Annotated in this window: 222 protein-coding genes, 6 tRNA genes, 3 pseudogenes and 1 riboswitch (2 of these 232 cut by a window edge); of the genes and pseudogenes, 79 read left to right on the top strand and 152 right to left on the bottom strand. The window is 62.2% G+C overall.

The window, feature by feature from the left end:
- From fusA to AS9A_RS02145, 13 genes are all read right to left on the bottom strand, one after another.
- Positions 1–683, bottom strand: partial view of an elongation factor G gene (gene fusA / locus AS9A_RS02205; RefSeq protein ID WP_013805259.1) — the 5' portion only. It extends 1,435 nt beyond the left edge of the window; 683 of the gene's 2,118 nt are visible here — the first part of the coding sequence; it begins with the start codon at positions 681–683; its stop codon lies beyond the left edge, outside the window.
- Positions 684–871: 188 nt separating this feature from the next.
- Positions 872–1,342 (bottom strand): 30S ribosomal protein S7, encoded by a 471-nt coding sequence (gene rpsG / locus AS9A_RS02200; protein ID WP_013805257.1) that lies wholly within the window; start codon positions 1,340–1,342, stop codon positions 872–874.
- Positions 1,342–1,716, bottom strand: a complete 375-nt coding sequence (rpsL, locus tag AS9A_RS02195; RefSeq protein WP_013805256.1) for a 30S ribosomal protein S12 — start codon at positions 1,714–1,716, stop codon at positions 1,342–1,344. Before rpsL ends, rpsG begins: the two co-directional genes overlap by 1 nt.
- Positions 1,717–2,068: 352 nt before the next feature.
- On the bottom strand, positions 2,069–2,629 hold the full coding sequence (locus AS9A_RS02190; RefSeq protein WP_013805254.1) for a DUF3558 domain-containing protein: 561 nt from the start codon (positions 2,627–2,629) through the stop codon (positions 2,069–2,071).
- Positions 2,619–3,170, bottom strand: coding sequence for a DUF3558 domain-containing protein (locus tag AS9A_RS02185; protein ID WP_013805253.1), 552 nt, complete (start codon positions 3,168–3,170; stop codon positions 2,619–2,621). The genes AS9A_RS02190 and AS9A_RS02185 overlap by 11 nt, the downstream gene beginning before the upstream one ends.
- Positions 3,171–3,295: 125 nt before the next feature.
- Positions 3,296–3,925, bottom strand: a complete 630-nt coding sequence (locus tag AS9A_RS02180) for a TetR/AcrR family transcriptional regulator (RefSeq protein ID WP_013805252.1) — start codon at positions 3,923–3,925, stop codon at positions 3,296–3,298.
- A 2-nt stretch (positions 3,926–3,927) separates the two neighbouring features.
- Positions 3,928–4,734: an enoyl-CoA hydratase family protein gene (locus AS9A_RS02175; protein ID WP_013805251.1), complete on the bottom strand. Its 807-nt coding sequence runs from the start codon at positions 4,732–4,734 to the stop codon at positions 3,928–3,930.
- Between the two features lie 12 nt (positions 4,735–4,746).
- A complete protein-coding gene (locus tag AS9A_RS02170) occupies positions 4,747–5,904 on the bottom strand; it encodes an acyl-CoA dehydrogenase family protein (protein WP_013805250.1) in 1,158 nt (385 codons plus the stop codon).
- The gene (locus AS9A_RS02165) at positions 5,901–7,949 is read right to left on the bottom strand and encodes an acetyl/propionyl/methylcrotonyl-CoA carboxylase subunit alpha (RefSeq protein WP_013805249.1); all 2,049 of its coding nucleotides are present in this window, start codon (positions 7,947–7,949) and stop codon (positions 5,901–5,903) included. The genes AS9A_RS02170 and AS9A_RS02165 overlap by 4 nt, the downstream gene beginning before the upstream one ends.
- A 5-nt stretch (positions 7,950–7,954) precedes the next feature.
- Entirely contained in the window at positions 7,955–9,553 is a 1,599-nt protein-coding gene (locus tag AS9A_RS02160; protein WP_013805248.1) for an acyl-CoA carboxylase subunit beta, read from the bottom strand.
- Positions 9,550–10,728, bottom strand: a complete 1,179-nt coding sequence (locus tag AS9A_RS02155) for an acyl-CoA dehydrogenase family protein (RefSeq protein ID WP_013805247.1) — start codon at positions 10,726–10,728, stop codon at positions 9,550–9,552. The genes AS9A_RS02160 and AS9A_RS02155 overlap by 4 nt, the downstream gene beginning before the upstream one ends.
- The gene (locus AS9A_RS02150) at positions 10,725–12,455 is read right to left on the bottom strand and encodes an acyclic terpene utilization AtuA family protein (protein WP_041450797.1); all 1,731 of its coding nucleotides are present in this window, start codon (positions 12,453–12,455) and stop codon (positions 10,725–10,727) included. Before AS9A_RS02150 ends, AS9A_RS02155 begins: the two co-directional genes overlap by 4 nt.
- Before the next feature lie 16 nt (positions 12,456–12,471).
- Positions 12,472–13,281, bottom strand: coding sequence for a TIGR03084 family metal-binding protein (locus AS9A_RS02145; protein ID WP_013805245.1), 810 nt, complete (start codon positions 13,279–13,281; stop codon positions 12,472–12,474).
- Between the two features lie 169 nt (positions 13,282–13,450).
- On the opposite strand from AS9A_RS02145, the gene AS9A_RS02140 reads away from it, so the two are divergent.
- The 5 genes from AS9A_RS02140 to AS9A_RS02120 all read left to right on the top strand — a co-directional run bounded on the left by AS9A_RS02140 (position 13,451) and on the right by AS9A_RS02120 (position 19,770).
- Positions 13,451–16,444: a type II toxin-antitoxin system Rv0910 family toxin gene (locus AS9A_RS02140; protein WP_049793633.1), complete on the top strand. Its 2,994-nt coding sequence runs from the start codon at positions 13,451–13,453 to the stop codon at positions 16,442–16,444.
- A 142-nt stretch (positions 16,445–16,586) separates the two neighbouring features.
- Positions 16,587–17,537, top strand: a complete 951-nt coding sequence (locus AS9A_RS02135; protein ID WP_013805243.1) for an alpha/beta fold hydrolase — start codon at positions 16,587–16,589, stop codon at positions 17,535–17,537.
- A gap of 62 nt (positions 17,538–17,599) precedes the next feature.
- Positions 17,600–18,097, top strand: coding sequence for a SixA phosphatase family protein (locus AS9A_RS02130; protein WP_013805242.1), 498 nt, complete (start codon positions 17,600–17,602; stop codon positions 18,095–18,097).
- A 16-nt stretch (positions 18,098–18,113) separates the two neighbouring features.
- Positions 18,114–18,860, top strand: coding sequence for an acyl-[acyl-carrier-protein] thioesterase (locus tag AS9A_RS02125; protein ID WP_013805241.1), 747 nt, complete (start codon positions 18,114–18,116; stop codon positions 18,858–18,860).
- A gap of 70 nt (positions 18,861–18,930) precedes the next feature.
- Complete coding sequence (locus AS9A_RS02120) at positions 18,931–19,770, top strand: dioxygenase family protein (protein ID WP_049793826.1); 840 nt, start codon at positions 18,931–18,933, stop codon at positions 19,768–19,770.
- Positions 19,771–19,903: 133 nt separating this feature from the next.
- On the opposite strand, the gene AS9A_RS02115 is transcribed toward AS9A_RS02120, so the two are convergent.
- From AS9A_RS02115 to rplJ, 26 genes are all read right to left on the bottom strand, one after another.
- Positions 19,904–23,857 carry a DNA-directed RNA polymerase subunit beta' gene (locus AS9A_RS02115; protein WP_013805239.1) on the bottom strand — a complete coding sequence of 1,318 codons (3,954 nt, stop codon included), beginning with the start codon at positions 23,855–23,857 and terminating at the stop codon, positions 19,904–19,906.
- A gap of 144 nt (positions 23,858–24,001) precedes the next feature.
- Positions 24,002–27,475 (bottom strand): DNA-directed RNA polymerase subunit beta, encoded by a 3,474-nt coding sequence (gene rpoB / locus AS9A_RS02110; RefSeq protein ID WP_041451404.1) that lies wholly within the window; start codon positions 27,473–27,475, stop codon positions 24,002–24,004.
- Between the two features lie 394 nt (positions 27,476–27,869).
- Positions 27,870–28,574: a hypothetical protein gene (locus AS9A_RS02105; RefSeq protein WP_013805237.1), complete on the bottom strand. Its 705-nt coding sequence runs from the start codon at positions 28,572–28,574 to the stop codon at positions 27,870–27,872.
- A gap of 40 nt (positions 28,575–28,614) precedes the next feature.
- Positions 28,615–29,313, bottom strand: a complete 699-nt coding sequence (locus tag AS9A_RS02100; RefSeq protein ID WP_013805236.1) for a hypothetical protein — start codon at positions 29,311–29,313, stop codon at positions 28,615–28,617.
- Between the two features lie 196 nt (positions 29,314–29,509).
- The gene (locus AS9A_RS02095) at positions 29,510–30,760 is read right to left on the bottom strand and encodes an MCE family protein (protein ID WP_013805235.1); all 1,251 of its coding nucleotides are present in this window, start codon (positions 30,758–30,760) and stop codon (positions 29,510–29,512) included.
- Positions 30,757–32,016, bottom strand: coding sequence for an MCE family protein (locus AS9A_RS02090; RefSeq protein WP_041450793.1), 1,260 nt, complete (start codon positions 32,014–32,016; stop codon positions 30,757–30,759). The genes AS9A_RS02095 and AS9A_RS02090 overlap by 4 nt, the downstream gene beginning before the upstream one ends.
- The gene (locus AS9A_RS02085; RefSeq protein WP_013805233.1) at positions 32,013–33,269 is read right to left on the bottom strand and encodes an MCE family protein; all 1,257 of its coding nucleotides are present in this window, start codon (positions 33,267–33,269) and stop codon (positions 32,013–32,015) included. Before AS9A_RS02085 ends, AS9A_RS02090 begins: the two co-directional genes overlap by 4 nt.
- Positions 33,269–34,264: an MCE family protein gene (locus AS9A_RS02080; protein ID WP_013805232.1), complete on the bottom strand. Its 996-nt coding sequence runs from the start codon at positions 34,262–34,264 to the stop codon at positions 33,269–33,271. The genes AS9A_RS02085 and AS9A_RS02080 overlap by 1 nt, the downstream gene beginning before the upstream one ends.
- Complete coding sequence (locus tag AS9A_RS02075) at positions 34,261–35,328, bottom strand: MCE family protein (protein WP_013805231.1); 1,068 nt, start codon at positions 35,326–35,328, stop codon at positions 34,261–34,263. The genes AS9A_RS02080 and AS9A_RS02075 overlap by 4 nt, the downstream gene beginning before the upstream one ends.
- Positions 35,325–36,674 carry an MCE family protein gene (locus AS9A_RS02070; RefSeq protein WP_013805230.1) on the bottom strand — a complete coding sequence of 450 codons (1,350 nt, stop codon included), beginning with the start codon at positions 36,672–36,674 and terminating at the stop codon, positions 35,325–35,327. Before AS9A_RS02070 ends, AS9A_RS02075 begins: the two co-directional genes overlap by 4 nt.
- Positions 36,671–37,531, bottom strand: coding sequence for an MlaE family ABC transporter permease (locus tag AS9A_RS02065; RefSeq protein ID WP_013805229.1), 861 nt, complete (start codon positions 37,529–37,531; stop codon positions 36,671–36,673). The genes AS9A_RS02070 and AS9A_RS02065 overlap by 4 nt, the downstream gene beginning before the upstream one ends.
- Positions 37,532–37,535: 4 nt before the next feature.
- Positions 37,536–38,345 carry an MlaE family ABC transporter permease gene (locus AS9A_RS02060; RefSeq protein WP_013805228.1) on the bottom strand — a complete coding sequence of 270 codons (810 nt, stop codon included), beginning with the start codon at positions 38,343–38,345 and terminating at the stop codon, positions 37,536–37,538.
- Positions 38,345–39,352, bottom strand: a complete 1,008-nt coding sequence (locus tag AS9A_RS02055; RefSeq protein ID WP_013805227.1) for an ABC transporter ATP-binding protein — start codon at positions 39,350–39,352, stop codon at positions 38,345–38,347. Before AS9A_RS02055 ends, AS9A_RS02060 begins: the two co-directional genes overlap by 1 nt.
- A 270-nt stretch (positions 39,353–39,622) precedes the next feature.
- Positions 39,623–40,249, bottom strand: coding sequence for a hypothetical protein (locus tag AS9A_RS22545; RefSeq protein ID WP_013805226.1), 627 nt, complete (start codon positions 40,247–40,249; stop codon positions 39,623–39,625).
- Positions 40,246–41,550 carry an MlaD family protein gene (locus AS9A_RS02045; RefSeq protein ID WP_013805225.1) on the bottom strand — a complete coding sequence of 435 codons (1,305 nt, stop codon included), beginning with the start codon at positions 41,548–41,550 and terminating at the stop codon, positions 40,246–40,248. Before AS9A_RS02045 ends, AS9A_RS22545 begins: the two co-directional genes overlap by 4 nt.
- A complete protein-coding gene (locus AS9A_RS02040; RefSeq protein ID WP_013805224.1) occupies positions 41,547–42,572 on the bottom strand; it encodes an MlaD family protein in 1,026 nt (341 codons plus the stop codon). Before AS9A_RS02040 ends, AS9A_RS02045 begins: the two co-directional genes overlap by 4 nt.
- On the bottom strand, positions 42,572–43,690 hold the full coding sequence (locus tag AS9A_RS22540) for an MCE family protein (protein ID WP_013805223.1): 1,119 nt from the start codon (positions 43,688–43,690) through the stop codon (positions 42,572–42,574). The genes AS9A_RS02040 and AS9A_RS22540 overlap by 1 nt, the downstream gene beginning before the upstream one ends.
- Positions 43,691–44,323: an Mce/MlaD family protein gene (locus AS9A_RS02030; protein WP_148262384.1), complete on the bottom strand. Its 633-nt coding sequence runs from the start codon at positions 44,321–44,323 to the stop codon at positions 43,691–43,693.
- On the bottom strand, positions 44,263–44,745 hold the full coding sequence (locus AS9A_RS02025) for an MlaD family protein (protein WP_041450791.1): 483 nt from the start codon (positions 44,743–44,745) through the stop codon (positions 44,263–44,265). Before AS9A_RS02025 ends, AS9A_RS02030 begins: the two co-directional genes overlap by 61 nt.
- Positions 44,742–45,764 (bottom strand): MlaD family protein, encoded by a 1,023-nt coding sequence (locus AS9A_RS02020; protein ID WP_013805222.1) that lies wholly within the window; start codon positions 45,762–45,764, stop codon positions 44,742–44,744. The genes AS9A_RS02025 and AS9A_RS02020 overlap by 4 nt, the downstream gene beginning before the upstream one ends.
- A complete protein-coding gene (locus AS9A_RS02015) occupies positions 45,761–47,110 on the bottom strand; it encodes an MlaD family protein (protein WP_013805221.1) in 1,350 nt (449 codons plus the stop codon). Before AS9A_RS02015 ends, AS9A_RS02020 begins: the two co-directional genes overlap by 4 nt.
- Positions 47,107–47,910, bottom strand: a complete 804-nt coding sequence (locus tag AS9A_RS02010; RefSeq protein ID WP_237707863.1) for an ABC transporter permease — start codon at positions 47,908–47,910, stop codon at positions 47,107–47,109. The genes AS9A_RS02015 and AS9A_RS02010 overlap by 4 nt, the downstream gene beginning before the upstream one ends.
- A gap of 59 nt (positions 47,911–47,969) precedes the next feature.
- Positions 47,970–48,785: an MlaE family ABC transporter permease gene (locus AS9A_RS02005; RefSeq protein WP_013805219.1), complete on the bottom strand. Its 816-nt coding sequence runs from the start codon at positions 48,783–48,785 to the stop codon at positions 47,970–47,972.
- A 67-nt stretch (positions 48,786–48,852) separates the two neighbouring features.
- Positions 48,853–49,854 carry an ABC transporter ATP-binding protein gene (locus tag AS9A_RS02000; protein ID WP_013805218.1) on the bottom strand — a complete coding sequence of 334 codons (1,002 nt, stop codon included), beginning with the start codon at positions 49,852–49,854 and terminating at the stop codon, positions 48,853–48,855.
- Positions 49,855–50,329: 475 nt separating this feature from the next.
- Positions 50,330–50,719 (bottom strand): 50S ribosomal protein L7/L12, encoded by a 390-nt coding sequence (gene rplL, locus AS9A_RS01995; protein ID WP_013805216.1) that lies wholly within the window; start codon positions 50,717–50,719, stop codon positions 50,330–50,332.
- Between the two features lie 93 nt (positions 50,720–50,812).
- The gene (gene rplJ, locus AS9A_RS01990) at positions 50,813–51,358 is read right to left on the bottom strand and encodes a 50S ribosomal protein L10 (RefSeq protein WP_013805215.1); all 546 of its coding nucleotides are present in this window, start codon (positions 51,356–51,358) and stop codon (positions 50,813–50,815) included.
- A 411-nt stretch (positions 51,359–51,769) separates the two neighbouring features.
- Here rplJ and AS9A_RS01985 point away from each other — a divergent pair, with 411 nt between their 5' ends.
- The gene (locus AS9A_RS01985; RefSeq protein ID WP_013805214.1) at positions 51,770–52,714 is read left to right on the top strand and encodes an alpha/beta fold hydrolase; all 945 of its coding nucleotides are present in this window, start codon (positions 51,770–51,772) and stop codon (positions 52,712–52,714) included.
- A 45-nt stretch (positions 52,715–52,759) separates the two neighbouring features.
- Here AS9A_RS01985 and AS9A_RS01980 read toward each other — a convergent pair.
- The 14 genes and pseudogenes from AS9A_RS01980 to AS9A_RS01915 all read right to left on the bottom strand — a co-directional run.
- Positions 52,760–53,842 (bottom strand): annotated as a pseudogene (locus AS9A_RS01980) (IS3 family transposase); the annotation flags it as partial.
- Positions 53,782–54,240 carry a hypothetical protein gene (locus AS9A_RS01975; RefSeq protein WP_013805212.1) on the bottom strand — a complete coding sequence of 153 codons (459 nt, stop codon included), beginning with the start codon at positions 54,238–54,240 and terminating at the stop codon, positions 53,782–53,784. The pseudogene AS9A_RS01980 and the gene AS9A_RS01975, both read right to left, overlap by 61 nt.
- 119 nt (positions 54,241–54,359) lie before the next feature.
- Positions 54,360–55,073 carry a 50S ribosomal protein L1 gene (gene rplA / locus AS9A_RS01970; RefSeq protein ID WP_013805211.1) on the bottom strand — a complete coding sequence of 238 codons (714 nt, stop codon included), beginning with the start codon at positions 55,071–55,073 and terminating at the stop codon, positions 54,360–54,362.
- A 119-nt stretch (positions 55,074–55,192) separates the two neighbouring features.
- Positions 55,193–55,627, bottom strand: a complete 435-nt coding sequence (rplK, locus tag AS9A_RS01965; protein WP_013805210.1) for a 50S ribosomal protein L11 — start codon at positions 55,625–55,627, stop codon at positions 55,193–55,195.
- 121 nt (positions 55,628–55,748) lie between these two features.
- A complete protein-coding gene (gene nusG, locus AS9A_RS01960; RefSeq protein ID WP_013805209.1) occupies positions 55,749–56,486 on the bottom strand; it encodes a transcription termination/antitermination protein NusG in 738 nt (245 codons plus the stop codon).
- A gap of 121 nt (positions 56,487–56,607) precedes the next feature.
- Positions 56,608–56,985: a preprotein translocase subunit SecE gene (gene secE, locus AS9A_RS01955; protein ID WP_013805208.1), complete on the bottom strand. Its 378-nt coding sequence runs from the start codon at positions 56,983–56,985 to the stop codon at positions 56,608–56,610.
- Between the two features lie 32 nt (positions 56,986–57,017).
- Positions 57,018–57,090: transfer RNA gene (locus tag AS9A_RS01950), tRNA-Trp, on the bottom strand.
- 192 nt (positions 57,091–57,282) lie between these two features.
- The gene (locus AS9A_RS01945) at positions 57,283–58,410 is read right to left on the bottom strand and encodes a calcium/sodium antiporter (protein WP_013805207.1); all 1,128 of its coding nucleotides are present in this window, start codon (positions 58,408–58,410) and stop codon (positions 57,283–57,285) included.
- Positions 58,411–58,470: 60 nt separating this feature from the next.
- Positions 58,471–58,899, bottom strand: a complete 429-nt coding sequence (hadB, locus tag AS9A_RS01940; RefSeq protein WP_013805206.1) for a (3R)-hydroxyacyl-ACP dehydratase subunit HadB — start codon at positions 58,897–58,899, stop codon at positions 58,471–58,473.
- On the bottom strand, positions 58,899–59,324 hold the full coding sequence (gene hadA / locus AS9A_RS01935; RefSeq protein ID WP_013805205.1) for a (3R)-hydroxyacyl-ACP dehydratase subunit HadA: 426 nt from the start codon (positions 59,322–59,324) through the stop codon (positions 58,899–58,901). The genes hadB and hadA overlap by 1 nt, the downstream gene beginning before the upstream one ends.
- Positions 59,325–59,425: 101 nt before the next feature.
- Complete coding sequence (rpmG, locus tag AS9A_RS23080) at positions 59,426–59,590, bottom strand: 50S ribosomal protein L33 (RefSeq protein WP_074390933.1); 165 nt, start codon at positions 59,588–59,590, stop codon at positions 59,426–59,428.
- A gap of 70 nt (positions 59,591–59,660) precedes the next feature.
- Positions 59,661–59,733, bottom strand: a tRNA-Met gene (locus AS9A_RS01925).
- 52 nt (positions 59,734–59,785) lie between these two features.
- Positions 59,786–59,858 (bottom strand) — tRNA-Thr (locus tag AS9A_RS01920).
- A 185-nt stretch (positions 59,859–60,043) separates the two neighbouring features.
- Positions 60,044–60,125 (bottom strand) — tRNA-Tyr (locus AS9A_RS01915).
- A 188-nt stretch (positions 60,126–60,313) separates the two neighbouring features.
- Between AS9A_RS01915 and AS9A_RS01910 the strand changes: the two genes are divergently transcribed.
- A complete protein-coding gene (locus AS9A_RS01910; RefSeq protein WP_041451400.1) occupies positions 60,314–60,805 on the top strand; it encodes a YajQ family cyclic di-GMP-binding protein in 492 nt (163 codons plus the stop codon).
- On the opposite strand, the gene htpX is transcribed toward AS9A_RS01910, so the two are convergent.
- Positions 60,796–61,659 carry a zinc metalloprotease HtpX gene (gene htpX / locus AS9A_RS01905; protein WP_013805202.1) on the bottom strand — a complete coding sequence of 288 codons (864 nt, stop codon included), beginning with the start codon at positions 61,657–61,659 and terminating at the stop codon, positions 60,796–60,798. The genes AS9A_RS01910 and htpX overlap by 10 nt on opposite strands.
- Before the next feature lie 137 nt (positions 61,660–61,796).
- The gene (locus AS9A_RS01900) at positions 61,797–62,837 is read right to left on the bottom strand and encodes a polyprenyl synthetase family protein (protein WP_013805201.1); all 1,041 of its coding nucleotides are present in this window, start codon (positions 62,835–62,837) and stop codon (positions 61,797–61,799) included.
- A gap of 247 nt (positions 62,838–63,084) precedes the next feature.
- Here AS9A_RS01900 and AS9A_RS01895 point away from each other — a divergent pair, with 247 nt between their 5' ends.
- Positions 63,085–63,819: a TetR/AcrR family transcriptional regulator gene (locus AS9A_RS01895; protein ID WP_232323077.1), complete on the top strand. Its 735-nt coding sequence runs from the start codon at positions 63,085–63,087 to the stop codon at positions 63,817–63,819.
- A gap of 29 nt (positions 63,820–63,848) precedes the next feature.
- On the opposite strand, the gene AS9A_RS01890 is transcribed toward AS9A_RS01895, so the two are convergent.
- The 3 genes from AS9A_RS01890 to AS9A_RS01880 form a co-directional block, all read right to left on the bottom strand.
- A complete protein-coding gene (locus AS9A_RS01890; RefSeq protein ID WP_013805199.1) occupies positions 63,849–64,994 on the bottom strand; it encodes a CaiB/BaiF CoA transferase family protein in 1,146 nt (381 codons plus the stop codon).
- Between the two features lie 85 nt (positions 64,995–65,079).
- Positions 65,080–65,790, bottom strand: a complete 711-nt coding sequence (locus tag AS9A_RS01885; RefSeq protein WP_013805198.1) for a demethylmenaquinone methyltransferase — start codon at positions 65,788–65,790, stop codon at positions 65,080–65,082.
- 45 nt (positions 65,791–65,835) lie between these two features.
- Positions 65,836–66,927 carry a glycosyltransferase family 4 protein gene (locus AS9A_RS01880; RefSeq protein ID WP_237707919.1) on the bottom strand — a complete coding sequence of 364 codons (1,092 nt, stop codon included), beginning with the start codon at positions 66,925–66,927 and terminating at the stop codon, positions 65,836–65,838.
- Between AS9A_RS01880 and AS9A_RS24505 the strand changes: the two genes are divergently transcribed.
- On the top strand, positions 66,877–67,023 hold the full coding sequence (locus AS9A_RS24505; protein WP_237707990.1) for a hypothetical protein: 147 nt from the start codon (positions 66,877–66,879) through the stop codon (positions 67,021–67,023). The genes AS9A_RS01880 and AS9A_RS24505 overlap by 51 nt on opposite strands.
- A gap of 50 nt (positions 67,024–67,073) precedes the next feature.
- Here AS9A_RS24505 and AS9A_RS01875 read toward each other — a convergent pair whose 3' ends face one another.
- Together AS9A_RS01875 and menD are read right to left on the bottom strand one after the other, a co-directional pair.
- Complete coding sequence (locus AS9A_RS01875) at positions 67,074–67,487, bottom strand: hypothetical protein (RefSeq protein ID WP_041450789.1); 414 nt, start codon at positions 67,485–67,487, stop codon at positions 67,074–67,076.
- 35 nt (positions 67,488–67,522) lie between these two features.
- Entirely contained in the window at positions 67,523–69,163 is a 1,641-nt protein-coding gene (gene menD, locus AS9A_RS01870) for a 2-succinyl-5-enolpyruvyl-6-hydroxy-3-cyclohexene-1-carboxylic-acid synthase (RefSeq protein ID WP_041450788.1), read from the bottom strand.
- Positions 69,164–69,243: 80 nt separating this feature from the next.
- Here menD and AS9A_RS01865 point away from each other — a divergent pair, with 80 nt between their 5' ends.
- Positions 69,244–69,849, top strand: coding sequence for a flavin reductase family protein (locus AS9A_RS01865; protein ID WP_013805194.1), 606 nt, complete (start codon positions 69,244–69,246; stop codon positions 69,847–69,849).
- Here AS9A_RS01865 and AS9A_RS01860 read toward each other — a convergent pair.
- Both AS9A_RS01860 and AS9A_RS01855 read right to left on the bottom strand, forming a co-directional pair.
- A complete protein-coding gene (locus AS9A_RS01860; RefSeq protein WP_013805193.1) occupies positions 69,836–70,822 on the bottom strand; it encodes an o-succinylbenzoate synthase in 987 nt (328 codons plus the stop codon). The genes AS9A_RS01865 and AS9A_RS01860 overlap by 14 nt on opposite strands.
- Positions 70,819–72,522 carry an FAD-dependent oxidoreductase gene (locus tag AS9A_RS01855; protein WP_013805192.1) on the bottom strand — a complete coding sequence of 568 codons (1,704 nt, stop codon included), beginning with the start codon at positions 72,520–72,522 and terminating at the stop codon, positions 70,819–70,821. The genes AS9A_RS01860 and AS9A_RS01855 overlap by 4 nt, the downstream gene beginning before the upstream one ends.
- Positions 72,523–72,725: 203 nt before the next feature.
- Between AS9A_RS01855 and AS9A_RS01850 the strand changes: the two genes are divergently transcribed.
- The 3 genes from AS9A_RS01850 to AS9A_RS01840 are packed head-to-tail and all read left to right on the top strand — an operon-like array spanning position 72,726 to position 74,889.
- Positions 72,726–73,646 (top strand): 1,4-dihydroxy-2-naphthoyl-CoA synthase, encoded by a 921-nt coding sequence (locus tag AS9A_RS01850; protein WP_013805190.1) that lies wholly within the window; start codon positions 72,726–72,728, stop codon positions 73,644–73,646.
- Positions 73,647–73,704: 58 nt separating this feature from the next.
- Positions 73,705–74,100, top strand: coding sequence for a VOC family protein (locus AS9A_RS01845; protein ID WP_013805189.1), 396 nt, complete (start codon positions 73,705–73,707; stop codon positions 74,098–74,100).
- Between the two features lie 3 nt (positions 74,101–74,103).
- A complete protein-coding gene (locus AS9A_RS01840; protein WP_013805188.1) occupies positions 74,104–74,889 on the top strand; it encodes an LmeA family phospholipid-binding protein in 786 nt (261 codons plus the stop codon).
- Here AS9A_RS01840 and AS9A_RS01835 read toward each other — a convergent pair whose 3' ends face one another.
- Positions 74,890–76,218: a hypothetical protein gene (locus tag AS9A_RS01835; protein WP_041450787.1), complete on the bottom strand. Its 1,329-nt coding sequence runs from the start codon at positions 76,216–76,218 to the stop codon at positions 74,890–74,892.
- Between AS9A_RS01835 and menE the strand changes: the two genes are divergently transcribed.
- The 4 genes from menE to AS9A_RS01815 all read left to right on the top strand — a co-directional run bounded on the left by menE (position 76,194) and on the right by AS9A_RS01815 (position 79,968).
- Positions 76,194–77,411: an o-succinylbenzoate--CoA ligase gene (menE, locus tag AS9A_RS01830; RefSeq protein WP_407636559.1), complete on the top strand. Its 1,218-nt coding sequence runs from the start codon at positions 76,194–76,196 to the stop codon at positions 77,409–77,411. The two genes, AS9A_RS01835 and menE, sit on opposite strands and share 25 nt — an antisense overlap.
- Positions 77,412–77,423: 12 nt before the next feature.
- Positions 77,424–78,293, top strand: a complete 870-nt coding sequence (locus AS9A_RS01825) for a 1,4-dihydroxy-2-naphthoate polyprenyltransferase (protein WP_013805185.1) — start codon at positions 77,424–77,426, stop codon at positions 78,291–78,293.
- A gap of 9 nt (positions 78,294–78,302) precedes the next feature.
- Positions 78,303–78,662, top strand: coding sequence for a DUF2568 domain-containing protein (locus tag AS9A_RS01820; protein ID WP_013805184.1), 360 nt, complete (start codon positions 78,303–78,305; stop codon positions 78,660–78,662).
- A 100-nt stretch (positions 78,663–78,762) separates the two neighbouring features.
- Positions 78,763–79,968 carry an IS30 family transposase gene (locus AS9A_RS01815; RefSeq protein ID WP_013798052.1) on the top strand — a complete coding sequence of 402 codons (1,206 nt, stop codon included), beginning with the start codon at positions 78,763–78,765 and terminating at the stop codon, positions 79,966–79,968.
- Between the two features lie 61 nt (positions 79,969–80,029).
- Here AS9A_RS01815 and AS9A_RS01810 read toward each other — a convergent pair whose 3' ends face one another.
- The 5 genes from AS9A_RS01810 to AS9A_RS01790 are packed head-to-tail and all read right to left on the bottom strand — an operon-like array spanning position 80,030 to position 85,147.
- Positions 80,030–80,410, bottom strand: a complete 381-nt coding sequence (locus tag AS9A_RS01810) for a phage holin family protein (protein WP_013805183.1) — start codon at positions 80,408–80,410, stop codon at positions 80,030–80,032.
- Positions 80,411–80,434: 24 nt separating this feature from the next.
- Complete coding sequence (locus AS9A_RS01805) at positions 80,435–82,948, bottom strand: FtsX-like permease family protein (protein ID WP_013805182.1); 2,514 nt, start codon at positions 82,946–82,948, stop codon at positions 80,435–80,437.
- Positions 82,949–82,970: 22 nt separating this feature from the next.
- A complete protein-coding gene (locus AS9A_RS01800; protein WP_013805181.1) occupies positions 82,971–83,666 on the bottom strand; it encodes an ABC transporter ATP-binding protein in 696 nt (231 codons plus the stop codon).
- Positions 83,659–84,798, bottom strand: a complete 1,140-nt coding sequence (gene cds1 / locus AS9A_RS01795; protein WP_013805180.1) for an L-cysteine desulfhydrase Cds1 — start codon at positions 84,796–84,798, stop codon at positions 83,659–83,661. The genes AS9A_RS01800 and cds1 overlap by 8 nt, the downstream gene beginning before the upstream one ends.
- Positions 84,785–85,147: a DUF4229 domain-containing protein gene (locus tag AS9A_RS01790; protein WP_013805179.1), complete on the bottom strand. Its 363-nt coding sequence runs from the start codon at positions 85,145–85,147 to the stop codon at positions 84,785–84,787. The genes cds1 and AS9A_RS01790 overlap by 14 nt, the downstream gene beginning before the upstream one ends.
- A gap of 147 nt (positions 85,148–85,294) precedes the next feature.
- Between AS9A_RS01790 and AS9A_RS01785 the strand changes: the two genes are divergently transcribed.
- Together AS9A_RS01785 and AS9A_RS01780 are read left to right on the top strand one after the other, a co-directional pair.
- Positions 85,295–85,501, top strand: a complete 207-nt coding sequence (locus tag AS9A_RS01785; protein ID WP_013805178.1) for a BldC family transcriptional regulator — start codon at positions 85,295–85,297, stop codon at positions 85,499–85,501.
- Between the two features lie 99 nt (positions 85,502–85,600).
- Positions 85,601–85,816 (top strand): hypothetical protein, encoded by a 216-nt coding sequence (locus AS9A_RS01780; protein WP_013805177.1) that lies wholly within the window; start codon positions 85,601–85,603, stop codon positions 85,814–85,816.
- Between the two features lie 105 nt (positions 85,817–85,921).
- Here the strand turns inward: AS9A_RS01780 and AS9A_RS01775 are convergent, their stop codons facing one another.
- From AS9A_RS01775 to AS9A_RS01740, 8 genes are all read right to left on the bottom strand, one after another.
- On the bottom strand, positions 85,922–87,025 hold the full coding sequence (locus AS9A_RS01775) for a MinD/ParA family ATP-binding protein (RefSeq protein ID WP_013805176.1): 1,104 nt from the start codon (positions 87,023–87,025) through the stop codon (positions 85,922–85,924).
- A gap of 224 nt (positions 87,026–87,249) precedes the next feature.
- Complete coding sequence (gene ccsB / locus AS9A_RS01770) at positions 87,250–88,215, bottom strand: c-type cytochrome biogenesis protein CcsB (RefSeq protein ID WP_013805175.1); 966 nt, start codon at positions 88,213–88,215, stop codon at positions 87,250–87,252.
- Positions 88,216–88,232: 17 nt separating this feature from the next.
- Positions 88,233–89,837 (bottom strand): cytochrome c biogenesis protein ResB, encoded by a 1,605-nt coding sequence (gene resB / locus AS9A_RS01765; protein ID WP_013805174.1) that lies wholly within the window; start codon positions 89,835–89,837, stop codon positions 88,233–88,235.
- Complete coding sequence (locus AS9A_RS01760; protein WP_013805173.1) at positions 89,834–90,667, bottom strand: cytochrome c biogenesis CcdA family protein; 834 nt, start codon at positions 90,665–90,667, stop codon at positions 89,834–89,836. The genes resB and AS9A_RS01760 overlap by 4 nt, the downstream gene beginning before the upstream one ends.
- Positions 90,664–91,269, bottom strand: coding sequence for a TlpA disulfide reductase family protein (locus AS9A_RS01755; RefSeq protein WP_013805172.1), 606 nt, complete (start codon positions 91,267–91,269; stop codon positions 90,664–90,666). Before AS9A_RS01755 ends, AS9A_RS01760 begins: the two co-directional genes overlap by 4 nt.
- The gene (locus AS9A_RS01750; RefSeq protein ID WP_013805171.1) at positions 91,266–91,937 is read right to left on the bottom strand and encodes a histidine phosphatase family protein; all 672 of its coding nucleotides are present in this window, start codon (positions 91,935–91,937) and stop codon (positions 91,266–91,268) included. The genes AS9A_RS01755 and AS9A_RS01750 overlap by 4 nt, the downstream gene beginning before the upstream one ends.
- 43 nt (positions 91,938–91,980) lie before the next feature.
- Positions 91,981–93,288 carry a glutamate-1-semialdehyde 2,1-aminomutase gene (gene hemL / locus AS9A_RS01745; RefSeq protein ID WP_041450783.1) on the bottom strand — a complete coding sequence of 436 codons (1,308 nt, stop codon included), beginning with the start codon at positions 93,286–93,288 and terminating at the stop codon, positions 91,981–91,983.
- 84 nt (positions 93,289–93,372) lie between these two features.
- Positions 93,373–93,681, bottom strand: coding sequence for an SHOCT domain-containing protein (locus AS9A_RS01740; RefSeq protein ID WP_202798183.1), 309 nt, complete (start codon positions 93,679–93,681; stop codon positions 93,373–93,375).
- On the opposite strand from AS9A_RS01740, the gene AS9A_RS01735 reads away from it, so the two are divergent.
- Positions 93,680–95,608 (top strand): acyl-CoA dehydrogenase family protein, encoded by a 1,929-nt coding sequence (locus tag AS9A_RS01735; RefSeq protein WP_041451393.1) that lies wholly within the window; start codon positions 93,680–93,682, stop codon positions 95,606–95,608. The two genes, AS9A_RS01740 and AS9A_RS01735, sit on opposite strands and share 2 nt — an antisense overlap.
- Before the next feature lie 40 nt (positions 95,609–95,648).
- Here the strand turns inward: AS9A_RS01735 and rlmB are convergent, their stop codons facing one another.
- The 4 genes from rlmB to AS9A_RS01715 form a co-directional block, all read right to left on the bottom strand.
- Positions 95,649–96,620 carry a 23S rRNA (guanosine(2251)-2'-O)-methyltransferase RlmB gene (rlmB, locus tag AS9A_RS01730; protein ID WP_013805167.1) on the bottom strand — a complete coding sequence of 324 codons (972 nt, stop codon included), beginning with the start codon at positions 96,618–96,620 and terminating at the stop codon, positions 95,649–95,651.
- A gap of 24 nt (positions 96,621–96,644) precedes the next feature.
- On the bottom strand, positions 96,645–98,051 hold the full coding sequence (gene cysS / locus AS9A_RS01725) for a cysteine--tRNA ligase (protein WP_013805166.1): 1,407 nt from the start codon (positions 98,049–98,051) through the stop codon (positions 96,645–96,647).
- Between the two features lie 55 nt (positions 98,052–98,106).
- On the bottom strand, positions 98,107–98,574 hold the full coding sequence (ispF, locus tag AS9A_RS01720) for a 2-C-methyl-D-erythritol 2,4-cyclodiphosphate synthase (RefSeq protein ID WP_041451392.1): 468 nt from the start codon (positions 98,572–98,574) through the stop codon (positions 98,107–98,109).
- Between the two features lie 154 nt (positions 98,575–98,728).
- Positions 98,729–99,214: a CarD family transcriptional regulator gene (locus tag AS9A_RS01715; protein WP_013805164.1), complete on the bottom strand. Its 486-nt coding sequence runs from the start codon at positions 99,212–99,214 to the stop codon at positions 98,729–98,731.
- A gap of 419 nt (positions 99,215–99,633) precedes the next feature.
- Between AS9A_RS01715 and AS9A_RS01710 the strand changes: the two genes are divergently transcribed.
- The 3 genes from AS9A_RS01710 (at position 99,634) to disA (ending at position 103,024) form a co-directional block, all read left to right on the top strand.
- Positions 99,634–100,269 carry a hypothetical protein gene (locus AS9A_RS01710; RefSeq protein WP_013805162.1) on the top strand — a complete coding sequence of 212 codons (636 nt, stop codon included), beginning with the start codon at positions 99,634–99,636 and terminating at the stop codon, positions 100,267–100,269.
- Between the two features lie 98 nt (positions 100,270–100,367).
- Positions 100,368–101,822, top strand: coding sequence for a DNA repair protein RadA (gene radA / locus AS9A_RS01705; protein WP_013805161.1), 1,455 nt, complete (start codon positions 100,368–100,370; stop codon positions 101,820–101,822).
- 122 nt (positions 101,823–101,944) lie between these two features.
- Positions 101,945–103,024 (top strand): DNA integrity scanning diadenylate cyclase DisA, encoded by a 1,080-nt coding sequence (gene disA / locus AS9A_RS01700; protein ID WP_013805160.1) that lies wholly within the window; start codon positions 101,945–101,947, stop codon positions 103,022–103,024.
- A 4-nt stretch (positions 103,025–103,028) separates the two neighbouring features.
- Here the strand turns inward: disA and AS9A_RS22535 are convergent, their stop codons facing one another.
- A complete protein-coding gene (locus AS9A_RS22535; RefSeq protein ID WP_083826420.1) occupies positions 103,029–103,820 on the bottom strand; it encodes a DUF4232 domain-containing protein in 792 nt (263 codons plus the stop codon).
- Between the two features lie 115 nt (positions 103,821–103,935).
- Positions 103,936–104,568 (bottom strand): carbonic anhydrase, encoded by a 633-nt coding sequence (locus AS9A_RS01690; protein ID WP_013805158.1) that lies wholly within the window; start codon positions 104,566–104,568, stop codon positions 103,936–103,938.
- A 149-nt stretch (positions 104,569–104,717) separates the two neighbouring features.
- On the opposite strand from AS9A_RS01690, the gene AS9A_RS01685 reads away from it, so the two are divergent.
- Complete coding sequence (locus tag AS9A_RS01685) at positions 104,718–105,590, top strand: HhH-GPD family protein (RefSeq protein ID WP_041450781.1); 873 nt, start codon at positions 104,718–104,720, stop codon at positions 105,588–105,590.
- Here AS9A_RS01685 and AS9A_RS01680 read toward each other — a convergent pair.
- On the bottom strand, positions 105,587–106,321 hold the full coding sequence (locus tag AS9A_RS01680; protein ID WP_049793825.1) for an alpha/beta fold hydrolase: 735 nt from the start codon (positions 106,319–106,321) through the stop codon (positions 105,587–105,589). The genes AS9A_RS01685 and AS9A_RS01680 overlap by 4 nt on opposite strands.
- A gap of 90 nt (positions 106,322–106,411) precedes the next feature.
- Between AS9A_RS01680 and AS9A_RS01675 the strand changes: the two genes are divergently transcribed.
- The 4 genes from AS9A_RS01675 to AS9A_RS01660 all read left to right on the top strand — a co-directional run bounded on the left by AS9A_RS01675 (position 106,412) and on the right by AS9A_RS01660 (position 109,498).
- Positions 106,412–106,732, top strand: coding sequence for an antibiotic biosynthesis monooxygenase family protein (locus AS9A_RS01675; protein ID WP_013805155.1), 321 nt, complete (start codon positions 106,412–106,414; stop codon positions 106,730–106,732).
- Positions 106,733–106,896: 164 nt separating this feature from the next.
- Entirely contained in the window at positions 106,897–108,330 is a 1,434-nt protein-coding gene (locus AS9A_RS01670; RefSeq protein WP_013805154.1) for a serine hydrolase, read from the top strand.
- Between the two features lie 68 nt (positions 108,331–108,398).
- Positions 108,399–108,463: riboswitch (cobalamin riboswitch) on the top strand.
- A 52-nt stretch (positions 108,464–108,515) separates the two neighbouring features.
- On the top strand, positions 108,516–108,710 hold the full coding sequence (locus AS9A_RS01665) for a CbtB domain-containing protein (RefSeq protein ID WP_013805153.1): 195 nt from the start codon (positions 108,516–108,518) through the stop codon (positions 108,708–108,710).
- 23 nt (positions 108,711–108,733) lie between these two features.
- Positions 108,734–109,498 (top strand): CbtA family protein, encoded by a 765-nt coding sequence (locus AS9A_RS01660; RefSeq protein WP_013805152.1) that lies wholly within the window; start codon positions 108,734–108,736, stop codon positions 109,496–109,498.
- 69 nt (positions 109,499–109,567) lie between these two features.
- Here AS9A_RS01660 and AS9A_RS01655 read toward each other — a convergent pair whose 3' ends face one another.
- Complete coding sequence (locus AS9A_RS01655; protein ID WP_013805151.1) at positions 109,568–110,005, bottom strand: OsmC family peroxiredoxin; 438 nt, start codon at positions 110,003–110,005, stop codon at positions 109,568–109,570.
- Between the two features lie 152 nt (positions 110,006–110,157).
- Between AS9A_RS01655 and AS9A_RS01650 the strand changes: the two genes are divergently transcribed.
- The gene (locus AS9A_RS01650; RefSeq protein WP_085930603.1) at positions 110,158–111,069 is read left to right on the top strand and encodes a DUF5995 family protein; all 912 of its coding nucleotides are present in this window, start codon (positions 110,158–110,160) and stop codon (positions 111,067–111,069) included.
- Positions 111,070–111,180: 111 nt separating this feature from the next.
- Here the strand turns inward: AS9A_RS01650 and AS9A_RS01645 are convergent, their stop codons facing one another.
- The 9 genes from AS9A_RS01645 to AS9A_RS01605 all read right to left on the bottom strand — a co-directional run bounded on the left by AS9A_RS01645 (position 111,181) and on the right by AS9A_RS01605 (position 118,702).
- Entirely contained in the window at positions 111,181–113,736 is a 2,556-nt protein-coding gene (locus tag AS9A_RS01645) for an ATP-dependent Clp protease ATP-binding subunit (protein ID WP_013805148.1), read from the bottom strand.
- 335 nt (positions 113,737–114,071) lie between these two features.
- Positions 114,072–114,416, bottom strand: coding sequence for a histone-like nucleoid-structuring protein Lsr2 (locus AS9A_RS01640; RefSeq protein ID WP_013805146.1), 345 nt, complete (start codon positions 114,414–114,416; stop codon positions 114,072–114,074).
- Positions 114,417–114,531: 115 nt separating this feature from the next.
- The gene (lysS, locus tag AS9A_RS01635; RefSeq protein WP_049793824.1) at positions 114,532–116,067 is read right to left on the bottom strand and encodes a lysine--tRNA ligase; all 1,536 of its coding nucleotides are present in this window, start codon (positions 116,065–116,067) and stop codon (positions 114,532–114,534) included.
- Between the two features lie 88 nt (positions 116,068–116,155).
- Positions 116,156–116,728 (bottom strand): Asp23/Gls24 family envelope stress response protein, encoded by a 573-nt coding sequence (locus tag AS9A_RS01630; protein ID WP_013805144.1) that lies wholly within the window; start codon positions 116,726–116,728, stop codon positions 116,156–116,158.
- Complete coding sequence (locus AS9A_RS22530) at positions 116,725–117,270, bottom strand: DUF6286 domain-containing protein (protein WP_013805143.1); 546 nt, start codon at positions 117,268–117,270, stop codon at positions 116,725–116,727. The genes AS9A_RS01630 and AS9A_RS22530 overlap by 4 nt, the downstream gene beginning before the upstream one ends.
- Positions 117,251–117,694 (bottom strand): Asp23/Gls24 family envelope stress response protein, encoded by a 444-nt coding sequence (locus tag AS9A_RS22525; protein WP_013805142.1) that lies wholly within the window; start codon positions 117,692–117,694, stop codon positions 117,251–117,253. The genes AS9A_RS22530 and AS9A_RS22525 overlap by 20 nt, the downstream gene beginning before the upstream one ends.
- A complete protein-coding gene (locus AS9A_RS01615; protein WP_013805141.1) occupies positions 117,687–117,866 on the bottom strand; it encodes a hypothetical protein in 180 nt (59 codons plus the stop codon). Before AS9A_RS01615 ends, AS9A_RS22525 begins: the two co-directional genes overlap by 8 nt.
- Before the next feature lie 78 nt (positions 117,867–117,944).
- A complete protein-coding gene (locus AS9A_RS01610) occupies positions 117,945–118,220 on the bottom strand; it encodes an Asp23/Gls24 family envelope stress response protein (protein ID WP_013805140.1) in 276 nt (91 codons plus the stop codon).
- Positions 118,217–118,702 carry an Asp23/Gls24 family envelope stress response protein gene (locus tag AS9A_RS01605; protein ID WP_083826419.1) on the bottom strand — a complete coding sequence of 162 codons (486 nt, stop codon included), beginning with the start codon at positions 118,700–118,702 and terminating at the stop codon, positions 118,217–118,219. The genes AS9A_RS01610 and AS9A_RS01605 overlap by 4 nt, the downstream gene beginning before the upstream one ends.
- Positions 118,703–118,922: 220 nt before the next feature.
- Between AS9A_RS01605 and AS9A_RS01600 the strand changes: the two genes are divergently transcribed.
- Together AS9A_RS01600 and AS9A_RS01595 are read left to right on the top strand one after the other, a co-directional pair.
- Positions 118,923–119,528, top strand: coding sequence for an RNA polymerase sigma factor (locus AS9A_RS01600; protein ID WP_041450778.1), 606 nt, complete (start codon positions 118,923–118,925; stop codon positions 119,526–119,528).
- Positions 119,519–119,998 (top strand): hypothetical protein, encoded by a 480-nt coding sequence (locus tag AS9A_RS01595; protein ID WP_013805137.1) that lies wholly within the window; start codon positions 119,519–119,521, stop codon positions 119,996–119,998. Before AS9A_RS01600 ends, AS9A_RS01595 begins: the two co-directional genes overlap by 10 nt.
- Here AS9A_RS01595 and AS9A_RS22520 read toward each other — a convergent pair.
- The 5 genes from AS9A_RS22520 to AS9A_RS01570 form a co-directional block, all read right to left on the bottom strand.
- Positions 119,995–120,693, bottom strand: coding sequence for a rhodanese-like domain-containing protein (locus AS9A_RS22520; RefSeq protein ID WP_013805136.1), 699 nt, complete (start codon positions 120,691–120,693; stop codon positions 119,995–119,997). The genes AS9A_RS01595 and AS9A_RS22520 overlap by 4 nt on opposite strands.
- A 369-nt stretch (positions 120,694–121,062) precedes the next feature.
- Complete coding sequence (locus AS9A_RS01585) at positions 121,063–121,926, bottom strand: type III pantothenate kinase (protein WP_013805134.1); 864 nt, start codon at positions 121,924–121,926, stop codon at positions 121,063–121,065.
- 4 nt (positions 121,927–121,930) lie between these two features.
- Positions 121,931–122,368: an aspartate 1-decarboxylase gene (gene panD, locus AS9A_RS01580; RefSeq protein WP_013805133.1), complete on the bottom strand. Its 438-nt coding sequence runs from the start codon at positions 122,366–122,368 to the stop codon at positions 121,931–121,933.
- Positions 122,369–122,406: 38 nt separating this feature from the next.
- Complete coding sequence (gene panC / locus AS9A_RS01575) at positions 122,407–123,351, bottom strand: pantoate--beta-alanine ligase (RefSeq protein ID WP_013805132.1); 945 nt, start codon at positions 123,349–123,351, stop codon at positions 122,407–122,409.
- Positions 123,348–124,250, bottom strand: coding sequence for a Rossmann-like and DUF2520 domain-containing protein (locus tag AS9A_RS01570; protein ID WP_041451383.1), 903 nt, complete (start codon positions 124,248–124,250; stop codon positions 123,348–123,350). The genes panC and AS9A_RS01570 overlap by 4 nt, the downstream gene beginning before the upstream one ends.
- A gap of 351 nt (positions 124,251–124,601) precedes the next feature.
- On the opposite strand from AS9A_RS01570, the gene AS9A_RS01565 reads away from it, so the two are divergent.
- Together AS9A_RS01565 and AS9A_RS01560 are read left to right on the top strand one after the other, a co-directional pair.
- Complete coding sequence (locus AS9A_RS01565) at positions 124,602–125,825, top strand: ATP-grasp domain-containing protein (protein ID WP_013805130.1); 1,224 nt, start codon at positions 124,602–124,604, stop codon at positions 125,823–125,825.
- A 24-nt stretch (positions 125,826–125,849) separates the two neighbouring features.
- A complete protein-coding gene (locus tag AS9A_RS01560; RefSeq protein WP_013805129.1) occupies positions 125,850–127,844 on the top strand; it encodes a hypothetical protein in 1,995 nt (664 codons plus the stop codon).
- 38 nt (positions 127,845–127,882) lie between these two features.
- On the opposite strand, the gene AS9A_RS22515 is transcribed toward AS9A_RS01560, so the two are convergent.
- The 11 genes from AS9A_RS22515 to dacB all read right to left on the bottom strand — a co-directional run bounded on the left by AS9A_RS22515 (position 127,883) and on the right by dacB (position 138,192).
- Positions 127,883–128,569, bottom strand: a complete 687-nt coding sequence (locus AS9A_RS22515; protein ID WP_013805128.1) for a DUF6779 domain-containing protein — start codon at positions 128,567–128,569, stop codon at positions 127,883–127,885.
- Between the two features lie 60 nt (positions 128,570–128,629).
- A complete protein-coding gene (locus AS9A_RS01550; RefSeq protein ID WP_013805127.1) occupies positions 128,630–129,130 on the bottom strand; it encodes a DUF3180 domain-containing protein in 501 nt (166 codons plus the stop codon).
- Entirely contained in the window at positions 129,127–129,636 is a 510-nt protein-coding gene (folK, locus tag AS9A_RS01545) for a 2-amino-4-hydroxy-6-hydroxymethyldihydropteridine diphosphokinase (protein WP_041450777.1), read from the bottom strand. Before folK ends, AS9A_RS01550 begins: the two co-directional genes overlap by 4 nt.
- Entirely contained in the window at positions 129,633–130,019 is a 387-nt protein-coding gene (folB, locus tag AS9A_RS01540) for a dihydroneopterin aldolase (RefSeq protein WP_041451381.1), read from the bottom strand. The genes folK and folB overlap by 4 nt, the downstream gene beginning before the upstream one ends.
- Positions 130,019–130,897 (bottom strand): dihydropteroate synthase, encoded by an 879-nt coding sequence (gene folP / locus AS9A_RS01535; protein ID WP_013805124.1) that lies wholly within the window; start codon positions 130,895–130,897, stop codon positions 130,019–130,021. Before folP ends, folB begins: the two co-directional genes overlap by 1 nt.
- A gap of 8 nt (positions 130,898–130,905) precedes the next feature.
- On the bottom strand, positions 130,906–131,535 hold the full coding sequence (gene folE / locus AS9A_RS01530; protein ID WP_013805123.1) for a GTP cyclohydrolase I FolE: 630 nt from the start codon (positions 131,533–131,535) through the stop codon (positions 130,906–130,908).
- On the bottom strand, positions 131,532–133,949 hold the full coding sequence (ftsH, locus tag AS9A_RS01525) for an ATP-dependent zinc metalloprotease FtsH (protein WP_013805122.1): 2,418 nt from the start codon (positions 133,947–133,949) through the stop codon (positions 131,532–131,534). Before ftsH ends, folE begins: the two co-directional genes overlap by 4 nt.
- 135 nt (positions 133,950–134,084) lie before the next feature.
- Positions 134,085–134,645, bottom strand: coding sequence for a hypoxanthine phosphoribosyltransferase (gene hpt / locus AS9A_RS01520; protein ID WP_013805121.1), 561 nt, complete (start codon positions 134,643–134,645; stop codon positions 134,085–134,087).
- Between the two features lie 3 nt (positions 134,646–134,648).
- Complete coding sequence (tilS, locus tag AS9A_RS01515; protein ID WP_049793630.1) at positions 134,649–135,695, bottom strand: tRNA lysidine(34) synthetase TilS; 1,047 nt, start codon at positions 135,693–135,695, stop codon at positions 134,649–134,651.
- On the bottom strand, positions 135,671–136,732 hold the full coding sequence (locus AS9A_RS01510; RefSeq protein ID WP_013805119.1) for a zinc-dependent metalloprotease: 1,062 nt from the start codon (positions 136,730–136,732) through the stop codon (positions 135,671–135,673). Before AS9A_RS01510 ends, tilS begins: the two co-directional genes overlap by 25 nt.
- A complete protein-coding gene (dacB, locus tag AS9A_RS01505) occupies positions 136,729–138,192 on the bottom strand; it encodes a D-alanyl-D-alanine carboxypeptidase/D-alanyl-D-alanine endopeptidase (RefSeq protein WP_049793629.1) in 1,464 nt (487 codons plus the stop codon). Before dacB ends, AS9A_RS01510 begins: the two co-directional genes overlap by 4 nt.
- A 110-nt stretch (positions 138,193–138,302) precedes the next feature.
- Between dacB and AS9A_RS01500 the strand changes: the two genes are divergently transcribed.
- Positions 138,303–138,788: an inorganic diphosphatase gene (locus tag AS9A_RS01500; protein ID WP_013805117.1), complete on the top strand. Its 486-nt coding sequence runs from the start codon at positions 138,303–138,305 to the stop codon at positions 138,786–138,788.
- 133 nt (positions 138,789–138,921) lie between these two features.
- Here AS9A_RS01500 and AS9A_RS01495 read toward each other — a convergent pair whose 3' ends face one another.
- Positions 138,922–139,893: a transporter substrate-binding domain-containing protein gene (locus AS9A_RS01495; protein WP_158307337.1), complete on the bottom strand. Its 972-nt coding sequence runs from the start codon at positions 139,891–139,893 to the stop codon at positions 138,922–138,924.
- Between the two features lie 194 nt (positions 139,894–140,087).
- Between AS9A_RS01495 and AS9A_RS01490 the strand changes: the two genes are divergently transcribed.
- From AS9A_RS01490 to AS9A_RS01480, 3 genes are all read left to right on the top strand, one after another.
- Positions 140,088–140,567 carry a MarR family winged helix-turn-helix transcriptional regulator gene (locus AS9A_RS01490; RefSeq protein ID WP_013805115.1) on the top strand — a complete coding sequence of 160 codons (480 nt, stop codon included), beginning with the start codon at positions 140,088–140,090 and terminating at the stop codon, positions 140,565–140,567.
- Positions 140,568–140,674: 107 nt separating this feature from the next.
- Positions 140,675–144,526: a Pls/PosA family non-ribosomal peptide synthetase gene (locus AS9A_RS01485; RefSeq protein WP_148262540.1), complete on the top strand. Its 3,852-nt coding sequence runs from the start codon at positions 140,675–140,677 to the stop codon at positions 144,524–144,526.
- Positions 144,527–144,564: 38 nt separating this feature from the next.
- Positions 144,565–145,908, top strand: a complete 1,344-nt coding sequence (locus AS9A_RS01480; protein WP_013805113.1) for a M1 family metallopeptidase — start codon at positions 144,565–144,567, stop codon at positions 145,906–145,908.
- On the opposite strand, the gene AS9A_RS01475 is transcribed toward AS9A_RS01480, so the two are convergent.
- Positions 145,877–147,112 carry an MFS transporter gene (locus AS9A_RS01475; protein ID WP_013805112.1) on the bottom strand — a complete coding sequence of 412 codons (1,236 nt, stop codon included), beginning with the start codon at positions 147,110–147,112 and terminating at the stop codon, positions 145,877–145,879. The two genes, AS9A_RS01480 and AS9A_RS01475, sit on opposite strands and share 32 nt — an antisense overlap.
- Positions 147,105–147,779 carry a GntR family transcriptional regulator gene (locus tag AS9A_RS01470; protein ID WP_041450776.1) on the bottom strand — a complete coding sequence of 225 codons (675 nt, stop codon included), beginning with the start codon at positions 147,777–147,779 and terminating at the stop codon, positions 147,105–147,107. Before AS9A_RS01470 ends, AS9A_RS01475 begins: the two co-directional genes overlap by 8 nt.
- Before the next feature lie 110 nt (positions 147,780–147,889).
- On the opposite strand from AS9A_RS01470, the gene AS9A_RS01465 reads away from it, so the two are divergent.
- A complete protein-coding gene (locus AS9A_RS01465) occupies positions 147,890–148,147 on the top strand; it encodes a GlsB/YeaQ/YmgE family stress response membrane protein (RefSeq protein WP_013805110.1) in 258 nt (85 codons plus the stop codon).
- 91 nt (positions 148,148–148,238) lie between these two features.
- On the opposite strand, the gene bfr is transcribed toward AS9A_RS01465, so the two are convergent.
- The 4 genes from bfr to AS9A_RS01450 form a co-directional block, all read right to left on the bottom strand.
- Positions 148,239–148,724, bottom strand: a complete 486-nt coding sequence (gene bfr / locus AS9A_RS01460) for a bacterioferritin (protein ID WP_013805109.1) — start codon at positions 148,722–148,724, stop codon at positions 148,239–148,241.
- Between the two features lie 65 nt (positions 148,725–148,789).
- Positions 148,790–148,996 carry a (2Fe-2S)-binding protein gene (locus AS9A_RS23075; RefSeq protein WP_083826418.1) on the bottom strand — a complete coding sequence of 69 codons (207 nt, stop codon included), beginning with the start codon at positions 148,994–148,996 and terminating at the stop codon, positions 148,790–148,792.
- 154 nt (positions 148,997–149,150) lie between these two features.
- Positions 149,151–149,223: transfer RNA gene (locus AS9A_RS01455), tRNA-Thr, on the bottom strand.
- A gap of 80 nt (positions 149,224–149,303) precedes the next feature.
- Positions 149,304–150,497 (bottom strand): DNA polymerase III subunit delta', encoded by a 1,194-nt coding sequence (locus tag AS9A_RS01450; RefSeq protein ID WP_041451373.1) that lies wholly within the window; start codon positions 150,495–150,497, stop codon positions 149,304–149,306.
- A 69-nt stretch (positions 150,498–150,566) separates the two neighbouring features.
- Between AS9A_RS01450 and AS9A_RS01445 the strand changes: the two genes are divergently transcribed.
- The 6 genes and pseudogenes from AS9A_RS01445 to ptsP all read left to right on the top strand — a co-directional run bounded on the left by AS9A_RS01445 (position 150,567) and on the right by ptsP (position 157,985).
- Positions 150,567–152,144 carry an adenylate/guanylate cyclase domain-containing protein gene (locus AS9A_RS01445; protein ID WP_013805106.1) on the top strand — a complete coding sequence of 526 codons (1,578 nt, stop codon included), beginning with the start codon at positions 150,567–150,569 and terminating at the stop codon, positions 152,142–152,144.
- Between the two features lie 177 nt (positions 152,145–152,321).
- Complete coding sequence (locus AS9A_RS01440; protein ID WP_013805105.1) at positions 152,322–153,083, top strand: DeoR/GlpR family DNA-binding transcription regulator; 762 nt, start codon at positions 152,322–152,324, stop codon at positions 153,081–153,083.
- Positions 153,080–154,027, top strand: a complete 948-nt coding sequence (gene pfkB, locus AS9A_RS01435; RefSeq protein ID WP_013805104.1) for a 1-phosphofructokinase — start codon at positions 153,080–153,082, stop codon at positions 154,025–154,027. Before AS9A_RS01440 ends, pfkB begins: the two co-directional genes overlap by 4 nt.
- Before the next feature lie 2 nt (positions 154,028–154,029).
- Positions 154,030–155,957, top strand: a pseudogene (locus AS9A_RS01425) (PTS fructose transporter subunit IIABC).
- Between the two features lie 50 nt (positions 155,958–156,007).
- On the top strand, positions 156,008–156,280 hold the full coding sequence (locus AS9A_RS01420) for an HPr family phosphocarrier protein (RefSeq protein WP_013805101.1): 273 nt from the start codon (positions 156,008–156,010) through the stop codon (positions 156,278–156,280).
- 40 nt (positions 156,281–156,320) lie between these two features.
- On the top strand, positions 156,321–157,985 hold the full coding sequence (gene ptsP, locus AS9A_RS01415) for a phosphoenolpyruvate--protein phosphotransferase (protein WP_013805100.1): 1,665 nt from the start codon (positions 156,321–156,323) through the stop codon (positions 157,983–157,985).
- 86 nt (positions 157,986–158,071) lie between these two features.
- On the opposite strand, the gene topA is transcribed toward ptsP, so the two are convergent.
- The 3 genes from topA to AS9A_RS01400 form a co-directional block, all read right to left on the bottom strand.
- Complete coding sequence (gene topA / locus AS9A_RS01410) at positions 158,072–160,876, bottom strand: type I DNA topoisomerase (protein ID WP_013805099.1); 2,805 nt, start codon at positions 160,874–160,876, stop codon at positions 158,072–158,074.
- Positions 160,877–161,053: 177 nt separating this feature from the next.
- Positions 161,054–161,662: a hypothetical protein gene (locus AS9A_RS01405; RefSeq protein WP_013805098.1), complete on the bottom strand. Its 609-nt coding sequence runs from the start codon at positions 161,660–161,662 to the stop codon at positions 161,054–161,056.
- A 181-nt stretch (positions 161,663–161,843) separates the two neighbouring features.
- The gene (locus AS9A_RS01400) at positions 161,844–162,773 is read right to left on the bottom strand and encodes an SGNH/GDSL hydrolase family protein (protein ID WP_013805097.1); all 930 of its coding nucleotides are present in this window, start codon (positions 162,771–162,773) and stop codon (positions 161,844–161,846) included.
- Positions 162,774–162,897: 124 nt separating this feature from the next.
- On the opposite strand from AS9A_RS01400, the gene AS9A_RS01395 reads away from it, so the two are divergent.
- The gene (locus AS9A_RS01395) at positions 162,898–165,294 is read left to right on the top strand and encodes a DEAD/DEAH box helicase (RefSeq protein WP_407636558.1); all 2,397 of its coding nucleotides are present in this window, start codon (positions 162,898–162,900) and stop codon (positions 165,292–165,294) included.
- Here the strand turns inward: AS9A_RS01395 and AS9A_RS01390 are convergent.
- The 7 genes from AS9A_RS01390 to ssd form a co-directional block, all read right to left on the bottom strand.
- Complete coding sequence (locus AS9A_RS01390) at positions 165,248–165,604, bottom strand: Rv3654c family TadE-like protein (RefSeq protein ID WP_041450774.1); 357 nt, start codon at positions 165,602–165,604, stop codon at positions 165,248–165,250. The two genes, AS9A_RS01395 and AS9A_RS01390, sit on opposite strands and share 47 nt — an antisense overlap.
- Entirely contained in the window at positions 165,594–165,911 is a 318-nt protein-coding gene (locus tag AS9A_RS01385) for a TadE family type IV pilus minor pilin (RefSeq protein WP_013805094.1), read from the bottom strand. Before AS9A_RS01385 ends, AS9A_RS01390 begins: the two co-directional genes overlap by 11 nt.
- A gap of 20 nt (positions 165,912–165,931) precedes the next feature.
- Positions 165,932–166,171, bottom strand: a complete 240-nt coding sequence (locus tag AS9A_RS01380) for a DUF4244 domain-containing protein (RefSeq protein WP_013805093.1) — start codon at positions 166,169–166,171, stop codon at positions 165,932–165,934.
- Between the two features lie 63 nt (positions 166,172–166,234).
- Entirely contained in the window at positions 166,235–166,822 is a 588-nt protein-coding gene (locus tag AS9A_RS01375) for a type II secretion system F family protein (RefSeq protein ID WP_041450773.1), read from the bottom strand.
- Positions 166,816–167,622: a type II secretion system F family protein gene (locus tag AS9A_RS01370; RefSeq protein ID WP_013805091.1), complete on the bottom strand. Its 807-nt coding sequence runs from the start codon at positions 167,620–167,622 to the stop codon at positions 166,816–166,818. The genes AS9A_RS01375 and AS9A_RS01370 overlap by 7 nt, the downstream gene beginning before the upstream one ends.
- Complete coding sequence (locus AS9A_RS01365; protein ID WP_049793819.1) at positions 167,619–168,788, bottom strand: TadA family conjugal transfer-associated ATPase; 1,170 nt, start codon at positions 168,786–168,788, stop codon at positions 167,619–167,621. Before AS9A_RS01365 ends, AS9A_RS01370 begins: the two co-directional genes overlap by 4 nt.
- 5 nt (positions 168,789–168,793) lie before the next feature.
- Positions 168,794–169,909: a septum site-determining protein Ssd gene (gene ssd, locus AS9A_RS01360; protein ID WP_041451370.1), complete on the bottom strand. Its 1,116-nt coding sequence runs from the start codon at positions 169,907–169,909 to the stop codon at positions 168,794–168,796.
- Positions 169,910–170,193: 284 nt separating this feature from the next.
- Here ssd and AS9A_RS01355 point away from each other — a divergent pair, with 284 nt between their 5' ends.
- Positions 170,194–171,126, top strand: coding sequence for an HAD-IB family hydrolase (locus AS9A_RS01355; RefSeq protein ID WP_013805088.1), 933 nt, complete (start codon positions 170,194–170,196; stop codon positions 171,124–171,126).
- Between the two features lie 372 nt (positions 171,127–171,498).
- Here AS9A_RS01355 and AS9A_RS01350 read toward each other — a convergent pair whose 3' ends face one another.
- Complete coding sequence (locus AS9A_RS01350; RefSeq protein WP_013805087.1) at positions 171,499–172,257, bottom strand: Fic family protein; 759 nt, start codon at positions 172,255–172,257, stop codon at positions 171,499–171,501.
- A 215-nt stretch (positions 172,258–172,472) separates the two neighbouring features.
- On the opposite strand from AS9A_RS01350, the gene acs reads away from it, so the two are divergent.
- Positions 172,473–174,443 (top strand): acetate--CoA ligase, encoded by a 1,971-nt coding sequence (gene acs / locus AS9A_RS01345; protein WP_013805086.1) that lies wholly within the window; start codon positions 172,473–172,475, stop codon positions 174,441–174,443.
- A gap of 9 nt (positions 174,444–174,452) precedes the next feature.
- Here the strand turns inward: acs and AS9A_RS01340 are convergent, their stop codons facing one another.
- The gene (locus AS9A_RS01340) at positions 174,453–175,763 is read right to left on the bottom strand and encodes a hypothetical protein (protein WP_013805085.1); all 1,311 of its coding nucleotides are present in this window, start codon (positions 175,761–175,763) and stop codon (positions 174,453–174,455) included.
- Between the two features lie 143 nt (positions 175,764–175,906).
- Between AS9A_RS01340 and AS9A_RS01335 the strand changes: the two genes are divergently transcribed.
- The 3 genes from AS9A_RS01335 (at position 175,907) to AS9A_RS01325 (ending at position 178,217) form a co-directional block, all read left to right on the top strand.
- The gene (locus tag AS9A_RS01335) at positions 175,907–176,590 is read left to right on the top strand and encodes a winged helix-turn-helix transcriptional regulator (protein ID WP_013805084.1); all 684 of its coding nucleotides are present in this window, start codon (positions 175,907–175,909) and stop codon (positions 176,588–176,590) included.
- 98 nt (positions 176,591–176,688) lie between these two features.
- Positions 176,689–177,213, top strand: a complete 525-nt coding sequence (locus AS9A_RS01330; RefSeq protein ID WP_041450772.1) for a phage holin family protein — start codon at positions 176,689–176,691, stop codon at positions 177,211–177,213.
- Positions 177,214–177,254: 41 nt separating this feature from the next.
- Complete coding sequence (locus AS9A_RS01325; protein ID WP_013805082.1) at positions 177,255–178,217, top strand: alpha/beta fold hydrolase; 963 nt, start codon at positions 177,255–177,257, stop codon at positions 178,215–178,217.
- Here the strand turns inward: AS9A_RS01325 and AS9A_RS01320 are convergent.
- From AS9A_RS01320 to nth, 4 genes are all read right to left on the bottom strand, one after another.
- Complete coding sequence (locus AS9A_RS01320; protein ID WP_013805081.1) at positions 178,179–179,366, bottom strand: MarP family serine protease; 1,188 nt, start codon at positions 179,364–179,366, stop codon at positions 178,179–178,181. The genes AS9A_RS01325 and AS9A_RS01320 overlap by 39 nt on opposite strands.
- Complete coding sequence (locus tag AS9A_RS01315) at positions 179,363–179,992, bottom strand: NUDIX hydrolase (protein ID WP_322786514.1); 630 nt, start codon at positions 179,990–179,992, stop codon at positions 179,363–179,365. The genes AS9A_RS01320 and AS9A_RS01315 overlap by 4 nt, the downstream gene beginning before the upstream one ends.
- 113 nt (positions 179,993–180,105) lie before the next feature.
- The gene (locus AS9A_RS01310) at positions 180,106–180,783 is read right to left on the bottom strand and encodes a TlpA family protein disulfide reductase (RefSeq protein WP_013805079.1); all 678 of its coding nucleotides are present in this window, start codon (positions 180,781–180,783) and stop codon (positions 180,106–180,108) included.
- The gene (gene nth / locus AS9A_RS01305) at positions 180,780–181,469 is read right to left on the bottom strand and encodes an endonuclease III (RefSeq protein WP_083826639.1); all 690 of its coding nucleotides are present in this window, start codon (positions 181,467–181,469) and stop codon (positions 180,780–180,782) included. Before nth ends, AS9A_RS01310 begins: the two co-directional genes overlap by 4 nt.
- Before the next feature lie 259 nt (positions 181,470–181,728).
- On the opposite strand from nth, the gene AS9A_RS01300 reads away from it, so the two are divergent.
- Positions 181,729–181,944: a hypothetical protein gene (locus AS9A_RS01300; protein ID WP_041450771.1), complete on the top strand. Its 216-nt coding sequence runs from the start codon at positions 181,729–181,731 to the stop codon at positions 181,942–181,944.
- 254 nt (positions 181,945–182,198) lie between these two features.
- A complete protein-coding gene (locus AS9A_RS01295) occupies positions 182,199–182,873 on the top strand; it encodes a Crp/Fnr family transcriptional regulator (RefSeq protein ID WP_013805077.1) in 675 nt (224 codons plus the stop codon).
- Positions 182,874–182,960: 87 nt separating this feature from the next.
- Here AS9A_RS01295 and AS9A_RS01290 read toward each other — a convergent pair whose 3' ends face one another.
- On the bottom strand, positions 182,961–183,431 hold the full coding sequence (locus tag AS9A_RS01290; RefSeq protein ID WP_041451366.1) for a helix-turn-helix domain-containing protein: 471 nt from the start codon (positions 183,429–183,431) through the stop codon (positions 182,961–182,963).
- Between the two features lie 253 nt (positions 183,432–183,684).
- On the bottom strand, positions 183,685–184,479 hold the full coding sequence (locus AS9A_RS01285; RefSeq protein WP_013805075.1) for an MBL fold metallo-hydrolase: 795 nt from the start codon (positions 184,477–184,479) through the stop codon (positions 183,685–183,687).
- Between the two features lie 47 nt (positions 184,480–184,526).
- Here AS9A_RS01285 and AS9A_RS01280 point away from each other — a divergent pair, with 47 nt between their 5' ends.
- The 5 genes from AS9A_RS01280 to AS9A_RS01260 are packed head-to-tail and all read left to right on the top strand — an operon-like array spanning position 184,527 to position 189,198.
- Positions 184,527–185,414 (top strand): Gfo/Idh/MocA family protein, encoded by an 888-nt coding sequence (locus AS9A_RS01280; protein WP_013805074.1) that lies wholly within the window; start codon positions 184,527–184,529, stop codon positions 185,412–185,414.
- 43 nt (positions 185,415–185,457) lie between these two features.
- Entirely contained in the window at positions 185,458–186,708 is a 1,251-nt protein-coding gene (locus tag AS9A_RS01275; protein ID WP_013805073.1) for an acyl-CoA dehydrogenase family protein, read from the top strand.
- Positions 186,705–187,475, top strand: coding sequence for an SDR family oxidoreductase (locus tag AS9A_RS01270; protein ID WP_013805072.1), 771 nt, complete (start codon positions 186,705–186,707; stop codon positions 187,473–187,475). The genes AS9A_RS01275 and AS9A_RS01270 overlap by 4 nt, the downstream gene beginning before the upstream one ends.
- A complete protein-coding gene (locus AS9A_RS01265; protein WP_013805071.1) occupies positions 187,472–188,551 on the top strand; it encodes a phosphotransferase family protein in 1,080 nt (359 codons plus the stop codon). Before AS9A_RS01270 ends, AS9A_RS01265 begins: the two co-directional genes overlap by 4 nt.
- On the top strand, positions 188,551–189,198 hold the full coding sequence (locus AS9A_RS01260) for a histidine phosphatase family protein (RefSeq protein WP_013805070.1): 648 nt from the start codon (positions 188,551–188,553) through the stop codon (positions 189,196–189,198). The genes AS9A_RS01265 and AS9A_RS01260 overlap by 1 nt, the downstream gene beginning before the upstream one ends.
- A 2-nt stretch (positions 189,199–189,200) precedes the next feature.
- Here the strand turns inward: AS9A_RS01260 and AS9A_RS01255 are convergent, their stop codons facing one another.
- Together AS9A_RS01255 and AS9A_RS01250 are read right to left on the bottom strand one after the other, a co-directional pair.
- Positions 189,201–189,662, bottom strand: coding sequence for a RidA family protein (locus tag AS9A_RS01255; RefSeq protein WP_013805069.1), 462 nt, complete (start codon positions 189,660–189,662; stop codon positions 189,201–189,203).
- Positions 189,659–189,820 (bottom strand): DUF4177 domain-containing protein, encoded by a 162-nt coding sequence (locus AS9A_RS01250; RefSeq protein WP_013805068.1) that lies wholly within the window; start codon positions 189,818–189,820, stop codon positions 189,659–189,661. Before AS9A_RS01250 ends, AS9A_RS01255 begins: the two co-directional genes overlap by 4 nt.
- 55 nt (positions 189,821–189,875) lie before the next feature.
- Here AS9A_RS01250 and AS9A_RS01245 point away from each other — a divergent pair, with 55 nt between their 5' ends.
- Both AS9A_RS01245 and AS9A_RS01240 read left to right on the top strand, forming a co-directional pair.
- The gene (locus AS9A_RS01245; RefSeq protein ID WP_013805067.1) at positions 189,876–190,877 is read left to right on the top strand and encodes an ArsA-related P-loop ATPase; all 1,002 of its coding nucleotides are present in this window, start codon (positions 189,876–189,878) and stop codon (positions 190,875–190,877) included.
- Complete coding sequence (locus tag AS9A_RS01240) at positions 190,874–192,025, top strand: ArsA family ATPase (protein ID WP_013805066.1); 1,152 nt, start codon at positions 190,874–190,876, stop codon at positions 192,023–192,025. Before AS9A_RS01245 ends, AS9A_RS01240 begins: the two co-directional genes overlap by 4 nt.
- 79 nt (positions 192,026–192,104) lie before the next feature.
- On the opposite strand, the gene AS9A_RS01235 is transcribed toward AS9A_RS01240, so the two are convergent.
- Entirely contained in the window at positions 192,105–192,404 is a 300-nt protein-coding gene (locus AS9A_RS01235; RefSeq protein WP_041451364.1) for a WhiB family transcriptional regulator, read from the bottom strand.
- 688 nt (positions 192,405–193,092) lie between these two features.
- On the opposite strand from AS9A_RS01235, the gene AS9A_RS01230 reads away from it, so the two are divergent.
- From AS9A_RS01230 to AS9A_RS01210, 5 genes are all read left to right on the top strand, one after another.
- Positions 193,093–195,486, top strand: coding sequence for a transglycosylase domain-containing protein (locus AS9A_RS01230; protein WP_041451363.1), 2,394 nt, complete (start codon positions 193,093–193,095; stop codon positions 195,484–195,486).
- Positions 195,487–195,546: 60 nt separating this feature from the next.
- Complete coding sequence (locus AS9A_RS01225) at positions 195,547–196,521, top strand: metallophosphoesterase (RefSeq protein ID WP_013805063.1); 975 nt, start codon at positions 195,547–195,549, stop codon at positions 196,519–196,521.
- Positions 196,522–196,564: 43 nt separating this feature from the next.
- Positions 196,565–196,638 (top strand) — tRNA-Pro (locus AS9A_RS01220).
- A 377-nt stretch (positions 196,639–197,015) separates the two neighbouring features.
- Positions 197,016–198,392, top strand: a complete 1,377-nt coding sequence (locus tag AS9A_RS01215; RefSeq protein ID WP_013805061.1) for a TrkH family potassium uptake protein — start codon at positions 197,016–197,018, stop codon at positions 198,390–198,392.
- The gene (locus AS9A_RS01210; RefSeq protein ID WP_013805060.1) at positions 198,382–199,056 is read left to right on the top strand and encodes a potassium channel family protein; all 675 of its coding nucleotides are present in this window, start codon (positions 198,382–198,384) and stop codon (positions 199,054–199,056) included. Before AS9A_RS01215 ends, AS9A_RS01210 begins: the two co-directional genes overlap by 11 nt.
- A 58-nt stretch (positions 199,057–199,114) precedes the next feature.
- On the opposite strand, the gene AS9A_RS01205 is transcribed toward AS9A_RS01210, so the two are convergent.
- From AS9A_RS01205 to AS9A_RS01185, 5 genes are all read right to left on the bottom strand, one after another.
- Positions 199,115–199,588, bottom strand: coding sequence for a Dps family protein (locus tag AS9A_RS01205; RefSeq protein ID WP_013805059.1), 474 nt, complete (start codon positions 199,586–199,588; stop codon positions 199,115–199,117).
- Between the two features lie 115 nt (positions 199,589–199,703).
- Positions 199,704–201,185, bottom strand: a complete 1,482-nt coding sequence (locus tag AS9A_RS01200) for a catalase (protein WP_013805058.1) — start codon at positions 201,183–201,185, stop codon at positions 199,704–199,706.
- A gap of 11 nt (positions 201,186–201,196) precedes the next feature.
- On the bottom strand, positions 201,197–201,691 hold the full coding sequence (locus AS9A_RS01195; RefSeq protein WP_041450769.1) for a Fur family transcriptional regulator: 495 nt from the start codon (positions 201,689–201,691) through the stop codon (positions 201,197–201,199).
- 78 nt (positions 201,692–201,769) lie between these two features.
- Positions 201,770–202,303 carry a hypothetical protein gene (locus tag AS9A_RS01190; protein ID WP_148262380.1) on the bottom strand — a complete coding sequence of 178 codons (534 nt, stop codon included), beginning with the start codon at positions 202,301–202,303 and terminating at the stop codon, positions 201,770–201,772.
- 397 nt (positions 202,304–202,700) lie between these two features.
- Positions 202,701–203,261, bottom strand: coding sequence for a TetR/AcrR family transcriptional regulator (locus AS9A_RS01185; RefSeq protein WP_013805055.1), 561 nt, complete (start codon positions 203,259–203,261; stop codon positions 202,701–202,703).
- A gap of 420 nt (positions 203,262–203,681) precedes the next feature.
- On the opposite strand from AS9A_RS01185, the gene AS9A_RS24760 reads away from it, so the two are divergent.
- From AS9A_RS24760 to AS9A_RS01175, 3 genes are read left to right on the top strand one after another with little or no spacing between them, the layout of a single operon-like run.
- Positions 203,682–203,804 carry a hypothetical protein gene (locus AS9A_RS24760; RefSeq protein ID WP_013805054.1) on the top strand — a complete coding sequence of 41 codons (123 nt, stop codon included), beginning with the start codon at positions 203,682–203,684 and terminating at the stop codon, positions 203,802–203,804.
- Between the two features lie 9 nt (positions 203,805–203,813).
- Positions 203,814–205,118 carry a wax ester/triacylglycerol synthase family O-acyltransferase gene (locus tag AS9A_RS01180; protein WP_013805053.1) on the top strand — a complete coding sequence of 435 codons (1,305 nt, stop codon included), beginning with the start codon at positions 203,814–203,816 and terminating at the stop codon, positions 205,116–205,118.
- Entirely contained in the window at positions 205,115–205,855 is a 741-nt protein-coding gene (locus tag AS9A_RS01175) for an SDR family NAD(P)-dependent oxidoreductase (protein WP_013805052.1), read from the top strand. Before AS9A_RS01180 ends, AS9A_RS01175 begins: the two co-directional genes overlap by 4 nt.
- Positions 205,856–205,902: 47 nt before the next feature.
- Here AS9A_RS01175 and AS9A_RS01170 read toward each other — a convergent pair.
- Positions 205,903–207,079: pseudogene (locus AS9A_RS01170) on the bottom strand (acetyl-CoA C-acetyltransferase).
- Between the two features lie 340 nt (positions 207,080–207,419).
- Positions 207,420–208,040, bottom strand: a complete 621-nt coding sequence (locus AS9A_RS01165) for a TetR/AcrR family transcriptional regulator (RefSeq protein WP_013805049.1) — start codon at positions 208,038–208,040, stop codon at positions 207,420–207,422.
- 150 nt (positions 208,041–208,190) lie between these two features.
- On the opposite strand from AS9A_RS01165, the gene AS9A_RS01160 reads away from it, so the two are divergent.
- The gene (locus AS9A_RS01160) at positions 208,191–209,432 is read left to right on the top strand and encodes a serine hydrolase domain-containing protein (RefSeq protein ID WP_013805048.1); all 1,242 of its coding nucleotides are present in this window, start codon (positions 208,191–208,193) and stop codon (positions 209,430–209,432) included.
- 68 nt (positions 209,433–209,500) lie between these two features.
- On the opposite strand, the gene AS9A_RS01155 is transcribed toward AS9A_RS01160, so the two are convergent.
- The 3 genes from AS9A_RS01155 to AS9A_RS01145 form a co-directional block, all read right to left on the bottom strand.
- On the bottom strand, positions 209,501–210,544 hold the full coding sequence (locus AS9A_RS01155; protein ID WP_013805047.1) for an aspartate-semialdehyde dehydrogenase: 1,044 nt from the start codon (positions 210,542–210,544) through the stop codon (positions 209,501–209,503).
- A 2-nt stretch (positions 210,545–210,546) separates the two neighbouring features.
- Positions 210,547–211,812, bottom strand: coding sequence for an aspartate kinase (locus AS9A_RS01150; RefSeq protein WP_013805046.1), 1,266 nt, complete (start codon positions 211,810–211,812; stop codon positions 210,547–210,549).
- A 214-nt stretch (positions 211,813–212,026) separates the two neighbouring features.
- Positions 212,027–213,295, bottom strand: coding sequence for a saccharopine dehydrogenase family protein (locus AS9A_RS01145; RefSeq protein ID WP_041450768.1), 1,269 nt, complete (start codon positions 213,293–213,295; stop codon positions 212,027–212,029).
- A 290-nt stretch (positions 213,296–213,585) separates the two neighbouring features.
- On the opposite strand from AS9A_RS01145, the gene leuA reads away from it, so the two are divergent.
- The 9 genes from leuA (at position 213,586) to AS9A_RS01100 (ending at position 223,716) form a co-directional block, all read left to right on the top strand.
- Positions 213,586–215,391, top strand: coding sequence for a 2-isopropylmalate synthase (gene leuA, locus AS9A_RS01140; RefSeq protein ID WP_041451359.1), 1,806 nt, complete (start codon positions 213,586–213,588; stop codon positions 215,389–215,391).
- Between the two features lie 425 nt (positions 215,392–215,816).
- On the top strand, positions 215,817–218,672 hold the full coding sequence (locus tag AS9A_RS01135; RefSeq protein WP_013805043.1) for a DUF4040 family protein: 2,856 nt from the start codon (positions 215,817–215,819) through the stop codon (positions 218,670–218,672).
- Positions 218,669–219,136, top strand: coding sequence for a sodium:proton antiporter (locus tag AS9A_RS23070; RefSeq protein ID WP_013805042.1), 468 nt, complete (start codon positions 218,669–218,671; stop codon positions 219,134–219,136). Before AS9A_RS01135 ends, AS9A_RS23070 begins: the two co-directional genes overlap by 4 nt.
- Complete coding sequence (locus AS9A_RS01125) at positions 219,133–220,629, top strand: monovalent cation/H+ antiporter subunit D family protein (protein WP_013805041.1); 1,497 nt, start codon at positions 219,133–219,135, stop codon at positions 220,627–220,629. The genes AS9A_RS23070 and AS9A_RS01125 overlap by 4 nt, the downstream gene beginning before the upstream one ends.
- Positions 220,626–221,033 (top strand): Na+/H+ antiporter subunit E, encoded by a 408-nt coding sequence (locus tag AS9A_RS01120; protein WP_013805040.1) that lies wholly within the window; start codon positions 220,626–220,628, stop codon positions 221,031–221,033. The genes AS9A_RS01125 and AS9A_RS01120 overlap by 4 nt, the downstream gene beginning before the upstream one ends.
- Positions 221,030–221,290 carry a monovalent cation/H+ antiporter complex subunit F gene (locus AS9A_RS01115; RefSeq protein WP_013805039.1) on the top strand — a complete coding sequence of 87 codons (261 nt, stop codon included), beginning with the start codon at positions 221,030–221,032 and terminating at the stop codon, positions 221,288–221,290. The genes AS9A_RS01120 and AS9A_RS01115 overlap by 4 nt, the downstream gene beginning before the upstream one ends.
- Positions 221,287–221,643: a cation:proton antiporter gene (locus AS9A_RS01110; protein WP_013805038.1), complete on the top strand. Its 357-nt coding sequence runs from the start codon at positions 221,287–221,289 to the stop codon at positions 221,641–221,643. The genes AS9A_RS01115 and AS9A_RS01110 overlap by 4 nt, the downstream gene beginning before the upstream one ends.
- Positions 221,644–221,720: 77 nt before the next feature.
- The gene (locus tag AS9A_RS01105; RefSeq protein ID WP_013805037.1) at positions 221,721–223,007 is read left to right on the top strand and encodes a Mur ligase family protein; all 1,287 of its coding nucleotides are present in this window, start codon (positions 221,721–221,723) and stop codon (positions 223,005–223,007) included.
- On the top strand, positions 223,000–223,716 hold the full coding sequence (locus AS9A_RS01100) for a type 1 glutamine amidotransferase (protein WP_013805036.1): 717 nt from the start codon (positions 223,000–223,002) through the stop codon (positions 223,714–223,716). The genes AS9A_RS01105 and AS9A_RS01100 overlap by 8 nt, the downstream gene beginning before the upstream one ends.
- Before the next feature lie 65 nt (positions 223,717–223,781).
- Here AS9A_RS01100 and AS9A_RS01095 read toward each other — a convergent pair whose 3' ends face one another.
- The 4 genes from AS9A_RS01095 to AS9A_RS01080 form a co-directional block, all read right to left on the bottom strand.
- On the bottom strand, positions 223,782–224,381 hold the full coding sequence (locus AS9A_RS01095; protein ID WP_237707860.1) for a uridine kinase family protein: 600 nt from the start codon (positions 224,379–224,381) through the stop codon (positions 223,782–223,784).
- 2 nt (positions 224,382–224,383) lie between these two features.
- Positions 224,384–225,004, bottom strand: coding sequence for a recombination mediator RecR (recR, locus tag AS9A_RS01090; protein WP_013805034.1), 621 nt, complete (start codon positions 225,002–225,004; stop codon positions 224,384–224,386).
- Between the two features lie 12 nt (positions 225,005–225,016).
- Entirely contained in the window at positions 225,017–225,358 is a 342-nt protein-coding gene (locus tag AS9A_RS01085; RefSeq protein ID WP_013805033.1) for a YbaB/EbfC family nucleoid-associated protein, read from the bottom strand.
- Positions 225,359–225,444: 86 nt separating this feature from the next.
- Positions 225,445–225,885 (bottom strand): SRPBCC family protein, encoded by a 441-nt coding sequence (locus AS9A_RS01080; protein WP_013805032.1) that lies wholly within the window; start codon positions 225,883–225,885, stop codon positions 225,445–225,447.
- A gap of 175 nt (positions 225,886–226,060) precedes the next feature.
- Between AS9A_RS01080 and AS9A_RS01075 the strand changes: the two genes are divergently transcribed.
- Positions 226,061–227,488 (top strand): FAD-binding oxidoreductase, encoded by a 1,428-nt coding sequence (locus AS9A_RS01075; protein ID WP_013805031.1) that lies wholly within the window; start codon positions 226,061–226,063, stop codon positions 227,486–227,488.
- Positions 227,485–228,795, top strand: coding sequence for a class I SAM-dependent methyltransferase (locus AS9A_RS01070; RefSeq protein WP_049793627.1), 1,311 nt, complete (start codon positions 227,485–227,487; stop codon positions 228,793–228,795). Before AS9A_RS01075 ends, AS9A_RS01070 begins: the two co-directional genes overlap by 4 nt.
- A gap of 1 nt (position 228,796) precedes the next feature.
- On the opposite strand, the gene AS9A_RS01065 is transcribed toward AS9A_RS01070, so the two are convergent.
- Positions 228,797–230,686: the 3' portion of a DNA polymerase III subunit gamma and tau gene (locus AS9A_RS01065; RefSeq protein WP_013805029.1), read on the bottom strand. It continues 291 nt past the right edge of the window; 1,890 of the gene's 2,181 nt are visible here — the last part of the coding sequence; its start codon lies beyond the right edge, outside the window; the stop codon is at positions 228,797–228,799.

Here is a 230,686-nt window from a genome sequence, read left to right as displayed (position 1 = left end):
GCGACAGTCTCGATCAGTTCCTGGCGGTACTGCTCCGCCCGCTCAGCAAGATCCTCCGGGATGTCGATGACCTCGAAAACCTGCCCGCGGCCAGGGTTGCCCTGCTCATCTTTCTCGTGCCAGATGATCGCATTGTTCTCAATCAGGTCCACAACGCCGATGAAATCGTTCTCGGAACCGATGGGGAGCTGGAGAACCAGCGGCTTCGCGCCAAGACGGTCCTTGATCGTCTGCACGGTGAAGTAGAAGTCGGCCCCGAGCTTGTCCATCTTGTTGACGAAGCAGATACGGGGGACGTTGTACTTATCCGCCTGCCGCCAGACCTGCTCGGACTGCGGCTCAACGCCTTCCTTGCCGTCGAAGACAGCAACCGCACCATCGAGGACACGGAGCGAACGCTCCACCTCGACCGTGAAGTCGACGTGACCAGGGGTGTCGATGATGTTGATCTGGTTGTCTTTCCAGAAGCACGTAGTGGCTGCGGAGGTAATGGTGATACCCCGCTCCTGCTCCTGCTCCATCCAGTCCATGGTGGCCGCGCCATCGTGAACTTCACCGATCTTGTAGTTGATCCCGGTGTAGAACAGGATCCGCTCGGTGGTTGTTGTCTTGCCGGCGTCGATGTGCGCCATGATGCCGATGTTGCGGACCCGGTTCAGGTCGGTCAGCACGTCAAGTGCCACTGGAATCTTCCCCGCTCGTTCTTGTCGTTGTGTGCGGTTGCCTTGTTATCGCTGTTATCGCTGTCATCACGATCTTCTCGCCAGGCTCAGTCGGGTGACAGGCGTTGCACGGTATTCACCGTAACTGTATCGAGCCGGGCACTTCCCGATGCAGCTGGCCGGCAGAAACGGACAGCTGCGAAGGGTCGTCACCAGCGGTAGTGCGCGAACGCCCGGTTAGCCTCAGCCATCTTGTGCGTGTCTTCACGCCGCTTCACCGATGCACCAAGACCGTTGCTCGCATCGAGCAGCTCATTGGCGAGCCGCTCGACCATTGTCTTCTCACGTCGTGCACGTGAGAATGTCACGAGCCAGCGCATGGCCAGGGTGGTAGCCCGGGCGGGACGAACGTCAACCGGCACCTGGTAGGTCGCGCCACCAACGCGGCGGCTGCGGACCTCAAGGGCGGGACGCACATTGTCGAGAGCGCGCTTCAGAGTGACAACCGGGTCGGTACCGGTTTTTTCGCGAGCCTGCTCGAGAGCGCTGTAAACGATGCGCTCCGCAGTCGACTTCTTACCATCGAGCAGAACCTTGTTCACCAACTGCGTAACGAGCGGCGACCCGTACACAGGATCAGCGATGAGCGGACGCTTGGGTGCTGGGCCCTTGCGAGGCATTAGCTCTTCTCCTTCTTCGCGCCATAACGGCTGCGTGCCTGCTTGCGGTTCTTGACACCCTGCGTGTCAAGCGAACCGCGGATGATCTTGTAGCGAACACCCGGAAGGTCCTTCACACGACCGCCACGCACGAGCACCATGGAGTGCTCCTGAAGGTTGTGCCCCTCGCCGGGGATGTATGCCGTAACTTCAATCTGGCTGGTCAGGCGTACACGGGCCACCTTCCGCAGCGCAGAGTTCGGCTTCTTGGGGGTGGTGGTGTACACGCGTGTGCACACACCGCGACGCTGGGGGCTCCCCTTCAGGGCCGCGGTCTTGGTCTTGGCGACCTTGTCCTGGCGCCCTTTACGGACCAGCTGCTGAATGGTGGGCATAGACCGGCTTTCCTCTGGTGCTTCTTCACTCTCTTGTTCAAGAGCGGAACGTATTCAAAGTTTTCTGGGTTAACCGGGCTCAACAGTACAAGCCCAGGCCCGTCATCCCGAGGTCGGGAGTGTCGCACCCCTGACCAGCGAAAATACTTGCGAAGCGCTCGCTACAGCACCCGCACCAACACCGGCGGACAGTTCTCTGCCGCCGGAGTCACTGAATTCAGGCTTGCGATTCGACCCGAATGCATCGGGCACGACCGGCAACAATACCTCTATATCACCGTCCAGGTCAAAGTCAGTGCATCCCCACCCATCGGTGGGCTCTGCCTGAAGCCTGCAGCCGTACTCCGTCGCGTCAGAAGTTCATCCTGACACTCATCTCCGCCAGTTCCAAAGCGGCGTCACAGCTGTTCACTCCCGCACGCGATCCTTGCGGATGCACCCACCAAGTCAGGGACCCGCCGTCGCCAGATCGTGTCGCGACCCCGCACGCCATCGGATCGTCGGGAATGCGGACCTCAAACCCGCCCTGCCCCGCAACCGAGACGTTATTTACCTCGTAACCGAGCTGCTCAGTGGCCCTGCGCTCGCGCCACAAGGATCCGTCTTCGAACCACGCCAGCGTCACCCCCACCGTGCCTAGGGGCCCATAGACGTCGTACCGGCAGATGGCTCCGAAGAACGTATTACTCACCCCATCGGCATCGAACACCTCTGCAATGTCTTCAGCCGGCAGGAACTCGCACTCATCGAGCAGGTTCAGGAACTCTTGACTGTCCACCTGGCCCACGGAGCCGTCAGCGCGCGCGGTGCCCTCGATTTCCCTGGTGCAGCCGACGAGGCCGGCTCCGAGGAGGGCGGCGGCCGCGCCGCACGCCAGGGCACGCCGCCATTTGAAACCGCATCTATTCGGCACGTGTCACCGTCATTTCTGCCAGCGCCTCAACCCGCTCACACATATCGCGCGGCGGCGAAAGCTGATCGAACACGACGGACCAGACAAAGAAATCCGATTCCGACTCGATCGATACCTCACAGATGCCCACACCGCGCCCTGCGAAACCATGCAGTTCGCCATTGGGGCCTTGCATAGATACGTCAAATACGTCCCGGCCCGAGAGCTCCACCAGCGCCCGTTCTCGCCCGATCGGACTACCCCGGTACCAGGAGAATGAGGCGCGCGCGCCGAAAAAGTTCGGGTCCTCCCAGCGACAGCCGACTGAGTTTCGCTCAATGAGCCGAACGTTACTGATTCCTGTGGTTTGCATCAGTTCATCAGCTGACACCCCGCCGCATTCCCCGAAGAACAATCCCGCAGCATCCACCTGGCCAGGCTCGTTCTGCTCGTTCTGATGCGGCTCGGACTCAGTTTCTGGGCCATCTGAGCAGGCTGTTAACAGCACGCACAGCGCAGCCGCGAGTCCGGCGCCAACGCGTCTCAGCCCACGAGTCTCCACGTACCGGATGCTACCTGGAGTGCCCTCGCCCCGCGGCGCGCTAATTCTCACAACCAGGCGTACACCCTCAAAGGAAGTTTCTTTTGAGGATGTACGCCTTCCTTTGAGAACTGTCATTTCGTGAGTTACTGCGGCGCCCCCGCGGCCGAGGGTGCCCGTACCCGCGTGAGCGCAGTACTGAGGTGCTGCGCCCACGTGGCAACGATTTGCGATCGCCGACGGGAGTCGTCTGTCAGCACATCCGCGAGGCCCAAGCCACGCGCCATGTCGAGAGTGGCCTGCACCAGACGGTGCGTATCAGGATCCGAGTCGTCGGCGCCGAGCAGTTCGATCGCGATCGTGTGAACGGTCCGTCCAAAGCGCAGTTCCAGCGGAACCACCCGTTCCTTCAGTGCAGGGTCTGCCGCGGCCGCCGTCCACACTTGCAGAGCAGCCTTGAAGAGAACACCCGTGAAGTAGTCGACCAACCGGATGACCACTGCTTCAACTCTCTCGGCGCCCTCCGGCAGATCTGCGGCGGCGGCCCGGACTTCCGCCATTCGCTGGTCGAAAATGAACTCGAGCGCGGAGGTGATCAGATCTTCCCTGGTCGGGAAATGGTGCTGAATGGCACCGCGCGATACGCCAGCCCGCTGCGCCACTACCCCCACTGTCGTACCCGCCCAGCCGTGCTGGGCGAGGCACTCAATGGTGGTTTCGAGCAGGCGCTGATGAGTCGCGCGACTGCGCTCCTGCTGGGGTTCGCGGATGGTCACCGTTAGCGGCCCACCGTCTCGTACTTCTCAGCCCACCGGGGCGGACGGCGCTGCAGGAATGCGATCATCCCTTCGCGTGCCTCCTCGGAGGCGAATAGCCGTGCCGAAAGGGCCGCAAGTTCGTCACCTCGCTGGTCAATCCCAGCAAGAACCTCCGCCGTCGTGAGACCTTTCGACTCTCGCAAACCCTGCGGTGACGCTTTGACCAGCTCCGCCGACCAATGGGTTGCCGTCGCAGCTGGATCCGCACTGGCCTGCGTGACCAGGCCGATCTGCTGAGCGGTCTCCGAATCGAATTTCTCCCCGGTCAGGAAGTACCGAGAAGCGGCGCGGGAATCGATTTTGGGGAGCAGCGTCAGTGAGATGATCGACGCCGCCAGTCCGAGGCGCGCCTCCGTCAGCGCGAACGTACTGTCGGGGCCTGCCGCGACAAGGTCGCAGGCGCCGACGAGACCCATACCGCCTGCCCGCACATGACCGTTGATCTGACCGATCACGGGTTTCGGGTGCGCCACGATCGCACGCAGCAGATCACGCATCTGGCTGGTCCTGAGCTTGGCGACCTCGAGCGGATCCAACTGCTCGCCGCCGGACTCTGCAGCTTCCTGCAAATCAGCACCCGCGCAGAACGTGCCACCCGTGTGGGTGAGGACGACCGCGCGCACGTCATCGTCCTGCGCGGCCGACTGCAAGCTTTCCGACACACCCTGAACCAGTCGCGTTGAGAGCGCGTTGCGGTTTTTCGGCGAGTCGAGTGTGATCGTCGCGATCCCGCCGTCAACGGCATATTGCACGAGTTGTTCGCTCATACCCTCTCCCGATCAGTACGACTTCGGCAGACCGAGGTTGGCCTGCGCGATGAAGTTCAGGATCATTTCGCGGCTGACTGGCGCGATCTTCGTCAGGCGAGACGCCGCGATCAGGGGCACAAGGCCGTATTCCATCGCGAGACCGTTTCCACCGTGAGTCTGTACCGCCTGGTCGACCGTCTTGGTTCCCACTTCACCGGCGGCGTATTTTGCCATGTTCGCCGCCGACGCCGCACCCCAGTCGTCACCTGAGTCGTACAGCACCGCTGCTTTCTGCATCATCAGTTTCGCGAGTTCGATCTCGATGTGGCATTGCGCGAGCGGATGGGCGATCGCCTGGTGCGCACCAATTGGGGTCTTGAAAACCTGACGTTCCTTCGCATAGTTCGTCGCCTTGTTCAGCGCATACCGGGCCATCCCGATCGCCATAGCCGACGCCATGATGCGCTCTGGATTGAGCCCAGCGAACAGCTGCATCAGACCTGCGTCCTCGGAACCCACCAGCGCGTCGGCCGGAAGGCGGACGTCATCGAAAAACAGGGTGAACTGCTTCTCGGGACTCATGATGCCCATCTCGATGGGTTGGTACTCAAAGTTCTCGGCATCAGTCGGCACGATGAAGAGCGCGGGCTTCAGTTTGCCGGTCTTGGCATCCTCGGTGCGGGAAACCACAAGCACAGCCTGCGACTGGTCGATCCCTGAAATGTAGGTTTTCCGGCCCGTCAGCAGCCACTCATCACCATCCGGCCGAGCGGTAGTGATGATCTTGTGCGAGTTCGAGCCAGCATCGGGTTCGGTGATCCCGAATGCCATCGTGATCGAGCCATCCGCAATTCCAGGAAGCCACTTCTGCTTTTGCTCTTCAGTGCCATACCGAGCAATGATCGTGCCGCAGATCGCGGGTGACACAACCATCATCAACAGGCCCGTTCCCGCTGCGGCAAGCTCCTCGAGCACGAGTGACAGCTCGTACATTCCTGCACCGCCGCCGCCGTACTCTTCAGGAAGGTTGACCCCGAGGAAGCCGAGCTTTCCTGCTTCGTCCCACAGTTCGGTAGTCTTCTCACCCTTCTGCGACTTTTCGAGCATGTATTGCCAGCCGTACTTCTCGCCGAGGTCCGCTACCGCCTTGCGGAGTTCGCGCTGCTCTTCGGTTTCTACGAAGCTCATTTCTGTCCCTCTTCTCCGGAGGTTTCCTGGATAGATTCCGCGTTGTCTTCGTCGCCGACAACGGCAAGCACCGTGCCAACATCAACCTGCTGGCCTGCTTGAACAGGCAGTTCAGTCAAAATCCCGTCGGTCGGGGCGGAGATTGTGTGTTCCATTTTCATCGCCTCGAGCCACAGGATGGGCTGTCCCGCGGTCAGACGGTCCCCTACAGCGGCAGCGAGACGAATGACTGAGCCCGGCATTGGCGCGAGCAGCGAGCCCGCCGCGACCTCGGCGGAGGGGTCGACGAAACGCGGGGCGGCGGTGAACGTCGCGTGGCCGAGCGGCGAATCGATGCAGCGCATTGCGCCGTACCGGGCAACACTGAAACGCCTGCGAACACCGTTGATCTCGAAGATGACCTCGTGGGGCGCGGCGGCCACAAGCGTCAGTTCGTCGTGTCCTTCTACGGAGAGGCCGTTCCTGGTGAAGCGGTACTTCACCTCGTGGTCCCCCTGAGGTGTCGTGTAGACGCGCCGCTGGTGCTGCGCGGGCAGGTTGCGCCAGCCACTGGGAATCCGGCGCTGCACTGTCGCGTCCGCCCGGGTGTTTTCCGAGTCGGCGAGCGCTGCCGCCGCGGCTGCCCACCCCACAGCGTCTTCAGAGGTGATCGGCGCGGACAGAACGTCAAGACCATGGGTCGTGAAGAACGCAGTGTCGGTGTCACCCGCGAGGAAAGCCGGATGGCGGAGAATGTTCACGAGTAGGTCCCGGTTAGTGACCAGACCATGCAGCTGCATTCCGGCGAGCGCCGAGGCAAGGACTTGCGCGGCCTGCCTGCGGGTGGGCGCGAAGGAGATCACTTTCGCGAGCATCGGGTCATAGAAAACGCTCACAACTGACCCGTCGACGACGCCGGAATCGAGCCGTACGCCCAGTTCCGTGAGAACCTCGAACTCCCTGCGCAGGCCCGGCACGTCAAGGTGGTGCACCGTGCCGCTCTGTGGCTGCCAGTCCTGTGCCGGATCTTCCGCGTAGAGGCGGACCTCGATCGAGTGCCCGCGCATAGCGGGAGGTTCGGCGTCGAGAACCGCCCCGGCTGCGACGTCAAGTTGCAGCTGAACGAGATCCAGTCCAGTGGTGCACTCCGTGACAGGATGCTCGACCTGGAGCCTGGTGTTCATTTCGAGGAAGTAGAAATGGCCGGTCTCATCAGCCAGGAACTCGATAGTGCCAGCCCCGACGTAGTCGATGGCTTTCGCCGCGAGCTGTGCAGCCTCGAACAGGCGATCACGCATGCCTTCGCTCTTGAGCCGTTCCACCAGCGGCGAAGGAGCTTCTTCCACGACCTTCTGGTGCCGGCGCTGGATGGAGCATTCACGCTCACCGACGGCCCAGACAGTTCCGTGCTGGTCAGCCATGACCTGGACTTCGATGTGCCGTCCTGTTTCTAGGTAACGCTCACAGAACACAGTCGGGTCACCGAACGCGGAACCCGCCTCAGAGCGCGCCGCTTCGATTGCACCAGGAAGTTCGGGGAGTGACCGCACAACCCGCATACCGCGGCCGCCGCCACCGGCGGATGCCTTGATGAGGACAGGCAGTTCCCCTTCCGTGACGGTGTCCGGGTCAAGTTTGTTGAGGACGGGCACCCCTGCGGCGTCCATCATCTTCTTGGACTCGACCTTCGACCCCATCAGCTCTATGGCTTTCACCGGAGGACCGATCCAGGTCAGGCCGGCGTCGATGACGGCCCGGGCGAATTCGGCGTTCTCAGAAAGGAAGCCATACCCGGGGTGAATCGCATCCGCGCCGGATGCTTTCGCCGCCGCGATGAGCTTGTCCGACTGAAGGTATGTTTCGCCGGGAGTGTTTCCCGGCAGCCGCACGGCCGAGTCTGCTTCCTTCACGTGCGGCGCATCCGCGTCTGCGTCTGAGAACACGGCGACAGTGCCGATACCTGCACGACGGCACGTCGCGAAAACCCGGCGAGCGATCTCACCACGGTTCGCGACGAGCACGCGACTGATGTCTTTTACGTCGATCATTTCGTCAGTTCCATTCATCGCGCTCACATCCGGAATACGCCGAAGTTGGCTGTGCCTTCAACTTCGTTCGTGTGGATAGCAGACAGGCATAAACCAAGGATGGTGCGTGTATCGCGCGGGTCGATGACACCATCGTCGAAGAGACGTCCCGACAGGAACATCGGCAGCGACTCCGCTTCGATCTGCGCCTCTACCATGGCGCGCATCCCTTTGTCGGCTTCCTCGTCGAACGGGCGGCCTTTGGCTTCAGCAGCGGCGCGCATGACCAGCGAAATGACTCCAGCAAGCTGCTGTGGCCCCATAACGGCGGACTTCGCACTGGGCCAGGCGAATAGGAATCGCGGCTCGTAGGCCCGCCCGCACATGCCGTAGTGACCAGCACCGTATGAGGCACCCATCAGCAGCGAGATGTGGGGGACCTTCGAATTGGAGACCGCGTTGATCATCATCGAACCGTGCTTGATGATGCCGTTCTGTTCGTACTCTCGGCCGACCATGTATCCGGTGGTGTTGTGCAGGAACAGGAGCGGTGTATTCGAACGGTTAGCGAGCTGGATGAACTGCGTAGCCTTCTGTGATTCCTCACTGAACAGGATTCCGCGCGCGTTCGCGAGAATCCCCACCGGGTAGCCATGCAACTGCGCCCATCCCGTTACCAGCGATGAGCCGTAGAGTGGCTTGAATTCGTCGAATTCAGAGCCATCGACAAGCCGTGCAATGACCTCACGGGGGTCGAATGGAATTTTCAGATCACTGGGAACGACGCCGAGCAGATCCTCCGTCTCGTAGAGCGGCTCCGCGTATTCCGTTTTCGGTTCCGGGCCCTTCTTCTTCCAGTTGAGGCGCGACACAATGTCACGTCCGATCCGGATGGCGTCCTGCTCGTCGAGCGCGTAGTAGTCCGCGAGTCCTGATGTACGCGCATGCATATCCGCGCCACCCAGCGACTCATCATCGGATTCCTCACCAGTCGCCATTTTGACCAGCGGCGGGCCGCCGAGGAACACCTTGGACTGTTCCTTGATCATCACGACGTGGTCGGACATGCCCGGGATGTATGCACCGCCGGCGGTGGAGTTGCCGAATACCAGCGAGATGGTGGGGATGCCGAGCGCGGAAGCACGAGTGAGGTCCCGGAACATCTGGCCGCCGGGAATGAACACTTCTTTCTGGGTGGGAAGATCCGCGCCCCCGGACTCGACGAGTGAGATCACGGGAAGCCGGTTCTGGAAGGCGACTTCGTTCGCGCGGAAGGACTTCTTCAGCGTCCACGGGTTGCTGGTGCCGCCCTTGACTGTGGGGTCGTTGGCAACGATCAAGCATTCCACGCCGCTGACGACGCCTATGCCAATCACGAGGCTGGCACCGACCTGAAAGTCACTGCCCCATGCGGCGAGTGGACACAACTCGAGGAAGGCGGAATCCTCGTCGATGAGCAGTTCGATGCGTTCCCGGGCGGTCATCTTCCCCCGCTTGCGGTGCCGTTCCACCTTGTCGGGCCCGCCGCCTCCGATGGCTTTGTCGTACTCTGCCTCGACCTCACCGAGCTTCGTGATCATCGCCTCTTTCGCGACGGCGAACTCCTCTGAAGCGGTGTCGAGGGCTGATTGCAGAGCTGTCATGCTTTAAACCCCAATCGCTTAGCTGCAAGTCCTGTGAGAATCTCGTTCGTGCCGCCGCCGATCCCGAGGAGGCGCATGTCGCGGTACTGCCGCTCGACTTCGCTTTCACGCATGTATCCCATGCCGCCGAAAAGCTGCACAGCCTGGTGAGCGACCCACTCCCCTGATTCCACGGCGGTGTTCTTCGCAAAGCACATTTCCGCGATGAGGTCACCGTCACCGAACGTGAAACGCTCGATCAGCTGATGGGTGTACACCCGTGCGATGTCGATCTTGCGGGCCATCTCCGATAGCGTCGCCTGCACAGCCTGCCGGCTGATGAGGGGCCGCCCGAAAGTCTCGCGGTCGCGGCACCACTGCAGTGTCAGATCCAGGCAGCGCTGGGCGCTCGCGTAAGCCTGCACGGCAAGTGCCGCGCGTTCAGTGACGAACCCCTGAGCAAGCTGGGTGAATCCACTGTGTTCTTCACCGATCAGGTTCGCTGCCGGCACACGAACATCGTCATAATGCAGTTCCGCGGTGTCCGAACACAGCCAGCCCATTTTCTCGAGCTTGCGGGCGACGGTGAAGCCGGGAGTGCCTTTTTCCACGACGATCAGCGACAGCTGTCCCTTGTCCCCGGTGCGGCACACGGTGACCACGAAATCGGCGCGTACCGCGGAGGTGATGAAGGTTTTCGAGCCGTTGATGACGAACTCATCGCCGTCGCGCCGCGCCGTCGTGCGCATGTTCGCGACGTCCGAACCACCGCCTGGTTCGGTGATTGCGAGTGAACCGATCAGCTCACCGTCCAGGGTCGGCCTGGCCCATTTCTCGATGTGGTCCGGGTTTCCTGCAGTGATCATGTGCGGCAATGCGATCCCGTGGGTGAAGAGCGACGCGAGAAGGCCCCCCGCAGCTCCGGAATAGCAAAGTTCCTCCGCGACGATCATGGCGTCGATCAGATTGCCGTCACCGCCACCGGCGAATTCGGGGAACCCAGCACCGAGGAGCCCGAGGTCACCGGCCTTCTTGTGCAGCGACCGTGGCAGTTCGCCAGCGCGTTCCCATTCATCCTGGTGGGGAAGGATGTGCTGTTCGGTGAAGCGGCGCACGGTCTTGCGGAGTTCCTGGCGTTCGGGGCTGTCCCACAACGCTCGCGAGGGCCAGGCTGCCGTACTTGCGGTGGATGTCATTCGTTTCCTTCGGCGTCGAGGAGGGCAACGGGGATATCGAGATGACGGGACCGCAGCCACTCACCGAGTCCCTTGGCTTGTGGATCAAAACGCGCCTGCGAGGCCACGCCCTGGCCGAGAATGCCTTCGATGACGAAGTTGATGGCTTTCAGGTGCGGAAGGGGGTAGCGGCGGACGGTCATCCCATCAGCTTCTGGAAGAAGCTTTTTGAGGGCGTCGACGGTGAGGGTGTGGGCGAGCCACTCGAACTCCTCGTCGGTGCGCACCCATACTCCAACGTTGGCGTCACCGCCCTTGTCACCGCTGCGTGCCCCAGCGATGGCACCGAGCGGCGCCTGGCGCGTTTCAGTCACTGCTGGTTTGGCGGGCAAGCTGGATTCGGGGGCGTCCTCGAGTGGACGTGTTTCCGGCGCAGGTGCGATATCGACTCGCTGTCCGTCCGCGAGAACAGCCACGTGCGGGACGCTCTCCTGGGGCACGTAGCCCGGCGTGAACAGCCCGTAGGGCTGCGCATCAGCCGGAGGAGCGGTCAGCGCGAAGCCCGGGTAGCTCGCGAGCGCAAGTTCGACAGCGACGCTGGTGAAGGAGCGCCCGACAATCTTCGGGTCCATATCCTTCACGATGCAGCGGAGGATCGAACTCGCTTGCTCTTCGGTGGGCGCGTTCTCGCGCGCCGTGCCTGACACCTCCCACCGCAGTTCAGCGGGAGGCTTGGTCAGCCACGCCTCGAGCTGCTGCTTCGCGAGTTTGATCTTGGCGTCGATGTCGAGGCCAGTGACAATGAAGTCGGCCTGGTTGCGGAATCCACCGAGCGTGTTCAGGGAGACCTTCAAGTCTGGTGGCGGAGCTTCACCCTTCACGCCGGAAAGGCGGACGCGATGAGGACCGTCATCGCTTAATTTGATGGTGTCCATTCGCGTGGTGACGTCGGGTCCGGCGTATCGCCCGCCGCTGATCTCGTAGAGGAGCTGAGCGGTGACGGTGCCAATGCTGACTTCGCCGCCGGTGTGATCATGCTTGGTGATCACGCTGGAACCGTCCGGGAAGATTTCCGCGATAGGGAAGCCGGGGCGGCTCATGTCGGAAATTTCCCTGAAGAAGGAGTAGTTGCCACCGGTCGCCTGGGTGCCGCATTCGATGACGTGGCCAGCTGCGACGGCACCTGCGAGCTGATCGAAGTCGGTGCGCGACCAGCCAAACTCTGCGATCGCAGGCGCGACGATCACTGAGGCGTCAGTTACCCGGCCCGTAACCACAATGTCGGCGCCGTTTCTGAGGCACTCCGCAATTCCGAAGGCACCAAGATAGGCGTTCGCGGTCAAGGGGCTGCCGAGGCCGAGTTCTTGCGCACGTTCCCGGAGGTCGTCTCCCTCGACGTACGCGATTTTTGCTTTCAGGCCCTGGTTCTCCGCGATGCCGGAGAGCTTCGCGGCCAGACCTGCAGGGTTCAGCCCACCGGCGTTAGCAACTATCTTCACGCCTTGTTCGAGGGCGAGCGACATGCACTCTTCCATTTGCCGCACGAACGTTTTCGCGTACCCGAGGCTGGCGTCTTTCATGCGGTCGCGGCCAAGGATGAGCATCGTGAGCTCGGCCAGGTAGTCGCCGGTCAAGTAGTCGAGGTCTCCGCCGTCGAGCATTTCGCGCATAGCGGAGATGCGGTCACCGTAAAAGCCGGAACAGTTGCCGACCCGGATCATGGGAGGTGGTAAGGGAGATGCAGCCATGTGTTCCTTCGCTCCGTTACGAGTTCGTTGTCGCTTGCGGTTCGCGACCTTTTCCGGGCGGGCCTGCGAAGGCCTGCGCGATGGTGAGCCACTTCTCGGCATCTGGACCAGTGGCGCCGACGTCGAGTTCGGTGATATTGCGACGCTGCGTGACGAGGCAGCAGAAGTCGAGTGCGGTGCCTGTGACGCGCTGGCTGGCGTCCTCTGGGCCCCAGCTCCAGATGGTGCCGTCCGGGGCTGTCAGCTCTACCCGGAACGGCTCTTTGGGCGCCTCTAGCTGGTTGAGCGCAAACGCGAAGTCCCGTGCACGCACACCGATATGTGCGACATGCTTGAGACGGCTGGTCGGCTGCACATCCACGTCCAGCGAGTCCGCGACGTCGAGGCCGTGGGCCCAGGTTTCCATCATCCGGGCGCTTGCCATGGACACCGGACTCATTGGCGGCCCGAACCACGGAAGCTTCGTGCCTGGCTCAGTGTTGCGCAGCGCTTTGGACAGCTGCGCTCGACCGCTGCGCCACCTCGCGAGCAGCTCGCCGGGTGGAGCAGCTGCCCATTCCGCTGCCGCTTCGTCCACGAAACCCGCTGGATTCGACCATGCGAGTGTGACTATCTCCTGAAAGCGCTCCGGGTCGGTAGCGGCGGCGATCGACGCATCATCGGTCCACGCAAGGTGGCCGATCTGGTGCGCGATAGTCCATCCTTCCGCTGGTGTCGGTGTGCTCCAGGCGCTTTCCGGGAGGTCAGCGACCAATGCGTCAAGCGCATCACTTTCGGCGTCAAGATCATCGACAACTTCGGCCACTAGCCGGCCAGGATCAGACATCCAATCCACCTTCGGTTTGCCATAGGTATATGAGACAAGAGTGACACCGAATCGCAAAAGAATCAAGCATGCTTGCTTCTTTTTGGATTAGGCTGGTTCTGACTACCGCTGGAAGGAACGCACCTTGGTTACTCAACGCGTCCGCAGGAATGTCGCGCACGCTCTGCGCATGGTCAGGCAGGACCCACTGATGCCGATGCGCACTGCACGAATCATCGGGGAGGCGTCAGTTCGGTCCCTGCTGCAGCGCGAAGCTGCACCCCACAGCGCTGCACCCACCGAGGCTCATTTCTCCCGCGACTTCGCACACACCTTTGGCGAAACCGCGCTGGTCACGGCACAGCCCGACGAGATCATGGAGCGCGTGCTCGACTTCAAGAGCTTCGGGAAGTGGTTCACGCTCCATGCTGACTGGCCCAACGGAGCGCCCGCGCAGGTCACGAGTGGCTCGCAATACACTGAAGACGTTCGAGTCCTTGGAACCCCCGCTCGCGTGCAGTGGACAGTGACCCATTACGCGCCGCCCGCCGCTTTCGCGATCGAAGGTACCGGGCCGATGGGCACCTCCGTCGGCATCTGGTTCGGTGCAAAAGAAACCCCAGCAGGGACAGAACTCTCAGTGACCGGCGGGTTTCACAGCGATGCGCTCAAAGGACCTATGGGTTCATTGGTTGCCAGCACACTCCAGTCAGCTACCAAGGAAGCGCTGGGAAACCTCACTAGCCTCGTTACCGGCGCGCCACCTGAACCCTCCAGCACCGGACAATCCCGGGCTGTCACCCGTCAGATTCCTCCGCCCTCCGGCCCCCGCCCCAAGCCTGTACTCCACGCGCCCTCCGGAAAACTGGTCGACCCGTGGGCGCCAGTCCTCGTCGGAATCGGTCAGACGGTCCACCGTCCGGATAGCGCCGACACAATTCAGTCGCCGCTCGAACTGGCAGCGCATGCAGCCAGAATCGCAATCAAAGATGCCGGTAATGCTCGCTTACTCGATAGCAGGGTGCGCGTCAGTGCCGTCTCGACAGTGTCGTGGGCATACGGTGACGATCAGGCGGCCCTTCTTGCCCGGCAGCTTGGAATCGATGACGCTGAGCTGGTCCAGTCCGCACCGCTTGGCGGTGACGCACCCCAACGGCTGGTCAGCGATGCGGCCCAGTCGATCAGCGAGGGACAACTCGACGTCGCCATCATCGCAGGTGCCGAAGCTTTCGCCTCACTCGCGATCGCGCAGAAGTCCGGGGCCGCGCCCAAATGGGATCGCCCGCACAGCGGGGCGGGAGCGCCCCGGCGGGTGGGATCCGACCGGCCCGGGAACAACGAGGCGGAGAACGCGGCCGGACTACTCACGCCCGCACCCATGTACGCACTCATGGAATCCGCGCTTCGAGGTGCCCTCAAACGGGACATCCGAGAACATGTCACCGCCATAAGTTCGTTGTGGTCGCGTTTCTCGGCCGCTGCCACCAAGAACCGGTTCGCCTGGCTGCCCGAATACCATTCGCCCGAACGGATCGCTGACCACGCTGCAGACAACCGTCCCATTGCGAGTCCCTACACCAAACTGATGACGGCGAACCTCACCGTCGACCAGGGGGCCGCGCTCGTACTGTGCAGCGCTGACTCCGCCGCGGCGGCGGGAATACCGCCACAGCACTGGGTTTTCATTCACGCAGCCGCGCATGCGGAAGAAGAATGGTACGTATCCGAGCGCCACAGCATCGCCGAGGTTCCCGCGATCGGAGCGGCGGCCCGCGCTGCACTCGCCCACGCGGGGCTGACAATCGATGACGTCACGCACCTCGATCTCTACTCGTGCTTCCCGTTCGCGGTCGAAGCTGCCGCGCAGCAGCTTTCCCTGCCTCTCGACGATCCTGCGCGGCCGCTCACCCAGACAGGTGGGCTGACCTTCGCGGGCGGGCCGCTCAACAACTACAGCACCCACGGGATCGCTGCGCTCGCCACACAGCTGCGCAACGAACCCGCCGCCTACGGCCTCGCAACCGCGCTCGGCTGGTACGCCACCAAACATGCGATTGGAATCTACTCGGCCCAGCCGCCGCGAGAACCGTTCCGGCAGATCGACGCGGGGCTGCGTATGCGCCGCCCACCGAAACGCCGAGTCTGCACGAGCTACAGCGGCGAAGCGCTAGTCGAGGGCTACACGGTCACGTATCAGAGCAACGGCAGTCCAGAGGCACTGATCGTCAGCGGTATCGCCGTGGACGGCGACCGAGTACTCGCGCGCACAACCGAAGCTGAATACGTCGCGCTCGGTGAAGCGACAGACCTTCTTGACACCACATTCACGTTGACCGATGGTGCAGTCTCCAGCCTGGGCGCACACCGCAACACCAGCACCGGGACGGCACGGGACCGCCTTCTCTCCACGGCAGCGGCGCACGTTCCCTCCCTGACGGTCGAGTGGGACGGCCCACTATGCGTGATCACCCTCAACCGTCCCCAGGTGCGCAACGCCATCGATCTGGCCCTCGCTCTAGAAATCGAGCGGGCGATCGATACGTTTGAGGCCGACCCCGATGCGCGCGTTGCCATCCTGCGCGGCGCCGGCACTGATTTCTGCACCGGCATGGATCTGAAAGCTGCGGCAAAAGGACAGTTCCCAGTGACACCACGGCGAGGACTGCTCGGCCTCACCGGCACACCACCGGTCAAACCAGTGATCGCCGCCGTGGAGGGAAACGCATTGGCCGGCGGTTTCGAGCTCGCCCTGGCCTGTGACCTTGTCGTCGCAGCTGAGGACGCCTTGTTTGGGCTGCCCGAAGCTCGCCGCGGCCTCGTCGCGGCTGCGGGCGGAGTACTGCGACTGGCGCAACGTCTGCCCCGCGCGATCGCGCTGGAACTCGCGTACACCGGCGCCCCTATCTCCGCACAGCGTGCGTACGAACTCGGGCTGATCAATCGGCTGTGCGCGCCCGGTGATGCGGCGCAAGTGGCCAGGAACCTGGCTAACGTCATCGCCGAGAGCGCACCCCTCTCCGTAGAGCTCAGCAAGCGAATCGTCGACGAGTCGCCTGGGTGGCCAGTGCCGGAGGCATTCGGCAGGCAAAGTGAGATCGCCTCTGCCGCTTCGTTCTCCGATGACGCTGCTGAGGGTATCTGCGCCTTCGACGAGAAACGCGCCCCTCGATGGTCTGGCCGGTGAGTCGGCCGAACTTCTGAGATCTACCCGAAGGGTGCGTTGACTCCACCCCCAGGGATGGTGCCGTGAACCCTCCGCAACACCGATAGTTGAAAGGTGCCTGAAGACGGCACACGCATTATCAGCGGCGCGGACGGAGGGGACCATGAGCACGTCAACGGCGATGTTTCGGGCCGATCCCCGCATTGAGCGCAGTATGGTTCTGAGCGACGACGGCGTGCCGCTCGCTGTCACCGAATGTGGTGACCGCTCCGCGCACCTCACCCTCGTTTTCATTCACGGTCACTGCTTGCGGGCAGACTCATGGTCCGCGCTCCGCGAACACCTCTCCGGGACGCTCGGGTACGGCATCCGGATGGTGTCGTACGACCACCGTGGCCACGGTGAGTCGGGCTCCGCGCCGGCCGGGACGTACACCATCGACCAACTCGGCCGCGACCTCGATGCTGTACTCCGCGCGGTGGCGCCGCATGGCCCCGTAGTTCTCGTCGGGCACTCGATGGGCGGGATGACGGCGATGTCCTATGCGCGCCAGTTCCCCCATACGATCGGGAAACGCATTATCGGCGTTGGCCTGATCGCCACAGCATCCCATGGCCTCACCGACGCGGGTGTCGGCCAGTTGCTCCGCCATCCGCTGGCGCACCTCCTGCACCGTGCAGTCGACCGCGCGCCCGCTCTCATGGAGATTCCGCACCGGCTCAGCCGTCGCATCGCCAGGCACATCATCCGCGCCACTGCGTTCGGAGAGGGGCGCGTCAGCCCGCACGTGACCTCGCTGGTCACGGCCATGGTGAACGAGACCACGCTCGCCACCAAGATCGGTTTTCTGCGGTCTTTGCTCCATCTCAACGAATCGTTGGCCCTCCCCGCATTACGGGAGATCCCAGCGTTGGTGCTGTGCGGCACTGCTGACCATATGACGCCCTTCCATCACTCAGCAGCCCTAGCCTCCGCGCTTCCCGCCGCGGACCTGGTACGTGTTGAGGGTGCGGGCCATTCGGTCATCCTTGAACGAGCTGAGGTCGTGGCGCACGCGCTCGCTCATCTTTTGCGCCGGGCGCTCCATGCCCCGGCCTTCGCCCTCGCCTCGTAAGTCCCGACACACGGAGGCTTCGCGTGACCTCTGCCACCCCGCTGCCGCTACGCTGGAAAGTCATGGAATCTCGCCGCACCCTCATCCTCATGCGTCACGGCAAGTCGGCCTATCCGGATGGTGTTCCAGACCACGACCGGCCCCTCGCGCCGCGCGGTCAACGGGAAGCCGCATTGGGGGGCTCGTGGCTCCAGCAAGCAACCGCTCCAGTCGACCATGTGCTGTGCTCGTCGGCGGTACGCACCCGGGAGACGTTCGCGGCATCGGGGATCGACGCGCCCGTGGAGTACCTTGAGAGTCTCTATGGCGCAGATCCTGAGATAATCGCTGAAGAGGTTGGACTCATCGGCGAGGACAGCCAGACGCTCCTCGTCATTGCCCACTGGCCCGGCATCCCGGAGACCGCTCTGTGGCTGGCCGATAACGATGACAGTGACGAGGCCGACCAGATGCGCAGCAAGTTCCACACCTCGGCGATCGCTGTGCTGACAACCACCCGGCGCTGGGATCAACTCGATCGCGGCGCCGCCCGGCTCGACAAGTTCCATGTTCCGCGCTAGTCACCCAGGAGCCACCATGCTCGACACTCCTTTGATGCCGCTCCCCCACGACGGCCATGTCTTCATGACCAACTGGCCTATGCGGGCCGGTGACGTTGACAGGAATCGGCGTCTTCGGCTCGACGGGATCGCACGGTACCTTCAGGACGCCGGGTTCGACCACCTCGATGCCGTCGACGCGCGCGCAGAGCACCCCGCCTGGGTCGTGCGGAGATCTGTCATCGATGTCATCCAGCCGCCTGAGTTCCCCAGCCTTGTCCACATCAACCGGTGGTGCTCCGGACTTTCCAGCCGCTGGTGCTCCATGCGAGTGCGGATGACCACTGACGATGGCGGACTCGTCGAGACCGAGGGGTTCTGGATCAACTTCAACGCAGAAACCCTCAGGCCCGCCCGCATCACGGACCGGTTCGAGAAGTTCCTCAGCGATACGGCGCTGACCTCACGCCTCAGGTGGCAACAGTGGATTAGCGACTCCCCCGACCCTGACGACGCTGTCACACCCTTCCCCTTGCGGAGTACCGACATCGACGTGATGGCGCACGTCAACAATGCCATGTACCTGCAGGCTGTCGATGCGGCGCTTCGCACGCGACCCGAACTGCACGAGGTGCCCACCCGCACCGTCATTGAGTATCTCGTTCCCATAGCCCCCGACGACGAGGTTCTGCTCCGCACACGCCACGGCGAGAAGGACCTCACAATATGGTTCACCGTGGGCGGAAAAGTTCATGCACAGGCAATGGTTCTGCCGCTGCACTAGAGCGCGATTGCCAGCTTCTTCCTAGGCTTATGACAGCGTGCTGACATAATCAAAGGTAAAGATCGTGAACATGCCCGATAATCACGCTGACGACCTTGATCGTGGCCTGGCATACGACATGCCCCGCCTGCTCAGCCGCCGGAGTCTGCTCGCAATCCTAGGGATAACCAGCGCCGGGGCTTTCGCCGCGGCGTGCGGCGGCACAGCGCCCCGCGCGGGATCTGGCGAGGCTAGCCGCACTTCTCCAGCGTCGGAGGCAGGGCTCGGCGATCCTGAGAGTTGTGTCGCCGTTCCTGAGGAGACCGCTGGGCCGTTTCCCGGCGACGGATCGAACGGTCCGAACGTGCTGGTGCGCGACGGGGTGGTTCGCACGGATATCCGTCGCAGCTTCGGGGACTCGTCCGCGGTGGCTGATGGTGTGGACCTGTCCTTGAACCTCACTCTGCAGGACTGGACAGCCGGGTGCGCACCGCTCGCTGGTGCTGCGATTTACGTGTGGCAATGTGACCGGAACGGCGACTACTCCCTCTACTCACCAGGCGCCGCAACGGAGAACTACCTGCGCGGCGTAGGTGTCTCCGACTCATCGGGCAGAGTGACGTTCACCAGCATCTTCCCGGGCTGCTACCCCGGCAGGTGGCCACATATTCATTTCGAGGTGTTCTCCAGCCTGGACAGTGCGAGCAGCGCGGGCACTCCGCTTCTGACCTCACAGATCGCTTTGCCAGAAGACGTGTCCGCGTCGGTGTACTCGGCGGCGGACTATCCCGGCAGTGACCGCAATTTCGCGCAGCTAAGTCTCTCCGGCGACATGGTCTTCCGTGACGGGTGGGGGACTCAGATGGCCGAACTGAGCGGGGCCGCCGACACCGGGCTTACCGCCCGGCTGGCCATACCGGTTCGCACCTAGGCCCCCTCGCAAGTGGGCGGTTATGTATAGAAATCTGCGCTGTATCTCGCGCATAACTGACCACTCATGACCAGAAATCACAAAAGCCCGCCCTGGAATTCCAGGGCGGGCTTTGTTGTGGATCTGCTACTGACTACCGGTAGTCGGTGTACCCACCGAAGTCGTCGAGCGGAACTGCGGCACCGGTGCTCATGCCGAACGTGTCGGGACCGTAGTACTGGTCCTCGTACGAAGCGACAGAGTATGCGGCCTCGCGGGCCTCTTCGGTCGGCTGAACCTGGATGTTCCGGTACTGGTTGATGCCGGTACCGGCCGGGATCAGCTTACCGATGATCACGTTCTCCTTGAGACCGATGAGTCGGTCGCTGCGGCGGTTGATGGCCGCATCGGTGAGCACTCGAGTGGTCTCCTGGAAGGAGGCCGCGGACAGCCACGAATCGGTCGCGAGCGATGCCTTGGTGATACCCATGAGCACTGCACGACCTGCTGCGGGCTCGCCACCCTCCGCGACGACGCGACGGTTTTCCGCCTCGAAGTCGGCGCGCTCAACGAGCGAGCCGGGCAGGAACTCGGTGGAGCCCGAATCGATGATCGTCACGCGACGCAGCATCTGGCGAATGATCACTTCGATGTGCTTGTCGTGGATCGACACACCCTGTGAACGGTAGACCTTCTGGACCTCGTTTACGAGGTGGATCTGAACCTCACGCGGGCCGCGAACACGCAGCACTTCGTGCGGATCCGCGGAGCCTTCGAGAAGCTCCTGTCCCACCTCGACGTGGTCGTTCTCGGCCAGGATTCGCTCAACGCCATCGTCATGCTTGAAGCGGGCAAGGCCCTGACGCTTCGGCAGCTTGTCGATGGTGACTTCGTCACTGCCGTCATCCGGAACGATGATGACCTTGTAGAAGCGGTCATCGTCGTCGATACGGACACGACCCGAAACCTCAGCGATGGGCGCCTTGTTCTTCGGCACACGCGCTTCGAACAGTTCCTGGACACGTGGGAGACCGCCGGTGATGTCTTCACCGACACCGCCCTGGTGGAACGTACGCATTGTCAGCTGCGTACCAGGCTCACCGATCGACTGGGCGGCGACGATACCGACAGCTTCACCGATATCGACGAGCTGACCGGTCGCCATCGAGCGACCGTAGCAAGTCGCACACACGCCCGTCGCGGTGGTGCAGGTCAGCACCGAGCGGACCTTCACACCCGTGATTCCTGCGTCGATCAGCTTCTCGATCGCAGGGTCACCGAGGTCGTGGCCACGCTCGACAACGACGTTGCCGTCCTTATCGATCGCATCCGACGCCAGGGTCCGGGCGTAAACACTCGTCTCGACGTGCTCAACAGGGTGCAGTTGCCCATCGAAGCCAATCTCGGCGATCGGCATCTCGAGACCGCGAGAAGTTCCACAGTCCGTTTCGCGGACGATGACGTCCTGCGAAACATCGACGAGACGACGGGTGAGGTAACCCGAGTCGGCGGTACGAAGGGCGGTGTCAGCCAGACCTTTACGCGCGCCGTGCGTGTTGATGAAGTACTCGAGCACGGTCAGGCCCTCACGGAAGGAGGACTTGATCGGACGCGGGATGAACTCACCCTTCGGGTTGGTCACCAGACCCTTCATGCCCGCGAGCGAGCGAATCTGGGTCATGTTGCCCGCAGCACCCGACTTCACGATCATCGGGATCGGGTTGTCATCTGGATAGTGATCTTCGAGGGCCTTACCGACCTTCTCTGTCGCTTCCTTCCAGATTTCCACCAGACCGTCACGACGCTCGTCAGTCGAGACCTGGCCACGCTGGTACTTCTTCTCCAGCTTTTCGGCCTTGTCTTCGTATTCCGCGAGAATCTGCTGCTTCTCCGGCGGAACCAGCACGTCGGACATGGCGACTGTCACACCGGACCGGGTGGCCCAGTAGAAGCCTGAATCCTTGAGCTTGTCCACTGTCTGCGCGACGACGATCATCGGGTATCGCTCGGCGAGATCGTTGATGATGACCGACTGGCGCTTCTTCGGCATCACGTCGTTGACGAATGCATAGTCCGCGGGCAGCAGGTCGTTGAAATGCACGCGACCCAGGGTCGAATCAGCAAGCCATGCGTCGCCGGGCTTCCAGCCCTCCGGGAACAATTCGTTCTCTTGTTCGCGAGTAGGGCGACGGTTCGTGATACGCACCTTGATCCGCGCCTGCAGTGCCAGCTCGCCACGATCGAACGCCATGATGGCTTCTGCCGGTGTCGCATACACACCACGCTCAGGGCTGTCACCGTTGGCCGGCTGGTATTCACCCTTGGCACCGTCGACCTTGCGGGTCAGGTGGTAGAGGCCGGTCACCATGTCTAGACGCGGCATCGCGAGCGGACGCCCCGATGCCGGCGACAGGATGTTGTTCGACGACAGCATCAGCACACGTGCCTCTGCCTGAGCCTCGGCCGACAGCGGCAAGTGCACAGCCATCTGGTCACCGTCGAAGTCAGCGTTGAACGCCTCACAGACGAGCGGGTGCAGCTGGATCGCCTTACCCTCGACGAGGATCGGCTCGAAGGCCTGGATTCCCAGGCGGTGCAGCGTGGGTGCGCGGTTGAGCATCACTGGGTGCTCGGTGATGACCTCTTCGAGGACCTCCCACACCTGTGTGCGCTGACGTTCCACCATGCGCTTCGCAGACTTGATGTTCTGCGCGTGGTTGAGGTCGACGAGACGCTTCATGACGAACGGCTTGAACAGTTCGAGCGCCATCAGCTTCGGCAGACCGCACTGGTGCAGCTTGAGCTGCGGACCAACAACGATGACCGAACGGCCTGAGTAGTCGACACGCTTACCGAGAAGGTTCTGACGGAAGCGGCCCTGCTTGCCCTTGAGCAGATCAGACAGCGACTTCAGCGGACGGTTGCCCGGGCCGGTCACAGGGCGGCCACGACGGCCGTTGTCGAACAGCGCGTCAACAGACTCCTGCAGCATGCGCTTCTCGTTGTTCACGATGATCTCGGGAGCTCCGAGATCGATGAGGCGCTTCAGGCGGTTGTTGCGGTTGATGACGCGGCGGTACAGGTCGTTCAGGTCGGACGTCGCGAAGCGGCCACCATCGAGCTGCACCATCGGGCGCAGTTCCGGCGGAATCACTGGCACAGCATCAAGCACCATGCCCAGCGGCGAGTTCCCGGTGTGCTGGAACGCTGCAACGACCTTGAGACGCTTCAGTGCGCGAAGCTTCTTCTGGCCTTTGCCACTGCGGATGGTTTCGCGGAGGATTTCCGCTTCGGCGTGCACGTCGAAGATCTCGAGGAGCTTCTGGATCGCCTCAGCACCCATGCCGCCTTCGAAGTATTCGCCGTAGCGGTCGACGAGCTCACGGTAGATCAGTTCATCAAGCACAAGCTGCTTGGGGGCGAGCTTGGTGAAGACGTTCCAGATCTCTTCGAGACGATCGATCTCCCGCTGCGCGCGATCGCGAATCTGACGCATCTCGCGCTCGGCGCCCTTCTTGACCTTGTCAAGCGCATCCGCCTTCGCGCCCTCGGTCTCGAGGAGTGCGAGGTCGGTTTCGAGCTTCTGGGCACGCGCCTCGAGGTCAGCATCGCGCTGATCGGCGACACCCTTTTTCTCGACGTTCATTTGCGCTTCGAGAGTCGACAGCTCGTTGTGACGCAGTTCGTTATCGACATGCGTGATCACGTAAGCGGCGAAGTAGATGATCTTTTCCAGATCCTTCGGCGCGAGGTCAAGCAGGTAGCCGAGTCGACTCGGCACGCCCTTGAAGTACCAGATATGGGTTACTGGCGCGGCGAGAGCGATGTGCCCCATGCGTTCACGACGAACCTTGGCGCGAGTGACCTCGACACCGCATCGCTCGCAGATGATGCCTTTGAAGCGGACACGCTTGTACTTACCGCAGTAGCATTCCCAGTCACGAGTTGGGCCGAAGATCTTCTCGCAGAAAAGACCGTCTTTCTCGGGCTTGAGGGTGCGGTAGTTGATCGTCTCCGGCTTCTTGACCTCGCCGTGCGACCAGGCCCGGATGTCCTCCGCAGTGGCGAGACTGATGCGGAGTTCATCGAAGAAGTTGACGTCTAGCACGTAACTTCCTTTCCCCGTAAGGGTTATGGCGCCACAGATCGGGTGTGGGTTGCCGATCTGTGGTACCGGACTGCAATTCCTTCTTCACCTAATAAGCCCCGGCGCGGAAACCAGCGTGGCGGCCGCGCCGTACCAGAACCTGTGTCAGATCGCCCGGCTGTTCATCCCAAGACTTGCAGCGGCACGTTCCACATCGTCGTCATCGGTGTCACGCATCTCAATTGCGGCGCCGTCCGAAGAAAGGACTTCGACGTTGAGGCACAGCGACTGCAGTTCCTTGAGCAGAACCTTGAACGACTCAGGGATACCGGGCTCAGGGATGTTCTCCCCCTTGACGATCGCTTCATACACCTTGACGCGACCAACGACGTCGTCCGACTTGATCGTCAGAAGTTCCTGCAGGGTGTACGCGGCGCCATAGGCCTGCATGGCCCAGCACTCCATTTCACCGAACCGCTGACCACCGAACTGGGCCTTACCACCTAGCGGCTGCTGGGTGATCATCGAGTAAGGACCGGTCGAACGGGCGTGGATCTTGTCGTCGACCATGTGGTGCAGCTTCAAGATGTACATGTAACCGACCGCGACCGGGTACGGGAAGGGCTCGCCGGAACGGCCGTCGAACAACTGTGCCTTACCATTTGCGCCGACCATCTGGTCGCCGTCACGGTTCGGCAGAGTCGAACCGAGCAGACCCGCGAGTTCGTCTTCCTTGGCACCGTCGAAGACGGGTGTCGCGGTCCGCGTGTTCTCTGGCGCTTCGAGGACATCCTCAGGGAGGTTTGCCGCCCAGTCAGGAGTCCCGTTGACCGTGTCGATCTTCCAGCCCGATTTTGCGATCCAGCCAAGATGCGACTCGAGAATCTGGCCGATGTTCATACGACGCGGAACACCGTGGGTGTTCAGGATGATGTCGACCGGCGTGCCGTCCGGGAGGAACGGCATGTCCTCGTGCGGGAGGATCTTGCCGATAACGCCCTTGTTGCCGTGGCGGCCAGCAAGCTTGTCACCGTCCTGGATCTTCCGCTTCTGCGCCACGTACACGCGCACAAGTTCGTTGACACCTGGAGGAAGGTCGTCATTATCCTCACGTGAGAACACGCGAACACCGATGACCTTGCCGGTTTCACCGTGGGGAACACGCAGCGAGGTGTCGCGCACCTCACGTGCCTTCTCACCGAAGATCGCGCGGAGCAAGCGCTCCTCCGGCGTCAGTTCGGTTTCACCCTTCGGCGTGACCTTGCCAACGAGGATGTCGCCGTCCCGCACTTCCGCACCGATGCGGACGATCCCCCGCTCATCGAGGTCAGCGAGCACCTCGTCAGCAACGTTCGGGATGTCGCGGGTGATTTCCTCGGCACCGAGCTTGGTGTCGCGGGCATCGAGCTCATGCTCCTCGATCTGGATCGAGGTGAAGACGTCCTCTTCTACGAGACGCTGCGAAATGATGATCGCGTCCTCGTAGTTGTGGCCTTCCCACGGCATGATCGCCACGAGCAGGTTCTTACCGAGGGCCATCTCGCCTTCGTCGGTGCAAGGACCGTCGGCGATAACCTGTCCGACCTCAACGCGCTGGCTTTCGTCGACGATCGGGCGCTGGTTGATGCATGTGCCCTGGTTCGAGCGGCTGAACTTGCGCAACTGGTAGGTACGGCGGGTGCCGTCATCAGCCATGATCGTGATGTAGTCGGCGGAAACTTCCTCGACGACGCCAGCTTTTTCGCTGACGATGACATCACCCGAGTCATATGCGGCGCGCAGTTCCATGCCAGTACCAACGAGTGGTGCCTCGCTGCGGAGCAGCGGCACAGCCTGACGCTGCATGTTCGCGCCCATGAGGGCACGGTTAGCGTCGTCATGCTCGAGGAATGGGATCATCGCGGTCGCAGCCGAAACCATCTGACGTGGTGAGACGTCCATGAAGTCGATCTGGCTCGGTGATACGAACTCCACCTCGGACTCGGCTTCACGCCGGACCCGGACGAGGATGTGATCCTCAACGAAGCGGCCTTCGGCATCGAGCGGCGAGTTCGCCTGCGCGATGACATACCGGTCTTCCTCGTCAGCTGTCAGGTAGAAGATGTCATCCGTCACCTGACCATCGATGACCTTGCGGTATGGAGTTTCGATGAAGCCGAAGGGGTTGACCCGCGCATACACCGAAAGTGAACCGATCAAACCAATGTTCGGGCCTTCCGGCGTCTCAATCGGGCACATGCGGCCATAGTGCGACTGGTGTACGTCGCGCACTTCGAGACCTGCACGTTCGCGGGACAGACCACCTGGTCCCAGCGCTGATAGGCGCCGCTTGTGGGTAAGCCCCGAAAGCGGGTTGTTCTGATCCATGAACTGGCTGAGCTGCGAAGTTCCGAAGAACTCCTTAATCGCAGCGACAACTGGCCGGATGTTGATCAGTGTCTGCGGCGTAATCGCCTCGACATCCTGGGTCGTCATCCGCTCACGAACAACACGCTCCATGCGGGACAGGCCCACGCGGATCTGATTCTGAATCAGCTCACCAACGGTGCGCAGTCGGCGGTTTCCGAAGTGGTCAATGTCATCGACATTGACGCGAATCTCGTCGCCGTTGGCAGCAGCCATCCTCCGTTCGCCAGCTTGCAGGCGAACGAGGTACTCAATCGTGGTGACAATGTCCTCGTCGGTGAGCACCGTGGAGGTGGGATCGACCGTCAGGCCGAGCTTCTTGTTCACCTTGTAGCGGCCGACACGCGCCAGGTCGTAGCGCTTCTCCTTGAAGAACAGCCCTTCGAGGAGGTTTTCCGCACCTTCCTTCGTCGGCGGCTCGCCCGGACGAAGCTTGCGGTAGATGTCGAGCAGTGCGTCGTCGGTGCCAGCGGTGTTGTCCTTCTCCAGCGTCGACATCATGATCTCGGAGAAGCCGAAGCGCTCCGCGATCTGCTCATTGGTCCAGCCACGCGCCTTGAGTAGCACAGTGACGGGCTGACGCCGCTTCCGGTCAATACGCACGCCAACCGTGTCGCGCTTGTCGATGTCGAACTCAAGCCAGGCTCCCCGGCTCGGGATGACCTTGACGCTGTACAGGTCCTTTTCCGTGGACTTGTCGCGTGTCTTATCGAAATAAACGCCAGGCGACCGGACGAGCTGCGAAACCACAACCCGCTCCGTGCCATTGATGACGAAAGTGCCCTTGTCGGTCATCATCGGGAAATCACCCATGAAGACCGTCTGGCTCTTAATTTCGCCGGTTTCGTTGTTGATGAACTCCGCCGTCACGAAGAGCGGAGCGGCGTACGTCATGTCTTTCTCTTTGCACTCGTCGACGGAGGCCTTAACCTCTTCGAACCGAGGGTCGGAGAACGAAAGTGACATTGAGGAGGCGAAATCCTCGATCGGTGAGATCTCTTCGAGAACGTCTTCAAGACCGCTCGTCAGGATCTCCTGCCCGCGGGCTGCGGCACGCTTGCGCCACCTCTCAGCACCGATCAACCATTCGAACGAATCCAACTGAAGGTCTAGCAACCCGGGTACTTCAAGGGGTTCGCGAATCTTCGCAAAAGATACCCTGTTAGGAGCCCCGGGGATACCGGCCACTGAACTGGTCTGGCGGGAGACTGCCAAGATGCGTCCTTCCAGCACCTCACGCGCGCCGCTCTGAACTACGAACGGCAATCGCTGTCGTCTGCTTTGCTGAGTGTTTGAGTCCGCTGGTGGCACCCCGAACGAACCCTCCCCACTCGACTGGGCACGAATAGCGCCAAGACGAACAACGAGGTATGGACAGGAGGCAGCCAGCGCAACGTCCAACAATAGACGAACATTAGTCAGATGTCGAATAGAGCATCTGGCGTGGCAGCAGAATCGTACCGCTCGCCCGCCTGCGCGCATGACTATAGAACGCTTCCGGTGGGACGAAACGACCGCAGCTGCCTCCTAGCAACCATGCGCGGTTACTGTCATCCCATCGGAAGCATAATCCTACTTGCTCCTCGTGTCACCGGGGCCGCGACGCTGAAACACCAAGATGTGTCGTTTATCGCTCGTCGATCGAGTCGATAAGCCAGTCGCCATCCACCTTCTTGAGGACCACACGCAGCGGGCCGGAGTACATCTCCCCCGGCACGTCGTCGTATTCGGTGCTCACAAGTGACAGCGCGAGCAGTTCAGCTTCATCGTTTGACAACGCGTGCACACCGGCATGCCGGATCGCCATCTCGACTGTGGCCTGGCGCTGTTCGGCTGCCTGGCGCGTTGCGTCAATGGTCTGCCGGTATTCATCCTGCATATCCTCGGTGAGGAACGACAGCGCACGGTCAAAGTCGTCGTCGAGGGTTCTGTAGTCGTAGCTGAAGACCGCTGCGAGAGCTTCCTTCGTGCGGTTCTCCACTTCCGTGGTCGCCGCTTGATCGACGAACGCGATACCGTCGCTCTCCGGCTGTCCACGCAACGCCGAAGGGCCATGCACCACCGCAAGAACGATCGCGCTAGCGATGGCGATTGCGCCCACGATGATCGTTGCGGACAGCAATCGAGTATTGACGCCAGCTAGGGCGCCGCGCCCAGCGGCATGGCGGCCAGAACCGCCCCCGGCCCGCTTGTCTGAGCGGCGCTTCGGGCCGGTTGAAGCATCACTTGCCGTGCCCTGTACTTGTGGGTCACGGCTGCTCCCGTGGCCAGCCAGCTTGGGCCGGCGGTTCTTCCCTCCGGGGCCAGGTGTAGTGCGACGAGGACGAGACATAGATAGGGACTCCTAATACTTCTAGATCCGCGAAACCGGCCTATTCACCAGGTTGCCCAGGCTGAGGTTCATCTTCTGGGGCACCTTCACCGGGAGTTTCGTCGGTGGGCAGCTCTTCGAGGGGAAGCTCCGCACCCTCAGGCATCAGTTCTGGCGGCAACTCGCCGTCCGCACCCGGCGATTCAGCGACCAATGCCGGCGTCCCAACCTGAGTTGACGCCGAGACCTTCCACGAACCATCGACGCGCGCCAGCTGCATTTCCATCATGACCCGCTGCGTCACGGATTGCCCTGTGGGCCCGGCCGTCGTCCTCAGAACGACAGCGATAGCCAGCGCCTCATCGGAGTCGGGATCGAAGTTCACTATGGCGATATCGGTCACGTCAGCATTGATACGGCCCCCGGACGGGGCATCGGACTCGAGCTGATTGCGCGCTTCTTCCATCTCCGCGCGCAACTGCTCACCGGTGATCACCGACTCAATATTTCCGAAAGTCGCATCAAGATCATTGGTATCGAATGAGTTGAGGTACACGGCAGCTTGCCTGGCCTCACCGAGCAGCCTGTCCCGCTCGCTTGAGGTGCCTGCCTGATCGAGAGCCTTCCACCACGCGAAGCCGACCCACCCGAGGGCAACGACTGCCAGTACGAAAAGCGCAATCACTACCGCACCCAGCTTCCCCCCTGACTTTTGAGTTTTGGCCGGAGCTGGATCAGTTTCGACAGTCTTGTCACTCACGCGTACACCGTACCTTTGCGAAGTAATCACATTGCCTTCCCGCGATTTTCCAAGAAGATTTCTCAGCCAACAGACAGATCTGTGCGCATGCGAATTGGGGCCCAGCAGCCCACAATCGTGAAGGATTCACCCTTACACAGAGGGTGAATCCTTCACGATCGCGTCGCGCGAGACCCCAATTCGGTTACCTGAGCTGTCAGTTCCAGCCGACAAGCTCAAGTAGTTCAAATGCCTGCCGACCGAAGGGTGCGAGGTCTGTGTGGTCACCGGCACGCTTCGGGTTGTTGTCCCAAGGCTGAGGAACGCTGGGATCAGCGAAGATCGCCTTGTTCGAGCTTCGGACGCCGACGGGACTGCCCTGCGGCGTCCGGCAGCCAACCGACGTATCCCACTCCCAGTCGCTCATCGCACCGTTGATCATGGGATTTCCGGTGGGGCCTCCGGGGAGCCGCTGATAGGTACCTTCGTAGCCGACAGTACAAGCCGGCGGGTTGTTCAACTCGAAAATGAGACCAAAGCGGGCCGTGCCGTCACCAGGCGCAGCAGTGTACGCCGCCGCGCCAAGCGCTGGCAGTGCCTGCAGGACAGGACGGAGGAACTGACCACGCTCACCGAGAACCTCGGCTATAGGCTCCGTGGTCCGTAGGAACTCAGTAAGACCTGGCCCCCCTCGTTCGAGCAGAGCGGACACGGCCGCACCCGCATCTGTCGACGTGTTGATTATGCGTCGAATATCTTGATCGCTCTGCTGCAACTGGTCCGTGATCAGGGTCAGATCGCGAGAAAACGACCGAATCTCGTTTGCCTGCTCAGCTTGAGTGCGTAGCACCACGCTGCCGTCACGGAGGAATTGTAAGGTCTGATCCATCGATTCATTGGCTTCCTCGGAGAAGGCATCGAATGAGTCGATGATCGTGCCCAGATCCTCGCCGCGGCCGTGGAAAATCTCCGCCGTCTCGGCCACAACTTCCCTGAACTTATCTAGCGGGATCGACTGCGACAGGTCATACAGGCCGTTGAGCAAAGACTCCACACGTACCGGCGCGGAACTGTTCTCGAATTCGATCACGGAGCCTGATTCGAGGTACGGCCCTTCGTCGGTGTCAGCCTGGAGGTCGACGAACTGCTCGCCCGCAGCCGAGCGGTTGTTGACTTTCGCTCGTGAGTCAGCTGGGATGTCCGGCGCATCGTTGCGAATGAGGAGTTCCACCCGAGTACCACCTGGTATCGGCACTACCTCGCCAACTAGTCCCGCTGGAATACCCCGGTATGTGACTTCGGCGTACGGGAAGATTCCTCCGTTGTCTTCCATCTCGACATATACCGGGAACTCACCGAAGCCGAGCAGCGTATGGAGACGCGCGTACTTGGCGCTCACGAAAATCACGCCCACCACAGCCACGATCACGAAGAGGATGAGCTGGATCTTTACGAATCGTGAAATCATGGCTGCCGATCTCCCAACATATTCAGGAGGTCCTGGATCGGACCTGGCATCTCGTCACCATTCGGGAGTCCGACTTGGACGAGATTTCCTAGTGGCAGTAGAGGCTGTGTCCCCGGGCCCGGCCGCGGGCCGTTGCCCCCGATGTACGGGTTCGACGGGTCAACTGCCGGTTGTGGCGAACCGTACGGAGCCACATACTGCGGTGTGCCCTGGCCCACGCCGAGGTTCTCCAAAGTGTCGGCAATCGACAGATCGACCGCCAGCCAGAGGTTAATCGCTCCACCGAAGGTTGAATCGATGGCAGCGTCCGGGAACGGATAGGTCGGGAGCAGCTGAATCGAGTTCGGGAGATCCGGCCCGGTGTTCGCCAGCGCCTGGAGCGTCGGGCGAAGCGCGCGCAAGTCTTGAACGAGATCGTCGCGGGCCTGCCCGATCACCTGGGTTCCCACCTGGCTCATCCCGTCGAGCTGCCGGAGCATCTCGATGATTTGGGGCGTTTGTTCGCTGAGGATCTGGGTTCCGCGGGGAATTTCCTCCACAACCCGGCTGATCTGCTCGCGCTGGTTGTCCAGGCGTCCAGACATAACCTCGACGTTGTCAAACGCGCGCTGAATCTCCGCGCGCTGGTTGTTCAGGCTCGCCACTAGCTGGTTCGTATCATTTAGCAGAGCCTTCACCTGTGGTTCACGACCGCCGAAAGCCCGGTCGAGTTCCTCGATAATCGGCTGGATTTGGGCCACGCCGCCGCCGTTCAGCAGTAGCGAGAGCGCACCGAAGATGTCCTCGATCTCGATCTGGACCCGACTGTTGTCGATTGGGATGACATCGCCCTCCTCGATCACCTCCGGCACACGGTCTGCTTGGGGTGGCGGCTCGATGGCGAGGAACTTCTCACCCAGCAGTGCGGTCTGCTGAATCGAGATCCGTGAGTTCGCGGGAAGCTGAAGATCGTTTTGAAGCGTCATGGAGACGACGGCGTTCCATCCATCATCACTCAGGTCCACCCTGTCGATCTTGCCCACATTGACGCCATTGACCTTGACCATGGTTTCCGGAAAGACCTCAGGCACCTGGTCGAATTCGGCGGTCACGGAGATGGGATCGGGGCCCAGGCTCGGGCCGCCTGGAAGGGGAAACGTGTAGATGCCGTCGCTCATCACGAAGCAGCCAGAGGCGGTCATTGCCAGCGCTCCCAGCCCCGTCGTGGCGACAGCCCCTCTAAGTAGCCTTTTACGAACAGCGGATGTCTTGCTCACTGTCCACCTCCCCCGTGCGGCGCAGTAAATGATTGCTCGTTTTGCGTCTGCGGAATCGGCGAGAACTGGCCCGGTACCGTGCCTGGTACCGGCCCGGAACGCTGGACTAGATCGTTGCTCATGATCCCCAGTGGCAAGACCACTCCGGGGCTCTGAACTCCGGCGTTGACCTGCTCTGCCAAACCTTCGCACTGTCTGATGATCGGCGCCATCTGTCGCCCGAGTTCGGCGAAACGCGAGTCACCGGGGTAGAGACGTTGCAGATCGACAAGACCACAGATTGTGCCACCGAGATCCTGCAACTCAAGCAGGTTCACGCGTGCCGATAGCGCCCCAGCCTCTGCGTTGTACGCGTTGGCAAGGTTGCTGATCGCGATGGGGATGGCCACGATGATCTCTCGCATCGCGTCGGTCTCCTGCGATACACGGCCCGTCACCTGTGCGAGACCATCGATGTTGCTCGACAGTGCTTCTCGGTTGTCATTGACGAAACGTGCAACGTCGTCGAGCGCAAACGAAAGCTGATTGATTGCCGCACCAAGATTGTCCCGCTCTCCCGCGAGGAAGTCTGAGAACGTTGCCATCTGGGTGTTGAAGTTGCGCACCTGCGCGTCGTTCTCAGCTAGTGCTGTCGATAGTTCCTGCAGGTTGCGGACCGTACCAAAGAAGTCTTCACGGCCGTCGGCAAACACGCGTGAGGCCTCAGCTAGTTCGGTGATGGAGCGGCCTAGAGCCTCCCCGTTTCCGACGAGATTCTCGTGGGTGACGTCGATGAACTCACTTAGGGCACCGTCGGCATTCGCTCCGTCGGCACCCATTGCTTCTGTGAAGTCAGCGAGTGCCTGATAGATCTCATCCACCTCCACGGGAGTCGCTGTGCGCTCACGGGGGATCTCTGCGTCTGGCCCTTCGAGTTTCGGACCTTCTGAGTACGCCGGGGCGAGCTGGATGAAACGGTCTGAAACAAGTGACGGAGTCATCTGCATCGCGTGGACTTCAGCAGGAAGGTCCACGCCGCGATTGATGTTCATCTCGACGCGAACCTCGTCACCGACGGGGGTCACGCTCGATACCTTGCCGACATCGATTCCGAGCACGCGAATGTTTGTGCCGCTGTAGATGCCTACCGTCGTCGGGAAGTAGGTCGTGATCTTCATGCCCGGCCGGAAGAAGAAGTACCAGACAACTATTCCGGCCAACAGGACGAGCACCAGGCCGGCGGCAATCACCCCGAACGTCTTTTGCCGCGTCATCAGTTGCCTCCCACAGTGCGGATCGGTTCACGGATTCCAGGCACATCCGGGAGCCCTGGCGGAGTGATGTTGAGGATCGCAATGTCGAACCAGCGGCCATTACCCAGCGTGTCGGCGAAGACGCGGTAGAACGGGGCCATCAGATTCACTGCTCGGCCAAGACTTTCCTGGTTCGCGACAAGCATGTCGGTGACGCCCTGCAGTTGCGCGAGCGCGGGGCCGATCTGCTGCTCGTTATCCGCGACCAGGCCGGTGAGCTCGTTCGACAAGTCCTGAGTTGATGTCAGTAGGAGCGAAATCGCTTCACGCCGGATGTTCAGCTCTTGAAGCAGCAGCCCGGCGTTGGAGATCAGCCGCTGGAACTCCTGGTTGCGGTCCGCGAAAATCTGCGTTGTATCGCGTGTCCTGTCGAGAAGCTCGATCAGTTCCTGATCGCGGCTAGAGATCGTCTCCGACAGTCTGGTGACTCCGTCGATGGCGTTCTGCATATGCTCAGGTGTGTCGCGGAATGCATCAGACAGCGTTTCGAAGGCCTCAGCTGCCTGCGGCATATCCACCTCGCCGAGTGTGCGTCCAGCTTCCTGGAACGCAGGCACGACGTCGTATGGAGCGACGGTGCGGTCCAATGGAATTCGCACCGAAGGATCCAGCCCCTCAGTACCGCGTGGTTCGAGTTCGACGTACTTCTGCCCGAGCAGAGTCTTGATCTGAATCGAGGCACTCGTTCGGTCACCTATCCAGGTGTCCTGGACGAGCATGTCCACGACGACCCTGTCACCTTCGAGCTTGACGTCGGTGACGTCACCAACTTTGACACCCGCTACTCGGACCTCGTCGCCGCTTTCCAGGCCGCTCGACTCGCTGAATTCAGCCGAATAGCGGTTAGACGCACCGTAAATAGGGACGTCGGAAAGGTAGAAGGCGGACAGTGTGGCGAAGAGAAGGACCAATAAACCGATGAAGCCGGTAATGACCGGGCTGCGGTGGGTCGTCACTGGATACCCCCTGGCTGGCAGCGCGTTGCCGCATTGGTGTAGATCGGCTGGTTAATCTGCGGCAGGCCTGTCGGCAGGTTAAGCCGGGTTGGAGGGGATCCCGGCCCGAGCGTGAGATCGATTCCACACAGATACATCGAGAACCACGAGCCGTAGGACGCAGTCTTGCCAAAACGTTCGAGCTTGACCGGCAGGTTCTGAATCGCTGATTCGACCGCGGGCCGTCCCGTATTGAGGTTGCCCGCGAGCTGATCAATTGCCGAAATGTTCCCTTGAATCGACGGGCGGGACGGCTCGAGCAACGCGTTCAGTTCCTCAGACATCGACGCGAGCGAAGCGAATGCGCTGCCCACCGTTTCACGGTCATCGGAGAGCCCCGAGACCAAGACGTCCAATGAGGACACCATGTCCCGAATGTCGTCGTCGTGTTCGTTCACCCGCTCGAGTACCGAGTTCAGGTTGTTAACCACAGCACCGATCACGGCGTCCCGGTCAGCAATCGCGTTCGTAAGCGTGCCGACGTTCGCGACCAACTGGGTGATCGTCGCCGCTTCACCCTGGAAGATCTGGATGATCTGGTCCGCAAGCCTGTTCACATCTTCCGGTTGCAAGGTTTCGAACAGCGGCCGGAAGCCGTTAAACAGAACCGTGAGGTTTACTGCATCTTTCGTACTCGTGTTCGGGATCGTGGCGTCCGGCTCAAGTAGCTGACCATTTTGTTCATCGCCTTGGTTGAGCAGGAGGTAACGCTGGCCTGCCAGGTGGCGGTAGCGGATCGCTGCTTGTACGTCGGCCGGCAGTTCAATTCCCGGTCGCAACCGGAACTCGACTTCGGCCTCGCTTCGGTCAACAACCTTGAGACCGGTGACACTTCCAACGCGCACGCCCGCGATTCGAACCTCGTCTCCCACATTCATGGAGGTGACATCTGTGAATCGCGCCTTGTAGGTATTGCCGCCGGTGGGAAGGTAGTTGGCGATCGCAACGGCGAGCACGCTGACGGCGAGCACGGTGGTAACGATGAAAATGCCGAGCTTGATCAGTGGTGCTGCTAGGCCTCTCATTCGAAGCTCACCTCTGCTCCCCGGAGTACTGGTGCACCAATCAGCGTCGTCCAGCCGGGTACATCCTCTGGCTCGAGGCCTGTCGCCTGGCCGTAGACCACGGACAGTGCGTCGCGTTCCGCCGGGCTTCCCGCGATGTCGGACGCGTTTCCGCTACCGCCCAACGGCGCTACGGATGCCAACGGGTCCGGCAATTGCTGGAGATTCTGCGGGCCTGGGTTGCGTGATGGCGGTGCGTAGGCGCCGTCGTTGATGGCGCCGCCCGGATATTGGCCGAACTTGCCTTCAGTCGGTGGCACCGGCTGGTAGCAGATCGGTCCGCGCGTATCGAACATGCGTGGCTCATCCTGATTTGGTAGGTACTTTCCTCGCGGATTCGCAAGCTGCACTGTGACGTTCAGGCCCCGTCCGCGTTCCTCGACACCCACTCCGAAGAGCCGCTCGAACCGTGGCACCAGGTCAGCAAAGTAGCCGATCGCGCAGCCATACGATGGCGAGTATCGCGCGAGCAGTTCCAGCGCCTCGCGTGAGTCCGCTGCGATGTTGATGATCCGGTCCCCGTTGACGTCAAGGAATCCACGGAGGTCTCCGGCAGCCAGGGTGAGCGTCTCGAGCATCAGATCTACTGACGACCGTTGCTCCACGATTGTGGTGTTGGTCGTCCGGAATGTGTCGAGTGCGTCGACTATGTCGGGTAGCGCGTCACTATATGTATCCGCGAAGGTCGCGAAATCCTGGATTGTGGCCTCGAGGTTCGGGAGTTCCCTGTTGATGCCCTCGGCCATTTCCTGGAAGCGCTCGACCATCACGCCGAGGCGTTCGCCGCGTCCGCTGAATGCCTGGTTGAGCGATCCGAGGGTTACCGCGAGATCTTGTGGCGGCACTGCGGTAAGGAGGTCATAGAAGACGTCATACATGCGGGAGGCGTCGATCGCGCTTCCCGCATCATCCTCGGGGATGATCGCTCCGGCGGCGATGGGAGGTCCCGGGTCGTCTGGCATGACGAGTTCGACATACCGCTCACCGAAGAGTGTCTTCGGCAAGATCTGCGCAGTGACATTGGCGGGCACGAAGTCGGCTTGGTCTCGGTCGATCGCGATGTCGATCTCAGCACGTCCGTCCGGTGTCGATCGGGTGCCTCGGACCTCGCCAATGATGACGCCGGAGATCTTGACGTCGGCTTCTCTCTGCAGTGAGTTTCCAAGCGTCTCTACATTCACCACAGCCTTGGTTACGGGCTTGAACACCTTCGCGAATGTCATGGTCGTGAACAGGACGAACGCGATGATGAGCACGATGAAGGTCAGCCCATAGATGCGAACTCTCGCTTTACCCGGCGCACTCATCCCGCAACCCTCACCGTCGTCGATGTACCCCAGATCGCGAGACTGAGGAAGAAGTCTAGAATCGCGATCGTCACAATTACTGTCCGCACTGACGAGCCCACCGCGACTCCCACGCCTGCGGGACCGCCGCTCGCGGTATAGCCGTAGAAGCAATGCACCATGATCAGCACGAAGGCAAACACCAGCACCTTGCCGAACGACCATAAGACGTCTTCAGGCGGCAAGAACAGGTTGAAATAATGGTCGTACGCGCCTGTCGATTGCCCATTGAGGTAGATGTTGATCGCTCTGGAGGCAAAGTAAGCAGACAACAATCCGACGACGTAGAGCGGGATAACGGCGATGAAGCCGGCCACGATGCGTGTAGTGACGAGGAACGGAAGACTTGGAACGGCCATAACCTCGACCGCGTCGATCTCCTCTGAGATGCGCATAGCACCGAGCTGCGCGGTGAAGCCGCAACCGACCGTCGACGACAGGGCAAGCGCGGCAATCACAGGCGCAATTTCGCGGGTGTTGATGTACGCGGACAGCATGCCCGTGAGCACCGAAGCGCCGATCTGATCCAGTGACGCGAAGCCCTGCATACCGACGACGACGCCGGTGAACATCGACATCGCGATGATGACACCAAAGGTGCCCGCGATCACTGCCAGACCACCGGTTCCGAAGGTGACCTCTGCAAGCAGACGACTTACTTCTTTCGGGTACTTCTTGATCGTCGCCGGAATCCAGCCGATGGCCCGGGCATAGAAGGCCATCTGCTCGCCCAGCGAGTCCAGCGCGCCGACGGGTTTCCGGACGACTGTTTTCGCCCGGCGACTCATCACGTCGAGTCGGCCTCTCGTAGCAGTCATAACCTCATGCCCCCCTTGGAGGAACGATCTGGATGTACACCGCGGTGAGGATGAAGTTTGCGAAGAACAGGAGGAGGAATGTGATGACCACACCCTCGTTCACCGCATCGCCCACACCCTTCGGACCGCCCTTCGGATGGAGACCCTTATAGGCCGCGACCACACCCGCGATGACACCGAAGATCATGCCTTTGATCTCACCGATCCACAGGTCGGGAAGTTGCGCCAGCGCCGAGAAGGCCGCCACGTACGTACCTGGCGTGCCGTCTTGGAGCATGACGTTGAAGACGTAACCACCGGCCACACCGATAACCGCGACCAGGCCGTTGAGCAGGGCTGCGATGAGAATCATCGCGAGCACGCGAGGAACGACGAGGCGCTGGACCGGGTTGATCCCGAGGACCTCCATCGCATCGATTTCCTCGCGGATAGTGCGCGAACCGAGGTCCGCTGTCACTGCGGAACCGGCAGCCCCAGCGACAAGTAGCGCGGTAACCATGGGGCTGATCTGCTGCACCACGGCGAGCGAGCTGGCAGAACCGGTGAAGCCCTCGGCACCTAGCTGCCGGATAATCGCGCCCGTCATCATGGACACAACTGCGCCGAACGGGATCGCGACGAGTGCCGTGGGCAGGATCGTCACGCTGGCGATAAACCAAGCCTGCTGGATGAACTCTCGCGTCTGGAACGGCTTCCTGAAAGTGTTCCGGACGACGTCTACTAGCAGCTGAAGGATGAGACCCGCCTGGGTCAGCATCCCTTCAGCTGCTTGGCCAACCTTGTTGTTTCGCAGCGCACCAGCCGAGATAGCCATCAGTTGCTTCCTGCCTGCGATGCTTCGTATTCGCGGAGTTCTTCAAGGATCGCGCGGCGGGCAGGCTCGGGCAGATCATCCATCAGATGCCGGACCCGCTCCCGGCGGCGCAACTCACCCTGACGCTGCGGCATCCCCGGCGTCGGACGGATCTGCGGAATCACACCACGCACATCCTCATCTGGGGACCCATCACTATGACCCGCCTCCGCCATCGCCGCCTCAGCCGCCATCGTCGCCTCGTCCTTCTCCTCCGACATCCCGATCGGACCCAGACGACGACCATTGAGGAACTGCCCCACCACCGGCTCATCACTGGTCAGCAGCACCTCACGCGGACCAAACATCACCAGATGCTTCCTAAACAGCATCCCCAAGTTATCCGGCACCGTCCGCGCCATATTGATGTTGTGCGTCACGATCAGCACCGTGCAGTCAATCTGCGAATTGATATCCAGAATCAGCTGCGACAAATACGCCGTACGCACCGGATCCAGACCCGAATCCGGCTCATCACACAACAAAATCTCCGGATTCAGCACCAGCGACCGCGCCAGACCCGCACGCTTACGCATCCCGCCCGAAATCTCACCCGGAAGCTTGTTCTCCGCACCCAGCAGACCCACAAGCTCCATCTTCTCCATCACGATCTGACGGACCTCAGACTCCGACTTGCGCGTATGCTCCCGCAACGGAAACGCCACATTGTCATACAAATCCATCGACCCGAACAGCGCACCATCCTGAAACAGCACACCGAACATCTTCCGCACCTCATACAGCTCCCGCTGCGTGCACTGCAAAATATCGGTCCCATCAATCACGATCGAACCCCGCTCCGGGCGGATCAAACCAATCAGCGACTTCAAAAACACCGACTTACCCGTACCCGACGGGCCCAGCAGCGCACTCACCTCCCCAACAGGAAGCGTGAACGTGACATCAGACCAGATGTTCTGCGAACCAAAGGTCTTCGTCAGACCCTCGACAGCGACCTCGACTCCCACTGAACCTCCCAGCTAGGCCCACATCCCTGCACAGTGTGGGTTGCGTCACTTTAACCCACCAATGGGACGCGTATGACCCCGAACGTTACTTCAGGTTCGAATTCCGCTTTACACCGCCCCTCCCCCTGTGGGCTGCGGATTCGATGGATGGCGAGTCACCTCTGGGGTCGTGTCAGGTAACTCGTTGGTGCACAATAACTTTCACTCTTGACGAACACGTACCTTCGGGACAAATCAAGCAAATCTCAGCGATAACTCAGGTTCTGTTCGCTACATCGGCTGCACGTCGGATAGCAGCCAGCGATCTCCATCTCGCTCCAGCGAGACCACGAGGCGGCTGGCTTCGATCCCGCCTTCTGGCCTCAGGACGTTGGTCACTTCCTGGTTAAGGAAAACCAGAACCGTCGCCTGGTTTTCATCGACCGACTGCACGGCAGCATGGATCGCGCTGCCCTGCGAAACGCCGCGGCTTTCCGTAACAGCGTCTCGCAACTCATTTGCGACGGTCTCATATTCTTCAGCGAATTCGGGGGTAGATACCGCAATTACGTCCGAAAAACTCTGCTCAAGATCCGTGTAGGTGTAGCTGCCCATGAGTTCGGCATAGGTTGAAGCGTCGCTGACAGCTTGAATCCGCAGGGTCTCTGCCTGTGCAAGTGCCCGCTCGCCACGCGAAGTGTCCCAATATAAGTAGCCCAGAACGCCGGAGAGTGCAATCAGGCCCGTGAAGGCGAGCGCCAGGAGGGGTTTTGCCCTGCTCCGCTCTTCCGCCTTCTCCTCGTGAGCCTGGGCGGCTGGCGGGGACTCCGCTGGCCCCGTTCCCGGCTCGTCGACCGATGACACCTTGGCTGTCTCCTGTTCGTCGTGCAACTCGAATGTTCGCGCGTCTGGCGTCACCGGTCGCCACCCGCACCCGGCAGTCCTGCATCACGAGCGGCCGCGTCTGCCGCGCGGAGAGCGGCGCGGGTCGCGGGAGCCAGGATCAGCGGATCGCTGACAATGGGTGGACCGGTCTGAATTCCTGGTGACGTGTACTTCACCAGACCGAGCCCATCTGGCCGAGGGGCCGTCACCGCACCGCGTTGCGCGAGACCGTCTCCGGGCGGACAGAATACGCCCCGGTTTGGTTCGCGCGGACTCTGATCGCCGACAACGCGCCTCGGTGTGTCGTAAAAGCACACCGGCCCTTGCGTCACGACAAGGTGGAAGTCAGCGATGCTCCCCCGGCTGATACCCGCCGCTGCGTCAAGACCTCGGGGGAAATCGTCTACGAGCGCCCGAATCGCAGCGTCACGGTTACCGAGAATTGGCGCGATATCGGCGAGGCCAGCCATCATGCTTTCCGCGTTGTTTTGATTGCTGACGAGAATGTCGGAAATCCGCCTCATCCCTCCCGGACCGGTATCGATCAGGCTCTCTAAATCGGGCGTGCTCTCGACTAACTGGCGCGTCCACGTGCGAAACGTGGTGAATGACGACGGTAGCGCGTCAGACGCGTCCGCTATCAGCGCCATCGTTGCGGGCCCTTCGAGCCCGAGCCATTCGACCGTCTCTGCGTGCTTGTCGAATACGTCCGCCAGAATGCCTACGTTGTCGATAATGTCGCCAATATCCTCGCCGCGGCCCTGAAAAGTATCCCCCAGTGTCGTGAGAAGTGCACTGACAGAATCCACGTCCACGGTCTCAATCACATCGTTGAGCGCCACCAGTACTTCTCGGAAGTCCGCGCGCTGCAGAGCTGGATCAGCAACGAGCACGGCCCCGTCCTCCAAGTAGACGCCCGGCTGCGCATCCGGCTCGGGACGCAACTCGAGGTTGACGAGACCTGCCACATTCAACGTGGTGGACACAGGTGTTACGGCGTTGGAGACCTGTACGCCGGGGTCCAGCTGGAAGTCGACTTGAATCGGCAACTCGACAGGCCCTTGATCGGTGTCGACTGAACGTGTTTCCGACGGTGGCACCGGCCTAATTTCCCGGATCTCGCCGACGACGACGCCCTGATACGTCACCACAGTTCCAGGCCCCAGACCGCGCCCATTATCGAAGTACGCCGTCCCAGAAACCGGCCGTTCCCCAAGGCCAATCGTGGAAAGACTCAGAAACTGAGCTCCCAGCGCGTACCGGGTACCGGCAGGAATGATGAATAGGGCCAGAGCGATAAAGAGGGCCAACTGAACCTTCGTGCTGCGCCTCATCGGATGCCCCCAGTTTGTGCGACGCGCTCACCGATCAGCAAATATGAAAGCGCATCTGGAATGTTCAGAGTCCCGTCGAAGGCCAGATAATCACCACGCTGGGCATTCGCAACCCCGGTCAGGAAGTCCGTCATGGGAAGCAGTACGCTGCGAATCTCGACACTCCGCAGGGCCTCGAGCAAATCAGCAAGTTCCGCTGGAAGTGCAAGTAAGTCGTCCTCGGCCGCCGTCATTATCACGTCGAGCTCACCGGACAGCCCACCCACACTTGCCATGAGGTCTGCTATTTCCGGCCATTGATCGTTCAGCTGATCAAACACAGGAATCGCGGCGTCGAGCCCACGCTCGAACGCATCTCGCTGCGCCGCCAACTGTTCAGACGCTCCCGCTGCCGCGGTGAGGGCGCGATCGATATTGCCAGACTGTGCGCTCAGCAACTGTGCGGTACTACGCAGCGAAGTAACAAGCCGGTTTATTTCCTCGCCGCGATCTCCCACTGCGAGTTCCATTTCATTGGCGATGACTTCGAGACTGCCCACTCCGCCTTCGCTGAGTACCAGAGAAAGGCTTGCGAGAGCATTTTCGAGGTCGGGACCTCTGAACGTCTGTTCCTCAGTCATGCGGTCGCCCGGCTGAAACATCTCAGACGAAGGCTCATCAGGCAGCCGCACACGCAAATACGGGTTGCCGAGCGTGTTTGGCAATTCAACGGTGATTGTCGCGTCCCGCGGAAGTTCAGCGTCGCTGTCCAGGCTTACGGTCGCTACCGCGATTCGACGACCATCTGGAGCCACATCGGTCCGCAGGTCTGCGACCCGGCCAAGTAGCCGCTGACCTAGGCGCACCTCACTACCGACCATGACCAGGTCTGCAGTTTCCAACTCGACCTCAATCGGGTAGGTAGCTCTGCCTTCCACCAGATCGAAGGAAATGTTCTGCATTCCCATAGAGCATCCCGTCCCGGCAATCGCGATCGGAATGGCGATGAGCGCGGAGAGGACCCCGCTCTTTATGAGCCTCATCAGCGTCCTCCCCTCACTGAGTTCTGCAGGATCGCACCGAGACCAAACGGATCAGACGCGCTCGGCGGGATGGATATCGGATTCGTCAGCCCTGCTCCTGTGCAGAGTGCCGCGCCAAGGTCTCCACACAGCGGTGCGAGACCCGGGAGTTGCTGGAGATCTGTGGAAATGTTGAGGCGGATTCGCATGTGGTTATCGACGATTGCGCGATCGACGTTCTGCCCGATCAGTGGCAACACGTCGAGGATTTCCGCGAGGTCAGACGGACTGTTAGCGAGCGTATTGGCGAGCACGTCAGTCGAGGCGATGATGTCGCTCAACTCACCTCCACGTTCGGTCACCACTCTGTCCGCCTCGTCGAACATCACCCGGATCCGGCTGATCATCGACCCAAGATCGATGTCTTGACGGCCCGCCTCTGCCGCTAGCGCGGTGAGCGATGTCGTGAACTCGCGGATCTCAGCATCACGCGATGAGATCATCCTCGCGATGTTGCCGAAGACTTCGAGGAGCTCGTCGATCTCGTCCGCGTTGTCTCCGAGCACTCTCGTCGCTCCCGCGAATTGCTCGATGGCGCGGTTCGCCTCCGGTCCAATCCCCTCGAAAGCCTGCCCCATCCTTTCGACCGTTTCCCGGACGCCACCTAGTTCCTCTTGGTCGCTGAGGCGTTCCGCAAGATCCTTGGCAGAGGTCAGAAGCATGTCGTAGTCGATGGGCACGTCAGTTCGCTCGAGCGGGATGACACCCCCGTCTGGGAATTCACCAACCCTTTCACCCCTCGGTGGCAGCACGATCTCGACGTATCGGTCCGCCACCAAGGTTCGGTTCGTGATGAATGCACCGATGTTTTCCGGGAGGTCCACGTCCGGATGGACCTTCATCGTGACTAGCACACCACGCTCGGTGGGTTCGAGCTCAGCGATGTTACCCACATCGACACCGAGTAGCCGCACTTCGTTGTCGACATAAAGACCCGTCGCGACCTGGAACTCGGCCACAATTGTCTTGCTCGTCTCCCTGAGGAACACCACCCAGACTGTCAACGCAACCAGCACGACTATCAGCACAATCGCGATGATCCGGCCGACTTTCCCACTAACGCTCGCTGTATCGGTCATTTACCGGCACCCCTCCATCACGCCAAGCAAGCAGAGCATGTTGTCCGGTAAGACGGCAGCTGGAGCGTTGACGTCGAGCCAGGGTCCGTTACCGCTGGCATCAGCAACATGGCGGAACGCGGGGGCAACCTCGGCGAGATTTCGCTCGATCAGATCTGATTCAGCCGAGAGCATCGCGGTAACGTCCTGCAGACCCACCATCAGGCGGTCCCATTCACCGGATTCTGAATCAAGCAGCTCAGTCATCCGTACGGAAACTGTTTCGAGGTCCCGTATGAGCCCGCTGATCAACTGCGCCCGCACACCGAGCGTGCCGAAGACGATGGCACCCTGGTCGAAGAGTCGCTCCAGTGTGTCTTGCTGAGCATCGACAATCTCGGCGAGCTCTCGCCCAGTCTCGAGCAGTCGCTGGATCTGGTCACCGTTGTCATTGATGATCGCGGCGGCGTCCGCGAGAGCGGTCACCGCTTCGTCAGCGAGCGCCCGGCTGGGAATTGATTCGTATGCGAGGTCGGTGAGGTACGCAATCTGCTCGTAGTCAATGGCCTCCCGGTCCGGCTCGTCGGTTCGCGTCACGTCGTATGCGGCGCGGGCGATCTCGTCGAAGTGGAAGGGGACCGCAGCGCGCTCCAATGGAATGACACCCCCTCGAGGGACCCCACACCCTGCGGACGTATGTCCAAGTAGTAGGCGCCAAGGATGGTCCGTAGCTTGACTTCCGCCTCGGTCTGGTCGCCGAGTTCTTGTGATCGGTCTACGCGGAAGCCCGCGACAACCTCATCCCCCTCAATCTGGACACTCTCGACTCGACCAGCGGGGAGACCCGCCACATAGACGGGGTCACCGGCTGACAGCCCTCCCGCAGAGGGCAAAACAACGCTGTATCCCGCAGTCCGCAAGTGGTAGACAGCCGTGGGAAACACGGCGGCAAATGCGAGCACCGCAACGACGATGACCGTGGCAACTGCGCCGATTAGCCCAGGTCGAGTGACATATACCTTGGAGATGCCTGAACCAACGAGTTGCTGGTTGAGATCTCTAATCCAGCGGATCATCGGCACACCTCCGAATGTGTTCCCCCGATGAGGTTGAACAGGTCTGCCTCGAAGTCATCGACCTGGACGCTCAGGGTGCAGATATAAAGCGTGAGCCAGGACCCGTAGTCCCCGTAGTGGTTGACTGCTTCGCCAGTCCGCAGCAGCGATTCCAGCAGTCCTCTGTACTCTTCAGTGTTTTGGCTCCACTCCTCACTCACATCGATTCCCGCAGCGACTGAGCGGCGCAGGTCAGGCATCGTGGTGTCGAGCAGGGTGGCGAACTTATCCATTGTTGATCCGCCCTGGTCGAGGAGCGCAATGATGTCGTCGTTGCGCGACGCCAGGTTTTCCGTGAGGGCAGTGAGTCCTTCGATTGCGGCTTCGACATCGTCCCGCCGCTCAATTACGACGTCGAAAGCGTCGGGGAGAGTATTGGCTATCCGTTCGATCTCGGCTTGACGGGCGAGCATCACATTCGCCACGTCGAGCATCCCGATCAGCATGGCTTCGAACACATCCGTATTGCCTTCAAGCGCTCCGATCAGCGATGCCGACATCTGGTTGAGTCTCGGGGGATCCAGCAACCGGAAGACGGGGCGGAAGCCGTTAAACAGCTCCGTTACGTCCGTCGGTGGTTTACCTAGAGTCGGGAGTCTGTCTCCCCGTTGAAGGGCTGCCGCCCCGCCTGGGTCGATCAGCCCCAGGTAGCGAACGCCGAGCATGTCAGCGAACTTGACTTCGGCCCGGGCGTTCTCGGTCAGCTCGACGTCGCGTTCGATCGCGAAACTCACCACCGCACGAACTGAGCCGTCGGACTGGCGTTCCCAGGCAGTACCGCCGACCTTACCCACGCGCACACCCGCCAAAGTGACGTCGTCTCCACGCTTGAGGCTCGTCGCGTCGTCGAACTCCGCCGTATAGGTGGCCGAGCGTCCATCGACCGGAGGACTCAGTGTCTGCCACACGCTCACCGAGGTGAACAACACCAGCACAAGAAAGACAACGAGGCCCGCCAGTGCACCCTTACTCAGCTTCATGAAACTTCCACCGCCGTCCCGCGGACGATCGGCCCGAGCAGCATCGCTGTGGCTGCGCTGGGCCGGTCAGAAACACTCGGCCGGTCAGATGCGGGCTGCCCGGCGGCAGGCGCCGCCGCACCGCGGAGGCCACGCATAAGTTCCCTCTCGAGGACAGCAAGCGGATCCGCCCGCATTTCCGTCATTTCTCCTTCAGCGGGAGCCCCCGCAGGAAACAGGCCCCGTAGGCCAGGGACCAGGTCTTCCGGTGAAAGCTCAGTCACCGTGCGCGCGTCAGCGGGACCGCATGTCGGCGACGAAAGACCGGGGTACTGCGGACAGTCAGCGGCAGAATACGGAAGCGGATCCTCGAACGTCGCGAGAGCCTGAATGTTGAGTCTGCCCGTTCGAAATACGGGTCCCAGTGACGCCCCGGCGTTGCGCAAGCTTCTCAGCGTGCCGTCAGCTCCCTGGCCTGTGTTGATCGCGGTAACTGCGACCGTTCCCCCGTCCAAGAAGACGACGGTGTCGTTGGCAATCGCTCCGAAGAAATTCTCTGCATCACGGCCGAAGGCTGCGCCTGCAATGAGTACCTCGCGGATCCCCTCACTACGGCGAGTCAAGAGATCTGCGAGATCCGTTGAGTTTTCCATCGTCGCCACAATGTCGGGCAGCGAGACGTCGATATTTTCGAGCGTTCTTCGCAGATCTGGAATGACCTCGCCCTCGATGAGCGGCGAGAGGGACTCGAGCAGATCTGCGCCCTGACCGATGAGAAGTCCCAGATCCTCGCCGCGCCCTTCCACACCGATCCGCAGTTCCCGCAGACCTTCAAGCGACCCCTCGATATTCAGGTCATACACCGCACGCATGACTTTCTCGTATACGTCGTAAAGTTCGCGCGCCTCGGGCCCGGTGTCCAGGATCAGCGTGTCCCCCGCAGTAAGATTCACTGTCGACCGATCGGTGAGCTCCACTCCGTACGGCGCGACAAGGTGAACCTCGTTGTCGCCGAATACTGTCCTCGGAACGATCCTGGCTAGCGCGTCATTCGGGATCTCTTCGAGCACTCCCGGCGCGACCTGCATCTCCAGCCGAGAAATCTCGCGGCCAGCCTCATCGACCACCCCGACCTCAATGTTGCTGACCCGCCCCACGATGACACCCTCGTAGCGCACTGCATTGTCAGAACCCAAGAGCAAGCCCGATTCGCGTGGCCTTTCCTCGCCTGCCACCTCAATTGCGGCTGGCACATCGACGTAAACCTTAGGGGACCGGTCCAGCGCACCCGCGCCGCGTGCTATCAACAGTGCGGAGATCACGAAGAGCAAGACAGCGATGATGACACCGCGAATTGATTTGATCATTCGAGTCCCATCCCTGGAATCGTCGGTGTCAGACCGTAGAGACCAAAGATCAGAACCATGGCCGCAATGGCCACCGTGAGGATCGTTGTCCGGACGGCCGTGCCTGCTGCACGACCGACGCCTTCCGGTCCGCCCGACGCGTTATATCCATATGAGCAAGCGATGACAGCGATGATGACGGAGAAGATCACTGTCATGAGGATCGAATAGCCGAAGGCCTGCGGCGTTATCGATTGTCGGAAGTAATAGTCATAGGTGCCGGAGGATTCTCCGAGCATGCCAACCACGACAAATCGAGAAGCGAGATACGCACCGAGCAGTCCCACCATGTACACAGGGGTGATCACGATGAGCATCGCGATCAGCCGAACCGTCGCAAGGAAGGTCACCGACGGGACGCCGAGAGTGTCGAGCGCGTCGATCTCTTCCGAGATTCGCATAGAACCAAGCTGAGCCGTGAAACCCGTCCCCACTTTTGCCGCGATCGCCAAGGCAGCGATCAACGGTGCAAGGGCCTGGGTGTTCGCAATCGAGGCTGCGAGACCCGAAAGTGCCGTGAATCCGAGAAGTCCCAGCGCACGGTGGATCTCAATCGACACCATGACGGCGGCGACGATCGCCATCCCCGCGACGACGCCGATCGTGCCCCCGCCGGAGAGCAGCGACGCTTTTCCGAAGCTGATGTTCCCAACCTCGCGAAGCACGTGGGTTCGGTATCGCGTGATCGCCATGGGAATGCCCGCAAACATTTTCACACCGAACATGACATGACCATCAAGCGCCGCAAAGCTGCTCTTCACCCTCCCAGCAGTCCCCGAGGTGGCGTTCTTCAGCCTCTGCGTGGCTGTCTGCGACAAGATCATATGTAATCTCCGACTGCTGGCACGACCACGATGTACATCTGGGTCAGAACGACGTTGATCACGAAGACAGCAATGAACATCATGACCACGGCGTCGTTCACCGAGTTCGCCACCCCGGCTGATCCGCCACGAGTTTGTGTTCCCTTATAGGCAGCGACGATTGAGCACGCGACACCGAAACAGAACGACTTGAACAGCGCCATCACAAAGTCGGATGTTCGACCGTACGCCTGCAGTGTCAGCAAGAACCCGCCTTGCGACTCACCAACTCCCACGACTTGGTAGGTGTACGTGAAGAAGATTCCGGCGAACGACACGATCGTGCACATCGATAAGGCCACGAAGACCAGGGCGAAGACTCGCGGTACGACGACGCGCTCCACCACGTCCACGCTCATGACCTGCAACGCGTCGATTTCCTCGCGGATGGTGCGAGCGCCGAGGTCAGAGCAGATAGCGGCGCCACCCACACCCGCGGCGATCAGCGCCGTTACGAGTGCGGCCGCCTGCCCGATAATCACAAACGAGACGACCGCGCCCGAATACTGCGCGGCGCCTACCCGGCCAGCCAGTCCGCCCATCATGACGGCAATAACCACGCCGATGGGAAGCATGAGCAGTAATGAAGGCCAGAAGCAGACTTTCACGAGAAACGTTGTCTGGCTTACGAATTCGGCTAGCGGAAAACGCCGCTTGAGAATAGCCGCGAGGCCAGTCAGGAATGTCTGGGCCGCGAAAGTGACGAGCCCCCCGATTTCATTAATTGCATCGGGGATGAGCCCCTTTTTGTTCGATTCGACTTGAACAGTCAACGCCTTGCCTCATCTTAAAGTGTCTGGAGACGTCAGTGAATTACGGGCCAGTGAATTACGGGCGCGACTACCCTGCCTGCGATGCTTCGTATTCGCGGAGTTCTTCAAGGATCGCGCGGCGGGCAGGCTCGGGCAGATCATCCATCAGATGCCGGACCCGCTCCCGGCGGCGCAACTCACCCTGACGCTGCGGCATCCCCGGCGTCGGACGGATCTGCGGAATCACACCACGCACATCCTCATCCGGCGACCCATCACTATGACCCGCCTCCGCCATCGCCGCCTCAGCCGCCATCGTCGCCTCGTCCTTCTCCTCCGACATCCCGATCGGACCCAGACGACGACCATTCAGGAACTGCCCCACCACCGGCTCATCACTGGTCAGCAGCACCTCACGCGGACCAAACATCACCAGATGCTTCCTAAACAGCATCCCCAAGTTATCCGGCACCGTCCGCGCCATATTGATGTTGTGCGTCACGATCAGCACCGTGCAGTCAATCTGCGAATTGATATCCAGAATCAGCTGCGACAAATACGCCGTACGCACCGGATCCAGACCCGAATCCGGCTCATCACACAACAAAATCTCCGGATTCAGCACCAGCGACCGCGCCAGACCCGCACGCTTACGCATCCCGCCCGAAATCTCACCCGGAAGCTTGTTCTCCGCACCCAGCAGACCCACAAGCTCCATCTTCTCCATCACGATCTGACGGACCTCAGACTCCGACTTCTTCGTATGCTCCCGCAACGGAAACGCCACATTGTCATACAAATCCATCGACCCGAACAGCGCACCATCCTGAAACAGCACACCGAACATCTTCCGCACCTCATACAGCTCCCGCTGCGTGCACTGCAAAATATCGGTCCCATCAATCACGATCGAACCCCGCTCCGGGCGGATCAAACCAATCAGCGACTTCAAAAACACCGACTTACCCGTACCCGACGGGCCCAGCAGCGCACTCACCTCCCCAACAGGAAGCGTAAACGTGACATCAGACCAGATGTTCTGCGAACCAAAGGTCTTCGTCAGACCCTCGACAGCGACCTCGACACCCACTGAACCTCCCAGCTAGGCCCACACCGCTTCTTGATGTGGTCCGCGTCACTGTAACGTAACGGTGATGGTGTTGTTGCCAGGAATGCTACGAATGCGAGGAATTCCACAACGGAGAAAACGGCAACAGAATGTGACTTAAAACGGCCCGTGTTGGTGTCGTTTTGCACCTGCGACAGAAACCGATCTGAAAGTCCGGCGGTGTACCACGGACGCATACAGGATTGTGTCGCACAAATTCACACTGTTGGCATGAACTGCGCGCCCTGCTTATAAAAGACAACACGGACATCTTTGTCAACCCTGGACGTCCGCAGCTCTTAGTCACGTGACGTTCCCGAAGAGTGCGTGCACAACGCATTGTGGGGCCACCCAGCACAAGAAATGCGCTGGATGACCCCACGATGAGCAGTGCACTCGCTGATCATTGGACCTTCCGGCCCATGATCAGCGACAGCACGACTAAGCGATAGTCAGCTTACTTGACGGAAACCTTCGCGCCAGCAGCCTCGAGCTTGTCCTTGGCAGCGTCAGCCTGGTCCTTGGCGACGTGCTCGAGGATGGCCTTCGGAGCACTCTCGACGAGTTCCTTGGCTTCCTTCAGTCCGAGGCTCGGGATGATCTCACGGACAACCTTGATGACGCCGATCTTCTTTTCACCAGCAGCCTCGAGAACGACGTCGAACTCGTCCTTCTCTTCGACAGCCTCGGCTGCACCAGCGGCCGGTGCACCAGCAGCCGCAACAGCGACGGGAGCGGCAGCGGTAACCTCGAAGGTGTCTTCGAAGACCTTGACGAACTCCGAGAGCTCGAGAAGGGTCATTTCCTTGAAAGCGTCGATCAGCTCGTCGGTGGTGAGCTTCGCCATGGTGGCGGTCCTTCCTTACGTTGTTCCCAGCCACATCCCATGACATGACCGAGTGTGGGTAATCGTGTGCGCGGTGAAGAACGCAGGGTGCGTTCAGCTTTCCGCTGGGGCGCTCTCTGAGCCTTCGGCACCCTTCTTTTCCTGCAATGCAGCAGCCAGACGCGCGACCTGCGAAGCAGGTGCGTTGAACAGGCCCGCAGCCTTCGCCAAGTTGCCCTTCATCGCGCCAGCGAGCTTGGCCAACAAGACCTCACGAGACTCAAGGTCCGCGATCTTGTCAACTTCGTCCACCGACAGGGGGCGGCCATCCATGTAGCCGCCCTTAATGACGAGGGCTTTGTTGTCCTTCGAGAACTTCTTGAGAGCCTTCGCGGCGTCAACGGGCTCACCCGTAATGAACGCGATCGCGGTCGGTCCCGAGAAAAGCTCGTCGAGTCCCTCAACTCCGGCATCGCGTGCCGCAATCTTCACGAGGGTGTTCTTGGCGACGGAGTACGAGGACCCCGCGCCGAGTGCCCGGCGCAGTTCGGTCAGGCCGGCAACACTGAGGCCACGGTATTCAGTAACGACGGTTGCGGTCGAGTTCTTAAACCGCTCGCTGATCTCCGCTACCGCGGCGACCTTTTCAGCCTTTGCCATGCTTCGCCTCCTCTCCTCACTCAGCCGAATTCGCTGACCAGTCAGAGGGCTCACATGCATACAAGGCCTGCGCACAAGCCCCAGATACAGCAAAACCCCGGCGCAGAAAGCCGGGGCAGGTTGATGTACGTGTGTGGCGCATAGATGCGGCACACACCCTAGCCTCGTCCTCCTGCGTGGGCCGCCGGATTGCTCCGGTCCTTCGCTTGCATACACAGAAGCGCATGCAATGACCAACGGTCTTCGGTGAACTTTACATTTGGGTAGATCAGCCCACGCGAGCGTGAGCAGACCAGACATAAGTCCGAGAGAAGGATAGCGCGCAGGCGGCCGGATCCCAAATCGGGTAAGTCTGAAAGATCAGGCAGACTAGGGAGTATCCCGTGTCCGCGTAGACCTTGAGGAGGCGCGGTGTCGAACCGCTCTACAGAGACCGACAATGTTCCGCACAAGGCTGGCACCGCGACAACGCGATCCATTCGCATCGCGTACGAGGAGTTCGGGGCAGCCGATGCACCTCCGATCGTGCTGATTATGGGGTTCGGTGCACAGTTGACCCTTTGGCCGACTGAACTTTGCGAGAGCCTTGCCCGCGAGGGATTCCGTGTCATCCGCTTCGACAACCGCGACATCGGTCTCTCGACGAAGTTCGATGGCATGCGGGTCGATGGCTCATTTCTTGCGCGGATGGTGCGTAGTCAACTGGGCATACCCAGCTCCGTGCCATACACGCTGCACGACATGGCGGCTGACACGCGCAACTTCCTCGATGCACTCGGAATCGAACAAGCGCACCTAGTGGGCGCCTCCATGGGCGGAATGATCACTCAACTCGTCGCTGCCACTTACCCTGCGCGTGTTGCTTCCGCATCCATTGTTTTCTCGAGCACAAATGAACGCTTCCTGCCGCCACCTGCACCTACGGCACTCAAGGCGCTCCTGACGGCGCCGCCAAAGAACGCGACCGTAGACGAGATGGTCGAGCATTCCGCACGGAATTTCCAGGTTCTTGGCGGCCCCGCTTTTCCGCGTGACCGCGACGAATTACGCGAACTCTCCCGCACGCAGATTGAACGGAGCTACTACCCCCAAGGCATGGTGCGGCAGCTAGCTGCAGTGCTCGGCACTGGCAGTCTCCGGCCGTACGCACAACGCATCAAGGCGCCGACCACCGTCATCCATGGCACAGCAGATCCGCTGCTGCGACCAGCGTGCGGACGTGCCGTCGCTCGCGCGATACCCGGCGCCCAGCTACGCATGATCGAGGGCATGGGACACGACCTGCCCGCTGCTGTGACACCGCGACTGGCATCCGAGATTCTTCAAAACACCGCCAGGTCGGCTGAAAACGCGTAAATCCGCACCCCTTCCGGCACATCCGCACCGGAAATACGGTAGTTGTCAACCTGTCTGAGACAGGTGGGGTGGTTTGGTGTTGATTCCGGTGGCTTCGGGGAGCTTGGGTGCTTGTGGGGGTTGCCGGAATCGTTTGGGGTGGGCGGCGTAGTACTGGTTGAGGTGCTGTTGCCGCTTTTGCTGCACGTGGTGGGCGGTGCTGTGGTAGACGCTGGCGGGGGTGTGCCAGTTCAGGCCGCTGTGACGGTGCTGGTGGGCGTAGGCGTGCAGGTACTGCTCAGTCCATTCGCGGGCGTGTTCGATGCTGTCGAAATGGTCCGGGCAGTTCAGGTCGTATTTGAAGGTTTTGAACATCGATTCGGAGAACGGGTTATCGTCGCTGACCCGGGGCCGTGAGTACGACATGGTGGCGTGGTGGGTGTTTTCGAGCAGGCTGGTCAGCTCGCTGGCGCGCATGGCGGAGCCGTTATCGGAGTGCACGACTGCGGGCGCGCCGTGCGCGGTGAGCGCGGCGGTGAACATGGTTTTCGCGTCTGCAGCGTTTTCGCTGTAGCCGATGTGCCAGCCCACGGGGTAGCGCGAGTACACGTCGAGGATCAGCGCGAGCCGGTAGCGGTCCTGGTTACGCGGCCCGCGCAGTTCGGTGGTGTCCCAGGTCCATAGCTGGTTGGGTTTTGACGCTGGCACGATAGGTTTCACGCGGGCACTGCTGCTCGCGCCGCGGCGGGTCCGGCGCCGGTCCCCGGTCAGCTGCGCTTTGCGTGCCACTCGGTAGAACGTGCTCGATGAGCAGGCGATTGCCCCGCGATCGAATGCCTGCCAATAGGTCTGGATGACCGACAGATCCGCGTATTCCGCACGGCCGAGCAGTTCAATGATTGAGTCTTGCTCAGCCTGGGTCAGGGCGGCTGGCTGGCTGCGCTGCGAGTGCGGGACCGGGTCGGTGACCGGATGATAATGGCGGTACCCACGAGTGACGCGGTAGAACGTCGCGCGAGCTACTCCGGCTAGCGTACAGGCGCTGATCGCTGTCATCCCGGCCGCGGTCAGCGCGAGGACCACACCGATCAGGACAGGTTCTTGCGCTGCAGCCACTGCGCGTACTCGTCCGCGCTCATCAGGGCAGGCGGGATCTGTTCGTCGGGGTCGCTGGAGCTCTCGTTGATCCCGTGCAAGAGCTCGTAGGCTTTTCCCAGGATCTCCTGAACGGCCTCGGCCTGGGCGACCTTCTTCTTCAGGGCGTCGTTCTCGCTGCGCAACCGCGCTAGCTCAGCCCGTTCACGGTTACTCACACGATTCCTTGACTTCTCCGACGCGGCCACCATCTGACTGGTGTATTCCCCCTGATCATATGCCTTAAGCCAGCGGTTGATCGTCCCGTAATCCAGGTTGAGTTCGCGCAGCAGCCGCGCCTTTGCGCCCCGCTCAGTACAGGTGTGCCAGCGGCGGACAAACTCGATCCGGAACGCGAGCGGGAACATCCGCACTCCACCAGGTGAACGGCCAACCTCAAGATCAACAGGCATAACGGGAAATCCAATCCCCGCCCAGTTAGTCAGGACGGTGTCTCACCACCATCCTGACTAACTGGGAATAACCGGTGCGGATTGCACGTTAAGGGCGCGGATTTGCGCGTGGCTCGAACTTACTCGCCGTCTTCGAGAAGGTTCCGGGTACGGTTCGGGTCCACCGGGATGCCCGGTCCGGTGGTCGTCGTCATCGTCACCTTCTTGACGTAGCGACCTTTCGCTGCGGAAGGCTTGGCACGCAGGATCTCATCAAGTGCAGCGGTGTAGTTTTCGACCAGCTTGCGCTCATCGAATGACGCCTTGCCAATGATCAGATGCAGGTTGGCCTGCTTGTCAACACGGAAGTTGATCTTGCCGCCCTTGATGTCGCTGACGGCCTTCGCGACATCCATCGTGACTGTGCCCGTCTTGGGGTTCGGCATCAAGCCACGAGGACCGAGGATACGAGCAATACGACCGACCTTCGCCATCTGGTCCGGGGTAGCGATCGCGGCATCGAAGTCGAGCCATCCACCCTGGATACGCTCGATGAGATCCTCAGCACCGACAGCGTCGGCGCCCGCAGCCTCGGCTTCATTCGCCTTCTCGCCAGCGGCGAATACGATAACGCGGACCGTCTTACCGGTTCCGTGCGGCAGGCTGACAGTGCCGCGCACCATCTGGTCTGCCTTGCGAGGGTCGACGCCAAGCCGGAGTGCTACCTCGACTGTCGCATCGAAGTTCTTCGACGACGTTTCACGCGCCAGGCGGATCGCGTCGAGGGGTCCGTAAAGCTTCGAATGATCAATGAGCTCGGAAGCCGAGCGGTAATACTTGCTGCGCTTTGGCATTTCTGTCCAATCTTTCGCCACGAGTGGCACGGTCAGTTGTGGTGCGGACCAGCGCTAGGCCCTTCCACGAGTACGTTCAGACCCCGGGTTCAACTCCGGGATGACGCTTGCGCGCCATGTCACTCGACAACGATTCCCATCGAACGAGCGGTACCAGCAATGATCTTCGCAGCCTGATCGACGTCGTTAGCGTTGAGATCTTCTTGCTTGGTCTTGGCGATTTCGCGAACCTGATCCCACGAGATCTTCGCGACCTTGTCCTTGTGTGGAGTCGGCGAACCCTTCTGCACACCTGCAGCCTTGAGCAGGAGCTTCGCAGCTGGAGGCGTCTTCAGCTTGAAGTCGAAAGACCGATCTTCGTAGACGAAGATCTCAACGGGGATGACGTTTCCGCGCTGGGCTTCCGTCGCCGCATTGTAGGCCTTGCAGAACTCCATGATGTTGACGCCGTGCTGACCGAGCGCGGGGCCGATTGGCGGGGCAGGATTCGCCTGGCCTGCCTGGATCTGGAGTTTGATAACTCCAGAGAGCTTTTTCTTCTTCTTGGGGGGCATCTCAACTTCCCTGAACTGTTCAGTGTTTCCTGTTTTTCACACCTTGGGCGGCACCGGCCCTGTGAGGTCCTGTGCCGCCCAATCCTGCCCACAATTATGCAGGCCAGATGTGGATGTGAAGCTATAGCTTCGAGACCTGGTTGAAACCGAGTTCCACCGGGGTCTCCCGACCAAAGATCGAGACCAGTACCTTCAGCTTCTGCTGTTCGGCATTGACCTCCGAAATGCTGGCCGGCAGGGTAGCGAACGGGCCGTCCATGACGGTCACCGATTCGCCAACCTCGAAGTCTACTTCGATCGCGGGCTTGGCCGCGACTCCGCTTTCCTGCGGGGCGCCGCCGGCAGCGGTACCTGCCGGGGCCTTCTTACGTGCCTGCGGCGGCAGCAAGAACTTCACGACCTCGTTAATCGTGATCGGAGAGGGCCGTGACGTTGCGCCAACGAAGCCGGTAACGCCCGGTGTGTTCCGGACGACACCCCATGATTCGTCATTCAGGATCATGCGAACGAGGATGTAACCAGGAAGGACTTTCCGGTTAACCAGCTTTCGCTGCCCGTTCTTGATTTCCGTGACCTCTTCGGTCGGTACTTCGATCTGGAAGATGTAGTCCCCCGCGTCGAGGTTCTGAATACGCGTCTCAAGGTTCGTCTTGACCTTGTTCTCGTACCCCGCGTACGAGTGAACGACGTACCAGTCGCCCTCAGCACGGCGAAGCTTCGCTTTCAGCTCCTCCACGGGGTCAACCTCGATGTCGTCGGCTGCTGCAGCCTCGACATCCGCCTCGACCACGGCGGCCCCTTCGGCGTTCACCGCGTCCTCCTCGGTGAGGTCCACTGCATCGTTCTCCGGGGCGCTCACTGGACTACTCGCTTCCTCTCTGTCATGCATCTCGGATCCCCTGAATCATGTGGGGCTCGTTCAAGCGTTCTCTTTCACCACTACCGAGTATCGACGCATAGCGTCCCGGTTTCGGTGAAGATCACCCATAAAGCCAAAGTACGCCGCGGGCGAAGACTTGATCCAGCCCGAAGATCAGCGAAACCATGAAGATGAGGAAAACAAACACCACGATCGTGTAGGTGACCATCTGCTTCCGGTTCGGCCAGATGACCTTGCGAAGCTCCGAAATCACCTCGCGAAGGAATCGCACCATAGCCTGAATCGGATTCTCGCGTCTGCCCAGGGTGGCGACGTCTCTCCCCGCATGCGCTGCCGCGGCTGGTGAGCCTGCGGGCACTGGGCTCGGACGGCTGGCGCGCTTGCCCGACGGCCGAGGCGTCGCGCCACCGGCAGCCGAATCACCGGAGTCGGGGGGATCCCCGCCCTCGCCGGCGCTGCGGCCTCGCTGCTCACTCACCCAAAGGATCCTTCCGTCGCTGACTTTCGCAGCAGGGGCGACAGGACTTGAACCTGCAACCTGCGGTTTTGGAGACCGCTGCTCTGCCAGTTGAGCTACGCCCCTTCGCTAGCGGCACTACCAGACCACTCTAGTAGCGGCGCTGCCAAGTGTGACCATAAATCACGCGCCACCCTACGGGCGGCGCGCAGACTCTAGTCACAGGTCCCTCAGTGTACTTCACGATCGCCGCGCAGTCACAATCCCCCGGCCCACCGCTGGCCTTCGATCGACGTAGCTGTCCAATCCGCTGCCGACTTACCTACTCAGCCGACGCGCCTCACGGCGCCCTCGCAACACGCCCAACTCATATGTGGCCAGCAGAATGAGCGACAGAGCAGTGATCGGGATGACGAACCAGAGCATCGCAGCACTATACGGTTCAAGCGCTTCGTGGCCGGACGCCTGGAGAACTAGGTAGCCGATGTAGGCACCATAGAACCCGGCAAAGAGGGTGCCTTCCCAACGTTTGACGACCATGCCTGTGAAGGCGACGGGGAGCAGCACCAATGCAACCGCCAGCATAATTGGCAGGTCGAAACGGATAGCTGACGGGGCGACCTCAATAGGGGTGATGAGGGCTGTGCTCCCGAGAACGGCGCCAATGTTGAACACGTTGCTGCCCACAATGTTCCCTACAGCAAGGTCGCGCTCACCCCTGAATGCCGCGATCAGGCTCGTGGCGAGTTCTGGGAGGGACGTTCCGATTGCCACAACGGTCAGCCCGACAATCAGGTCGCTTACGCCGAGTACCGCGGCGACGTCACTCGCAGCGCTGACGAGCAAGCGTGCCCCGACTACCAGCAGAAGTACACCGAGTGCCACCAGTCCGACACTGATGAGAACCGATTGCTTCCGCGAGCCGCCCCCCGCCGCGCCCGTACCACTCCCCTCCCGGCTTGCAGAGGTCGGTGCAACCGCAGACTCCGGAGCGCGTCTTCTCGATGTCACTACCGTCACGACCACATAGATCAGCAGTCCTCCGACCAGCAGCACACCATTGAGTCGGCTGATCGTCCCGTCGATGGCGACAACCAGCAAAACCACCGAAAACCCCACCATGACCGGGATATCAGTGCGGACAATCCGGGACTTCACGAGCAGCGGGGCAAACAGCGCTGTGAGCCCGATGATGAGCAGGATATTCGCGATGTTGCTACCCACCACGTTGCCGACCGCCAGTCCGGGGTGGCCACTGAGCGCGGCCCCAGCACTAACGGCGAGTTCCGGCGTCGAAGTGGCGAAAGCCACCACGGTGAGTCCAACGACGATTGGCGACATTCCAAGGATTCGCGCCAACTGGCTCGCGCCACGCACCAGCGCCTCACCACCCGCGATGAGCAATACGAAACCCGCAGCTAGAGCGACAATTGTCAGAGCGCCCACGTTGGAACCTTCTGGCGCGAGGCGCGTATTTTCTCCGCGATAGTCATCACGGGAGCAAATCTACGTGAGCTGAACGATCGCGACTGCGCGACCAAAGATCCTTTTGCCCTCAGATTTGGCGACAAGCGCGATAACCGCAGTCTTGTCCTCGGGGTTCACCGACTTGATCTTTCCAGAGAACTCGACACGACCGCCGACTCCGTCATCGGGGACATACACCGGGCTGGTGAATCTGACGCTGTACTCGAGAACTGAGCTGGGATCACCCAGCCAGGACGTCACATAGGTCGCTCCGAGCCCCATCGAGAGCATTCCATGAGCGACTACATCTTTGAGCCCGACGGCCCGCACTACTGCGTCACTCCAGTGAATTGGATTCAGGTCACCGGAGACACCGGCGTAGTGAACGAGATCCGATCGGGTCAGAGTGTACTCAGCAGTAGGGATCTCAAGACCTTCATGCACTCCCGCGAAGGCGCGTGCGGTCATCAGCCGATCCCCTCGATCTCGATGTCATCGCGGCGGATGAGAGTGGTGTACGCGGTGAGCACCACCTCGCCCTTATCGTCCAGCACCGAATTGCGAGTCACGATGATGTCGGTCCCAGCGCTATGCCTGAACGACTCGACGCACAGCTCGCCAGTCAAACGGTCGCCCGCGACGATCGGGCGGTGGAAGATGAATCGCTGATCAGTCTGCATGATGTTGCGCAGATCAGACGCCCAGCCATTCGCCTCGAACATCTGCTTCGTGGTGAGAATCCCGATGATCGAGACAAAGGTAAGCGGGGCAAGAAGCGTCTTATGGCCCAGCCTCAGCGCAGCTTCCTCAGAGTAATGAGCCGGGTGGGAATCCTTGACCGCCGTCGCGAACTCACGAACCTTCTCGCGACCGACTTCATAGAAGTCGGCCATCCGGAAGCGCACTCCTACGCTGTCAGCGGTAAACCCCACCGGCTCTCACCACCTCACTGTCGCCGAGCCGTCACACTCGCGGTGACTTAATGAACTTTAAGTCAGCGGGTTTCGCGATGCGCACGGTGGGTGCCACAGTTGGGGCAGAACTTCTTAATCTCAAGCCGATCTGGATCGTTGCGCCGGTTCTTGCGAGTGATGTAGTTCCGGTGCTTGCACTCCTCGCAGGCCAGCGTGATCTTCGGGCGAACGTCAGTGGCGGCCACGGGTTGCCTTCCTTCGATATCTGCTGAGGGGTCCGTCGGACCCTTCAGATGTCTTTCTTGACAAAATAAGTAGCGGTGGCCGGACTTGAACCGGCGACACAGCGATTATGAGCCGCTTGCTCTACCGACTGAGCTACACCGCCTCGACCGGACCCCCGCAACCGAGTTTCCAGTTGTGCTCGCTACTTTGAAGCGAGCCCCCTAACGGAATCGAACCGTTGACCTTTTCCTTACCATGGAAACGCTCTACCGACTGAGCTAAGGGGGCACAGCCTTCACACACGCCGCTGACAGACTCCGGGGAGTCGGACAGCAGAATGTGCGCTCAAGCCTTCAAGAGGTTACACAGGAACAACACCGGCTGACAAACCGCCAGGTCAGCGCACCGCTCGCGGATAAGCCTCATTCAAACAAGAACCCCCGGGAGCTTCGTCAGCTACCGGGGGTTCGTTGTGGCAGGTGTAGGATTCGAACCTACGTAGGCGATGCCGACGGATTTACAGTCCGCTCCCTTTGGCCGCTCGGGCAACCTGCCGTTACGCCTGTCTTGACCAACCGTGTCCCGCGTTGGCTGAACAAGGGCGTGAAGGCACAATACAACGTTAGGTGCCCCCAGATGCAAATCGCCTGCCCAAAGCCGCACCGGAGCGGAGGTGCAGTGATCTGCAACCACGGCGCTACATGGTCAAGTTCGGAAAAGCCGACATTGGGAACGAGGAGACAGTGGCAGATTCATCCTTCGACATCGTCAGCAAAGTCGATCGGCAGGAGGTCGACAATGCTCTGAACCAAGCCGCGAAGGAGATCTCAACCAGGTACGACTTCCGCGGCACGAACGCGCATATCGAGTGGTCTGGTACCGAGAACATCGTGCTCAGCGCCGAAAGTGAGGACCGGGTGAAGGCAGCGCTCGACGTCTTCCGCGAGAAGTTGGTACGGCGTGACATTTCAATGAAGGCCTTCAAGCCGGGCGACCCCGTCCCGTCCGGAAAGTCCTACAAGATCACCGGTTCAATCGTCCAGGGCATTGGGCAAGATGAAGCCAAGAAGATCTCGAAGAAAGTCCGCGACGACGGGCCGAAGGGCGTGAAGGTACAGATTCAGGGCGATGAACTGCGCGTTTCGAGTAAGAAGCGAGACGATCTGCAGACCGTAATCCAGCTGCTGAAGTCATCGGACTTCGACGTCGCGCTGCAGTTCGTGAACTACCGGTAATCCCTGGCCATACGTTCGAGGCGAGCGATTCGCTCGTGCATCGGCGGATGAGACGCGAACATTCCCGCGAACCGCTCCCCCGGCCGGAACGGGTTCGCGATCATCAAGTGGGACTCAGCGGCAAGGCGCGGCTCTGGGGGCAGCGGAGCCTGCGCTACGCCGCGTTCAATCTTTCTCAGCGCTGCAGCGAGAGCGAGTGGGTCGCCAGTGAGGCGAGCGCCTGACTCGTCGGCCTGGAATTCACGTGATCTCGACACCGCCATCTGCACGAGCGCAGCGGCGATCGGCCCGAGCATTGCAACCATCAGCATCACCAGGGGGTTTCGGTCGTCGTCCCGGCCACTGAAGATCGACGTGAAAAGTGCGATATTTGCGAGCCCTGCCACCGCTGAGGCCATGGCGCCAGCTACGGAAGAAATCAGTATGTCCCGGTTGTATACATGCGCCAGTTCGTGGCCCAGGACGGCTCTGAGTTCACGTTCGGAGAGGAGTTGCAGAATCCCCGCCGTGCAGCACACCGCAGCGTTGCGTGGATTCCGGCCAGTCGCGAACGCGTTCGGGGCATTTGTGGGACTGATGTACAGCCGGGGCATCGGCTTATGGGAGGTTGTCGCAAGCTCCCGGACGATCCGATACATCACGGGCGCCTCTAACTCGGAGACTGGCCGTGCACGCATCGCGCGCAACGCAAGTTTGTCGCTGAAAAAGTACGCGTATCCGTTCATTCCCAGCGCGAAAAAGATGGCTAGCCACAGCATCGTGGGGCTGCCGAAAAGCGAACCGGCAAATACGATCAGCGCCGACATCACACCGAGAAGTAACGCAGTCTTCAGACCATTCGCATGACCGGCCATCGCCGTTCTCCGATCTCTGCCTGCCCTTGAGTAACTGCCAATACCGCTGCTCACCAGCGCCAAGCTGAACCACCGCTTTGTAAACGAGCAGGGTGGTACAAGAGGTTCCAGCGGTTGCAGGGATCACGCAGTAAGGCTCACCCGACCCGCGCGATCGTGTACTCGATCAGCCTGTTCAGCGCCTCGTTGGCAGGTCCTTGTGGCAGGACACGGAGTTCCGCGCGCGCACGCTCTGCATAGCCGTGGAGGGTGGCGCGGGCACGCCGCAAGCCTTCTGACTGCCTCAGTAGGCCGAGCGCTTCATCGACCTCCGGATCACTGGTGATAGGTCCGCTCAACAGTTCGTGCAAGCGCTCAGCGGCTGGCCCTGTGTCTTGAAGGGCATAAAGCATCGGCAGCGTGCGCACGCCTTCGCGGAGGTCGGTGCCTGGTGTCTTGCCTGATTTCTCCGAGACCGACGAAATGTCGATGATGTCGTCGCAAATCTGGAAGGCCATCCCGACCGCGTCTCCGAGACGGTCTAGACGATCGACTTGCGCGGCGTCCGCCCCGGAGAAAGTGCCGCCGAACTTCCCGCAAGCGGCAATCAGTGAAGCGGTCTTCTCCCGGATGACGGTCAGATAATGCGCGACAGGATCTTCCGATGACTTTGCACCGATAGTTTCCCGCATCTGTCCGGTGACCAGCTCAGCGAATGTCTCAGCAATGACGCGGACCGCTTCTGGCCCAAGCGTCGACAGAAGTCGCGATGCGTGTGCGAAGAGATAGTCACCAGCGAGGATCGCGACGCTATTGCTCCACCGTTCGTTCGCGCTCACCGCGCCCCGGCGCATTGTCGCTTCATCCATGACGTCGTCGTGGTACAGCGTCGCGAGGTGCACCATCTCAACGACCGCTGCCGCTGTCACGATTGATGAACTCTCAGGTTCCGGACCGAGTTTGCCGCAGAGCACAGTGAACAGCGGCCGGAACCGCTTACCGCCGGCTTTCGCGAGGTAGAGCGCTGTCTCGGTCAGAAACTCTTCTCCCGCCGAAAGCTCTTCGATGAGGAGCGCCTCGACTTCGCTCAGCGACGCCTGGACGCGCGAAGCCATTTCCGGATCTCCGATATCGATACCGGCAACCGTGCTGCCCGACAAACTGCCCCCCGCCTCGTGCACTGAGTCGTCGCGATTCACGATGTGCGCACCCGTCCTGTCAGAGCGCCGGAACTTATCCGCGGCTCGGTTGTCTCTAGACCCTCTCACAGTGGCATCCCGCGGAAGACTTCGAATACTTGTTGTCTCCCCGCCACGGAAACACCGTAGCGAATGCCGGGCTTGCGCACCTCGCTGACTGCGCGGATTGGGCCCAACACCACTCTTTCACTGAGTGCCCGGCATCGCCGTAACTCGAATGTCTCAGACACTAAGTAAGCTTCAGGATGTGTCGGGAGATGAGAGCGATCGCAGTTCAGGGCCGGAAGCGCCGGTGGACGGCCGCAGTCTGCGCTGGGAAGACCACAAAGCCGCGCGGCGGAACCAGGTACTCGACGCGGCGATGAGCGCGATCGACGCGGAAGGCGCCGGGGTGGGCGTTCAGCAGATCGCCGCGCGCGCGGGACTCCCCCGGTCAGTTGTCTATCGCCTCTTCCGTGAACGAGGTGACCTCGACGAGCAGGTGCGCGGCCACATCGTGTCGACGCTGATGGTGTCGCTCGCGCCCGCACTTGCCCCCGAAGGCAAAGCTGAAACTGCGATCGTTCGCGCGATCAACACCTACGTGTCGTGGATTGCGGAACACCCTAATCTGCACCATTTCCTCGGCAGCGGTTCGAAGCGCAGACCAGCAACCGTTTCCAAAGTCGTCTCCGGGACGAAGACCGCGATCGGGCTATACGTCACGGACGTGTTCGCCACGGCGCTGCGCCGGGCCGGCGCTGACGAGTCTGGTGCTGAGACGATCGCGTTCGGCGTGATCGGCCTTGTCGACGCAGCGGTCAACCGCTGGCTAAGCAGCCGAACGCGATCGATCTCGAAGGACAAACTGGCTGAGCTAGTGAGCCGTAGTGCGTGGCATGTGATTCACGGCAGCCTGAGCGATCTCGGGATAGAGATCGACCCGGACACTCCTCTGTCAGAACTTACGGGCGATATCAGACCCTTGCTTATCGCCCAGTAAGTTCCTCGCGCGGTCAGGTACGCCAATCGCTAGCCGAGGCCCCCACCCTCGCGGGCGGCGGCGACGGCGCTGTCACTAAGACCCCAGTTCTTCAGGATCTCGCCGGACGCCTCTGCGCCGCCATTGTCGCCAGCTGGCGACGGCACGGCTGCAGGCGTGCGGCTGAAACGGGGGGCGGGAGCGGGCTGGACGAGACCTCCGACCTCGATGTATGCCTGACGCGCCTGATTGTGCGGGTGCTTATGCGCTTCCCATGCTGAGACGACAGGGGTCGCGCACGCATCAGAGTCCGCGAACACTTCGGCCCACTCAGCGAGTGTCCGCTTCCGGAACGTTTCGGCGAGGACCTCGCGCAGGCGCTCAGCTTGACTCAGGTCCAAGTGGAAGGGCAGTTCATCGGTATTCTCCAGTTCGAGCTTCGCGACAAGCTCCGCGTAAAACTGGGGCTCCAGAGCGCCTACTGCCATGTAGCCGCCGTCCGATGTTTCGTAGGTGCCGTAGCACGCTGCACCACCGTCGAGGAGGTTTGTGCCGCGCGGCCCATTCCACAGTCCGTTCGCGTGCATGCCGTGCATGAACGTGGTCAGCAGCGCCGCGCCGTCGACCATCGCTGCATCCACTACCTGGCCCTTGCCCGAGTTCTGCCGCTCATGCAGTGCAGCGAGCACGCCCAGCGCGAGAAGCATGCCACCGCCCGCGAAATCGGCCAGAATGTTGGCTGGCGGCGTGGGGGGATCACCCGCCCTGCCAAGCAGGTCGAGCCCTCCAGAGATCGCTGCGTAGTTGATGTCGTGCCCAGCGCGGGGCGCGAGCGGCCCGTCTTGTCCCCATCCGGTGATTCGGCCGTAGATGAGGCGCGGGTTGATTCCCAGTAAGTCATCGGGTCCGATGCCCAAGCGCTCCGCTACGCCTGGACGGTAGCCCTCCACGAAGACATCCGCATTCCCGGCCAGTTCGCGTACGACCGCACGTCCGGAGTCGGATTTGAGGTCCACTGCGATCGTGTTCTTGCCACGGTCCATCGGGCCTTGTGGTGGCACGAGGCCCCCGCCCCCACCGGCACGTTCCACGCGGAGGACTTCAGCGCCGAGATCGGCGAGCAACATGCAGCCAAATGGCCCCGGTGCCAGTCCTGCCATTTCAACCACGCGCACACCATGAAGCGGTCCAGGCATAGGGCTGTCTCCTTTTCGATCAACGCGAGCTAGTACGTGTGACAGTTTGTCACATCTACTGCCTGCCGGGTATCCGCGGCCAGCCTCACCGCCGCACGGCGCGATGCAATGCGACAACGCCACCGGTGAGGTTCCGCCACTGCACGTCCGACCAGCCGCTCGCCACGATTCGGCGCGCGAGACCCGCCTGATCCGGCCACGCCCTGATCGACTCGGCGAGGTAAACGTACGCATCCGGATTCGAACTCACAGCTCGCGCAACCGCAGGCAGAGCTCGCATCAGGTACTCCATGTAGGCAGTGCTGAAAACTGGAACAACCGGCGTCGAGAACTCACACACGACCAAACGGCCGCCACGCTTCGTCACCCGGCGCAACTCGGCAAGCGCGGCATCGATATCAATGACATTGCGCAAACCGAACGAGATCGTTGCGGCATCGAACGACTCGTCCGCAAACGGCAGGTGCAGCGCATCGCCCGCGACCATTGGAACTCGCCGGAACCGGCCCGCCTGCAACATTCCTTTAGAGAAATCCGCAGCCACCACCCAGGCACCGGACCGCGTGAGCTCAACGGTGGACACTCCGGTCCCCGCCGCAAGATCGAGAACCGACTCACCCGGCTGCAGCCTGAGCGCGCGGCGCGTCGCCTTACGCCACACTCGATCACGACCGAACGAGAGGACCGTGTTGGTTACGTCGTACCGCCGCGCCACTCCATCGAACATCGACGCGACGTCATGGGGGTTCTTATCCAGAGTTGCACGCAAAAGCTCCGGGGGCTCAACACTCGTCACGAGATCGAAACTACCCGGTGCATCTTTCCCTGGCAGTAACCGGACTCAGGCGGATACGGCAAGCGGAGCACGGTCATGACCCGTCACCTCGGAATAGTGGCCCAAAAGCTCGTCACAGATCGCCGGCCAGGTCCGCCGCATCACTGACCGGCGCGCCGCGCGCCCAAACTGCGACCGTGCGACCGGATGCGCAAAAGCGCCGACCGCGTCGGGGAGCAACTCCTCGAAGTGCGGAACTGGAAGCAAAAACCCCGTCCGCGCGTGCGCGATCAGATCTTTCGGGCCGCCAGCATCGGGCCCGATGACTGGGATGCCGCTCGCGAGAGCCTCCTGCACCGCCTGACAAAACGTTTCATACTCCCCCGGGTGGACGAAGACATCGAAGCTGGCGTATGCCTGCGCAAGCTCGATTCCACCAAGGTGGCCCGTAAAAATTGCCTTCGGCATGCGCGCCTGCAGCTTCAGGCGATCGGGGCCGTCACCGACGGCAACGACCTGGACATCCTCACAGTGGTTGAGCGCAGCGAGGCGCTCCACGTGCTTTTCAGGAGCAAGCCGACCGACGAATCCGACGATCAGTTTTCCTTCAGGACTCCACCGTTCGCGCAACTCGGCGCTGCGACGAGTCGGAGTGAACCGATCAATATCGACGCCACGGCCCCAGCGATGAACGCGCGGAACGCCGTGGCGCTCAAGATCGGCAACGGATGCTGTGGACGGAGCGAGGGTGCGCGTTGCGCCGCGGTGCAGCTTGCGAGTCCACCGCCACGCGGCCCGCGCCGTCAGGCCTAGCCCGTAGCTGCACGCGAAACCCGCGACGTCCGTCTGAAAAACCGCGACAGTCGGCACATCGAGACGACGCGCGGCACCCAATCCACCCGCCCCCAGCAAGAATGGCGAGGCCAGGTGCACAACGTCGGGATCAAACGTGCGCATCACATCGGTCATCCACGGCTGCGGCAGCCCGACTGGCAGCGATGTCACCATCGGCACCATGACCGCAGGAACCCGATAGACAGGGAAGCCTTCATACTCCGGTACCGCAATCTCGCCGCCCACCGCATCCGGTGCGATCACGATCGCTTCATGACCGCCACGCTTGAGATGCTCGAGTACTCGGAGAACGGAATTAGTCACACCGTTGACATTCGGCAGGAAGGATTCGGTCACGACCGCTACTCGCATGCTCTCAGCGTCGCGCATTTCAGGGAAATCGGAGAAATCGGCACGTGACGGTCAGGCGAACCGCAGCTGAATCTCTTGTTTACACCCGGACCGCCCGCTCAGCTGGGTTGTGCATGCCGCAACTCCCGGCGGACATATACCAGGAACGGCGCGGCGGCCGCCCACGTCACCACAATGACGGAGAGGGCGGGCACGACCGCGACTTTGGCGTCACGTCCCGCGACACGAACCAGATCGGGATCGCGGTTCGCGTATTCGACCTCGATTCGCTGCCCCGCAGTCAGGTCGGTCGGGTAGAGCACACCCAGCCGCGGGTTGTGCAGAATTCCGTCTGGAGTACTGAACAGAATCGCTGACCTGCGTACTCCAGCAGCCAGCACCTCCGCGGTAGCCGTACCCATGTCGGCTTCGATGATCATGTCGTTGCGCCAGCAGCCGATCACGAGAATCACCGCCAGCATGGAGATCCCGCCCGCGACAAGGTACACCGCTACCTTCGCGCGCCTCAGCATCCGGAACCTCACGACTCAGAGCGTATCTGAGGGGTTCAGTGCATCCGCTGAGCACGCTCCGATATGCCATTGCGCACTGCAGCGTGCAGCTCACGCAAGCCCGAGCGGTCGGTACGCACTTCCACGACGCGTAATCCACCGGTGTCAGCCGCACCACGATCAAGGACGGCACCGAGTCCGTCGGCATCTGTCTGAATGTAGGGGACTCCGTACGCCTGACATACCGCAGATACATTCACACCATGCGGCGTCCCGAAGATCCGCTCGAACGCACCCGCATACACAGGGTCACCCTGTTCTAACAGTTCGAAGATCCCGCCGCCGTCGTCGTTAGCCACGACGACCGTAAGGTCCTGAGGTCTCGGCTCCTGCGGACCCAGTAGCAATCCTGAACTGTCATGAAGGAACGTCAGGTCACCTATCAAAGCAATTGCGCGTCCCCCATGCGCCGAGGCCGCTCCGATCGCTGTCGACACCGTTCCGTCGATGCCCGCAACACCGCGATTCGAGACAACGGAGGCGCCCGGCGGGACTGTCCCAGCCAGCGCAGCATCACGCACTGGGTTTGATGCTCCGAGAATGAGCAGATCCCCCGGATGAACTCGCCGGACCACCTCGCTCGCCACATGCAGACCAGTGCTCTTCGGGTGATGCGCAAGCTCGTCATCCATTACTTCGAACGCGGCAGCCGAGAGCACCCTGGCCTGCTCAAGCCACTCGTCACGCGGTGTACCCGAGATGACCGCACGCGTTCCCGCCGCGGTGAGGTTGCCCGAAACATCGGGCCACCGCGGACCCGTTGTGAGTGCATAGACCGCGACTTTAGGGTCAGCGAGGACTGACGAAACGGCGCGATGCAGGGTGGGACGGCCGGTGATAATCGCCTGCTGCGGTCTAAGTTCGGCCAGCGCGTACGGATGCACCGGAAAACCATGGACTGGGGCCGTGGGCTCGGCGACCGTCGGCATGCCGTCAAGTTCAGGGTGGGCACCCGAACCGTGCCCTGAGATAACGATCGTGTCGCGCGATAGGTCAATCGGCAGCGGAATGTCGAACAGGGTGTGCGGGGTCTCCGTCCAGGGCTGGCCGCCCTCCCGGCCCGGAGGTTCGTCTCCCTCACCAGGGCTGGGGACGAGCGGTTCACGCAGAGGTAAGTCAAACTGCACGGGGCCTGCATTGCCCGTCCGGTCACCGCGCGCAGCAGCGAGCACCCGGCACACGGCCGAACGCCACTGACTGTTCTGATCGCGATCAGCTTCCGCGATCCCCAGGCTGATGCACGCGCGGACCTGGTTCCCAAACATTCCCAACTGCTCGACCGTCTGGTTGGCACCAGTGCCGAGCAACTCGTACGGCCTGTTTGCGCTCAGCACGATCATGGGAACGCGCGCATAGTTCGCCTCGAAGACGGCCGGAGTGAGGTTCGCCACAGCGGTGCCGGAAGTCATGACGACAGGTACCGGCTGCTTCGAGCCGAGCGCCAGCCCAATGGCCAGGAAGCCCGCGGTGCGCTCATCAATCCGGACGTGAAGCCGGATACGGCCCGCCGTTTCGGCCGTATGCAGGGCAAAAGCCAGTGGGGCGTTACGCGAACCGGGGCAGAGCACGACGTCACGAACGCCACCGCGAATCAGTTCATCAACGACTGCGCGGGCCTGAGCTGTGGACGGGTTCACCTCACCAGAGTGGCAGATTCCGCGCACCCGCGTGCAGCGAGCCCTGTCCGACTAGGAAAAGTCAACGCGAGGGTGAAACGATGTCCTCCGTGCGAACCCATTTCGACCCCACGCTCATGGACCCTGATCGCGTCTATCAGCTGCTCACGTCGAGTGTGATTCCGAGGCCGATTGCCTGGGTTTCCACCCAGTCCGCCGAGGGTGTGGACAACCTCGCACCGTACAGCTTTTTCACCATCGCGAGCGTGCACCCGCCAATCGTCCAGTTCACCTCGGTTGGCCGGAAGGACAGTCTCGCGAACATCGAGGCGACCGGCGAGTTCGTCGTCAATCTCACATCTGAGCTGCTCATTGACCAGGTCAACGGAAGTTCAGCTGCGTATGACGCCGGAGTGAGCGAATTCGAGGCCCTCAAGGTCGTCTCAGCTCCGAGCGTCAAGGTTCGGCCGCTCCGAGTCAAAGCGGCACCTGTCAGTTTCGAATGTGTCCGCGAACAAGTCATCAGCATCGGTAACTCACATCTGATTCTCGGCCGCGTCGTCTTCGTCACCGCCAACAGCAGCACCCTCGACGACGACGGGCTCCCTGCGACGCAAGCGATCGCACCGCTCAGCCGGTTCGGCCGCACCGAATGGGGTCTCACACCGGAAACCCGTCAGGTCGCACGGCCAATCACGCCTGAGTAGCCAGCACCGTGTAACACCGCGTCAGCCGCTCCCGCCACCATTTCGTGCACTCCTCTGACGCCGCGAGCCGTCTCAAAGCCAGTTCGTCTACCGTCGCCGACCCTATCCGGAGGCCGCCTTCCGCCCATTCCATGGGCGGCCCCACATCATCGGCGAGCAGTTGCGTCGTACCGAGCCCGCAGGCCAGCTCGAGCACCGGGAGCGCCGCAGCCGTTGCTGCGCCGAGAGAAATACCGACGACGGTATCAAGGGCGCTCGAAACGACCACGGGGATTCCAGCTTCGCCTAAACGCTCAGCGATTGTGACCACACGGCGCGCGCCTCCAAGTGGTGCGACCTTGAGGACTGCCACATCAGCGCCGCCGGCCTCGACCACCCGAAAAGGGTCATCGGCGCGGCGGATGCTTTCATCTGCCGCCACCCGCACGGCACCGTCGAGCCGCTGCCGCAGTTCAGCGAGTTCTTCAACGGTGTGGCAGGGCTGCTCCACGTACTCAAGCGGTCCATGCTGCAGCAGCGCATCCAGCGCTCGCAGCGCATCACTGACGGTCCAGGCACCATTGGCGTCGACGCGGACATTCGGAATCTGTTCGCGGACCGCATTCACGCGAGCTACGTCCTCGGCCAGTGACTGTCCTTTTTCCGCGACCTTCACCTTGGCAGTTCTCGCCCCTGCGAATCGCGCGAGAATGTCCGGCACCCGAGCGGCGGACACTGCTGGAACGGTGGCGTTAACCGCGATGACGTCGCGGCGCGCGGGCGGCGGCCCGTTCCATGCGGCTTCCACCGCGGAGGCCAGCCAAGCCGACGCCTCCGCATCCTCGTATTCGGGGAAGGGCGCAAACTCGGCCCAGCCCGCTGGACCACGGAAGAGCGTCGCCTCACGCGTCGTGATCCCTCGGAAGCGCACGCGCAGCGGGATACTGACGACGTGCGCATCAGCCAAAATAGCGGAAAGTGGAGGCAGCTTCACTTCCGTTCGAACACTCCCCGTTTGCGGCCTGCCTCCAGCATTTCGCTGACAGCGACAAGCTTGACCCGCGGTCGGCCCGCTTTGCGCCCAGCCGACGTCTCCTTATCGTCAATCGACCGCCAGCCGCGCAAATCCACAGCCGCAGGCTGACGTTCACTGACGAGACGCGCTAGTTCATCGCGCGTGTGGACGGGGCGCTGCAGCTTTTCGCTGTTGAAGTCGTCGATTATCTGCTGAACCGTCTCCTCCGCGTCGGTTTTGTTGGTTCCGATGACTCCGGTGGGACCGCGTTTGATCCATCCGGCGACGTACACACCGGGGATCTGCTGTCCGCCTGGCGCATCCAGTATTCTGCCGCGATCATTCGGAATAGTTCCGCCCTTTTCATCAAACGGCAACCCCGGCAGGGCGGTGCCGCGGTATCCGACTGAACGCAGCACGAGCGACGTTTCGATGTCCTCCGTCTCGTCTGTCGGCTGTGCGTGCAGGCCATTAGGTCCGCTCACCAGTTCATTCCGCACCGCACGCAGTCCAGTGACCCGATCATTTCCGAGAATCTCCTGGGGTGACACTCGATAGCGGAATACAATCTTGCGACGAGACTCATCCGGTGGGTGTTTCGCAGAGGCGTCCGCGAATTCGTAAGCGAGCTGAACCTTGTACTGCGCCAAGGGTTGGGGAGATTCTTCAACCGCCTTCTGGCTCAATTCGTCGAGTCTGGCCTCATCAGGATCAATGACGACGTCAACACCGGGAAGACTGCCCAGCGCGAGGAATTCCGGCACGCTGTACGCTGCCTGGGCCGGCCCACGCCGACCGAGCAGGACAACTTCTCGCACCTTGCTTTCCTTCAGAGCATCCAGCGCGTAGTCGGCGATGTCGGTCCGGGCGAGTAGTTCAGGATCGAGAGTGAGAATCCGCGCGACGTCCAGGGCGACGTTGCCGTTGCCAACGATCACGACTCGCTCGGATGAGAGGTCAAAAGTGCGGTCGGCGTAATCGGGATGACCGTTGTACCAGGCGACGAATTCAGTGGCAGCGTGACTACCTGGAAGTTCCTCGCCTGGAATGTTCAAATGACGGTCCGCTGACGCACCCACCGCATAGATAACGGCGTGATGGTATTCCATCAGGTCCTCGTGCGAGAGGTGGTTCCCTATCTCAACATTCAGGTGGAAACGGAATGCGGGTTTAGCGACCGTCCACCTGAACATGTCGGCGACCATCTTGGTCCCCGGATGATCCGGTGCAACACCCGCGCGCACCAGCCCGTACGGGGTGGGAAGACGGTCGAACACCTCGACTTCCACGTTGGAATGACTCAGCAAGTCTCGGGCGGCGTACATCGCGGCAGGCCCAGAACCCACAATCGCGACACGTAACGTTCCCAGGTCGGTACGCAGTGGGACTTCCGGAACATACGGCGGCAATGTGGGATCAAGCGGATACTTGCGGTAGTAGTTCTCGTTGATCTCCGCGTACCGGCCAAGCTGGGCGGGCAGCGCATCATCGGGGAAGATTGCGCTCACCGGGCACTCGTCCAGGCAGGCACCACAGTCGATGCAGACGTCCGGCTCGATGTACAGCATCTCGGTGGTGGCGAACTGCGGCTCGTCCGGTGTCGGGTGAATACAGTTGACCGGGCAGACCGGCACACAGGAAGCGTCGTTGCAGCATGCCTGGGTGATGACGTAGGCCATGCACCCGACAGTACGCCTCCTGCCCGGCGGGGATTCGCACTTCGCCACCGGGCATCAGGCGTGTGTCAGGAGAACAGCTCCACGATGGAGCCGAAATCTGGCCCCGGTGTAATCGGCAATCACAACACAGGTTTGCGAAATCGCGGCTTCACCTCCCGCGGCGCCGCAACTCGCCGCAACGCGCTGCTAGATATGCTCACCTCGTGACTTCCGACGCTGCGCCTTTCAGTCCAGACCTCTGGGAACCCGTCGCTGGATTCGACGACCTCACCGATATCACCTATCACCGCCACGTGCGTGACGGACACAAGCGGGGAATAGTCAGAATCGCATTCGACCGGCCCGAGATCCGCAATGCTTTCCGGCCGCACACGGTCGATGAGCTCTATCGCACCCTTGAGCACGCGCGTATGACCTCAGATGTGGGTGTCGTGCTCCTCACGGGCAACGGACCCAGCGCGAAGGACGGTGGCTGGGCGTTCTGTTCGGGCGGCGATCAGCGCATCAGAGGGCGGAGCGGTTACCAGTACGCGTCTGGTGAAACTGCCGAGACTGTCGATCCTGCCCGTGCGGGGCGGCTGCACATTCTTGAAGTGCAGCGGCTGATCCGCTTTATGCCGAAAGTTGTGATGTGCCTCGTCAATGGGTGGGCCGCCGGCGGCGGGCATAGCCTGCATGCCGTCTGCGATATGACGCTGGCAAGTCGGGAACACGCCCGGTTCAAACAGACAGATGCCGACGTCGGCAGCTTCGACGCCGGTTATGGTTCGGCCTATCTTGCCCGGCAGGTAGGTCAGAAATTCGCTCGTGAGATCTTCTTCCTCGGCCGGCCATATACAGCAGACGAGATGCACCACATGGGTGCCGTCAATGCGGTAATCAAGCACGCCGAACTCGAGAACACCGCACTGGAATGGGCTGAGGAAATTCTCGGGAAGTCACCGCAGGCGATCCGGATGCTGAAGTACGCATTCAACGCGATTGATGACGGACTTGTCGGTCAGCAGATCTTCGCTGGCGAAACCACGCGGCTGGCCTACATGACTGACGAAGCCGTGGAAGGCCGCGACTCGTTCCTGGAGAAGCGCAAGCCGGACTGGTCGGGCTACCCCTGGTATTACTAGCGGGCACTACTAGCGGGGATTACTAGCAATCACTAATGCTCAACGAGAGGCGGGCGCGGTGCAGATACTCAGCAGCCGGATAATCCTCCGGCCCAGTGACTACGAGCGGACACTCAACTTCTACCGCGACGTGCTCGGTCTCGCGATCTACCGCGAGTACCCCGGTGGGACGGTGTTCTTCGCTGGTCAGGGGCTCATCGAAGTTGCCTCCCACGGCAGAGCTTCCGAGCGGGGAGCATTCACTGGAGCGCTGTGGCTGCAAACCCGCGATATCGCAGCGGCAGAAGCAGAACTCGAAACCAAAGGCATTACGATTCGCCGTGAAGCAATCCAGGAGCCTTGGGGCCTGATCGAAATGTGGATCGAGGACCCTGATGGGATTCCTATTGTGCTTGTCGAGATACCCGCCGATCACCCATTGCGTGGTGACCAGCGCCCGGCGCGCGATACTTAGTCGATGAATAGCCAGCGTCTGTTCGGCGATTGGCTTCCCTGGCGGGAGGTCGACCGTTTGCTTGCGCTGGGCAAGTCGCTCCGCCCGACCGTGCCGACGAGCCCGGCGGGGCTCGTCCAGCTCATTCTTCGCGTCGCATCGGACCGGCTACTCGGCCGCCGCATCACTATCCAGACAGGCGATACGGACGTGTCGTTCACGCCAGTTGAGATCGACAGTGATTTTCACACTCTCGGTCTCGCAACCGGCCAGATAGCAGCAATTCGATTCGTCGCGAACCATGTGCGCTGGGAACGAACGACACTTCAGCGGGTCGAAGTCACGTTCACCGACACCCGCTTACGCTCCCTCCCGGCACCGTATCTCGTGGTCGGACTGGTGACGGTGCGCATCACTGTCACCAGCACTGAAGTTCACCATTGGGTCAAGCAGGTCGCGCCTGACATTCACGTCGACATCACCAAAGAGGGCAAGGTCCAGGCCAGCTGGGCGCGGGCGCCCATGCTCGGTCACATTGAGTTGCGGCCTACCGCGGGCGACTCCGTTATCTATCTCGACCCGACGGGTCTGCAGATCTGGCAGCGCAGCCTCCCTGTAGCGCACCGGATGAAGCCCTTCGCGATCGCAGTCCCCGATTTGCCGCACGGACTCCAGCTGACCAGCATCGAGACAGGCCCCGAGGAGCTGATCCTGCACGGTGTGACTGACCGCGTTCGCGAACGTATCTCCTCGATGCCGCTCGCCGATGTGCTGACCATGCTCTTGCGCCTGATCGATCAATTCACCTGATTACCACTGCCGGAAGCGTGTATGCACGGGGAAACGCGCGTGCAGCAGGCGCTGGCGGAGCACGCCAAGCGCGAACGTCACCACCTCGTCTTTGAGGACGTGCGGTGCCAGTCCGGGCCGTGTGACCACACCGAGGGTTCGCAGCTCACCGATGGCCCGGTCCACGAATGGCGCGACCGAATACGGTTCGATCTCGTCACCGCTGGCCGTCCAACCTTCATCAGCGAGCAGCGTCGCGGCGAGAATCGTGGGGTCTACATCATCGTCGCCGAGCGCCGGCCCAGCCGGATCGAGCGTGATCCCCTGGCCACGGCCTATCACCGCCATCAGCGCCTCTGCCGCGATCGTTTCCGTCGTGTAGGACGGCCCCAGCCAGTCACGCAACAAGAACCCCAGCGCGTCGTCAATCCCCGCATCACGAGCGCGCGGTGTTGGCACGATGCGTCCGCGAACACGCCGCACCACCCGCATCCGCTGCAGGAGCTTCCACAGTTCGCTTAGTTGATGCGCGGCCGGAGTCTGTAGGTCGCTCCACCAGGGATGCGCCTCGGGTTCCTCCTCGAGGATCACCTGATCCAGTTCAGCGGGCAAAGCACCGTTAGCCGAGACCGGCTTCCCTTCGCCGAGAAGAGTCAGGAAACGATGAACGCGACGGGCGACTGTATGCGGAACAACCGCGGCCGAATGTAGGCCATCGAGTAGGCCCTCATACATCGCGGCACGCGTCTCGGACAGGCTTGACCACAGATCGATCCGGCAATCGACAACATCTTCGAGAAGCGGGCGGCCCTTACGCTCCGTGGCGAGCACCGCATGGGTCAATTTGGCGCGGCGCTCGGCCGTTTCGTTCTTGCGCTCCCCAGTTCCGAACTCGCCCGTCACCGCGGCAACTTCGAGGGTCGAGGAGATCTGTTCGACTATCGCGAGTTCCTCAGACGTGCACATGTGCTGCCATGTCACTTGATCAGTGTCGGGCGGCTCCACCCCCGAGGTCTCGAGGGCGAGCCGATACGCCTCAGACCACTCGTCGGGATCCATTAGGAACAGCAGCCGCCGCGTGGTTTCGCCGCGCGCGATAGCCGCGTAGCGCATCCGGCCGAGACGCTGCAGGAGCGCGGCGAGCGCGCAACTCTGCGCCCATGCTCGTTGCGGGTCACGCTCATCCTGCTCACGAAGCGCGGCCCAGCAGAGATGCTGCACACTCGCCTGTGTTGGCCCCTCGGGGGGAGATATTTCAGCCAGCTTCTCCCAGGCGTGGATGGCGTCAGCAGCGATCGCAGGGTCCTCCGCATCGAGGGCACTGAGTGCTGCTTCTACGGTCTCGTCCACGTCGCCACTGTATCGACTTACACGCGGCGTGGGAGCATCGTGGCGTGACCATTCTGCGCACGCTTCCCATTCCAGCAGGAAAATCAGTGTTGGGGCTGCTGCCACATCTTGAGAAAGCGCTGAACGGTCAGGCGTCGTGGCTGCCCGTGCCCGAATACGACGAACGCGAAGCCCGCCGCTTGACAGTCGCACTGAAAGCCGGGGAGCCGATCGACCCCGGCATCAGTCTGGTCGTGGCGACCTCAGGAACCACCGGGACACCGAAAGGTGCGATGGTTACAGCATCGGCGCTGCGCGCGAGTATCGATGCCTCTCATCATCGGATTGGTGGGCCGGGACGCTGGGTGCTTGCGCTTCCTCCCCACCACATCGCGGGTCTGCAGGTCTTGTTGCGCGCGATCATCTCCGGGACCACTCCCGTGGTCATCGACGTGCGCAACGGGTTCGACCCGGCCGGATTCGCCACTACCGTTCAGCGAGCGGCACGCGAGCCTGGACCGCTTTACGTCTCCCTGGTTCCCGGACAGCTCATCAAGGCGATCGAATACCCAGCAGCCGTTGCGGCACTTCGCGAATGCAGTGCAGTCCTCATCGGCGGAGCAGCGCTTCCGCCGAACGTCAGTGCTCAGGCGCACGAGCACAGCATTCCGGTTATCCGAACCTACGGGATGAGTGAAACGTGCGGCGGGTGCGTGTACGACGGCGTCCCCCTCGAGGGCGCTCGTGTCCGGATCGACAACGGTCGCGTCGTCCTTGGCGGGACGATGCTTGCAGTCGGTTACCGGAATCTCCCCGGCCATCCCGCTTTTGGTGAAGCGGGATGGTTTCGCACCGACGACGCCGGATCGTTGTCGAGGGGCATCCTGACGGTGCACGGGCGGCTCGACGAAGCGATCTCGACTGGTGGTCTGACAATAGTTCCTCAGGTCGTCGAGTCGGCCCTAGCCAAGCTCCCCTCGGTCCGGGAGTGCGCGGTCGTGGGCCTTCGCGATCCTCGTCTGGGTGAGCGGGTAGTTGCGGCCATAATCGCCGTACCGGGGGCCACTGTGAGTCTTGCTGAGGCTCGCCGCGCTGTCACCGATCAGCTTGATTCGACCGCCGCGCCACGGCAGATCTTCCTCATGAGTGACCTGCCTCTCCTTAGTTCCGGCAAGGTAGACCGCGCCGCTCTGCGAAATATGCTGCAGAACTGAGAAAATGACACCATGGCGTCCACAGCGGAATGGATCGAAGGGGCTCGCCCCCGCACATTGCCCAATGCGATAGCACCGGTGATCGCCGGGACGGGCGCAGCCGGGGCGCTGGGTGCGGCAGTGTGGTGGAAAGCCCTGCTCGCCCTCGTAGTTTCGCTCGCGCTGATTGTGGCGGTGAACTATGCCAACGACTACTCGGACGGAGTCCGGGGTACCGACGATGTCCGGGTGGGCCCGATGCGGCTGGTGGGATCCGGAGCCGCCACCCCCACCGCGGTCAAGAACGCGGCGTTCGCTGCTTTCGGAATCGCTGCCGTTGCAGGTGTAGTCCTTGCCCTAACGTCAGCGTGGTGGCTGATCCTTGTGGGTGCGGCGTGCGTCGCCGGTGCGTGGTTCTACACAGGTGGGCGCAAACCCTATGGCTATCTGGGGTTCGGCGAAGTCGCAGTATTCGTCTTCTTCGGCTTGGTCGCAGTACTCGGTACCCAGTTTGTGCAAGCTGGAACTGTCAGCTGGGTCGGGTTGCTCTGTGCGATCAGCGTCGGTTGCTTCTCTAGCGCCGTGCTCGTAGCCAACAATCTTCGAGACATCGAAACAGACGCCGCTGCCGGGAAGAACACGCTTGCGGTCCGGCTTGGTGACGCCCGCACGCGGACACTGCATGTCGTGTTACTCGCGGTCCCCTTCCTGCTTACGCTCGCCCTGGCGTTTGACAGCGCGGCTGCGTTGATCGCGCTCGCTGCCGCACCGATGGCCGTTCGGGCGCACCTGCCGGTGCGGACCGGGCGAAAGGGTCTGGAACTCATCCCGGTACTTCGCGACACCGGCCTGGCGATGCTGGCGTGGTCGGTTCTTGCCGCGGTTGGCCTGAATCTCAGTTAAGGATCGATGATGCTGCTCACACTTGCTGTGGGCACGGTTCTCGCCGTGCTTTTTGTCCTGGAACTCATAGCGCTCGCCGCGATCGGCGTGCTGGCGTGGTCAGCCGGCGCTGCACTCTCCGGAACAGCCGCCGGGATTGCGTTCGGCGTACTAGCTGTATCGGTCGCTGGGATTGCATGGTTTCTCTTCGCCGCTGAACGACCGTACTTCGATCATCCGCCCGCGCGACTCGTCGTCAAAGTCGTCGTGTTCGCGGTCGCGGCCTATTCCGTCTGGAGTCTGGCTTCACCGATGTGGGCAGGCATTTTCGTCGCAGCACTACTCGCTGTACACGCCGTCGCGAGCCTGCGCATCTTGCCTGCCGACTGAGGCCTACTCCCACGCCCCGCGCCTGCTGGGAAATGCACACGGATCTTCGGGCGAATTCATATGGTCCTTGCAACACCCCTGTTGAACAGGGGTGTTGTAGATGGTCATGACGCGTCCGCGGAAGCGAGCCGACATTCAGCGCGAGTTTTGGTTACGAATTCGATCGGGTGAATCGATTACTGACGCGGCGGCTTCGATGGGGTTCCATCGTCAGACGGTGACGCGCTGGTTCCGCAAAACTGGCGGGGTGACGCCGTCATTAGTCAAGCCGCCTTCCGGGCGGTATCTGTCGTTCGAGGAACGCGAAATGATCGGGATGCGATACGCAGCGAAATGCTCGATACGTGAGATAGCGCGGCAGCTGGATCGTGCCCCGTCGACGGTGAAGCGCGAGATCGATCGGGGATACAGCAAAACTTCCGGCAATCGCCGCTACTACACCCCGACCTACGCCCAGGCGAAGGCGGAAGAGCGTGCTCAACGTCCTAAGGACAGTAAGCTCGCAACGAATGAGCGGTTGCGCTCCTATGTGCAGGACCAGCTGAAAAGGAACCTGAGTCCTCAACAGATCGCGGGAAGACTGAAAGTGGACTTCCCCGATGATGAGGAGATGCGGGTGTCACATGAATCGATCTACCGGTCGCTGTACGTCCAGACTCGAGGCAGCCTGAAACGGGAACTCGCCAGACACTTGAGAACCGGCCGCAGCCTGCGTAAACCCAACCGCACAGCCGATAAGCGGCGCGGTCGTATACCTGGCATGGTCAATGTCAGTGAGCGCCCGCCCGAGGCCGATACCCGGAAGGTTCCCGGCCACTGGGAAGGCGATTTAATCATGGGGAAAGACGGCGCCACCGCCATCGGCACCCTGGTAGAACGCGCCAGTGGGTTCGTCATGCTGCTGCACCTGCCCGATGGTCATAGCGCGATGCAGGTACAGGACGCGATCGTCGAGAAAATGGGGCAGCTGCCAGAGCTACTGCGCAGGTCTCTCACATGGGACCAGGGCAAAGAACTAACACGACATGTGCAGATCGCAGCCGCGACCGGACTCAAAGTTTACTTCTGCGATCCGCACAGTCCCTGGCAACGCGGATCCAACGAGAACACCAATGGCCTGCTGCGCCAGTACTTTCCAAAGGGAACGGATCTGTCCCTTCACGGCCCTGGGATCCTCGACCTTGTTGCCACCGAACTAAACGATCGCCCCCGCAAACGTCACGGCTACGCAACACCCGCAGAGAAACTCCAGCAACTACTCTCAAACGAACAACCAGAAAATCCAGGTGTTGCAAGGACCCCCTGAATCCGAGTCGGTTACACCGTGCGTTTCCCTGCAGGCGTAGGCGTCGGACGGTTCGCCTTGATCAGCGCTTACCTGGCACGACCATTCCGAGTACGAAGTTGACGATCGCGATCAGCAGGGCACCCCAGAACGCAGCCCAGAATCCAGCGATGTCGATGCCGTAGTCGAAGTAGCTGGTCACCCATTCCGTGAGCAGCAACATCAAGGCGTTGATGACCAGCAGGAACAAGCCAAGCGTGAGGATCACAAGCGGTAGTGACAAGAGCTTCACGACCGGCTTGACCACCATGTTGACGAGCGTGAAGACGAGACCGATCAGCACGATCACGATCGCGTCAGCACCGATAGAATCTCCGGGCAGCCGGAGTGAGATCCCTGTAATCCACTCTGCGGCGAGCCAAATGGCGAATGAGTTAATCACCAAGCTTGCAATGAACAGCATGCGTCTATCGTGACACGCTGATCGCTAATCCGCGCTCACTGCGCTGATGATGTCCATTCGTCCCGCTCGCCACGCTGGCACGAGCGCACCGCCGAGCGCGAGCAGCAGTGCCGCCGCCGCGTAGAGTCCGGCCACCGGCACAAGCGCAAAGTTGATCTGCACCGCAGTTGTCGCGGAAAGCGCAACCGTCGCGATGTAGTGAAGCGCTGTGCCGAACAGGAGCCCCATCGCGCCGCCAACCACCCCGACCGCAAGCGCCTCGTACAGCACGGTCCGGGAAATGAACTTACGGCTGGCACCCATCGCGCGAAGAACTCCGAGTTCCCTGCGCCTATCCAGGACCGACAGCATAAGCGTGTTGAGGAGTGCCACGGCCGCGACCAGTGCGACGATCCACTGCACACCGACTGCCAGCGCTCCCGCCTGTTCTGTTGCCTGGCGCGCTGAAAGAAAGGCTTCCTGACCCGTTTGAAGGTAAACCCCTTCAGGCAGCACTGATTCGACAGCGCTGAGCACCTCGGCAGGGTCAGCGTCAGCCGCCACTGCGGCTTCGATAAACGTCGCGCCGTCACGCTCGTACCACTGCTGCATCCGCGGCAGATCCATCGCGATCATGCCAGCTCCCACAGCTAGATAATCGACCACCCCGACGACGTCGCCTCGCTGCAGCCCCGACGGGGTGGCGACATCAATGGAGTCGCCCACATCGACGTCCAGCGATCGGGCTAGCTGCCGTGAAAGTGCAATTCCGTCGCCGCCGAGAACTTGTTGCCGCATTTCTGGAGACATCGCGGTCAGTGCTGGAGCCGTCGACCCTTCGCTGGCACCAAGCACCATCACCTTCAGGGGTGCGCTGTCGGGCGCCCCGAGATTGGCATACGCCCATTGGCCGGGAGTAGCCCGGGATATACCAGGAATTGCTGCGACGTCGTCGAACACTCCATCTGGAACCACCGGACCAGCGGGTACGTTATCGACAGGCGCTGTCGTCAAGTAGAAGTCGGCATCTGCGAGGGACGAGACGAGCCCGCCAGCAGACTCGACCAGATTACGCATCGAGCCCGTTGTCGAGACCGCGACCGCCACCGCGATCATCACGGTCATCGCGGTGGCCCACACGCGGCGCGGTGCCCGGGATGCCGATTCTGCACCCAGGCGGCCTGCCGGACCGCACGCGCCAGCCACATGCGATGTCAAAGACCCGATCAATTTGATCAGCCCGTAGCAGAGCCCGAGAATCCCGACCGCGAAAAGGGCGCCCGCGAGCAGGGCCTTACGGTCATTGAAACTGAACGCCATCGCGACGGCTACAGCCATCGTCACGGCGCCAGCGATGAGCGCGGGGATAGTCCACGAGTCCGAGTGAACCTCGGCTGTCACCACATCCGCTGGTTGCAGCGCTTCGACCGGGGCGACCGAAAAGACTTGGCGTGCCGCGACCGCGGACGCGACAACGCTCGCCCCGACACAGAGAATCAGCGCGACGATGGGCGCATACCACTGAACTGCGAAAGCCACTTCCCCGCTGAAGGATTGCACGAGGACCGGCGGTACCCGGCCGACGGCGAGTTCCCCCATCACCGCACCCAGCGGGATTCCGGCGACACCCCCGATGAGGCCTATCAACGCGGCCTCGCCAACAAGTCCGCGAACAATTACCGCCCGTTGAGCTCCGAGCGCCCGGAGCGTCGCGATCGCGGGACGCCGCTGGGCAACTGTCATGTTCATCGAGTTGAAAACAAGAAAGCCAGCGACAACTAGCCCGATTAGGGCGACGAGCAAGGTGGAGTCACGAGTCAGCGCGATGGAGGTTCCTGCCTGCGCAGCGCGGAACTCCGGCTCGGCGACCAGCGCTCTGCCGTCGATCGCCGCAGTGACCCGTTCCTGCAGCGAACTCACTGGAACCCCAGGTTCGGGAATGATGAAGATCGAGTCCAGCGTGCCCTCACGCCCCGCCAGCCGCTGCGCGACCGGCAACGCGGTGACGAGGAAATTCCCGCTGTTGATCGGTCTGGCAGCGGGATCGCTGGAGACCTGGATCACCTCGGCTTCACCCCCCGGGAGCCGGAGCACGTCGCCGACCTGGACACCGGCTCCTGGACCGGCGATCACACCGCCACCCAGCAACTCCGGCGCCAACTGCTGGAGATCGCCATCGACCGCACCAACAAGATCACTGCCAAGCGCGCCCGCAGATTGATCCGCACCGAAAATCAGCGTCCCCCGGCCCCCATACGCGACCGGCGCCCAGAGCAACGGCGCAGCTGTCTCAACCCCCGGCACACGCCGCACCAGCGGCAGGACCCGGTCGTCAAAACCGGTATCGGCGATGGCGGTGACTTCGAGGGCAGCATCCCCCGCGACGGCCTGAGAGAGGCGATCCACGGACCCTGTCAGCGAGCCATAAGTTGAAAGGACCGCGACGAGCAGGGCAGAGGAAACAGCAATGACGCCGATCGAGATCGCCGAACGAATTGGGCGGGCGATAAGTTCACGCAGGTGGAGGAGCCACCATCTCCCCAGCGCCGCTCTGCTCACGGGCTTCCCCCTGCTCTCACCGCTACTGCGTTCCGCTGTGGGAGCCGTCGAGCCGCCCGTCACGCATCGTGATTGTTCGGTCCGTCACGGCGGCGGCACTGCTGTCGTGGGTCACCATCACGACGAGACGGTCAGCACCACCGTGCGCCACCTCCGACAGAAGCGCGAGTATTCCACGCCCGGTTTTCGAGTCGAGATTTCCAGTCGGCTCGTCAGCCAGGATGAGCGGAGGGTTGTTGACGAGCGCACGCGCCACGGCGACCCGCTGCATCTGTCCTCCCGAGAGCTCTGCGGGCTTGTGATTGACGCGCTCCCCCAGCCCCACGCGTTCGAGCAGCGCTATCGCGTCTGCGCGCGCTGAACTCAGTGTCCGCCCGTCCAGCAGCCGCGGCACCGCTACGTTCTCCCATGCTGTGAGAGTGGGCAGAAGATTGAAGAACTGGAAAACGAAGCCGATCCGGTGCCGCCGAAATTCGGCGAGACCCTCATCGGACAGGGCGCCGATATCAGCGCCACCAACCGCCACCGTTCCCTCCGTGGGCTGGTCGAGGCCACCCATGAGATGCAGCAGCGTGCTCTTGCCTGCGCCTGACGGGCCCACGATAGAGACGAACTGACCGCCCTCAAGGCTGAGATCTACCCCATCGAGTGCGCGCACCATTTGGCCGCCCACCTGGTATTCCCGAACGACGTTCGCGAAGCGCACCGCCTCACCCATGTGTGGCCCATCTGCCAGTGGCGCTGAACTCCGCGAGCACGGCTTCAGCACCTGAGAGGTCCAAGCCTTCCTGATCGACCCACTCATCGTCGAAATAGGTTCCGGAGTACCGGTCACCCGCGTCACAGAGCAGCGTCACCACGCTCCCACTCCGGCCCTGCGCGGCCATTTGCGCGACAATGCTGAAAACCCCCCACAAGTTGGTTCCAGTTGACCCACCCACCCGGCGCCCAAGCTGACCGCTTGCGTAGCGCGCTGCGGCGATCGAGGCCGCATCTGGAACCTTAACCATCCGATCGACCACTTCAGGAATGAACGACGGTTCAGCACGGGGCCGTCCGATCCCTTCTATCCGTGAGCTGCAAGGGGACGTGAGGGTCGGATCACCGGTACGCCACGATTCGAAGAACACCGAATTCTCTGGGTCCACAACACAGAGGCGCGTGTGGTGGCGGCGATATCGGATGTATCGGCCGATAGTCGCGCTTGTTCCGCCGGTACCAGCACCGACGACGATCCAGTCCGGAATCGGGTGTTCTTCATGCTGGAGCTGGGTGAACATCGATTCAGCGATGTTGTTGTTGCCACGCCAGTCCGTCGCACGCTCTGCATTCGTAAACTGATCGAGGTAGTGACCGCCCGTCTCACTAGCGAGGCGCTGCGCCTCGGCGTAGATCATTGCGGAGTCGTCCACCAGATGGCACCGGCCGCCGTGCGCCTCGATCAAGGCAATCTTCGCGGGACTGGTGCCGGACGGCATTACGGCGACAAAATCGAGGCCCAGCAACCGTGCAAAGTACGCCTCGGAGACTGCCGTCGAGCCGGACGATGCCTCAATGACAGTTGTGTCGGCGCTGATCCAGCCATTGCAGAGCCCATAGAGAAACAGCGACCGCGCCAGCCGGTGCTTCAGGCTCCCCGTGATGTGCGTCGACTCATCTTTGAGATACACCTGAATTCGCGCCGGCGAGCCAGGCCACTGCTCGGGCAACGGGTAACGCAGCAGGTGCGTGTCCGCGCTTCGCTGCGCGTCCGCCTCGATCAGCCGGACCGCATCGTCAGCCCAGGAGCGCGCCGGGGAACGGTCGACAATCAGGTCACCGGCACAAAGCCCTGGTTCACCGACTGTCACTGGCGCGTCCGGAACGGAGCTTGGCTTCCAGTTCCGCACGGTCGCGGCGGCGCTGCTCGTCGATCGCGGCGATCGCGCTCGTAATCCGGAACCTCAGCGGCCGGAACAACACAATCGACAGCGGCATCGCGATGATCACCGCGAAAAGCAGTGCAACGAGTAGGTAAACCTCGACGCCGAAAAGCATGCCGATCCCGACTATCGCGGCAGTCAGCGCGGCAGCCAGGACGATTCTGGCGAGGGTAAAGAGCAAGACGTCACGCGCGAGCCCGCGGCGCGTATACACGGGTTGTTCAGGCGTTACTGCAGATTCAGGAGTCTGGTGGGCGTCCTGTGTCGATTCACTCACCCCCTTAGGCTACCTAGTTTCTCGCGGGGTGAATTGCCCGCTTGGTCGCTTACCTCCCCTTTACCAACGACAGACTGTTCGAGTACCTGGGGGTTTTGGTGTCAATATGGCTTTGTCCACGCGGTCACAAACCGAAGGAGCACATAGATGACAGCCATTGGATTCGATAACACTGAACGCCTCCTCACCCCCGGCCAGGTCGCGTCCCTCTTCAGCGTTGACCCGAAGACGGTCTCTCGCTGGGCACTGGCGGGACGCCTCGGTTCGCTGCGCACGCCCGGCGGGCATCGCCGCTTCCGCGAATCCGAGGTACGCGAGCTCCATGCTCGCCTGACCTCTGAGGCACACCACTAGTACCGGCCACACCCAAACTGCGCCGGAGCACGCCTCCCACCACGCCTCCTAGCACGCAATGCGCTAAGGCAGCTACTCTCGTAGTAGAGGAGGTGCGTCGTGATTTACATTTTGGCGTTGATCGGGCTGATAACGCTCGCAATTCTGATGTGGCGGGCCTTCGGCCCCTCACTCCTCGGGCGTACCGACAATGTTCCGCGCTCAATGGGCCCCGATGACGATCCGGATTTCCTGTGGAGGCTTGGCAGAGACGTCCGTCGCGATAAGTCAGGGCCCCATAGTGACGGGAACGAGTCACCCAACCCGGAGCATTGAGTTCCGGGTAGGACGCTAGTAGTGAAACGCGTGTGAGCACCAGCCACCGTCGCGGGTCACCCCGCGCACGTGGTGGTGCTCACACGCGTTTCACCGGGAAGCTGACTACCGCTGACCGAATCCTTCGGCCATCGTTGCCGCGAGTTCCATCAAGGCGATCCTTGTCGCAGGCCGCAGTCGCTCCATATCGATCTCAGCGCCCTCTTCGAGATGCGCATCAAATGGCAGCAACCGCACGGTACGGCTGCGACGAGCAAAATGCTCGATCACCTGACCGAGGTCTACTTTTCCCGCCTTCGGCCGCGCCGCATTGATCACTGTCACCGACCGTGTCACCAGGTCGGCATAACCGTGGGCTTCCAGCCAGTCCATCGTTGCCGACGCACTGCGCGCACCATCGACCGAGCCAGAGCTGATGATGATCAGCGCATCCGCGTTCTTGAGCACCCCAGACATCGCGGAGTGCATGAGGCCTGTTCCGCAATCCGTGAGGACCAGATTGTAGAAACGCTCGAGGACGTCGAGGACGCGGCCGTAATCCTCCGCACTGAACGCCTCGGATACGGCTGGGTCTGTATCCGAAGCAAGAACCTCAAGACGGCTGTTCGCCTGTGACGTATACGCCCGGACGTCGCTGTAACGCTGAATATCCGGGTCTTGCTGCAGCAAGTCGCGCACTGTCGCGTCAGTGTCGAGCGGAAGTTTGTTGCACAGCGTGCCGCGGTCCGGGTTCGCGTCGACCGCGATTACCCGATCACCTCGCAGGGAGGCGAAAGTCGAGCCTAAAGCGGCGGTGACCGTCGTTTTCCCCACGCCACCTTTGAGGGACAGCACTGCGATCTTGTGGCATCCGTAGAGCGGAGCGTTGAGCTGCTTCGTGAGGTCAGCGAGGTAAGCCTCCCGCCTGCCATCCCCGAGATTCACCGCTCCGCCTGTGCAGGAGTACACGGCTTTACGCCACCCGCGCCGTGGCGCGGCCTTCACTGGCTTGAGCAGAACTGAGCTGGACAGGTCCCAGGAAGACGAGGGCTCACAGGCTCCAGCTTCTGCTCCACGCGGTTGCGTTGGTTTCCGGAGCCCCAATTCCTGGGGTACCACAAGCTCAGCCCTGTTCTCGGACGGATAACTGAACTGGTCAGTGGCAAAAAACTCGGCTGAACGGTCAGTGTCCTGACCGAATATCGTTTGACTGTCGGCTGATGCAGGCATCGCCACCCCTCCCCCTGTAGCGCCCTGCGCAGTGGCTGCGCAGGTTCCCAATAAGTGGCCATCCCCCGATTAGCCACATGAAGAGTAGGGCGATTACCTCACCTGAACGCAAACTGGCGTTATGCGGGTTCTCAAAATGTGAGACACCAACCGAGCGTTGCGCGGAATCGTGAAGTATTTTCCCTCGCAGGGAGGGAAAATCCTTCACGATTCGCGAGGCTGGGTCAGTTCAGTCCTGCGTACGAGTGCAAGCCAGAAACAACCATGTTGATGAAGAACAGGTTGAAGACCACCATCGCGAAGCCCGTGACGTTGATCCATGCTGCTTTCACGTCACGCCATCCGGCTGTGGCGCGCGCGTGCAAGTATGCGGCGTAAACAATCCAGGTCACGAAGGACATAGTTTCCTTCGGATCCCAGCCCCAGAATCGTCCCCATGCCGCCTCGGCCCAGACAGCGCCCAGGATGACACCGACGCCGAAGATCGGGAACGCGATGACAGTCGTCCGGTACGCGATACGGTCAAGTGACTGCCCGCTCGGCAGATGTTCGGCGATCCGGCCGACAAAGCCGCCGCCCTCTGCACCTTCAGGCCGCCGGATACGAAGCAGGAACATCAAACTCGCGACACCGGCAACGAGGAAGAGCCCGCTTCCGATAACCGCTAGCGACACGTGAATAGGGAGCCAGAATGACTGCAGAGCGGGCACAACGGGAGCAGCGTCCGCGTACAGCACGGTGCCGCAGAGGAATACCAGCAGAACAACCGGCACCAGCACGAAGATCCACAACGGTCGCTGGTCGGGTTTGCGAATGAAGACCAGCCCTGACACAACCGCGACGAGAACCATCGCCGATGTGAACTCGTACATGTTGCCCAGCGGGAACCGGTCGGTCGCAAGACCTCGCAGCACCAGCGACGCGAAGTGACTGACCGCGGCCACAACGATCAAGGCGTAACCCATCCCGCCGAACTTGTCGCGCCACGAACGCTGCACTACGGGACCGACGCGCGGGCCTGGCGAACCGTGTGGCGCCGCCGGGGCACCAACGAGTTCGCGCTCATGCGCCTTCTTCACTCGCGCCGATCCGTATTGACCCGCGAACATGAGCATGGCGAGGACATACACAGCGAACGCGGTCTGGAATGTCAGGTCGCTGTACCGCGCGAGGTTCGGGTCGATGTCCATAGATCTTCGTGCCTTTCCTACGTATCCGAGGAGCGAGGGGCCGAGATGCGCGTGCATACCCGCTCGAATTCGCTGCCCCAGCCAGCCTGATCCGTTCTGGCCAGACCGCCAATTTCAACTACAGTACGTCGTTCACCCGCGGTTGGGGCATGCAGGTCGGGTGAGATCCGAACCCAGACACGTCGCCGCGTCACCAGTAGCGAGACCACCAGTCCCAGCGTCATCGCGATTGCGGAAGCCAGGACCCAGCCCTGTGCAGGGTCGTGCGACACCTGGAGCGACACCCACTCTTCCGCGCCGTCGAAGCGAACTTCGGTTCCATCATCGAGGGTGGTGCTTTCCCCCGCCATGAGATTGACTCGTGCCTGCCGAACCAATCGTTCCTGCTCGATCATCGACTGATCGAGAGCGAAGATGTTCTGGGGCCGCCCCGCATCGAGCCCAATGTCACCCTTGTAGATGTCGATCGCGACAGCCGGGTCGTTCATTGCGGGGAAAACAGAGGTCAGCAGATCTCCCTCAAAGAAGGCGGTCGGCGCGAAGAGTCCCTCGATAGCGATTTGATTCTGCCGGCGCTCCGACTGATCCGGATACAAACCAGCCGGTGGGTCGAAACGCATCGCCCCGCTACTTAAGAAGGTAGTGGCGTCCTCCGGCGCGAACTGGAGTGTTTCGCTGCGCGATTCACCGTTCGGGAACGTGACTGTGAACCTCGGCGCGAAGCCATGCCCAATGAGGTACAAGCGGTCGCCTTCAACCCGCAACGGATCGTTGACTCGCAGGGTGTACGGATTCCACTCGTTGGTCAGTAAGTCATCGCCCGCCTGGTATTCGATGTTCGACGTGAACATCTCGGCCTGTCCTGTCGCCAGATAGTCAGCCCTGAAATCGTTGACCCGCACACAGAACGGCGTCAGATCAGTGCCATCTACGCTCAATCCAGCCCGAAACGAGTCGTAGACTGCGGGGCTGCCCGTGCAAATTCCAGGCCCACCGTTCGCAACCACAATGACTGACCCTTCGTACCCGAAGATCCGGCCCAGCGCGACTGAGGCGAGCACACCCAGCAGCGCAATGTGGAAGACCAGGTTGCCCGCCTCACGGAGGTGTCCCTTCTCGGCAGAGACTTCGATGACGTCGCCATCCCTGCGCACCGTTCGACGCCACCTGCGGAACACCGGGAGGACTTTGGCTTCAGCCTCGTCCGCGGTTCCGGGCAGGGTGAGCGTTGAGTGGTGGGGTAACCGGCCGAGATTGCGGGGCACGCGCACAACGGAAGCACGCATCGCATGCCAGTGATCGATAGCGCGGGGAATGATGCAGCCGACGAGCGAGACAAACAGCAGGGCGTAGATTGCGGTGAACCAGAAGCTGCTGAACACATCGAACATCCCGAACCGGTCTAGGATCGGCCCGAGAGTGGGCCGCTCCGCGATGTACTCACGGACAGCCTGAGCGTTCAGACTGTTTTGCGGCAACAAGGCCCCGGGTATCGCCCCGAGAGCGAGCAGGAAAAGCAGCACCAGCGCCGTACCCATGCTCGTCAGGTTTCGCCACGCGTTTCTCAGCGATGCGATCACGCGGTGACGAGCTGGTTGCACTGTGCCGTCCGTTTTGGTCATATCGGCAGTACCACGTCGCTGATGAACGCCTCTCTCACCCAGCTCACAAAAACTTCCCATGCGCCGGTGACCAGCGCGATACCGACGAGGATCAGCATGATCCCGCCGAAGACTTTCACTTCGCGCCCATGCCGGCGCAGCCAGCCCACGCCTCGCAGCGCAGACACCGAGCCGAACGCGAGCACGATAAATGGCAGGCCAAGACCGAGACAGTAGGCGACGATCAGCACGATGCCACGGGCCGCAGTCGACCCTTCGGTCCCCGCGGCGAGGGAGATCACCCCAGCGAGCGTCGGTCCCAAGCACGGCGTCCAGCCCAGGCCGAACACGCCTCCCAGCACCGGAGCGCCGGCCAGAGAGCTGAAGTGACGGGGCGAAAAGCGGGCGTCTCGCTGGAGGAGAGGGATGAATCCGATGAATACGAGACCCATCAGAATTGTCACAACGCCGCCCACCCGCTGCAGAAGTTCGCGGTTGAGGCTCAGCACACTGATCATGCCGAAGATCGATGCAGTCGCCAGCACGAAAACGACGGTGAATCCGCTAACGAACAACGCGGCCGCGCCGGCGACTCGCCAACGCGTTCGGTCCCGCAGTTTCGTGAGCGTGGCAGTTCGCGATGCCTCGCGCGGAGTCACTTCTGGAGCGTCAACCCCGACGAGGCCCGCCAGGTACGACAGATAGCCGGGGACTAGCGGCACCACACACGGCGAAGCAAACGAAACAAGCCCGGCGAGCATGCACACCGCGAGCGCGAGCAGCAGTGGGCCATCGACGGCCGTGTTCTGAAATGTTTCCCCGAGTGAGGAGGCAAGCACCATCGAGTTCATTCTTCTTGCGCCACCCGCTCGACTACCGGCTGCAGGTCTTCAACGAGGAGATCGCGCAAGAATACGGCGGCAACGCGGTGTTCCCGGTCGAGCACGAAGGTCATGGGCACAACACTCGTCGGAATACCGCGCATCGCGATGAGTGTCCGCATGGATGGGTCATAGATCGAAGGGAAGGTTAGACCGAAGTCCGTCACGAAGTCCTGCGCTTTATCAATTTGCGGGTCGCGCACGTTGATGCCAAGGAACTGGACGCCAAGCTCCTTTGTCTCGTCGTAGACCTCCTGCAACTCGGGCATCTCGGTCCGGCAGGGAGCGCACCACTGACCCCAGACATTGAGTACGACGACCTGGCCCGCGAAGCCTTCAAGTTCTATTGTTTCGTCAGGATCCGCCAGGGAGGGGCCCATGAGCATCCCAATCGTTCCACGTGACTCGGGAGGATCATAAAGAATCTCCGTCTGGCCACCTGGTGACACGAAGTTGAACGTTCCGCCCTGGACGACGGCGTCAGTACCGGCGGTCGCGCAGGCACTGAGGGTAAGAGCCGCTGCCGACGCAACTGCGACGGCGGCGAGCCTGATCCGCCGCCGCGACCTCATGCCCCAGTCACCGAAGGATCCGACTTGCCCGCCGGTTCCGAGTACACGATGTCTATCAGTTCGTCGCCTTCATAGACGAGGGACGTCAGGGACGCGAGCGAGCACTGCCGTTTGCGCGGGTCGTGCCACAACCGCTGGCCATGCAGGAATCTGCGCAGCGACCACACCGGCAACTGGTGGCTCACGCACACCGCTTCGTGCCCTGCTGCCGCGGCACGGGCGTTGTTGACCGCAGCGAGCATACGATGCGCGATTTGCAGGTAGGGCTCGCCCCAGGACGGGGTGAAGGGATCCCGCAGCTTCCACCAGTGACGTGGCCGCCGTAGCGCCCCATCACCCACGGAGACGCGAAGACCCTCGAACTCGTTCTCAGCCTCGAGTAGGTCTTCGTCGGTGTGGATGTTCAGGCCGTGGATGTCCGCGATTGGTGTGGCTGTTTGCTGTGCCCGCAGCAGTGGCGATGCCACGACGTGAGTGATGTCATGCTCAGCGAGCGACTTCGCGACAGTTCTTGCTTGCGCCTGCCCCGTCTCGGAGAGACGAAATCCAGGCAGCCGCCCGTACAAGATCCCGGTCGGGTTATGCACCTCACCATGGCGCAGCAAATGCACGATCGTGCGGGTGGACTCCGCCCGCTGCGGGCCTGGCTGCTCATTGAGGTCCGTCACGTCTCACGCTCCTGGTAAGGATCTTTACTTCGGTCAGGCGGGTTCACGCTCTGACTGGCTCGGGTGGTGATGCGTCTGCCGCCGCACGCGCAGCCGCTGGCATCGCATCCGCGATCACCGCGAACGCCTCGTCGTCGAGGGCTGCCGAGACGAACCACGCCTCGAAAGCACTCGGTGGCGCATACACCCCGCGCTCAAGCAGTGCGTGGAAGAACGCCGGGTACCGCCATGTCTCGCTGGTCTTGACCTGTGCATAGTTTTGCACGGGCTCGCCAGTGAAGAACACGCTCACCATGGTGCCCGCTGATTGCACGCGATGGGAAATCCCGATCGTTCGCAGCGCCTCAGCAAGGAGATCCCGCAACGCGGCGTGATTCTTCCGCAGCGCGGCGTACACCTCTGGTGTCGCGTGCCGCAGAGTAGCCAGCCCGGCGGCAACGGCGACGGGGTTACCTGACAGCGTGCCGGCCTGATACACAGAACCCGACGGCGCCAGATGCTCCATCACGTCGGCGCGCCCGCCGAACGCCGCAGCCGGAAGGCCGCCGCTCATGACCTTCCCAAACGTGTACAGATCTCCTGCAACGCCTTCTAGGCCGTACCAGCCTGCCTCGCTCACCCGGAAACCCGTCATCACCTCATCCATGATGAGCAGCGCACCATTTTCGCTGCACGCACGTTGCAGTCCGTCGTTGAAGCCAGGGAGTGGGGCGACGGCGCCCATGTTTCCGACAGCGGCTTCAGTGATCACCGCTGCAATTTCGCCCGGGTGCGCGGCGAACGCCTGATGCACGGCCTCCAGGTCGTTGTAAGGCAGCACGATCGTGTCGCCCGCCTGGGCGCCTGTGACTCCTGGAGAGGTCGGCAGCGCGAATGTGGCAACACCCGAACCGGCGTGAGCGAGAAGCGAATCGACATGACCGTGGTAACAACCGGCGAACTTTATGATTTTCGCCCTGCCGGTGTAGCCGCGAGCCAGCCGGACGGCACTCATTGTCGCTTCGGTCCCAGAGTTGACGAGACGGACGCGATCGACGGGAGCGACACGCTGGACGATCTCTTCGGCGAGTTCGACCTCAGCCTCAGTGGGCGCACCGAACGACAGACCCTTGACCGCGGCTTCCCGCACGGCTTCAACAACAGCGGGATGTGCGTGCCCCAGAATCATCGGGCCCCACGAACACACCAAGTCGACGTAACGGTTGCCGTCCGCGTCGAAGAGCCAGCACCCCCGGGCCTCACGAATGAAGCGCGGCACCCCTCCCACAGCGCCGAACGCGCGAACTGGCGAGTTGACGCCGCCGGGAATTACTGCCGATGCCCTTTCGAACAGCCGGGCCGACTGCTGCATACCTGAATGCTCGTCGGGAGATTTCACGGCTTCCAGTGTTCCAGCCCGCCGCGAATCCGTCGACGACGGGGTGTAGTAAGCGTTCTAACGTTCGTCTTCCTCATCCATCCGCAGGATCGCCTGTTTCTCGATGAACTCGATTTCATCGATTTCCCCCGCGGCGAAGCGGCGACGTAATTCCTCCTCGGCTGGGCTGCGCTGCTTGAGCTGTGGCGGCGCCGGGGGCAGCTCCTGACGGGGCGGTGCGGCCTCCAGCACTCGCGCGATGATCACGAGAATCATCACGAGGGCGGCCACAGCCACGATGCCCAGCAGCAACGTCAACATGCCTCCATGATGGCCCCCAGCGAACGACCTGCCAACATCATCTGTGACAGCTATCGTCGGACTCATGACGAAGACGACCGGGGAATATCTGCGCGACGCACTCGACGGGCCATGGAAGGACATGCGCAATCAGTGCCGTGAATACCTGGCTTCAGACACGTTCACGACTGATCCGGCGCTGGACATAAAGGCTGCGAGAGCGCGCGCTCTGGAACAAATGCAGGCACTCGTCGACACTGGCTACCCTGACCACGGGTTCCGGCGGGAGAACGGCGGAACCGGTGACGCCGGGGCCGCTGTGGCCGGATTCGAGATGCTCGCGCAGGCCGACCTCTCACTGACCGTCAAAGCTGGAGTCCAGTGGGGTCTCTTTGGTGGCGCCATCGAGAATCTCGGTACTGAACACCACCATGAGAAATACATTCGTCCCCTGATGAAACTCGACCTGCTCGGGTGTTATGCGATGACGGAGTCAGGCCATGGCAGCGACGTACAGCACCTTGAGACCACCGCCACCTACGACGTGGACACCCAAGAATTCATCATCAACTCCCCAACACCGTCATCACGAAAGGACTACATCGGTGGGGCTGCGCAAGACGCAACGGTTGCTGCCGTGTTCGCGCAGCTGATCACGGAGGGTGAATCGCACGGAGTGCACTGCTTCGTTGTTCCGATCCGCGACGAAAACGGCGGTGACCTGCCCGGCGTGACCACATCGGATTGCGGCATCAAGGGCGGACTGCCCGGCGTCGACAACGGTCGAATCGTCTTCGACAATGTTCGTATCCCAAGGGAAAATCTTCTGAACCGCTACGCGGACGTGGCACCTGACGGGACCTACAGATCGGAGATCGAAAACGACAGCCGACGCTTCTTCACGACTCTGGGCACACTCGTTCGCGGCCGCGTCAGCGTCGGAGGCGGCGCTGCGTCAGCCGCTCGTCTCGCGCTGACCATCGCGACCCGGTACGCGCTCAAGAGGCGCCAGTTCCGGCCCGCACAGGGCGAGCCGGAAACTGTTCTGCTCGACTACCGGATGCACCAGCGGCGGCTCCTGCCGCTGATCGCCAAGTCGTACGCATACGCATTCGCACAAAACGATCTTGTGCGCAAGATGCATCTCATCCAGACCGGCCAGAACAAGGACCCGCAGGGTCAGCGAGCACTGGAGAAGCGCGCCGCGGGCCTCAAAGCCGCACAAACCTGGCACGCGACCCGCGCTATCCAGGAGTGCCGCGAGGCATGCGGCGGGGCGGGCTACCTCGCCGAGAATCGACTCACAACACTCAAGGCTGATACCGATGTTTTCACCACCTTCGAGGGTGACAACGTCGTCCTCACGCAGCTCGTCGCCAAGGAACTGCTCACCGCGTACTCCGACGAGGTACGCGACTACGACGCGCTCGACTGGGTCAAGTTCGCGGCAACGATGGCACGCGATGTCGTCCGCGAGAGGTCTGGTGTGCGACAGTTGATCCAGACCCTGTTCGACAGCAGCAACGAGACGGTCGAGGAGGGAGACCTCTCCAAACGTGCTGTGCAGCTCCAGCTTCTCGCGGACCGGGAAGACTACCTCGTCCGAACGGCAGCGCAGCGCCTGCGAAACGGGACCAAAGAACTCGGAACACCGTTCAAGGCCTTCAACAATGCACAGGAGCACATCCTGTCAGCCGGTTCCGCGCACATCGATCGCCTCGTACTTGAGTCGTTTATCGAAGGCCTCGACCTCGTCCACGACGACGAGGCGCGCGCTATTGCAGAACTTTTATGCGACCTGTTCGTCTTCACAACCCTCGAACAGCATCGCGACTGGTTCATCATGCACCGGTTCCTGTCTGTGGAGCGTGCCAAAGCGGTCCGTCGCGGAGTCAATGAACTCGTCGAAAAGCTTCGGCCTCATGCACGAACACTCGTCGATGCGTTTGGCATCCCCGACGCTATGCTGCGTGCCGAAATGCTGAATGACGCGAGCGTGTACGAACGCGAATAGGCCCGGTGCACAGTGGCGCCGCCAGAGCAGAAGCCGACGCTTACTGCGACTGGCGGCGCTGCCGTGCAATGTCAGCGAGGACCACACCCGCAGCGACTGACGCATTGAGTGATTCCACATCACCAGCCATGGGCACGCTCACGATGACGTCGCACGTTTCCTTCACGAGCCGGGAAAGCCCCTTACCCTCGGAACCCACGACCACCACAAGCGGCATATCTGTGCTCGTGAACTCATCTAGGGATACAGCTCCCTCGGAGTCGAGCCCCGCGATGAAGTATCCGCTTTCAGCGAATGCTTTCAGGGCGCGCGTCAGGTTCGTTGCCCGCGCGACCGGCACACGGGCCGCAGCGCCCGCGCTCGTCCGCCATGCGACCGCAGTGACGCTTGCCGAGCGTCGCTCAGGAATCAGGACACCGTTCCCGCCGAATGCGCCAGTTGAGCGAATCACCGCGCCCAGGTTCCGTGGGTCCGTGATGTTGTCGAGCGCCACCACTAGACCAGGTTCGTCGCTACTACGGCTGGCGTCGATCAGCTCCTCGGGATGCGCATACTGATAGGGCGGCACCTGGAGCGCAATGCCCTGATGCAGGCCGTTCGTCGTCATCTTGTCGAGGTCGCCGCGCGGCACCTCGAGGATGGAGATTCCACGCTCGCCCGCGTAGTGAACCGCCTCGGTGACCCGCTCGTCGGGCTCGCTGCCAACAGCGAGGAACAACGCTGTGGCAGGCACGCCCGCGCGAAGGCACTCGACCACCGGGTTACGTCCGAGCACGAGTTCGGGGCCCTCAGCCGCACGCTTGCGCGCCGCCTCGGTGTGTGACTTGCTCTGCTTCAGCCGCGCCGCTGCCGCCGCACGCCGGGCTGCCGGGTGGCCGACGCGCATCTCGGCGGGCGGGGTGGCGCCCCGACCGGACAGCCCGCGTTTCCGCTTGCCGCCCGAACCTTTGGTCGCGCCTTTCTTCGACCCTGCTTTGCGCACTGCGCCTTGCCGGCGTGAATTACCCGCCATGATGTCCCCGTTTCTCACTGACCGTCAGCGGTCAGTCTTCAATGCCCATTCTGGCCCTGCTGGAGTGTCCGTGATTTCAATACCGACGGCGAATAGCCGGTCCCTGATGTCGTCGGCCAATGCCCAGTCTTTATCGACGCGAGCTTGCTGTCTGCGCTCGAGTTCCGCCCTCACTAGTACGTCGAGGGCAGCGAGCGCCGCTCCGTCGCCAGCGTCACCGATCTCGTGCCAGTGTTCGTCGAGTGGGTCGACGCCGAGAATGCCGAGCATTCCCCGCGCCTGGCTCGCGAGTACACGCGCCTTCTCGCCATCTCCGGATTCGAGTGCGGTGTTGGCGTTACCTACCGTGTGGTGGATTTCAGCCAACGCCGCGGGCACTCCCAGATCGTCGTTAAGTGCGGCCTCGAATGCGTCCGTCCAAGGGCCCACTGAAACCGCACCGGCCCGCCGCTCTACCCGGCTGAAGAATGCCTCAATTCGCCGGTACGCTGAGGCCGATTCCTGCAGCGCATGCTCGGAATACTCGAGCATCGACCGGTAATGCGCGCTTCCAAGGTAGTAGCGAAGCTCCTGCGGCCGGACCCGCTCTAGCACCGCGGGGATAGACAGAGTATTGCCCAGCGACTTTGACATTTTTTCACCGCCGAGGGTGACCCACCCATTGTGCAGCCAGTGCTGCGCAAAGCGATCCCCCGCTGCCCGGCTCTGTGCGATCTCATTCTCGTGGTGCGGGAAAACCAAGTCGAGGCCTCCGCAGTGGATATCGAACTCTGGTCCCAAATAGGCGGAGGCCATGGCCGAACATTCCAGATGCCAGCCGGGGCGGCCCGGACCCCATGGGGTCGGCCACGATGGTTCGCCCGGCTTCGCAGCCTTCCACAACGTGAAGTCACGTGGATCCCGCTTATGGAGTCCCGCGCCCTCACCTTGGTGGACGTCATCGAGCCTGTGACCTGACAGCGCTCCGTACTCAGCGAAGCTACGCACGTCGAAGTACACGTCACCGCCAGCGGCGTAGGCATGACCACGCTCGATGAGACGCTCGATCATCTCGATCATCTGGGTGATGTGTCCCGTGGCGCGCGGCGCCACGGACGGGGGCAACACCCCGAGCTGATCGTATGCCCTCTCGAAGGCACGCTCGTAAGTCGTCGCCCATTCCCACCAGGGACGGCCAGCCTCGGCCGCCTTGGTAAGGATTTTGTCGTCGATATCGGTGACATTGCGCACGAATGTCACGTCGTATCCCTGCGCGCTAAGCCAGCGTCGCAGCACATCAAAGGCAACTCCGCTGCGCACATGACCGATGTGTGGTTCACCCTGCACCGTGGCACCGCACAGGTACACCGACACCTTCCCCGGCGTGAGGGGCGTGAAGTCGCGCAGGGTCCGCGACTCGGTGTCGAAAAGGCGCAAGGTCGGCGAGGTCACGGCGGAATCCTACTTGGTGTAGTGACGCACATCCGAATCTGACAGGCGGCGCGAGCTATGCTTCGGTCTCCACCAGTGCGGTCGCAACGGCGGCCATGCCTTCCCCGCGCCCTGTGAGACCCAGGCCGTCGGTCGTCGTCGCCGAGACTGAAACTGGTGCACCCAAGATGCCGGACAGGACCCTTTCTGCTTCGGCACGGCGTGGACCGACCCGCGGTCGGTTACCAATGATCTGCACTGCAGCGTTACCCACCGTCATACCGGCGACACCCACGAGCCGGCGCACTTCGGTGAGAAGTTGCGCACCGCTTGCGCCCGACCATTCCGGGCGGCCCGTGCCGAAAACTGATCCAAGGTCACCCAGGCCAGCAGCCGAAAGCACCGCATCGCACAAAGCATGCGCGGCTACATCGCCATCTGAATGACCAGCACAACCGGACTCACCCTCGAACAACAGACCGGCCACCCAGCACGGTCTCCCTGGCTCGATGGGATGGACGTCAGTTCCGATTCCCACACGCATCATCGGCCTACCCTAGCGTGGCACAGATGCTGTGGCGTGCTCACCTGAATGCACGCCCCTAGGGCCTGTGGGCTTGCCACCTGGAACAGAAACGGGCGCCCCACCAAGGAATAGCCTTGGGGAGCGCCCTGGAAAACTTGTCAGTTCAGACAGGTCAGGAGGCGACGAGAACCTCGTCGAGAAGCGTTTCCGCCTTCACGTCGTCGGTACCCTCCGCGAGCGCGAGCTCACCAACGAGAATCTGCCGCGCCTTTGCCAGCATTCGCTTCTCGCCAGCGGAAAGACCGCGGTCCTGGTCGCGGCGCCACAAATCGCGCACGACTTCTGCGACCTTGTTAACGTCACCGGACGCGAGCTTCTCGAGATTGGCCTTGTACCGGCGTGACCAGTTCGTCGGTTCCTCCGTGTGCGGCGCGCGCAGGACCTGGAAAACCTTGTCAAGCCCCTCTTGGCCAACTACGTCGCGGACGCCAACATACTCAGCGTTAGCGGCGGGAACGCGCACCGTGAGATCGCCTTGAGCGACCTTCAGTACGAGATACTCCTTTTGCTCACCCCGAATGGTTCGGGTTTCAATAGCGTCGATCGTGGCTGCACCGTGATGGGGATAAACAACGGTGTCTCCGACCCTGAAATTCATATGTCCCGTACCCCTTTCGATGTGTCTATGCTAACACGAGCTGGCCCGTTACGGATGGCGTCGTTGCAGGTCAGGGACTTCCATGTCCCTGACCTGCAGTCATTCCCGCAAGCAGCTGCAAACGTCACCTACCGATCGGTAGCGCTCTCGCAGCTACGGAAACGTTCCGTTACGCCGGAAACGCCGGAAATGAACGCACGGGCTGCAGCACGGCAGCCACCAGGACAACTGGCGGCGTGCCCCGCCCGCGGACGCATTCGGGCCCTGCCCAGTTAGGGACCCTCAAGTTAGGGACCCTCCGTGCGCGGCAGCTGAGGGCGCCTACTACGCTGCCTAGTGAAGTAGCTTCTGCCGCGCCGAGAATTGTGCTGCGCGCGGAGGCGACTCCATCGATACCTGAAGCCCGGGAGGACTGAAACGTGACGTCGTCTACCGCCCAGCACAATGCTGCTTTCGGCGCGCCTCGCCTGCGTTCCCGCACCCGAGTCACGCGGCTTACCGCCGCGCTGGCTGCACTGGGCGCTGGTGCCGCCCTCGCACTGACGGGCTGCGGCGCTGGCCAGGTGACGCAGACAGGCGTGACGACGCCGACAATCACGGGCAACAACGTTGACTTCGGTTCCCTGCTCCTCCGCAACGTTTACATCGCGTACGAGGACGCCGAGCAGTACCCGATCGATCCCGCGACCTCGGGCCAATTGGTGTTCACGATCGTCAACCTCAGCCCTTCGGGGTCGGACACACTCGCGAGCATCGAGTCGTTCGACGCGCAGGTGTCAATTGAGGGTGATGACACCACGATCCCTGCGGGCGGCGTGCTGCGCTCTGGCACACCAGCTCTGCAACTTTCCGCTGAAGATGATGAAGCTGCGACGTTCGGGCCAGCGGCTAGCCAGATCACGGTGGAAGTAACGAACATGAGTTCTGCGGTACGGCCCGGGATCGCCACGCCGTTCACCTTCACGTTCGAAGAAGCTGGCGACATTGTGGTGGACGTGCCGATCGAGCCAGGCCCCGCCGCAAAGCGCACCTACGTACCCAGTGACGATCACTAGTTATTGCTGGTCTGCACGTGACTACGGTTTCCTATCGATCCTGGGGCCTGCGGCGCTGACACGCGCTTCTGTCAGACCACTCGCCTAGGCTCATCGCCGTGGTGAGACCCAAGACGAACTTCCGGTGTTCGGCATGTCAGCACGTCCTGGTCAAGTGGGCCGGGCGATGCCCCGAGTGTGGCGCCTGGGGGTCGATCGAAGAAGCTCCCGCGTTGTCGTCGCTCCAGAGATCGGCGCTGCAACGGTCAGCGCTGCCGGAGGCGCGCGTCGCCTCGAGCACCGGCGGATTGCTGCCCTCGACGCCTGCGGTCCGGATCGTGGATGTTGAGGGAACGGAGGCTAAAGCTCAGCCGACCGGAATCTCGGAACTCGATCGCGTACTTGGGGGTGGCGTCGTACCTGGCGCGGTCATTCTTCTTGCCGGTGAACCTGGGGTGGGCAAGTCGACGCTGCTCCTCGAGGTGGTGCGGCAATGGGCGGCCCGCGATGTGGCCTTGTACGTGACCGGTGAAGAATCCGCAGGACAGGTCCGTCTGCGCGCGGAACGCACCGATGCGCTGCACGAACGCGTGATGATCGCGGCGGAATCAGACCTTGCGACAATCCTCGGGCATGTCGAGCAGGTGCGGCCCGGTCTGCTGATCGTCGATTCGGTGCAGACGATGCGCGCCGCTGACGTTGAAGGCATCACCGGAGGTGTCACGCAAGTGCGCGCCGTTACGAGCGCGCTGACGCATCTCGCGAAGACTTCAGGAATCGCGGTGCTGCTCATCGGACACGTCACCAAGGACGGATCCATCGCCGGTCCCCGCGCACTCGAGCACCTAGTCGACGTGGTCCTTCATTTCGAAGGTGACAAGAACTCGACGCTCCGAATGGTTCGGGGCGTGAAGAACCGTTTCGGAGCAACTGACGAAGTTGGCTGCTTCGAACTGCGAGAAAACGGGATAGCCGAAGTCAGCGACCCGTCGGGATTGTTCCTCCATCACCACAACGACACGGTGCCAGGCACTTCCATCACTGTAGCGATGGACGGTAAACGGCCTTTGCTCGGAGAAGTTCAAGCACTGGTGGCGGGCAACGGCATCCCCTCACCGCGGCGCGCTGTCAGCGGCCTCGATTCCGCTCGAGTCGCCATGATCCTCGCCGTCCTCGAACGCCGTTGTGCGCTGTCGCTTGCCGGCTCCGAGGTTTACGCGGCGACAGTGGGCGGCATGCGAGTCACAGAGCCGGCAGCCGATCTCGCCATCGCACTAGCCGTGGCGTCTGGATCACGCGATCGGGTGCTGCCTCCGCGAACAGTTGTTCTCGGTGAAGTCGGCCTGGCCGGAGAGATCCGCCCGGTGCCAGGTGTCGCACGCCGAATCCAGGAAGCCGCGCGTCTGGGCTTCACGAACGCAATCGTTCCGGCGGGGTCCGGCACACTCCCAGTAGGCGTTGCGGTGGCCGAGGTAAGTACGGTCAGTGAGGCCCTCACGCTGCTCGGTAAGCCCGCCCCGCCGGAGAGTCCGCGCGCCGGGCCACAGCTCAGCTTCGTGGGCAGCCGGGCCTGAGAAGGCGAGGGGTCAGGGAGTCGTCCAGTAATCTGGCCGGAAAGCTCGTTCGTATTCATTCGCCAGTGACACATTGGCTGATACACGCAGTGATACAAACTGTCGAAGCACAGGAAGTTGCCGTGACCCTCGATCCCTCGCCGGTACTTGTCGACACAATCGCCCGACTGGCGCCTGGAACTGGCCTGAGAGATGCACTGGAACGCATTCTCCGCGGACGTACCGGAGCGCTGATCGTCCTGGGCTACGACGACGCGATCGAACGCCTATGTGACGGCGGTTTCGTCCTTGACATCCAATTCGCGCCCACGAGGCTTCGTGAACTCGCAAAGATGGACGGTGCGGTTGTTCTCTCGACCGACGGTTCCCGGATCGTACGAGCCAACGTTCAGCTTGTTCCGGATTCGACGATCCCGACCGAAGAGTCCGGCACTCGCCATCGGACGGCTGAGCGCACCGCGATCCAGACCGGCTTCCCCGTCATTTCGGTAAGTCAGTCGATGAGCATCGCTAGCGTTTACGTCGCGGGAACACGTCACGTCCTGGAGGACACCGCGACGATTCTCTCCCGTGCAAACCAGGCCATCGCCACGCTCGAACGCTACAGAATGCGACTCGACCAGGTCACTCGAGCGCTGGGCGTTGCAGAAATAGACGATTTCGTCAGCCTTCGTGACGCGCTGACTGTTATTCAGCGGCTCGAAATGGTGCGGCGAATCTCGAGCGAGATCGACCGCTCCGTCATTGAACTGGGCACGGGCGGGCGGCAAGTCGCGCTGCAACTCGAAGAGTTGCTTGGCGACAATGAGGTCGCTCGCCGCCTCATTCTTCTCGACTACGTGCGCAGCGGCGGGCAGCCCAGTGATCAGCAGGTCGATCGTGTGCTTGCGGCACTTGAAAGCCTGTCCGACGGAGCGCTGCTCGATCTGACGGAAATCGCACACGCACTCGGCTACTCCCGCGCAGTGGAAACGCTCGATACGGCAGTCGAGCCTCGTGGCTACCGGCTCCTGAGCCAGCTTCCACGACTGCCATTCAGCCAAATCGAACGACTCATCGAGAACTTCGGCAGCCTGCAAAAACTACTGGCCGCGAGTTCAACGGAGTTTCAGACCGTGGATGGCATCAGCGGCTTCCGGGCCCGCCACATCTCGGAAGGCCTCTCCCGGCTCGCTGGTTCCACACTGGAAAACCAGTTCTGATCGGTTACGGTCCGCTCTCCGGCGTTGAGGGCGCTGATTCGGCTTCGGGTTCAGGCTCGGTGGCCTCTGGATCGACAATCGCGAACTCGACGGGTTCAGCGGAAATTTCACCCACTTGGGCGAGCACCCGGTAGACACCTGAATCGACCGCGTCCCGCGGCCCGAAACATCCGGGAGCCGAGCCGGTGCCGGACCAGGTGATGGCGAAAGCCGCCTGATCACCAGGGGCGAGTGTCCACACGTCGCGACCAGTGGTCGGTGCGCAGTCCGTGTTGACCCACACTCTGCGATCGTTTTCCACAGCACGCACCGAGATCTGCTGAACCGCTGGCCCCAGATCTCGCGCACATGTCGTGTCACCGATGTTTGTCACGACCACACCAAACCTCGGCTGGTCCCCTATCGGATACTCCGCGCGGTCGATTGTCGCCCGCACTGAAAGCGACGAATCAGCACAGGGGCCCTCTGCTACTTTGACTTCCTCCTCTTCGTCATCGAGGTCGTCGTCGAGATCTTCGTCATCGTCACCCCGGGCGTCTGGATCGCGTTTCGGCACCTCAGAGGCTGTTTCATCAGGTTTTTCCTGGGCTGACGTTTCCGTGCCTGAGGCCTGGACATCAGACGTGTCCTCTGCCCCGGAGCCGGCAAACGCCCTGACGCCGACGAGGACCCCTGCGATGATCCCACCGAGGAGTACCAGCAAAATGGCGGCAGCGGCGATCCTGCGACGCCGATAAACCTCAGGAGGGTGCGGCAAGCGCCTAGACCGGGTAGCAGGGTAACGAGGATCGTGCACGTCACTAACGGTAAGCGCGGGAGGCGATCTCGCCCGCTAGGGGCGACGCGTGTCGCTGCAGTGAGGCTGAACTCTCAGTTTCGGGAAGTCCCCGGACGGATCGACAGCCGAGCCGTCAGTCAACTTCGCCGGCGTCGCCAACGTCACCGACTACGGTGCGGAGCCTGATCTGCCCTTCAGCCAGATTGTAGGTGGCACCAACGATCGCGCAGCGACCATCCGCGATCCGCTCTGCAAGCACTAGGGATCGGCCAGTCAGCAGTTTTGAGGTCTCCCGGACATGCTGCGCCTCAAATTCGTCAACCGTGGTCATCCCGGCCTGGCGCGCGCGAAGCAGCGACGGCGTGACACGCTCGACGATGTCGCGGACGAAACCGTCTGGCATGTCCCCACCATCAAGCGCTGACAGCGCTGCCGCTACCGCACCACACTTATCGTGGCCGAGCACCACTATTAGGGGAACGTTGAGAACCGCGACGCCGTATTCGATTGATCCGAGGACCGCGCTATCCACGACGTGGCCTGCGGTGCGAATCACGAACATTTGCCCGAGGCCCTGGTCAAATATGATTTCTGCGGCGACGCGCGAGTCTGCGCAGCCGAAGATGATCGCGGTGGGGTGCTGGGCGTCCACTAGCTTTGCGCGGTCGTCAATCCCCTGACTGGGGTGCAGGGGCTTACCACTGACGAAACGCTCGTTACCCTCTTTAAGGGCTTTCCAGGCAGAGACCGGATTGGATGACGGCATGCTTCTATTCTGCACTGTTAATCGGGCTGGGGTGACCCCTCCTGAACTACAGAAATCTCACAATCTAGCTGGGAAGCACCCGGTTGACAGGCCGAAATCCCCGCGTTCGGGCAAGGTGTAAAGACTTGATGAAGAATAGCTATTCGTGCATGAATATTGATGCTGAGGTTCTCGTAACATGGTTTCGCGAATCAGCACGCGATCTCCCGTGGCGCCGCCCCGGCGTGACTGGGTGGCAGATCCTGATGAGCGAAATCATGCTGCAGCAGACACCCGTTGCCCGGGTCGCACCAGTGTGGGAGGAATGGGTGAAGCGCTGGCCCCGCCCCTCATCGCTCGCCGCTGTGTCGCCCGCTGAAGTGGTGCGCGCCTGGGGCAAACTCGGCTATCCGCGCCGCGCGCTGCGCCTGCATGAATGTGCCTCCCACCTCGCTCAGCAGTACGACGATGAGGTCCCCGCAGACGTCGAGATCCTCCTGACATTGCCAGGGGTGGGCGACTACACCGCGCGAGCGGTTGCCTGCTTCGCGTACGGCCAGTCGGTGCCGGTCGTGGACACCAACGTACGGCGAGTTATCGCGCGCGCCGTACACGGGCGAGCGGAACCTGGTAGCCCCGCTGCTAAAAGAGACCTCAATGACGCGAGCGCGCTCCTGCCCGTCCGCAATGGTGCGGCTTTCTCGGCCGCGTTGATGGAGCTCGGTGCCACCGTCTGCACCGCACGCTCACCCCAATGCGCGGTCTGCCCCGTCACGGCGTGCGCATGGCTCCAGGCTGGCCGTCCGGCCCATGACGGTCCCCGTCGCCGTACCCAGCGATACGCGGGCACGGACCGCCAAGTGCGCGGACGCATACTCGATGTGCTCCGTGGCGCAAATGGCCCCGTTGATCGAGGTCGCATCGACGCCGTGTGGCTGAACGACCCGACGCAACGCGATCGCGCGCTGGGCTCGCTCCTCGAAGACGGTCTGGTCGAACAGACCGCACAGGGACTGTTCGCGCTTGCTGGTGAAGCCGGCTAGAGACCCGCGAGGAACGCTTCGACCGCGCCGCGATACGTCTGCGGCGCTTCATCGTGGATGAGGTGCGCTGTACCCGGGACCTTGAGGTACCTGGAGGGCGCCGGCCGGGAGACCATGTACATCTCGCGCATCTGACCTGGTGGGGTGAGGCTCCACTCCCCTTCCAGAAGGAGTGCGGGGGCTTGAACGCTCTTCCACTGTGCCCAGTAGTCGCGGGTACCCCAGTGCGCAGCGATCGCGCGCCACACGGGAATGTGTCCGTGCAGTCGCCAGCCTGAAGTGGTGCGGTCAAAAGAGTCGAGAAAATACTGGCCCGCGACTGGCCCGAACATGGTGAACACATCACGCGGATCGGTGAAGTCGACTGGCCAGGAGTCGAACCAGCTATCCCACGGTTGTGTCGTCCTACCGCGAAAATCAGGCGCCATGTCCTCGACGACGACTGCGCGTATCAGTTCGGGGAAAGCTGCCGCAGCGCACCAGGCATGCAGGCTGCCCATGGAATGGCCCACAAGCGTTGCCGGGCCTTCGACAAGACTCACGTGCCGCAAGATCGAAGCGAGTTCAGCAACAAAGGCTTCGGTCCGGATCTCCGATTCACTCACCGCGCTGGGATCATCGGCGTCACGTCCCCGGTGAAACCGGGCGTCATAGGCATAAACGTGCCCGTAGCTGCGCAGCCACGGGACATGGTGGCGCCAGGTTGTCCGTCGGCCCATGAGGCCGTGCATCAGCACGATTGGATCGCCGACTCCGCCAAGATCGTCAAGCCCCAGATCTGGTACCACGGCAGGACACTTTACGCGAGTACGATCACGCTCATGGCAGTCGTAAAGATCAATGCAATCGAGGTGCCGGAGGGCGCCGGTGCCGAACTCGAAAAGCGTTTCGCCGCGCGCGCGGGCACAGTCGAGAACTCCCCTGGTTTCCTAGGTTTCCAGTTGCTTCGGCCTGTCAAGGGCGAGTCACGCTACTTCGTCGTGACGCAGTGGGAGTCAGAGGATGCCTTCCGCGCGTGGGCGGAGGGTCCAGCACGAGCAGCTCACGCCGGAGAGGGCGAGCGCAAACCCGTCGCGAGCGGCGCCTCGCTCCTCGAGTTCGACGTGGTCCTTGACGTGAGCCCCGCGGGCAACTCTGGATAATCAGAGCACTTTACGGTCAGTTCTGGGCAAGTTCATAACAACTCGTTCTTAACAGCGACACCACCTGGTAACGGTCACACCACAAGCCCCATCGGCACCCTAGGCTCAAAGAGGACATACCGAACCGGGGTCAAATGGCCCCGCGCAGTCCCAGAGGGGGCGTTGTGCAGATCCCAGGGAGCCTAGGGAGCCGAACAGGCCGGCGTGAGCTCCGGAATCTTCGCCGAGTCGCGGTCGCAGCATCGGCATCCGCGCTGATCAGTTTCGTGTTGGCGGCGTCAGCAGGCCCTGCCCTAGCCGAGCCAGGTGACACGCCACCGGAGGCATCGAGTGCCGCGGCACTCTCAGCGATCCCCGCGGACACCCCTGCGGGGTCTCACTCGGCTCACATCCTTGACCTGATCAACGGCGACGATCCCATCTCGCCCGGAGCGGTGCGCGAGTGGACCGACCCCAGTGTGGCTGCTGCGCTCGGGCCTGACGGCCTCGCCGCGCCCCTTGAACAGTTGCGCACGACCGGCCCCTACGAATTCGTCGATTACTCGGGAACGAACGCCGCCGCGACGGTCACCCTGAAGACACGCACTGGCCTGCCAGTTGAACTGCGCATCTACGTGAGCGCGGACAACACCGTAAATGGCCTGCTCGTTCGTCCCCACACACCAGATATAAGCGCGTTCGACGATCTCAGCTCCGCTCTCGACATCATCGGCACCGACTACTCGATATTCGCTGCCCGAGTCGATGCGGGTGAGTGCGTGGCTGTCCATGACACGAACGGTGATCGGGCGATGCCCATGGCATCCTTGTCGAAGCTGTACGTTCTGGGCGCGGTAGCCGACGCGATCGAGAACGGCGATCTTCGCTGGAACGAGCGCTTGACAGTCACGGATGCGCTCAAGAGTCTCCCCACTGGAGAGATGCAAGATCTCGCAGACGGGAGCACCGTAACCGTCCGTGAAGCTGCGGAGAAGATGATTTCCGTCAGTGACAACACCGCAACGGACCTCCTCATCGATCGCCTGGGACGTGATGCGATCGAGGCGCAAGTTGCCGCTATGGGACACCACGACCCCGACCTTCTGACGCCCTTCCCCACCACGCGCGAGACCTTCCTCCTCGGGTTTGGGAACTCTGGAAACCCGGAATTGCGTGAGACGTGGCGGGAAGCCAGCCAAGCGGATCGCATCGCGATACTCGACGCGCTCGACGGCGAGCCCCTTGATGTTGACGAAAACGCGATAATCTACCGGCCCGCCTACCCGGACGGCGTGGGGTGGTTCGCCAGCCAGCACGATATCTGCGCCGCGTACGCCCATCTGATGGATAAAGCCACCACCGTCACCGATATCCTCGCGATCAACCCGGGACTGACGCTGAGCAGCCATGACTGGTCCTACACCGGCTTCAAGGGTGGTTCGATGCCCGGCGTCCTGGCGACCACGTGGCTGCTTACCGACAATTCGGGGCAGGATTGGTATTTCGGAATTCAGCAGTCCGCTGCGGGCGCGATCGGCCTTGCGGAAAACCTTTACACATTCGAGCTCGCGGGCAAGATCATGGGACGCAATGACGCGGCAGTTTTGCAGATCAACTAGTGTTCACGTGTCCACGAATGCGACTAATATTCTCGGCACTACCTTTGGTCAACCCGACTGCAGATGTGGGAATCCGGTGAAATCCCGGGGCGGTCGCGCCACTGTAACCAGGCATGCCTGGGAGCCAGGACTCGCTCTTCACGTCGCATAGACCTTACGGGACGCGAATTCCCAGGAGGAAACAGATGGTCACTGCGCATGCTCCCGCCCAATCCGCTGGCAACCTCAGCACTCATCTTCTCGGTGTCGTTGTTGTTTCGGCCGCAATACTGGTCCTCTACCTCACCGGCTTCGACCAGGGCGCCGTCTCCCAGACCGGGATGTACTTGCATGAACTGATGCACGACGGACGCCACCTGATGGGGGTCCCATGCCATTGAGTTTCCCGGTGAAATCGCACGGGATGCCTGGCGGCGACCTTCGCACTTCACCGCCAGTGCCGGGAAGTTTAGGTGCCCTCATTGGGCGTGGAGCCCTTGCGGGAATCGCCGCCGGGGTGCTCGCCGGCTCCGTGGCGTTCATTTTGGGTGAACCGCATATCGACGCGGCGATCGCGATAGAAGAGGCGCACGCTCATGGTGCTCATGGTGCTCATTCACACGGGGACGACGAGCTCGTCAGCCGGACTGGGCAAAAAGTAGGCCTCTTCCTCGCGACAAGCCTCACTGGAATGGCCCTCGGGGCGATCTTTGGCACAGTTGCGCACTACGCGCGGCGCGTGGCTTCACTGTCCACGACGCCGTTCATTCTGCTACTGACGCTGCTCGGCTGGCTCGCGATAGCGGTGGTCCCCTTCGGGATCTATCCCGCCAATCCGCCCGCGGTCGGCGACCCTGACACGATCAACCAGCGCACGCTGCTCTGGCTTGCGGCGGTGGGACTCGGGATCCTTGCATGCGTCGCGGCAGCGGCGGTGAACCGGCTACTCGAGACGGCGTGGCAGAGCCTTCGGGTGGCGTCTTCGACCGCTCTATTCGCAGCGATCGTCGGGCTCGGTTACCTGGCGCTTCCGACGTTCGACGACGTTCCCGGTGACTTCCCCGCAACGCTGCTGTGGGACTTCCGGGTCGCGTCATTCGTCTCGACCGCCGTCTTGTGGGCAAGTCTCGGAGTCGCCTTCGCGGTCCTCTCCGAACGTGCGGCGCGCAAACAACGCCTCCTCGTTTAACGCGCCCCCTAAAACCCGCTGTGCCCCGTTCAGATCGACGAACGGGGCACAGTCTTCTGCTAGGTGAAACTAGAGGAGCGCGGCGTCGAGGCTGATCTCGACACCAGCCAGCGCCTTGCTGATCGGGCAGCCTTCCTTGGCCGCTGAAGCTGCCTTCAGGAACGCTTCCTCATCGAGTCCGTCAACTTCAGCGCGCACAGTGATCTTGCTCGTAGTGACGCGGAACCCGCCTGCAGGGTCCGGGCCCAGCGTGACGTCTGCGCGAACGTCGAGGTTCTGCGGAGTGCCGCCAGCTTCACCGATCTGTCCCGAAAGCGCCATTGCGTAGCAGGACGAATGCGCCGCCGCGATCAACTCCTCGGGGCTTGTCGTTCCATCCGCATTGTCGGCCGCACGCTTCGGGAAGGACACGTCGAACGTGCCGGTCCCCGAACTCGTGAACTCAACAGTGCCGCCGCCCTCATTCAGAGAGCCATTCCAGGCGGTGCGTGCGGAGCGAGTTGGCATAGGAGATTCCTTTCGTTGGCCTGTAAATGCCCAAATTCGGCAAATCCTGCATAGGCGGGTCCTGCTGTCGCAAGCATGCCGCCGTAGAACAGTCTTCCGTAATTACCGTCGAGAGCAAGGACTATTTCGCGGTTCTCTCTTAGACTGCGCCCGTGCCCCATGTTCAACACCGATCTCTCCTGTCACTACGGCGCTCAGCACTCACCCTGAGCGTCGCCGCCTTCGCCCTTCCGCTGACTGCCACTTACGCGCACGCTGAGGTAAACGTCGCTACTGCTTGCAGCCTCGCACCACCTGCCGTGGAGCAAGAGATCGCTGCGCTCGCGGACCCCGCTGGCATAACTGGGACGAGCCGACTCGAACGCCTCGAGAGCGCCGTCAGCCGGCACAGTCAGATCGCGCGGGTCTTCGAGCGCCACGGCGATCGTCGTGGATTGTTCTCGGTGGGGCTCGACGCCGTAGAGGAAGCCGCCGTTATGCCGCTTCAGCGCTCTCCTGACGCATTCACAGACCGTGACTGGGCACATGACATCAGCTTCGATCTCTTGGAGCGGTATCTGGCGAATCTGCACGGACACCTCACTGCTGAGCCTGTAGAGCCACACTGGGCGCACTACTTTAGCCTGGCGAGTGATTGCAATGAATCGGGCGCCCGGGCCGCGATGGCCGGCTACAACGCGCATCTGACGGTGGATCTCGCTTACGCGGTCGCCGAAACCGGAACGCAGAGCCAGCATGTAGCGGACTACTACCTGATCGTGGACACGATCGCTCAGCATGGCGGTGAGCTCATCGACCGCACGCGCCAGGTGTACGGCGCTGACCTCGGGCCGCTGTGGCGCTTCTATTTCGTGGGTGAAGGTCTCGACTTGCTCGCCGGTGAGGGCGTCGCGAGCGGCATGATGCTCCGCGCGGCCGATGCGGGCTACAACACCTTCACGCTCGCACACGGAATGGCACTTCAGAGCGACGCGACTCGTGCCGAGGCGGAGGGCCGAATCCATGAACTGTGGCGCATCGCCGATCTCGCACTCGACGTGCTGGCCCAACTGCGCGCACTCTAATTTCGTGAAGCTTTTCCCTCCGTACGGGGAAAACCTTCACGATTGCCCGGAAAAGACTCGGGAAATGACAAATGGCCGGGAGAACATCTCCCGGCCATAAGTCGTGTCACATCACTCGGCTGCGGACTCCGGCGACGGCCCGCTCTCGCCAGCACCCGCAAGCGCGTCTTCTGGCGCATCGGGCACGGGAACTGGTTTCTTGGTGCCCTGGAACGTGAACTTGGCGTTCTCGCCTGCCCCAGTCCCATCCCAGTTCTCAACATCGACAACGATGATCTGACCTGGCTCGATTTCGCCGAACAGGATCTTCTCTGACAGCTGGTCTTCGATTTCGCGCTGCACGGTGCGGCGCAATGGCCTGGCACCGAGCACCGGATCGAAGCCCCGCTTCGCGAGAAGTGACTTCGCTTGCTCGGTCAGCTCGAGCGCCATGTCCTTGTGCTTGAGCTGTGTCTCGACACGGTTGGTCATCAGGTCCACCATCTCGATGATCTGTTCCTGCGTCAGCTGGTGGAACACGATGACGTCATCGATGCGGTTGAGGAACTCCGGACGGAAGTGTTTCTTCAGCTCGTCATTGACCTTGAGCTTCATGCGCTCGTAGTTCGAGGCCTCGCTGGTGCCTGCGGTGAAGCCCAGCCCCACTGCCTTCGAGATGTCCGCGGTGCCGAGGTTCGAGGTGAAGATCAGCACCGTGTTCTTGAAGTCAACCGTTCGTCCCTGGCCATCCGTCAGGCGGCCGTCTTCGAGGACCTGCAACAGCGTGTTGTAGATCTCCTGGTGGGCCTTCTCGATCTCGTCGAAGAGAACTACGGAGAACGGCTTGCGACGGACTTTCTCGGTCAGCTGCCCGCCTTCTTCATAGCCGACGTAGCCGGGGGGCGCACCGAAGAGCCTGGAGGCGGTGAAGCGATCGTGGAACTCACCCATATCGATCTGAATGAGCGCATCATCGTCACCGAACAGGAAGTTCGCGAGCGCCTTAGAGAGCTCCGTCTTACCGACACCCGACGGGCCGGCGAAGATGAATGAGCCCGAGGGCCGGCGCGGATCCTTGAGGCCCGCGCGCGTACGCCTGATCGCCTTGGCGACAGCTCTGACAGCATCTTCCTGGCCGATGATGCGCTTGTGGAGCTCGTCCTCCATGCGGAGCAGGCGGCTGGTCTCTTCTTCGGTGAGCTTGAAGACCGGGATGCCAGTCCAGTTGGAAAGCACTTCGGCGATCTGCTCATCGTCGACCTGAGCGACTACATCGAGGTCGCCGGAGCGCCACTGCTTCTCCCGCTCAGCACGCTGCGCCACAAGCTGCTTTTCCTTGTCACGCAGCTTCGCGGCTTTCTCGAAGTCCTGGGCGTCTATGGCCGATTCTTTCTCACGGCGCGCCTCCGCGATCCGCTCATCAAACTCACGCAGGTCGGGCGGAGCCGTCATCCTGCGGATGCGCATACGTGCACCCGCCTCGTCGATGAGATCGATGGCCTTGTCAGGGAGGAACCGGTCGTTGATGTATCGATCCGCGAGGGTCGCTGCAGCCACGAGCGCGCCATCGGTGATCGAGACACGGTGGTGCGCCTCATAGCGGTCGCGCAGGCCCTTGAGGATTTCGATGGTGTGCTCGACAGAGGGCTCACCCACCTGGACCGGCTGGAAACGACGTTCGAGCGCCGCGTCCTTCTCGATGTACTTGCGGTACTCGTCGAGTGTGGTGGCACCAATTGTCTGCAGTTCACCGCGCGCCAGTTTTGGCTTCAGGATCGACGCCGCATCGATCGCACCCTCAGCAGCGCCTGCACCAACGAGCGTGTGCAGCTCATCGATGAAAAGGATGATGTCGCCGCGAGTATTGATTTCCTTCAGCACCTTCTTCAGGCGCTCCTCGAAATCACCACGGTAGCGGCTGCCCGCGACAAGAGAGCCCAGGTCAAGCGTGTACAGCTGCTTGTCCTTCAGGGTCTCGGGCACTTCACCGTTGACGATCGATTGCGCGAGACCCTCGACCACAGCGGTCTTACCGACACCAGGCTCACCGATGAGCACAGGATTGTTCTTGGTGCGCCGCGAAAGGACCTGCATGACCCGTTCGATCTCTTTCTGGCGGCCGATAACGGGATCAAGCTTGCCTTCCATCGCAGCTTGAGTCAGGTTACGGCCAAACTGATCGAGCACGAGCGACGTCGACGGCGTTCCAGCCTCACCGCGCCCCACTCCCGCTTCAGCGGGCTCCTTGCCCTGGTATCCGGAAAGAAGCTGAATCACCTGCTGGCGTACGCGGGTGAGGTCCGCGCCGAGTTTGACAAGAACCTGAGCCGCGACACCTTCACCCTCGCGGATAAGGCCAAGCAGGATGTGCTCCGTGCCGATGTAATTGTGACCGAGCTGCAGAGCCTCGCGGAGGCTTAGCTCGAGCACCTTCTTGGCTCGGGGCGTAAATGGAATGTGACCGGACGGCGCCTGCTGCCCCTGGCCGATGATCTCTTCGACCTGGTTGCGGACCGCTTCGAGCGAGATGCCGAGCGATTCGAGGGACTTGGCCGCCACCCCCTCGCCCTCGTGGATGAGGCCGAGCAGGATGTGCTCCGTGCCGATGTAATTATGGTTGAGCATCCTGGCTTCTTCTTGAGCCAGGACAACAACGCGCCGTGCGCGATCGGTGAACCTCTCGAACATCGCTCTCCCTCACACTTCTGGTCGGTCCGGAAGCTGGTGGGCGAAGATTTCTCGCCTCGCTCCCTCCGGCGCTCCGGGCTCGTTGAGTGCCAGCCGCGCACTCCCCACTCTAGTGGGCGAATGTGAACGCCGCCGCTGCACCACCGCGATCACGGTAGTACTCGGCTCCCGCAGTCCATCCTGCGATAACCATGTATTGAGGTAACGGTGCCGTACGGCAATTCGTTTCACAATGCGCTACGCCCACAGAGAACATCCTTCCCGGGACGCAGCAAGCCTCCGGATTCGTTCCGGAGGCTTGTGTGCAGTGCGCGCGTGCCCAGGGCTCCCGCCCGTCAGTTGGCTTTGTTATACGCCTCAGTGATCTCTGCCGAGATGCGGCCGCGCGCAGAAACCTTGTACCCGTTCTTACGAGCCCACTCCCGGATGGCCGCGCTCTGCTCGCGATCGAGTGTCGCGCGCGGTCGTGCGCCACCAGTTGCTGTTCGCCGTGTCTTCCGACCCGCCAGGCGACGCGCGTGGGCAACCCAGACCTCCATCTCGGAGCGCAGTTTAGCCGCATTCTCCGAAGACAGATCAATCTCATAGGTAACGCCATCAAGACCAAATTCAACAGTCTCATCTGCGGGTGCATCCTGATCAAGATCGTCGATCAGAGTTACAGTTACCTTCTGCGCCATGAAGTAATCCCTTTCTCACGTGCCACTACACGCCCTTGAGTCCTGCGTGGGATCGCAATGCTTTACCAATCGCAACCTTGTCGCATTTCCCCGCCAATGCCGATCATAGAACTAATTACGGGCGTTTTCCAAGCGGACGAACTATCGGGAACAGGATAGTTTCACGGATTCCGAGCCCAGTGAGCGCCATTAACAACCTATCGATTCCCATACCCGTTCCGGTAGTGGGCGGCATACCGTGCTCCATAGCAGCAAGAAAATCTTCATCGAGCGCCATCGCTTCGTCATCTCCGGCGGCGGCAAGCCGTGCCTGATCTACAAAGCGCTCCCGCTGAATTACCGGGTCAACAAGCTCCGAGTAACCGGTAGCCAACTCGAAACCCCGCACGTAGAGATCCCATTTTTCAGTTACGCCGGACTTCGTGCGATGCTGCCTGGTCAGAGGTGATGTCTCGACAGGGAAGTCGCGAACGAATGTAGGCCTGGCGAGATCGTTCCCTACCAGATGCTCCCATAATTCTTCGACAAGTTTTCCGTGGCCGTAGCCTTTGCCTTCCGGGATCTCAAGTCCGGTGCGCGCCGCGAATGAACGTAACTGCTCAATATTTGTGTCAGGTGTCACGTCCTCACCGAGTGCTTCTGACAGCGACGGATACATTTCCAGCACCTGCCACTCGCCGTCGATGTCATACGGCGAACCATCAGCCAGGACGAGTTGTCGCGTACCAAATGCGGCGTCTGCGACCTCCTGAACGATCTCGCGGGTCATCCGCGCGGAGTCGTCATATGTGCCGTAAGCCTCATACGTCTCGAGCATCGCGAACTCGGGCGAATGCGAAGAATCCGCACCCTCGTTGCGGAAGTTCCGGTTAATCTCAAACACCTTCTCGATACCGCCGACGACACAGCGCTTCAAGAACAACTCTGGTGCGATCCTCAAGTAGAGGTCTATATCGAGTGCATTCGAGTGCGTGACAAAAGGACGTGCGGCAGCGCCACCGTGCAGCGTTTGGAGCATTGGCGTTTCGACCTCGAGAAAACCGCGGCGTTCAAGCGCATTGCGGAGTTCTCGAACTACCGCGACCCTCTTACGGGCGGTATCGCGAGCTTCAGGACGAACGATGAGGTCGACATACCGCTGCCGGATTCGCGCCTCTTCACTCAGTTCCTTGTGCGCAACGGGTAACGGGCGTAGCGCTTTCGCCGCCATTTCCCACGTGTCCGCAAGGACACTCAGTTCGCCGCGCCGTGAGCTAATCACTTCACCATGGACGAACACGAAGTCACCGAGATCAACATCGGACTTCCATGCCGCGAGTAATTCCGGACCCACTTCAGCCTGGCTCAGCATTACCTGCAGCTGCGCGCCAGCGCCCTCCTGCAATACAGCAAAGCAGAGCTTGCCAGTATTTCTGATGAACATGACCCGACCGGCGACACCGACGATGTCGCCGGTTGAGTCACCCGCGGAGAGATCTGTGTATTTTTCCCTGATTTCGGTGAGAGTATGCGTCCGCCGGACGGTGACGGGGTAAGCGTCGCCCCCGGTTTCTATGATGCGGTCACGTTTTTCGCGACGAATCCGCAACTGCTCGAATTCTTCGGAGAAAGAGGCATCTCGCGCGGAGACATGCTCGTGCGCGGGGTTCACAGATTCAGACGCAGTACTCACAGCAGACCAGGATAGTTGCACATAGGCCAGTTTCCGGAATCGAAAATCCGCGCACCCCGCCTGAGCCTCACTTCACCCGTACTCGATCGCCTTCGGCGGCCACCCTGTTGAGCTCCACCCGGACCGGCAAATCCGGTGCGTCCATTGCGGATCGGATGTGGTCGCGTAGCTCGGCCGCAGCGGGAAGGGCGTCAGCCACTGTGAAGCCGGGAGCGACCACCGTGCTAATTGCCACAACTGGCGCGCCCCGTTCAATGACCGCCTTGCCTTTAGCCGAGACGATTCCGGGAGAATCCGTAAGCGAGGCTGCTGCAGCAGCCGCAACCGAATCCGGTTGTACCGTGAAGCGCCCACTCATGTCGCTGCCGTCGAGTGTGCGTTCACCCATCCTGTGTGTTTTCAGATGAGCGCTCAGCCACCAAAGGGCAGCCAGGGCCACGACTAAGCCCAGCGATGCCGATCCCCATGGGTACCACTCCGACGCGATCGTCTGTTGCACCCATGTGGTGTCAAGACCGCTAGTCACAAAGCGGTCTAGATAGCCAAGTTGCCAGGCCACGATCGCGCTGCCTGTCGCGAGCAGCAGCGCCCCGAGCACAAAGGTGGCGATCCGGTCAGCGGCGGTCAGTCCACGACTCATTGGGGCGCTCCTTCGCGACGCACGTTCACTTTCACCGGTGGGATTCGCTCAAGTCCTGCCAACCGCTGTTCGACGTCGCGCCGCAGTTGCGCTTCCAGGTCGTCTGGCGCCGCGCCCCACACAGCTGCGGTCACCTTGATGAGCTTCGGCGTTGCGCTTGTTTTTACTCCGACGATGCCCGGCACATCCTGCACAGCCGCTTTCGCAAGCGCGGCCATCACTTTCGGTGACACCCAAACGGTTTCGCCATCGGCCGGTACAGCCAGCGCCGGCCGCGGCTTTACCGACAGCCACAGCAGCCAAATGCCCACAAGGCCGAGAACGACGCCAAGCGGCACCATCCACGGGGCGGCACTCAGCCCATCAAGCTGCTGCGCAGCCCAGGGTATCCAGGCCGTCCCCGTCACGAGCTCACGCGTCACGAGAAAATCCCAGACCATCAACGCACCGGCGCCGACGAGCAGGAAAACTACAAGCAAGGCGCCAAACACGCTTCCTGACGCGCCGAGCGGACGCGGCGTCTTATTGCTCTGCTTGCGCATCGGCACCGCCTCCTAACGTACGGTCGCGGACTCGATCCGCCGCAGTCGAGAGCGACTTGGCGCCAGGGTGATCCTCGTGCACACGAGGCAGGTAGTGGGCAGTGACATCGACACGTGCCGCTGCGAGTCCAGTGATGTCGTGGAGACGGTCCACAACATCGCGCTTCAGCTGTCGGCAAACCTCACCCGCGGGCCGAGGCCAGGCAACGGCGGTTTCTACGGCAACCCGTACCTGGCCCCCAGCCATCCGGACTTCGACCCGTGGATAAGACCGTCCGAGCAGTTTGCTGAGTTTTGTTGAAGTAGCGACTGCTCCCGGAAGCGACGCGGTGACTTGTCTGACGACCGATTCAACGACGCGGTCATCGAGGTCGAGCCGCCCGCGGTCCTCCGGATCACGCAGTTCTGACTCCTGCTCAGCCATGGATCCGTCCTCGCAGCAAAGCACCTAGGTCAATCGAGCCATCTCGATGGGCGCCCAGGGCTGTCGCCGCCGCAGCGAACACCACGGCCAGCAAAAAGCCGCCAAGTCCGCCAATAATCGCCGCGATCGCGAGGAGCAGACCGGCCAGCAAACCTATCTGAGCATTCGACATCTAATTTCTCCCGTATGTGAAGGTGACGCACGGCCGACTGTCTCGCCGCCTGACTGCCCATGAAGAGGGAGCTCCACTTCAGGTGAGGTCTTCGATCGTGATGTTGATCGGGCCGTGTTCAAGCTGGGCCACGGCGGCCCTAATGTTTTCCGCGGTTTTCCGGATCGGTGCATCGATGTTCAGCGACACATGAACTTCGACGGTCCCGTCGTCGTCGATTCGTACGCCGGTAATCCGTTCGCCCGCGAGGTAGGTGCCGAGACTCCCAAACCTCCCGCCGTGTAATTCGGCGACTCCCCTGACTCCGAGTACGACGTCAGCGATGTTGCGGACCCGTGTTTCTGTCGACGTCATTGCACGCGAGATCCGGCGCTGGTGGGTTCTTCCTCGTCATCGTCGGAAGGAATGTATACGTCGTGCACACTCACGTTGACTTCGATGACTTCAAGACCCGTCATCTGCTCAATTGCCGCGATGACATTCCGGCGAATACCTTTGGCGAGTTCGGGAATCGAGACGCCATATTCCGCCACAATGTCGACATCAATGGCGGCCTGCCGCTCACCGACCTCGACGGAAATCCCCTGCGAGAGATTTGTCGACCCGCCTGGAATCCGCTCACGAAGGACGCCGAGCGCGCGGGAGGCCGATCCCCCCAGCCCATGCACGCCGTTGACTTCGCGGGTCGCGATACCAGCAATCTTCGCGACAACTGTGTCCGCGATGGTGGTCCGGCCGTGCGACGATTCGAGAAGGCCCCCACCGCTCAAGGAAGTACCGTCTCCGCGCTGCACTACTGTCTTGGTCTCCTGTGCAGACTGCTCCGTTGCGCCCATGTCATACCTTTCAGTGCATTCCTGCGAAACGCTTACATATAGTGAGTCGCAGCGGCAGGCGGAAATTGCATGAGCAAGTTCTGTGGCAGCTGCCACTAGTTAGCGAATCCGGCATAACACCTGAAATGGTTCGAAACGGAACTCGCGCGCAGCCGGGCACGTTATCGAGGTAGAAATCGTAGATCGCACCAGCATTCAACGACGAACAGAGACTGTGCGGATGACGGGATTGGCGGAACCGAGCGGCAACGATGCGCGGCAGAGCGCATCTGAGGTGGGGGCGCTCACATCAGTGCCGGACCACGTCCTTGCCCGCCGCGCCGCCCTGGGCTCGCGGCGAGAATTCGAAGAGATCGTCCGTCGGCACGGTGGGGCGCTCTTCCGTTATGCGCGGCGAATGCTCCGCGACGTGGGCGATGCCGAGGAAGCCGTACAAGATACATTTGTCGCTGCGTGGCAGGGGCTGCCAGACTGGCATGGGAGGTCAGCCCTGCGCACCTGGTTGTTTTCGATCGTCGCTCACAAAGCTGCGGACAAACTTCGCAAGAAAAGACCCACCCCGGTGGAGGAAATATTCGACGACATCGATGCGAGCCCCCTCGCCGACCCGGAAGGCGCGGCCCGCTATCGCGACCTCCGCACCGCGCTCGATGCTGCACTCCAGAGCTTGCCTGCCCAGCAGCGTTCCGTCTGGCTGCTCCGCGAGGTGGAGGACCTGTCGTATCGAGAGATCGGAGATGCCCTCAGCATGCCCTATGACGTCGTTCGGGGGAATCTCTCCAGAGCTCGAGTGACACTCGGGAGGAGGCTGCAGCCATGGCGTTAGAAACCCTGCCATATGAGGACGGGAACGACCCCGGAAACGACGTGGTGCTACGTGCTGCACGGGAACTTCGCGAAAGCGACACTGATATCGACTCTCAGTGGCTTGAAATCACGGATCGAGTGATTGCCCGGGTCAGGGCAACGACACGGCACGGCATTCCAATCAGAGCGGAGTCGATGCGCGGCGCGTTGTACGTCACCGATCTCGTTGTTCGGCACACCCTCCGCGACGCGCTCGAAGGGCTCGGTGGCACGGCCCCGCTGCGCATCGATGTCGGCGTAGACGAGGCGAGATGCACGGGGCTCAATATCGAACTGAGCGCCCTTTACCTGACCGATCTGCGCCAGGCAGCCAAAGAGGTCCGTACGGCTGCCCACAGTGTGCTCACTGAAATTCTTGGTGACCTCGCACCCCCGCGCGCGACGATTACCCTCCATTTCGGAGACGTCACCCCCGACGCCAACGACTAATGGGCGGCCATTACGGCCGCATCCCGGTGGTTATGAACACCTCCGAGGACGGCGTCCAAGCTACCGCTGGACCGCAGCGCCTCAAACCCGCCCGCAATTGCCTTAGCGTTCCGAAACCCGCGAGTGCGCAGCTGCGTGACAGCTGCCGGCGCAGTATCTCCTGACCCGCAGACAATGATCCACTCGACATCGGTGTCCACCGCTGCGCTGAGGCGGAGCGCGCCAGCAGGGTCCAGCCGGTGCTCGAGGAGTTCCTGATCGACTGCGACGGCGCCCAGGAGCGGCCCCTGCGCACTCCGCTCTGACTGCGAACGGATATCGACGACTTTCGCACCCTCCGCAATCCGTGGTGCGAGTTCGCTCGGGAGAAGCAGTACTGGTGCGACCTCAGTTGGCAATACGTGAACAGCGAAGACGGGTGAGCCTTCTGGGGCGCTCGCGGTTATCGCATGCTTGCTGCCCTGAGTAAAGCTGGCCTGCCCGCCCGCCAGCACTGCGCGCTGGGTGTGACTCTTATCAGTCCAGCGTTCGACACGTAACTCGCCTGAGAGGACGGTCACCGCCTCTGCGGACGCCCGCCGCGTCGTCGCACCTGGTGTCCACTGGACCAGCCACACGGTCATCTGACCGACCTCAGCTAGTTTCCAGCGACCACTGGCGTCCTGCGCGCCGAGCGGCAGATCCCCATCGAGCACCCGAGCTGCATATGTGTCGGCCAGCGACAAAAGCTCGGCGGTCGAGTGGTTTCGCGGCGAAGCACTGGATCGAGCACCCTGACGGACGCGAGCCCGCGAGGTTCGATGGCTGCCTCGCGGCGACAAGGTCGTGCGCCGGTGATGAAGTGTGGACGTAAGCACGGAATTCTCCCAGAAGTGAAAAACGAAGTGGATTTACGCGTAAGTCAGCGCAGACAACACTTCTGGGCACGACACACGGAAACAGACCCGATTGGGCCCGCATTGGTGATGAGTTCGTGTGTCACGAGGCAATATTCTGCCATAATCACGCGGCGATCGGTACCCCGAACTCCACCACGCGAGGTGTTGCACGGGCGAGGGGCGCGCCTAGCGCGGCGAACGCGCTCGGGACAGCCGCGGGCGCGGATGGCTCGGGGGGCCAGCTGGCCTGCGAAAACCCCGAGGAGACTCTAGGTTGCGCTCGAACACAAGCCGCAAACCGTTGATCGTAAGATCAGGCTCGTGATGCTTGATTGTTTCGCATTCGTCAATGACCAGCGGAGCGAGACCCCCCGTGGCGATCACAGCGACGTCCGTCTCGGTGAATTCCGGGAGTTCGCGCAGTATTCGCCGAACTAGGCCATCTACCTGGCCCGCGAAGCCGAAGACGAAACCAGACTGTAAGCACTCGACCGTGTTCTTACCGATTACCGAGCGCGGTCGCACGATCTCGACTTTACGCAGTGCTGCCGCCCGGCCCGCAAGTGCATCGACAGAGATATCGATTCCTGGTGCTATCGCGCCGCCAAGAAACTCACCGCGCGGCGAGGTGACATCGACGCTGGTCGACGTACCGAAATCGACGACAATGCACGGACCCGGATAAAGGCTATGGGCCGCGAGCGCGTTTACGACCCGGTCCGTGCCCACTTCCTTAGGATTATCGACGAGCAACGGCACACCCGTCTTGACGCCGGGCTCGACCAGAATCTGCGGCACCGACGGCCAGTACCTATCCAGCATGATTCGGAGCTGCCCCAGAACGGCCGGCACTGTGGACAGCGCTGAAACGCCCGTGACCTGCGCGGCCAGTGGGCCGAGCAGCCCCCTGAAGGTCAAGGCCATCTCGTCAGCGGTGGTATGGGGGTCTGTCCGGACGCGCCAATCAGCAACTAGCCGCGCCTGCTGGCCGGTGCCCTCGAAAAGACCGAGGACAACGTTGGTGTTACCGACGTCGACTGTGAGCAGCACGGTTTCAGACGATGCTAGAGGCCAACGGGCGTACTGGCTGCCGTGGCGACTTCAGCCCGGAACCCGCGGGTGCGTGCGCTGGGTCCTCACCGAGCTCAATCTGCTTGTTCTCGTCGTTGACGAAAACGATCCGCGGCTTGTACTCCTTGGCCTCGGCGTTGTCCATCACGCCGTAAGCGATGAGGATGACGAGGTCACCTGGATGTACGAGGTGCGCGGCAGCGCCGTTGATGCCGATGACGCCGCTCCCGCGTTCACCTTCGATCACGTACGTCTCGAGCCGCGCGCCGTTGTTGATGTCGACGATGGTGACCTTCTCGCCTTCGATCAGGTCAGCGGCTTCGAGCAGGTCGCCATCTACCGTTACAGACCCCACGTAGTGCAGGTCGGCTTGGGTGACAGTCGCGCGGTGGATCTTCGACTTGAGCATGGTGCGAAACATCGGGCGGTCCTCCTTGTGAATGGTGCCCTTGACGGATTTCAGCCTTTTGAGCTGGCTGGGCGGGCGGGCGCTGCTGGGGAGACGACGAGACCTACGTTGTCGATCAGCCGGGTCGTCCCCAGCCGGGCAGCGATGAGTAGTCGTGAGGGTCCGCCTTCGGGCGGCACCGCACCGAGATCAGAACTGCGCAGTTCCAGGTAATCGAGCTCTATCAGGGGCTCTTCGGAAAGCACCTTGCGCGCGGCCGCAAGGACCGCGCTCGGCCCATCGTGACCGGCGTGCGCACCCGCGACCAGCGCCGCTGAGAGCACCGTCGCGGCAGTCCGCTGACGCTCATCGAGGAACCGGTTGCGTGAACTCATGGCGAGGCCGTCAGCTTCGCGCACGGTGGGCACGCCCACGATCCTGACGCCTAGGCCCAAGTCCCGCTCCATCTGGCGGATCAATGTGAGCTGCTGGTAGTCCTTCTCACCGAAGAACGCAGCGTGCGGATTGGTGTTCAGTAGGAGCTTCGCTACGACCGTCAGCATCCCCGCGAAGTGCCCCGGACGGCTTTCGCCATCGAGCTCCTCACCTAGGGGACCTGGATGCACCATCGTTCTGCGACCGTCCGGGTACATTTCCCCGACCGACGGCGCGAACACGAGCTCAACCCCGGCAGGCCGGAGCAATTCGAGGTCAGCATCGAGTGTTCGCGGATACTTGTCGAGGTCTTCGTTCACGCCGAATTGCAGCGGGTTGACGAAGATCGACACCACCACCACGGAATTCGGTGTCCGTTTCGCTTGCCGCACCAGTTCGAGGTGCCCGTCGTGCAACGCGCCCATCGTCGGGACGAGGACTATCTGGCGTCCAACGCCGCGGAGCGCCTTAGTAATCCGGCTGATCTGCGCGGGATCGCTGTGCACGCGGAGTTCGCCAGGCGAGTAGAGCTTACGGTCACCCCGGAACCCTGTGCGCGCTGATGTGTCCAGTGATGTCATCCCGGCTGTCCTCCATTGAGCACCTCGAACATTGCCTCTCCTGCGCCCGCGGTTTGCGCTGTACGCCGCGCAAGCGCGCGGTACCCCGTTGCGAGCTCGACATCAACTTTCTCGAGTGCCGCGAGGTGGCGGGCGACGGTTTCTGCATCGTCGCGTGCGACTGGACCCGTGAGTGCCCCTCGTCCGTGCCGAAGTGCGTTGTCAAGCGCTGCGGAGAGCAAGGGCGCGATGACGCGTTCCGGGAGGCCACGTGGCGTGTCACCGACCGGTTCCTGCCATGGGAGTTCGTTACCGCGCAGTGCGCTGCGCAGGCCTGCCACTGCGTCCGCGACCAATGTGACCAGGTGATTGGCGCCGTGTGCAAGTGCAGCGTGGTACAGCACGCGATGTTCTTCGCTGACGCGCACAGGCTCCGCGCCCATTTCGAGGACCAGCCCCTGGGCGATCGCGTAGCCGACCTCATCGGCCGCGGTGACACCGAAGCATGAGCTTGGCAGGCGGGCCGTGTCCTCACTTGTTCCGATGAACGTCATTGCGGGGTGCACCGCAAGAGGAGTGGCGCCGATTTCCGTCAATGGCGCCAGGATGGAAATGCCGTGTGCACCCGACGTATGCAGGACTATCGTGCCTGGACGGACCGTTCCGCACGCGGCGAGCCCGCGCACTAGACCAGGGAGTTCCGTATCGGGGACGGCGAGAATCAAGAGCTCGGAGACTGCCGCGACGTCAGTCGGCGGAAGGATCCGCGCCTCAGCAAGACGAGTGGCCGCTCGAGACACCGATGCATCGGAAACGGCTGTGCAGGAAGCGACGACATGTCCTGCCTGAGCGAGCGCCTCCCCCAGGGCGGTACCGACACGACCCGCCGAAATAACTCCGACCGCCAAGCGCGCAGGCATGGGGCCGCGAGTGAACTCTTCCGAAATACCGGAGGTCACCTTCGTCCTCTCATTCGTTCCAGTCCTGCCGAGCAGGTACCAGACGTGCCTTCACAGGATATGCCTGCGGTGCGGGGGTCCTGAAGGTGAAGTGCCAGTGAAATGTGTCACCCTCGATGCGGGGGTGCCGCCACTAGCGGATGCTTAGTTGGCGTGTGATGCCTGTCATGGCAGGGTGGAACCTGAGGGAGGTGCTTCCCCTGCGCCGTTCCGCGACAGACGGACGGTGGCGGTTCCCCTCCCTCCCGAAGGAATTGAACCCCTGCCCAGGGGAAGATTTCGCCGCTCGAGACCCTCAGGAGGGGAGAGAGTATGGAGAAAGATCCCAGCAAAGGCCACGTTGCGCTGCTCGGCTGGAGCTTGAGCGCTATTGACGCCGTAGACCGCTTCGATCGAAAGTACGTCGTGGTTGCGCCGGAATGGGCTGAAAACTACGCGCATGAAAACGACATCCCGTTTGTCAGCTGGAACTTTGAACGCCTCAACGATCGGTCGATGGAGATCGCCCAGACCCTGAAGGACATGGGGGTTGACGTTGCTATCCCACTGTACGAGGAAACGGTCGAATGGGCCGGCGCCATCAACGCAGTGCTCCACAGCAATCCCCGCTTGCATGGGCAGGCCATGCTTTTCCGCGACAAAGCGCTGATGAAGCGACGTGCACAGCTTGGCGGCATCCGAGTCGGGATCTTCGAGGAAGCGCACGACACTGATGACGTAATCCGCTTTCTGAAGCGTGTCAATCAGACGCTACTCAAGCTGGACGGCGACCCGAACGACCCAATCCATCTCAAAGCCTTCGACAAAGCTGGCTGTCTCGGCCACCGCGTCATTTCGACGGTGGAAGATGTCGCGGGCATCTCACCGGACGAGTTCCCCGCGCTGCTCGAAAGCCACCTCAACGGCTGGGAGTTCGCGGTCGAGGCGTGGATTCACCGCGGGAAGATTGCGTTCCTCAACATTTCCGAATACGTCCACCTCGGCTATTCAGTGTTCGTGCCTGCGAGCCCGGAGCTCGAGAAGTGGCGGCCCCGGATCACCGAAGAGATCGAGAAGCTGATCAAGACGTTCGATATCGAATTCGGCTTCATCCACCCGGAGTACTTCGTCACCAGTGACGGCCAGATGTACTTCGGCGAGGTGGCATACCGGCCGCCTGGGTTCAAAGTGTTCGAGTTGCTGGAACGCGCCTACGGGTTCAACGCCTACCAGGGACTCGTGCTCATGTTCGACCCGTATTCCTCCGAGGAGGAAGTCGAACAATTCTTCCCCCGTCCGGTGTCGGATGCGAAGGGGTTCGCTGGCTGCTTCGGTGTCTACCCGCGCCGTCGCGTTGTGAGCGAGTTGCAGATTCCAGCTGAGACCGAAGAGCACGAATACTTCGAGTACCACGATCTCATTGCTCCGCAGGAGAATAAGGTGACAAAGCGGACAGCTTTCGGAACCCACTGGGGTCTTGCGTATTTCTTCGGCGACGACCCTGAGACCATGCGCGAATTGCTGAAGAAGCAGGAGGAACTCGACTTCTATGTGTGATCCACAGAGAGGCGGTTACTCCGGGTGAATACCGGAATCGAGTCGTCCGACGTGCACTCGGACTTGGGGCGGCTGACTGAGAAACTCGAGCATGCGGTTGTGCAGCTCGAGCAGGCGCGCGCATTTGCAAAGTCGAATTTGCAATCGCGGGTAGTCGAGATCGCGGGACGGGTGCTCACCCGGGATGGTGGTATCGAGCACCTGTACGCGATGTCTCCGCGACTGGATGCGGCGGGCGTTTTCGCCGGATCTGACTGGAACAGTCCTGAGGGGCTGCGGCCCTCGCTCGTGCAACTCACGTTGCGTGACGGGAAGCCCCGGACAATTGTGCTCGAGTGCCTCAGCGAACTGCGCTTCCTCGCGGTCGCGACCGGCCGCGCGCACCATCCTGGCTTATCGCCCGACGGGGCGCGGAACTTCCTGACCCAGGTGCTTGCGCTGAATCTCGAGCGTCTATTCGGGGCAGTGAACGAGGTCGACCGTGTGCGACTTGGACCACTAGATACCGCGGTTAGCAACCTTTTTCGGTTCCTGCTCGACCATGTCGGCTTCGATGACATCCTGACGAGCCTGATCGACGAAATCTGGCGCATCCTCGCTCAGCGGCCAATCCAGGTCGGCCACGTCAAATCGATGGTGACCCAGATCGCCGTCACCCTCGCTAACGGCTCCGGCAGCCTCGGTGAGGCACGTCTGGGCGCAGACCGACTGATCAGCGCGCTATTCGGGCCGACGCAGAACTGCAGGGATGATCCAGGGCTCGAGCTGTACCGCACCCGTCTCGAGTCCATCGACCTCCCCGGCCTCGAGCAGGAGGCTAACGGGCTTGCCCGTGCCATGCTCGATACCGGACTGGTTTCCGACTACCACGCAGCTTTTGTGCGCTGGTTGCTTGAAAACGGGTACCCGGAGCTCCTCGCGGACGCTCTCGGTCTCAGCAACACGGGCAGAGATGCACTCCGCTGCTACACCGAGCTGACCCATCGGCTCGTACTTGACGCGATTCATCCAGACACATCTCAGGCGCTGTACGGCCTGGTCAATCTTCTCGAGCGAGGGATTCTCTACGCCCCGCCGATTGCGCCCGGACTATGGCGGCAGATTGCGCTGAAGCCCGCCCCGAACGCGACCAAGGCCATCACCTCGATCTATGGCACGAGCCTGTCGGCGAGCGTCTTCCTTCTGGCTGGAACGATCTCCGTCCTCGGGCAACCGCTCGGGATCGGGCAGGGGAACAATCCGACATGCCAGTCTGCGAGAGCGATCTCGATGTGGTCGTACGGCGATCCGTCATACCTGCTTTACCTGCTCTATCACGCCGCACGGTACGACACGATTCTCATGCATTTCGAAGGCCAGCCGATCTGGTCTGCTGAACTGCCGGATGCGCTCGCCGCGCCGACGCTGCTGGACGCTGATCCCGTGTCAGCAGTCCTGGTCCCCCACCTCGATCGGGTCTACGCCGAGATGGGACGCCGATGTGATGACCGCGGTGAGGACCCGCATCGCTGGATCAACCCCGAGTTTCACGGATGGTGGGTGGGCAGCGAGTTCATAATCGCTGTGGATATCGCTACAGGCGCCCTCAACAACTACGACGAATTCGTCCGCCAGTTCTTTGTCAGCTATCACCCGTTCTACAACCGGAACCAGCCGATCATTCATCCTCAGCCAGCAGGCCTCGCTGTCACTGACAGCACCGCGCAGTTCGTCGGCTGGCACGCCATCACGCTGATCCGGGTCGCGCTTGATCAGGAAGGTGTGATGCGGGTGTACTTCTACAACCCGAACAACGACAGCGGGCAGAACTGGGGTAACGGGGTTCAGGTTTCGACGCAAGGCCATGGCGAGCGTTTTGGGGAGGCCTCACTGCCGTTCCCTGAACTCGTGTCGCGGCTGTATATCTTCCACGATGAGCCTGGCGACTCAATGGGTGATGTCGCAGTGCCGCAAGCAGAAATCGACGCCGTTCGAGAGATGGCAGCGACCAGCTGGGCAGCATCACGCGTGTCTGCGTGACCGCTGCTCCCGCTTGAATCAGCACCCGGCGTGGAGCTTTAGCGCGAGTCCGACTGCAGCGTCGCTTCCTTGAGGTCTTCAATGATTTCAGCCACGGTCCGCTGCTTGCGGTCGGCAGCCCCGGATTCGTACTCGGTCTCGAATTCGGCCTCCACCACATCGTCCGCTGCGGATTCGGCGGAGCTGGCGAAAGGCGTGCGTTCCGCAGGCTCCGAAGCAGCAACAGCATCGGTCGGCGCCTCAGCCCGCGTAAGAGGTGCGCCCGGGGGCAGCGATGCGCGAGTAGCGCCGGGGATCTCTTGGCCGAGGGAGAACTCGAGATGACCACGCAGCGCTGATAATTCACGGTGCACGGCCGCCAGCTGCTGCGAAGTGTCCGAACGGACCTCTGCGTCAAGTTCACGACGGATTCTGGACTCCAGGGTCAGTTCATGACGGCGGCGCGCGGCCACTTCGCGAGACAGCTGCATCTCATACACCATTCGCAGATCACGAACCTTCGCCCGATCTGCTTCCGCTTCCTTGCGGTACTTGGTGACAGCCAAAGCACCAAGGAACGCGGCCCAGAGCGCCGCCACAATCCCGATACGGAGCGTCTCGACGCTGTTGCTGGCGACCAGAAAGATGCTGGCGACGATCGCTAACAGAAACAGCGCAACGATCAGCGCACTATTCGACTTTTGCCTGCGACGTCGACGCACGCGGGGCTGCCCCTGAACAGTCATGCGCCGAAAATACCGCGCTGCCCCAGTTTGCCCGCGGAACCAATCCGGCGATTCGCAGGATCAGCGAAAGTCCGTGCCCCAGCTTGGATCTCCGCCCGGAGTGTCCTCGTCTTCTTCGTCGTCTGGCGTGCGACAGCACTGTTCCAGCCATAGCGCTGCTCCCGTGAGCGCGAGCGCGCCGAGGAAGCCCACCGTGACACCAGGCAGGTCTTCCATCGCTGCTCGCACGATCGCGCGATCCGGCGCTATGACGAGCAGCAAGCCCGCCCATACACCGGCACTGGCGGCGCCAACCAGCGCCGATGCTTTCGCAAGCGCCACTGCCCGCGCGATGGTTATTGGGTGCAGTTGACCGCGCGCCATTCCGACGCGGTGGGAGGCGATACGGTTACGAATGGCGAACCCGAAGGCGACTTCGGCAACCGCGATCGGGTAAAGCGAGGCACCCACGAGAAGCCTGATAGGCGGCAGCGAGCCATAGAAAGCCTCTGCGAGCAGCCACGACGCGATGAGCGCTACTATGCCGATGACGGCGAGATCCCGCACCCTGGTGGCGTTCACACGAACCACTCCGTTTGGTCGCAGAGGCGGCGAACACCAGCTCGTTCACCCTCGGGCAGCGCGTCGAGGTGCTCGCTCAGCGGCACACCCAGCAGCGTGGCGGCCGGCTCGGCCTCAAGCCAGGGAACCAGGACGAAGGCTCGCTGGTGCGCACGGGGGTGCGGCAACGTCAGATTCGGGTCAGAGCTCGTGAGCTGCTCGCCCGCATCTGAGCAACTCACGATATCTACGTCGAGTGTTCGGGGCCCCCAATGGCGCTGCCGTACCCGCTCCGCGTTCCGCTCACAGCGTTGAACGAAGTCCAGCCAGGCCCACCTGTCCCAGGACGGGTCCTCCGCGACAATGATCGCGTTGTAGAAATCTTCCTGGTCGGTGTGGCCCCAGGGCGCGGTCACGTACACGCTCGAGCGCGACACCATTCGCGAACCGAGCGACTCGGCCACAGAGCGCACATGCCGCAACCGATCGCCCATGTTGGAACCGACGGACAGAACGGCGCGACTCACGCGGGATGTCCCTTTCCACCGCCGTCACGGCGCACCACAACAGCCACATCACTGAACGCGAGCGGAATCGGCGCGGAGGGTTTATGAACCGTGACCTCCACGGCCTCGACCCGCGAGTTTTCCACCACGCCGTCCGCTATTCTCGCGGCCACTGATTCGATAAGATCATAGGGTTCACCAGCGATGATCGCCGCTGCTTGCTCGGCAAGCGCACCGTAATCGAGAGTATCGCCTAGATCGTCCGAGGCGGCAGCGTCGGACAGATCGAGGTACACCACAACGTCGACGACGAAGTCCTGGCCGTCACGCTTTTCGTGTTCGAAGACCCCGTGGTGGCCGCGAACCGTCAGTCCGCGCAACTCGATCCGATCGTTAGCAACCATCAGCCGCGCCCAGTGGTCCACGCGTGTGCTACCGCAATAGCGTCGAGGGTTGAGCGCGCGTCATGGACGCGCACACCCCACGCGCCGCCCGCAACGGCGAGGGCCGAAATCGCCGCTGTTGCCGTATCACGCTCCAGTACTGCGCGCTCGGTACCATCCGGGCCAGAGAGGAGCGACCCGAGGAACCGTTTACGCGATGCCCCGATGAGCACCGGGAAGCCCAGTCCCGCGAGATGCGGTAAGGCCTGGAGCAGAGCCCAGTTGTCTTCAGCGGTCTTCGCGAATCCCAGCCCTGGATCGAGGACGAGAGCAGACGGATCCACACCAGCGCGCACGGCAGCGTCGACCTGGGTGAGGAGTTCCGCGCTGACTTCTTTGACAATGTCGCGATAGCCGTCGCGCCCGCCCGCGTCGGCACGATGGACGTATTCGCCGTTCGAACGCCAATGCATGAGGATCCACGGCACACCGGCGTCAGCGATGACCTTCGCCATGTCAGGATCCGCCTGCCCTCCCGATACATCGTTGACGATGGCAGCCCCGGCCGTGATCGCCTCAGCCGCGACAGTCGCACGCATCGTGTCGACGCTGACCGCCACTCCTGCCGACGTCAGTGCGGAGATGACGGGGATGACACGACGCGCCTCCACCGCAGGGTCCACCCGTACCGCGCCGGGGCGAGTCGACTCACCGCCGATGTCAACAACATCCACGCCGAGATTACGCAGTTCGAGTCCGCGCGCGATCGCACGTTCAGGGTCCAGGAATTGGCCCCCATCGGAAAACGAATCTCCGGTGACGTTCACGATTCCCATGACGACGCAACGTCCAGGGGCGGGAAGACCAGGGTGCGGGTGCTGAGATGCGGTTTCTGCCATGGCCGGAATCACTTCCGTATGATCAGGTCGAGCGCTTCCGATCGGGACGCTGCACTGGACTTGAACAGGCCACGGACAGCTGACGTAGTGGTCGTGGCACCGGGCTTGCGGATACCTCGCATTGCCATGCACAAGTGCTCAGCTTCCACCACGACGATGACTCCGCGCGGATCGAGCTTGCGCATCATCGCATCAGCGATCTGGCTGGTCAGGCGTTCCTGCACCTGTGGCTGTTTGGCATACAGGTCAACCAGTCTGGCGAGTTTGGAAAGGCCCGTGACCCGCCCCGACTCATTCGGGATATACCCAACATGCGCGACGCCGTGAAAAGGCACCAGGTGGTGCTCGCATGTGGAGTACATAGGTATGTCCTTCAACAGGACGAGTTCGTCGTGTCCTTCGTCGAACGTCGTGTCGAGAACGTGGTCCGGGTCCGTGTGCAAACCCGCAAAGAGTTCCGCGTACGCCCGCGCGACCCTCGCGGGGGTGTCCGCGAGGCCCGACCGCGAGGGGTCCTCACCGACAGCGATCAGCAACTCCCGCACCGCGGCTTCAGCGCGCGGCTGATCAAAAACCCGCGGCACTTCGCCGATCCGGTCCTCGGGGTCAATCCGGTCCTCGGGGCGAATGCTGGTCACGACGTCCGGCCGTCCTGTTGCTGCGAATCTTCCTGATGCGGGCGCCACACGCTGGGCTCACCTGCTTCGTCGCGCTCGGGACCTTCCGATTGAGCTTCCCGCGGTGGGGCATCCTGCGGTCCCTCGCCAAGCGCCTCTTCTTGTCCCGGTGTTGGCTCCCCGCCGCGCGGCGGCCATCCGGGCGCCGACCATCCCGGGGGTTCCCCGTATCGGGAATGCCCTGTGTCTCGCGCACTGCTGCCCGTCGGTGAATGAACGGGGTAACCGGCCTGACCAGGGTGACTTTGTCCAGCATGCATAGCCTGGTCCTGCGGGCGGGCGGGCTGGCCGTTCCACGTGCTGTGGTGACCGCCGCCGTTCACGCCCACCGGCTCGTGCTGGGCAGTCGAGCCCTCACCGTTCGCGGGCGTGTGACCCGCTGGGGCGTCAGCGGTTGCTGTGGCCGGTGCCGGTGCTGCAGTGAGCTCAGGAACCGGCGGCCATGGTTCGCCGCGTTCTTTCGCCAGTTCAGCAGGCGTTTTGATAGGAGGCCGCTCGGATGGCGTGCGCGTCCCGAAATCATTGAACTCAGTGATTCGCGGGCGTTTGTCGACACTTGCGAGAATTCGCTCAAGGTCCTTGCGGACTAGTGTCTCTTTCTCAAGCAACTCACGGGCGAGTTCGTCAAGTTCGTCGCGATATTCGTGCAGAATCTCCCACGCCTCGGTGTGCGAGGCTTCGATGAGCCTGCGCACTTCCTCGTCGATCTCGCGGGCAATCTCGTGCGAATAGTCCGGCGCCATACCCATAGTCCGCCCGACAAACGGATCGCCGTGCTCCTGGCCGTAACGCACAGCTCCTAGCCGCGGACTCATGCCGTACTCGGTGACCATCGCGCGGGCGATCTTCGTTGCTTGCTCGATGTCCGACGATGCCCCGGTTGTAGGTTCCTGGAAGACGAGTTCCTCCGCGGCACGGCCACCCATTGCGAAGACGAGCCGGGAGATCATTTCAGACCTCGTCATCATCGATTTGTCATCTTCGGGGACGGCAAGTGCATGGCCGCCGGTGCGTCCGCGCGCGAGGATAGTGACCTTGTAGACCGGGGTGAGGTCTGGCATCGCCCAGCCAGCGAGTGTATGACCGCCCTCGTGGTAGGCGGTGATTTTCTTTTCCAGCTCACTGATAATCCGGCTCTTCCGGCGCGGCCCGCCGATGACGCGGTCCACCGCTTCCTCGAGAGCCTCATTCGTGATGACTGTTTTCGCTTCACGCGCGGTCAGCAGTGCAGCTTCATTGATGACGTTGGCGAGGTCCGCACCTGACATGCCGACGGTGCGCTTCGCGAGCGCGTTCATGTCGACGTCCGGCGCCATCGGCTTTCCCTGTGAGTGCACCCCCAGGATCGCCTTGCGGCCAGCAAGGTCTGGATTGCCGACGGGTACCTGGCGGTCAAAACGGCCCGGTCGCAAAAGGGCCGGGTCGAGGATGTCGGGGCGGTTGGTCGCGGCGATCATGATGATCCCCTGACGGGCACCGAAACCGTCCATCTCTACGAGCAACTGGTTGAGCGTCTGCTCGCGCTCGTCGTGACCGCCGCCCATCCCGGCGCCGCGCTGACGGCCCACAGCATCGATCTCGTCCACGAAGATGATGCAGGGAGCGTTCTGCTTCGCCTGTTCGAACAGGTCACGTACACGCGAGGCGCCGACACCCACGAACATTTCCACAAAGTCTGAACCCGAAATCGTGAAGAATGGCACACCTGCTTCACCGGCGACTGCTCTGGCGAGCAGGGTTTTACCGGTACCTGGCGGGCCAAATAGGAGAACACCCTTAGGTATCTTCGCGCCGAGCGCTTGGTACCGGGCCGGGTTCTGAAGGAAGTCCTTGAGCTCTTCGAGTTCCTCGACAGCCTCGTCGGCGCCAGCGACGTCAGCGAACGTCGTCTTCGGCATATCCTTCGTCAGCTGCTTGGCTTTGGATTTGCCGAAGCCCATCACGCCGCCGCGGCCACCGCCCTGCATGCGGATCATGATGAAAAGGAACAGGCCCAGAAGGATAAGCATCGGCAACATGAACAGCAGCAGGCTTCCCAGCCAGCTGTCCTGAGTCACTTCTGTGTCAAACCGGTCAAGCTCAGCGGCGCGGACCTGGTCGTAGACCTGTTCCGCAGCACCCATCGGGTACTTCGCAATGATTTGCGTCTCACCCTCGGTCGCGTCCACCGCTTCACGCAGTGTCAGACGCAGTTGCTGCTCGCGGTCATCGATCTGCGCCTCGACGACGTTGCGCTCGTCAAGTTGCGCCAACGCCACAGATGTGTCGACTTCGTGGTACTCGCGGGTGTCACTGCCGAAGTACGAGAACGCATAGATCACCAGCAGAATTGCTGCAATGATCCCGAGGTTCCTGAAAACTGTCTTGCGATTCATACAGGTTCAGCCGGGTGGCTCATCCTTCCAGTGCACGAGCGGGCAGTCGCTGGTTTTCCCAGCAACATCACGCCGGGAGTTCCAGGCTACCGTCAGGTCACGACAGGAGGTAACTCGACGACAAAGAGGAACCGCTCAGCGGTATACCTTCGGGTCAAGCAAACCGATGTAGGGCAGGTCCCGGTAACGCTCGTCATAGTCAAGGCCGTATCCCACAACGAATTCGTTGGGGATGTCGAACCCCACGTATGCGACAGGAACGTCCACGGTGATCGCATCGGGCTTGCGAAGCAGCGTGCAGACCTGAAGGGACTTCGGATTGCGGGTCTGGAGATTCCGCATCAGCCACGACAACGTGAGACCCGAGTCGATGATGTCTTCGACAATCAGAACGTCCCGGTCGGCGATATCACGATCAAGGTCCTTCAAGATCCGCACCACACCGGATGACGAGGTGGAGGACCCGTACGAACTGACCGCCATGAATTCCATTTGAGTCGGCACCGGCACAGCGCGGGCGAGATCCGTGATGAACATCATCGCGCCTTTGAGTACCCCGATGAGGAGCAGATCATCGTCAGGCCCGGCGTCGGGCACCGGCTTGTACCGCTCTGCCAGCTCAGCCGCCAGTCCGGCAGTACGTTCACGGATCTGTTCCTCTGAGATCAGCACAGACGCGATGTCGCCGTCGTACACGGGTCAGGTCCCTTTCTCGATACGCCGTCCTCCGGGGACGGAACGGCGCAGTTGCACTGCGATCCCAAGGGTGCCATGCCGCCGCTCCACCACCAACCGCGCCCCCTCCGCTTGCCCGCTGCCGCCGTTCGGCACCGCGACGGGTCCCTGCCCACGCCACTCACACACGAGCGCGTCAATCGCTCGTAGCTGACTGTCTGTTGCAGCTCGCGCTCCGTTGTCGAGTAGCCACAACCGTATCGCTCTGCGTCGTGTCGCGGCGGGCGCTTCGGACAGCACTGCGGTGTCGAGTCCCCTCGATGTCAAGGCAGCGTGCAGTAACTCGGTAGCAAGGGTGTCGAGCACGGCGACATCGTCCTGCAATTGCGCTGCGGTTCGGGCGAGCGACTCGGCAACCCCGCCCCCAAGTACCTCTTCAAGAAGCGGCAATACCTCACTCCGGAGTCGGACCCGCGTAAACCTGGCATCGGAGTTATGGGGGTCTTCGTGAGGAGTGATTCCGAGTTCTGCGCATGCCGCACGGGTCGTGCTTCTATGGATGCCGAGCAACGGGCGCCCCCAGGGTGGCGCAAAAGCGCGCATACCCGCCATTGACCGCGCACCGGACCCGCGTGCGAGGCCGAGTAGCACGGTTTCCGCCTGATCATCAAGGGTGTGGGCTACGAACACAGGGGACCCGCGCCGCGCCTGATCAAGCGCCTGGTATCGCGCTTTCCTCGCCGCCGCCTCCAGGCCACCCGAATTGCCCACCTCAACGCGGATCACGTCAGCCGTTGTGCAGCCCAGGTCACGCGCTAGTTGTGCCGCCTTGTCGGCAACCTCGTCCGAGCCGGGCTGGAGACCATGATCGATCGTCAGTGCCCGGACGCGACCAGGCAGTTCAAGCACTGCCGCAGCGCATAGCGCAGTGGAGTCGCCTCCTCCAGACATTGCGATGACGACTTCATCCTGGCCAGCCCATGCCTCGTCGTGGGTTCCAAGCCAGTTGCGAACCGCAAGCCGAATTGTGTGGAGGTTCCGCGTCGTCACCCGAGGACCCGTTTGATCCATTCACCCGGCGCACCGATCTCACCGGGCTGGGGCAGTGCTGCGGGTTCACTCCAGATGGCGTTGAACTCGCGCATCCCGACTCGGCTGACCACCTCGTCGACGAACTCCTTGCCCTTGATGTACTGGGCGATCTTCGCGTCCACGCCGAGCAAAGTCCGCATCAGCCATTGGATCGGGTTGTTCCGGCGACGTCGGCGCTCATCGAAAAGGCTGCGGATATGGGCAACTGAGGGGACCACTGCGGGGCCAGCCGCGTCCATCACATGCTCCGCGTGTCCTTCAAGGAGAGTTCCGAGCATCAGCAGGGAAACCATCGCGTTGCGCTGCTTCGGTGGCTGCGTCGCGAGCAAGGCTCCCACCATGCCTCGCTCCAGGCCGAGATCCGAACGACTCTGATCAGCACCACGACTGCGGCGGACTGCCGCTGCGAGGCGCCCCACCACCTCGGAAAGGTTCTCGTCGCTGTGCTCGCCAAGCGTGTCGACCAGACCCCGCATATATTTGGCCAGCCACGGCGACGATGTGAATTGCACGCGATGTGTCACCTCATGGAGGCACACCCACATACGGAAGTCGCGTGTATTCACGCGCATCGCGCGTTCTGTCGCCACTACATTGGGCGCGACCAGCAACAGCGTCCCATCGGGGCCGGTAAAGGGATCGTACTGCCCGATGATCGCGGTCGACAGAAAACCCAGCACCGCCCCAGCCTGAAGTCCTGCCGGCCGCCCACGGAGGAGCCCAGCGGGTTTATCCATCGCGGTGCCAGTGAGATCGGCAAGCGATTCAGCGGCAGCACGGGCCCAGCCTGGTCTGTCTACGATCGTCGCGGGAGTGACAGGACTATCGTCCGCGAGCAGCGTCACTTCGCGGACGGGCGCATCCGCGAACACGGACAGCTCCGCGAGTTCGGCTGACACCTGTTCGCGGGTATATATCGACATCGCCGGTCCCGGTCTGACCAGTTTTTCTGCCGTTCTGGCAGCCAGGCGCCAATCCACCGCAGCCGCTGGTTCGTCACGCTCTGTGTCGCTCATTCTCCCGCTCTCGGTAGCGTCCGAAGCTGAGCAGCCAGTGCGTCAAGCGCCGGCCGCGCCTCGAACGCGTTGCTGTCCGTCGAAATGAAGGCAAAAGTGAGCACCCGTCCCCGCTGTGTCACGACATATCCGGTTAATGCGCTCACTCCATCGAGTGTGCCAGTCTTCGCGCGCACCCACCCTGCGCCCGCTTCCGCGGAATCGAAGAATCGATCCTCAAGCGTGCCCGTCCCAGCCGCGACCGGCAGCAGATCAAGCAGCGGTCGCAACAGGCCTACTTGCCCGCTGCCGGTTGGGTCCTCGCGCTCCCCCAGCCCGTCATCTTCAGCTGCGGCCCGCACCATCAGACCATCGAGTACCGAAACAGGCAGCGCGTTCTCACGTGACAACCCGCTGGTGTCGGCAAGATCCACCCCGTCCATGGCCACGCCATGCGCAGCGAGCACCGAGCGCACCGCCCGGGTAGCGCCCCGGAACGAGGCGGGCTCCGCCTCCGCGACGGCAACTTCCCGGCCGATGGCTTCGGCAAGTACGTTGTCTGAGAGCTGCATTGCCTGCTCGACACGCACCCGCAACGACGCTGAACTCACGCGGGCCAGCACAGGCGCATCGTCACTGGCCGACCCAATGCCAACTTCGGCTGGGTCAGCTCCGAGGCGCTCCGCCAGGGTACGGCCGGCCGCGATGGCAGGCTCTTCCCAGCGAGCCGATTCAGGTTCGAGTGGCTCGATACGCCCGCCGTCGAGCATCACCGGCTCCATGGGGGCGATGTACCCCTCACCGACACTCTCGCTGTTCCAGCCAGGGGCAAGGCGGGCACCGGTGTACGCATCGGTATCGACGAGTACGCGTGTGATTTCCACACCACTGTCGCGCAACTGAGCAACCAGGTCATCGAGCCGGGCGGCACCGTCGTAGAAGGTAGAAGCATCCTCGGGCTGCGCGCTCAGCGTCACATCCCCAGCACCTACCAGTACAGCGACACCTGGCTCGTCACCAGCAGCAACTACCGTCTCAACGCGGGAGTCATGCGGAAGCACCAGCAGCGCTGCCGCTGCAGTGAGGAGCTTCACCGATGAAGCCGGGATACGTGGAGACGCGGGATCCTGGGTCCAGAGGGCGGTCCCGGTGTTCGCGTCGGAGATCTGTCCCGCGAGTGAACCCAAAGCAGGATCGGACAGCCAAGGGGCCAGCGCCACAGCGACCTCCTCGCGCGACGGTACCGGTGCCGCGGAACTGACGGGGAGAATGGCTGGGTCCAGCGTGACGAGCGGTGGCGGCGGTGCGATCGCGTGGACCTGACCAGAGCGGAATGACTCCACGAAACGAGCGGTGATGAGAGTTGCCGTGCCGGCGAGGATTAATAGGACGACCACGAGGGCTGCGCCCGTGAGCACCCCCCAGGACCGCCCAGGCGCCGCACGCTGCACCGGTGATGCCGGCGCCTCCTCTTCTGCCATCGCGATCCCTTCATCCGGGCATGAAGCTACCCCGGGGCAACTGGTTGCCAGCAGGGTCGGGGCCAAGACTATCCTTGACCCGGACTGACACACGAGCGAAGCGAGGACGCGTGGAATTCGACGTCACGATCGAGATCCCGAGGGGACAGCGCAACAAGTACGAGGTCGATCACGAGACGGGACGGGTTCGTCTCGACCGGTATCTGTTCACCTCAATGCAGTATCCGGCGGATTACGGGTACATCGAAGACACCCTTGGCGGCGATGGCGACCCGCTAGATGCCCTAGTTCTGCTGCCCGAGCCTGTATACCCCGGCGTCATCGTAGAAGCTCGCCCGGTTGCGATGTTCAAGATGCGCGACGAAGCCGGTGATGACGAAAAAGTACTGTGCGTACCGGTAGACCCGCGCTGGGACCACATCAAGGACCTTGGCGACGTGCCCCAGCACAATCTTGATGAGATCAAGCACTTCTTTGAGCGGTACAAGGACCTCGAGCCTGGCAAAGAGGTTCACGCGGCGGACTGGGTTGGCCGCGAGGAAGCCGAGGCGGAGATTCGCCGGTCCATCGAGCGATGCACGCAAAACGGCCACTGACCGTCAAGTTGGTACTCGCATAGGCCGTGACGCCCACCTCCGCGCGACAGCGCACTCTCGCAGCGTCCGTTTGTCGCGCGGAGGTGGGCGAACGGCACTTGTGTCCCCGCCTCTGCGCGGCTTGGGCTGACTGCTACTCGATGGGGGGGTTCAACTGAGATCTGCCTACGATGGCATGGTCAAGCGCCCACCGTTCAAATACTGCTTGGTACTTCCCCGTCACGATGACGGTGTTGAGAGCCTCCTGGACGATGCGCCCCAGCGAGTTGCCCTTCTCCGTTATCGCGGAGACTAGGGCCGGTTCTGTCCCCAACCCTGGCACTCGGCCCACGATCTTCGTGCGCGCGGTCGTCACCGCTTCAAAATTTAGTATCGACATAGGGCCGAACGTCACGTCGATCTCGTCAGATTCAAGCGCGTCATAGTACTCACGGCCATCGACGTAATTCTTGAACTCGGCCGTGCGCATTCCCTTCGCGAGGTTCTCGTCGTTCCAGCTGTGGAGAATCTCTTCGCTTCGCGTTCCCTCACCGACACCTATGCGCAATCCTGCAATGTCTTCCGGCCGGCCAATGGATTCGGTGCTCGAGCCGGCTAGAGCCGCGAACGCCTGATCTTCCCGCTGGTAGGTGACCATGTCGAACCGAGCGATACGACTGCCGGTTGCCGCGATGTTGCCGAAACCAACGTGGTAGCGGCCCTCGTCCACGCCCTCGAAAACGTCGCTCCAGCCCGTCGTACGCAATTCCAGCTGGAGGTCGAGGACGTCAGCCACTAACTGAGCGAGATCCGGCTCGACACCGATCATGGTCATCGCGTCGTCAGCGCGAAACGACAGCGGTGGCGTATTGCCGGTGGTCGCCACCACGAGTTTTCCCCCATCGCGAATCTCCGGTGGTACACGCTCAGCGATCGCAGCGACAGATTCAGCGCGTATGCGCTGCTGCTCGGGACTCGTATTCACCACGAACAGCTCGCTGGGCTGAGAAGCGCCGGTGGGCGACGGCCCGCGGGCACAACCGGCGAGCAATGTGGCTAAGGCTGTGACCGTGACGATAACCGCGACAAGGACGCCACGCGACGTCACGCCACCTGCAGCGCTCACCACTTAGCCCCCTCGTTCCTGACATTGCGCCCACTCTCCCAACTAGGTTAGCGGCTTCAACTCGCGCCGAGGCCCTCAGCACCAGAAGGCACGAAACGGGCGAACGTGATTCATGTCGCAATTACGCGTCAAATCGTCAAATTTGCGGGAGTGTCCAATTGTTTACTAAACCCGCAAAACGGTATGGTAACTCGGTGCCAAAATCGCTAAACCTGTCGGAGTCGTCGCTGACCAGCGCCGACTTTCTCATCGCTTGCCTCCATAGAGTCGTGCGCGAGAACGTCGAACGCCCCTTGACTGACGCGGGTTTCAGCTTGAGGACGCACTGGATCTTGAGCTGCCTCTCGCACCAGCCACTCTCGCAGCAGCAGGTGTGCAATGCGCTCGCGATCGACCGAAGCGACATGGTCCGCATCGTCGACGAACTTGAGCAACGTGGGCTCCTCACGCGAGCCCGCGACAAGAAGGACCGCCGCAAACACACCCTCACGCTGACGGAGTCCGGACAGGCCGCCTACGAGCAAAGCGGCGCGATAGTCGAGTCGGCCATCGATTCAGTGTTTCGCGCCCTGACTAAGAAAGAGAAGCAGACATTCCATCGTCTGGCGCTGAAAGTGCTAGCGCCGGAAGATGCTTCCTCCGATGACGCTGCACAAGCAGAGGCAAAGCGATGACGTTCACACTCTCTTCCGGCACCGCCACCACGGCGAGCGGCAACGAACTCGACGAACGAGCGGGGACGCCCGCGCTGTCTAACGCGATTAAGCCTGCCAGCCAGCGCATGCTGCGGCGGTCACGCTACGCACCCGAACCGCGCACCCTTCTCGATATCGTGCAGACGACGGCAGCTCAGTACCCTGACGCACCGGCCCTAGACTCCGGCGTTGTCGTCCTGACTTATAGCGAATTGTTGGCCGCCGCATTCGAACAAGCCGATGAACTGCAACGCCAGGGCGTCCGATCCGGTGACCGGGTGGGCCTTCGAATGTCCTCCGGCACTAGCGAACTCTACGTCAGCATCCTGGCGATCCTCGCTGCAGGCGCCGCGTATGTTCCTGTCGACGCGGATGATCCAGCGGAACGCGCGGAATTGGTCTTCGGAGAAGCTGCTGTCACGGCAGTCCTCACAGACGCCGGGCTCTCCGCGCCGCTGGTGGTACCGGAGACCACCACACCGGTCGTGCCACGTTCCTTGCCGCAGCCCAGCGATGATGCCTGGATCATCTTCACGTCAGGTTCAACAGGGGTGCCTAAAGGCGTAGCCGTCAGTCACCGCAGCGCCGCTGCATTCGCGGATGCCGAAGCGAGGCTGTTCCTCCAGAAGGAGCCGCTCGGACCTGGGGACCGAGTGCTGGCGGGTCTTTCCGTCGCGTTCGATGCCTCCTGCGAAGAAATCTGGCTAGCGTGGCGCAGCGGAGCGTGCCTGGTACCCGCCCCGCGCACACTGGTCCGCAGCGGCGCCGATCTTGGGCCGTGGCTAGTTGAGCGCGGCGTCACTGTGGTGTCGACTGTGCCCACCCTTGCCGCGTTGTGGCCGGCCGAGTCACTGGACTCGGTGCGGCTGCTTATTTTCGGCGGTGAGGCCTGCCCGCCGGAGCTTGTCACCCGCCTCGCCAGTGCTCGGCGCGAAATGTGGAATACGTACGGGCCGACCGAGACCACCGTGGTCGCGTGCGCAGCACCACTGCTTCCCGGTAAGGCAGTCCGGATCGGTGTGCCGCTGGATGGCTGGGACCTCGCCGTGATCGGCACGGATGGATCGCCTGTTGGCGTCGGCGGCACCGGTGAACTCGTCATCGGCGGTGTGGGGCTCGCCCGCTACCTCGACCCAGAGAAAGATCAGGCCAAGTACGCTCCGCTCCCCGAACTCGGCTGGGCGCGCGCGTATCGCAGCGGTGATCTCGTCAGGTTTGACCCCGAAGGACTCGCCTTCATCGGCCGGGCTGATGATCAGGTCAAGATCGGCGGGCGCCGCGTAGAGCTAGGTGAGATCGACGCACTCCTACAGGCGCTGCCCGGTGTGATCGCAGCCGCAGCCACGATTCAGCGAACCGGGACAGCCGCACCGGTTCTCGTCGGTTACATCACGACCGGTGGTGCGGACTTCGATGCGGCTGCCGCGCGTGCAGAGCTCGCACACCACCTTCCTGCCGCGCTGGTTCCCCGGCTCGCTGCACTCCCCGAACTGCCGATTCGCACGTCAGGGAAGGTAGATCGTGCAGCCTTACCGTGGCCATTGCCACAGGACAAGCGCAGTCACAGCGTCTCTCTGACCGCGACGGAGGCTTGGGTCGCGGAAATCTGGTCCGACGTGCTGGGCGCCGAGGTCACTGATAGCGGGGCCGACTTTTTTGACCTCGGCGGAAGTTCCCTCACCGCCGCTCAGCTCGTCTCCCGGCTCCGGGAACGGCACGGGGGCATGACTGTCGCGCAACTATACGAAAACCATCGCCTCGGTGCGCTTGCAGCCCACATAGATGGCGCCCAGCCAGTTGACGATGCAGCGCGCCGCATTGTCCGGCCACAGTCACGGGCAAGCCAGTTCGCTCAAACCGCGCTACTCGCTGTGCCATTGAGCATTACCGGTATCCAGTGGGCAACCTGGGCTGCGGTGGTGTCCAGCCTCGGCGCCCGATTCACGTCTGTCAACTGGCTCCCCGCTGTTTCCTGGCCGGTACTCGCCGTGCTGATGCTGATATTCCTCACGCCACCCGGTCGAATCGCATTGACGGCTAGTTTAGCCCGCCTGCTGCTTGCTGACATCGAGCCGGGGACGTACCCGCGAGGCGGTTCGGTACATCTGAGGATCTGGCTGGCCGAACGGATCGCGGAGGCAGCCGGTGCGACAGGAATGTCCTGTGCCCCCTGGATGACCTGGTACGCGCGCGCACTTGGCGCGAGAATCGGGAAACGAGTCAGTCTGCATACCATCCCGCCCGTAACCGGCCTGCTGAGCGTGGGTAACGGCTGCGCCATCGAGCCAGAAACCGATATTTCCGGCCATTGGGTCGACGGTGATCATGTGCATGTCGGCCGCATCACGCTCGGTGCGCGCGCGGCAATCGGCGCACGTTCAGTCCTCTTTCCAGGGGCAGCCGTCGGCAAAGGCTCAAAGGTCGAGCCTGGATCCGCGGTCTCCGGGCGCATTCCGGCTGGCGAATGCTGGGCCGGTTCACCCGCAGCGCCTATCGGAAACGCGGTGCAATGGTGGCCGAACAACTCACCTCCGCCGGGCCGCAAGTGGGTGCCGATTTATGGCCTCACTGCTGTGGGCCTCGCATCGCTGCCGTTCCTTTCGCTGGTTCCGGCGTTAACTGTCCTGGCAGCGCTGCTCAAGCACACGTCCTCACCTGAAAGCGCGGTCGGTCCATTCCTGTTGTGGCTGCCGGGTGCGGCGCTCCTCAGCATGCTGACATTCGCGGCTCTCACGGTGCTCGCGATGCGCCTGTTCGCGATCGGACTGAGCCCCGGCACGTACCCGGTCCGCAGCCGTAACGGCTGGCAGGCCTGGTCGTCGGAACGGCTCGCCGATGCGGCACGCACCTTCCTCTTCCCGCTGTACGCCAGCACCTTTACACCGACTTGGCTGCGCTTGCTCGGAGCGAAAGTGGGACGAAACGTCGAGGCGTCGACGGTACTGCTGCTACCTAAGTTCACGACGATCGCCGACGGAGCATTCCTGGCCGACGACACGCTCGTAGCGGGCTACGAACTCGGAAACGGATGGGTCCATATCGGGCCCGCAAAGGTCGGCAAACGAGCATTCCTCGGTAATTCAGGAATGACGGGGCCGGGCCGTAAAGTACCCAAAAACGGGCTGGTCGCGGTCCTGTCAGCCACGCCCGAAAAAGCCAAGAACGGGTCATCCTGGCTGGGCAGCCCGCCGGTCAAGCTGCGTCGCCGCAAAGCAGCCACCAAAACGGAACGGCGGACGTTCGCGCCGCCTCGACGTCTGCGGGCTTTGCGCACCTTGGTCGAACTCGGACGGGCTATCCCGGTGATCCTCACTTTCAGCTTCGGCGCCTCACTGATCGGCGGGATCATCGCAATAACTGTGGCGAGTGGCTTTCTGACAGCGAGTCTGGTCAGTGGACTCCTCGCGCTCACAGCGGCGGTTCTGGCTGCGGTTCTCACCGCGGCGGCAAAGTGGTTGTGCGTGGGACGTGTCCAGCCTCATGAGACACCCCTGTGGAGCGGCTTCGTGTGGCGAAATGAGCTGGCCGACACGTTCACTGAAATGCTCGCAGCACCCTGGTACGCGCGAATCTGTAGTGGATCACCGGCATTGAACGTCTGGCTGCGTGCAATGGGCGCGAGGATCGGCCGTGGAGCCTGGTGCGAGACGTACTGGCTGCCCGAGGCGGACCTCGTAGAGGTAGGTGAGGGTGCGACCGTCAACCGTGGCTCTGTTGTGCAAACCCACCTGTTCCATGACAGGGTCATGAGTGTGGGACGCGTCGAAATCGGCGCTGGTGCCACACTGGGATCACACAGTGTGGTCCTGCCCGCGTCTGTGATCGGTGATGGCGCCACCCTCGGGCCAGCATCGCTGCTGATGCGTGGGGACAGCGTTCCACCGAACACCCGCTGGCAAGGTAATCCCATTACACCGTGGGCGACCACGGGACCCTGAATACAGCCTTGTTGCCTCACCTTAGAAAGGACGTCGACGTGGCCCGCCCCCTTGCTCGTAGCGCGGCATCGAGCAGCCCGACCTCCGTCGTCGACGCATACCTGCCTGCCAGCGGAAATACCGGGTACCGCGTATCCCGGTACGACCTTGACCTCAACTACCGGGTATCAACCAACCGTCTCGAGGCGACGACGACTATCACCGCGGTAAGCACCGAGGGCCTCGCGCGCTACAGCCTTGACCTGGCGCCTTCGTTGCGAGTGTCGAAGGTTCGTGTGAACGGCGCGGCTCCGGGCAAGTTCTCCCACAAAGACGGAAAGCTGCGCATTACGCCCCGCAGTCCGGTTCCTGCTGGCGCACCTATGGTGACCGAGGTGAAGTACTCGGGCCGACCTCGTCCGGTCTCCAACCAGTTCGGCACTATCGGCTGGGAGGAACTCACCGACGGCGTGCTCACTGCTAACCAGCCCAATGGCGCACCAACCTGGTTTCCCTGCAATGATCATCCGAGCGCCAAGGCGAGTTACCGGATCAGCGTCACCACCGAATCGACCTATGCGGCACTGTCAAATGGGCTGCTTCGCAGCCGGAAGACACATGCTGGGACAACGACGTGGGTGTATGAGCAGCCAGAACCAATGTCGACGTACCTAGCGACCATCCAGATCGGTTCCTACACGCTGCACGATGTGTCGCCTTCGCCGGTGCGGTTGCGGGCCGCGGTGCCACCGGCCTTGCGGAGCAACTTCGACAATGATTTCGCCCGCCAGCGGCGCATGCTGAAGGTCTTCACCAAGCTTTTCGGTCCCTATCCTTTCAGCGGTGGCTACTCAATCGTCGTCACCGAGGATCCGTTGGAGATTCCTCTGGAAGCTCAGTGCGTGTCCGTTTTCGGGGCCAATCACTGTGACGGCAAGCGCCGGTCGGAGCGGCTGATTGCGCACGAACTCGCGCACCAATGGTTCGGCAACAGCGTGACTGCTGCTCAGTGGTCCGATATCTGGCTCCACGAGGGGTTCGCGTGTTACGCGGAATGGTTGTGGTCCGAATCCAGCGATGGCCCCACCGCAAAAGAATGGGCTCGGCACTACTGGGAGAAACTGAAGAAGGAACCTCAGGATCTGCTGCTGGCGGACCCTGGTCCTAAGCGCATGTTCGATGATCGCGTGTACAAGCGCGGTGCGCTGACACTGCACGCCTTGCGGACCAGGATCGGCGACGACGCTTTTTTCGCGTTGCTGCAGGATTGGGCGAGCAGGTATCGGCATTCCATTGCCACCACAGACGATTTCACCGGCCTCGCCGCGCTGTACACCAGCCAGTCTCTGCTGGACTTATGGAACGACTGGCTCATGTCGAAGCCCTTGCCCGACTTGCCTTGAGCGACTGCGCGGGGGCGATCCGTGACCCGAACACCACCAGTACTAGACAGAGCGCGGCGATAACGCCACCCCCGAGGAACATAACCGGGTAGCTCACCACACGCACACCGAGCGCCATCATTGCCGGGACAGCAAAACCGAGATAGCTGAGCGAATAGAACACGGCATTCAGGCCAGCCAGGTCATCCGGCGTCGCAATGCGCTGCACCTCGAGCAGGCCAGAAACAAGCGCCATGCCGTAGCCGGCGCCGAGGAGACAGGCTGCGAGTAGCACAAGGGGCACACTGAGTGTCGCCGCAGCAAGCGCGGCGAACGGCATCGCGATGACGAGCAGGATAAAGGCGGTGATGACGCCTCTCGCCGTGCCTGGGCGATCGATCCTCCTTCCCAGCGCCTGGATGCCGAACCCGCACCCGAGCGCGAGAAGGCACAGCAGTGCCGCAAACGCGATTGGCGCGCCCGCACTATGTTCAGTCATGAGATTCGGCAGCACTGCGTACGCGGAAGCGGCCGCTCCGAACACCCACGGTGCCAGCGGCACGATCAGCAACCAGAACCTCCGGTGACCCGCTGAGGGGATCTTCAGGTCGGCATGCAGCGGCGCCTTCCGAATGTGGTCGGGGATGCCAGACCGCGTTTCTGGGACTGCGAGCAGCGGGATAAAAGCGGCCGCGGTAATCGCGATGTGAACGAGATATGCCGTGACGCTAGGCCACGGTCCCCACTGTGCGAGCGCGCCCGCTGCCCCAGCGCCAAGCGCGAAGCCCGCCGTGAGTGACATCGCGACACGGCGCGGGCCTGCGCTTGCGTACGCTTTTCGGTCATACGGAGCCCGTGACAGTTCCGTCAGCCAGCTTCCACCGACCGCCATCGCAAGACCGATCGAGATGCCTGACAGCACACGGCCCCCGAATAACACGGCAGCGTGGCTCGAGCCTGCAGCGAGAACAGCCGAACCCGCGATCGCGAAAAGCGGCGCCGGCAACATCAGCACGCGACGGCCGAACCGGTCCGACAACGGTCCGCCTAACAGCAGACCGGGCACGATTCCCAGCACATAGGCGAAGAGCAGCACATCGACCACGAAATCGGAAAAGCCGTGGTCGAGACGGTACATCGTCAGCAACGGCGTAAATTCGTTGCCGCCCCATGCCACGGCGAAGATCGAGGCCGCGACTACCGCCCAGGGATAACGTTTAGCCACGATTCACCCACCGGATGTCCGGTCGGGGCCGGTCGGTAAGGCGGTGCACCTGGCGCATGTGCCCCCACACTGCCTCGGCGTACGCCTCGACATCACCGCGCTCGACTAGGTCGATCAAGGCCTGGTGGTCCTCGAGAATTCTTGGGCTAGTGGCCGCGTCGCGGGCGATAGATTGTGCCGACATCCTGCGCTGGCGGTCACGCAACGTCGAGTAGAAGCTAACGAGCAGGCGGTTCCGGCACGCTCCGACGATAGTTGCGTGAAAATTCGCGTCCTCAGCGACAAACTCGCCCACGTCCCCGCGAGCGCGAAGGTCGGACAGACGTTTGAGCGACTCACGCAATGACCCCACGACGCGCTCACGCGCGTCACTATCGTCGGCGAGGACCCTCATCGCGTGCACCTCGGTCAGGTACCGCGCCTCGACCAGTTCCTCCGCCTCACCTTCAGCGATCGGGACAATGAGCGCGCCTCGCTTCGGGTAGAGCCGCATCCATCCCTCGGCCTCGAGCCGAAGAAACCCTTCGCGGACGGGCGTGCGCGAAACTCCAAGTTCAGACGCTATTTCGCCTTCGCTCAGCAGCTCACCACCAGCGAGCGCTCCGTCGAGGATCCGCTCCTTGACATGCGCGTACACACGATCTGCCGATGAGTGCTTCTTAGACACAAGATGTATTTATACCAGATTGATTTACGCGGCGCTCAGTCATGATCTTGGGACTAGGCTGCCAAGTACAGCGATGAAGTAGCTGTGATCGTCCACGCAAAGGAGCAGCAATGCTAGGACTCGGCATAATCGGATGGATCATCATCGGTGGGCTCGCTGGCTGGATCGCCAGCAAATTCATGGGGACCGACGACAAGCAGGGTATTCCGCTCAACATTCTCGTCGGTGTCGTCGGTGGTCTCATCGGCGGTTTTCTGCTGACACTCGTCGGAGTTGATGTCGGCAGCGGCGGCTGGTTCTTCAGCTTCCTTACCTGCCTTTTCGGCGCAGTCATTCTGCTGTGGGCAGTCAACAAGATCCGCAGTTAGCGCAGCGCGTACAGCGCACCACAGCGAAGAACCCCAAGTCATGACATGACCTGGGGTTCTTCTGATTTCGGCGGGGAACGCGCCGTCAGTGTCAGCCGGCCGTCGGCGGCTGATCGACGAGTTGCGCGAGGTACAGCTGCTCGCCGAGCTTGTCCATCAGTTCGATCTGCGTTTCCAGATAGTCAATGTGTTGCTCCTCGTCATCAAGAATCTTCTCGAACAGATTCGCGCTGACCGCATCACCCTTCTCACGGAAGAACGGCACACCATTCCGCAAGCGCTCTAGCACCTCGAGCTCAATCGCGAGATCTGACTGAAACTGTTCGCGGATCGTCTGCCCAATCTGGATGGCGGATAACCGCTGGTAATTCGGCAACCCGCCGAGCAACAGAATGCGGTCAGTGAGCCACTCGGCGTGGTGCATCTCCTCAATCGATTCCGACCGCGTATGCTCCGCGAGCTTGGTAAATCCCCAGCTAGCCTGCATCTTCGCATGTAGAAAGTACTGGTTGATCGCCGTGAGTTCGCTGGTCAGCTGCTCGTTCAATAGGGAGATAACCTCGTCGTCACCACGCATTTGGGCCCTCCGATCGTTGTTGATCAGACTTTACCGCTGCGTGATAGGCGTCACAACAAAACCAGTCATGCCGTGTTTGGCAGGTTCTCCACGGATGTCGATTTCAGGCGATGCTCCAGAAGGAGCTTGGCAAGCCGCTTCCTACAGCAACCACATCCTGCACCTTTGCCCGCACCGCACCGGTCGCCGATCTCCCGGACGGTGCGCGCACCCGCCAGGATTGTGGCCTCGACCTGCTCTCGCGGCACGGCGGCGCAGATGCATGCGTACAAAGCGTAACCCCTTAGCCCGAGTAGTTTAGGTAAGGCTTAGTACACCAGAATTCTCGCTACGAGGCAAGGTGTTCGAAGGACTCAAGAGCGGGCAATCGCTGCGACATCCATCACAAAAAACCCCAGGCCATGAGATGACCTGGGGTTTGCGCTGAGCCGCCTAGGGGAATCGAACCCCTGACCTTTTCATTACGAGTGAAGCGCTCTACCGACTGAGCTAAGGCGGCAACACTCTTCGCGCTGCCGTGGCAACGCATGAGCGATACGCAGTCTAGCGGGCCTAGTGCGCGTTTGAAAAACCACCCGGTCAAGCAGCCCTCATCTGCGCGCTCAACTCGGCCAGCATCGCGGTGATCGCGAGCTCGGGCTTGACGTTCGTGTCAAGTGCTTCCCGGCATTCGAGGATCGCATCGATGCTGCGCAGCAGCGCTTCAGGGCGACAGTCCCGTGCGATCTGCTGCGCGGTGTCAGCGACGTCTGGGTGCGTGGCGGGCACGCTCGCATCGAACGAGAAGGCGAGCGCGTCACGGTAAAGACCCGCCAGATCCATCAAGGCCCGGTCGAATGCGTCGCGCGCGGTTCGGGTGGCACGCGACTTCTGCCGACGCTCAAGTTCCTTGAGTGCTCCCGCGGCGCCACGGAGTGCCCCTGCAGTCCCCCTGCCGGTCCCACCAGCGCCGAGGGCGGTTTTCAACTCCTCCGTTTCCTTCTCGTTGAGTTCCGCACCCACCGTCTTCGCATCATCGGACGCAGTAGCGAGGATCTCGTCGGCAGCGTTGATCGCGGCTGCCGGACGTGACGCCTCTCGGGCAATCGCCAGGACCTTCGCACGCCGCTCCCGGGCCAGCGGATCGGTCGCGAGACGGCGGGCCCGGCCGACGTGGCCCCCACACACGGATGCAGCCCATCGGGCAGTCTCCGCGTCGAGCCCGTCCCGTTCACGGAGAACCGCTTCGATCGCCTCCGCGCCCGGGGTACGGAGAACCACCAGGCGGCAGCGTGACCGGAGCGTCACGGCGATGTCTTGAGGATCGGGAGACGGCGCGCACAGCAGGAAAACAGTGTGCGTGGGCGGTTCTTCCACGACTTTGAGCAGCGCGTTGGCCGCCCCCTCCGTTAGCCGGTCCGCGTCTTCGATGATGACAACTTGCCATCGGCCGACGCTGGGACGCCGCGAGGCGATTTGCACGATGTTGCGCATTTCAGACACCGCGATACTCAAACCCTCAGGAATTACTCGGCGAACGTCTGCGTGAGAACCGTGCATCACCGACGCGCACGCTGCGCAACCTCCACAACCGGGCAGGCCAGGCTGCGTGCACTGGAGCGCGGCTGCAAAGCTCTGGGCCGCCACCGATCTCCCGGACCCGGGCGGGCCGGTGAACAGCCAGGCGTGAGTCATGCCTGACAGTGAACCCGCCCCCCGCGCGGCCTCAGCTGCGGAGATCAGTTCGGTTACCACGTCTTCCTGACCTACCAGACCGCTGAACACATTCGCCACGACTTTGAGGTTAGCGCTGGTTGCGCGAAGAGGTCGCGTTGGTTGCCCACGATAGGCGAAGATCATGTCATGGGATTCCGGGACAGAGCGCGCGCTGCAGCCGCGTCATTCCCCCCATTGCTCACCGGGTCATTCACCCGCCCGTGGCCGCTCTATGTGCTCGGCATTCAGATCGCGAACGTGGCGGGCGCCGCATTTGTGTTCGGTTTCCTGCAGTACCTGCTTCCCGGCGACGACGCGATCCGCATCGGCGACGAAGTGGAATTCGACCAAATCAAGGCCTTCCTGGGCTATCTTGCGATGACCGGGTTCCTGGCCAGTGGCGTCGCTTGGCTGCTTGCACGCCCAGTGATCGTCTGGCAAGCCGCGCCTCAAACTGGCGCGAATGGACATGCGGCGCGAAATCGCGCGCTACGGATCCCCCTATTGCTGGCGTGGGCGCTCGCGGCCTTCTGGACGATCGGCGGCATCATCTTCGTGGTGTCCACCGCCGACTCGGTGCAGTTCGCCGTCATCACGTCGCTCACGGTTGCGATTGGTGCAGGCACGGCGTGCGCAATTGGGTATCTCTTTGCTGAACGCGTATTGCGGCCAGTTCACGCCGACGCTATCGCGTCGGGCGATGCGAGCCTGCGTAAGCCGCCCAGTGTGTCCTCGCGCCTTCGCGTTGGCTGGTCGGTGACGGTCCTGGTGCCCGTTTCAGGAATTGTGGTGGTAGCGGCCGCCGCGCTCACTGGGAGTCTCAGATCGTCAGCCGAGGCGGTCCTATCCTCGATCCTGATCCTCAGCGCCGGGCTGCTCGTCGGCAGCTTCGCGGTCACCAAGCTCACCGCGGGAGCGATCTCAGATCCCATCAACCAGCTGCGCGCCGCACTCAAACGAGTGCAAGCGGGCGATTACAGCACGCCTGTCCATATCTACGACGCCACGGAACTCGGGCAACTTCAAGCCGGGTTCAACGAGATGGTGACAGCGATCGAAGAACGTGAAGAGTTGCGGGATCTGTTCGGGCGGTATGTGGGGATTGACGTCGCCCGTCGCGCACTGAGGGACGGCGTCGCGCTTGGCGGCGAGGAACGTTTCGTCGCTGTACTTTTCGTCGATCTCACGGGTTCGACGAACCTCGCGATGCAGCAGCCTCCAGCGAAGATCGTCACGCTTCTCAACAACTTCTTCCACGAAGTGGTCGAGGCAGTCGACCGGCATGACGGCCTCGTCAACAAATTCCTGGGCGATGCAGCGATGGCGGTTTTTGGTGCACCACTGGAACATTCGGACCCTGCGGGTGCGGCGCTCGCGGCCGCGCGAGAACTCGCGCAACGCCTCCCGTACATCTTGCGCACCGACCCCGGTGGCGCCGCAGTCGGTTTCGGTATCGGAGTCGCGGCGGGCAGCACGGTTGCGGGCAATGTCGGAGCAGCCCACCGCCTTGAATACACCGTCATTGGCGACCCGGTAAATGAGGCTGCGCGCATCACTGAGCTGGCCAAGGATGAACCTGGCTGCGTTCTTGCCTCTGGCACGTCGGTCTCCCGTGCGCATCCCGACGAGGCTCAGCGCTGGCAGATCGTCCGGTCCGAGGTGCTCAGAGGCCGGGGCGTACCCACTCCTGTAGCAGCGCCGACCGCGACTCTTAAACAGTCATAAACAGGCGCAACAGGTCACATAACCACTAGGTTTCACCTGGATTCCACAGAGTCTCGACTCCAGCACGGCGCTTCGACTGTGATAACCCCTGCAAAAGTTCCCTCCTTGTGACACTTGACACACCACATAAACGGGCGTAAAACAGATATATACACACACGAACGGCAGGACGACCACATGTTTGCGGAAGAGCGACACCAACGCATCGTCGAACTCACCCGAACCAACGGGCGAGTTGACGCCAGCGAGCTTGCGAGCACTTTCGGCGTCTCCATTGAGACGATCCGGCGAGACCTCGCCACGCTCGAGCGCCACGGCCTCATCAAGAAGGTCCACGGCGGCGCAATGCCTCTCGATTACCTCGGCGGCGAACCGGCGCTCGCAGTACGCGACACGGTCATGACCGGAGAGAAGGAACGCATCGTCAAAACCGCCTTCGCAGAAATCCCCAACGAAGGCTCCGTCCTCATTGATGCCGGCACGACAACGTCACGACTAGCCGAGATCTGGCCGAGCGACCGTGACCTTACGGTTGTCACCAATGCACTGCCTATCGCCAGCGCGCTCGCCTTCCGGCCGCGCACCACAGTGCTGATGACCGGTGGAAAAGTGCGCGGGAAAACACTCGCGACTGTCGACGACTGGGCACTGCAAGCACTCGCAAGCACGTACGTTGACGTTGCCTTCATCGGCGCCAACGGAATCTCCGCGGAGCGCGGGCTGACCACTCCCGACATCGGTGAAGCGGCCGCAAAGCGCGCAATGATCAGCGCCGCGCGCCGGGTTGTCGTCCTTGCTGATCACACGAAGTTCGGCAACGACTGCCTCTCCCGATTCGCCGACCTCTCCTCAGTCGACCTCATCATCACCGACACCGGCCTCGACCACAGAATCGCCACCGAGATCGAAGCCGCCGGCCCGAAGGTAGTTCGCGCATGATCATCACCATCACCGCAAACCCCAGCCTCGACCGCACCGTCGAAGTAGCTGTGCTGCAGCGCGGAGAAGTCCAGCGCGTAACCAACACTCACGTCCATGCCGGAGGCAAGGGTGTGAACATTTCACGCGCCCTCGTCACCCACGGCACTGAAACTGCGGCGGTCCTCTTTGTGGGCGGTCCCGCTGGCGACGAACTCGCTTCGCTGCTACGCCGTGAAGCGGTGCCCACCGTTCCCGTCATGATCAGCAGTGACATCCGGAGCAACATCACCATCGCTGAAGCAGACGGCACCACCACCAAGCTCAACGCCGCGGGACCACTCCTTTCAGCTAGCGACATCGACCATCTCGTCACGGCTGCCACGAGTGTCATCAATTCCGGCGCCGACTGGATCGCTGGATGTGGCAGCCTCCCCCCAGGCGCACCGACCGACTTCTACGCACAGCTCATCGAACACGCCCACCAGCACGGAGCCCAGGTGGCAATCGACTCCAGCGGCAAAGCGCTCGAAGCGAGCCTCTCCGCTGGACCTGACGTCATCAAGCCGAACCTCGAGGAGCTTGCTGAATGCGCTCGCCGCGACATCACCACCATTGGTGATGCCATCGAAGCGGCCCACGTTCTCCGGGCACGCGGGGCCCGGACCGTCCTCGCCACCCTCGGCGCAGCAGGTGTCCTGCTCGTCGACGACACAGAGGAACTGCACGCGGCAGCAGAACTGCCCGGCCCAGTGCTCAGCACCGTCGGAGCAGGAGACGCCACCCTCGCCGGGTTCCTGGCGGGTGGCGCGGTGGGCGCAGAAGCGCTCCGTGAAGCCGTCGCATGGGGCACCACCGCAGTGACGCTGCCAGGAACCCGCATGCCCACACCCGAAGACCTCACACAGGTCACAGTCACCATCACCCAACCGAAGCACGGCACCGTGCTCACAGAGCGGAGCTAACAATGTCAGAACTCATCACCACGGCACTCGTCGACCTGGACCTGCAGGGCTCGGAGCGAGGCGAAGCAACAGCCAACCTGGTCGCCCGTCTCGCCGCAGAAGGCCGTGTGACCGACGAGTCAGGGTTCATGACCGCAATTCGCGACCGTGAAGCGCAGATGCCGACCGGAATCGAGGGCGGCATCGGTATCCCGCATGCTCGATCCGAATACGTCACCGAGCCGACACTTGCGTTCGGACGCAGCGCAAACGGTGTGGACTTCGGCTCCGCCGACGGGCCCGCCGACCTCATCTTCCTGATCGCCGCTCCAGACGGCGGCGGAAGTGAACACATGAAGATACTCGCCTCCCTTGCCCGCCGCCTCGTCCGCGAATCGTTCCGGTCCGCGCTGCGCGGAGCATCCACCCCCCAAGACGTCGTAGACCTCGTCAACAAGGAAGTACTCGGACGATGAAGAAACTCAAGCTCGTCGCTGTGACGTCATGCCCCACCGGCATCGCGCACACCTACATGGCGGCCGAATCACTCGAGCAGGCGGCAGAAGCTGCAGGGCACGAAATGCGTGTCGAAACGCAGGGCGCCGCGGGCGCGGAACGGTTGTCTGATGCGGAAATCGCTGAAGCGGACGCCGTCATCTTCGCTGCTGACGTGGAGGTTCGGGAGAAGGAGCGCTTCGCGGGCAAACCCACCATCCGTGGCGGCGTGAAGCGCGGCATCAACGACGCCTCGGGAATGGTCGCCGAAGCGGTAGCGGCAGCCGAGAACGCCCCCGCCGCGGGCGCTGCTCCCACGGCGGTCTCCGCACCGGCCACGCCACAGAAGGCCCCCGGGTTCGGAACGCAGTTGCGGCAGTGGCTGATGACCGGTGTCTCCTACATGATCCCATTCGTGGCAGCTGGCGGCATTCTCATCGCGCTCGCGTTCATGATCGGCGGCGCGCAGATCGCCGCAATCGTCGACGGCGGCGTGTACGAAGGAGTCGAGTACGCCGGAATCACCGACCTTTCAGCGATCCTCGCTGAAGCCGGAATCGCCGGTGTCATGTTCAAGATCGGCGCGACAGCGTTCTCGATGCTGGTCGCAGTTCTCGCTGGCTACATCGCCTACGCGATGGCTGATCGTGTGGGTCTCGCCGCGGGTATCGTCGGTGGCCTCCTGGCAGTCGCCATCGGTGCAGGCTTCCTCGGCGGTCTCGTCGCCGGTCTGCTCGCCGGCGCGATCGTCATGTGGCTCAAGAAGATCAAGGCTCCACGAGGGCTCGATAGCTTGATGCCGATCCTCGTGATACCGCTGCTCTCCGTCTTCGCGATCGGTTTCCTGATGCTGGTCGTCATCGGCGGCCCGATCGCCGCCGTCCAGAACGGCCTTACCGACTGGCTGCAAGGACTAACGGGAGCCAACGCGCTCGCGCTCGGCGCACTTCTCGGCGCGATGATGGGCTTCGACCTCGGCGGCCCTGTGAATAAGGTTGCGTACTTGTTCGGCACCGGCGCTCTTGTCTCCGACAACCTGACCGTCATGGCAGCCGTTATGGCCGCGGGTATGGTTCCGCCCCTCGGACTCGCGCTCGCCACCGTTGTACGCAAGAAGTTGTTCAGCGACGCTGAGCGGCAAGCTGGTAAGGCTGCGTGGGTGCTCGGCGCCTCATTCATCACCGAAGGCGCTATCCCCTTCGCTGCGGCTGACCCATTCCGTGTCATCGCCTCGACCATCGCGGGCGGAGCAACCGCTGGGGCCCTGTCAATGGCATTCGGATCAACACTCCGCGCACCACACGGCGGGATCTGGGTCATCGGCCTCATCGGCAACCCGCTCGGATACCTCATCGCAATTATTGCCGGCAGCCTCGTTACCTGTGCCGTCGTCATCGGTTTGAAGCAACTCACTCGCACCGCCGCCGCGCCCCAACCGACGCCAGTCGCTGCCTGAGCCGCACCACCCCAATCACTCTCACCAGTATCAATCTCGAAGGAAAAGCCATGCCAGAACGTTCCGTAGTCGTCGGATCCACCGTCGGACTCCACGCCCGTCCCGCAGCCCTGCTGGTCCAGGCCGCCGCAAGCCAGCCAGTTCCCGTGTCGATCGCCAAGAAGGACGGCGACTTCGTCGACGCCCGAAGCATCCTTATGGTCATCGGACTCGATGCCCGTGGGGGCGACGAAGTCGTACTCCGCGCCGAGGGTGACGGAGCGGATGCCGCACTCGACGCGGTCGCAACAGTTGTCGCCGAAAACCACGACTCAGGCAAATAGACAGCCCCAACCAGAATTCACCAGCGCAGGAGTCACACCCATGGGCAACACGATTGCAGGAACACCCGTAAGCACAGGCATCGCGGTCGCACCGATCGCACGCCTTGCCCCTCCTCCGGGTCTCCCAGCGGACAGCGGGCCAGAAGCCGACATCGCTGCCGCGATTGAGAACGCGCAACGCGCACTGAACGCCGTGGCAGATGAATTGGGCGCCCGGGCCTCCGCCACCAGCGGGCCGGCGTCAGACGTACTGTTCGCCCAGTCGATGATGCCCCGTGACCCCTCGCTGGCCATTCAGATCAAGGCGCAGCTCGAGCAAGGTAAGTCCCTCCCCCACGCGGTGACGGGAGCGTTCGGAGTATTCCGGGCCGCACTCGAAGCCGCGGGGGGTTACCTCGCCGAACGTGCTGCGGATCTCGACGACCTGAACAACCGCACGATTGCAGAACTTCTCGGACTTCCGATGCCTGGTATCCCCAATCCAGGTCACCCCTTCATTCTGGTCGCGTCAGACCTCGCCCCGGCTGATACAGCGATGCTGGACACGAAGCAGGTCCTCGGCATCATCACCGAACTCGGTGGACCGACAAGCCACACAGCCATTCTCGCCAAGTCCCTGGGCATCCCCGCGATAGTGGCGTGCTCGGACGCTACCGCCCTCGTCGACGGCACAACCGTGCTGCTGGACGGCGCCTCGGGCAAAATCCGTATCGAGCCGTCACCCGCAGAAATCGAGGGGGCTACGGCGCACGCCGAACAACTAGCGCGAGCGCTCGCAAAGAGTTCGGGGCCAGGTAAGACGGCGGACGGCGTACCTGTGAAATTGCTCGTCAACCTTGGCGCGCCGCACGAACTGGACGCTGCAGCGGCAGCTGACAGCGAAGGGGTGGGGCTGCTCCGCACCGAGTTCCTCTACCTGAGCAAAGTGACAGCGCCGACTGTCGCTGAGCAGACCGAAAGCTATGCGAGGGTCTTCGACGCATTCTCCGGACGGAAAGTCGTCGTCCGCACGCTCGACGCAGGTGCCGACAAGCCTCTGAAGTTCGTCGACCACGGTCACGAGGAGAACCCCGCCCTCGGTGTTCGCGGGCTGCGTCTGACCAAGCGGCATCCAGAGATGCTCACCGACCAGCTCGCCGCGATCGCGGCGGCGGCTTCGAAGGGCGACGCGGACGTCTGGGTGATGGCACCAATGGTGGCGACGCCGCGTGAGGCCGCGGAGTTCGCCGCGGCGGCACATGAGCACGGCCTGCGCACAGCGGGCACAATGGTCGAGGTTCCTGCCGCGGCCCTGCGGGCTCACCAGGTCCTGGAGGGCTGCGATTTCGCCAGTATCGGCACCAACGATCTGGGGCAGTACACGATGGCGGCGGATCGTATGCAGGGTGAACTCGCGGAACTTCTCGACCCGTGGCAGCCCGCGCTCCTTGAACTCGTCCACCTCACCGCGCAGGCCGGGAAGGACACAGGCAAGCCTGTCGGCGTGTGCGGTGAGGCTGCAAGCGACCCGCTGCTCGCCCTCGTTCTCGTCGGCCTCGGTGTGACCAGCCTGTCGATGGCGCCGAGCAGCATCCCAGCAGTTCGCGTCACACTGGCTGCGCACTCGCTGGCACAGTGCAGCGAACTCGCCAAATTGGCCCTCACTGCAGCGGATGCAGCGGAGGCACGACAGCTGGTGTCCGATGCGAGCCAGTCCATCGCCTGACCCCGCATAGATGCCCGTCTGACGGGAATTGGTACGGAACTACTTCCGGGCCAGTTCCCTACGGACGGGCATCTGGCGTCGGTGCGCTAGCTCGACGATTTTTTCGCCGTCTTCTTGGCAGCAGTCTTCTTCGCCGGCGACTTCTTCGCGGTTGTCTTCTTGGCTGCTGTCTTCTTCGCAGTGCGTTTCACTGGCCCGCGAGCGCGGCGGTCAGCCAATAGTTCTGCTCCGCGCTCCACAGTCAGCGTCGCAACCTCATCGCCTTTTCGAAGGCTGGCGTTGGTTTCACCATCTGTGACGTACGGGCCAAACCTGCCGTCCTTGATGACCATCGGTTTTCCGGTAGCTGGATCGTTCCCCACCTCCCGGAGCGGTTCGGTGGCGGCAGCCTGCCGCCCGCGGCGCTTCGGTTCGGCGTAAATTTTCAACGCCTCGTCGAGTGTCACAGTGAAAATCTGATCTTCGGTTGCGAGCGACCGTGAATCGCTGCCCTTTTTCAGATACGGACCGTAACGGCCGTTCTGCGCAGTGATCTCATCACCGCTTTCGGGATCCTTGCCCACAACACGGGGCAGCGCCAGCAATTTGAGCGCTTCCTCGAGCGTTACCGTGGAAATCTCCATCGACTTCAGCAGTGACCCGGTGCGCGGCTTGACCTTTTTCGCACCGCCATTTTTCTCATCGTCGGGGATGATCTCCGTGACGTACGGACCGAAACGACCTTCCTTCGCGACCACTTCATGCCCGGTATCGGGGTCGACGCCGAGGACACGGCCTTCCTGAGGTGTAGAGAAGAGCTTTTCCGCGATCTCCCTCGTCAGCTCATCAGGCGGGAGATCTTCTGGAAGGTTGGCGCGCTGCGACTCCGCGGCATCTCCCTCGCCGATCGTCCGCTCCAGATAGGGGCCGAATCGGCCTACCCGTACGTTAACCGGCCGTCCGTCCGAATCATCGAACAGCGTGATCGAGTTGATCTCCCGAGCATCGATGCCCTCGAGGTTGACGCCAACGAGACGCTTAAGCCCACCGAGCTTTGCAAGAGTCCCTTCAGCGCGGTCGTCGCTACCGAAGTAGAACGCGGCCAGCCAGTCGGAACGGCGCTCCCTGCCCTCAGCGATAGCATCGAGATCGTCTTCCATCGACGCTGTGAAGTTGTAGTCCACGAGACGGCCAAAATGCCGCTCAAGCAGACCCACGACCGCAAACGCCACCCACGAGGGGACGAGCGCGTTGCCCTTCTTGTAGACGTAGCCGCGGTCCTGGATGGTTTTGATGATCGACGCGTAAGTCGATGGCCGCCCAATGCCCTCATCTTCGAGCTTCTTCACGAGCGACGCTTCGGTGTATCGCGACGGCGGCGACGTTGAGTGCCCGTCTGGCCGCAACTCACTCGCGGTGACCGCGTGGCCTTCCGTCAGCCGCGGCAGGCGGCGTTCCTCATCGTCCGCCTGCCCGCCTGCTTCTTCGTCGACCGTCTCGACGTACGCGCTGAGAAAGCCGGGGAACGTGATTGTCCGGCCAGATGAACTGAAGACGCACTCTTCACCGGTTGCCGCGGTACCGGTGATACGCAAACTCAGCGTCGTGCCTTTGGCGTCAGCCATTTGGGACGCGACCGTGCGCTGCCAAATGAGCTCATACAGGCGGAACTCGTCGGCTTCGAGCACCCGGTGAAGCTGTCCAGGCGTCTGGAAAGTTTCTCCCGCAGGCCGGATAGCTTCGTGCGCCTCCTGCGCGTTCTTGACCTTGCGTGTGTACTGACGGGGTGACGGCGCGACATATTCCGGCCCGTACAATTCCCGCGCCTGGTTCCGCGCGGCATCGATCGCGGAACTCGACAGCGTCGTCGAGTCGGTACGCATGTACGTGATGTAGCCGTTCTCGTACAGGCGCTGTGCGATGCGCATCGTTCTGTCTGCGGAGAACCGCAACTTGCGCCCTGCTTCTTGCTGCAGCGTCGACGTCATGAACGGCGCGTAAGGCCTGCGGGTGTAGGGCTTTTCCTCAGCCGACGTGACCGCGAGCGCCTGCCCCTGCAGCGCTTCAGCAAGCCGCCCGGCGTGGGCCTCGTCAAGCACACGGACCGCGCTGCTGGACTTCAATGCGCCGTTCGGGCCGAAATCACGTCCTGTCGCGACACGCTCCCCGCCAACAGACATGAGCTTCGCACCGAACGTCTGCGGTGTCACCCCGGAGCCAGCGTCCAGTGTCGCCGCGATGTCCCAATACTCCGCTGCTGTGAACTCCATTCGCTCACGCTCACGCTGAACGATGATGCGGGTCGCAACCGACTGCACGCGGCCTGCTGACAGCTTGGGCATCACTTTTTTCCAGAGCACGGGACTAACTTCATAGCCGTACAGCCGGTCGACTATCCGTCGTGTTTCCTGCGCGTCGACCAGATCGGAGTCCAGGTCACGCGGGTTTTCCGCGGCAGCCCGGATAGCAGGCTCCGTAATCTCGTGGAACACCATCCGGCGGACCGGGATCTTAGGCTTCAGCGTCTCCAGCAGATGCCACGCGATAGCTTCACCTTCGCGGTCACCGTCTGTGGCGAGATAGAGCTCGTCAACATCCTTCAAGAGTCCCTTGAGCTCCGACACGGTTGCTTTCTTGTCGGCACTGACCACGTAGAGAGGCTCGAAGTCTTCGTCCACATTCACACCGAGACGTGCCCACGCTTCGCCCTTGTACTTGGCGGGCACGTCAGCCGCGCCTTTAGGCAAATCTCGGATGTGCCCGCGACTTGATTCGACCACGTAGCCAGATCCGAGGTACGAGGCGATCTTCTTCGCCTTCGTCGGTGATTCGACGATGACGAGACGACGGACCACCCGCGAATCCCCCGCGCGTGCCGAACCGTTCGCCGTGCCACTACCGCGTGCTGCCACTTGAAGACCGCACCTTCCTCACACCTCGTTCACGAAGCCTGCCTAGCAGGCATTCCCATCAGACTGACATATGCGGAGAATGCCCTGCGCCCCGCCAGCACAACGATGTGCCCCGCCCTGTGGTTCCCGCAGCCAGTATGTCCTACCTAGGACGCCACCGCCGAATAGGCCGGTAGCCTACTGCTCAGTCGTGAGTACCGCGCATTCGGGGACACCGCCGATTGCCGCATCGAGTTCCGCGGATTCGAACTCCTCTAGGTCGTCGAACGCGGTCGCAATGGGGTTAGGGGCCTCCTCCATATCCGACATGAACTCTGCCATCGCCGCCGGGTCATCTGGCTCAATCCCGTCCAGCCGAGCCTGCAAGTCCGCCACGTCGTCCGCTGCACGCTGTGTCGCGTTGGACATCGCCTGACTGAAACCTGGCTCCATGTCCGACACGGGGGGGTCGCCAAGTTCGCCGAAACTAACTGACGAGCCCTCTAGTACTGCGTGCATATGCGCGAACAGATCAAGATAGGCCTCACGCGCCTCCCCGGGCTCACCCGGGGGCTCCGCGACCAGTACGTCGAAGTGCTGGAATGAGTCGTCAAGGGAAATGAAGGGCGCACAGAATCGCGCGAGCCAATCATCCGTTTCGATAGGAGTCGGTTCCGGTGACTCCGTAGATGCAGTCTCCGCTGCGTCCTCATTTCCGCACGCCACCAGCCCCGCCGTGCCGAACAAGCCAAGCAGTACAGCAAAGACGACACCCAAACACCGCCCCGCTGGCCCGGATACCTTCATCGCATAAGACCTAACTCGTCGCGTTGGGCGCCACCTTTCAGCACCCGGCTTGTCTACTTCACGACACCGTAGCGGTAAAGGGGACGCCGCGAGCGGAACTTGCGGCTGAACACCCTGGCGTGGACGCAGAACCAACACGGGGCAAGGGCCACGGAGCGGGCTGACTGACCGCAGGTGGTTGCTAGCCCGTCCGCATGGAGGTAAGCGCCGATGCCTGCGCGGCGTGGCCTTCTCTCGTGGGGTGGAACGGAAGCAGTTCCTCGTGGAAGTCACCGACTCGCGTGATCCAGCGCTGGCCCATCGGCTTGCACATGTCCCGGCCGGCCGTGGCGTTCTTCAGAGACCAGAATTCGAGGCCAAGTCTTCCGGCAGCCTCCCGCTGTGCCCCCTCGATTCGCTGCAGAACATCGTGAGCGTACGCTGCGCGCGGCTGAAAACCGGGATCCTCGACCCCATTAACGGGTGCACACACTGACGAATCCGGCGGCAAAATGGTCGGGTAACCGACCAGCGCGATCCTCGCATTCGGAGCGGCCCTGCGGATCTCTCCGATCAGATCCCCGCTATCACCCGATGTGAGTCGGCGCGCCATTTCCGCCCCGGTCACTGCGTCTGCACGGACAGCCGCAGGGTCAGCCGGGTCGTTGCATCCGTTCACGAAGTCAATGATGCAGAGGCCCATCGACCACGCGGCACTGCGTCCCGCGGCCCCGTAAGTTTCGTTTCCACCGAATTGGATCGTCACCAGCTCGGTCCGCGGCCCGAGCGCAGCGCGCGCCGTGCCGAGTTGTTCCCCGAATGTGTTCGTCCCTCTCCCGTCAACAACCGCGCCAGAGCATGCGGCATCAAACCAGTCACCCCCGAGTCCCCACTGTGCGGCGAACTGTTTGGGCCATGCGTAGGGAAGTTGCGGGCATCCCCCAAACGGGTCGTAGCTCGGGCCAGACGTAAAGCTGTCACCCAAGGACACGTATCGAACATCGGTGGGATTCGATGCCGCGGCTCCAGCGCCTGCGGCCACCAGCCCCGCAGTCAGAACGAGCGTTGCGCCAACACGGGACGCGACGCGTGAAAAGCTCTTAGTGACATAGCTAGTTACGGAAAAGTTCACTATGGCACCGTCCCACACTTTTCCGGGCGCGTCGCGCAAACGGAGAGCCCCCGGCCAATCCCGCCCTCAAGTGAGCATCAGCAGCGGTTCGCCCTTCCACAAAGACACCGCTACCGTGGCTCGCGTGAGCGGTACCCCTCCCCCTCCCCAGGCGCGGGACTTCGGTGAAGAGCTGATCGAGGCACTTCAGCCACTCAGTGCTTCGGCGATCGGCGGGTCGCCCGCTTTCACAACAGTGATCCCCGCGCGCTCCGCCGAGTATGTGGCGTGGCCGGAATGGGTGTACGAACCGCTCCGTGACGAGCTGGTTTTCAGTGGTGTGGTGCAGCCGTATAGTCACCAGATCCGGGCCGCCGATCTGGCTCACCGAGGCACCAACGTCGTCGTCGCGACCGGCACCGCGTCGGGCAAATCCCTGGCATATCAGCTGCCCATACTGACGGCACTGGCCGAGTCGCCTTCGGCTACTGCTTTGTATCTCTCACCTACCAAGGCGCTCGGCGCCGACCAGCTCAAGAACGCATCGCGGCTGACAAACGCGGTGGCAGGCCTGAGCACCGCGCACCCCTATCTTTACGACGGCGACACCCCGACCGACATACGCCCATGGATCCGGAATCACGCGCGCTGGGTCTGCACAAATCCGGACATGCTGCACATCGGGATTCTGCCGGGGCACGAACGGTGGTCCCGCTTTTTCCGCGGCCTGAAATACGTCGTCATCGACGAATGCCACCACTACCGGGGCGTCTTCGGATCGGGTGTGGCCTGGGTAATTCGCCGGTTGCGCCGCATCGCGAAAAGGTACGGCGCAACGCCGACATTTATCCTGGCTAGTGCCACGAGCGCTAACCCTGGTGCCGCCGCGACACGCCTCATCGGCGCGCGTTGCGCGGAAGTCACTGAGGACGGGTCGCCCCACGGATCACGCACGGTAGCGCTGTGGGAGCCTGGTTATCTTCCAGACAGCGACGATCTGCCCGAACGGACCCGCCGCTCCGCGACGACCGAAGCTGCCGGGCTCACTGCCGCGCTAATCCGGGAAGGAGCACGCACTCTGACGTTCGTCCGCTCGCGGGCAGGCGCGGAATTCGCTGCGGTGACAGTGCGCAGAATCCTCGAGGAATCCGGTACCGATCTCGCGAACCGCGTGACCGCCTACCGCGCAGGATATCTTGCCGAGGATCGTCGCCGGATCGAGGCCGAGCTCGCTGAAGGGGCCCTACTCGGGGTCACGACAACGAACGCCCTCGAGTTGGGTGTCGATATTGCTGGACTCGATGCCGTCGTGATCGCAGGTTTTCCTGGGACCAGGGCCTCCTTTTGGCAGCAGGCCGGACGAGCGGGACGACGGGGCCAAGGCGCAGTGGTCATTCTGGTTGCACGCGACGACCCCCTGGACTCCTACCTGGTTCACAACCCTGAATCGCTCCTAGGCAAGCCTGTTGAAGCAACAGTCACCGACCCGGACAACCCCTACGTGCAGCGGCCGCACCTCCTCTGCGCAGCGTCTGAGCATCCCCTCAGCGACGAGGAAGCCGACCGTGCTGATGTCTCGGCCACACTCGGCGAGCTCGTGTCCGAGGGATTGCTCCGCCGTCGGCCCCACGGCTGGTTCATTGCGCCGGGGCTGAATCCTCACGAAGAGGTCAGCATTCGCGGCGGAACCGCAGGGCAGATAGCGATCGCCGAGAGCACCACGGGCGAGTTGCTGGGGACAGTAGACGCGGGCCGCGCACCGTCGACCGTTCACCCTGGTGCCGTGCACCTACACCAGGGTGACACCTATGTCGTCGAAGAACTGGAACTCCAGGAAGGGTTAGCACTAGTCCGGCGGGACGATCCCGGCTGGTCGACCACCTCTCGCTCGGTGAGCGACATCCGAATCACCGGTATCCGTACGCGCGCCGTATACGGCGACATCACGCTCGGGCTCGCTGACGTGGAGGTGACCAGCCAAGTAGTCAGTTACCTGCGTCGACTCCCTTCTGGTGAAATCCTCGACACCGTGGAGCTCGACATGCCGCCAAGTACACTCCACACCGTTGCCGTCATGTGGACCATCAGTCCGGAGCGCCTGGACGCCGAAATGGTCAGTGAACCGGACATGCCCGGCTCACTCCACGCTGCGGAACACGCGGCAATCGGACTGCTCCCGCTGGTCGCGACCGCGGATCGCGGTGACATTGGCGGCGTTTCGACTGCACTTCACGCGGATACTGGACTCCCCACGATCTTCATTTACGATGGCCATCCCGGTGGCGCCGGCATCGCCGAGCGCGGTCACAGCGCGATCCGTCAGTGGCTCACCGCCACAGTTGACGTGATTGAGCGCTGTTCCTGCTCAACAGGCTGCCCGGCGTGTGTGCAGTCGCCCAAATGCGGCAACGGCAACGACCCGCTTGATAAAGCAGGAGCAGTGCGCGTGTTGCGCACAGTGCTCACCGACCTTCCGGAAGAGGATACTGGCCTGCTCAACGGGCACGAACCTTTGCTGGACCAGCACGGGCCGACGCGCTGACATCGCGATATCCCGGCAACACCACTGGCAGCCCAACACTGACCCGCACCACCACATCGGAACCCGCGACCGCACAGCCGCGAATCTCAGACCGATTCAGCTTCGCCACCTCGCGCGCTACCTCGCACGGTTCACCGTGCAGCCACGCCAGCGACTCCGCGGCCGCAACAGCCGACACATCAGCCGCGGACTGGGCACGATGACGCGCCCCCACGATCAACGCGTAATGCACCACGGCAACCGCGGCGAGCACCACGATGAGCATCAAGACGGCCCCAAGCACTGTTGCGACGCCCTCCTCATCCCGCACCGACGGTGCCTTCGATCACGGTCACCGACTCGGCGCGCAACGTCAGCAAGGGCAGCACCGGGGAACGCGCGACCACACGAGCCGTCACCACGCTCCCGCGGTCACCAACGATCTCGATCGCGGCGCCGCGAGGAGCGGCCATGCGGGCACGGTCCACCGCCGCCGCGTCCCCGCGCGCAACCCCGAGCGCTGCTTCGCGCGCCGTATCAACACAACGCACATACGCGAGCCCGGCAAACACACCGCCAAGGCACAGCCACACAGTCAGCATCAACGCAACAGTGACCAGCGCCGCCTCAACGGTCACTGAACCCGTGTCATCCGCGACTACACAGGCGTGCTCAACGCTCGCTCGATCAACCCCGTCATCGCGCCCACCACCGAATTCCCCGTCACCACCGTGTACAGGATTGCCGCGAACGCGGCCGCCGCAATCGTGCCGATCGCGTACTCGACCGTCGACATGCCTTCTTCCTCTTGCAGCCCTTGAAGACGGCTGACTATGAGCTCGGCGAAGCTCCCGCGGACTTCTTCTCCCGGGGTGGCCGCTGCTGAAGTCTCGTCCATGAACTTTCCTTTCGTTGGCCGTGCTGCAGGGTGCAGGACGGGGCTTGGTTCGCGTCAGCGGGTTCACAGCAGCTCACCCTGCGCCAGTTGATACGCAAGGCCAAGTACGACGGGTGCGATCCCCAGACACATAAACGAGGGGAGGAAGCAAAGTCCGAGCGGTCCTGCGATGAGAACGCCCGCACGCTGCGCTTTTTCCGCTGACTTGTCTTTCGCGTTTTGCCGCAGTTCAGCCGCGAGTTCACTGACTGCCTCAGCAAGTGGTGTTCCTGCCCTGGCGGATCGTTGCGCTGCGCGTATGAAGGCGTCCGTCTCGGGATTTCCCTCAGCACTGGTCCAGGCGGTTTCTTCGTCCACACCTAGTGACAGCAGGTTGCTGATTCTGCCGAAGAACGCAGCTACTTGCCCCTGCTGTGTCGTGGCGACCGCACCGGCCGCTCCCGCGGGTGAGAGACCCGCACGTAAACACGCGGCAAAGACGTCGAAGACAGCCGCGGCACCATACGGTCCGCCTTCCCTCGCATTGGCCGCGTAGGCAGGCCGCGATTTCGCGGCGCACCCGCCGGGACCGGGAATAACACGAGTGAGGTAGGTGCCCGGCCAGCACAAGGCTGCTGCCGCCAGCGCGAGCAGAGCGAGCACCGTCAGCATCGCGCACCCGCGAGGATCCTGTCCGACCACAGTAATCCGCTGACTGCGAGCAACGTGCCCGCCGCGAGTAGCGCTCCTCCAATTGTCGTCGAGAGGAGCGTCCAGAGTGGTGCAGCTCCCATCATTTCGCCTAGGCCGATTCCGGCAACGGGCAACATGGCCAGGATTGTGGCGGTCGCTCGCGCCCCGCTCAGTCCCGCATGGAGCTGCGATTCGAATGCGTTGCGTTCCTTCAGATCACTCTTCACCGCGGCGAGCAGCTCCGCCAGCCGAACCCCGTGGGTCTCAGAAATACGCCACGCGGCCCCGATCTGTGCTGTGGGAGAGGCGAATTGGGAGTCGGAGAATCCGGCCGACACCTCGGCGCCCAGCCGCGCACGTGCGGCTGCTCGTGCGAACACTATTCGTGCGGTCCCCTGAGACTGGTCGGCTGCCGTCGCGCAAGCAGTCGCCGGGTGCGCCCCCACGCGCAGTTCAGCGATGACAGCGTCGAGTGCGTCAGCGGTCCGTCCGATATCCGCCCGGTGAGCGCGCTCGGCCATCCCGCGCTGGGTACGTTTCACGGCAACGCCACACACTGCGAATAACGCGAAAACGGGCGCAGGCCCAGCTAGCCCCAGAATGACACCACTGACGATGACAGCGCCCACGGCCAGCAGCGTGGCGAGCGCCCACGCTGGCATCCGGTACCGCCCTGCACTGGCACAGCGTCCGAGCACTTTCCGGACCCGTCGCCTCCGCTGAGGGCTTGGTGCAGCTAACAAAGCTGCACCAAGAAGACCGCACGCGACGGCGCTCATGAGCCGCCTCCCCGCGTACGCAAGAGCCCGTCCAGCTCGCCCCACGCAGGGCCGCGCCCATCCGCATACGACCAGCATGTCACTGCCTCGACATTGCCCGTGGACGTCTTCGAAAGAACGCCTATCTCGCAGAGCTTCCGCGTACCGCGACGATCGCGCGCGACATGCAGGACTAGTCGCAGCGCCGCAGCCAACTGACTGTGGAGGGCAGCCGAATTGATTCCGCCCAAGGATGCGAGCGCTTCGAGTCTCGCAGGCAGTTCTTTCGGCGAATTTGCGTGCACCGTGCCAGCGCTGCCGTCGTGGCCGGTGTTCAACGACGCCAGCAAGTCGATCACCTCAGCGCCGCGGACTTCGCCTACGACGATGCGGTCCGGGCGCATTCGGAGTGCCTGCCGGACAAGTTCGCGGAGTTCCACCGCACCTGCGCCCTCAACATTCGCGGCCCGAGCAGCGAGCCTGATCAGGTGCGGGTGCTGGGGCGCGAGCTCAGCCGCGTCTTCGACGCACACGATGCGTTCTGTGTGCGGCACCCTTCCGAGAAGCGCGGCGAGCAGCGTCGTCTTGCCTGTGCCCGTTCCGCCTGTCACGAGAAACGAAAGGCGTGCCTCAACGATCCGTTCGAGCAGAGGCAGAACAGCTGTTGGCACCGATCCTTGTGACGCGAGATCACCTAGGGTGTGAGAGGCGGGCCGTAGCACTCGCAGAGATATGCAGGGCCCGTCCACGGCTATCGGAGGCAGCACCGCGTGCAGGCGCACACCTGACCCGTGCCCGCCCAGATCTTGCAGCCATCCATCGACCCAGGGCTGCGCGTCATCAAGTCGGCGCCCGGCCCGCAGCGCAAGTCGCTGAGCCAAACGGCGAACCGCGCCGGCGTCTGACAACCGGACGCTGGCTCGTTCAACCCCTTGGCCCGCATCCACCCACGCGCTGCCGTCGCCTAGCACCAGCACGTCGGTCACCTGGGGGTTTTCCAGTAAGGGATCGAGAATCCCGGCGCCGTCCATCTCTGTGTGCAGGACGCGAAGAGCAGACAGAACGTCGGCGTCACCGAGTACGCCACTCGATTCCGCGCGCACCGCCGCTGCAATAACGGCTGGGGTCAGCGCGTCGGCTGTGTCAGCAAGCCGCGCTCGAACACGGTCCAGGAAATCTTGCGTCAGCCCGTTCATGCGGCTGCCACTTCTGCCGCTTCCATAACTTGCATCGCGGCGCTGCGCAGTGGTGAACTTCGCGGCAGGTGGAGACCGCCCCGTTCGAGACGTGCGTCCAAACCGGCCTCCGCGCGCATCGTCGTTATCAGGTCAAGCCCGACAGCTCGCGCAACATCGCGCCCAGTCAGCCCGCCCGGTGAAGGCCCCCGCACCACGAGTCCACAACGCCGGTCACGCAAGTGGACCGATCTCACTCTGGCTGACGCACAAGCGCGCAACTGAGCGGGCACCACCAGGACAATGAGATCCGCTATCTCGCACAGCAGCTCACCTTCCGCGCTCGGCAGGGCGGCCACATCAACGACGCAGAGCGCTCCGGCGGACCTCGTGGACTCAATGACCGCACGAAGTACGCCGGCCTCTGGGGATTTCCGTTGCGGGCCGGTGCGCGCGTCGCGCGAGTGCGCGAGCACCGCAATGCCGTCGACTGCTGGCAACGCCGCCCACAACGCTTCTGCGGAGACACGCCCAGTGAGATTCGTGAGGTCAGGCCAGCGCAGCCCCCCGGCCGATTCGAGACCCAATATCAGGTCGATCCCCGGACCCTCAGAGTCGGTATCGACCAGCAGCGAACGACGCGGCTGCGCCGCCGAACTTGCCAGCGTCAGCGCTGCTGATAGCACTGTTGCTCCAGCACCGCCGCACGCCCCCGCAACTGCGATGACACGCCCAGCGGCGGTGCCTGACATCAGCCTTTCGCTCAGCATTGTGATGAGTTGAGACTCAGCCCCCGGCAGCGCACACACGTCACGGATCCCGAGACCGATGAACTCCCGCCACTGGGCCGCCAGATCCTCGCCAGCACCAGAGTGCACAAGAATGATGCCCTCGCGGCGCGGGAGTGAACTCAATGAGCATGCGGACGCGGTCTGTGGATCGAGGATGACGGCAGGTGCGCTCAGCCATCGCCTGCGTACCAGACTTGGCACATCAGTCATTTGTTCAGACGCGTCCGTGATTGCGGCGTGCACTTCCTCGATAGGGCACTCGGCGGCAGCGGCGATCCGCCGCACCTCAGTCGCGACCGCGGTACCACCCAACCACACCAGCGTCGCTTCGTTTATGCGCATGCTGTCAACGGTGCCGCTGCTAACCCACTGCGCACCAGAAAAGTTCACGGAGGGCTGTGGATAACGCGATCCTGTGGATAACCCTGTCGGGCGCAGGTCCCCGAAACGGGGTAGGGCGCCTATTCAGCTAAGCTGCGGCGCACATTTGAGTACAAGGAGAAGATATGGGACGACCCCCGCCAGGGGGGGAGGGGGCGGGGGTCGTCGGAGTTCAGCCCCGGGGGGTCGGGCTGAACTCACCCGGATCATGTCCGAGTGCCTTCATAGTACACGGGATCACAGTGATGTTTCCGCATTCAACATCTGACTTTTTCAGGATTCGATCGCGCCGATGGATCGAACTCTCCGCTGGCCCGATCCTTCAGATTCTACCTTCGAGAACTATCCTGGGTTGCGTGAATCACGGTCGCGCCAGTACAGGAACCCAGCAGCGCCCCGCTGCTTTCTTCGATTTGGACAAGACCGTCATCGCGCGGTCATCAACACTTGCATTCAGCAAGCCATTCTTCGAGGAAGGCTTGATCAACCGCCGTGCTGTCCTCAAAAGCAGCTATGCGCAGTTCTTATTCCTACTTTCGGGCGCCGATCATGAACAAACTGATCGTTTGCGATCACACATCACGACAATGTGTGAGGGCTGGGATGTTGCGCAAGTTGAATCGATCGTTCAAGAAACACTGCACGACATCGTCACTCCGTACGTATTCGCCGAGGCGGCCGCACTGATATCGGATCACATTGCCCGCGGCCACGATGTTGTGGTCGTGTCGGCGTCGGGCACGGAGATCGTCAAGCCAATTGCTGAAGCGCTCGGCGCGAAACATGCGCTAGCCAGCCGGATGGCGGTCCGTGATGGCCGCTACACCGGTGAGCTGGAGTTCTTCTGTCACGGCCCCGGAAAAGCCCAAGCTATCCGGGAACTCGCCGAACAAGAAGGCTACGACTTGCGCGTGTCGCATGCGTACTCCAACTCCGCGTCTGACCTGCCGATGCTCGAAACCGTAGGGCATCCGGCGGCTGTGAACCCTGACCGCCAGCTTCGTCGCGAAGCCGCGGCCCAGGGCTGGCCGGTTCTAACCTTCTCCGACCCGATTTCCCTGCGAGCGCAACTACCTGCACCCTCCACGAAAGCAGTAGCGACTACGGCGGCAATCGGCCTTAGCGCTGTAGTCGCCGCTGGTGCAGCGGCATTTAGTTACTTTCGGCGCCGAAACTAAATGGACTGGAGTTTTTCCAATCTCCTGAAACGTCTTGCAGGGCCCGCAGGTCAGGAGTACAAAAGAGGTACGGGAGCACGACAGGCTAAGGCCGAATCGGAAGAGAAGATCTCGACCTCCCCGGCCGTGAGTCCCTAGTACGAGCACCAGGAACCCACGCGGAGCACATGCCGCGTAAGGGCAGAAGTGTTGTGGGCCTGCGAGCCACCGCTTATTCCGCGGCGAATTAGTCCCTTGTGGGTAGGGATCCGCCAAGGACGGTGATGGTTACGCCGAGGCCAACCCACACAACCCGAAATCGCACGCATGGTAACCATGATGTTCGTACTACGCGGGCGGTGATTCTCCGGAATCGCCGTCCGCTTTCGTGTATTAGCCTGATTGCGCGGCAGCCGCATCAGCAATTGCGATCGCTTCTCGACCGCCAGCCTCTAATGCGCCGCAACAGAAAATGACCCAGTTTCCCACCCCATCAGGCGTGCCCTGCCCGAAGGACTCCGCAGCACTGCGATACGCGGAGAGCTTCTTCAGCCAGGTGGCTTCAGGCACACCGAGATTGTGCGGATCCAGCCCACTCGTCACGGCTACGAGGCGCGAAGCGGCACGTGCCACGACGCCGTCAGCCGTGCCGAAGGGCCGCAGGGTCAGAATTTCGCCGTGCACAACAGCTGCGGTGACGGGAGCCGGCGCGCGTGACCCTCCCGTCACGAGTTGAGCCAAAAGATCAAGCCGCGCACCGATGCCCTCAACTGGCCTCGGCCTGCCCAGCTGCTGTTCATCCTCAATGAGGTCGGCAGCAGCCAGCATGTGCAGGCGCGCGAGAGCTTGCAGCGGCGCACGCTGCCACACGCGTGCCATATTCGCCAGCCCTTCCCCGTCGAGAGACTGGGAAACGCGGAACGCCCCCGCAAGTATTGGGTCCTCAAACTGACCCGAAGGGTCAAGTTCTGTCTTGCCGCCATCAAGTGCCGAGGAGGCACGCGCGGCCCGCACAGACGCTTCTGTTGCGGACTTCGCCCACTCACGCCGATTAGCGGGATGTCGGTGCGCCTGCGTGAGGACATCCCTGGCTTTGTTGGCAGAGTCGAGCACTCCCGGCAGATCGAGAATCGGTGCTAATGGGTCAGTCACACAGGCCAAGATACAGACGCCCTATCCCGCCGCCTGCCGCACATAGACGACCACTTACCGCAGGTGTGACTCCGCACACAGGAAATGTGTATGTGCACCTACCACTGTTGTGACTACCCTCACAAACAAGGGTGGTCACAAAAGCGCGATCATCCGCGAAGTGCGGTCGCCCTCTGACACGGGCGAGAAACACCGATGTAAGGGAGTTGTCCTAGATGCCTACGGAAGCGACAGAGAAGCCAGGAAAGGCAGAAAAGGCTCTGCATTCGACGTACCCGCCCAGTGCAGAGTTCGTCGCGCAAGCTAATGGAGGCCCCGATCTCTATGGCGAGGCGGACAAGGACCGAGACGCATTCTGGGCCCAGCAGGCACAGCGGCTTCATTGGCACAAACCATTTACCGAAGTCCTCGACTGGTCAGATGCGCCAGTGGCGAAGTGGTTCGCTGACGGCAAGCTCAACGTCGCCTATAACTGCGTCGACCGGCATGTGGAAGACGGCTACGGTGACCAGGTCGCGATCCATTGGGAGGGTGAGCCGGGCGACACCCGCACACTCACCTACAGCGACTTGCTCAGCCTGGTATCGAAGGCGGCAAATTACCTGACCGAGATCGGCCTGCAGCCTGGCGACCGCGTCGCGATTTACATGCCGATGGTTCCTGAAGCGATCGCTTCGATGCTCGCCTGTGCGCGCCTCGGCCTCACCCACTCAGTAGTATTCGCAGGCTTCTCGGCCAGTGCGCTGCGCTCTCGCATCGACGACGCCGAGGCGAAGCTCGTCATCACCACGGACGGGCAGTTTCGCCGAGGCAAACCTGCTCCGCTGAAGGCATCCGTGGACGACGCGATCGGTGGGGAGTCCCCGGCGCCGTCCGTGCAGAATGTTCTTGTCGTACGGCGCACTGGTGAGGAAATCCCGTGGCAAGAGGGTCGCGACGTATGGTGGCACGACACCGTCGAGCGTGCCTCCGACAAACATGAAGCCGAGGCGTTTGACGCGGAGCACCCGCTTTTCTTGCTCTACACGTCGGGTACCACAGGCAAGCCGAAGGGGATCCTCCACACAAGCGGCGGCTACCTCACCCAAGCGTCCTACACGCACAACTACGTTTTCGACCATAAGCCTGGCAAGGACGTCTACTGGTGCACGGCTGACATCGGCTGGGTAACCGGCCACACCTACATCGTCTACGGGCCATTATCCAACCGCGCTACCCAGGTGGTGTACGAGGGGACACCAAACTCCCCGAACGAGCATCGCCATTTCGAGGTCATCGAAAAGTACGGCGTCAGCATCTACTACACCGCACCGACGCTCATCCGGACCTTCATGAAGTGGGGCCGTGAGATTCCAGATGCTCACGACCTGACGTCGTTGCGCCTGCTCGGCACAGTAGGCGAGCCGATCAACCCTGAGGCGTGGCGCTGGTACCACGAGGTATTCGGCGCTGGCCGGTGCCCGATCGTGGACACCTGGTGGCAGACTGAGACTGGCGCGATCATGATTTCTCCGCTTCCCGGCGTGACCGATTGCAAGCCTGGTTCCGCAATGGCGCCACTCCCTGGTATCTCGATGCAGATCGTCGACGATGACGCGAAGCCTGTGAAGCTCGGCGAAACCGAGGCGAATGGCTACCTTGTCATCGATAAGCCCTGGCCGGCGATGCTGCGCGGCATCTGGGGTGACATGCAGCGCTTCAAAGACACCTACTGGTCGCGTTTCGCTGAGCAGGGCTACTATTTCGCAGGCGACGGCGCGAAACTCGATGAAGACGGCGCCGTGTGGGTTCTCGGCCGGGTGGATGACGTCATGAATATCTCGGGCCACCGCATCTCCACCGCAGAAGTCGAGTCGGCACTGGTTGGGCACGCAGCCGTTGCAGAGTCGGCCGTCATCGGCGCTACCGACGCGACCACGGGACAAGCGATCGTCGCGTTCGTCATCCTGCGCCAGGGCGTCGAGAACACCGGCGACGCACTCGTCGCCGATCTCCGTGCAGCAGTCGCACAGGACATCGGCCCCATTGCAAAGCCCCGCGACATCTACATTGTTCCTGAGCTCCCGAAGACTCGAAGCGGCAAAATCATGCGCCGCCTGCTCCGCGACGTCGCAGAGGGACGCCAGCTCGGCGACACCTCCACGCTGGTCGATCCCGCGGTTGTGGAGTCACTGCGGGGACAGTAGCCACCGAGATCAAATGCTGTCACTGGGCGCGTGCCAGCGGTCCCAATGTTCCTTGTGGGACCGAAGGTACGCGCCCGGCCGGTAGTGGGTGTCGTAGAACTCCGTGTCAAGGTGCACTGCCTGCACGTAACCGGTCAGGACCACTGTCGTGAATGTGCCGGGGAAACGACCGTACTTGTCGTAAATGTACTGTGCCACCTCACTCAAGCAGGCTACGAACTCGTCGCTGTACGGCTCGACGCTGCCTTTGATCCCGGCGGTATCGTTCCACGGTCCTTGGGTTGTGGGATCGTACGCGCCTCCGGGCCCGAACTTGCGCTGCACGAACTCTTCGACGGCAGCCCGCATATCTGGGTAATAGGGCGGGCACAGCGTCTCGTAAACACCATCAAGTCCGACGGGGTTCGGCAAGGGCCCGTGCTCGTTTCGCACGAAGCGGAAGCCCAGACCTTCGATGCCCTGAGCTGCGAATGCGCCTAACACACTCCAGCGATTCAGACCGGCGAGGAAAAGACCGCCCAAGCCCATCGCCTGCATCGTCAGCATGATGTTGTGGCCCATAAAACTGAGTTCCGCGCAGTTACCCTCGTAAGCGATTTGTTGCAGCACGGAGAGAGGAGTGGGGTTGTTCTCGTCGAGCAGCCCGCTACGGACGAATTGGGCAAGGTTTCCGGCCGGGCAGCCTGCCTCATCATCGACGATGAAGTTCCCGTTGGCCAGGAGCATCGCCAGCAGAACCAGAACCTGCTCACTCGCATCACCAACGGGCATGAACAACGTCGAACCCGGAGCGTTGGCCATCCACAGGTTGGGTGGCAGCATGTGTGGTGACTTCGCGGGCAGATCAAGTCGTTTATCCGACAGCTTGGTCGTGTGCTTCTCACACACGTCGACGATCCGCCTGGCGCCCTCAGCACCGCCCTCACCGAATTCCTGCACCGCTTCAGGCTGGCTGTCTCGGGTATTCGTCACATATGTGCCGTCATCGTCGGTGAAGAAGAGTACTGGCGTACCTGATCCGGCGGCGGTCGGCGTAGTACGGCCAGTGAACCGCTGCGAGTAGTGCGCGTACGAGTTCGGGTGATCGGGGCCGAACGGAACACCGAAACTCCAGCCCGTCATCCCTGTCCCGGCCGCGATCAGCGTGGCGCGTTCAAGCGGGGTCAGCGGCACAGCTTCAGAGCTCGAGTGGAACGCTGTCGGCCCTGACGGAATCGTCATGCCCACACCAAAGCGACGCGAGCGCCGACCGTACATCGCTTCCAGAAGGGGGAACTCTGTCAGCCCCTCCAGCGGATCTGATTTCGCTCTGTACTCCATGTCACCGCACCTCTTTCGACCGTCTCCGCCGTCGCTGCGCTATGGACAGCGGGTGATACGGACATAATGCGCGCTCGCGCCCAGGCGGGACCAGTGAAAGACTTGTACCGGCAGCAGCCGACGAACAGCAGGGCGGTGCGAAGATGCCAGACGACGGATACGGCCAGTTCTGTCCGGTAGCAAAAGCAGCCGAGGTGATCGATCAGCGGTGGACTGTGCTTGTTCTTCGCGAGTTGGTTGCCGGTAGTTCCAGGTTCAATGACATCCATCGCGGGGTACCTCGAATGTCTCGGACGCTGCTGGCTAGACGGCTCCGCCAACTCGCAGCTGGTGGAATAGTGGCCAGGAAAGAGGGTGCGGACGGGCCCGAATATAAACTGACGGAAGCCGGCAGTCAGTTCCGCTCAATCATCGATGCACTCGGCCATTGGGGAATCCGCTGGATAGATTCACTTGCCGACGCGGACTTCGACCCCGCTTTTCTGCTTTGGGATATGCACCGCAAAGTCGACACCAGCGCATTACCAGACCGCCGAATAGTGCTCGAAATCAATTTTCACGACATCCCCGGCGAGCTACGCAACTGGTGGCTCGTGCTGCAGCAGTCCCAAGTTGACGTATGTCAGCACGATCCTGGTTTTGGTACTGACGTGACCTTGAAAACCGGGATACGGGACTTTATCCGCGTCTGGCGCGGCGAAGTAGCCTGGGCTGACGCCGTGTGTGCAGGAGAGCTCGAGGTAGTAGGCCCGAGAGCGCTACGGCGGGCCGTGCCTGATTGGTTCCGCGACCGGCCGTTCTTATCCTCCGCCCGTTCGGCGCGTTAACGCCGATCTCCGCCCATCTGCTGCGAGATCTGAATAACGTGGCAACATAGGCCAAGAGAAGATGCCACGGCCGACTTACCACGAAATGACTATAAGGAGTGGACGTGACCTCCAAAGACCGCAGCAATGGGCGCTTTACCGGTGACGGGGTGCCACGCACTGTGGCTTCGATTCCGCTTTCGGACGCTGATGCCCGCCAGCCCGGGCAGCACGTGAGTATCGGAGAGCTGGTGAAGGAAGCGACGACACACGTGTCGACGCTGTTCCGGGCAGAGGTCGAACTCGCGAAGTCTGAAGTCACCAGCGAGGTAAAGAAGGGCGTCAAGGGCAGCATCTTCTTCGTTGTCGCTGGCGTGATTCTGTTGTTCAGCTTGTTCTTCTTTTTCTTCTTCGTTGCAGAACTCCTCGACACTTGGGTTTCCCGCTGGGCGGCGTTCCTGATCGTCTTCGGCATCATGGTCCTCGCCGCAGCCGTGTTCGGGTTGCTCGGCTATTTGCGGGTCCGGGCGATAAGGAAACCTGAGCATACGATTGAATCAGTCAAGGGGTTGTCGGAAGTGCTTCCGGGCAGCGCCAGCAGCAGCGTGGACCGTCAACTGACGGCAGCGAAACGTATTGAATAGGCTGAAGAGCCAAGACTCATAACACTATTGGAGGGCCACGGATGGTTGCGCCCGATCCGTCGCGTGTCCGATTCGACGGACCGTGGACACATCGAGATGTCCATGCCAACGGGATACGATTCCACATCGCAGAGGCAGGGCCAGCGGATCCGGAAGCACCGACTGTGCTGTTCTTACACGGCTTTGGTGAATTCTGGTGGACGTGGCGCCATCAGCTCCGTGCCCTTTCCGACGCTGGTATCAGAGCCATCGCCGTCGACCTTCGCGGCTACGGTGACACAGACAAACCACCCCGTGGCTACGACGGTTGGACGCTAGCCGGAGATGCTTCGAGTTTGATCCGCGCTCTGGGTCTTAACCGGGCGACGCTCGTCGGGCATGCCGAGGGCGGTCTCGTCTGCTGGGCGACGGCGAATCTCCACCCCCGTCAGGTCGCATCGATCGCGGTGATCAGTTCTCCGCACCCCATGTCGGTGAAGCGGGCCGCACAACGTGACCCCTATCAGCGCAGAGCGTTGCTGCGCGCCCTACTCCCCTTCCAGCTTCCGTGGCTGCCAGAACGCGCGCTGGTGCGCGACGACGGCCAGCGCGCGGAGGAGATCTTGCGCGCCCGCGGTGGCGCTGCATGGCTTCGTTCAGACGAGTTCCGCGAGGTCGCGCAACACGCGCGTATGGCGGTGCAGATTCCCGGCGCTGCGCATTGTGCGCTTGAGTACCACCGGTGGGCTTTCCGCAGCCAGTTCCGCCCGGAGGGTCGTAGATTCTTCAAAGCCATGAATCGGGTGGTGCACGTACCGGTCCTTCAGATTCACGGCTCCGCTGACCCGTTCATCCTCGCAGGGACGCTCTACCGGGACAGGAAGTGGGCGCCGCGGCGCGAACTGCACATGGTGTACGGGGCGGGCCACTTCGTCCACGAAGAGGCCCCACACCAGGTGAGTGAGCAGATCATCAAATTCGCCGAATCACACGCACGCCCCAGTCCCTACGGCACTGAAGGCTGACATCGCTGCGTTCAGGTGCGGCGCGACCTCCCTGTTGGTCAGGACGAAGCCGGTTTCAGGGTCATCGGATGCCGCACCGAACACAACACCGAGGGCAGTCCCGTCGGATGTGATGAGTGGCCCGCCGGAGTTACCCTGCCGGATAGTCCCCCGCACCGTGTACACCTCACGGTTGACGGTGCTGCGCTGGTAGATATCGGGACCGGTCAGGTCAAGGACATCCCGGACGCGCACTGAGTTGGCGGTGTATGGCCCGCCCCCTGGATAACCGACGACGATTGCGTCTGTGCCGCGCGGCACGAGGTCATCGACGAAGGACAACGGCGCCCCCGGTAAACCGGGCACCCGAAGAACAGCAATATCCACACTGGGGTCAAAGATGACAACGGAGGCATCAAAGACTCCGTCCAGCGTTTCGATGGTCACGCCCTCTGTACCTGCCACAACGTGCGCGTTCGTCATGACAAGTTCAGGAGCGATGATGATGCCGCTGCCTTCCAGGGATTTGAGGCAGGACTGCGCCGTCCCTCGCACCCGCGGAATGCTGCGCTGCACCTCGGTCACAACCGGCGCGTACGCGAGGTCACCATCTGGCGGGTCGACCGGTGAGACGGGCGTGCGCGCGAACGGCCCGAGGACGTCAGGGAGACCGGACGTATCAATGAGTGCGGCAAACTCGCGCGGAATGTCCCTCAGCCATGGCGGTGCGACTGTGTCCACTTCGGTCAAGACAGCGGAACCGCGCACCGCTGCCGCCACGTCGGGCCGCCCCGATGCCGACAACGGCACCGCAAGCAGGTAAGCGGCGACAAGGATGGCGATAGCCTGGAAGATCGCACCGACCATACTGTCGATCAGGTGCAGCAGCTTCGCGCGCAACAAACCGCGCGCCGTGCGCCCGACCACCATTCCGCACACCTCGCCGATAACAACGAGGATGACGATCAGGGTGATGCCGAGCAACAACCGTCCGACCTGATCATCAATGAACACAATGACGTGTGGGGCGAGCATGATGCCGAAGATCGCACCGAGCACCACCCCGACGAATGCAAGACCGGAAGCCAGCGCACCATGGCGCCACCCGGATATCGCGGCGAGCAAGACACCGATCAGCAGGATCAGGTCGATCCACTGTGAACCCGTCACCTGCCGCGTACCTCCATGCCGTATTCAGCGAGAGTCGTTTCCATGTCTCTCACATCTGATTCATCCCAGGGTTTCTCCCACCCTGACACCGTCAGCATTCCGGCAAGTAAGCCCGCCGTAAAACCCCAGATAAGCATGCCGTCTGTCAAGAAGGCTGGTGACTCATAGCCGAACTCGGCGTGGCGGAGCACAAACCTGTTTTCAGGCTCGATCAATTCGTGTACCGGAACCCGGGCTACCCGAGACGCTTCGCTGGGGTCGACTACCGATACGGGACTAGGTTTTGGCCAGTACGCAAGGACAGGTGTCACATCGAAGCCCGACGGTGGAATGTATATCCGCGGCAGAAGCACAAGGGGCCGAACGCCGACCGGGTCGAGCCCAGTCTCTTCCTGTGCCTCGCGTAACGCAGTGACGATTGGATTCCCGTCTTCCTCGTCGGCAGCGCCCCCCGGGAACGCTACCTGTCCACGATGCTGACGCATCGTCGATGCGCGCTGGGTGAGGAGGACGTCGGCGCCGTCCGGCAGCCCGCCAGGCGTGACTGGGTCGGCCTTCTCGGGCCCCGCGAAAAGCATGAGAACGGCGGCGTGGCGCGGTGTGACGTCGTCAGGAGCGCTCAGCATCAACCGAGGGTGCGCATCCATAGACATCTGACAAACTTTCCGCAGCCACTCGGGTGGCTCGCCAAGCTGGATCCCCGGCTCCGCACCCCAAGAGCGCCCTGTGCTCCCCGAACTCACTGTGCTCCCCCTAGCGCCTCAGTCACCGCGTCCGCGATCTCACTCGCACTCGTAAATGGCACCGCGAGAATCCTTGCCAGCGTGCCATCTGCGCGCAGCACGATAGTGACGGGGAGGACGTTGGGCGCACCAAGTAGCCCGGCGACTGTGCCACTTCCGTCCTGTACCCCGGGGAGATCCACCCCATACTCTGTGAGTTTCAGCAATGCGTTGCGCTCATTCGGATCGCGATGAACCGTCAGCACGGTGACCGAATCACCAACGCTGTCCGCGTACTCCTGGAGGGCCGGTAGTTCCTCCGCGCAGGGCGCGCACCAGTAGGCCCACACATTGATCACGGCGGGTTTGCCAGCGAGCACGCTACTGAGGTCAACGCGGGTGCCATCGCTGAGACAACCCAGCTGAAGCCCGGCCAGAATTTCGAGCGCGCTGCCAGCCGGCCATCGCGCTGGAGGGCTCGCCACAGGCTCCGGGCACGGCATCAAGTTCGCATCCAGCCGAGGACCCGCGAGCGCTTCAGGGGTGTCTTGATCCCGGCGTTCAGGCTGTTCCGTCGCAGTTCCAGGCATCACACTGACCGCCACCTCGTCTTCACCGCTACGCGGCCAGATTGCGACAATCAGCGCCACCACAACCACGAGCGCTGCAACCGCCCCGCGACGTCCAGGGGTCACGAAACGCCTTTCCGCGCGAGCGCCACGAGGTGTTCGGTCTCAGGTCCGCGCACTAGGGCTGCCGCTTCCTCCAAATCGGTCGGCCCTTCCCCAAAGGATGGGCAATCACGCGCCAGCACGCAGGCGCCACATGCGGGCCTACGGGCATGACACACGCGGCGGCCGTGAAAGATCACGCGGTGGGATAGCAGTGTCCACTCTTTCTTCTCGATCAAGTCAGCAACTGCGAATTCAACCTTCACCGGATCAGTTTCGGCCGTCCACCCCCAGCGCCGAACCAAACGGCCAAAATGAGTGTCGACAGTAAGACCCGGAACGCCGAAAGCGTTGCCGAGAATGACATTAGCTGTCTTCCTCCCCACACCGGGCAGGGTGACGAGCTCATCGAGTGTGTGGGGAACCTCACCGTCGAACTTTTCGACGAGCCCCTGCCCCAGCCCCATCAATGAGGTCGCTTTGTTGCGGTAGAAGCCGGTGGGGCGGATGAACTCTTCGAGCTCCGTCCGGCTCGCTTCTGCATAGTCACGTGCTGACTGATACCGGGCAAACAAGGCCGGGGTGACTTCGTTTACGCGTTTATCAGTGCACTGGGCCGACAATATGGTCGCGACCGCGAGCTCCAGCGGTGTCTGAAAGTCCAGCTCACACCACACTTCTGGAAAGGCTTCGGACAGAGTGCGGTTCATCCGCCGGGCACGGCGCACCAGCCCGAGGCGAGTCTCTTCTCCGCGGCGTGCCGCGCGGCGCCGTGGGCGCGGCGAGCGCACGGATTTCTTGTCTGCCTGGGGGTCCGCGGGCGGGGTCACTGGATCGTTAGCGGCATTAGATGACGACAGTGTGGCGGGCTTAGACACCACTCCAGGGTACGGAGTGGTAGTCAAAGGGACATCTAATCGACTGCGCGTTCGTTGCCGTTCTGAGATATTTTCAGGGTTAACTAAGCACATGCAAGGGCTAGCGGTGCTATTGATCCCTGTGCTGCTGATGTTCCTCTCGATGGGGCTCGACCGGATCGAGCACTTCCTGTGCAACCGCCCATCGGAGGGGCCACGCGCTGAGGATTCGGATGCAGGCGCACGGTCTGCCGTGGGATCCCTTCCTGCGCAAGAAGACCGCGCGCAATCGCCTGATGCGGACGATTTCCGGTCTTCGGCAGCGTGATCCGAGCTGCCAGCTTGGTATTCGGGGCTCACATTGTGCAGAATCAGAAGGTAACAAGTGGTTCGTGCCACACGTTGCATCGCGTTGCATCGGGCGGATCGGCAACATTCCCCCCGAAGAGAGAGACAAGGTGTGACGCATACCACTACAGTGAGTGTGGGCGCAGGACCGGTGACGGTGCGCTGTGCCCGCAAACTGCTTGATGCCGTCGCATGAACAGTGTCGGCGCCGAACGAGTTCCCGAAGGAGCCCATGTGGACGAGGTCCTGGCCAGAGCCGGAATCTTTCAGGGAGTAGACCCCTCAGCCGTTGCTGCGCTCGCACAGCAGCTGCAGCCTGTGGACTTCCCACGTCAGCACGTCATCTTCAATGAGGGCGAGCCAGGCGACCGTCTGTACATCATCGTCAACGGAAAAGTGAAGATTGGGCGCCGCTCGCCGGATGGTCGGGAGAACCTGCTGGCGATCATGGGGCCGTCCGACATGTTCGGCGAGCTCTCGATCTTCGACCCAGGTCCCCGGACATCAAGTGCCACCACCGTCACTGAGGTGCGCGCGGTGAGCATGGACCGCGATGCACTGAAAGAGTGGATCGCGCAGCGTCCGGAAATCGCTGAGCAACTGCTCAGGGTTCTGGCGCGGCGGCTGCGCCGCACCAACAACAACCTGGCTGATCTCATCTTCACGGATGTTCCTGGTCGCGTAGCGAAGGCACTGTTGCAACTAGCACAGCGCTTCGGCACCCAGGAAAACGGTGCGCTGCGCGTGACGCACGACCTTACTCAGGAAGAGATCGCGCAGCTCGTGGGCGCTTCACGTGAAACCGTGAACAAAGCGCTGGCAGATTTCGCGCACCGCGGCTGGCTGCGCCTCGAAGGCAAAAGCGTCCTCATCTCCGACTCGGAGCGACTGGCTCGCCGAGCACGCTGACCCAGACAGCAAATGGCCTGCGACGGCACCAACCGCGCCAGCGCGGTCAGCCCTCGCAGGCCATTTTTCGACTGCGTGAAGCCTAGCCTAGGGTCGGCCAGCCTCGCCGTTATCGGCACCAGCAGCAGGATCGGCTGGAAGCCCCTGCTGGACCCGAAGAACCTTGATCAATTCGTTTACGATCGTGATCGAGGATTCGGGGAGCCCCGCCAGGCGGTGGGCGGCCTCGTGGATCGTTCGATCAGCCTGCAGCCGCATCATGTCGATGTCTTCCCGGTTGCGGCGTCGGCCCGCATCCTCCAGGAAGTAACGCACGTCCACACCGAAGGCCGCGGCGATGCCCTCCACTGTCCGAAACGAGGGCGTACGCGCCTTCCCTGACCGCAGCTGGCTCAGATATGACTCACCCAGCTTGTAGCCCAGCTCAGTTGACTTCCTCGCAATGGCCGAACCCGTATACCGACGGCCGCTCGGATCAGGGACGCTTCGGAACAGCTCCTCCAGCCGCTCAGCAAAGAGTCCGCGGTCCCCCGGACCGGCCGGATCGCGGTCATCCATTGCGTGCTGCAGGCGCTCCGCATTTCGCTCCGTTGTCACGCTCTGCTCACTCATAACTCCCCGCTCCGTAGTCGCATGGCGTTCTGGCAGAACCGCACGTTGTCTTCCCCTCCCGCGGCGTCGCCCTCCCACGGAGGCCACGGGACGAAGTCGCTACCGGCCTGGCCGGCAGGGTTCTGCACTTGGGTCCACAATCTGACTCATTCCGCACCCAGATCTACCGTTATCCGGTAGCTTAGTACGGCTGTCCGATTCACGCGCGCTGGCGAAGGTACGTCAGCTGCACCCGGACCGAGGCTTCGGCCGCGGGCCACAGGTGCTGGCCCACATCCGAATAGACGTGCTCGACGACCTCCCTGGCCGTTACGTCCTCTCCGAGAACTCGGAGAGCTGCCCGGATCTGCTCGAGCCGCTCCTCGCGGTGCGCTTTGTACTCGAGTGCAACTGCGGCGACATCTGCAGTTTCTGGCCCGTGACCTGGGAGTCCGATGACGCCTGGCCCTAGATTGAGGATCCGCTCTAGCGTTTCTAGGTACGCTCCGAGGTCTCCGTCGTAGGCGTCGAGCACCGTCGTACCCCGGCCGAGAATCGTGTCGCCAGTCAACAGCGCGCGTTCGCCCGATACGTCTGCTGTGAACATCATCGAATCCGCTGTGTGGCCTGGCGCACTCAAGACCTCGATAGTGAGACCTGAGACATCAATACGTTCGCCTGCCGCGAGCGGAGGTGAATCGCGACAGTCGTCAGGTCTTAATCCCCGCACCGGTGCCTGCACGAGTCGCGCCAGTGAGTCGATTCCTTCCGTATGGTCGATATGGCGATGCGTGATCAGCACTAAATCCACAGGCCCTGCAGACGCAACGCGCCGTAGGTGAGCCTCGTCATCGGGCCCAGGGTCGACAATCACGCAGCCTGGTGAATCTGGCGCCCGCAAGATCCAGGTATTCGTCCCGTCGAGCGTCATGTATCCGGGGTTTTCCGCCAGCGCCACCGACGCGAAGGCCGAAACTTCGCGGATGGCGCCGTACGCGGGGTGCTCGAGAGTCATCACTTGTCACTGTACGACGGCGTCACTGCGGCCGGTAGGTTGAAGAGATGCGAATCGGGCTTGTAGGCGCTGGACCGTGGGCAATACACACGCACGCACCGGCTTTGGCTGCGCATCCCGGTGTGCAGTTCACTGGCCTGTGGGCACGGCGCCCCGACGCGGCCCGCGGTACCGGAATACGGGCGTTCGGCTCATTCACCGCACTGCTCGACGAGAGCGATGCCGTCGCGTTCGCGGTGCCGCCGGCAATCCAGGGCGCCCTGGCGCCACTGGCCGCACAGCGCGGTAAGCACCTCATACTCGAGAAGCCACTCGCGGACACCATGGACGCTGCACGACACATCGCTGACACTGCTAGCGAGCACGGGGCGCGGACGATCATGTTCCTAACGCGGAGGTTCGCACCCGAAACCCGCCTCTTCCTGGACCAGGCACAGGGCGGTGACTGGTCGGCGGGAGATGCGATGTGGCTGTCCGGAGCGCTGCTTGGCGGGCCTTTTGCGGCCTCCCAGTGGCGTCGCGACGGGGGCGCACTCCATGACGTCGGACCGCACGTTATCGACGTCATCGATGCTGCGCTCGGGCACGTTGACGGGGTGCTGTCTGCTCATCATGAGCCGCGCACCGACACCTGGATGATCACGCTGAGCCATCGTCCCCCACCTGGAGAGCCCGACTCATACCCTGCGCGTCTGAGTTCCCTCACCCTTTCGATGCGCACTCCAATCCAGCCGTCACGGCTCCGGGTGACTGTCCACGGGCAAAGCGGTGTCGCTGAGCTGAGCACTCGGGAAACTTCCCCGCTGGACTGCTACCAGACAATGCTTGACGAGTTCCTCGAGTCCTGTGCTCTCAGAACTGAACACGCTTGTTCCGCCACGCGCGGCGTACACCTTCAGTGGGTCATCGAGGCTATTCTGCGCGCCACCGAATAGTGAAATAACTGAGCAATGCTTTATACGCGAGTACGCTGCCGTCATGGACTTCACGCCGTCGAGCCTCACGTCCGAGTACCAGCGCCGCGTTGCGGAGTTCATCGATAGGGAGATCGCGCCGGTCGAGGCCCAGCACCTCGCGGAACTCCGCGACCGGGAAAATCCGTGGGTCGTGCTGCCGATCATCGATGAGCTCAAAGAAAAAGCGCGGAGCCAAGGGCTGTGGAACTTCTTTCTGCCGCCCGCCTATGCCAGCGAAAAAGGTCGTGAACTCGGGGGCCCCGGCTTCACGAACGCCGAGTACGCTCCCCTTGCCGAACTTATGGGCAGACACGTCATTGCGCCCGAGATCTTCAACTGCAATGCACCGGACACCGGCAATGCCGAGGTTTTGATTCACTATGGGTCCGCTCAGCAGAAAGAAGAGTGGCTGCAACCCCTCCTCGACGGTCAGATACGGTCGGCGTTCTGCATGACTGAGCCCGATGTCGCGTCCTCTGATGCCACCAACATGACCGCGACCGCAGTGATAGAGGGCGACGAAGTTGTCATCAACGGCAGGAAATGGTTCTCAACCGGAATCGGCCACCCCCGCTGCCGATTCGTCATCTTCATGGGCCTCACCGACGCGGACGCGGATAGGCACTCTCGTCACTCGATGGTAATCGTGCCAGTGGGAACGCCGGGTATGACAGTTGACCGCATGCTCAGCGTATTCGGCTACTTCGACGAGCCATACGGCCACGGCGAAGTCAGCTTCACGAACGTGCGTGTTCCAGTCACAAACATCATCGCTGGTCCGGGCCGCGGATTTGAGATCGCGCAGGGCAGACTCGGCCCCGGCCGGATCCACCACTGCATGCGCCTGATTGGGCTCGCTGAACGCACACTCGAAATCGGCCTCGAACGCGCGACAACCCGAACAGCTTTCGGCAAACCGCTCGCGAATCTGGGCGGCAACCGGGAACGTATCGCGCGGGCCCGGATCGCCATCAATCAGGCGCGGCTGCATGTCCTGTATACCGCGTGGCTCCTCGACACCGCCGGTGCTTTTGGTGCCCTCTCCGAACTATCGCAGATCAAAGCCGTGGTGCCGCAAATGGCCCAGGACGTGGTGGATATGGTGATCCAGTGGCACGGCGCGGGCGGGCTCACAGAGGATCATCCGCTTGCTGGCGCGTACGCCGCAGCACGGTCACTGCGGCTCGCCGATGGGCCCGACGAAGTACACCTGGGCGTGGTTTCCCGAATCGAACTCGCGAAAGCACGTGCGCACGGAAGGAACTCGAAGTGAGCAAGAAGGCAGGCACGCAACCGCGCACGAACATTCTCATCACCGGCGCTAGTTCCGGCCTAGGTGAAGGTATGGCAAGGAAGTTCGCGGCGATGGGCCGCAATCTCGGCCTGTGCGCCAGGCGGACTGATCGCCTTGAGGCACTAGCGACGGAACTACGCACCGCATATCCTGGCATTCAGATCGTGGTCAAGACTCTCGACGTCAATGATCACGACAAAGTGTTTACGGTGTTCCGCGAAATCCAGGAGGAACTCGGCTCCCTCGACCGCGTCATCGCCAACGCGGGCCTCGGTAAGGGCCAGCCGCTGGGCACCGGCCATTTCGCCGCGAACAAGCAGACCGTGGAAACGAACGTCGTCGGACTGCTTGCGCAGTGCGAGGCCGCACTCGGGATCTTCCGGGCCCAGGGGTACGGCCATCTAGTGGTAGTTTCCTCCTTCAGCGCCCTGCGCGGCATGCGCGGCAACATCACTGCTTACGCAGCCAGCAAATCGGCGGCCGCATCGCTGGCTGAAGGCATACGTTCCCAGCACCTTGGCTCGCCGATCAAAGTGACTTCGCTGCTCCCTGGTTACATCGAATCAGAAATGACGGGCCGAGCAGGTAAAACCCCACTGCTCGCCTCAGCGGACAGAGGCGCCAATGCCCTTATTTCCGCTATCGAGCGGGAACCCGGCAAGGCCTATATTCCGCGGTGGCCGTGGGCCGCGCTGGCTCAAGTTATCCGGTTCGCACCCCTGTCAGTGGTAAGGAGGGTGGGGTGACGAATGATCGCGACGACGCCAGTCTCATCGACCAGCCAGCCGGTCTCAGAGAGGAAGATGCGTTCGATGCCGCCGCGGTGGGCGAGTGGCTCGCTGACCGAGTAGAGGGAGTCACGGGGGTGCCGGTCGTCCGTCAGTTCGCTGGCGGTGCATCGAATCTCACCTACCTGCTCTCGTACCCCGAGCGTGATCTGATCCTGCGCCGCCCGCCAGGCGGACACCGTGCCGCCTCGGCACACGATATGGACCGCGAATACCGCGTCCAGAAGGCAATTAAGCCGTCATTCCCCTACGTCCCCGAGATGCTGGCCTTCTGCGACGATGCGTCGCTGATCGGCACCGAGTTCTACGTAATGGAGCGCCTCGAGGGAATAATTCTTCGCAGAGATCTCCCGGAGGCCGTGCCGTCGAGCCCCGATCGGGTTCGCGCGCTCTGCACGGACGTTCTCGACCGTCTCGTCGAACTCCACCAGATCGACGTTCGCGCGGCCGGTCTCAGCGATCTGGGCCGCGGCGCCGGATACGTCCGCCGCCAAATCAGCGGGTGGTCCGACCGTTTCCGCCGCGCTCACACATCCAATGTTCCCGACTTTGAAGATGTGATGACGTGGTTGTCGAGCCACGCACCCGACGACGTCGCGACCTGTCTGATTCACAACGACTTCCGCTTCGACAACATTGTTTTTGATAACGCGGGGACGATGAATGTCATAGGCATTCTCGACTGGGAGATGGCCACGCTCGGTGATCCGCTGATGGAACTCGGCGCGACACTCGCATACTGGGTGCAGAGCGACGATGACGATGTCATGCAGCAGAGCCGTCGACAGCCGACTCACCTGCCCGGGATGCTGACGCGCGCAGAAGTAGTCGACTATTACGCTCAGAAGACTGGCCGTTCTGTCACAAACTGGAAGTTCTACGAGGTTTACGGGCTTTTCCGCTTAGCTGTGATCATTCAGCAGCTGTATCGGCGTTTCCATGACGGTGGCACACACAATCCGCTGTACAAAGATTTCTGGATCTTCACCGGATACTTGGAGTGGCGCTGTAAGGAAGCAATCAAGGAGGTGTGATGGGAACCATCTTCTTGGTCCGTCATGGCCAAGCATCATTCGGCACAGCCAACTACGACGCGCTTTCCGACCTTGGTGGCGAGCAGGCGAGAATCACGGGCGAAGAGCTTCGCCATCGCGCCGCGCACGTGACTCACATCGTCAGCGGATCGATGCAGCGGCAGCGAGACACGTCCCTGCACAGCGGATACGAGCCGGCCACCGATCCGCGCTGGAATGAGTACGACTTCGCCGACGTCATCCACCACCACGGTGAGCCAGACAGCGGGACGGCGGAAAGTCACGCCGATCGAATGTCATTTCAGAAACTTCTCGATGGAGCCCTGGACCGGTGGATTGCAGCCGGAAGGTCAAGCCCCTGCACAGAAACATGGGACCAGTTCACCGAACGCGTGGATAGCGCATTCGATGAACTGGTCCGCAATTCGGGTTCGGGTGTCCAGTCTGCAGCGTTCACCTCGGGCGGCGTGATTGCCGCGATCGCGGCGAAGCTCCTGGGCGACCGCGACCGTATATTCGTTCCGCTGCACCGTGTGTCCTGCAATGCAGGAATCACGAAGTTGATCAACGGTCGCTCAGGGGTGTCGCTCGTAAGCTACAACGAGCACAGTCACGTCGATGGCAAGCGCCTCTTCAGCTACCGCTGAGGTCAGCGACGGACCTGAACAATCATTTCGACCTCTACGGGAGCATCGAGGGGCAGTTCCGCGACACCCACAGCGCTCCGCGCGTGCTTTCCTGCTTCCCCGAATACCTCCCCGAGCAGTTCCGACGCGCCGTTGACGACCTGTGGCTGACCAGTGAAGCCCGGGCCAGACGCCACGAACCCGACTACTTTCACCACACGTTCGACAGCGTCGAGACCAACGAGCGCATCGATCGCCGCGAGGGCATTGAGGCCGCAGATCCGTGCCATTTCCTTCGCCTCCTCCGGTGCGACGTCCGTGCCGACCTTCCCCACCGCGGGTAACCCACCAGCTACTAGTGGAAGCTGGCCAGACGTGTACACGAAATCCCCAGCCTGAACTGCAGGAACATATGCGGCGACAGGGGGAACTACGGGCGGAAGCGTGAGGCCGAGTTCCTTGAGCCGCTCGAGGTACCCGCTCATTTGGCGCGCTTCAAGTAAGCCACGTGCTGTTCACCGGTGGGGCCAGGAAGGACGGTCACTAGTTCCCATCCATCTTCTCCCCACTGATCGAGGATCGCCTTAGTGGCGTGTGTGAGTAGAGGGACGGTTGCATATTCCCAGCGGGTGATCTCACTCATGTCTGTAAGCCTAGTCATAGGACACAGCGGCACACATCCTTATAAGCTCTGAAGCGTGCCTACCTCCGAATTATGGACCCACAAGGCAGCGAACGCCCGGCTGCACTTCGTCACCGGCAAGGGCGGAACGGGCAAGTCGACTGCGGCAGCGGCATTGGCGCTTACGCTCGCGGCTGGGGGGCGGCGTGTTCTCCTTGCGGAAGTTGAAGGCAGGCAGGGCATCGCGCAGCTCTTCGACATCCCGCCGCTGCCCTATGCGGAAACCAAGGTAGCCTCGGCCGACGGCGGCGGTGAGGTAAGGGCGCTCGCGATCGACATTGAGGCTGCGTTCCTCGAATACCTCGATATGTTCTACAACCTCGGCCTCGCTGGCAGGGCAATGCGCAAGGTCGGGGCAGTGGAGTTCGCCACCACCCTGGCTCCCGGTCTGCGGGATGTCATCCTCACCGGCAAGATCAAAGAGTGCGTAATCAGGCGTGAGAAAGATGGGCGGCCGACGTTCGACGCTGTCGTCGTGGACGCACCCCCGACTGGCCGTATCGGCACTTTCCTGGACGTCACGAAAGCCATGGCGGACCTTGCAAAGTCCGGTCCGATCCGAAGTCAGTCAGAAGGCGTTGTGAGGTTGCTGCACTCCGACGAGACTGTGGTCCACGTCGTGACGCTGCTCGAATCACTCCCCGTGCAGGAAAGCATCGATGCGATTGAAGAGCTGAGGGCCAAGGAACTGCGTATCGGGTCAATCATCGTCAACCGCACCAACAGCATGCATCTGCCTGAAGGAATGCTCGACGCTGCGGCCCAGGGTGAACTTGACCGGGACGCGGCGAGGGAAGGACTCAAGCGTGCCGGGCTGCGACTCAGCGATGAGGACTTCGACGGACTGCTGACTCAAGCGTCCGAGTATGCGATTCGCACTCAGGCTCAGAGGGAAAGCGCACGTGAACTCGAAGCCATCGACATTCCGCAACTCTCCCTGCCTACGCTGACCGAAGGTGTCGACCTCGGCGGACTGTACGAGCTCGCGGAAGCCCTAGCGAACCAAGGTGTGAAATGACGACTACGACAGCCGAACCTCCCACCACCCACACTGCGCCGCGCCTCAATATGGACGGAATCCTCTCCGATTCCGGCACCAAAGTCATCGTGTGCTGCGGCGCGGGCGGCGTCGGTAAGACAACGACTGCGGCGGCGCTCGCGCTGCGGGCGGCTGACATGGGCCGCACCGTCGTTGTGCTCACGATCGACCCTGCCCGGCGGCTCGCGCAGGCACTCGGCGTCGGCGAACTGGACAACACACCAAAAGAGGTACCGCTCGAGCACAGTGCAGGCAAGCTGTACGCGATGATGCTCGATATGCGGCGCACCTTCGACGAAATGGTGCAGGAGCACACCACACCAGAACGCGCTCAAGCTATTCTTTCGAGCCCCTTTTATCAAACGATTGCGTCCTCATTCTCCGGCACCCAGGAATATATGGCCATGGAGAAACTCGGCCAACTCGTCCAGAAGCGTGACTGGGATCTGGTGGTCGTTGATACCCCGCCGTCACGAAATGCACTCGATTTCCTCGATGCGCCGCAGCGCCTTGGCACGTTTCTCGACGGCCGGATGATGCGCCTTTTCCTGGCGCCGGGGCGGGGCATCGGACGCATGGTCACTGGTGCTATCAGCTTGGCGATGAAAGGCGTGTCCACCATCGTCGGGTCGGAGATGCTGTCGGACGCCTCACAATTCGTGCGGTCCCTTGACACCATGTTCGGTGGGTTTCGTGAACGCGCGAACCGCACCTACGAATTACTCCGCACACCTGGCACGCAATTCCTCGTCATCTCTGCGGCTGAGCCGGATCCTCTGCGCGAGGCATCATTCTTTGTAGATCGGCTCAGTAGCGAAAACATGCCACTCGCGGGCTTGATTCTGAATCGAACACATCCGACTCTTGCGTCGTTCAGTAGCGACCGAGCGCTGGCGGCAGCCGAAGAACTCGCTGAGGACAGCGCCGGTGAAGACGCGGTGACGGAGGCGCTCCTGCGAATTCACGCTGACCGAGCCCGAATTTCCAAGCGCGAACAGCATTTGCTGTCGCGATTCACGCATGCTCATCCGCGTGTCGCGATGACAACCGTCCGGTCACTTCCGTTTGAAGTGTCGGACCTCGACGCGCTGCGAAATGTAAGCGCCCAGATGAAGAATCCTGGCTAGCATGTGTGATGTGAGTACCCAGCGGACCGAGCTTCCCCTCTCTGCCTGCTAGGTACTACTCACATCGTGAATTCTGTTGTCACACGGCTGACTGCTGCGCACGCTGCGCCGCGAAGAAGTCAGACCATGATTCGACCTCGGGGTGCTGCTTCAGCAGCGCGCGGCGCTGACGTTCCGTCATGCCGCCCCAAACGCCGAATTCCACACGATTGTCGAGAGCGTCGGCGCCGCACTCGAGAATGACAGGGCAGTGACGGCATACCGTCGCGGCCTTCCGCTGCGCCGCACCGCGAACGAACAACAGATCCGGATCAATTCCTCGGCAACGAGCTTGCGATACCCACGCGATACGCGCCTCAGCCTGGTCTGTCGAGATCATCGCACTGATCGGGAGACCGCCACTGCGGCGTGTAGTGGGTCGCTTGTCGAGTGTTGTTCCGGAGGCTGCAAGTCCCGATTGATTCATCACCTTCGCTGACTCCCTATTTTCAGGCCCCCTGCGGTTTCCTGTTGTCTGCTCATCCACAGCGCGACCGAATCGCCAACTGCAGACCAGCATCCCCCGCAAGTGCTCCCATACCGGATCCGGTTCAGGAAACACCTGCCGCGTCAACAACCGAAGTGCGACGGGTCGCTCACACTCCACTACTGACTGTTAGGTGAATCACACTGGCCACAAACTTAGGTACTAACTGCGCTGAATGCAACCTCGGATTTACACCCGAGGCTGGATTGTCATCCACGCGCAGCGCGCACTCGGCCCACCATGGCCTGATAGAGACAGTTCCCTGCCAGGCCACAGCATGCCAGCCAGCAACTGTGAGTGCACAGGACATGACGCTAGATGCAAAGGTGCACAACTGCGACTCTGCCCGGAAACAGTTGTGCAACAACTGGAATCACATCGGTGTAACGACACATGACGAAACGCGACGAAGAGTAAACGAGCGGGCCCCAGGGGGCCGTTTCACGGCGATAACCCAATGCGCTGGACGAATTGCGGCATTGCAGGAGTGCTCTTCTTACTTCGGGGAAGTACCCTAGGTCTCGTGTCGATTGGTAAGACAGTGGCGAAGCTCGGTGGTTGCAGCCTATTGGGGGGTGTGCTTCTTGCAGGCATGATGTTCCCCGTCGCGGGCGGGTTCGGCCTCGCGTCCAACAAAGCAGCCCAAACCGTGGAGAACACCTCGGCTCAGCTGATCGAGGGCGAGGTCCCCGCGGTCACCACCATGGTCGACGTCAACGGTGACCCCCTCGCCTGGATCTACGACCAGCGGCGCTTCGAGGTGCCGAGCGACCGTATCTCAAACGACATGAAGCTCGCCATCGTGTCTGTCGAAGATCGCCGGTTCGCAGATCACGACGGCGTCGACTGGCAGGGCACCGCTCGCGCTTTCCTTACCAATACGACCAGCGGCCAGATCGAGCAAGGCGCTTCGACACTCGTCCAGCAGTACGTTAAGAACTATCAACTACTGGTCCTCGCCCAGAATGATGCGGAACGCCGCGCAGCTATTGAGACCACGCCCGCGCGGAAGATTCGCGAGATCCGCATGGCCCTCGAACTCGACAGTCGGCTGAGCAAAGAAGAAATTCTGACGCGATACCTGAACCTCGTACCTTTCGGCAACGGGGCATACGGTGTCCAGGAGGCCGCACAGACGTATTTCGGGATTAATGCCACCGACCTCAATCCCGCACAGTCGGCCATGCTCGCTGGCATCGTGCAAAGCAGTTCTGCGCTCAACCCGTACACAAACCCGGAGCGTGTGCTGAACCGCCGTAACGTCGTCCTGGACACGATGATCGAGAACATCCCCGAGCGCGCCGAGGAGTTTCGTGCCGCCAAGGAAGAGCCGTTAGGCGTACTCCCCGAGCCAAAGATGCTGCCCCAAGGCTGCATCGCTGCCGATGACCGCGGCTTCTTCTGCGACTACGTAATGCAGTACCTGGCAAGCGTCGGTATACCGCGAGATCAGGTGACCCGCGGTGGCTATCTGATCCAGACGACACTCGATCCCGACGTTCAGGATTCGGCCGTCAGGGCTGTCCGGAACAACACCAGTCCACAAGCGACGGGCGTCGCGAACGTCTTGAACCTTATCCAGCCCGGGTCGGAGTCACACCGCGTCCTCGCCATGGCGAGCAGCCGTGTCTATGGCCTTGACGGTTCGAACAACGAAACGGTGAGCCCGCAGACGTTCTCCATGGTGGGACATGGTGCCGGCTCGATTTTCAAGATCTTCCCGACTGCCGCTGCACTCGAGCAAGGCATGGGAATCGATACGTGGGTGAACGTGCCTGCCCGCTACGAAGCCCGGGGCATGGGATACGGTGGTGCTCCTGGATGCCCGCCAGCCACGTACTGCGTTGAGAACTATTCATCGTATAAGCCATCGATGAGCCTTACCGAAGCGCTCGCAACATCACCGAACACCACTTTCATCGGGATGATCGAGCAGGCAGGCGTCGAAGCCACCGTCGATATGGCGGTCAGGCTCGGCCTTCGCTCGTACACGCGTCCCGGATCGTCCGGTTACGGTGAGCAGAGCCTCGCAGAAATGGTCGCTGACCAGAACCAGGGATCGTTCACGCTCGGCCCCGTAGCAGTCAATCCGCTTGAGCTCTCTAACGTCGCTGCGACCCTCGCGTCCGACGGCATGTGGTGTCCGCCCACCCCGGTCGACGCAATCATCGACCGATACGGCAACGCGATCGAGATCGCACACGAACCTTGCGAGCAAGTGGTCGAACCTGGTCTGGCAACTGCGCTCTCACAGGCGCTCGGTCAAGATCACACCGGAGTCGGCACCGCCGCGCGAGCCGCTGGGGCAACCGGCTGGACCGCACCCGTCTCAGCAAAAACCGGGACAACGAACTCGAACTATTCAGCTGGGTTCCTTGGATACACGAACACCGTTGCTGGTGTTTCGTATATCTACGGCGACTCACCCACCCCTAGCCCTGTTTGCTCGTTCCCGGTACGCCAGTGCTACAGCGGAAACCTCTTCGGCGGAAACGAGCCCGCCCAGACCTGGTTCCAGGCGGTAGGGCCTGTTGCAAGTCAGCTTGGCCCGATTCAGGCGCCGCAGGCCACTGATCGTAAGTACGTCAGCGGTGACCCGCGCAACCAGGTTCCGAACGTGGCCGGCCTGACTCAGAGCACCGCGATCAGGCGCCTCGAATCAAGTGGTTACAGCTACAACACCGTTTGGACGTCGAGCGCCGAGTCACGTGGTGTGGTGACGTCCTACTCACCGAATGGTTTCGCCGCGCCCGGAGCAACCATCACCCTGTACGTTTCCGACGGCAGCCAGCGCGTCGTACGGCCCTCACCACCGCGACGGGAGACACAAGCACCCGCTACACCTGCACGCTCTGAGCAACGGCCCGAGCTACCCGACTCGGTCGAAGTCCCCGGCCTGCCTGAGCCAATGCCCGTCCCCAACCTGAACAACTAGCGACACCCCTTCGGCTCTACGGCAGGCCGGGCCCCGACCGGCCTGCCGTATCCTGAATTGATGGCTCGCATAACCCGGCAGCTTGCCGTCCCCAGCGCACTCGGTACCGCGTCAATGGTGGGGGCAGCCGGCGCAGCCGCTCTCGCCTACGCAACCATGGTGGAGCGCAACGCCTTCACCCTCCGGAAGTTCACGCTCCCGGTGCTCCCGCCACGTGTACCTTCCTTGCGAATCCTGCACGTGAGCGACCTGCATATGACACCGGCCCAGCGGCAGAAGCAAGCGTGGCTGCAGCAACTCAATGCCCTTGAACCCGACCTTGTTGTGAATACCGGGGACAACTTGTCACATGCCCGGGCAGTGCCGCACGTCGTCCAGGCCCTGGGCGGCCTTCTGAGCCGCCCGGGAGCCTTCGTTTTCGGCAGCAATGACTATTTCGGTCCGCGACTGAAAAATCCGCTGAAATACTTCAAGAAGGACCATGAACGCGTTTATGGGGAGCCCCTCCCCTGGCAGGACCTCAGGGCCGCGTTCAAAGAACAAGGCTGGCTCGACGCCACTCACACTCGTCGAGAACTCGAAGTTGCGGGCGTACGCATTTCCATCGCCGGTGTTGACGATCCGCACATCGAGCGTGACCGCTATGACGCAATCGCCGGGAGATCTGATTCAAGAACGCAGCTACGGATCGGCCTCACACACTCTCCAGAACCACGTGTGCTTGACCGGTTCGCTGATGACGGGTACGACCTCGTGCTGGCTGGGCACACTCACGGTGGCCAGCTCTGCCTGCCGGGGGTGGGTGCGCTCGTCACCAACTGCGGTATCGATCGGTCCCGTGTGAAAGGGACGTCACGCTGGGGCTCTCGAATGTACCTGCACGTTTCTGCGGGCATCGGCACGTCACCTTTCGCACCTGCCCGCTTCTTCTGCCGACCCGAAGCGAGCCTGCTGACCCTCGTCTCACGTCCCGACCGCGCTCCGTCCGTGGAAGAGGGCCATGCCGTTTCGCAATCAGAGGCCACAGTGCGCTAAACTCACCACGCCGCTCGGCGTGAGCCGGGATGCCAGTTCAGTTCGGGGTGTGGCGCAGCTTGGTAGCGCGCTTCGTTCGGGTCGAAGAGGTCGTGGGTTCGAATCCCGCCACCCCGACAGGTGAATATCGAGATCAGGGCTGTTTCCGGGAAATCGGGAGCGGCCCTGATTCGTTTCCGGTACGCAGTGGGTAGGCAGGAGATTTCAGCGCCAGCCCTCAACAACCAGCGCAGCCGCACGGTTGAGAGCCTCCGCTACCTCCTCCACGTCGACGTCGTAACGCGAACAATCAGGAAGTCGGCCCCTTCGTGTGCGCGGCATTTCAGTGCGGCGTAGTCTCACCTCATGCTTGAACAGCGCCTTGCGGCCTGCGGCCCGGAAGTAGCTTCCTCAAAAGAACCCTCTGCCCGAAGGGGATTCACCGCTGCACCCCACGAGCGGCGGCAGTGACTGCGGCTGAGCCCTCTGAGCTCCGCTCCAGAGTCCGGTTCCGAATGAGCCGGGCAGCAGGTGCATTCGTCAAGTACCCGGCTCGGGTCATCGTAGCCGGGTACCTCGCCGTCATTCTGTTCGGAACATTCCTGCTGTCACTTCCCATCGCGACGGCGGGGAGCGGACGGGCAACCTTCGTCGAGGCACTCTTCACGGCCACGTCGGCAGCGTGCATTACCGGACTTGTCGTCGTCGATACGGGCAGCTTCTGGTCTCCCTTTGGGCACTGGGTGATCGTGGGTCTTTTTCAGCTCGGTGGCTTGGGAATTATGACGGTCGCGTCGCTGCTCGGTTTGCTCGTCGCACGCCGGATGGGCATGCGCATGCAGCTCATCGCGCACACTGAGCAGAAGAACCTCCGCCTCGGTGAGATCAGCCGTGTCGTTGCAGGTGTCATCCGGATGAGCTTGCTCATCGAGTTCATCACGGCGATCTTTCTTGTTACCCGGTATTACATCGCGTATGCCGATTCGTTCGGTGAGGCTGCCTACTGGGGGATCTTCCACGCGATCTCGGCCTTCAACAGCGCTGGGTTCGCGCTGCAATCAGACAGCATGATGCAGTACGTCGGAGATCCGCTGATCCTGTTCCCGGTGATCATTGCGTTCACGCTCGGCGCGATCGGATTCCCCGTCATTTTCGAAGTATCGCGCCACTTCAGGCAACAGGTCCGGGAGGCACGCGGCGCGGAGCACACCGCACGGCACTGGACTATTCATACGAAAGTCACCGTGCTCACGCACGGCGTGCTCGGTGTCATCGGCATTGCCTCTGTCATCATGTTCGAGTGGGCGAACCCGAGCACGATGGGCCCGCTCAGTACCCTGCAAAAACTCATGGCGGGCGCGGTTCAGGGCCTGACCCCCCGGTCCAGCGGTTTCAATGCCATCGAGACCGGCGAAATGAATGCCGCGACCATCCTCATCACAGACGTTCTGATGTTCATCGGTGGCGGCAGCGCAGGTACAGCGGGCGGCATCAAGGTCACGACGTTCGCGCTGCTCGGATTCGTGATTCTCGCAGAACTGAGGGGTCAGCCCACCGTCCATGTGATGGGCCGCAAGCTAGCGGACTCCGTCCAGCGACAAGCTCTGACAGTTGCGCTGCTCTCCATAGCTGCTGTCATGGGCGGAACGATCATCATCTCGACGTTCTCTGAACATGCTCTCGATCACGTCTTGTTCGAGGTGATCTCAGCCTTCTGTACCGTAGGCCTCTCGATGGGCATCACCGAAGATCTACGTCCACTTGCTCAACTGATACTCGTCGTCCTGATGTTCGCGGGCCGTATCGGGCCGATTATTCTGGCCTCGGCTCTCGCCTTGCAGGAACGGCCACGCCGTTACGAACTCCCAGAGGAGCGTCCCATTGTCGGGTAAGAATGATCGCCAGCAAAGCACGCGGGTTGTGGTGCTCGGATTGGGGCGATTCGGCCGCTCACTTGCGCGTGAACTCGTTACTAGCGGCACCCAGGTACTTGGTATCGATAATGACCCCAAGATCATTCAGCGCCTCGCTGAGGATCTCACTCAGACTGCCGTTGCAGACACAACTGACCGCGACTCGTTGATGCAACTGGGCGTGCACAAATTCCCGCACGCCGTGGTCGCCGTGGGAACTGACCTCGAGTCGTCGATCCTCACGACCTCACTGCTCGCGGACTTCCAGGTGCCGCAGATCTGGGCGAAGGCCACTAGCCGTCAGCACAGCCGCATCCTCGAACGCGTAGGCGCCCACCACGTCGTGATCCCTGAACACGATATGGGTGAACGCGTCGCGCATCTGGTAACAGGGCGCATGCTTGATTACATCGAGTTCGGTGATGACTATGCGATGGTGAAGACTCTCGCGCCCGCGGACGCGATCGGCATGCCGCTGAAGGACAGTGAGCTGCGGCGTAAGTACGAAATCACGGTAGTCGCAGTGAAGCGGCCCGGCCAGAACTTCACCTACGCGACGCAGGACACCGTTCTGATGCGCGGCGACATTCTGGTGGTGGCGGGCAAGATCCGCCAGGTCGAGGCGTTCGCCAATGTGACCTAAAACGCATTCGGCCCCACGTCTACATGCCGTGGGGCCGAATCAGCGCGTTCAGTCCAGATCAAGCGACCTGTGCCTGCCACATCCAGTGGAGCTGCTCAAGTCGTGCGGTGATGGCGATGAGAAGATCCTGAGTTACCGGATCAGGCTCCTCTGTCGACTTGACCCGGCTGCGGAGGCGCTCGATTACTGCGGCGAGATTCTCGACGACGACGTTGACGATGTCCTCATCGTTCGTCCACCCCTCGCCGATGCCCTTGGCGCCCGACTGTCCGGCGACGGTCGATGCGCGGCCGTCCGGGGGCACGCCAATCGCGGTTGCTCGCTCGGCCGCTTCGTCGGTGAACTCGCGAGCTGCGGTCACCAGTTCGTCAAGTGCGAGGTGAACAGAGCGGAAGTTCTTCCCGATGACGTTCCAATGCGCCTGCTTCGCGATGAGGCTGAGGTCGATCAGGTCGACGACAGTTCCCTGGAGTGCCTCACCGGTTACGCGTTGTTCGTCGTCGCTCAATGTGCTCGTGATAGGGGCTGACACTTCGTTGCCTCCTGTTGTCTATGGCCAGCGGCGTGCCCACTGGCCGGATTGACGTCCTGTGAAGAATTACCCGATTCTGGATCGGGTAACCCTCCAGAACACTTCGTGGTTGAGATTACTGCCCGTTCTGTGCGGCGCGGACGCCTTCTTCAATCTGCTTACCGACCTCGGGGTCGACCTTCTTCCAGTACTCGAACGCGCGCTCGAGAATCGGCTCGGTTACGCCGTCCAGAAGGTGTCCGACGACGTTGTTGACGAGGCGCTCGCGCGCTGCCTCATCCATGACTTCGCGGACCAGAGTGCGCGGCTGGACGAAGTCGTCGTCTTCCGGGTGCTGAACGTACGCGGATCGAACCATGTCACCCGCGGACTCCCAACCGTTGTACGGGCCTGCGAGCTGCTCGTTCGCGGCCGGGCCACCGGCCGAGTTCGGAGCGTAAACCGGCACCTCAGGCGAGTTGTACGCGTAGCGCATGTTGCCGTCTTTTGCATAGGTGTGCACGGGTGACTTCGGCGCGTTGACGGGCAGTTGCGTGTAATTCACACCGATCCGGTAGCGGTGCGTATCGGCGTAGGAAAACACGCGGCCAAGGAGCATCTTGTCGGGCGAGAAACCGATGCCTGGGACCACGTTCGACGGCTCGAAAGCAGCCTGCTCGATTTGCGCGAAGAAGTTCTCCGGGTTGCGGTTCAGCGTGAGAACACCGACCTTCTTTCGCGGGTAATCCTTCTGCGACCACACCTTCGTGAGGTCGAAGGGGTTGAAGCGATACTTCTCCGCGTCTTCGAAGGGCATGATCTGGACTTCCAGGCTCCACTTCGGGAAATCACCGTTCTTGATCGCGTTGAATAGATCCTTACGGTGGAAGTCGGGGTCTGCACCGGCGAGTTTGTCGGCTTCTTCCTGGGTGAGGAAATCGGCGCCCTGCATCGTCTTGAAGTGATACTTGACCCAGGAACGCTTGCCGTTCTTGTTGATCCACATATACGTGTGCGACCCGAAGCCATCCATATGACGGTAGGTTTTCGGCACTCCGCGATCGCCCATCAGCCAGGTAACTTGGTGTGCCGACTCGGGGGACAGCGTCCAGAAGTCCCACTGCATGTTGTGGTCCCGCAGTCCTGAATCTGGCATGCGTTTCTGCGACCTGATGAAGTCCTGAAACTTCATCGGGTCACGCACGAAGAAGACGGGCGTGTTGTTGCCAACCAGATCGTAGTTTCCCTGCTCGGTGTAAAACTTCATGGCGAAACCTCGCGGGTCGCGCCACGTGTCCGGGCTGCCCTGCTCCCCTGCCACCGTGGAGAACCGGATCACCATTTCCGTTTTCTTGCCCTGCTGCAAGAAGTCCGCACAAGTGAATTCGCTGACATCCTCGGTGACCTCGAGTTCGCCGAAAGCTCCAGAGCCCTTCGCGTGAACCACACGCTCCGGCACTCGCTCGCGGTTGAAGTGAGCCATCTTCTCGATGAGATAGTGGTCATGCAGAACGATCGGGCCTTGCTCGCCGAGGGTCAGCGAGGTCTCGTCACTTGAGACGGGAATCCCGCTATTCGATGTCGTTGCTGGAACAGGCTGGTCAGCTGCAGTGGTCATTACGGAGCCTCCTAGGAGGGGTGGGCTGGAGAGTTTTCCGGTCGGGCTGCCCCGGACGCTATCGCCGTTTCAGGTTCCCCGCGCCCGCATTCGGCGCAAAGACCCCAAAAGACGATTTCTGCCTCGTCGATGACGCGGCCAGCTAGCTCCTGCGGTGTGAGACATGGGGCAGCACCAGCAACACAATCCACGTCGGCGACGTTTCCGCACGACCGACATACAAAGTGGTGATGGTTGTCGCCAGCGCGTGTCTCATACAGCGCCGGGAAACCAGCAGGCTCAATCCGGCGAACCAGACCAGCGGCAACACAGGCTTTCAGTACGTCGTACACAGCCTGTGTCGATACGGATCCGAGCTCTGCCCGGACTTTCGTCGCGACCTCGTCAGCCGTTGAGTGCGGGGCCGCGGCGAGGACCGTCAAAACTGCCACACGGGGGGCTGTCACCCTCAGGCCAGCCTCGCGCAACGCGTTGCGCGGCTCGCCTGACAGGTGCTCCGTGGGCATATCCCCAGTATGCCCACTTTCTGGAATGGGTCAAGAAAGGGCAGCCAAAGTACGTTCACTCTGAGCGAACACAAAGGCTTAGCCCCGCTCGAACTCCCAGTACTCATGGGCGAGATACAGCCAGTCCGTAGAAGGACGCAAGAAGGTAAGTACCGTGCCCGCCGCCATCAGTACCACCTGGGCCATCGGCAGGAGGTCAAGGAGAGTTGGTGCCGAGTCCGCCGTCACCTGACCCATGCCGTACGCGAGTGAGGTGATCGGGATCGTAATGAGGCCGATCACGATAATGGCGTACCGTGCCGCGCGTGAGCCCAGCCGTCGCATCATCGCAACACAGACCAGGAGCGCGATCATCAGCACTGTACTGGCCATGATCACCCCCCACGGCGCGAGGCGTGCCATCTCTGTTGCGCTCTCGGTCCCGGGCGTACCTAGCCCGGGATCAGTGGCGAACTCTCGAGCTAAACGCGCCTGGACGCCGTCGAGGTTCGCCAGGATCTGCACCACGGCAGGCAGAACAAGCAGCGCGGCGATACGCCAAGACCACCAGCCGAGCGTCAACTGCGCTGGAGGTACCGGGGGTGGGGGGATCTCTTCAGTCTTACGTTGCACGGCCACAGCCTAAGCGCTCGGTGCGAATCGGGCATAGCGGCTGGGCGGACACGCCGGGGAGTCAAAAAAAGCTGAGACCGGCGGCCATCGGGTTCGCCCGCCCTTCCCGGCTGGCCACTGCTCGATAGCCTACGCACCCTCGTATCGCCAGGGCTGCCCTAGTCACACCATTCGCCGCCAATTTTTTCGAATTCATGCGCATCGAAATAAAAATCTCCGTCAGATAGCCAAAATCGAGGTCACTGGAATCTGATCCAGGCTTGGTGAAAGAAGATGAGGCCAAGGTGCTCCCAGTATTGGGTTGGGAGCCGCAGCCACGCCACGCCGTCCTCGATACGAGTGTCGACCCTTGGGCTTCACGTCGTACTCCTCGGGTCATCGACCAGGAGCTTGACTGTCAGGAAGCGGCGCGGTCCGCCACACGGTTCAGCGCCACAGCCTCGAACTCGTTGAACAGGAGGTCGAACTCCGCGTGGGTTACCGGAGAGCGCCACTGCTGCAGGCCCACCAGCAAGGTGATGCCCATCATTGCCAGCGTTCGGGCCTCGCGGCGAGAGCCCACAGCGGGTCGGAGGACCGCCTCCAGCGCTTCGAGTCGACGTTCGTCGACTCGCTTCTGCGCTTCGGCCACTTGAGGCGCGGTGTGCGCCCAGGACCGGATCGCGGCCTCCGCATCGTGCGGGACCTGTCCGGCCAGCTCCTTCATCAGGTGGATGCGCTCGACCGGGTCCGCCGGCGCGTTCGCAAGTCTCACGATGCGGTCGGTCTGGGACTCCTCCCAGTACACCAGGAACTCCGTGACGAATCCCTCGAAGCTCCCGAAGTACCCGTAGAACGAGCCTGAAGTGACCTTGAGTGACTTGCACAGAACGCCGATCTTCAGGTTGCCTGCGCCCTCGGTCGCAAGGAGCCTCATCGCGGCTTCAAAGTAGTCGTCGCGAGTGACCAGAAGACGCATGGCTCCCCTCCCATAGATCACCGGGACCACGGCAACCCCAGATGTAGATCAATATATGTTTGTCGCTGCGGTGCGTCAACTCGTCCACCCTCTCAGAGCCGGTTCGTCAGACGTGTGGTGATCAGCTCACTGACGAACTCGTCGAGACCCGAGAAGTACCCATAGAAGGAGCCGCTGGGTGACACCGAGTGCCTCGCACAGGGATTCCACCTTGAGCACTCGCCGATCCATCGCGGACGAGGAAGTCCAGGATGGTCGGAAGTAGTCCTCGGCGGTAACGATGCGGCGCGTGACTGATCAGCCGTCGACAAAGAGGTCGAGTTCGAGAGCCTCTCCTCCGCCGCATGTCACCTCTTGAAACACACCTAATGTATGCTATGTTATGTTTCATCAAGAGGCAGACAACCCAGAGGACGAGCCATGACGCAGCTGACAACCGAGCTGAACCCGACACTGAGTGTGGACCGGAAGACGGTGCTCGCCGGCGCCGTCGTCGAGCACCAGCTCAAGGGCCGGTCGGCCCGCCTGGTCCTGGATCTCTGAGGCCTGCGAATGTCACAGCGACTCTCCGCCCTCGATGCCGCGTTCCTCCAGGTCGAGGACCGACAGAACCGCATGCAGCTTGCCGGAATGCTCATCTTCAAGGGCCAGGCGCCTGACCCGCAGCACTTTCGTGCCGCCGTCGGCGAGCGCCTGCTCGGTCTGCCTCGCTTCCGACAGCGACTCCAGCAGTCGACGTTCGGCCTCGGCCGCCCGAGATGGGTCGACGACGACTCGTTCGACCTGGACTATCACCTCTCACGCATCGCCCTCCCCAGCCCCGGGGGCCATGAGGAGGTCGCCGCGCACATCGACCACATGACCTCGGCGCCTCTGGACCTGAGCCGACCGCTGTGGGAGGTCGGGCTGGTCGAAGGGCTGGCCGATGGCTTCGCCGTCTCACTCAAGGTGCATCACTGCATGGTCGACGGGCTGTCCATCATCGACATCTTCACCGCCCTGCTCGCACCGGATTCCGACCTGACGCCGCCGCCGCCGAACAGCCCGGCCCCCCGGGGACTGGCCCCGGTCAAGGCGCAGGCGCCTAGCCGCCTGCGTCGAGTCCAAGGCGCCGCAAAGTTGCTGGGGCAGGCACCCACGTCCCCGTTCAACACCGGAGACTCGGGGCCAACGCGGCGTACGGCGTACGTCACCGTGCCCCTCGACTCCATCCACGAGGTCCGCAAGGTCCACGGCACCACGGTCAACAACATCGTGCTCGCGGTAGTTGCGGGAGGTCTGCGGCGATACCTGACCCGCCACGACTCGATGGTCGACAAGCTCCACGCCTTCGTCCCGGTCAACCGGCGTCCGCAGGACGCCCGAGGCAGCCTGGGCAACCAGATCGGGATGACCTACCCGGCCCTGCCCGTGGGTGAGGCTTCACCCGATGCACGAATTATGAAGGTCGTAAGGAGCGTGGGGGAGGCCACCGCGTCCGGACAGGCGGCCACCACGGCCACCTTGATGCGACTGCTCGGGCTGGCTCCCGCGCCACTGGCCAGGTCGCTCAACCGCGCCGCCCAGTTCAATGCCGGCATGTTCAACCTCACCGTCACGAACGTGCCGGGGCCGCCGGGACCGGTTCACTTCCTCGGCAGTGACCTCGAGCTGATCCTCGGCTCCACCCCCCTGACGAAGCGACACGCGCTGACAATCGCGGTGCTCAGCTACAACGGCTCGCTCTCGTTCATGGTCACCACAGACCCGCGTCGAGTCCCAGACGGCAGCGAGATCGCGGAAGACCTCAGGGCCGAGCTGGAGTCATTGCGCGAACAGATCGCCCTCACCTCAGACTTCCAAGGGAGCCCACAATGAGACGCTCAACTCTCAACGGCCTGCGCATCGCCATCACCGGTGGAGCACGCGGCATCGGCCTGGCCACTGCCAAGGAGCTGCACGCCCGGGGAGCGACCGTCGTCATCGGCGACCTCGACGTCGAGCTGGCCACCCAGGCCGCGAGCGGGATCAGCGCGAAAGTCCGCGGCCTGACCCTGGACGTCTCGGACCACGCGTCGTACGCCGCCTTCGTCCGGGCGGCCACCGCTGACGGACCACTGGACGTTCTGGGCTGCCTCCACGGCATGAGCCTCACTCTGCCCGCCATGCTCGACCGGGGAAGCGGGCACATCATCAATGTCGCCTCCACGGCAGGCAAGACGCCGGTCCCCGGAGGCGTCGCCTACTGCGCCACCAAGTCAGCGGTCGTCGCGCTCACCGAGACCGCACGGGTGGAGCACAGTGGCTCCGGTGTGGCGTTCACCTGCGTGATGCCCCACTTCACCAACACCGAGCTGATCGCCGGAACCCGCCCAACGAGGCTGATACCGGTGATCGAACCGGAGGACGTCGCCAAGGCCATCGCCGACGCGGTAGCCACCCAGCCGAAGGACGTCTTCGTCCCGAAACTGGTGGGCACCATCCTGCGCACCCAACCCTTGTTCGGTCGGCGCCTGCGCGACAGCGTCAGCAGCCGCCTCGGCGCCTACGACACGTTCCTGACGTTCGACCGCGACGAGCGGGCAGCGTACGACGACCGCCTCAAGCGCTACTGAGAGCGGTGCGGACATAACGACGACCACTGAGCAGAACGCCTCTGCCGCTATGGAGGTTGCTCGACGCCGAACTGCTTGTCGTGCCACTGCAGGGAGTTGATCAGCGTGGCCGTGATCCGCGCGCCGGTCATGCCGAACGGGTGGCTGACCGCGATCGCACCCCCGTTCACGTTCAGCTTCTCCCGCGGAATACCGAGCTGCTGGGCCGAGCCGAGCGACTGCACAGCGAACGCCTCATTGATCTCGAACAGATCGATGTCATCAAGGCCCAGGCCCGCATTGCGCAGCGCAACCGGGATCGCGTCGACCGGGCCGAGGCCCATGATCTCCGGCGAGAGGCCAGTCACCGCGGTGGACACGATGCGGGCGAGCGGGGTCAGGCCGAGCTCCCTTGGCGCGCACGTCGCTCATCACCACAAGCGCCGCAGCCCCATCGTTCAGCGGGCACGCATTGCCCGCAGTAACGGTGCCGTCGGGACGGAACACCGGCTTCAGCTGGCTGACACCCTCAAGCGTCGTGCCCGGCCGCGGGCCGTCATCGGCCGAGACGACCGTGCCGTCCGGCAGCGTGACACCGGCGTGATCTCGCGGCCCCAGAAGCCCTCCTCGATCCGCTGGCACGCGAGGTTCTGGCTACGCACCGCGAACTCGTCCTGCTCGTGACGCGACATGCCCAGCACCTGCGCGACGTTCTCAGCGGTCTGTCCCATCGCGATGTAAAGATCCGGCAGCGCACCCGAATCACGGGGGTCAACCCACGTACCGGCCCCGCCACCCGCGCGCTTATCCGTAAGCGCCTGCGCGTCGGCAAAGACCGGGTTCTGCCCCTCAGGGTTATCCGAAATGCCGCTGAAATATCGGCTCACCGTCTCAACGCCCACGGAGATGAACGCGTGCCCCTTCCCCGCCCTGATCGCGTGGAACGCTATGCGCGTGGCCTGCAGGCTGCTCGAACAGTAGCGGTTGACCGTGACACCGGGCACATGGTCCATCCCGCTCAGGACAGCAATCGCACGCCCAAGGTTGTTGCCAACCTTCACCAGTGGGATTCCCCGTGCCGACAATCAGATCGGTGACCTCAGCGAGATCCAGCCCGGGAACCCCGGCGAGCGCGGTCCGGACCATCTGGGTAGCCAATTCGTCAGGTCGCATCTCCTTCAGCGAGCCCTTCCCAGCACGCCCGATCGGCGAACGGGCGGCAGAAACGATCACAGCTTCGGGCAGGGGATCCTCCGGGTAACCAATCGTTTGCTTATTTGTTGGCACGTTTCTGCGGTCGTTCACGTTGCCGAGTGCCTCATGCGCGCATGGGCCGCGGGTGCTGGCCCCGGCGACCAGTGCGTGGTGATCGACGTCGACTCGTTCAGGCTTACTCCGGAAGTGAGTAAAGCCCCAGGTCATCGCTGGGGATCCTCAAGTCGCGAGGGGGAGTTGAACCGTAGGAACACGATGCCTGATCATGCAGGAATCGCAGTCCTGAGCGTGAAAGTGGCGTTCCGTTGCCTCCGGTTGGCTCCCGTTTCCTCAGGGGTGTGCACCCCAAGGGGTGCACCGCCAGCGTCAGTCATCCGCTGACTGATGTCGCGGGGTTCGGCGGCTGGAGTAGGCGCAGCGACGTCTGAACCGCACGATCGACCCGCCCCCGATCACCGGCCACGAGGAGATCGAGCTGAAGACCGCGGAACTGCGCGAGGACCAGGGTGGCGACGGGCTCTGCGGCCTGGCGCTCCCAGCCTTCGCCCGCCAGTCGCTCGACGACGAGCTCGATCCAATCGTGGACGAGCGAGTCAGCAAGTGCTGGATCGCCTTGACCCCCACGCGGCTGCCTGCCGACCAGCTCGAAGAGCAGCAAGAATTGGCGCTGCTCCTTCGGCTCGCAGAGGAGGTCCCACATCCTCACGACGAGCTCTGCGGTCGACTCCGCGGACGCCAGTCCAGGGTCCCCAGCCATCCGAGCAGCGACGTCGGTGCGGATGTGGTCGAGTACCGCGGTGAGCAACTCCTCCTTGGAGGAGAAGTGGCGGAGCAGGGTTGCGTGCGAGACCCCGACTCCCTCAGCGACGGCTCGTAGTGCCAGGTTCGCGATGCCCTGCTCCAGAAGGAATTCGGTGACGCTGCTGAGGAGCTCGGAGCGGCGGTGCTGATACCGCAGGCTCCGGCCGTCCCGCCGACCGTCTGTACTCATCGCGATCCATCCGCCTCCGGCATCAGGGGCTGGTCAATACCCAGGAATAGGCGTACCGTATGGTACGTCAACCATTTGGTACGCCTAGTCTGCCACAGCTCGTCATCCGGCCACGCCAGCGCGTACACACTCTCCCGAGGAGACTGCCAGATGCCGCGAAAGAATCGCGCCAATACGATCCCCTTCCTGGCGCGTTACCTCGCCAGCAAGGTCCGCCCGGGCGGCAGGCCCGCGTCACTGATGGACGTCGGGCTCTTCACCGGTGTCCCCCAGCACGACAACTTCGCCCGCGTCCGCGACCTCGCTCCCACCCGGAAGATGCCTGCAGCAACCGAACCCTTCACCTGGCCGACGGGCCCGATGATCGAACTGCCGACGACGTACCTGTTCCAGGGAGAGGAGCGATCCACCGAGCAGTTCCTCATCGACACCGACACCGCAGCACTGCTGGTCCTCGTCGACGGCACGATCCGCGCTGAGCGCTATCTGCTCTCTGGCGGCCCCAACGTGAACTGGCTTTCGATGTCGGTAGCGAAGAGCTTCGTGTCCTGCCTGGTCGGGATCGCCGTGGACGAAGGCAAGATCCGGAACATCGACGACCCGATCAGCGACTACGTTCCCGTCGAGTCCGGGTCGGCCTACGACGGGGTCCCGATCAGGACTGTGCTGCAGATGTCGTCGGGCGCCCGGTGGAACGAGGACTACAACGACCCCAAGTCCGATGTCCACCAGATCTCCCGCGCCATGCTGGGCCTGGGAGGCGGTCTCGACGGGTTCGTGGCGCGGATGGTGAGGGAGACCGCACCGGAGACCGTGTGCCGCTACAACTCCGGGGAGACCCAGGTGCTCGGTACCCTGATCGCGCGCGCCACCGGCCAGAACGTGTCTGACTACATGCACGAGAAGCTCGCGGAGCCGCTAGGCTTCGAAGCGCCCGGCTTCTGGATCACCGACATGCGCGGCGTCGAGATGTCGTACGCCGGCCTGAACCTCACCGCACGGGACTTCGCCAAGCTGGGAGAGCTCTACCGCAACCACGGCGTCTGGCAGGGCCAGCGCATCGTCTCCGACGACTGGGTGCGCGCTTCGACCACCATCGACTCCCCGATCCGCGAGCCCGGGCGTCCCATCGTCGGCGACCACGGGATCGACCTGGGTTACGGCTACCAGTGGTGGATCCCGGCGGGCGACCGGGGCGACTACAGCGCCATCGGCATCCTCAACCAGCTCGTCTACGTCGACCCCAGCACCCGCACCACGATCGTCAAGCTCTCCGCCAACCGGATGTACGGCACCTCCACCGGGGAGTCGACCAACCGTGACGTCGAGAACGTCGAGTTCCTGCGCGCCATCGCCCAGCACAGCAACCAGGCCAGCCCCCAGGAGCTGTAAACCGCGATACGCGTACGGCCCCGTCCCCTCGCCGGTCCGCCGACTTCCTGCGGGCCTCGCCGTCCTGATCAGCTCTGCGCCACCAGCAGTTCCGCAATTTGGATTGCGTTCAGGGCTGCACCTTTACGGAGGTTGTCGTTCGTGATGAACAAAGCCAGCCCGCGCCCTTCGGGCACACCGGGATCCTGTCGAATCCGGCCGACCAGCGACGGGTTCCGGCCCGCCGCGGCGAGCGGCGTCGGAACATCGACTAGTTCCACGCCCTGCGCTTCCGCGAGAATCTTCTCGGCACGTTCGACGCTCAACGGCTGAGAGAACTCAGCATTGATCGAAAGGGAGTGGCCGGTCACGACGGGAACACGCACACACGTTCCGGATACGGCAAGTTCGGGAAGCCCGAGAATCTTACGGCTCTCATTTCGCAGCTTCTGATCTTCATCGGTTTCACCGCTGCCATCGTCGACGAGCGCGCCCGCCAGTGGCAGTGCATTGAACGCGATGGGAGCAACGTACGTCTCCGGCTCGGGGAACGCCACGGCGGACCCGTCATTCACCAGCTTCTCGGCATCGTCGATCACCGCGCGAAGCTGAGTGAGCAACTCCCTGACTCCTGCAAGCCCGCTGCCAGACACCGCCTGGTACGTGGACACGATCAGCCTGGTCAGACCGGCTTCGTCGTGCAGGGCCTTGAGAACCGGCATCGCGGCCATCGTCGTGCAATTGGGATTGGCGATGATCCCCTTCGGTGGGTTGCGAATCTGGTCCGGGTTCACCTCGCTGACAACGAGTGGCACCTCAGGGTCCTTGCGCCACGCAGAAGAGTTGTCGACGACAACCGCTCCCGCCGCCGCGAACCGTGGCGCCTGCTCCCGGGAGAGCGTGCCCCCCGCAGAGAAAAGCGCGATGTCGATGCCCTTCAAATCCTCATCTGAAGTCGCGGCCACATCCTCAACGACGATATCTCCACCGCGAAACGGGAGCGTCGTTCCTGCCGAACGCGCGGACGCAAAGAAGCGCACGCGGTCCGCGGGAAAGTTCCGTTCCTCGAGGAGCGCACGCATCACACGACCGACCTGGCCGGTAGCTCCCACTACAGCAACAGTGGCACCCATTATCAGATCCCCGATCCGGCGTAGACGACAGCTTCCTGATCGCCACCGAGCTGAAAAGCCTGGTGAACAGCAGCGACCGCCTTGTCGAGTTCGGTATCGCGGCACAAGACCGAGATGCGGATCTCCGAGGTCGAAATCAACTCGATGTTGACCCCTGCATTCGCCAGCGCCTCGCAGAACGTCGCGGTCACACCGGGATGCGAGCGCATGCCCGCACCGATTAGCGACAGTTTGCCGATGTGATCGTCATAGAGCACCTGGCTGAAACCGATCTTATCCTGCAGCTTCGTCAGATACTCGACAGCCTTGGGGCCGTCAGACCGAGGCAGGGTGAATGTGATGTCGGTCTTGCCGGTCTCCACCTTGGAAACGTTCTGCAGCACCATGTCAATGTTGATTTCCGCGTCTGCGACAGCCCGGAAAACCTGCGCCGCGAAACCAGGCGCGTCCGGGATGCCGACGACCGTGACTTTGGCCTCGCTGCGATCATGCGCAACTCCGGTCAGAATGGCGTCTTCCACAGGAATGTCCTCCATTGATCCGGACACGATTGTTCCGGGTTTGTTCGAATATGACGATCGGACGTGAATCGGCGTGTTATAGCGCCGTGCGTATTCAACACAGCGCAACATCAGCACCTTCGCGCCGGCGGCCGCCATCTCGAGCATTTCTTCGAACGAAATATTGTCTAGCTTGCGCGCATTCGGGACGATGCGCGGGTCAGCACTGTAAACACCATCAACGTCTGTGTAGATCTCGCAGACATCAGCGTTCAGCGCGGCAGCAAGAGCTACCGCAGTCGTGTCGGACCCACCGCGTCCTAGCGTTGTGACGTCTTTGCTGTCCTGGCTGACGCCCTGAAAGCCGGCAACGAGCACGATCGACCCCTCGTCGAGCGCTGTCCGCACGCGCCCCGGCGTCACATCGATGATCTTCGCCTTGCCATGCGATTGGGTGGTGATGACCCCCGCTTGCGAACCCGTAAACGATCGGGCTTCGGCACCCAAGGCGTGAATCGCCATGGCCACGAGAGCGTTCGAGATCCGCTCGCCCGCGGTCAGCAACATGTCCATTTCACGCGGATGCGGCGCGGGTGACACATCGGCGGCCAGTTGAAGCAGATCGTCTGTCGTATCGCCCATCGCCGACACAACAACAACCACGTCATGGCCCTGGCGCTTTGTCTCGACGATCCTCTCGGCGACACGCTTGATGCGCTCGGCGGACTGCACCGAGGATCCTCCGTACTTTTGCACGACTAGCGCCACGCTGAAACTCACCCTTTCGGAAAATTGCCGGGATTCCAAACGAACACTCTACCGAGGTTTCTCCTGGAATGCGCCTGCGCAACCGCGCTCAAGTCAGCTGAGCGTGACGCGGAAGACCAGCATCTGCACTGTTCAGCGCCCCTATCGCACACCGCGTTCAGCTAGTTTTAAGAAAATGCACAGGATCCGCCCTATGAGACGGAAGTGCGCTTTCCTAGGCGTTGATGCGCTCAGTTTCCATTTTGACCCCGGCCGCGCGCAATCGCGTGGGCAGTGCCTCACCCATAGCCGCTGCCGGTGTGATCACTCCTGTGAGCGCAGAGAGCTGGTCACGGTCAAGCGCCAGACAGAGCCCAGCCTCTCCGAGCATCACCGCCGTGGCCGCGTAACCCGGGTCACCCTGCGCAGCAAAGGTGGCCTTGTACCGGGCTCCGGACGACGTGTCCGCATAGGTCTCAATCACGAAAAAGCCCTTGAGCCGCGCTTCTTCGCTTGGACCTGATCCAGGCTGCGGGAGCACCCGGTCAATCACCTTCTGGGGCGCTCGCCGGAACAGTGTCGGCCCGAACTTCCACATCGCGCCCAGAGCACCCGACAGTGCGGCAGCGAACAGTGGCGACGCTACTGACGATCCAGTCCCCATTACTTCGCGGTAGCGGAACTGCTTTCCGTACGCCCATCCCAGGAGACCGTTTGTGCGCCTTACAACACGCGTGTTGTAAGGCGCCATCAAGAACGTGGCGGTCCACCCTTTCAGCGAGGGGTCGATATCACTGGCTTTGCCGAATCCGCTGTCTTTCTGGTCACCAAGATCCGGCTCAAGCGTGCGGTCAGTACTGAATGTGTAGGGGTCCTTGACGATTCTCGCGAGTTCGGGGTTCTCGCTCTCCCGCTCCATCTGGCGGCGGCCCGATGCGACAGTACCGCCGCTCATTCCACCGCGCATCGCCTTCACGTACAGCGTTGTATCGGACAGTTCACCAGCGTCGTCGGCAAGCGCCTGCTGATAGATCGAATAGACATTCAGATCGGACGGGATGGAGTCGAACCCGCAGGAATGCACGATGCGCGCGCCGGTTTCCTGCGCTCGCTCGTGGAACTTCTCGATGCTGTCGTGGACGAAAAGCTGCTCTCCTGTGAGATCGGCGTAATCCGTCCCAGCATTCACGCAAGCCTCGACAAGGGGCAGGCCATACTTCGCGTACGGGCCCACCGTCGTCACCACGGTGCGAGTTCGGCCCGCCATCGCGGCGAGCGAAGCGGGATCACTTGCATCCGCCTCCACTACGGGCCACGTGTGCGCGACCCCACCAATTTCGTCGATCACGGCCTGGAGTTTCTGTTTAGACCGCCCAGCGAGCGCGATTCGCGCGTAGTCGGGCGCGCTCTGCGCGAGATGCTGCGCAGTCAGCCTGCCCACGAATCCACTCGCTCCGTAGAGGATGAGGTCAAATTCACGTTCTGAGGGGCCACCGGTTGCCATGTCCCACACGCTAGCCTCCGCGATTACCTCCCGTCATGGAAGATCCGCCAATTCGTGCCACTGTTATCGCAGCGACGCCGACGCAAAACCAAACTCCACAGATCAGGCGCACACTGACCGCCGAGGATAAGAACCTTGCGCGCCGGGGTACAGTGAAGACATGCATCGCGGTCTTCTCCTTAAGCGCCGCGACGGGATCTGACGCAGACCGGCATCCCGTCGCGGGACTTTCTGGTGCTGGTCTACTCCCTGTGGGAGCAAAGCCTTACTTACCCGAGAAAGATCTTCCGATGACCATTGTTGAACCTGAGGCTGGGCAGGTCGCCGCAACCTCCGCCCCCTCTCGCCCAAAACCTGCCGGGCAGCCTTCATGGAACACTCAAAAAGGCAGCTCCCTGCCCGTCTACCGGTACCGGCCCTTTGACGAGGAAGTCGAACACATCTCGCTGCCCGACCGGACCTGGCCCGACAACGTCACGGAGCGGGCTCCGCTGTGGTGTGCTGTGGATCTCCGCGATGGGAACCAGGCGCTCATCGATCCGATGAGCCCAGCCCGCAAACGGCGGATGTTCGACCTGCTCGTCAGCATGGGGTACAAGCACATCGAGGTCGGCTTCCCTTCAGCGAGCCAGACCGATTTCGATTTCGTCCGCGAGATCATCGAAGAGGGCGCAATCCCGGACGACGTGTACATCCAGGTGCTCACGCAGTGCCGTGAAGAATTGATTCGCCGGACCTTCGAAGCCTGCAGGGGCGCGAAGAACGCAATCGTTCACATCTACAACTCGACCTCAATCCTGCAGCGACGCGTCGTGTTCCGCGCCGATAAAGACGTCATCAAGAAAATCGCGATGGATGGCGCGCTGGTTTGCCTTGAGGAAGCGGCGAAGTATCCAGACACGAACTGGATGTGGCAGTACTCGCCCGAGTCCTATACCGGGACTGAACTGAGCTACGCCAAGGACGTTTGCGATGCCGTGACCGAGATCTTCGCGCCCACGCCCGAACAGCCGATGATCATCAACCTCCCGGCAACGGTGGAGATGGCGACCCCCAACGTTTATGCCGATTCCATCGAGTGGATGCACCGCAATCTCGAGCGTCGCGACTCCATCATCCTGAGCCTGCACCCACACAACGATCGTGGAACCGCTGTCGCCGCAGCTGAACTGGGCTACCAGGCTGGTGCGGACCGCATCGAAGGCTGCCTGTTCGGCAACGGGGAACGCACCGGCAACGTGTGCCTGGTGACGCTGGGCATGAACCTCTTCAGCCGCGGCGTGGACCCGCAGATCGACTTCTCCGACATTGATGACATCCGCCGGACCGTCGAGTACTGCAACCAGCTAGCAGTCCCGGAACGCCATCCCTACGGGGGTGACCTGGTGTACACCGCATTCTCCGGCAGTCACCAGGATGCGATCAACAAGGGCTTCGACGCCATGCGGGAAGATGCCGACGTTCAGGACACTGAGGTCGACAACATACTTTGGCAAGTGCCCTACCTGCCGATCGATCCGAAGGACGTGGGGCGTACCTACGAGGCTGTCATCCGCGTCAATTCACAGTCCGGCAAGGGCGGTGTCGCCTACATCATGAAGACCGACCATGGTCTGCAACTGCCGCGTCGCCTCCAGATCGAGTTCTCGCGGACGATCCAGCAACACACCGACTCAGCAGGCGGTGAGATCAGTCCTGAAGCCATGTGGAAGGCCTTCTCCAAGGAATATCTGGAACCGGTCAGCCCGCTCGAGCGAATCCGTCAGCTGTACGACCAGGCGGAGGTCGACGGCGGCACTGATTCCATCACTGCGTCTGTGGTCTACAACGGTGCGGAGCGCGAGATCTCCGGCAAGGGAAACGGTCCCCTCGCTGCATTCGTCCATGCACTCGCGACCCTGAACCTCGACGTTCGCGTGCTCGACTACAGCGAACACGCGATGTCCGCCGGTGATGACGCGTCGGCTGCCGCGTACGTGGAGTGCCTCGTCGGTGACCAGCAGGTGTGGGGTGTCGGTATCGCTACGTCGATAACTACAGCATCGCTGCGCGCAGTTGTCTCCGCGGTCAACCGCGCGGTCGCAGTGACCCCCTAGGGGTTCCGCAACCGGGGCGCACCGCGCAATAGTGATCGTTCTCACCTCCTGAAATCCGCCGCTGTGGCTTGTCCTGGCGGCGGATTTTGCGTCCCACGTGGAAATTTCTGCGTTCATTCCGCTTGTCCAAGGAGCGGGATGTTTCACAACCCTGTTACGAGCCCCTGATATCGTGACTTCGGCGAGCCTGACATCAGCGAAGGGGGAAGTATGACTGCCTACCCGCTGCTGTCCGAATTTCACACCGCACTCCTCGGGACTCGAGGCCGTCTCAGCTTTTCCGGTTCCAACGGGTATCCGAGCACGTGGGGGCACCACGGTAGTGGCTGCCCGCCGCCAGCAACACCCCACTGACGGGGCCCTCAGCCTGGGGCGCCCCCTAAGAGACGTGTCTTTTGCCGAGCATCCGCTAAAGGGGTTGGTACGTGGTTCTGCCGTTGGTTCTCAGCTTGCTGGCGTTGGCGGCCGTGGCATCGCCATTGCTGGACAAGTACCTGGGCCGTACAACCGGCTGGGTTCTCGCAGCGACCTTCCTCGGTCTCGGCGGCTGGATTTTCTACGAGGCGCCCCCGCGCCTTCGTGACGGCGGGGTGATCGAGTATAGCCAGCCGTGGATGCCCGCAATCGGCGTGAATTTCCACCTTCGGCTCGACGGCACCGGCCTCCTGTTCACCGCCCTGGTGCTCGGTGTGGGTGCGCTGATCATGGCTTACTCCACGCGCTACTTCAGTCATGGCCGTCACGCCGGGTTCTACGCCCTGATGTCGCTCTTCGCGGCGGCGATGTTCGGGCTCGTTGTTGCTGACGACGTCGTGTTGCTGTTCGTCTTCTGGGAGTTCACGACAATCGCGTCGTTCTTCCTGATTGGCCGGACAGGCCTGCACGCCAACAAGCCGGCGATGCGGACCCTGCTCCTCACCGCGGGCGGCGGACTCGCACTGTTGTCCGCGGTCGTCACCATGATCGTGTTCACCGGAACATCGCAGCTCAGCGTGATCCTCGCGCACCCTGTCTGGCAGGAAAACGGAACGTTCGCAACGACTGTCGGCGTGCTCATCATCATCGCTGCGTTCACGAAGTCCGCGCAGTTCCCGTTCCACTACTGGCTGCCAGACGCCATGGCGGCAGCGACACCGGTGAGCGCCTACCTGCATGCGGCGGCGATGGTGAAGGCCGGCATCTACCTGCTGATGCGCTTCTCACCAGTGCTGAGCGACAACACCGTCTGGCACGTGACGCTGATCAGTGTCGGTCTGCTGACGGCGATCATGGGCGCAGTTTTCGCGCTGCAACGCCACGATTTGAAAGAGCTTCTCGCCTACTCGACGGTGAGCCAGCTTGGATTCCTCGTCGCCGTCATCGGTATCGGCACACCCGCTGCCCTCGCGGCGGCAGGTATTCACACCCTTGCCCACGCGCTATTCAAAGCAACCCTCTTCATGCTCGTCGGCGTGATCGACCGTGAAGTCGGAAGCAGGGACATCCGTAAACTCACTGGGTTGCGCCGTGTCATGCCCCTCACCGCCGCCCTCACCGCGCTCTCGGCACTCTCCATGGCAGGCGTACCACCGCTCCTAGGTTTCATCTCGAAAGAGAACATGTTCGGAGCCTTCCTCGAGGCGCCCGGACCGGACTTCGTTGGCCCGCTTGTCGGCACATTCGCGGTTATCGGCGCGATCCTGACGTTCGCGTACTCATTCCGGATCGTGTATGGCGCGTTCAGTGGCCCAACCGAGCAGGTGAAGCTGCGTGAGCCCTCCTTGATCTTCCTGCTGCCCGCTGCCGTGTCATCGCTGGCTGGCCTCGTTCTCGGTTTCTACGCCGGGTTCCTCGACCCCCTGATCGAGCGGGTCGTACTGGATACGCAGGGCCTTGTGGGCACCTTCTACCTAACGCTGTGGCACGGGGTCAACGCAGCGTTCATCATGTCGATGATCACGATCGGCGTCGGTATCGTCCTCTTCCTGCTCCGCAACACGATCGACCGTCTGCTCGACCGGCGCCTCTTCCCGATCACGGGCGTGGAGGTATTCGAACGGATCTACGATGGCACGATCGCCTTTGGAGCGCGGGTCGGAGACCTCACTCGCTCGAATTCGCCGACTCGCCACCTCGCGGCACCGTTCGTATTACTGGCGCTGCTCGCGATCGGAGTGTTCGTCAGCAGTCCAGTGGTTCCCGCGTTCCCTGAGCCCGTCACACAGCCGATCGACTGGCTGCTGCTGCTGCTCGTGTCAGCTGGTGTGATCGGCATTGTCATTGCACGGTCACGCCTCGCCGCGCTGGCCTTGCTCGGCGTCGTCGGTTTCGTCGTCGCGCTGCTCTTCTTTGTGCTCGGCGCTCCCGATGTAGGTCTGACACAGCTGCTCGTCGAGGTACTCACGGTTGTCGTCGCCGTACTCATACTTCGTCGGCTGCCCCGCGTCTTCCACACAGTAAGCAAGTCGCGCACAGCCCTGACCGCGGGAATCGCTGTCATCGCCGGAGCGAGCGCAGCGCTCGCCACCTACACGCTCACCGGCCGTCGCGAAATTTCTCAGGCGGGTGAGTACTTCATCCGGGAAGCAGAAGAGGAAACGGGCGGAACGAACGTTGTCAACACAATTCTTGTCGACTTCCGTGCGCTCGACACTCTTGGAGAATTGACAGTCTTGGGCGTCGCGGGGCTCGTCATCATTTCGGTACTCGACTCGAGCGGACTCCTTCGCGGAGACCGTGATCCTCGCGCCACCGAGTTGAAGGATGCGCCCATCGGCTCCGCCGTCGGCAACACGATCCTGGCGCGCACAGTCGGGCGCTGGCTCGCACCCGTCCTCATCATTCTATCGCTGTACCTCCTCATCCGCGGGCATGATCTCCCTGGTGGAGGTTTCATCTCCGCGCTCGTTGGTGGTGCCGGATTCGCACTCGCGTACCTCAGCGCGCCGAGTGCGGCACGCGCACCCATCCGCTTGCCGTATGTGGGGCTGATCGCCTCCGGAATCGGCATCGCCACACTCGTGGGTGTGCTCGGCTTCGCCGATGGGTCGTTCCTCCGGCCGCTGCACTACAACATCCCGCTGCCAGGTGACGCGTATTACCACTTCACCACGGCGCTCATCTTCGATATCGGCGTCTATCTCGCCGTCGTCGGTGTCATACTCGCCGCCCTCAACCGGCTTGGCGTCGAAGACACACCCGCCGCCTACACTCCGGACGCGCCGGACGGCGCTCCCCCGGATAGGGACCCGCCAGCCAGTAATGAGCCAGAACACGAAGCGATGACAGGAGGCCGACGATGACTCTTGCGCTCTTCGTCGGCGTGCTCGTAGCGGGCGGCGTTTACCTCGTGCTCCAGCGCGGCATGGTCCGAATCACGTTCGGCTTCGTCCTGCTCGGGCACGCAGCGAACCTCGTGCTCTTGTCCGCCGGGGTCGCATCACGGCGCGAGGCACCTCTCGTGCAGTTAACAGACCTCGCTGGGGCGGCCGACGCGCTGCCGCAGGCCTTCGCACTGACCGCGATCGTGATTGCCTTTTCGATCACCATCTACATGCTGACTCTTGCTGGCGCTGGTTCCGGTGACGATGACACCGACGATCCCCCGATACCAGCCGATAAACCAAAACCTCCCGGAGCAGAGGAGACCGTGACCGAGACTGACGCCGGATCGACAGAGAAGATCCAGCGGGGAGACGTTCCGTCGGCTTCGCCCAAGGGAGAAGGCATGCGGACATCTGACGTGCATGGCGAGGGCAACCCATGAACAGTGCCTACCTCGCTTTCGTAATCATCGTCCCCCTGCTCGCGGCGGCACTGCTGACCGTGATGCATACGCCCCTGTTGGTGCGCCGGACCATCCTCCTCGGGACCAACGCGTTCGCACTCGGCTTCGGAATCTGGCTTGCTGTCGAAACCTACGGTGGGAACGTCCTCGGGCACAGCATCGCGCTGTGGCCGAGCGGCATTGCGATCCCCCTGGTCGCGGATATGTTCAGCGCGCTGATGCTGATCGTGACCGCACTTCTGGGCCTCGTGTGCTCCGCTTTCGGTATAGCGACCGGAGACGACGACCGCGCGTACTTCGCACCGCTGGTCCTGGTCCTCTCTGGCGGTGTCTACGGCGCACTCCTCACAGGCGACCTCTTCAATCTCTTCGTTTTCATTGAGGTGATGCTCCTGCCGTCCTACGGCCTGATCGCCATGCTCGGCGGGCTCCGGCGCCTGTCGGCGGGACGGCTGTACGTAACGATGAACCTGATGACGTCGACGATCTTCCTCGTCGGGGTCGGACTGGTTTATGGCGTTGCTGGGACGGTGAACATCGCCGAACTGGCGGGTGCGGGTAGTGAGGATCCGCTGATCGGTGCTGCTGTCGCTGTGGTTCTCATTGCCCTCGGCGTCAAGGCAGCGGTGGTGCCTGTGCACGGCTGGCTCGCGCGGACATACCCGTATACCTCCCCTGCAGTCACGGCGCTCTTCTCCGGGCTCCACACCAAAGTCGCGATCTACGCCATCTACCGGATCTACGCGGTGATCTACGAGGGCGACAGCCGTTACCTGTGGATCGGCATTGTGATCATGTCGGCGACCATGCTCATCGGCGTGCTCGGCGCCGTCGGTGAAAACACCACACGGTCGATCCTCACCTTCCACATGATCAGCCAGATTGGATACATCCTGCTCGGTGTCGCGTTGTTCGGCCCCATCGGACTGACTGCTGGCATCTTCTACCTGCTGCACCACATGGTGGTCAAAGCGTCGCTGTTCTTATCCACCGGCGCAGTCGAAGTCACGTACAAAACGAACGATCTCGGCAAGGTGCAGGGAATCGCCCGTACTGAACCGCTCATCGCGGCGGCCTTTTTGGGCGCGGCGTTCTCACTTGCCGGCCTTCCCCCCTTCTCGGGGTTCGTCGCGAAGCTCGTGCTCGTGCGGGCAGCGATCGATGAAGCCCAGATCGCCGCCGCGGTGATCGCCGTGGTCGTCAGCCTGCTGACGTTGATGTCGATGCTGAAGATCTGGAAGGGCGTCTTCTGGGGCCGCGCACCTGAGGATGGTGTCAGTCTGGTGAGTGCACGCAAACCCGGACGATTGCTGACCCACATCAAACCTTCCGTAGCGATGCCAGCGGTCGTGCTAGCGGTCGTCACCCTGGCGGTGGGAATCGGTGCGCAGGGCCTACTGGTTCTCTCTGAACAGGCCGCAGCTGGACTGCTTGACGTGAGCGGGTACGTAGAGGCGGTGATTGGACAATGAGTACTACTCTGACCTGGCCGTTCCGGGCATTGAGTTTCGTTCTGTACTACATCTGGGAGCTGACGAAATCGAACGTCGCCGTGGGGTGGGACATCGTCACTCCCGGCACCCGAATGTCCGCAGGAATCGTGCGGCTTCCCCTGCGCTGCAGCACAGATCTTGAAATCACGATGCTTGCGAATCTGATTTCGCTCACGCCTGGAACGCTGACGCTGTCAGTTCAGAACGATCCGCCAGTCCTCTATGTGCACGGAATGTACGCAGCGGACAAGGATGCATTCAAGGCTGAACTGTACGAAGCTGAGCGGCGTCTCCTGCACGCAATGCGCCGCAACGGAGAAATGGGCGCTATTCCTTCCACAGCCGGAACGAAGAAGACCAACTCGGCAGGAGGCGCGTCATGACCCTGATCATCGACGTGGCTCTCGTGATCGTTGCGCTCACACTCATTCCCGCGTCCTACCGCGTCCTTACCGGTCCGCGAGACGCTGACCGTGGTGTCGCAGCCGACCTCGTGTTTTTCGCTTTTATCGGCGTAGTCGCGCTATTCGGACTACGGATGACCACGGACATCGTTCTCGACATCGTTCTCGTCGCTACAGTCGTGGGATTCCTGGCAACGCTCAGCATTGCTCGTCTCGTCACAAGGGGGCAGCGATGAGTTCAATTCTCGAAGTCGTCGGCACCATCTTCATCGTCCTGGGAACTCTGGCGTTCGTCTCAGCCGCGATCGGCGTACTCAAACTGCCCGACCTCTACGCGCGAATAAGCGCGATCACCACCGCATCCGGCCTGGGGATCGCGCTTATCGTGCTCGGTGTGCTGCTGCACGAGCCTTCAGCGCTCAACATCGTGAAAGCGTCGCTCGCTATTGTGATCAACCTTGCGACAGCCGCTGTCGGCGGACATGCCTTAGGGCGCGCCGGGTATCTCACGGGCGCTCCGCTGGCCCCGCAGACCCTCTACAACGACCTTTCCGTCTATGACCCGCCTAGGGAGTCCACGCAAAAGTGACAATCATCGCAGTGCTACGGGGACAAATTCGGGCGTTCAGCGCGCACGAGACCGCCCAGTCGAACTAGCCTCTTCCCATGGCCAAGGGGAACACACCCGGAGACCCCGGAGAAGTAGCGCGCGCACCGATCACTGCGCGCGGCAAGCTCGCCCTGCGTGCGGCGCGATCGGCGTCGTGGGCGTCACGCAGATCAGGGCGGGGCGCGGGAAACATGATCGGCGGTCTGATAGCGCTCAAAATCGACAAGTCGATCATGAAGCAGCTTGCGAGTTACCGCCGGACAGTGCTGATTTCAGGGACCAACGGCAAGTCGACAACCACGCGAATGACGTCCGCCGCGCTATCCGAACTTGGCGAAGTCGCCACGAACACCGATGGCGCGAACATGGATGCGGGCATTGTCGCCGCGTTCAATCAGAATCTCCACGCACCACTTGCAGCCATCGAGGTCGATGAACTTCATCTCCCCCATGTCTCGGACTTCACCAGCCCCAGAGCGATCATTCTGCTGAACCTGTCCCGGGACCAGCTCGATCGCGTTGGCGAAATCAACATGATCGAGCGGCGGCTTCGTGCCGGACTGGAACGTCACCCTGAGGCAGTTGTTGTTGCGAACTGCGACGACGTTCTGGTGACGTCAGCCGCCTACGATTGTCAGAACGTCGTGTGGGTCGCTGCGGGCAACAGCTGGGTCGGGGACTCGGTAAGTTGCCCGCGCACAGGTGAACCGATCGCGCGCGATGGCACCGACTGGCGCAGTACCGGCAGCGACTTCCGCCGTCCGGCGCCGCACTGGTGGGTTGACGATGACCATCTTTACGGGCCAGACGGTGTCAAGGTACCGATGAGCTTATCGCTGCCCGGCCGCGCCAACCGCGGCAATGCAGCTCAGGCTGTTGCGGCTGCCGTCGCAATGGGGGTAGCGCCCGACGCTGCCGTCGCGGCCGTCTCCGGTGTGCGTGAGGTCGCAGGCCGGTACAGCACAGTTCAAGTTGGCTCGCACAACGTGCGGATGCTGCTGGCGAAGAACCCCGCCGGCTGGCAGGAAGCGCTGTCGATGATCGATCACAGCGTTGATGGCCTCGTGATCGCGGTAAACGGGCAGGTACCCGACGGGGAGGACCTGTCGTGGCTGTGGGACGTGCGCTTCGAGCATTTTGAGGGCATTCAGGTCGTCGCGGCCGGGGAGCGCGGCACGGACCTGGGGGTTCGCCTCACCTACGCAGGTGTCGAGCACACGCTGATCAAAGACCCAATTGCTGCCATCCGGTCATGCCCGCCTGGCCGGGTTGAAGTGCTCGCGAACTACACGGCATTCCTGGGGCTGAACAGGGCTATCGAACGGGAGGTGGCACGTGGCTGAGTCGACGGTGCGGATCGGTCTTGTGCTGCCCGACGTCATGGGCACCTACGGCGACGGCGGTAATGCGCTCATCCTGCGTCAGCGGATGCGGATGCGTGGGATCGACGCGGAAATCGTGGAGATTACGCTCGACGATGAGGTTCCTGAGTCGCTCGATATGTACACCCTCGGCGGCGCCGAAGACTACGCGCAGCGGCTCGCTACACGGCATCTGAACCGTTATCCCGGCTTGCAGCGCGCCGCCGAGCGCGGCGCGCCAGTGCTCGCGATTTGTGCAGCTATCCAAGTCCTAGGCCACTGGTACGAGACCTCCTCGGGCGAGCGCGTTGACGGTGTCTCGATGCTGGACGCGACGACATCGCCGCAAGATGTGCGCGCTATCGGAGAGGTGATCAGTACACCTGTGGCGGACGGCTTGACCGCGCCGCTAACGGGTTTCGAGAATCACCGCGGGGGTACCACACTCGGTCCCCAGGCAGCTCCGCTGGGCCGGGTGACGTACGGCGTCGGGAACGGTGTGGGTGACGGATTCGAAGGCGCAGTTCAAGGGTCCGTCATTGGCACCTACATGCACGGTCCGGCGCTCGCTCGCAATCCGGAACTCGCAGACCTGATCATCCAGCGCGCGCTTGGCGTCGAGGAACTCACACCGCTGCCACTCGACGAGGTCGCGCAGTTACGCAAGGAACGGCTCGCCGTCGCGAAATAGTCAAGCCCTGACGGGCACGATCGGTTTGTAGTTGACACTCGAATACGTCGTGAACTACATAACGTTCAAGCGATAGAGCCGGGCGATTCGCCTGCGATGACGTCACATCGCGCCCGTGTTCCGTCGACGGGAAACCACCCGCGCTCGAACGCCTGCCAGTCCTGCAGGGGCGCACGACACGCCTCGCCATCCCGTGCTACAGCGGCTTCGAGCCGCGCGGCCGCATCCCCCCACTCGACCCAGACGGCGACGGATAGCCTTCCCGCGACTGACCGGCGCGCGCTCGACACACCCTCGATTAGGAGCACGTCGGGCGGGGGCACATCAACGAACGGCCCGGGGACCGGGAGGCCGCCAGCCCATCGAATCGCCTGATAGCGCCCGTCCGCACCCCGTTCGATTGGGTTAAGGACCCCGGCCTCAAGCATCGGCCACCATGCAGCGGGACGATCCCAAGTGGCGAAGTCGTCGCAGGGGATAACCGCAACGAACATGCCTCTGCGATTCAGTTCGTTCGAGAGTGCTTGCGAGAACACCGTCTTTCCGGAGCCTGATGGCCCGTCGATCGCCCCGAGACGCACGGCACCGAGCTTGGGAGCTCGCCGCGACACCACATCAGCCGCCCTAGTCAAAGCGTCTTCATCGAGACCACGGTCCCCGCGCACTCTCACAATGCGCGGCGCCCGGATAGCGCCCGGCCAAGCGTCAGTTCGTCCGCGAACTCCAGGTCCCCACCCATGGGCAGACCCGATGCGAGACGCGTCACGGAGAGACCCGGGAAGCCCCGCAACATCCGCACTAGGTACGTTGCTGTTGCTTCGCCTTCGGTGTTCGGATCTGTCGCAATGATGACCTCAGTGACCTCGACGGCGTCGTCACCCTCGGGCACTTGCCCCCCGATGCGCGCGAGGAGCTCACGGATCCGCAATTGGTCCGGGCCCACCCCGGAAAGCGGATCAAGCGCGCCGCCGAGGACGTGGTAGACGCCCTTGAACTCGCGCGTCCGCTCGACCGCCTGGACATCCTTCGGCTCCTCCACGACACAAATCATGGTGCGGTCCCGGCGCGAATCAGAACAGATCCGGCATTTCTCGTGCTCCGCGACCGTGCCGCACACAACACAGAACTGCACTCCATCGCGGATGCGCTGGAGTGCGTCCTGCAATCGCACAATCTGGGCGCGATCTGCCGTGAGGAGATGAAACGCGATGCGCTGGGCGCTCTTCGGTCCGATCCCGGGCAACTTGCCCAGTTCGTCGATGAGGTCCTGAACTGGTCCTTCGTACACGCGTCCTCTGCCTCAGAAAGGCAGCCCGGGAATACCGGAGCCTCCACCCATCCCGGACGCAAACGGTCCGAGTGCGTCTGCCGCGAGACTTTGCGCATTCTGGCTGGCATCCCTGATCGCCCCGACCACGAGATCCTGAAGCGTCTCGACGTCATCAGGATCTACGACCTTGGGATCGATCGTGATATCGATGATCTCGCCAGTGCCTGTGATTTTCGCGGTCACCAGGCCGCCACCGGCCTGGCCCTCAACCTCGGTCGCCGCGATTTTCTCCTGGGCCTCCATGAGCTGCTGCTGCATCGCTTGGGCCTGCTGGATGATCGCCTGCATGTCAGGCGCACCATCTGGTTGCATGAGAGGTCCTTTCACGTTGAGGACTGCCAGAAACCGGCAGTCGTGCTACCAGGGTAGTGGCCGCATAGCAGCGCCGGGCACACGACTTACTGCTTTTCCACGTCGGCTTTCAGGTTGGCGAGCACCTCAGCCTGGATTTTTTTGAGTCCAAGCGGCGCGAATGTCTTCTCGAAGAACCCGCCGATCCCTCCAGCACCATTCCACTCGGTCCTTGTGGTGACCTCACTGCCGCTGGCCGAGGGAGCCACACTCCACGTCGTCACCAGCGAGGAATTGACGTCGCGCTCAATAATTGTCGTGCCGTCGATGCTCACGGCAGCCTTGATGTCGCGTGAACGCTTGGATGTTGCCTGCAGTATCCACTGCGCGATCGTGCCTTCACCGTGGCCGCCCTCGAGGACGCGGTAGTCACGATAGTGCCCCGACAGAATTCTCGGGCGCACTGTTTCGTAGTCAGCGAGGGCACTGAAGACCGTGTCGACGGGTGCCGCGATCGTGATCGAACTTGACGCGCTGACCTGTGCCATTGAGTTTGTGTCCTTTCGGCATACACCAAGTTTGCTTCTCGAGCAGTGTCCATCCTGCCCTATCTCGCGGAAAGTTCACCCGCGGGCAACATCTCGGTCGCCCCGCCCGCGTCAAGATCGGGCTATCGTCGATAGTGTGCGGAGCCTTCGACTGCCTACCGGATCGACGCGCCTGATGACGCCTGAAGCTAGTGCGGCGGCGCACGCCGCTGCGGTGGATCGCCTCATCCATAGCTATCGGGCGATTCCTGATGACGCGCCGGTGCGGCTGGCGAAGAAGACGTCAAACCTATTCCGCCACAGGGAAAAGACTTCTGCTCCTGGGCTTGACGTATCCGGCCTGGCTCGCGTGATTGGGATCGACTCAGACACTCGCACTGCCGACGTTGGCGGCATGTGCACATACGAGGACCTTGTCGCGGCGACGCTCGAATACGATCTGGTCCCCCTGGTCGTCCCGCAACTCAAAACGATCACTCTCGGCGGCGCGGTGACGGGCCTGGGAATTGAGTCCACCTCGTTCCGCAATGGGCTTCCCCATGAATCTGTTCTCGAAATGGATATCCTGACGGGCGCCGGGGAGGTCGTCACGGCCGGCCCGGAAGGCCCCCATAGCGATTTGTACTGGGGGTTTCCGAATTCGTACGGCACGCTCGGCTATGCGACGCGCCTGCGCATCGAACTAGAACCGGTCGAGCCGTACGTCGAACTCAGGCACCTGCGGTTCACTAGCCTCGATGAGCTTCAGGAGACACTTGACACCGTTTCGTACGAACACACGTATGACGGGGAACCCGTTCATTACGTCGATGGAGTCATGTTCTCAGCCACGGAAAGCTACCTCACGCTTGGCCGTCAGACGAGCGAACCCGGCCCGGTCAGCGACTACACCGGAAACCAGATCTACTACCGTTCAATACAGCACGGTGGCGCTGAAACTCCCGTCGTCGACCGGATGACCATTCATGACTATCTATGGCGCTGGGATACTGACTGGTTCTGGTGCTCGCGTGCCTTCGGAACGCAACACCCAGTGGTCCGGAGATTCTGGCCACGCCGCTATCGCCGCAGCAGCTTCTACTGGAAGCTGATCGCGCTTGACCGCCAGGTTGGGCTCGCGGACTTCATCGAACAACGGAAGGGCAACCTCCCCCGGGAACGCGTAGTCCAGGACATCGAGGTCCCGATCGAGAACACTGCGAGCTTCTTGCGGTGGTTCTTGGCGAACGTGCCGATCGAGCCGGTATGGCTATGCCCGCTGCGCCTGCGAAAAACACGCAGCCCCGGCCTGCCTTCGCCGACGTCCCCGGCTTCACGCCCATGGCCCCTCTATCCGCTCGAGCCTCAGCGCACATACGTCAATGTTGGCTTCTGGTCAGCGGTGCCGGTCGTGGCCGGCCAGCCCGAGGGGCACACCAACCGGATGATCGAGAACGAAGTCGATCGCCTTGACGGTCACAAATCGCTGTACTCAGATGCGTTTTACGAGCGAAAAGAGTTTGACGCGCTGTACGGCGGCGATACCTATAGAGAACTCAAAGAGACCTACGACCCAAACAGCCGGTTACTTGATCTCTATGCAAAGGCGGTGCAAGGACGATGAAGGCAGTGTTGACGGCGTTTACGGCTCCCCAACTCGAAAGGATGAACGTCGCTGAGATACTCAGCGCGGTACTCGGGCGAGATTTCCCGATCCGGTTCACTGCGTACGACGGCAGCGCGCTCGGCCCCGAAACCGCCCGCTACGGCTTGCACCTCACGACGCCGCGCGGGCTGACCTACCTCGCTACCGCGCCCGGTGATCTCGGGCTCGCACGCGCGTACGTGTCCGGCGACCTCGAGGTCAGTGGGGTTCATCAGGGTGACCCGTACGAGATAATGAAGATCCTCGCGCATGACGTCCGGGTGCGGCGGCCCTCGCCAGCAACGATCGCTTCGATCATGCGGTCCCTCGGCTGGGAACGCTTGCGACCGGTCGCGCCGCCCCCGCAAGAGAACATGCCCCGTTGGCGCCGGATGGCCCTTGGCCTGCTGCACTCGAAGAGCCGTGATGCTGCGGCAATCCACCATCATTACGACGTGTCGAACGAGTTTTACGAGCACATCCTCGGCCCGTCGATGACGTACACATGCGCGGCCTACCCCAGCGCAGACAGTTCCCTGGAGGAAGCACAGGACAACAAGTACCGACTCGTCTTCGAGAAACTTGGCCTGAAAGCCGGGGATCGCCTGCTTGACGTCGGGTGCGGGTGGGGCGGCATGGTGCGGTTCGCCGCTAAGCGCGGCGTTCATGTCATCGGTGCGACATTGTCCCGCAAACAGGCGGAATGGGCTCAGAAGATGATTGCCCATGAAGGATTGGGCGATCTGGCGGAAGTCCGTTTCTGCGACTACCGCGATGTCACAGAGGCGGGCTTCGACGCAGTGTCGTCGATCGGCCTCACTGAACACATCGGTTTGGCGAACTACCCGTCGTACTTCGGCTTCCTGAAGGACAAGTTGCGGCCAGGCGGACGACTGCTGAACCATTGCATCACTCGCCCGAACAACCTTCAAAGCAACCGCGCAGGTGACTTCATTGACCGGTACGTTTTCCCTGACGGAGAGCTCGCCGGACCTGGCTTCATCATTTCAGCTGTCCACGACGCCGGTTTCGAGGTGCGGCACGAAGAGAACCTCCGCGAGCACTACGCACTGACGCTGCGGGACTGGAACCGCAACCTCGCTCGCGACTGGGACGCGTGTGTGCACGCCTCCGACGAGGGCACCGCCCGCGTCTGGGGACTGTACATTTCCGGTTCACGAGTCGCGTTTGAAACGAACTCGATTCAGCTGCACCAGGTCCTGGCGGTCAAAACCGCGCGGAATGGCGAAGCGCAGGTCCCGTTGGGTCAGTGGTGGACCCGCTGAGTCATTCGATACGGCGCGCGCCGAGTTCGGACGTCAGCAGCTCGATGGCGAGTTCCTCCGGGTCGCGTCGCGGTGAGCTGTCCGAGTCGTCGATTCCGGAGGCTTCCGCGCGGCGAGCTTCTTCGAGCAGTGCATCCTCATCGTCGGGTGCAGCTACGGGCTGAACAGGTCCTTGCCCAACGGCGCTTGGGGGTCCTGAGTTGTGCGGCCCTGGATCCTCCGGGTAGCCCGGATCGTCGGGCGGCGGGATGTCATCGCCGCCCGGGGCTGGGGTGTGTCGCTCGCGTGACGCCTGCCCAGGCGCAGTTTGCGGCGGCTTCTGCTCTGTCCGCCCTGAGGACGCCGCTGATTTGCGCACGAAACGCGGGCGGTCGTTCGGCGGGCTGGACTGGTTCCGTTCCTGTGGAGTCGGCGGTTTTTTGGCTGCCTGGCCCAGAGCTTCGGCTCCCCAAACGAGCTCACATTCAGTTCCGAGCGTCTCCCGGAACGCCTCCAGCACGATCCCGGCGCTGCGCGCTTCACGCAATCGGCCCATCAGCGCCGGTGTTTCGTGGCTCAGCATGATTGAGTTGCCGCGCACACCCGTGACTTTCGCCCCGGACAGCATGACTTCCACAATCTTGCTCTTCGCGCGAACATTCGCACAGATTTTGCCCCACGCGGCTTCCACTACCGACACCGAAAGCCCCGGGTGGGCATCGCTCTCGGCTGGGGCGGGCGTTGCCTGGGCTTCGTCGGCGGCGGCAGGCGAGGCCACTTCAGTTGGGCGCGACGGTGGGGCCGGCGCTTCGCTGGCTGGCTCCGGGGCCGCGCGGACAACCGGGGGCGCGGAAGCCTCCGCCTTGGGTGTCGGCGGCGCCGGAGGTGCGCTGGCCTCAGGTGTCTTCTCAGGGACGCCCGTGGTGGCGGCCTCACTCGGAGCTTCGTTGGGAGCGGCCTCCTTGGGCCGCTGAGATGGCCGCTCGAAGACTGGGGATCCGGGTTGAGCCTGACCCGCCGGAGCGCCTGCCTGAGCGGACTGAGCCGCCGTGGGTGTCCCCCGCTCAAGGCGCTCAAGGCGCTGCAACAACGCGGAATCCGTGGCGGAAGCAGCGGGCAGCAGCATCCGCGCGCAGAGCACCTCGAGGAGGAGCCTGGGCGCGGTCGCACCCCGCATCTCCGAGAGGCCCGCGTGTAGCAACTCCGCGTACCGCGCCAGTGTCGCCGGCCCTATCCGTTCGACATCGCTGAGCATCCGCCCACGACCATCGGCAGGGGCGTCAACAAGCCCGTTCGTCAGCGCATCTGGCACTGCCTGCACCAGAATGAGGTCGCGTATCCGTTCGAGGAGATCGGCGGTGAAGCGGCGCGGATCGAAGCCCGCGTCCATGACGTCGTTGATCGTGCCGAATAACGCGGCACCGTCCGAATTGGCGAGCCCATCCACTGCGGCATCGATGAGGGAAGAGTCCGTGATGCCAAGCAGCGAAACTGCCCTATCGTAGGCGACACCGGCCTCGCCCGCTCCAGCAATCAGCTGGTCAAGAACCGAAAGCGTGTCACGCGGGGAACCTCCACCCGCACGAATAACCAGCGGAAACACTGTGTCCTGGACATGCACGTTCTCGCTGGCGCAGATGCGTTCCACCAGGCCGCGCATTACCGGCGGTGGCAGCAGCCTGAAGGGGTAATGGTGTGTGCGGGACTTGATCGTCGGAAGTACCTTTTCCGGCTCGGTTGTGGCGAAGATAAAGATCAGGTGCTCGGGTGGTTCTTCCACGATTTTCAGGAGCGCGTTGAACCCCGCATTGGTGACCATATGCGCCTCGTCAACGATGAACACGCGGTAGCGGGACTCCGCAGGGGCGTAGAACGCGCGATCTCGCAGCTCACGCGTGTCATCCACGCCGCC

It is taken from the genome of Hoyosella subflava DQS3-9A1, from assembly GCF_000214175.1.
In the GTDB taxonomy this organism is placed as follows: domain Bacteria; phylum Actinomycetota; class Actinomycetes; order Mycobacteriales; family Mycobacteriaceae; genus Hoyosella; species Hoyosella subflava.
This window is presented reverse-complemented; position numbering and strand designations above follow the sequence as displayed.

Excerpts from the sequence above, each read along its gene's own strand:
- rpsG (WP_013805257.1), bottom strand. The coding sequence starts at position 1,342 with ATGCCTCGCAAGGGCCCAGCACCCAAGCGTCCGCTCATCGCTGATCCT.
- rpsL (WP_013805256.1), bottom strand. The coding sequence starts at position 1,716 with ATGCCCACCATTCAGCAGCTGGTCCGTAAAGGGCGCCAGGACAAGGTC.
- AS9A_RS02175 (WP_013805251.1), bottom strand. The coding sequence starts at position 4,734 with ATGAGCGAACAACTCGTGCAATATGCCGTTGACGGCGGGATCGCGACG.
- AS9A_RS02170 (WP_013805250.1), bottom strand. The coding sequence starts at position 5,904 with ATGAGCTTCGTAGAAACCGAAGAGCAGCGCGAACTCCGCAAGGCGGTA.
- AS9A_RS02165 (WP_013805249.1), bottom strand. The coding sequence starts at position 7,949 with ATGAATGGAACTGACGAAATGATCGACGTAAAAGACATCAGTCGCGTG.
- AS9A_RS02160 (WP_013805248.1), bottom strand. The coding sequence starts at position 9,553 with ATGACAGCTCTGCAATCAGCCCTCGACACCGCTTCAGAGGAGTTCGCC.
- AS9A_RS02155 (WP_013805247.1), bottom strand. The coding sequence starts at position 10,728 with ATGACATCCACCGCAAGTACGGCAGCCTGGCCCTCGCGAGCGTTGTGG.
- AS9A_RS02150 (WP_041450797.1), bottom strand. The coding sequence starts at position 12,455 with ATGGCTGCATCTCCCTTACCACCTCCCATGATCCGGGTCGGCAACTGT.
- AS9A_RS02145 (WP_013805245.1), bottom strand. The coding sequence starts at position 13,281 with ATGTCTGATCCTGGCCGGCTAGTGGCCGAAGTTGTCGATGATCTTGAC.
- AS9A_RS02140 (WP_049793633.1), top strand. The coding sequence starts at position 13,451 with ATGGTCAGGCAGGACCCACTGATGCCGATGCGCACTGCACGAATCATC.
- AS9A_RS02135 (WP_013805243.1), top strand. The coding sequence starts at position 16,587 with ATGAGCACGTCAACGGCGATGTTTCGGGCCGATCCCCGCATTGAGCGC.
- AS9A_RS02130 (WP_013805242.1), top strand. The coding sequence starts at position 17,600 with ATGGAATCTCGCCGCACCCTCATCCTCATGCGTCACGGCAAGTCGGCC.
- AS9A_RS02125 (WP_013805241.1), top strand. The coding sequence starts at position 18,114 with ATGCTCGACACTCCTTTGATGCCGCTCCCCCACGACGGCCATGTCTTC.
- AS9A_RS02120 (WP_049793826.1), top strand. The coding sequence starts at position 18,931 with ATGCCCGATAATCACGCTGACGACCTTGATCGTGGCCTGGCATACGAC.
- AS9A_RS02105 (WP_013805237.1), bottom strand. The coding sequence starts at position 28,574 with ATGTCTCGTCCTCGTCGCACTACACCTGGCCCCGGAGGGAAGAACCGC.
- AS9A_RS02095 (WP_013805235.1), bottom strand. The coding sequence starts at position 30,760 with ATGATTTCACGATTCGTAAAGATCCAGCTCATCCTCTTCGTGATCGTG.
- AS9A_RS02085 (WP_013805233.1), bottom strand. The coding sequence starts at position 33,269 with ATGACGCGGCAAAAGACGTTCGGGGTGATTGCCGCCGGCCTGGTGCTC.
- AS9A_RS02075 (WP_013805231.1), bottom strand. The coding sequence starts at position 35,328 with ATGAGAGGCCTAGCAGCACCACTGATCAAGCTCGGCATTTTCATCGTT.
- AS9A_RS02070 (WP_013805230.1), bottom strand. The coding sequence starts at position 36,674 with ATGAGTGCGCCGGGTAAAGCGAGAGTTCGCATCTATGGGCTGACCTTC.
- AS9A_RS02065 (WP_013805229.1), bottom strand. The coding sequence starts at position 37,531 with ATGACTGCTACGAGAGGCCGACTCGACGTGATGAGTCGCCGGGCGAAA.
- AS9A_RS02060 (WP_013805228.1), bottom strand. The coding sequence starts at position 38,345 with ATGGCTATCTCGGCTGGTGCGCTGCGAAACAACAAGGTTGGCCAAGCA.
- AS9A_RS02045 (WP_013805225.1), bottom strand. The coding sequence starts at position 41,550 with ATGAGGCGCAGCACGAAGGTTCAGTTGGCCCTCTTTATCGCTCTGGCC.
- AS9A_RS02040 (WP_013805224.1), bottom strand. The coding sequence starts at position 42,572 with ATGAGGCTCATAAAGAGCGGGGTCCTCTCCGCGCTCATCGCCATTCCG.
- AS9A_RS22540 (WP_013805223.1), bottom strand. The coding sequence starts at position 43,690 with ATGACCGATACAGCGAGCGTTAGTGGGAAAGTCGGCCGGATCATCGCG.
- AS9A_RS02025 (WP_041450791.1), bottom strand. The coding sequence starts at position 44,745 with ATGATCCGCTGGATTAGAGATCTCAACCAGCAACTCGTTGGTTCAGGC.
- AS9A_RS02020 (WP_013805222.1), bottom strand. The coding sequence starts at position 45,764 with ATGAAGCTGAGTAAGGGTGCACTGGCGGGCCTCGTTGTCTTTCTTGTG.
- AS9A_RS02015 (WP_013805221.1), bottom strand. The coding sequence starts at position 47,110 with ATGATCAAATCAATTCGCGGTGTCATCATCGCTGTCTTGCTCTTCGTG.
- rplL (WP_013805216.1), bottom strand. The coding sequence starts at position 50,719 with ATGGCGAAGCTCACCACCGACGAGCTGATCGACGCTTTCAAGGAAATG.
- rplJ (WP_013805215.1), bottom strand. The coding sequence starts at position 51,358 with ATGGCAAAGGCTGAAAAGGTCGCCGCGGTAGCGGAGATCAGCGAGCGG.
- AS9A_RS01975 (WP_013805212.1), bottom strand. The coding sequence starts at position 54,240 with ATGCCTGTTGATCTTGAGGTTGGCCGTTCACCTGGTGGAGTGCGGATG.
- rplA (WP_013805211.1), bottom strand. The coding sequence starts at position 55,073 with ATGCCAAAGCGCAGCAAGTATTACCGCTCGGCTTCCGAGCTCATTGAT.
- rplK (WP_013805210.1), bottom strand. The coding sequence starts at position 55,627 with ATGCCCCCCAAGAAGAAGAAAAAGCTCTCTGGAGTTATCAAACTCCAG.
- hadB (WP_013805206.1), bottom strand. The coding sequence starts at position 58,899 with ATGACCGCACGCGCCTTCGCGGGAGTGCATGAAGGTCTTGAGATCCCT.
- hadA (WP_013805205.1), bottom strand. The coding sequence starts at position 59,324 with ATGGCCGACTTCTATGAAGTCGGTCGCGAGAAGGTTCGTGAGTTCGCG.
- htpX (WP_013805202.1), bottom strand. The coding sequence starts at position 61,659 with ATGGCCGGTCATGCGAATGGTCTGAAGACTGCGTTACTTCTCGGTGTG.
- AS9A_RS01890 (WP_013805199.1), bottom strand. The coding sequence starts at position 64,994 with ATGCCTGGACCGCTTCATGGTGTGCGCGTGGTTGAAATGGCAGGACTG.
- AS9A_RS24505 (WP_237707990.1), top strand. The coding sequence starts at position 66,877 with ATGACCGCCACGCTTGAGATGCTCGAGTACTCGGAGAACGGAATTAGT.
- AS9A_RS01875 (WP_041450789.1), bottom strand. The coding sequence starts at position 67,487 with ATGCTGAGGCGCGCGAAGGTAGCGGTGTACCTTGTCGCGGGCGGGATC.
- AS9A_RS01865 (WP_013805194.1), top strand. The coding sequence starts at position 69,244 with ATGTCCTCCGTGCGAACCCATTTCGACCCCACGCTCATGGACCCTGAT.
- AS9A_RS01855 (WP_013805192.1), bottom strand. The coding sequence starts at position 72,522 with ATGGCCTACGTCATCACCCAGGCATGCTGCAACGACGCTTCCTGTGTG.
- AS9A_RS01840 (WP_013805188.1), top strand. The coding sequence starts at position 74,104 with ATGAATAGCCAGCGTCTGTTCGGCGATTGGCTTCCCTGGCGGGAGGTC.
- AS9A_RS01825 (WP_013805185.1), top strand. The coding sequence starts at position 77,424 with ATGGCGTCCACAGCGGAATGGATCGAAGGGGCTCGCCCCCGCACATTG.
- AS9A_RS01820 (WP_013805184.1), top strand. The coding sequence starts at position 78,303 with ATGCTGCTCACACTTGCTGTGGGCACGGTTCTCGCCGTGCTTTTTGTC.
- AS9A_RS01815 (WP_013798052.1), top strand. The coding sequence starts at position 78,763 with ATGGTCATGACGCGTCCGCGGAAGCGAGCCGACATTCAGCGCGAGTTT.
- AS9A_RS01810 (WP_013805183.1), bottom strand. The coding sequence starts at position 80,410 with ATGCTGTTCATTGCAAGCTTGGTGATTAACTCATTCGCCATTTGGCTC.
- AS9A_RS01800 (WP_013805181.1), bottom strand. The coding sequence starts at position 83,666 with ATGGGTGAGGCGGTGCGCTTCGCGAACGTCGTTCGGGAATACCAGGTG.
- AS9A_RS01785 (WP_013805178.1), top strand. The coding sequence starts at position 85,295 with ATGACAGCCATTGGATTCGATAACACTGAACGCCTCCTCACCCCCGGC.
- AS9A_RS01775 (WP_013805176.1), bottom strand. The coding sequence starts at position 87,025 with ATGCCTGCATCAGCCGACAGTCAAACGATATTCGGTCAGGACACTGAC.
- ccsB (WP_013805175.1), bottom strand. The coding sequence starts at position 88,215 with ATGGACATCGACCCGAACCTCGCGCGGTACAGCGACCTGACATTCCAG.
- resB (WP_013805174.1), bottom strand. The coding sequence starts at position 89,837 with ATGACCAAAACGGACGGCACAGTGCAACCAGCTCGTCACCGCGTGATC.
- AS9A_RS01760 (WP_013805173.1), bottom strand. The coding sequence starts at position 90,667 with ATGAACTCGATGGTGCTTGCCTCCTCACTCGGGGAAACATTTCAGAAC.
- AS9A_RS01755 (WP_013805172.1), bottom strand. The coding sequence starts at position 91,269 with ATGAGGTCGCGGCGGCGGATCAGGCTCGCCGCCGTCGCAGTTGCGTCG.
- hemL (WP_041450783.1), bottom strand. The coding sequence starts at position 93,288 with ATGCAGCAGTCGGCCCGGCTGTTCGAAAGGGCATCGGCAGTAATTCCC.
- AS9A_RS01735 (WP_041451393.1), top strand. The coding sequence starts at position 93,680 with ATGACGAAGACGACCGGGGAATATCTGCGCGACGCACTCGACGGGCCA.
- AS9A_RS01740 (WP_202798183.1), bottom strand. The coding sequence starts at position 93,681 with ATGAGTCCGACGATAGCTGTCACAGATGATGTTGGCAGGTCGTTCGCT.
- rlmB (WP_013805167.1), bottom strand. The coding sequence starts at position 96,620 with ATGGCGGGTAATTCACGCCGGCAAGGCGCAGTGCGCAAAGCAGGGTCG.
- ispF (WP_041451392.1), bottom strand. The coding sequence starts at position 98,574 with ATGCGTGTGGGAATCGGAACTGACGTCCATCCCATCGAGCCAGGGAGA.
- AS9A_RS01715 (WP_013805164.1), bottom strand. The coding sequence starts at position 99,214 with ATGAATTTCAGGGTCGGAGACACCGTTGTTTATCCCCATCACGGTGCA.
- AS9A_RS01690 (WP_013805158.1), bottom strand. The coding sequence starts at position 104,568 with ATGCCGTCATCCAATCCGGTCTCTGCCTGGAAAGCCCTTAAAGAGGGT.
- AS9A_RS01685 (WP_041450781.1), top strand. The coding sequence starts at position 104,718 with ATGAATATTGATGCTGAGGTTCTCGTAACATGGTTTCGCGAATCAGCA.
- AS9A_RS01680 (WP_049793825.1), bottom strand. The coding sequence starts at position 106,321 with ATGCACGGCCTCATGGGCCGACGGACAACCTGGCGCCACCATGTCCCG.
- AS9A_RS01675 (WP_013805155.1), top strand. The coding sequence starts at position 106,412 with ATGGCAGTCGTAAAGATCAATGCAATCGAGGTGCCGGAGGGCGCCGGT.
- AS9A_RS01665 (WP_013805153.1), top strand. The coding sequence starts at position 108,516 with ATGGTCACTGCGCATGCTCCCGCCCAATCCGCTGGCAACCTCAGCACT.
- AS9A_RS01660 (WP_013805152.1), top strand. The coding sequence starts at position 108,734 with ATGCCTGGCGGCGACCTTCGCACTTCACCGCCAGTGCCGGGAAGTTTA.
- AS9A_RS01655 (WP_013805151.1), bottom strand. The coding sequence starts at position 110,005 with ATGCCAACTCGCTCCGCACGCACCGCCTGGAATGGCTCTCTGAATGAG.
- AS9A_RS01645 (WP_013805148.1), bottom strand. The coding sequence starts at position 113,736 with ATGTTCGAGAGGTTCACCGATCGCGCACGGCGCGTTGTTGTCCTGGCT.
- AS9A_RS01640 (WP_013805146.1), bottom strand. The coding sequence starts at position 114,416 with ATGGCGCAGAAGGTAACTGTAACTCTGATCGACGATCTTGATCAGGAT.
- AS9A_RS01630 (WP_013805144.1), bottom strand. The coding sequence starts at position 116,728 with ATGAGTCGTGGACTGACCGCCGCTGACCGGATCGCCACCTTTGTGCTC.
- AS9A_RS22530 (WP_013805143.1), bottom strand. The coding sequence starts at position 117,270 with ATGCGCAAGCAGAGCAATAAGACGCCGCGTCCGCTCGGCGCGTCAGGA.
- AS9A_RS22525 (WP_013805142.1), bottom strand. The coding sequence starts at position 117,694 with ATGGCTGAGCAGGAGTCAGAACTGCGTGATCCGGAGGACCGCGGGCGG.
- AS9A_RS01615 (WP_013805141.1), bottom strand. The coding sequence starts at position 117,866 with ATGTCGAATGCTCAGATAGGTTTGCTGGCCGGTCTGCTCCTCGCGATC.
- AS9A_RS01610 (WP_013805140.1), bottom strand. The coding sequence starts at position 118,220 with ATGACGTCGACAGAAACACGGGTCCGCAACATCGCTGACGTCGTACTC.
- AS9A_RS01605 (WP_083826419.1), bottom strand. The coding sequence starts at position 118,702 with ATGGGCGCAACGGAGCAGTCTGCACAGGAGACCAAGACAGTAGTGCAG.
- AS9A_RS01600 (WP_041450778.1), top strand. The coding sequence starts at position 118,923 with ATGACGGGATTGGCGGAACCGAGCGGCAACGATGCGCGGCAGAGCGCA.
- AS9A_RS01595 (WP_013805137.1), top strand. The coding sequence starts at position 119,519 with ATGGCGTTAGAAACCCTGCCATATGAGGACGGGAACGACCCCGGAAAC.
- panD (WP_013805133.1), bottom strand. The coding sequence starts at position 122,368 with ATGTTTCGCACCATGCTCAAGTCGAAGATCCACCGCGCGACTGTCACC.
- panC (WP_013805132.1), bottom strand. The coding sequence starts at position 123,351 with ATGACATCACTGGACACATCAGCGCGCACAGGGTTCCGGGGTGACCGT.
- AS9A_RS01570 (WP_041451383.1), bottom strand. The coding sequence starts at position 124,250 with ATGCCTGCGCGCTTGGCGGTCGGAGTTATTTCGGCGGGTCGTGTCGGT.
- AS9A_RS01565 (WP_013805130.1), top strand. The coding sequence starts at position 124,602 with ATGGAGAAAGATCCCAGCAAAGGCCACGTTGCGCTGCTCGGCTGGAGC.
- AS9A_RS22515 (WP_013805128.1), bottom strand. The coding sequence starts at position 128,569 with ATGACTGTTCAGGGGCAGCCCCGCGTGCGTCGACGTCGCAGGCAAAAG.
- folB (WP_041451381.1), bottom strand. The coding sequence starts at position 130,019 with ATGGTTGCTAACGATCGGATCGAGTTGCGCGGACTGACGGTTCGCGGC.
- folP (WP_013805124.1), bottom strand. The coding sequence starts at position 130,897 with ATGGCAGAAACCGCATCTCAGCACCCGCACCCTGGTCTTCCCGCCCCT.
- ftsH (WP_013805122.1), bottom strand. The coding sequence starts at position 133,949 with ATGAATCGCAAGACAGTTTTCAGGAACCTCGGGATCATTGCAGCAATT.
- tilS (WP_049793630.1), bottom strand. The coding sequence starts at position 135,695 with ATGGATCAAACGGGTCCTCGGGTGACGACGCGGAACCTCCACACAATT.
- AS9A_RS01510 (WP_013805119.1), bottom strand. The coding sequence starts at position 136,732 with ATGAGCGACACAGAGCGTGACGAACCAGCGGCTGCGGTGGATTGGCGC.
- dacB (WP_049793629.1), bottom strand. The coding sequence starts at position 138,192 with ATGGCAGAAGAGGAGGCGCCGGCATCACCGGTGCAGCGTGCGGCGCCT.
- AS9A_RS01485 (WP_148262540.1), top strand. The coding sequence starts at position 140,675 with ATGCTGCGGCGGTCACGCTACGCACCCGAACCGCGCACCCTTCTCGAT.
- AS9A_RS01465 (WP_013805110.1), top strand. The coding sequence starts at position 147,890 with ATGCTAGGACTCGGCATAATCGGATGGATCATCATCGGTGGGCTCGCT.
- bfr (WP_013805109.1), bottom strand. The coding sequence starts at position 148,724 with ATGCGTGGTGACGACGAGGTTATCTCCCTATTGAACGAGCAGCTGACC.
- AS9A_RS01445 (WP_013805106.1), top strand. The coding sequence starts at position 150,567 with ATGGGATTCCGGGACAGAGCGCGCGCTGCAGCCGCGTCATTCCCCCCA.
- AS9A_RS01440 (WP_013805105.1), top strand. The coding sequence starts at position 152,322 with ATGTTTGCGGAAGAGCGACACCAACGCATCGTCGAACTCACCCGAACC.
- pfkB (WP_013805104.1), top strand. The coding sequence starts at position 153,080 with ATGATCATCACCATCACCGCAAACCCCAGCCTCGACCGCACCGTCGAA.
- AS9A_RS01420 (WP_013805101.1), top strand. The coding sequence starts at position 156,008 with ATGCCAGAACGTTCCGTAGTCGTCGGATCCACCGTCGGACTCCACGCC.
- ptsP (WP_013805100.1), top strand. The coding sequence starts at position 156,321 with ATGGGCAACACGATTGCAGGAACACCCGTAAGCACAGGCATCGCGGTC.
- AS9A_RS01405 (WP_013805098.1), bottom strand. The coding sequence starts at position 161,662 with ATGAAGGTATCCGGGCCAGCGGGGCGGTGTTTGGGTGTCGTCTTTGCT.
- AS9A_RS01380 (WP_013805093.1), bottom strand. The coding sequence starts at position 166,171 with ATGGACGAGACTTCAGCAGCGGCCACCCCGGGAGAAGAAGTCCGCGGG.
- AS9A_RS01375 (WP_041450773.1), bottom strand. The coding sequence starts at position 166,822 with ATGCTGACGGTGCTCGCTCTGCTCGCGCTGGCGGCAGCAGCCTTGTGC.
- AS9A_RS01370 (WP_013805091.1), bottom strand. The coding sequence starts at position 167,622 with ATGAGCGCCGTCGCGTGCGGTCTTCTTGGTGCAGCTTTGTTAGCTGCA.
- ssd (WP_041451370.1), bottom strand. The coding sequence starts at position 169,909 with ATGCGCATAAACGAAGCGACGCTGGTGTGGTTGGGTGGTACCGCGGTC.
- AS9A_RS01355 (WP_013805088.1), top strand. The coding sequence starts at position 170,194 with ATGTTTCCGCATTCAACATCTGACTTTTTCAGGATTCGATCGCGCCGA.
- acs (WP_013805086.1), top strand. The coding sequence starts at position 172,473 with ATGCCTACGGAAGCGACAGAGAAGCCAGGAAAGGCAGAAAAGGCTCTG.
- AS9A_RS01340 (WP_013805085.1), bottom strand. The coding sequence starts at position 175,763 with ATGGAGTACAGAGCGAAATCAGATCCGCTGGAGGGGCTGACAGAGTTC.
- AS9A_RS01335 (WP_013805084.1), top strand. The coding sequence starts at position 175,907 with ATGCCAGACGACGGATACGGCCAGTTCTGTCCGGTAGCAAAAGCAGCC.
- AS9A_RS01325 (WP_013805082.1), top strand. The coding sequence starts at position 177,255 with ATGGTTGCGCCCGATCCGTCGCGTGTCCGATTCGACGGACCGTGGACA.
- AS9A_RS01315 (WP_322786514.1), bottom strand. The coding sequence starts at position 179,992 with ATGCTGAGCGCTCCTGACGACGTCACACCGCGCCACGCCGCCGTTCTC.
- nth (WP_083826639.1), bottom strand. The coding sequence starts at position 181,469 with ATGAACCGCACTCTGTCCGAAGCCTTTCCAGAAGTGTGGTGTGAGCTG.
- AS9A_RS01300 (WP_041450771.1), top strand. The coding sequence starts at position 181,729 with ATGCAAGGGCTAGCGGTGCTATTGATCCCTGTGCTGCTGATGTTCCTC.
- AS9A_RS01290 (WP_041451366.1), bottom strand. The coding sequence starts at position 183,431 with ATGGATGACCGCGATCCGGCCGGTCCGGGGGACCGCGGACTCTTTGCT.
- AS9A_RS01285 (WP_013805075.1), bottom strand. The coding sequence starts at position 184,479 with ATGACTCTCGAGCACCCCGCGTACGGCGCCATCCGCGAAGTTTCGGCC.
- AS9A_RS01280 (WP_013805074.1), top strand. The coding sequence starts at position 184,527 with ATGCGAATCGGGCTTGTAGGCGCTGGACCGTGGGCAATACACACGCAC.
- AS9A_RS01275 (WP_013805073.1), top strand. The coding sequence starts at position 185,458 with ATGGACTTCACGCCGTCGAGCCTCACGTCCGAGTACCAGCGCCGCGTT.
- AS9A_RS01260 (WP_013805070.1), top strand. The coding sequence starts at position 188,551 with ATGGGAACCATCTTCTTGGTCCGTCATGGCCAAGCATCATTCGGCACA.
- AS9A_RS01255 (WP_013805069.1), bottom strand. The coding sequence starts at position 189,662 with ATGAGCGGGTACCTCGAGCGGCTCAAGGAACTCGGCCTCACGCTTCCG.
- AS9A_RS01250 (WP_013805068.1), bottom strand. The coding sequence starts at position 189,820 with ATGAGTGAGATCACCCGCTGGGAATATGCAACCGTCCCTCTACTCACA.
- AS9A_RS01240 (WP_013805066.1), top strand. The coding sequence starts at position 190,874 with ATGACGACTACGACAGCCGAACCTCCCACCACCCACACTGCGCCGCGC.
- AS9A_RS01235 (WP_041451364.1), bottom strand. The coding sequence starts at position 192,404 with ATGATCTCGACAGACCAGGCTGAGGCGCGTATCGCGTGGGTATCGCAA.
- AS9A_RS01225 (WP_013805063.1), top strand. The coding sequence starts at position 195,547 with ATGGCTCGCATAACCCGGCAGCTTGCCGTCCCCAGCGCACTCGGTACC.
- AS9A_RS01215 (WP_013805061.1), top strand. The coding sequence starts at position 197,016 with ATGAGCCGGGCAGCAGGTGCATTCGTCAAGTACCCGGCTCGGGTCATC.
- AS9A_RS01200 (WP_013805058.1), bottom strand. The coding sequence starts at position 201,185 with ATGACCACTGCAGCTGACCAGCCTGTTCCAGCAACGACATCGAATAGC.
- AS9A_RS01195 (WP_041450769.1), bottom strand. The coding sequence starts at position 201,691 with ATGCCCACGGAGCACCTGTCAGGCGAGCCGCGCAACGCGTTGCGCGAG.
- AS9A_RS01185 (WP_013805055.1), bottom strand. The coding sequence starts at position 203,261 with ATGCGTCTTCTGGTCACTCGCGACGACTACTTTGAAGCCGCGATGAGG.
- AS9A_RS24760 (WP_013805054.1), top strand. The coding sequence starts at position 203,682 with ATGACGCAGCTGACAACCGAGCTGAACCCGACACTGAGTGTGGACCGG.
- AS9A_RS01180 (WP_013805053.1), top strand. The coding sequence starts at position 203,814 with ATGTCACAGCGACTCTCCGCCCTCGATGCCGCGTTCCTCCAGGTCGAG.
- AS9A_RS01175 (WP_013805052.1), top strand. The coding sequence starts at position 205,115 with ATGAGACGCTCAACTCTCAACGGCCTGCGCATCGCCATCACCGGTGGA.
- AS9A_RS01165 (WP_013805049.1), bottom strand. The coding sequence starts at position 208,040 with ATGAGTACAGACGGTCGGCGGGACGGCCGGAGCCTGCGGTATCAGCAC.
- AS9A_RS01160 (WP_013805048.1), top strand. The coding sequence starts at position 208,191 with ATGCCGCGAAAGAATCGCGCCAATACGATCCCCTTCCTGGCGCGTTAC.
- AS9A_RS01155 (WP_013805047.1), bottom strand. The coding sequence starts at position 210,544 with ATGGGTGCCACTGTTGCTGTAGTGGGAGCTACCGGCCAGGTCGGTCGT.
- AS9A_RS01145 (WP_041450768.1), bottom strand. The coding sequence starts at position 213,295 with ATGGCAACCGGTGGCCCCTCAGAACGTGAATTTGACCTCATCCTCTAC.
- leuA (WP_041451359.1), top strand. The coding sequence starts at position 213,586 with ATGACCATTGTTGAACCTGAGGCTGGGCAGGTCGCCGCAACCTCCGCC.
- AS9A_RS23070 (WP_013805042.1), top strand. The coding sequence starts at position 218,669 with ATGACTCTTGCGCTCTTCGTCGGCGTGCTCGTAGCGGGCGGCGTTTAC.
- AS9A_RS01125 (WP_013805041.1), top strand. The coding sequence starts at position 219,133 with ATGAACAGTGCCTACCTCGCTTTCGTAATCATCGTCCCCCTGCTCGCG.
- AS9A_RS01120 (WP_013805040.1), top strand. The coding sequence starts at position 220,626 with ATGAGTACTACTCTGACCTGGCCGTTCCGGGCATTGAGTTTCGTTCTG.
- AS9A_RS01115 (WP_013805039.1), top strand. The coding sequence starts at position 221,030 with ATGACCCTGATCATCGACGTGGCTCTCGTGATCGTTGCGCTCACACTC.
- AS9A_RS01110 (WP_013805038.1), top strand. The coding sequence starts at position 221,287 with ATGAGTTCAATTCTCGAAGTCGTCGGCACCATCTTCATCGTCCTGGGA.
- AS9A_RS01105 (WP_013805037.1), top strand. The coding sequence starts at position 221,721 with ATGGCCAAGGGGAACACACCCGGAGACCCCGGAGAAGTAGCGCGCGCA.
- AS9A_RS01085 (WP_013805033.1), bottom strand. The coding sequence starts at position 225,358 with ATGCAACCAGATGGTGCGCCTGACATGCAGGCGATCATCCAGCAGGCC.
- AS9A_RS01080 (WP_013805032.1), bottom strand. The coding sequence starts at position 225,885 with ATGGCACAGGTCAGCGCGTCAAGTTCGATCACGATCGCGGCACCCGTC.
- AS9A_RS01075 (WP_013805031.1), top strand. The coding sequence starts at position 226,061 with ATGACGCCTGAAGCTAGTGCGGCGGCGCACGCCGCTGCGGTGGATCGC.
- AS9A_RS01070 (WP_049793627.1), top strand. The coding sequence starts at position 227,485 with ATGAAGGCAGTGTTGACGGCGTTTACGGCTCCCCAACTCGAAAGGATG.